The sequence below is a fragment of the Comamonas kerstersii genome (assembly GCF_002056725.1).
Taxonomy (GTDB): domain Bacteria; phylum Pseudomonadota; class Gammaproteobacteria; order Burkholderiales; family Burkholderiaceae_C; genus Comamonas; species Comamonas kerstersii.
The window spans coordinates 1503298-1733983 of the sequence record NZ_CP020121.1 but is presented as its reverse complement, the minus strand read 5'-3'; the positions used below and the strand labels follow the sequence as shown (position 1 = coordinate 1733983).

The following is a 230686-nucleotide window of genomic DNA, read 5'->3' as shown; positions in this document are numbered from 1 at the left end:
CAGGCCATCACCCTCAACCCTGCCGATCTGCGCATCGACACCTTCCGCGCCAGCGGTGCCGGTGGCCAGCACATCAACAAGACCGACTCCGCAGTGCGCGTGGTCCACATTCCCACCGGCATCGTGGCCGAGTGCCAGGACGGTCGCAGCCAGCACAGCAACAAAGCCAAGGCACTGCAGGTGCTGCAGGCCCGTATCCAGGAAAAGGAGCGCAAGGAACGCGAAGCCAAGGAAGCCGCGCTGCGCAAGGGCCTGATTGGTTCGGGTGACCGCAGCGACCGCATCCGCACCTACAACTTCCCGCAGGGCCGCCTGACGGACCACCGTATCAATCTGACGCTGTACAAGCTGCTCAATATCATGGAAGGTGACCTGGGCGATGTGATCGAGGCCCTCAAACAGGCACGTGAGGCCGAGTTACTGGCAGAACTGGAAGTCAACAGCTAAAGCCTTTCACAGCCAAATTGGCCTTCAAGGCTTATCCCACCTGCGCTAACAGCTATACAAAGTGAATACTTCTCTGACACTGCGCCAAGCCCTGCTCCACGCCCACCAACTGGGCCTGGAGCGCATTGATGCGCAGATGCTGCTGCTGCACGCCATCGGCCAGCCCGGTGCCGGTCGCGCCTGGCTGCTCACGCATGACGATGATGCCCTCACGCCTGCGCAGCAGGCACAGTTTGCAGCGCTGTGCGCCCAGCGCCTGGATGGTGTGCCCGTGGCCTATCTGACAGGCTGCAAAGAATTTTTCGGTCTGCCGCTGCAAGTGGATGCCCGCGTGCTCGATCCGCGCCCCGACACAGAGACGCTGGTGGAATGGGTGCTGGATGTGATTGAAAAAAAGCTTGCACCTGCGGTGATTGACCTGGGCACCGGCAGCGGCGCCATCGCCCTGGCGGTGCAAAGCCAGCGCAAGGATGCGGCCGTCACTGCCGTGGACTTCAGCCAGGATGCGCTGGACGTGGCACGGGCCAACGCCCAGCGCCTGCAGCTGCCTGTGCACTTTGTGCAGTCTTCCTGGCTGGAGCAGGTCGAAGGCGTGTTTGATGTGATTGCCAGCAACCCGCCCTATATCCGCGAAGATGACACCCACATGCCAGCGCTGCGCCACGAGCCCCGCCACGCACTGACCAGCGGCGAAGATGGCCTGGATGACATCCGCACAATCATTGCCCAGGCTCCTGCGCATCTGAAGGCCGGTGGCTGGCTGCTGCTGGAGCATGGCTGGGACCAGGCACAGGCCGTACAGCAGCTGCTGCGTGAAGCTGGTTTTACCGAAGTGCACAGCCGCCAGGACCTGGCAGGCATTGAACGCTGCACCGGTGGCCAAATCCCGCTAACAGCCAGCGCCCCAATACAGTGAAATAATGTCAGGCACTGCTGGCACAAAAACTGGCCAGCTCCCCTGCAAGGAGAACCCATGAGCGACGTACAACAACGCATTGACCAACTGGTCAAAAACAACGACATCCTGCTGTTCATGAAGGGCAGCGCCAGCTTTCCCATGTGCGGCTTTTCCGGCCGTGCGGTGCAGATTCTCAAGGCCTGCGGCGTAGACCCCAAGGCCATCGCCACGGTGAACGTACTGGAAGACCAGGAAATCCGTCAGGGCATCAAGGACTACAGCAACTGGCCCACCATTCCTCAGCTGTACATCCGCGGTGAATTCATCGGCGGCTCGGACATCATGATGGAGATGTACGAATCGGGCGAGCTGCAGCAAGTGATCAACGGCGAAGCCTAAAGCACATGCGCACCGCCGGGACCATGCCAAGCCCAATGACCAGTGCGACTGGCATGGCCCCTGCTTTATCTGAAACCGCCCCTGTGGGCGGTTTTTTCGTTCTCGACCGCAGGGCAGCGGTACGAAGCAATGTTCAACGCCGGCATGCGAAGGAGGCATGCAACCCAGTGACATTCGGCCGTCACCAGCCACTCCCCTGACTTATGACTCTCACCCAAAGCCTGCTCATCATTGCGTTGTTGATTGCTGCCAGCGCCTTTATTGCCGTGGCCGAGATTTCTCTGGCCGCATCCCGTCGTCTGCGTCTGCGTCAGATGGCCGACGAAGGCGACCCTCGCGCGGAAAAAGCCATCCAACTGCAGGAGCAGCCCGGTGATTACTTCACCGTGGTGCAAGTCGGTCAGAACGCGATTGCGATTCTGGGCGGTATCGTCGGTGAAAGCACGTTCAGCGCCCCGCTCACCGATTTGCTGGACGACTGGATCGGCCCCAGCATGGCGCAAAACCTGGGCTCGGTGACCTCGTTCTTTCTCATCACCTCGCTGTTCATCCTGTTTGCTGACCTGCTGCCCCGCCGCCTGAGCATGGTCGAGCCTGAGCGCCTGCTGCTGGTGGTGCTGCGCCCCATGCTGCTGTGCATGACCATCTTTCGCCCCGTGGTGTGGTTCTACAGCCGCATCACCGATGCCGTCATCCGCATGACAGGCCTGCCCGACAAGCGCAACGAGCAGATCACCTCGGACGACATCCTGGCCATGACCGAAGACGGTGCCCGCGCCGGTGTGCTGGCCGAGCGTGAACAGCAGGCCATTGCCAACATCTTTGAGCTGGACACTCGCACCGTGGCCTCGGCCATGACTACGCGCGACAGCGTGGCCTACTTTCTGCGTGATGACCCTGACCATGTGATTCGCGCACGCATTGCCGAAGAGCCCTTCTCCACCTACCCCGTGTGCGAAGGCGATATCGACCACGTCATCGGCTATGTGGACGCCAAGGATTTGTTCCAGCGCGTGCTCAACAACCAGCCCATCTCGCTGCTGGACGACAGCCTGATCCGCAAGGTGCTGATCGTGCCCGACAAGCTGACGCTGGCTGAGGTGCTGGACCAGTTCCAACAGGCCCATGAAGACTTTGCCGTCATCCTCAACGAATACAGCCTGGTCGTGGGCGTGGTGACGCTCAACGACGTGATGAGCACGGTGATGGGCGACCTGGTCTCGCCGGACGATGAAGAGCAGATCATTCAGCGTGACGAGCACTCCTGGCTGATCGACGGCATCACGCCGATTGATGATGTGATGCGCGTGCTTGACCTCGAAGAGCTGCCTCATGAAGAGGAATACGAAACCCTCGCGGGCTTCCTGATGGTGATGCTGCGCCGCGTGCCACGCCGCACGGACAGCGTGGACTGGGGCGGCTACCGCTTCGAAGTCATGGACGTGGACAGCTACCGCATCGACCAGGTGCTGGTCTCACGCCTGCGTGACGCCCCCCATGGCTCCGAGCTGGTTGACCCTGCCTCGGCCCTGTCTGCCATGGCAGCCGTAGCAGCTTCTGCCGCCGCCGAGGCCCCCGCAGACAACAGTGCGCAGGCAGAGACCGCACCTGCTGCCAAGCCAGGCGCAACCAGCCCACAAACACCTATAGTGCCCTGAAGGCGCAACACAGCTGGGCAACTGGCAGCTTAAAAACAATAGCTGCCAGCGCTCACAAACAAAGGACTTCAAAGGCATTTACCTTTGAAGTCCTTATTTTTTGCGCGCTAGGCGCTTAACTTTTAATAGCTAAACATTCAGCTGCTGCTCTCTGGCTCATACAGCCACTGCTTCTGGGCACGCAGCACCAGATCCGGATAGGCGCTCTTGCCGCGACTGCCGTTGTAGCGGCCCAGCGCCATGAACAGATCACCACGCTCCATGTCCAGATAGTGCCGCAGAATGACGCAGCCAAAGCGCAGATTCACCTGGGTCTGGAACAGCACATGGGGGTTGCCATCGCCAATCAGCCGCACCCAGAAAGGCATGACCTGCATGAAGCCAATGGCACCCGCCGAAGAGACCGCATATTTGCGGAAACTGCTTTCCACCTGGATCACACCCAGCACCAGCGAGACATCCAGCCCCGCACGCTTGGCTTCGTACCAGGCGGTCTGCAGAAACTCCTTGCGCACTTCCAGATCAGGCATGCGGCTGCGCAGACGGTCGCTGATGGCCACCAGCCAGCGCAGATAGTCCATGCGCGCCTCGGTGCTGGCAAAGACCGGCTCCGGTGGACTGGGGTCGTGCACGGCAGCGCTCAGGGCGCTGCGCACCGAGTCAGCCAGCGGCTCTTCCAGCTGAGAGCCAGCCCAGACGCTGGCAGCGCTGCTGCCCACCGCGCACGAAGCGGCCAGACGCAGCCACTGGCGTCGCGACACAGTGCAGGATGGGGACAGCATATTCCGCATGGAGCACCTCTCTCAGTGAAGCATGCTCAGGCCACCGCAACGGCAGGCCCGAGCACAGAGCACAAGGCTTACAGGCCCAGCTTGGCCTTCAGATGGGCCAGTACTTCGCCAGTAGCCACCTTGGTCGCTTCGGTATCGCGGCGGTGCTGGTATTCCACCACGCCGTCCTTCAGACCACGGTCACCCAGCACCACGCGGTGGGGCACGCCGATCAGTTCCCAGTCGGCCAGCATGGCACCGGGACGTTCGTCGCGGTCGTCCAGCATCACGTCCACGCCCAAAGCCAGCAACTCGCTGTAGAGCTTTTCAGCTTCGGCCTTCACAGCTTCGCTGCGGCCCATGCCGATGGGGCAGATCACCACGGTGAAGGGGGCGATAGCATCGGGCCAGATCATGCCGCGCTCGTCGTGGTTCTGTTCCACAGCCGCAGCAGGCAGACGGGTGATACCAATGCCGTAACAACCCATTTCAAAGAACTGGGGCTTGCCGTTGTCACCCAGGAAGGTGGCATTCATGGCCTTGGAGTACTTGGTGCCCAGATAGAACACGTGGCCAATTTCAATGCCGCGCTCAATCGCCAGCTCACCCTTGCCGTCTGGGGACTTGTCGCCTGCGACCACATTGCGCAGATCCGCCACCACTTCTGGCTCGGGCAGATCACGGCCAAAGTTCACACCGGCCAGGTGGAAGTCCACCTCGTTGGCACCGCAGACAAAGTCCGCCATCACCGCCACTTCACGGTCTACGACCAGCTTCACGGGCTTCTTCAGGTTGACGGGGCCCAGGTAACCTGGCTCGCAACCGAAGTGGTCCACGATTTCCGCCACGGACGCAAAACGGAAGTTGGCCAGACCTTCAATCTTGCCGACCTTGATTTCATTCATTTCATGGTCGCCGCGCAGCAGCAGCAGCCAGACCTGGGTCTTGACGATTTCGCCTTCTTCGTTGAGCTCGTCCGTAGCCAGTACCAAGGACTTCACGGTCTGCTGCAGGGGCAGGCCAAGCTGCTCGGCCACGGCTTCGCAGGTGCTGTTGCCGGGTGTAGCCACCTTTTCCATGGGCTTGGAAGCCGCAGGACGTGGGCCTTCGGGAGGCAGGCACTCTGCCTTTTCAATATTGGCGGCGTAGTCGCTGTTGGGGCAGTAGACGATGGCGTCTTCACCCGTAGAAGCAATCACCTGAAACTCTTCGCTCAGGTCGCCACCAATCGCGCCGGAATCGGCACGCACAGCACGGTACTGCAGACCAAAGCGGTCAAAGATGCGCTGGTAGGCCGCGCGCATGGTCTGGTAGCTGATCTGGGCACTGTCGCGGTCCTTGTCGAAGGAGTAGGCGTCCTTCATGATGAACTCGCGGCCACGCATCAGGCCAAAGCGGGGACGGCGCTCGTCGCGGAACTTGGTCTGGATCTGATACAGGTTCTTGGGCAGCTGCTTGTAGCTCTTGAACTCCTGGCGGGCGATGTCCGTCACCACTTCTTCGGAAGTGGGCTGGATCACAAAGTCGCGGCCGTGGCGGTCCTTGATGCGCAGCAGCTCGGGGCCCATCTTGTCAAAGCGGCCCGTTTCCTGCCACAGCTCGGCAGGCTGCACCACGGGCATGGTGGTCTCCATGGCACCTGCACGGTTCATTTCTTCGCGCACGATGGCTTCGACCTTGCGGATCACGCGCAGGCCCATGGGCATGTAGTTGTAAATGCCAGCACCCAGCTTTTTGATCATGCCAGCCCGCATCATGAGCTTGTGGCTGACCACTTCGGCGTCCGCCGGAGCTTCTTTCAGGGTGGAGATAAGAAATTGGGAGGCTTTCATGAGGGAGATACTGAACGGGATATCAATGCGGCAACCTTGCCGATCCCAGACTGCCGTGCATAATGAACGCAATCTAGAAAATTGGGGTTCGATTATGCTTGACCGGGACGGATTTCGCCCGAACGTAGGCATCATCTTGCTCAACCAGAAGAACCAAGTGTTCTGGGGCAAACGCATACGCACCCACAGCTGGCAGTTTCCACAGGGCGGTATTGACCGGGGCGAGACACCCGAGCAGGCCATGTACCGAGAACTGCACGAGGAAGTGGGGTTAAAGCCCAACCACGTTCGCGTGGTCGCCCGTACAAGGGACTGGTTGCGCTATGAGGTGCCTGATCGTTTCATACGCCGCGATGCGCGAGGTCACTACAAAGGCCAAAAGCAGATCTGGTTTCTACTCCAGTTGCTCGGCCAGGATTGGGATCTGAACCTGCGCGCTACCGACCACCCAGAGTTTGATGCCTGGCGCTGGAACGACTACTGGGTACCACTGGACGTGGTGGTGGAATTCAAGCGCGGCGTGTATGAAATGGCACTCACAGAACTGGCACGCTACGTGCCCCGCGCCGAACAGCAGCGCAACCGCTTTTTGCGCAGCGGCATGCGACCTCGTGATGGACTGCCTGAACCCGGTGTTCCCACCAGCCGCCCCGCTCCCGCACTGCGCAACCCAGGGCTTTTGAACAATAGCCACATGGAATTGCCGCCCGGCGCCAGCTTCGATCCAGATCCTCAGAACACCCACTTCCAGGGATAAAAAAACCGCTGTACGGTCTCTCCGTGCAGCGGTTTTTTTCTTGGGCCGTGCTCAATCAGTGCAGCACCACCATATTGTCGCGGTGCACCATCTCGGGCTCGCCACGGTAGCCCAGCAGCTGCTCCACTTCCGACGAAGCATGCTTGCACAGCAGCCGTGCTTCGGCACTGGAGTAGTTGGCCAGGCCACGCGCCACTTCCTTGCCGTGTGCATCGCGCACGGCAATCACATCGCCACGCGAGAATTCACCGTCCACCGCAACCATGCCCACGGGCAGCAGGCTCTTGCCTTCGCTTTGCAGCTTGCGCACCGCACCTGCATCAATGATGACGGAGCCGTGCAGCTGCAGGTGGTCCATCATCCACTGCTTGCGCGCCTGGTTCTTGTGTGTGGGTGCAACCAGCAGCGTGCCAATGGCTTCACCACGTGTCAGGCGCAGCAGCACATCGGGCTCACGGCCCCAGGCAATCACGGTCGAAGTGCCCGAGCCTGCGGCACGCTTGGCTGCCAGAATCTTGGTCAGCATGCCGCCCTTGCCAATGCTGGAGCCTGCGCCACCGGCCATGGCTTCGAGCTCCGGATTGCCAGCCTGCGCTTCGTGCACAAATTGGGCGTCAGGGTTGCGGCGCGGGTCTGCGGTGTACAGGCCCTTCTGGTCGGTCAGGATCACATAGGCATCGGCATCCACCAGATTGGCCACCAGCGCACCCAGGGTGTCGTTGTCACCAAACTTGATTTCGTCGTTGACCACGGTGTCGTTTTCGTTGATCACCGGAACCACACCATGCCTGAGCAGCGTCAGCAAGGTCGATCGTGCATTCAGATAACGCTCCCGGTCTGCCAGGTCCGCATGGGTCAGCAGCACCTGGGCACTGCCCACCTTGAAGTCACGCAGCTTGGTTTCATACATCTGCACCAGCCCCATCTGCCCCACGGCGGCGGCGGCCTGCAGCTCGTGAATTTCCTTGGGACGCGTTGCCCAGCCCAGACGCTTCATGCCTTCAGCCACAGCGCCACTGGAGACCATGATCACCTCGCGGCGAACACCGTCATCTCCATGCACCAGGGCCGCCAGCTGGCGAGACCATTCCTCAATCGCTGCTTCATCCAGCCCCCGGCCCTCATTCGTGACCAGACTGGAACCTACTTTGACAACGATGCGACGCGCATCTTGCAGAACACGGGAAGACATTCTTATGAGCTTTTTAAGGCGCTAGCGCTTGTGCATCAAGCGCTAGCAGCTATTAATCCAAGAGCACTATGACGTGCTGTTTCACTCTGGCGCATCGCCAGCGAAACGTGGATCGTACTCTGCTTCCTGAGGTTGTTCGATCTGCTGCTGCACGTGCACATGCTTGAAGATGTCCTGCACCAGACGTTCCGTGCCTTCGCGTGCCAGCGCAGAGATCTCGTAGACCGGCCCTTTCCACTTGTAGCGCTTCACAAAGTCCTTGACCTTGGCGGCACGCTCTTCGGCGGGAATCATGTCCAGCTTGTTGAGCACCAGCCAGCGGGGCTTGTTGTAGAGCTCTTCGTCGTACTTCTTCAGCTCTGCCACGATGGCCTTGGCCTGCTCCACAGGGTCCACGCCGTCGTCAAACGGTGCCAGATCCACAATGTGCAGCAGCAGGCGGGTACGAGCCAGGTGGCGCAGGAACTGGTGACCCAGGCCCGCACCGTCCGAAGCGCCTTCGATCAGTCCGGGAATGTCGGCAATCACAAAACTTTGCTCGGGGCCGACGCGCACCACGCCCAGATTGGGGTGCAGCGTGGTGAAGGGGTAGTCTGCAATCTTGGGGCGTGCATTGGACACCGACGAAATGAACGTCGACTTGCCCGCATTGGGCATGCCCAGCAGGCCCACATCGGCCAGCACCTTCAGCTCCAGCTTCAGGCTGAAGCGCTCACCAGGCTTGCCCGGTGTTTTCTGGCGAGGTGCACGGTTGACCGCACTCTTGAAGCGCAGGTTGCCAAAACCGCCGTCACCACCGCGGGCCAGCACGATTTTTTCACCGGGTGTGAGCAGCTCGTGCAGCACCTCTCCGGTTTCCTGATCGGCAATGATGGTGCCTACAGGAAAACGCAAGGTAATGTCCTTGCCTGCGGCACCAAACATGTCATTGCCCATACCGTTTTCGCCGCGCTGCGCTTCGTGGCGGCGGGAATAACGGTAGTCAATCAAGGTATTCAGGTTGGGGTCGGCCACAGCGTAGACATGGCCACCACGGCCACCATCCCCGCCATCAGGTCCGCCGAACTCCTTGTATTTTTCGTGTCGGAACGTGGCTGCACCATTACCACCATCGCCCGCGGCAATTTCAATATAGGCTTCATCGACGAACTTCATGAGGCTTTCCCGTGATTCATTACAAAGACTGGCACCCTGAGTGCCAGTCAAAAGCATAAGCCAAGCATATCGCTGGCCTGCCACGCAGGGGCATTCGTTCCTGCGCAAACAACAAAGCCCCGAAACATCGGGGCTTTGTGATGTCAGATAACGCGCGCTTTAAGCAGCAGGCGTGATGTTGACAGTGTGCTTAGACAGAGCGCCCTTGGTCTCGAAAGACACATGGCCGTCCACCAGAGCGAACAAAGTGTGATCCTTGCCCATACCGACGTTCGCACCGGGGTGGAACTTGGTACCACGCTGACGCACGATGATCGAGCCTGCGCTGATCAGTTCGCCACCGAAGGCCTTAACACCAAGCATTTTTGGCTTGGAATCACGTCCGTTGCGCGTAGAGCCGCCGCCTTTTTTCTGTGCCATGACTTAGCTCCTTAGGAATTAAGCGGCGATCGCCACGATTTGCAGCTCAGTGAACTGCTGGCGATGGCCTTGGTGCTTGGCGTAGTGCTTACGACGACGCAGCTTGAAGATGCGCACCTTGTCGTGCTTGCCGTGAGCAACCACAGTTGCCTTCACAGTAGCGCCGGACACCAGGGGTGTGCCAACCTTCAGTTCAGCGCCGTTGCCGACTGCCAAAACTTGGTCGATCACGATTTCCTGGCCTACGTCCGCAGCAATCTGTTCTACCTTGATTTTTTCGCCAGCGGCAACGCGATACTGCTTGCCACCGGTTTTTATGACCGCGTACATGTAAACCTCTTTCGATTCTTGAGTCTCCGTAGACGGATTTCCACGGAAGCCGACTATTGTACGCGTAAACACCTGTCGGCGTCTAAGCCTCCTGAATATTCCCTGATGAATAAGGCTAAGCTCTTCCTATAATCCAGCGACTCTCTTGGTGGCGACTACCTTGACTACAACAAACCTTACCCCCAATCCACTCGCTCTGATTGCCGATGACATGCAGGTGGTTGACCGCGTCATCGCACAGCGCTTGACCACCAGCGTGCCTCTGATCGGCCAGATTTCGCAGTACATCATTGCAGCAGGCGGCAAACGGCTGCGCCCTGCGCTGCTTCTGATGGTGAGCAATGCCCTGGGCAATGCCGATCAGCGCAAGTATTCACTGGCCGCCGTGGTGGAGCTGATTCATACGGCCACCCTGCTGCACGATGATGTGGTGGACGAGTCCACCATGCGCCGAGGCCGCCCCACAGCCAATGAGTCGTTTGGCAATCCTGCCAGCGTGCTGGTGGGCGACTTTCTGCACACCCGCTCGTTCCAGATGATGGTGGAAGCCGGCAATATGCGCATCCTGCAGGTGCTGTCGGATGCCACCAACGTGATTGCCGAAGGCGAAGTACAGCAACTGATCAACACGCATGACGCCTCGCTGGACATGACGGGGTATCTGCACGTCATCCGCTCCAAGACCGCCAAGCTGTTTGAAGCCAGCACACAGATTGCAGCCATTCTGGCCGATGCTTCTGCGGAAGTAGAAGCCGCCTGCGCCACCTTCGGTCAGGCGCTGGGCACAGCCTTCCAGATCATTGACGACGTACTGGACTACGACGGTGATGCACAGGAAATGGGCAAGAACTTGGGCGACGACCTGCGCGAAGGCAAATGCACACTGCCCCTGATCATTGCCATGCAGCGCGCCAGTGCAGACGATGCACAGCTGATTCGCCATGCCATCGAGCAAGGCTCCACCGATCAGCTGCAGGCCATCTTGCATATTGTCAAAACCACAGGTGCACTGGATGCAACACGCCAGGCCGCACACGATGAGGCCATGCGTGCCATCGCCGCCCTGGGTCAGCTTCCGCAAAATGCCTATACTCAGGCGATGGAACAACTCGCATCGCAGCTCCTGCTTCGCCGCACTTGAGCCACTGAGGGTCGCAGAACCACAGAACGCGACCCTCACACACATCAAATGAACCGCAAAAGCCTGCAACAACAGGCTTTTTGCACCTGTACAGCTACCCCGGTGATAGAGGATGATGCGAACGACACAACATTTTCCGAACTGGGTTCATGACTGCTGTTACCAACGCCCCATCACTTGCACCGACTGGCACCATGCAGCTTCCGGGCTTAGCCCGTGCTTTAGTCAGTGCTGGGCAGCTATCAGAAGCTACTGCTCGTGAAGTCGCCCTCAAGGCCACTGCCAGCAAAAGCAGCTTTGTAGCGCAGCTGGTCAGCAGCGGCCATTTCTCTGCCGCAGAACTAGCCCACCAGATCTCGCTGATCTTCAGCACGCCACTGCTGGATCTGAACGCCATTGACCCGCTGCTGCTGCCCAAGGATCTGCTCGACCCCAAGCTGTGCACCAGCCACCATGTGCTGCCGCTGTGCAAGCGCGGCAACCGCCTGATCGTGGCCACGGCGGCCCCCACCGACAAGGAAGCCACGGAAAAAATCAAATTTGCCTCTCAGATGGGCATTGACTGGATCATTGCCGAGCACGACAAACTGGTCAGACTCATTGAGAGCGCACACAAAAGCGTCACGGAAGCGCTGGACACTTATATTGCAGACGACGAATTCCAGTTCGACGATACCAAGGAAGCTCCCCAGCAGGAGGACAAGGACAGCAGCGCTTCGGACGTAGAAGATGCTCCCGTTGTCAAATTCCTGCACAAGATGCTGATCGATGCCGTCAACATGCGCGCATCGGACCTGCACTTTGAGCCGTATGAGCACAACTACCGCGTGCGCTTTCGTGTGGACGGTGAGCTGCGTGAAATTGCCTCGCCACCTATCACCATCAAGGACAAGCTGGCCTCGCGCATCAAGGTGATTTCACGTCTGGACATTTCGGAAAAACGCGTGCCACAGGATGGCCGCATGAAGCTCAAGGTCGGCCCTGAACGGGTGATTGACTTCCGTGTGTCCACCCTGCCCACGCTGTTTGGCGAAAAAATCGTCATCCGTATCTTGGACCCCAACAGCGCCAAGATGGGCATTGATGCCCTGGGCTATGAGCCCGAAGAAAAAGCACGCCTGCTCGATGCCATCCATCGTCCCTACGGCATGATTCTGGTGACCGGCCCCACCGGCTCGGGCAAGACGGTGTCGCTCTACACCTGCCTGAACATCCTCAATCAGCCAGGCGTCAACATCTCGACCGCTGAAGACCCTTCCGAAATCAACATGCCGGGGGTCAACCAGGTCAACGTCAATGACAAGGCGGGCCTGACCTTTGCTGCTGCGCTCAAGGCGTTTTTGCGTCAGGACCCGGACGTGATCATGGTCGGTGAAATCCGTGACCTGGAAACTGCAGACATCGCCATCAAGGCCGCACAGACCGGCCACATGGTGCTCTCGACCCTGCACACCAACGATGCCCCCACCACGCTGACGCGTCTGCGCAACATGGGGGTAGCACCGTTCAACATCGCCTCCAGCGTCATCCTGATTACGGCCCAGCGTCTGGCACGTCGCCTGTGCCCCCAATGCAAGCAGCCGCACGATGTCCCGACGGAAGCGCTGCTGGCCGCAGGCTTTGAAGAAAGCCAGCTCGACGGCTCCTGGGTGCCGTACAAGGCCGTAGGCTGCAGCGCCTGCAACAATGGCTACAAGGGCCGCGTCGGCATCTACCAGGTCATGCCCATCAGCGAAGAAATACAGCAAATCATCCTGCGTGATGGCTCCGCACTGGACATTGCCAACCAGGCCAAGCGCGAAGGCGTCAAATCCTTGCGTGAATCAGGTTTGGACAAGGTCCGGCAAGGCGTTACCTCGCTGGAAGAAGTTCTGGCAGTTACCAACCTATAAGTGTCCGCGTGAATACGGCTGCAGACATAAGCGGCCGGTTCCAGCATCTACAACAGCACTGAGAGCAGAGGGAGTAGCGTGATGGCAAACGCAACAATTGGCCGAGCGCCAGCCAAGGAATTCATCTTTGAATGGGTAGGCAAAGACCGGCAGGGCAAAGAGCTGCGCGGCGAAATGCGTGCCACAGGAGAAGCACAGGTCCAGGCGTCGCTGCGCCGCCAGGGCATCTTCATGACCAAGCTGAAAAAGCGCGCCCTGCGGGCTGGCAAGAAGATCAAGCCCAAGGACATTGCCGTCTTCACGCGCCAGATGGCCACCATGATGAAGGCGGGCGTGCCCTTGCTGCAGGCCTTCGACATCGTGGGCCGCGGCAACCCCAACCCCAGCGTGACCAAGCTGCTCAACGACATCCGTCAGGATGTAGAGACCGGCACTTCACTGAGTGTGGCGTTTCGCAAGCACCCCATGTACTTCGATGCGCTGTACTGCAACCTGGTCGAAGCGGGTGAAGCCGCAGGTATTCTGGAAACCCTGATGGATCGCCTGGCCACCTATATGGAAAAGACCGAGGCCATCAAGGGCAAGATCAAATCAGCCCTGATGTACCCCACCTCGGTCGTGCTGGTGGCCTTTATTGTGGTGACGGTGATCATGATCTTTGTGATCCCTGCCTTCAAGGAAGTCTTTACCTCCTTTGGTGCCGATCTGCCCGCCCCCACCCTGCTGGTGATGTCCATCAGCGAGTTCTTTGTGGACTACTGGTGGCTGATCTTTGGCGTGCTCGGTGGAGGTTTTTACTTTTTCATGCAGGCCTGGAAGCGCAGCCCCAAGATGCAGCGCGTCATGGACCGCCTGCTGCTGAAAATGCCCATCTTTGGCGTGCTGATCGACAAATCCTGCGTGGCGCGCTGGACGCGTACGCTCTCGACCATGTTTGCCGCAGGCGTGCCCCTGGTGGAAGCACTGGACTCTGTGGGCGGCGCTTCCGGCAACAGCGTCTACAAGGAGGCCACCGACCGCATCCAGCATGAAGTAGCCACCGGCTCCAGCCTGAACGTGGCCATGGCCAATGCCAATGTCTTTCCATCCATGGTGCTGCAGATGTGCGCCATTGGCGAGGAGTCGGGTGCCATTGACCACATGCTGGGCAAGGCTGCCGACTTCTACGAACAAGAGGTCGATGAGATGGTGGCCGGGCTTTCCAGCCTGATGGAGCCCATCATCATCGTGTTTCTGGGTGGCATCATCGGCAGCATCGTGGTGGCCATGTACCTGCCTATCTTCAAATTGGGACAAGTGGTTTGATGGACGTTTTTGCACTGGGGGATATCGCCCTCGCAGTTTTGCTCGGTCTGCTGATTGGCAGTTTTTTGAACGTCGTCATCCATAGACTTCCACAGATGCTGGAGCAGCAGTGGGACGCTGAATGCGCCCAGCATGCTGCCTCCAAGGCTGGCAAGGCATACACGCCAGCAGCCCCTGCACTCACGCTGTGCAGGCCGCGCTCACGCTGCCCGCACTGTGGCCATGCCATTGCCTGGTACGAGAACATTCCCGTGCTCAGCTGGCTGGCACTGCGCGGCAAATGCCGCGGCTGCAGTCGCCGCATCAGCATTCGCTATCCACTGGTAGAGCTCGCCACCGCGGCCCTGTTTGCCTGGTGCATCCACCGCTGGGGCTTCACACCCACAGGCCTGGCCTGGTGCGGCTTCAGTGCCGCCCTGCTGACGCTGGCACTGATTGACTGGGACACCACCTATCTGCCGGACGACATCACCCTGCCGCTGGTGTGGGGCGGCCTCATCGTTACAGCCCTGCAGTGGAACAGTATTGCGCTGTCAGAAGCCCTGTGGGGGGCTGTGGCGGGCTATCTGTCACTGTGGCTGGTGTACTGGGGCTTCAAGCTGCTCACTGGCAAGGAAGGCATGGGCTATGGCGACTTCAAGCTGTTTGCAGGACTGGGGGCGTGGTTCGGCTGGCAGGCGCTGGTGCCGCTGATTTTGCTGGCCTCGGTGATTGGCGCCATCGTCGGCATTGCCATGAAGCTGCGCAGCAGCCTGCGCGAAGGTGGCTACATCCCCTTTGGCCCATTTCTGGCTGGCGGTGGCTTTGCCGTGCTGTTCTGGGGCCATGACCGCATCATGCGCACCTTGCTGCAAGGCCTGGGGATCTGAATATGCAGCGCGCTTACCGGCTGGGCCTGACGGGAGGCATTGGCAGCGGCAAAAGCACCGTGGCCCAGATACTGGCCAGCGCGGGTGCTGCGATCATGGATGCGGATGCCATCGCGCGCAGCATTACCGCGCCCCATGGGGCCGCCATCGCCCCGATTGCTGAGGCCTTTGGCCCCCAGGCCATTGGTGCGGACGGTGCACTGGACCGTGCCTACATGCGCCAGCTGGTGTTTCAGGACGCCACGGCCCGCCAGCGGCTGGAAGCCATCACCCACCCCTTGATTGCCCAGCTGACCGAGCAGCAGGCGCTACAGGCCCAGCAACTCGGCGCGCGCCTGCTGGTGTTTGATGTGCCTTTGCTGGTGGAATCTGGCCGCTGGCGCCAGCAGCTGGATGCGGTGCTGGTCGTCGATTGCGAGCCCGAAACCCAGATCCAGCGCGTCATGGCCCGCAACGGGCTGGAGCGCACTGCCGTGGAAAAAATCCTCGCGGCGCAAGCCCGTCGTCAGCAACGCATGGCAGCCGCTGACTATGTGATCTACAACGACGGCATAGATTTAGCAGCATTGCGCACAGAAGTGCTATCAATTTCGGCATGGTTGCCGCTATGATGACAACCGTGTCGCCTTTTTATGGCGGGCACGCATGTGACCCCGTACCTTTTTTGCCTGCGCCTACCGGGATACTGCCAGCGTGATCCTTTACGAGTACCCTTTCAACGAACGGCTACGCACCTACTTGCGTCTGGAACAACTCTTCCGGCGTTTGTTTGAACTCGTCTCGCGCGAATCGTCCATTGATCACCATTTCGCACTGGCCACCATGTTCGAAATCATAGACGTGGCCTCCCGTGCTGACCTCAAGTCCGACCTGCTGCGCGATCTTGATCGCAACAAAAGCATGTTCGAAAACCTGCGTGACAACCCAGCCATTGCGCAGGACATGCTGGACCACATCATCCAGCAGCTGAACCAGTGCTACAGCGCGCTGCACACCCAGACCGGCAAGACCGGCCAGCCCCTGACCGAGATTGACTGGCTGATGAGCATTCGCAGCCGCATCAGCATCCCTGGCGGCACCAGCAGCTTTGACCTGCCGGCCTACCACCGCTGGCAAAACTGCCCTGCTGAACAGCGCCATGCCGATCTGCAGCAGTGGACCCAATGCCTCAGACCGCTGGCCGAGGCACTGGCGCTGCTGCTGCGCCTGCTGCGCGAAACTGGCTCGCCCCAGAAAGTGGCTGCCACCAACGGGCAATTCCAGCAGTCACTGCAGGCTGGCAAAGCCTACCAGCTGCTGCGCCTGCGCATCTCCACGGAGTCCGGCCTGATTCCTGAAATCAGCGCCAATCGGCTGATGGTGTCTGTGCGCCTGCTGCGCGCCAATGAACAGGGTGCCCTGCAAGCGACCAGTGAAAATGCGGTTTTTGAGCTCACGCTGTGCGCCTGAGCGCCGCTACATGCCAGACTTATACGCATGAGCGATTCGACCATCCACCCCACAGTGCAATGCCCGACCTGCGGCGGCCCTAGCCTGTTTGCGCCCAGCAATGCGTGGCGCCCTTTCTGCAGTCAGCGCTGCAAGAACATTGATCTGGGCGCCTGGGCTGCCGAAGCGTTTCGTGTGCCAGCCCAGCCACCACAGGACAATGAATACGGCGACCCGCGCAAGGAAGATTAAAAAACCATAGCTTTCAGCGCCCAACAAATAAGGGATTCAGATAGTTTTCTATCTGAATCCCTTTGTTTTTCAGCGCTGGCAGCTCTTATTTCTGCAGTTCTTCCACCGCATACACCCTGGCATCAAACGGCAGGCCGCGCTCTTCGCTGAGCCACTGCAGCACCGGCAGCGAGCCTTCCAGCACGGGCTGCACCTGCAGCGGCAATTGCTGCCAGGCCATCTGCTGGCCTTCGAGCATGGCGAACTCGCCCTCCCACTGCGTGATCTTGCACCAGTGCAAGCGCACCAGGGCGTGGCTGTATGCGTGCTCCGTCACCTTCCAAGGCAGGCAGTTGGTAATGGTGATGCCTAGCTCTTCCTGCAACTCGCGGCGCAGCGCCTGCTCCACGGTTTCGCCAGCTTCGAGCTTGCCGCCGGGAAACTCCCACCAGCCCGCGCGGGGCTTGCCCTCAGGGCGGCTGGTGATCAGCAGCGCGCCATCGCTTTCGCGAATCAGCACGCCCACGGCGACTTCGGTATGTTTACGTTCTGCAGGGGTAGTCACTATCAAAAATCTGCTTTCTTAAATTTCAGCGCCGTCAGTCAGGCCTTCGACATCGGCAATGCGCTGACGCGGTGCTGCGGGGCGCTCACTGCGACCGGCATAGTCACGCGCAAACTGCTGGGCCACACGGCCGCTGCGTGAGCCGCGCTCCAAGGCCCAGACCAGCGCTTCAGGCTCCGCCGCTTTGATGGCAGCCTCGTCCAAGCCCATGGAGTGCAGCCACTGCGCCACCACGCGCAGGTATTCGTCCTGGCTGAAGGGGTAGAAGCTCACCCACAGGCCAAAGCGCTCAGACAGCGAGATTTTCTCTTCGACGACTTCGCCGGGGTGGATCTCACCATCCTTGCCCTTGGTGGTCTGCAGGTTGTCGCTCATGTACTCGGGCAGCAGATGGCGGCGGTTGCTGGTCGCATAGACCAGCACATTGGGCGTGGCAGCAGACACAGAGCCATCCAGGATGGACTTCATGGCCTTGTAACCGGGCTCGCCTTCCTCAAAGCTCAGGTCGTCGCAGTAGATGATGAACTTCTCGGGGCGGCCTGCCACCACGTCCACGATGTCGGGCAGATCGGTCAGATCGGCCTTGTCCACCTCAATCAGGCGCAGCCCCTGCGGGGCATAGGCATGCAGGCAGGCCCGAATCAGCGACGATTTACCCGTACCACGCGCGCCCGTGAGCAGCACGTTGTTGGCCGTGCGCCCCTGCACAAACTGCTCGGTATTGCGCGCGATTTTTTCTTTCTGCGCATCAATGTTCTGCAGGTCCGACAGCTGCATGGCGCCCACATGGCGCACAGGCTCCAGCACCCCACAACCGTTGGCACGCTTGCGGTAGCGCCAGGCAATGGCGGCATTCCAGTCAGCGGGCGCCTGCAGCGGCTGCGGCAGCACAGATTCAATGCGTTGCATGAGCCGCTCGGCACGTTCGACCAGGCGCTCCAGAGGGTTCATCACATTTTGCACAATGGGGTCTCCATTTTTTAATTTTGATAGCTGCTTGCGCCGATCAATGCTTGGTTTCAGATAGTTTTCTATTTGAAACGCTTATAAATCCAGCGCAAGCTGCTCTTAAAAAAGAAAGGAGCCATCAGGCCCCTCACAGCATCTCCAGCGCTGCACAACGCCCAGCCCGCAGGGCGGTGCAGGCGCGACGCAAGCTCGCAGACAGTGGCAGCGCCACGGCAAGAGCTTGCAACAAAGCCTGCAGGGCGTTTTGCAGCGCCACAGCCACCTATCAAGAGCGGTAGTCGGCGTTGATGGAAACATAGTCATGGCTCAGGTCGCAGGTCCACACGGTCTGCGACGCATCACCACGGCCCAGCAGCACACGCACGGTGATTTCCTGCTGCTTCATCACGCGCTGGCCATCTTCTTCCCTGTAGGAAGGATTGCGGCCGCCATCGGCCACCACGTGCACATCGTCCAGGTACAGATCAATCTTGGTCTGGTCCAGGTCCGCAATGCCAGCATAGCCCACGGCAGCCAGGATGCGGCCCAGGTTGGGGTCAGAGGCAAAGAAGGCGGTCTTGACCAGGGGCGAGTGGGCAATGGAGTAAGCCACCAGACGGCATTCCTCTTCGGTCTTGCCGCCCTCCACCTTGACGGTGATGAACTTGGTAGCGCCTTCACCATCGCGCACGATGGCCTGAGCCAGCAGACGCGCCACGTCCTGCAGCGCGGCCTTCAGTGCCTGGGCTTCGGCGCCGTCCCAGTTGGTGATGACCTCATTGCCCGCCTTGTGCGTAGCAATCAGCACAAAGGAGTCGTTGGTGGAGGTGTCGCCATCAATGGTCACGCGGTTGAAGGAGCCATCAGCCAGTTCCTTGACCAGGCCCTGCAGCAACTCGGGCGCGATGGCTGCATCGGTGGCCAGATAGCCCAGCATGGTCGCCATATTCGGGCGAATCATGCCTGCACCCTTGCTGATGCCGGTGATGTGCACCGTCTTGCCACCCACTTGCACGCTGCGGCTGTAGGCCTTGGGCTGGGTGTCGGTGGTCATGATGCCTTCGGCAGCTACGGCCCAGTTGTCGGCCTTGGCGGCCGCAATGGCGGCAGGCAGACCGGCCACAATGCGGTCCACAGGCAGCTCTTCCATGATCACGCCGGTGGAGAAAGGCAGCACCTGCTGCTCGCTCACGCCCAGTTCCTTGGCCAGCGCAGCGCAGGTCTTGCGGGCATTGGCCAGACCAGCTGCGCCCGTGCCTGCATTGGCATTGCCGGTGTTGATCACCATGGCGCGGATGTCCTGGCCTGCGGCCAGATGCTCACGGCAGACTTGCACAGGTGCTGCACAGTAACGGTTCTGCGTGAACACGCCTGCGACGCTGGCGCCTTCATCCAGCAAAAACACGGTCAGGTCTTTGCGGTTGGCTTTGCGCACACCGGCTTCGGTCACACCAATACGAACACCAGCGACGGGGAACAGGTCAGCGGCGACGGGAACGGGCAAATTCACAGGCATTGCAGGGCTTCCTACAGAAAAACAGTTAGTCCCTGATTATGGAGACAAACCGCTGCGCACAACGAAAAACACGGGCATGCAGCCCGTGTTGTTTGTGGATGTAGGCATCAACGCCTGCAGAAGTCCATCAAGCCAGTTTGCCGTGGCAATTCTTGAACTTCTGGCCGCTACCGCAGGGGCATGGGTCGTTGCGGCCCACACGCACGCCGGCTGGCAGCTCAAAACGGTCGGTCTTGTCACCATCGGCGCTGGCGTACTGCATACCCTGCTGGGCGCTTTCCGCATGCTCTTCAATATTTTGTGCCACCTGCTCCAGCTGCTCAGGCTGCTGGATGCGCACAGTCAGCAGCACGCGGGTCACTTCGTTCTTGACCTGGTCGATCAGCTGGCGGAACAGCTCAAACGCCTCGCGCTTGTATTCCTGCTTGGGCTGCTTCTGTGCAAAGCCGCGCAGGTGGATACCCTGGCGCAGATAGTCCAGCGCTGCTAGGTGGTCGCGCCAGTTGGTGTCAAAGCTTTGCAGCAGCACGGCGCGCTGGAAGTTCATGAACTGATCCTTGCCGACCAGATCCAGCTTGCCCTGATAGACATCGTTGGCAGCCTTCACGCAGGCTTCCAGGATCTCTTCGTCGGTGATGCTTTCCGAATCCTTAACCATGCCTTGCAGGTCGATGTGCACCTGCCACTCTGCCAGCGCTTTTTCCAGCGCAGGCAGGTTCCACTGCTCTTCCATGGACTCGGCAGGCACATACATGCGCACCATGTCTGCCACACAATCTTCGCGCATGGCGTTGATCATGTCGGTCAGGTCTTCGGTGTCCAGAATGTCGTTGCGCTGCTGGTAGATCACCTTGCGCTGGTCATTGGCCACGTCGTCGTATTCGAGCAGCTGCTTGCGCATGTCGAAGTTGCGTGCTTCCACCTTGCGCTGTGCAGACTCGATGGAGCGGGTCACGATACCTGCTTCGATGGCTTCACCCTCAGGCATCTTCAGGCGGTCCATGATGGCACGCACGCGGTCACCCGCGAAGATGCGCATCAGCTGGTCATCCAGACTCAGATAGAAGCGCGAAGAGCCGGGGTCACCCTGGCGGCCCGAACGACCACGCAACTGGTTGTCGATACGGCGCGATTCATGGCGCTCGGTAGCGATGATGCGCAGGCCGCCCAGCGCCTTGACCTCTTCGTGGTCCTTGTGCCACTGCGCACGCAGCTCGGCAATCTTGGCCTGCTTGGTGGCATCGTCCAGCTCAGGGTTGGCGGCGATTTCCGCTTCCTGCTTGCTGATGTTGCCACCCAGCACAATGTCGGTACCACGGCCAGCCATATTGGTGGCGATGGTGATCATGCCCTTGCGACCGGCCTGGGCGATGATGTCAGCTTCCTTGGCGTGCTGCTTGGCGTTCAGCACCTGGTGGGGCAGCTTGGCAGCCGTGAGCAGCTGGTCAATGATTTCCGAGTTCTCGATCGAGGTCGTACCCACCAGCACAGGCTGGCCGCGCTCGTAGCATTCGCGAATGTCTTCGATGGCGGCGTTGTACTTTTCCTGCGTGGTCTTGTAGACGCGGTCCAGCTGGTCCACACGCTTGCTGGGCTTGTTCGGAGGAATCACCACGGTTTCCAGGCCATAGATGCTCTGGAATTCGTAAGCTTCGGTGTCAGCCGTACCCGTCATACCCGCCAACTTGCTGTAGAGGCGGAAGTAGTTCTGGAAGGTGATCGAGGCCATGGTCTGGTTCTCGGCCTGAATGGCCACACCTTCCTTGGCTTCCACGGCCTGGTGCAGACCATCGCTCCAGCGGCGGCCACTCATCAGACGGCCGGTGAACTCGTCCACGATGGTGACTTCACCGTTTTGCACCACATAGTGCTGGTCACGGTGATAGATATGGTGGGCGCGCAGTGCAGCGTACAGGTGGTGCACCAGCGCAATGTTCGAAGGGTCGTACAGCGAAGCGCCTTCTGGCAGCAGGCCCGCTTCCATCAAAATGCGCTCTGCCTTTTCGTGACCTTCTTCGGTCAGGAACACCTGGTGGCTCTTTTCGTCCACGGTGAAGTCACCGGGCTTGGTCACACCTTCGCCCGTGCGGGGGTCTGCCTCGCCTTCCTGACGCACCAGTTGCGGAGCCAGCTTGTTGATGACCTGGTACATGGCCGTGTTGTCTTCGGCAGGACCAGAGATGATCAGAGGCGTACGCGCTTCGTCGATCAGGATGGAGTCCACCTCGTCGACGATGGCAAAGTTCAGACCACGCTGCACACGATCGGCCTTGTCATAGACCATGTTGTCACGCAGGTAGTCGAAGCCGTATTCGTTATTCGTGCCGTAGGTAATGTCAGCCAGATAGGCCAGCTGCTTGTCTTCGCGTGGCGCCTGGGGCAGGTTCACCCCCACGGACAGGCCCAGGAAGTTATAGAGCGGACGCATGGTTTCCGCGTCGCGGCTGGCCAGGTAGTCGTTCACCGTCACCACATGCACGCCATTGCCAGTCAGTGCGTTCAGGTAGACGGGCAGGGTCGAGGTCAGCGTCTTGCCTTCACCAGTGCGCATTTCGGCAATCTTGCCGTGGTGCAGCGCCATACCACCGAGCAGCTGCACATCAAAGTGGCGCATCTTCATGACACGCTTGGAGGCCTCACGCACTACAGCAAAGGCTTCGGGCAAGAGATCATCCAGCGCTTCACCCTTGGCCAGACGGTCTTTGAATTCTTGGGTTTTGGCCCGCAAAGCCTGGTCATCGAGCTTTTCCAGCTCTGGCTCCATCGCATTGATACGAGCCACCGTCTTGCGGTACTGCTTGAGAAGCCGGTCATTGCGGCTGCCGAAAAGTTTGGTGAGAAAGTTGACCATGCGAACGGAAGCCACTGAGCAGCGCTGCAAACAGCAGCACCGGCAGCGGCCAAATCCCTAATGTAGAGTTGTCATGCAGATGGGCTCATTCAGCGACAAAACAAGAGCCTCATGCACTGAAAGCCAAAAATTGATTCTAACTGCCGCTTGCGCTTTAGCTCCAGTCTCCTGCAGACAGCCCGTGCACGCACAGCATGATGTGCTGATAATGCACAAATCCTGACACCTGATCTGCCATGCATTCGCGCCGCCATATCGCTATTTCTCTGGAACAAGCCGCACACACCTCACCCATGCTGTCGTCATTGGTAAAGCAGGCACAAGACGCCAATGCGCGCCTGAAGTGCATTGCCCCACTGCTGCCTCCGGGCCTGCGGCCGCACGTGCAACCCGGCCCGCTGGAAGGTGACGTCTGGTGCCTGATCGTGAAAAACAGCGCTGCGGCCAGCAAGCTGCGCCACCTGCTGCCGGGGCTGGAGGCGCATCTGCGCAACAAGGGCTGGAACGTGAACCGCATTCAGATCAAGATCTTGAATGCGTCACCCTGGCAAAGCCCCATGTGAGCCTGGGTACAGACGAAAAAAAAGACCCTGATGGGTCTTTACATAACTGAAGAAATGGTGCCGGTTGTCGGATTCGAACTGACGACCTACCGCTTACAAGGCGGGTGCTCTACCAACTGAGCTAAACCGGCTATCCACAGCGCAGCGTGAACTGCTACCGGGATAAGGATGCCGCAAAGCATCCTGAATTGGTGCCGGTTGTCGGATTCGAACTGACGACCTACCGCTTACAAGGCGGGTGCTCTACCAACTGAGCTAAACCGGCGAAAGCTGAAATTCTAATACAAGTTTTGCGCTTGCAGAAAAATTCAGGACTTTATTTCACACGTTTGAGTGCGGGGCGTTTGCCACCCGCAGCAGGCGCTGGTGGCGAAGGAGGCTCGTCGCCATCCGAAGGCTTGCTGCTGGCGCTGACCAGCTGCACCACGGGTGTGCTCGCTGCAGGCTCCTGCTCTGGTGCAGCCTCATCCTCTGCTTCAGCAGCGGCAAGAGCCGCCGCGTCATCTGGCAGCTCTGCCAGCAAATCGTCAATCACGGGGAAAGACATGCCTTGCCCGGTCTCACGCGCATAAATGGCCTGCACGCGCTCAACGGGCACCATGATGTCATGGGGTCTGCCACCAAAACGGGCCTTGAATTCAATATATTCATTGCCCAGCTGCAGACTGCCCGTGGCGTCATAGCTGACGTTGAGCACGATTTCCCCGCCATTGACGTATTCACGCGGCACTTGCACCGAGCGATCCACTTTGACAGCCAGATAAGGCGTAAAGCCGTTATCCGTACACCACTCATGAATGGCACGAATGAGGTATGGCCGTGTAGAGGTGGCAGAAGACTCGGTCATGAACAAATTCCAGCAAACAGCAAACGCAGGGGGAAACACAAAAGCACAAGAATTACTTGCGCATCACCTTCTCGGAAGGTGTCAGGGCTTCAATGTAGGCAGGGCGCGAGAAGATGCGCTCGGCGTACTTGAGCAAGGGCGCAGCGTTCTTGCTCAGCTCAATGCCGTAGTAGTCCAGACGCCACAGCAGGGGAGCAATCGCCACGTCGAGCATGGAGAAGCCTTCGCCCAGCATGTACTTGTTCTTCAGGAACACAGGAGCCAGCTGGGTCAGACGGTCACGGATGTGCTGACGTGCCTTTTCCACTTCCTTTTCGTTGCCCTTGACATTGCGCTGCTCCAGCGTGTTCACGTGCACGAACAGTTCTTTTTCAAAGTTCAGCAGGAACAGACGCACACGCGCACGATCCACAGGGTCACCAGGCATCAGCTGGGGATGGGGGAAGCGCTCATCAATGTACTCATTGATGATGTTCGATTCATACAGAATCAGGTCACGTTCAACCAGGATGGGAACTTGACCGTAGGGGTTCATCGCCGCGATCTCTTCGGGCTTGTTGTACAAGTCCACATCGCGAATCTCGAAGTCCATTCCCTTCTCGAACAGCACAAAGCGGCAACGGTGGGAATAAGGGCAAGTCGTTCCCGAATAAAGCACCATCATGGCGGAAGCTCCTAAAAATCAAAAAGAGTGGGACGCCTGAAAGCGCCCACTCTGCTGCGACCGAACTGCCTCACACCCAGGGTATGAGGCAGCACAGACTGTCTAATTATTTAACGTCTTTCCAGAACGCGGCGTTCAGTCTCCAGGTGATCAAGATAAAGATACCCAGGAAGATCAGGACACCGATACCCACGTGAATGCGGGTATTTTGGGCTGGTTCACCCATCCATTGTAGGAAGTTCACCAAGTCCCCTACAGCCTGATCGTACTCTTGTGGGGTCATTGTTCCCGGAGTAACGGTTTCCCAGCCCTTGAATACCTGGGTGTTTTGACCATCTACCACCACATCTTCAAAGATGGCGCGGCGTGCACCCTGCAGCTCCCACAGCACATGGGGCATGCCCACCGAAGGGAAGACCAGGTTATTCCAGCCCGTGGGCTTGGTGGAGTCCAGATAGAAGGTACGCAGGAAGGTGTAGATGTAATCTGCACCCGAGCCATCGTGGCTGGCACGAGAGCGCGCAATCACCGTCAGATCAGGTGGGTTGGCACCAAACCAGGCTGCTGCCTGCTTGGGATCAATCGCAGCCACCATGGTGTCACCCACTTTTTCTGTGGTGAACAGCAGGTTGTCCTTGATTTCCTGATCACTCAGACCAATGTCCTTCAAGCGGTTGTAGCGCATGAAAGCTGCCGAGTGACACCCCAGGCAGTAGTTCACGAACAGCTTGGCACCGTTTTGCAGCGATGCCTGGTTCGTCACATCCACTGGAGCCTTGTCCAGTGGCACCAGGCCACCACCTGCGGCATGCGCACCACCCACAATGCCAAGCGCGGCAATCAGCGTGAGAAACAGCTTTTTCATTGTTCTTATCTCCTAGCTCAGTGGTGTGGCTTGAAAGTCACGCGGTCAGGAACAGGCTTGGGTGTACCCAGCTGGCTCCACCAGGGCATCAGCAGGAAGAAGCCGAAGTAGAACAAGGTGCCCACCTGCGAAACGCGCTCACCCATGGGGGATGGCGGCTGCACACCCAGATACGCCAGGATCACGAAGTTGATCACGAACACGGCATACACATACTTGTGCCATGTGGGACGGTAGCGAATGGACTTCACAGGGCTGCAGTCCAGCCATGGCAGCGCAAACAGAATCACCACGGCGCCGCCCATCACAACCACACCCCAGAACTTGGCATCGATGCTCAGCATCAGCACCACAGCGACGGCCGCGGCCAGCACCGCCACCAGCTTGAACAGGCCTGCCATCTTGGACTTGAAGAGAGCCAGCAGCGCAGCCAGCACCACGCAGCCCACCAGCACATACATCATCTCGGCAGTAATCGCACGCAGCATGGAGTAAAACGGCGTGAAATACCACACGGGAGCGATGTGCGCAGGCGTCTTCAGCGGGTCAGCGGGGATGAAGTTGTTGTACTCCAGGAAGTACCCACCGAACTCTGGCGCGAAGAACACCACCGCCGAGAACAGGAACAGGAACACAGCCACGCCAAAGATGTCGTGCACGGTGTAGTAGGGATGGAAAGGCACGCCGTCCAGCGGATTGCCATTGGCATCCTTGGGCGCATTGGGAGCCTTGATCTCGATACCGTCAGGGTTGTTCGAGCCCACATCGTGCAGCGCCAGTAAGTGCGCCACCACCAGACCCAGCAACACCAGCGGCACGGCAATCACGTGGAAGCTGAAAAAGCGGTTCAGCGTTGCATCACCGACCACATAGTCACCACGAATCAAGATCGCCAGGTCAGGGCCGATCACGGGTACTGCAGCAAACAGGTTCACGATCACCTGCGCGCCCCAGTAAGACATCTGGCCCCATGGCAGCAGGTAGCCCATGAAGGCTTCAGCCATCAGCGCCAGGAAGATGGCGCAGCCGAAGATCCAGACCAGCTCGCGTGGCTTGCGGTAGGAGCCATAGAGCAGACCACGGAACATGTGCAGATAGACCACCACAAAGAAGGCCGATGCACCGGTGGAGTGCATATAGCGAATCAGCCAGCCCCATGGCACATCACGCATGATGTATTCCACAGACGCAAAGGCTTTTTCAGCGTCAGGCTTGTAGTGCATGACCAGGAAGATCCCGGTCACGATCTGGATCACCAGCACCAGCAGTGCCAGCGAACCAAAGATGTACCAGAAGTTGAAGTTCTTTGGAGCGTAGTACTCCGACATATGCATCTTGTAGCCTGCAAATGCCGAAGGAAAACGATTTTCAAACCAGTTCTTGACCTTCGCACCGGTCGCGGCGTTCGGGTCGATCTCTTTGAATTCGTGGGCCATGTCGTTCTAACTCCATCAAGCCTTGTCGTCGCCAATCAGAAGTGTGTTCTCTGACAGGAACTTATAAGGAGGCACTTCCAGGTTGTCGGGTGCTGGCTTGTTCTTGAAGACACGGCCAGCCATGTCAAAAGTAGAGCCGTGGCATGGGCACAGGAAGCCGCCCTTCCAGTCTGCAGGCAGCGAAGGCTGGGCGCCGGTAGCGAACTTATCCACAGGCGAGCATCCCAGGTGCGTGCAAATCCCCACTGCAACAAACACCTCGGGCTTGATGGAACGCCATGTATTGCGTGCGTAAGGAGGCGTGAGCTGATCCTGGTTACGCAGCGATTCGGGGTCTGCCAGCTGGCTGTCCAGCTCGGGCAGCTCCGCGAGCTGTTCCGGTGTGCGCTTCAAGATCCACACAGGCTTGCCACGCCATTCCACGGTCAGCTTTTCGCCTGGAGCCAGCGCGGAGATATCCACTTCCACTGCAGCCCCTGCGGCCTTGGCCTTTTCAGAAGGCTGGAAAGTACTCACAAAAGGCACTGCAACCGCTGCGCCGCCTACTGCGCCAGCGCAGGCAGACGTGATGATCCACGTCCGCTTGCTGGAGTCGACAGGTGTATCGCTCATGGGGATCCTCGATAAAACATCGCTAGGTATAAGGTCAATCGAGAAATTGTAGCTTGTCGAAAAATTGGAATCCAAGCACCTATCCGCCCCCCTTCTTGCGTTAAATCATGCAATATGACTTATCTCAATCAAACAGGAGATTCGCATGTCTATGCTGCAGGAGTTTCGTGAGTTTGCCGTCAAGGGCAACGTGATCGATCTGGCCGTCGGCGTGATCATCGGCGGGGCCTTCGGGAAGATCGTCGATTCCGTGGTGAAGGACCTGATCATGCCGCTGGTGGGGCTGGTGTTCGGCAAGCTGGACTTCTCCAACCTGTTCATCGTGCTGGGCAGTGTTCCCGAAGGAACGCCGCGCACGCTGCCTGCCCTGCAGGAAGCGGGCGTGCCTGTGCTGGCCTATGGCAGCTTCATTACCGTGGCGGTGAATTTTGTGATTTTGGCGTTCATCATTTTCGTGATGATCAAGCAGATCAACCGCCTCAAGCGCGAGACACCGCCCCCTGCTCCCGCACCTGAAGTGACGCCTGAAGAAGTCCTGCTGCTGCGCGAAATCCGCGATCAGCTGCGCCGCTGAAGGCGCATGCTTCGCGCTAGGGAACTTAAGCCTGCACCCTCGCACTGGCTGAGAGCTTTTGTGCCATGCGCACAGCCTCCAGCAGGCTGGAAGCATCGGCCACGCCCTGCCCCGCGATGTCAAAGGCCGTGCCGTGGTCCGGGCTGGTGCGCACCAGAGGCAGGCCAAGTGTCACATTTACGCCACTTTCCACGCCCAGATATTTGATGGGTATCAAGCCCTGGTCGTGGTACATGGCCAACACCACATCAAACTCGCCGGGGTGACCGGGCACATTGCGGGCCCGCATGAATACGGTGTCGGGCGCAAACGGCCCCTGTGCATCAATGCCCTGCGCGCGGGCAGCAGCGATGGCAGGCGCAATGATGTCTATCTCTTCCGAGCCAAACAGGCCGCCCTCACCCGCATGGGGGTTGAGCCCCGCCACACCAATGCGTGGCGCACGGCCCAGCATGCGCTGCAGTGCGGCATGGGTGATCTGCAGGGTCTGCAGGATGTTGTCCAAGGTCACGGCTTCCAGCGCCTTGCGCAGCGAGACATGGATGCTCACCAGCACGGTGCACAGCTCATCATTGGCCAGCATCATGCGCACCGGCATCTCGCTCATGGCGACGCCTGCATGCTGCGCAGCTTCTGCCTGCAGCAGTTCGGTATGGCCAGGGTAGGTCACACCACCGGCATGCAGTGCTTCCTTGTGCAGCGGCGCGGTCACCAGAGCGGCAATCTCACCACGCAGGGCGGCACGCGCCGCCCATTGCACGCAGGCTGCGGCGGCAGCACCTGCGCTGTCCGTGATCTGCCCCCAGGGTGCAGGAGGCGGCATGTCCGGCAGCTCCAGCACGGGGATGCAGCGCGGCGGCACCTGCCATGCCTCATCCGGGCTGGCAATCACAGCCACAGGCAGCGAGGTTTCGCCAGCCACGGCAATGGCCTGCGCACCACGGCGCATGGTGGCTACATCCCCCACGACAAAACAGCCCTGCAGCAGCGCAGGCTGTTCACGAAACACCTTGGCAATGATTTCCGGGCCAATGCCCGCAGAATCTCCTTGCGTGATGGCAATGGCTTTGTTTTTATGCATGAAATTGACCTATAACGCTGATGCAGCAAGCGCTGAAAGCTATGAAATTTATGCTGGATTATCGATCTCGATAAACCGGTGGCTCAGCCCCAGTTGCTGCGCCACATGGGCAGCCACGGCAGGCGCGCCATAGCGCTCGGTGGCATGGTGGCCCGCGGCAATAAAGGTGGTGCCGGTCTCACGCGCCAGATGGGCCTGAGGCTCGGAGATTTCACCCGTGATATAGGCATCAGCCCCTGCGGCCAGCGCGCTTTCAAAGAAGCCCTGCGCGCCACCCGTGCACCAGGCCAGACGGCGTATGGGCTTGTCCTGCGCACCGCTGACGCAGGTCACGGCACGGCCCAGCACCTGCTGCACATGGTCTGCCAGGGCAGCAGGACTGGCAAAACTGGCATCACCCACCATGCCCAGCGCCTGTTCGCCAAAGGTGCTGTCCCACTGTACGCCGAGCTTGGCGCCCAACTGCGCGTTGTTGCCCAGCTCGGGGTGGGCATCGAGCGGCAGGTGGTAGGCGAACAGATTGATGTCATGCGCCAGCAGCAGACGGATGCGTTCCTTCATCCAGCCCGTGATGCGGCCATCCATGCCTTTCCAGAACAGGCCGTGGTGCACAAAGATGGCATCGGCCTTGTCGGCAATGGCGGCTTCAATCAGGGCACGGCTGGCCGTCACGCCGCTGACGATATGGCGAATCTCGGCCTTGCCTTCGACCTGCAGGCCGTTGGGGCCGTAGTCCTTGAAGCGCTCAGGCTGGAGCAAGGCATCGAAATGGGAGAGAAGGTCTTGTCGCTGGATCATGGCGTCGATTGTGCCAAGCGTTCAGGAAGCACGAGTGCAGCAGGCCATAAAAAAGGGCAGCCGAAGCTGCCCTGATCTGCATCGCAAGCGAAGGCGCTATCAGGCCTTGACCTTGGGCTGCCAGCCTTTGGAAGCGATGGGCCAGAACAGGCCGATGGCAGCACCCAGGATACCCATGGCTGCCACGTAGTGGGCAGGAGCCATGATGTCCACCTGCTGCCAGCTGGCCACCAGCAAGGGGGTCAGGCCACCGAAGACGGCGTAGGCCATGTTGTAGGCGAAAGACAGGCCGGTAAAGCGCACTGCCACAGGGAAGGCACGCACACCCACTACAGGCAGCAGCGAGATGGAACCCACAAAGAAGCCCACCAGCGCATAGCGCAGCACCAGGGTCGATTCACCAGGCAGGTTCAGATAGAAGATATAGGCGGTCACCGTCATGCCACCCCAGCCGAACAGCATGGTCAGCTTGGTGCCGATCTTGTCAGACAGCCAGCCCCAGAAGATGCAGCCAATGGTCAGAGTCACGGTCGCCACTGCGTTGGCCATCATGGCTTCGGCGGGAGCGATATGGAACACCTTCTGCAGGTAGGCAGGCGCCATCAGCACCACCACCACCACGCCTGTCGAGAGCACCCAGGTCATCAGCGCCACCAGCCAGCTGGCTTCCTTGTGGTCACGCAAGATGGTTTTCAAGGGCAGTTCTGCATCCGCAGCCTTGCGCTTTTGCATATCCTGGAACAGAGGCGTTTCATGCAGGAAGCGGCGCAGATACACCGACACCAGGCCAAACACACCACCCAGAATAAAAGGAATGCGCCATGCCCAGTCATGGATTTCTGCCTGGCTGTAGGTGCTGTTGAGCCACACACCAAAGATGGAGCCCAGGAAAATGCCGCCAGTAATGCCGGAAGTCAGCGTACCAATGGCCAGGCCATAGTGCTTGGCAGGCGAGTGCTCGGCAACGAACACCCAGGCACCAGGCATTTCACCGCCAATCGCAGCGCCTTGCAGCACGCGCATCAGCAGCAGCAGCAAGGGCGCGGCCAGGCCAATGGTTTCATAGGTAGGCAGCAGGCCAATGACCAGTGTGGGCACCGCCATCAGAAAGATGGACAGCGAGAACATCTTCTTGCGGCCAATCTTGTCGCCATAGTGCGCAATGATGATGCCGCCCAGGGGGCGTGCCAGATAGCCAGCCGCGAAAATGCCCAGCGTCTGCAGCTGGCGCATCCATTCCGGCATGTCAGCCGGGAAAAACAGCGCGCCAATGACGTTGGCAAAGAAAACGAAAACGACGAAGTCGTAGAACTCCAGCGTGCCGCCCAGTGCGGACAGGCTCAAGGTCTTGTAATCGTCACGGTTCAAGGGACGATGGTGGGCGCCGCCAGCCACTTGATGGGCTTGGGCGTTGGGATGCTTACTCATGGGGTTGTCTTTCCAGTTCAAAAGGTCAGACAGCGCGAGAGCCGCGGCAACGGATAAGTGCTTCAGGGCAGACTGGACTGTTCTTCAGGACTTCACGGTGATGAAGCCTTTGTTTTTCTCGAATCTGGCGGGTGTGCCAGCCCAAGAACGAACACCGTGTGGCGCAGTCAATGCAAGCATTCTAGGGTTTGCACCAATACCCTTCCTGGCAAACATCGTTTTTAACGACGAGGCATCTCCAAAAACTCTTTATCCATCTCTTTTTACGATGTCTTGCCAAGACACAGACTGCCTGCATTTCTGACAGGAAATACATTTCGGCTTACGCTGTCAGCCTTTGCTTGCCTCCCCCTTTGTCTCCCCTCTTTTTCTCATTTCTATGAAGCGTTACTGGCTGTTGTTTTCACAGGCCGTCACCGTGCTGCTGGCGGCCTATTTCATTGTTGCCACGCTGCAGCCAGGCTGGCTGCGCCATGGCTCCACCATGAGCCGTGCCGGCATTGCCTTGCTGGAAGCGCCGTCTGAACCCCGTACAGAGTTTGTCCCCGGCAGCCTGGCGGCTGCCGCCCAGAAGGCCATGCCTGCCGTGGTCAGCATCAACACCAGCAAGGAGGTGCGCAGCCCGCACCTGAACGACCCCTGGTTCCATTTCTTCTTTGGTGACCAGATCGGCACCCAGCAGCAGACCGGACTGGGTAGCGGCGTGATCGTGAGCCCGGACGGCTATATCCTGACCAACAACCACGTGGTCGAAGGCGCGGATCAGATCACCGTCACCCTGGCCGACAGCCGCATTGCAGAAGCACGCATCGTGGGCACCGACCCAGAAACCGACCTGGCCGTGCTCAAGATCGAACTGGACAAGCTGCCCGTCATCGTGCTGGGCAACTCCGACCATGCCGTGGTGGGCGACACCGTGCTGGCCATTGGCAACCCCTTTGGCGTGGGGCAGACGGTGACCAGCGGCATCATCAGTGCGCTGGGCCGCAGCGAGCTGGGCATCAACACCTTTGAAAACTTCATCCAGACCGATGCCGCCATCAACCCCGGCAACTCCGGCGGCGCGCTGGTGGATGTGGAAGGCAATCTGCTGGGCATCAACACCGCCATCTACTCGCGCTCTGGCGGCAGCATGGGCATTGGCTTTGCCATTCCCGTGTCCACAGCCAAGATCGTCATGGACGGCCTGGTCAAGGATGGCAAGGTCACGCGCGGCTGGATTGGCGTGGAGCCCAATGAGCTTTCGCCCGAACTGGCTGAAACCTTTGGCGTAGCCGGTGCAAATGCCGGCGTCATCATCACGGGCGTACTGCAGGGTGGCCCTGCGGCACGTGCTGGCATGCTGCCGGGCGATGTGATCGTGCAGGTGGATGAGCAGCGCGTGCGCAATGTGGCTGAGATGATGACGGCGGTTGCCTCTCTGCAGCCCGGCCAGCGTGCGGACTTTGAGATTTTGCGCAACGGCCAGAGCATGACGCTGAACATCGTGCCCAGCGAGCGCCCTGCCCCCCGACGCATGCGCCAGCTCCGTTAAGCATCAAAAAAGAGAGCTATCAGCGCTTGCAAATCAATGATTTCAAATACAAAACATATTGAAAACCTTGATTGACAAGCGCTAGCCGCTCTCTTTTTCAAAGCCATCACCCACCAACAAAAAATCCCGCTGCCTTTTAAAGGGCTGCGGGATTTTTTGGTTCTGGCCAGGATGTGCGCATCAGGCCTGATCGGCTTCCTCATCCTCTGGCTTGCGGGCAACCTTGGCAAACCAGCCTGCCCCGATGATGCCCACCTCATACAGCAGGCACATGGGCACGGCCAGCGCCAGCTGCGAAATCACATCGGGCGGCGTCACCACGGCGGCAATCACAAAGGCCAGCACGATGAAGTAGCCACGGAAACTCTTGAGCTTGTCAATTTCCACAATGCCAAAGCGCACCAGCAGCATCACCACGATGGGCACCTGGAAGGCCAGGCCAAACGCCAGGTACAGCGACAAAATCGCTTCCACATAAGAGGCAATATCAGGCGTCGCAGCCACGCTCTCGGGCGTAAAGCCCTGGATGAAGCCGAACATCTTGTCCAGCACAAAGAACTGCACAAAGGCAATACCCACATAGGCCAGCAGGCTGCCAAAGGTGATCAGCGGCAGTGCAAAGCGCTTTTCATGGCTGTACAGACCAGGTGCCACAAAAGCCCACAGCTGGTACATGATCCATGGCAGCACGGCCAGCATGCCCACCATCATCAGCACCTTCAGCGGCACGAAGAAGGGCGAGAACACGCCCACCGCAATCAGCTTGGCATCAGGCGGCATGTGTGCCTTGATGGGCTGGGCAATAAAGTCGATCAAGCCATTGGGGCCAGGCCAGATGGCCAGCACAGCCACCGCCAGCGCAATGCCGTAGATGCAGTACAGCAGGCGGTCGCGCAGCTCCATCAGGTGCTGCACAAAGGGCTGCTCGGTGCCGGCCAGCTCGTCGTCTTGGGTGGATTTGTTGGACATGGTCGAAAAAAGAACCGGGCCATCATCAGGCCCTGCAGATCAAGAGAAAAGCACCAGCACGGGCCGCTAGCTGCAGGCGCCGTGCTGTGGGAGATCAGCCTCAGCGCTTCGGTCTGAAGCGCGCCACTCGCGCAGCACCTGACTGCACATGGGTGCGCAGCCCGGAGCGCGCCTTGTACCAGCGTGGCACGGCCGTGCGCTTGAGGCGGAAGTTCTTGCCCGGATGCTTGTAGGCCGGCGTCACTGCGCTGCGGCTACTGCTTTCGTAGCTGCTGTAGTCGCTGGCTGAAGTGCTGGAATCGCTGCTGCTGTATGCCGACTCGAAATCGGTGGCATCACGCCAGTCCTTTTCCAGACTGCTCGTGGTGCTTTGCACCGACTGCTCCACATCACGGGCAGCGGACTCCATCGACTCCTTCATCTTCTTGAGCTCGTCGAGCTCCATGGAGCGATTGACTTCCGCCTTCACGTCCGCCACATAGCGCTGGGCCTTGCCCAGCAGCGTGCCGACCGTGCGGGCCACGCGCGGCAGCTTCTCGGGACCAATGACCACCAGGGCCACAGCGCCGATCAGTGCCAGCTTGGAGATACCGATATCAATCATGCCAACGCCCTATGCAGGTGCTTGCTGCCATGCTGATACATCAGCTCTTTTGCTTGGCGTCAACGTCGATCGTGGTCTTGTCGTCAGCCTTGCTCTGATCGGTCACTGCGGTCTTTTCCGCAGCGGCTTCAGGCGTGCTGCCGTCCTTCATGCCGTCCTTGAAACCCTTGACGGCGCCACCCAGGTCGCTACCCAGGTTCTTGAGCTTCTTGGTGCCGAACACCAGCACCACGATGAGCAGAACAATCAGCCAGTGCCAAACAGAAAACGATCCCATGAGATTTCTCCTAACGAATACGAGTCATTTTAGACGTGACGCCGCGCCATAGCGCCTCAGATGGCCTTAACTTGCACAGCCTTTCACGTCCCCATCCATTGTCAGCCGCGCTTCCAGGGGCGGGGGCCGCCCATGACGTGCACGTGCAGGTGGTGCACTTCCTGCCCACCTTCCTCACCAGTATTGACCATGATGCGAAAGCCTCCGGCAGGATAAGGGTTGCAGCCCTGCTGCATGGCCAGCTTGGGCGCAAGCAGCATGATCTTGCCCAGCAGTGCCTGATCGGCCTCGGTCACATGGGCCATGGAAGCAATGTGCTTCTTGGGCACGATCATGAAGTGCACGGGCGCTGCGGGGTTGATGTCGTGAAAGGCGAAGACGTCTTCGTCCTCATACAGCTTGCGGCTGGGAATCTGGCCCGCAATGATCTTGCAGAAAATGCAGTTGGGGTCGTGCGCAGTATGCGAGTGATCAGTCATGGCAGAGCAAACAGTCGTTGTTATTCGTAGCAAAAGGCTTCAAAAGGCATGCCAGTCTATGCGCGTCGCAGAGCTGGCGAACTATGGATTGTCCACAATCTGCAGCGTCTGGCGCACGCCCACGTCATTGCGGTGGTCCTGCGCCCACTGCTGCCCCTGCCTGCGCCCCAGTGCAAACAGCTGCTGCAATAATCCCATGTCCACGCGCGACTTGCTGGCTGCACCAAAACGGGCCAGGGCCGCACCACCGTCAATGCGGTGCATGAGCACGCTTTTGTAGCGTTGGGGGTCCAGCTTGCCTTCGGCCAGCAGGCGGCGCACAAAGTCAATGGCGCGCAGCTCGCCCAGCAGGCCAGCGTTGAACATGACTTCGTTCATGCGCTCGGCAATATCGCTGGCCGTGTCTGGCAGGTCAGGCGACTCAATCGGGTTGATCTGCACCAGCAGCATGTCGCTGCAGTCGGTGCGGTAGATCAGCGGGTACAGGGCCGGGTTACCGGAAAAGCCGCCGTCCCAGTAATACTCACCGTCAATTTCCACGGCCTGGTACAGCTGTGGCAGGCAGGCTGAGGCCATGATGGCATCGGCACTGATGCGCTGCTCGCTGAAGATTTCGCCCTTGCCCGTGCGCACATTGGTGGCACAGACAAACAGCTTGGGCATGCCTTCCTGCCCCCAGACCTGAGCGAGCATGTCAAAGTCCACCACGCGCTCGAGCAGCTTGCGCAGCGGGTTGATGTCCAGCGGATTGGTCTGATAGGGCGAGAGGAACTGGCTCATGAGGTTCATGAGCGGGTTGTTCGCCACCGGCACGCCCAGTGTGAACACGCCCATGGCACCAACCCCTTCCCAGAGTTTTTTGAGCGCTGCACGTGCCAGCACACAGCCCAGACTGTGGCGTGCCTGCGGGTCATCCGGATGCTCCAGCGCCGCGGCAGCAAAGCCCTGGGCCAGCGCCACCGCATTCATGGCCCCGGCACTGGTGCCACTGATGCCGGGAAAGGCGAAACCGCCGTCTTCGAGCAGGGCATCGAGCACGCCCCAGGTAAAAGCCCCATGCGAGCCACCGCCCTGAAGTGCCAGATTCAGGCGCCGAGGCGAGGCTGCAGGGGGCATCTGGGTCATGGGCTATGGCTGGCAGTGATGCGTCAGCTTATACAGGCAGGGGTTCCTGCTTGTTCATGGCAATCATGCCGCGCACGATGCGATACAGGAACCAGATGGAGATCACGCACCACGCAATCCAGCCCGGGAAGATAAACAGCAGCCACAGTGGTGCGGTCACGATATACAGAATGCCCGCCCAGATCACACTGCGCAGGCGCCACGAGAAGTGGGAGGCATGCCAGGTACCCTGAGCATCCGAGCGCTTGACCAGGTCGATCACCAGCGCGACAGCCAGTATGAGCACGCTGACCTGTGCACCTGGAATGACCACGGCCAGCGCCACAATCAGGTGCAGGATATAGCTGACCCAGCCCCAGGCCTTGAGCCCATCGAGCGTGGCCTGATCTACGGCGCGGACTTCGACAATGTCATCGTTCACTCGGCATTTCCTTCCTGCGCGGCCCTTTCCTTGGCTTTGCGCAATGCTTTTTCTTCCAGACCACTGGTGCCTTCACGGCGTTCCAGCTCGGCCACCACGTCGGCGGGCGTGAGCCCATAGTACGACAGTGCAATCATGGAGTGAAACCACAAATCCGCAACTTCATAAAGGAGTTTTCCTTTGTCAGCACCATGGTCAACGTCCTTGGCCGCCATGACGACTTCGGTGGCCTCTTCGCCCACTTTTTTCAGGAAGGCATCCGGCCCCTTGTGCAGCAGACGGGAGACATAGCTTTTCTCAGGATCGCCACCGTTGATGGCTTTGCGGCTTTCAATGACAGCGGCCAGACGGGCCAGTGCGCCTTCAACCGACGCGGAGTTTTGTTCAGACATGGTGTTTATTTGTAGATGGATGCGGGATCTTTCAAGACAGGGTCGATGGCGACCCACTGTCCGTCCTTGAGCACGCTGTAGAAGCACGAGTGGCGGCCGGTGTGGCAGGCAATGCCGGGCTCGTGCCCCTGCTGGGTGATTTTGAGCAGCACCACATCGTTGTCGCAGTCGATGCGGATTTCATGCACAGTCTGCACGTGGCCGGACTCTTCGCCCTTGAACCACAGCTTGTTGCGCGAGCGGCTGAAATACACGGCGCGGCCGATGGCTGCGGTTTTTTCCAGCGCTTCGCGGTTCATCCAGGCGAACATCACCACATCGCCCGTGCTTTGTTCCTGTGCGATCACGGGCACCAGGCCCTGCGCATCCCATTTGACTTGATCAAGCCAGCTCATAGGCATCCTGCTTTTTTGATAGCTGCCAGCGCAGGCAAACAGCCACTTTCAAATAGAAAACATTCGGAAAGCCGCTTGGAGCCTGCGCAAGCCGCTCTCAATACTTTCAAAGTCGCACGGGAATGCCGCGCTCGCGCATGCGCTCCTTGGCCTGCGCAATGGTGTATTCGCCGTAGTGGAAGATGCTGGCAGCCAGCACCGCGTCCGCACCGCCCTGCTGCACACCATCGGCCAGATGGTCCAGATTGCCCACGCCGCCGGAGGCGATCACAGGCACGCCCACGGCATCGCTCACGGCACGCGTGAGCTGCAGGTCAAAGCCGCTCTTGGTGCCGTCCTTGTCCATGCTGGTCAGCAGAATTTCACCGGCGCCGCGCTGCGCCATTTCTTCGGCCCAGCGGATCACATCCAGCCCTACGTTCTTGCGGCCTCCGTGGCTGTACACATCCCAGCCCGGGCCCATGGGCGTGCCGCCGGGCCCAATGCGCTGCTCGTCCTCCGGCGTGCGGCACTTGGCGTCGATGGCCACCACAATGCATTGCGAGCCGTATTTGTCGCTGCAGGCATTGATGGTCGAGGGATTGGCAATGGCAGCCGAGTTAAAGCTGGTCTTGTCCGCCCCAGCATTGAGCAGGCGGCGCACATCTTCCACGGTGCGCACGCCACCACCCACGGTCAGCGGAATGAACACCTGCGAGGCCACGGCTTCAATGATGGGCAGGATCAGATCGCGCCCATCGCTGGTGGCGGTGATGTCCAGAAAGGTCAGCTCGTCCGCACCCTGTGCGTTGTAGCGCGCGGCGATTTCGACCGGGTCGCCTGCATCGCGCAGCTCCAGAAAATTGACGCCTTTGACGACGCGACCACCGGTAACGTCCAGACAGGGAATGATGCGTTTGGCGAGCATGAAAAAGCGTTTTCTATCGGTTGAACATCAGGTGCAGAACGCAGGCATTCAGCCCACGACCTGCAGGATTTGTGCAGCCTGCCAGTGCTGGCCGGGGTGCAGTGCCACCGGCTGGTTGATCGCTGCCGCTTCCACGCACAGCATGCGCATCCAGTCTGTGGGCTGCATATCGCCAAGGCTGATGCACAGGGCGGGGCCGGGGTTCCAGACCACGGTTTCCGGCCATGCAGCGTCCTGACTGATGCACAGCCTGCCAGCGGCATCGCACAGCTCCAGCGGCTGGCTGCTGCGGGCATAGACGCGGTCCACCTCTTCGCCCAGCGCCACAGCACCTTGCTGGACCGCAGGTGCAAAGCCTTTTGCAGCATCCCAGAAGGCTGCACCTTCCAGGCCATGCAGCGCAGCCATATCCGCGCCCTGCACGACCAGATAGGTGTGCAGCGCGCCGGTAAAGGCAAAGGCGGTATCGCCCGTGTTGGTGGCCGACAGCGTGATCTGCAGCTGATCCGCAGATAAGGTCACGGCCAACTCGGCGCGCAAGGCATGCGGAAAATCTGTGTGCAGGGGCGCGGCTGCATCCCACTGCCAGCGGGCGGTGATGGCTTCGCCCTGCACCTCGGCACTCTGATACTGCCAGGTGGTGCGGCGCGCCAGACCATGCTTGGGCAGGGGGCCACGCGCATTGAACTGGGGAAAGCACACGGGCACGCCGCCGCGGATGGCAGCGCTGCCATCCACCACGGCACGCTCGGAGCAGAACATGCGCTCATGTCCACGGCTGCGCCATGACAGCACCTGGGCACCAAAGTCCGACACCCGCACGCTGTCGCCATTGGGCAAGGTGATGCGCGTGCAGGCAAGGCCGCGCCAGACTTCACGCGCGGCTTGGGGCTGGGTCATGCCTCTTCGTCTTCGTAGCCGGAGAGCTTGTCGGCCAGCTTCTGGCCTTCGGCAAAGTCCAGATCACCGGTGTAGATGGCGCGACCGCAGATCACGCCTTCAATGCCTTCGTCCTGCACGGCGCACAGGGCTTCGATGTCCTTGATGCTGGCCAGACCGCCGGAGGCAATCACGGGAATGCGCACGGACTGCGCGAGCTTGACGGTGGCGTCGATGTTGATGCCCGAGAGCATGCCGTCACGGCCAATGTCGGTGTAGATGATGGAGTCCACACCCCAGTCTTCAAAGCGCTTGGCGGTGGGAATCACGTCCTGACCGGTCAGCTTGCTCCAGCCGTCAATGGCGACTTTGCCGTCCTTGGCGTCCAGGCCCACGATGATGTGCCCAGCAAAGGCAGTACAGGCATCTTGCAGGAAGCCGGGGTTCTTCACGGCAGCTGTGCCGATGATGATGTACTCCATGCCAATGTCGATGTAGCGCTCAATCGTGTCCAGATCACGGATACCACCGCCGAGCTGGACGGGGATTTCCCCATTCACTTCCTTCAGGATGGCTTTGATGGCCGCCAGATTCTTGGGCTGGCCCGCAAAAGCACCGTTCAGGTCCACCAGGTGCAGGCGGCGAGCACCGGCATCCAGCCAGCGGCGTGCCATCTCGGCAGGATCGCCGAATGTGGTGGATTGGTCCATGTCACCTTGTTTGAGGCGGACGCATTGGCCGTCTTTGAGGTCGATGGCGGGAATCAGCAGCATGATGTGCGAGGGACTTTGCCTGAGAATGGGCCGAAGGGTGGTGCGGCCACGGTTGAAGAAAAAGCGAAACCTTAAGGATTCCAGTGTAAGAAATTGCGGTAGAGCGCAAGCCCATGATCCGCACTTTTCTCGGGGTGGAACTGCGTAGCAAAAATCTTATCGCGTGCTACCGCAGATGCAAACCTTCCGCCATAGTCCGTTTCCGCCGCGCAATGCACGGGGTCTGCAGGCTGGGCATAGAAGCTGTGCACAAAGTAGAAGTACGCGCCGTCCGGAATACCTTCCCACATGGGGTGGCGCACGCCATTGGGCGATGTAGGGAAGACCTGGTTCCAGCCCATCTGCGGCACCTTGTAGCGGCTGCCATCGGGCTGGGTGCGGCCTGCCAGCTCAAAGCGCTTGACGCGGCCAGGAATCAGGCCCAGCGAAGCGGTATCGCCCTCTTCGCTGTGGTCCAGCAGCATCTGCATGCCCACGCACACGCCAAACAGCGGTTTGATGGCAGCGGCTTCAAGCACGGCTTCTTTGAGGCCCGAGGCCTGCAGCGCGGCCATGCAGTCGCGCATGGCGCCCTGGCCGGGCAGCACGATACGGCTGGCAGCACGGACTTGCGCCGGGTCTTGCGTGACGATGACCCTCACATCCGTGCCCTGGGCTGCCGTCATCACCGCCTGGGAGACGGAGCGCAGATTGCCCATCTCATAGTCCACCACGGCCACGGTATTGTTCACAGAACTCATAGCACCTTGCGCTTGTATTTACTGGGTTTCAAAGCCCTGGCGCATGCAAAGCGTGTGCCTGCAAGCGCCAGCTGCTTCACTTTTTACAGACTGCCCTTGGTGGAGGGCACGACACCCGCCATGCGCTCATCACGCTCCAGCGCAAAGCGCAGGGCACGGGCAAAGGCCTTGAAGATGGTCTCGCACTGGTGGTGGGCATTAAAGCCCTTGAGGTTGTCGATGTGCAGGGTCACGCCTGCGTGGTTCACAAAGCCCTGGAAGAACTCGAACACCAGCTGGGTGTCCAGCTGACCAATGCTGCCAGCAGTGAACTTGCAGTCCATATGCAGGCCGGGGCGGCCAGAGAAGTCAATGACCACGCGGGAAAGCGCTTCATCCAGCGGCACATAGGCATGGCCGTAGCGGCGGATGCCCTTTTTGTCGCCCACGGCCTTGGCAAAGGCCTGGCCGAGGGTAATACCAATGTCTTCCACGGTGTGGTGGCCATCAATGTGCAGATCGCCTGCGCATTCCACTTCCAGGTCAATCAGGCCGTGACGGGCGATCTGGTCCAGCATGTGGTCCAGAAAGCCAATGCCGGAATTCAGACGTGCCTTGCCGGTGCCGTCCAGATTGACGCGCACCTGCACCCGCGTTTCAGCGGTGTTGCGCTGGACTTCCGCCACACGTGCAGTGGTGTCTGCTGCGGCGGCGGTGGAGGGGATCAATGCATTGCTCATAAAGACTCCTTCATAGCTGCCAACATCTGGGCATTTTCTTCGGCTGTGCCTACGGTCAGGCGCAGGCAATTGGCCAGCAACGGGTGCATGGCCGAAACGTTTTTCACCAGCACGCCGCGCGCCTTCATCTCGGCCTGTGCCTTGCCTGCATCACGCACGCGCACCAGCACCATATTGGCTTCGGAGGGCCAGACCTTGTCTACGCCATCGAGTGCCTGCAGGGCATCGATCAGGGGCTGGCGTTCCGCACGGATCGCGGCGGCCTGGTCGGCGTACAGCTCGGCATGCTCCAGCGCAAAAATGGCGGTCTCGCAGTTGAGCACGCTGATGTTGTAAGGGGGGCGCACCTTGTCGAGTTCGTTGACGATGGCTTCAGGCCCAATCAGGTAACCCAAGCGCGCACCGGCCAAGCCGAACTTGGAGAGCGTGCGCATCAGCAGCACGTGGCCATTGCGCTCGGGGTGAGCCTTCATCTGCTGGATCCAGCTGCGGCTGGCAAAGGGCTGGTAAGCCTCATCCATGACCACCAGACCACCGACTTCGCCCACGGCGTCAATCACGGCCTGCACCTTGTCTTCATCCCACAGCGTGGCGGTGGGGTTGTTGGGGTAGGCGATATAGGTCACCGCAGGCTGGTGCTCGGCAATCGCGGCCAGCATGGCGGGCACGTCCAGGTCAAAGTCTTCGGTCAGCTGCACAGCCACAAAGTCCAGGCCCTGCAGCTGTGCCGACAGCGGATACATCACAAAGCCCGGCATGGGCGCGATCATCTTCGCGCGGCCGTTTGCTGTGGGCTGCGCGGTGGCCAGCGCCAGCAGCGTGATGATTTCGTCCGAGCCATTGCCCAGCAGCACGGCGCTGCCTTCGGGTGCCCCGGCGTAGTCGCTGAGCATCTGCTTGAGCACCTCGAGGCGCTCGCCGGGATAGCGGTTGATTTCCAGCGCCCCCAGACGCTCGCCCAGTGCCTTTTGCAGCGCCAGCGGCAGGCGGAAGGGGTTCTCCATGGTGTCCATCTTCAGCAGGCCTTGCGAGGGCTGCACGTGGTAGGCGGACATGGCGCGCACATCGGCGCGAATGCGCTCCAGTGCTTTGGCTTGGGTGGGAGAGACTGACATGGAATTCACACTTTCAAAAGCTTCACTCGGGCAGATGCGGGGGCACTCGTTGTGGGCTCAGGCACCTTCAGATTCGGTTTGCGGCGCCATCTGCAGCGGGTGCACCATGGTCACTCCGCCATACTGGGCGCCATGCGGCAGATGCAGGGTCAGCATATGTTCACAGCCGCTGTGCTGGGCGCAGGCTACAGCCAGGCAATCCGCAAATGGCAGGGCATGGCGCGCCTGCACGGCCCACGCGGTTTCCAGCGTGGCGGCATCGGTTTTCCAGGGGTTCCAGGTCTGGTAGCGGCGGATGGCGGCTCGCGCATCGCCCTGCGACATGGGCTGGGCATCCGTCGTGACCTGGTCGTAGAACTCCACCAGCGACTGGTTGGCCGTGCGCCCGGTGCGGGTGCGCCACAGCACATCGAGCCAGGCCAGCACTGATGCATACAGCGCGCCATTGCCCGTATCTTCGGCAGCAATCAGGACCGAGGTATCTACAAACACGGGGTTCATGCGGCCGCTTCCTGTTCAGAGGTTTTCTGGCCTTTAGAGCGCTTGCCAGCTGCGCTACGCGCTACGGTTTTTGTGGCCTGGGAAGCGGCTTGCCAAGTGCGCTCATCGGTGCGCCAGGCCAGGTAGGCACGCTCGTAGGCGTCCTCGCGGCGCTGCATCTCGGCCATGAAGTCACCCAGCATGCGCGAGACGCTGGTGCCGCGCCGTGCTGCCTCGATACGTGCCCATTCCAGCACGCTGTCTTCCACGGTAATGGTGACGTTTTTCATGCCAGCCAGTCTACACGAATTTCGTGTGACACTAAATTCGTGTCATCTTCGTGTGCGATGGCCTGCATAGCCACACGCACAAAAAAGCCGCTGACTCTTGCGAGTACAGCGGCTTGATATGCATTGAAACGCGTTTACTTCAGACGCATTTCCGCAGCGCGGGCGTGGCCCTGCAGACCTTCGCCATAGGCGAGTTCTGCGGCAATCTTGCCCAACACCTGGGCACCGGCTTCGCTCACTTCAATGATGGAGCTGCGCTTCTGGAAGTCATACACCCCCAGCGGCGAGGAAAAACGCGCTGTGCCACTGGTGGGCAGCACGTGGTTGGGGCCTGCACAGTAGTCACCCAGCGATTCGCTGGTGTAGGCACCCAAAAAGATGGCACCGGCGTGCTTGAGCAGCGGCTCCCACTTGTGCGGATCATTGCTGGAGACTTCCAGGTGCTCGGGCGCGATGCGGTTGGAGATGGCGCAAGCCTCTTCCATGCTGCGCGTCAGAATCAAGGCGCCGCGGCCGTTCAGGCTCTTGGCGATGATGTCCTTGCGGGGCATTTCGGGCAGCAGGCGGTCAATCTCGCGCTGCACAGCGTCCAGATAGGCGGCATCAGGGCTGAGCAAAATGGATTGCGCCAGCTCGTCGTGCTCAGCCTGGCTGAACAAGTCCATGGCCACCCACTCAGGCGGTGTCGTGCCATCGGCCAGCACCAGAATTTCCGAAGGGCCAGCAATCATGTCGATGCCCACCAGGCCAAACACGCGCTTCTTGGCGCTGGCCACATAGGCATTGCCGGGGCCGGTGATCTTGTCCACCTTGGGCACGGTCGCCGTACCGTAAGCCAGCGCCGCCACCGCCTGCGCACCACCAATGGTGAAGGCGCGGTGCACGCCAGCCACATAGGCGGCAGCCAGCACCAGCGGGTTTTTCTCGCCGCGCGGCGTAGGCACGACCATGATGATCTCAGGCACGCCAGCGACTTGCGCGGGGATGGCGTTCATCAGCACGCTCGAAGGGTACGCCGCCTTGCCACCGGGCACATAGATGCCCACGCGGTCCAGCGGCGTCACCTTCTGGCCCAGCAGGGTGCCGTCTTCGTCACGGTAGCTCCAGCTCTCGCCATTGGCCTTTTTCTGGGCTTCGTGATAGCTGCGCACGCGCTTGGCAGCGGCTTCCAGTGCCTGCTTTTGCGCGTCACCCAGGCTGTCAAAAGCTGCCTTGAGCTCGGTCTGCGTCAGCTCCAGCGCCTGGACGCTGTCCACCTGCAGGCCGTCAAAGCGCGCGGTGTACTCCAGCACGGCAGCATCGCCGCGCTGCTGCACGTCGGCCAGGATGTCAGCCACGCGCTGCTCGATCGCAGCGTCCGTATCGGCCGACCAATGCAGGCGTTGCGCAAAATCATGTTCGAAATTGGCATCCGCGGTGGACAGACGGAGGGGTTTAGCTGCGATTTCCATAGTACTTACTGCTTCAACAGTGGGAGAAAAAACTTATTTGTTCTTGGCTTGCACGGCCTGCGTAAACACATCAATGATGTGGCGCAGCTGCTTTTGCTTGAGCTTGAGCGAGGCCTGGTTGACCACCAGACGCGAGCTGATGTCCATGATGGGCTCCACCTCGACCAGATCGTTGGCCTTGAGCGTATTGCCGGTGGACACCAGGTCCACGATGGCATCGGCCATGCCGGTCAGCGGTGCCAGCTCCATGGAGCCATACAGCTTGATCATGTCCACGTGCACGCCCTTCTTGGCGAAGAACTCGCGCGCAATCGTGGGGTACTTGGTGGCGACCTTCAGGCGTGCACCCTGCTTGACGGCATGCGCATAGTCAAAGCCATTGCGCACGGCCACGCTGACGCGGCACTTGGCAATCTGCAGGTCCAGCGGCTGGTACAGGCCCTGGCCGCCGTGTTCGATCAGCGAATCGAGACCCGACACGCCCAGGTCGGCACCGCCGTACTGCACGTACACCGGCACGTCGGAGGCGCGCACCAGCACCACGCGCACGTCAGGCTGGTTGGTGTCAAAAATCAGCTTGCGGGATTTTTCAACGTCTTCGGTGACTTCAATGCCTGCAGCGGCCAGCAGCGGCACGGTTTCTTCAAAGATACGGCCCTTGGACAGGGCAATGGTGATGCTCATTGCGAGATTCTTTCAATATCTGCGCCCAAGCCACGCAGCTTGGCTTCCATGCGATCGTAGCCGCGATCCAGGTGGTAAATGCGGTCCACCATGGTCTCTCCCTTGGCCACGAGGCCTGCAATCACCAAACTCGCAGACGCACGCAAGTCGGTCGCCATCACCGTCGCACCCGACAGGGGCTTGCCACCTTCCACCGTCGCCACGCGGCCATCGGTGCTGATCTGCGCACCCAGGCGCAGCATCTCATTGACGTGCATGAAGCGGTTTTCAAAGATGGTCTCGGTGACCACGCTGGTGCCTTCCGCCACCAAGTTCAGCGCCATGAACTGCGCCTGCATGTCGGTGGGGAAACCGGGGTATTCCGTGGTGCGAAAGCTCTGGGCCTTGAGCTTGCCTTCGCTGCGGATGCGGATGCCGCCGTCTTCGGCCGTCACCTGCGCACCAGCATCGACCAGCTTGTCGATCACGGCACCCAGATGGTCGGCACGGCCATGGCGCAGGAAGGCCTCGCCACCCGTAGCCGCCACGGCGCACAGGAAGGTACCGGCTTCAATGCGGTCAGCCACCACGGCATGCTCGCAGCCGTGCAGCGCTTCGACGCCCTGAATCACGATGCGGCTGGTGCCGTGGCCTTCAATCCTGGCGCCCATCTTGATCAGCATTTCGGCCAGATCAGTGATCTCGGGCTCCATGGCGGCGTTTTCCAGCACAGTTTCGCCTTCGGCCAGGGCCGCTGCCATCAGAAAGTTTTCCGTGCCCGTCACCGTCACCATGTCGGTGGTGATACGCGCACCCTTCAGGCGCGTCCAGCCTTCGGGCAGGCTGGCGTTCATGTAGCCGTTCTCGACCGTGATGATGGCTCCCATGGCCTGCAGACCCTTGATGTGCTGGTCCACCGGGCGCGAACCGATCGCGCAGCCGCCGGGCAGCGACACCTTGGCGCGGCCAAAGCGCGCCAGCAGGGGACCGAGCGCCAGCACCGAAGCGCGCATGGTCTTGACCAGCTCGTAAGGGGCTTCGGGATTGTTCAGCGCACCGGCATCGAGTTTGACGGTGCCATTGTCATCACGCTCGGCGCTCACACCCATGTTACGAATGAGCTTGAGCATGGTAGCCACGTCCTGCAGACGAGGCACGTTGTGCAGGGTCACGGGCTCGGCCGACAGCAGTGCAGCGCACAGCTCAGGCAGGGCCGCATTCTTTGCACCGGAAATCAGCACCTCACCGTGCAGGCTGCGGCCGCCGCGAATCAGAAGTTTGTCCATGGCGTTGGAGCCTTGAATCGAAATATGAATGAAATCAGGCTCAAACCCTTATGGATCAAGCGCTGATAGCTATGATTTTTTAGACCGCTTTGTCCGCCCACTCGGCAGGCGTGAAAGTCTTCATGGACAAGGCATGCACCTCATCGGTCTTGATACGCTCGCCCAGGGTGGCATAGACCAGACGCTGACGCGCCAGCAGGCGCTTGCCTTCGAACTCTGGCGAGACAATCGTGGCAAACCAATGGCGGCCATCCCCTTCCACAGCCAGATGCTCGCAGTGCAAACCTGCGCGAATAATGGATTCGAGTTGATCAGCAGTCATTATGTTCTTGGTGCTGCGACACAGGCGCAGCACATCTTCTCCATCGAGGATGTTTCTTTAATGGCGGATTTTGTAGCCAATGCGCAGCAGATGAATGGCCACGCCACTGACGAGCAGCCATGCCACGCCGACGATAGCCAGGCTCACCCAGGGGGAGACATCGCTCTGGCCAAAAAAGCCGTATCTGAAGCCATCAATCATGTAGAAAAACGGATTCAGGTGGCTGACCTGCTGCCAGAAAGACGGCAAGGACTGGATAGAATAGAACACGCCCGACAGAAACGTCATGGGCATGATCAAAAAGTTCTGAAAGGCCGCCATCTGGTCGAACTTGTCGGCCCACAGACCAGCAATCAGGCCCAGCGTGCCCAGCAGTGCTGCGCCCAGGAAGGCAAACACCACGATCCATGCCGGCGCGGCCGCCACGGGTGGCGTGAAAAACAGGGTGACGATGTACACGCCCAGCCCCACCACCAGACCGCGCACGATGGACGAACCCACATAGGCCGCAAACCAGGCCCAGTGCGACAGCGGCGCGAGCAAAATGAACACCACACTGCCCATGATCTTGCTCTGCACCAGGCTGGATGAGCTGTTGGCAAAGGCGTTCTGCAGCACGCTCATCATCACCAGCCCCGGCACCAGAAAGGCCGTGTAGCTGACGCCATCGAACACCTGCACATGGTCTTCAAGCACATGGCCAAAGATCAGCAGGTAGAGCACGGCCGTCATCACGGGCGCAGCCACGGTCTGGAAGCTCACCTTCCAGAACCGCAGAATTTCCTTGTAGAACAGCGAAGTCCAGCCTTGCATCTGCGGGAACATCATGCAGCCCCCTGCATCACTTGCAAGAACACGTCTTCGAGTTCGGCGCGGCGGATTTCCATGTCTTCCATCACCACATTGGCCTCACGCAGGGCGGCCAGAAAACGTTCGATATCGGCAGGGCCTTGTGCGGGCAATTGCACGACACGGCCCGTCACACGGGCCTGGCCTGCTATCGATTCAGGCAGCACGCTGTCGGTCTTGAACTGCAGCACATTGGACGAAGCCGTCTTGAGCAGGTTGGAGGTGTCATCCAGCGCCACCACATGCCCGTGCTTGAGCATGGCAATGCGGTTGCACAGCGCCTCGGCTTCTTCGAGGTAGTGCGTGGTCAGCAAGACCGTGTGGCCCTGCTTGTTGAGCTTGCTGATGAAGTGCCACAGCGTCTGGCGCAGCTCCACATCCACACCGGCCGTGGGTTCATCGAGCACGATGATGGGCGGCTTGTGCACCAGCGCCTGCGCCACCAGCACGCGGCGCTTCATGCCGCCCGAGAGCTGGCGCATGTTGGCGTGCGCCTTGTCGGCCAGCCCCAGGCTTTCCAGCAGCTCGTCAATCCAGGCGTCATTGTTCCTGACGCCGAAATAGCCGGACTGGATGCGCAGCGTCTCGCGCACGTTGAAGAAGGGGTCAAACACCAGTTCCTGCGGCACCACGCCCAACTGCTTGCGCGCGGCGGCAAAGTCTTTTTGCACGTCCTTGCCCATGACCGTGATACGGCCACTGCTGGCCTTGGTCAGACCGGCAAGCAGGCTGATGAGGGTAGTTTTGCCCGCGCCATTGGGGCCGAGCAGACCGAAGAACTCGCCCTCGGCAATGTCCAGGCTCACATTCTGGAGTGCCTGAAAATCACCTTTGGAGCTGGTGTAAGTCTTGGAGACAGATTGGATGGAGACAGCTGGCATGGGAACCCGACATTCTAAGGCCCCCGGGGTAAGCCAGCATGGGCACGGTTTTGCAGATCAGACAGCGGCTGCAGTGGCAGCTTCAGGGTCCAGCAGGGGCATGACGCCATAGACCTGGGCCAGCGAACGCAGGCTGTCTGTCCAGCCCAGTACGCGCAGGCTTTGCTGCCGCTTTTGGGCTGCACGGCGGCAGGCCAGCAGCAACGCCAGCCCTGCCGAGTCAAAGGACTGCACGCCGGACGCATCCAGCGCCAGCGCCGCACCAGAGGGCTGCGCCTGCATGGTCTGCAGCAACTGGGTGCGGATGGCAGCCACGGTATCCGCGGTCAATACGGCAGGCAGTGCAATCGTGTGACTCATGACAGGCTTTACTTCGCGTTCTTGGCTTCCACAGCCATCGTGCGGTTGGCCAGGGCCTGAATCAGGCCGTCGATACCGCCCTTGTTCAGCTCCTGGGCGAACTGCGTGCGATAGGTTTCCACCATCCACACGCCCAGCACGTTCATGTTGTAGATCTTCCAGCCCTTGCCGTCGCCGTTTTCCACACGGAAGTCCAGCTGCACGGGCTCGCCCTTGCCAATCACCTCGGTGCGTACCAGCACATCGGTGTCGCCGGGTGCTGCACGCAAGGGCTTGACCTCCACACGCTCATCACTGACCTGCTTGAGCGCACCGGCATAGGTGCGGATCAGCATGTTCTTGAACTCCTGCTGCAGGCGTTCGCGCTGCTCATGGGTCGCCTGGCGCCACATGGGGCCCACTGCCGCAGAAGTCATCTTGCGGAAGTTCACATGGGGCATGACCACGGTGTCCACCAGCTGCGAAATGCGGGCGATATTGCCGTTGCGCAGCTCGGGATCGGCCTTGATGGTTTCCAGCACATCGGCCGACAGGCGCTTGACCAGTGCATCCGGTGTTTCCACGGCTGCCTGAGCGCCCACAGGGCCTGCCATCCACATGGCCGATGTGGCCAGCATCCAGGCCGCAAGGGTGCGACGTTGCATCATAGACATTCCTTTCTCGCGCCGGGGCTGCGCCCCGGCATGGCTCAGTCTTCGTAGCTCTCTACACGACCGGCGTTTTCATCATTGACGTTCTTGCCCGCCACATCTCGCTGCTTCAGATAGAAGTCACGCATCAGCGCATAGCGGTCCAGCGAGGCTACGTCCAGCGTATCGGTCGCATTGAGCAAGTTGGCACGGGTATTCACGATGCGCAGACCCAGCAGACTGTTGCGGGTGGACACAGGGTGCACGCTGTCCATGGGGTGGCCCCACCAGTCGGCAGGCAAGGCGACGGTATCACGCACGGTCGAAGGACCGAGCAGAGGCAAGACCAGATAAGGTCCGGGCTTGACGCCCCAGTGCCCCAGAGTCAGACCGAAGTCCTGCTTGTCACGCTTGACCTGCATCTGGCTGGCAATGTCCAGCAGACCACCGAAGCCGAGCACGGTATTGGTGGAGAAACGCACCATGTGGTCATACGCCTGAGCACCATTGCCCTGCAGCGCAAAGTTCACCATGGTCCACAGGTCGCCCAGGTTGCCAAAGAAATTGGTCACGCCGGTGCGCACAGGGCTTGGCACCACGGTCTGGTAGCCGGTTGCCACGGGCTTGAGAATGGCCTTGTCCACATTGTCATTGAACGTGGTCATGGCGCGGTTGTAGCCCTCGAAAGGGTCCTGAGGATGCGTTGCCTGTGTAGAGGCACAGCCAGTCAGTACCAGGCTGCCTACCAGAACTGCACCCACGCCTGCGGTGCGCAGTTGAGGCTTCAGAGAAAAATGAGAAAAACGCATGGTACTCTACCTTTGTAAGCCTGGTTACTTGCCGCCCTCTTCCGCCTTGTTATAGAGGAATTGGCCAATCAGATTTTCCAACACCACGGCAGACTGCGTGGCGGTGATACGGTCGCCATTGACCAGATTGCCATCCTCAGCACCTGCCTCGATGCCGATGTACTGGTCACCGAGCAAGCCGCTGGTCAGAATCTTGAGCGAGCTGTCCTTGGGGAAGGCGTAGCGCTTTTCCAGCGCCATCTGTACGGTGGCCTGGAAGGTCTGATCATCAAAAGTGATGCTTTCTACGCGCCCGACCACCACACCGGCGCTCTTGACCGCCGCCTTGGGCTTGAGGCCGCCGATATTGTCAAAGCGCGCCGTGATCTTGTAGGTGTCCTGAAAACTCAGGCTCAGCAAGTTGGCCGACTGCAGTGCCAGAAATACCAGCGCCACAGCGCCGATCAGCACGAACAGCCCCACCCATACATCGTTTTTGGAGGTTTGCATCTCTCGTCCTTATGAATCCTTCGCGCCTCAGATGCTGAACATCGAAGCGGTGAGCAAAAAGTCCAGCGCCAGCACGGCCAGCGAAGCCACCACCACCGTACGCGTGGTGGCGCGTGACACTCCTTCGGGCGTGGGCTTGGCGGTATAGCCCTGGTACAGGGCCACAAAGGTCACGGCCACACCGAAGACGATGCTCTTGATCACGCCGTTGCCCAGGTCATACCACCAGTCGACCCCGGACTGCATCTGCCCCCAGAAGGCACCGCCGTCCACACCGATCATGACCACGCCGACCAGCCAGCCGCCAATGATGCCCACGGCACTGAAGACCGCTGCCAGCAGCGGCATGGCAATCACTCCCGCCCAGAAGCGGGGCGCCAGAATGCGCTTGACCGGGTCTACGGCCATCATTTCCATGGCGGAGAGCTGTTCTCCCGCCTTCATCAGGCCAATTTCTGCGGTCAGCGCCGTCCCCGCGCGGCCGGCAAACAGCAGTGCCGTGACCACGGGGCCGAGTTCTCGCAGCAAGGACAGTGCCACCAGCAGCCCCAGCGCCTCGGCCGAGCCATAGCGCTGCAGGGTGTAGTAGCCCTGCAGGCCCAGCACAAAGCCCACGAACAGGCCCGACACCGCAATGATGGCCAGCGAATAGTTGCCCAGAAAGTGGATCTGGTCACTCAGCAGGCGCAGGCGTGCCAGCGTGGCAGGCAGCATGCCCAGCAGGCGGGCGAACAGTCGCGTCGCCTGCCCCAGCGCGGCCAGCTGGCAGCGCGTCCAGAAACCAATTGCAGCCAATGCCTTCATGCCTGGCCTCCAAAGTCTTGCTCCAGGCTGGGGGCCGGGTAATGGAAAGGCACAGGCCCGTTGGGTCGTGCGTGAATGAACTGCTGCACCAGCGGATCAGGATTGGCGCGCACTTCCTCGGGCGAGCCCTGTGCGGCGATGCCGCCTGCGCCCAGAATCACCACGTGGTCTGCCACATGGAAGGTTTCTTCCAGGTCGTGCGACACCAGAATACTGGTCAGGCCCAGCGCATCATTGAGCGTGCGAATCAGGCGCGCGGCAGTGCCCAGCGAAATCGGGTCCAGCCCGGCAAAGGGCTCGTCGTACATGATGAGTTCAGGGTCCAGCGCAATCGCGCGAGCCAGCGCCACACGGCGGGCCATGCCGCCCGAGACCTGGCTGGGCATGAGGTCACGCGCCCCGCGCAGACCCACGGCATGCAGCTTCATGAGCACGATGTCGCGGATCATGTCTTCAGGCAGTTTGGTGTGCTCGCGCAGCGGGAAGGCCACGTTGTCGAACACGCTCATGTCCGTAAACAGCGCGCCGAACTGGAACAGCATGCCCATGCGGCGGCGCATGGCATACAGCTGCTTGGCATCCATATGGCCAACGTCTTGCCCATTGACCAGCACCTGGCCCTGCTGCGCCTTGTTCTGCCCACCAATGAGGCGCAGCACCGTGGTCTTGCCACCACCCGATGCGCCCATCAATGCCGTGACCTTGCCGCGTGGCACCTGCAGGGAAATGTCATGCAGGACGATGCGTTCGCCATACCCGAAGGTGACGTTGCGCAACTCCACCAGAGCTTCGGGGGTAGGCATGTGGGGCAGATCTTTCAAAAAACCGGAAAACCGTTATTGTGCAGACAAGCTATCTGCCCAAGCGGCCCAAAAGCCTGACAGCTGGCGCAGCCATAAGGGTAAGGCACCGCACGATGCCATGCAGACGCAACAAAAAGCATAGCTTGTAGCGCTTATTGTGCAAGGCTTTCCCGCAATTTCATGCCATAACCCACAACATGCACTGCAGTTTTTTTACAACATGTTGTGCAGGAAGGCCTTGGTGCGCTCGTGCTGCGGGTTGGCAAAGAAGGCTGCCGATGGACCCTGCTCCACGATGTGGCCGCCATCCATGAAGATCACACGGTTGGCCACTTCGCGGGCAAAGCCCATTTCGTGGGTCACGACCAGCATGGTCATGTGCTCGTCGGCCAGCTCGCGCATGGTGCGCAGCACTTCGCCGGTCAGCTCCGGGTCGAGCGCCGAAGTGGGCTCGTCAAACAGCATGATGTCCGGGTCCATGCACAGCGCGCGCGCAATCGCCACACGCTGCTTCTGGCCGCCCGAGAGGCGATTGGGGTAGGCATCGCGCTTGGCCGACAGGCCCACCTTGGCCAGCAGCGACTCGGCCTTGGGCACGATCTCTTCGCGCTTCATCTTCTTGACCAGCATGGGAGCTTCAATCAGGTTTTCCAGCACCGTCAGGTGCGGGAACAGGTTGAAGGACTGGAACACCATGCCCATCTTGCGGCCGATCTGGCGAATCTGTGCCTCCGGCACATACTGCGCCTTGCCGCTGGCATCGTTTTGCGCCAGCACTTCGCCTTCAATCTGGATGCTGCCGCGGTCAATGGTTTCCAGGTGGTTCAGGCAACGCAAAAAAGTGCTCTTGCCCGAGCCCGAGGGGCCAATGACTGCCACCACCTCACCGCGCAGCAGCTCCAGCGAGACGCCGCGCAGCACTTCGTTGCCGCCAAAGGCCTTGTGGATGTCCTTGGCGGAGATCATCACATCAGGCGTCGTACTTGGCATAGCGTTTCTCGAGATACTGAAAGCCCCAGGTCAGCACCAGGGTCATGACAAGATAGAAGGCTGCGGCCACGATGAAAGGCGTGGTCGTAAAGTCGCGCTGCACAATGCCGCGCGCCATGCGCAGCAGGTCGTTCAGGGCCAGCACGTAGATCAGGGACGTGTCCTTGACCAGGGTAATGGTTTCGTTGGACAGGGGTGGCAGGATGCGGGGCCACACCTGTGGAATCACAATACGGCGCATGGTCTGGGCATAGGACAGACCCAGTACCTTGGCTCCTTCATACTGGCCGCGGTCAATCGACTGAATACCAGCGCGGAAGATTTCCGCAAAGTAGGCGGCATAGTTCAGCGTGAACGCCACGATAGCCGCAGGGAAGTCGTCAAAGCGAATCCCGATGACTGGCACAAAGGGCAGCGCAAAGTAGATGAACAGCATCTGCAGCATCAGCGGCGTGCCGCGCATCAGCCAGATATAGCCACCGACCAGCGCACGCAGCCCGGCAAAGCGGGACAGGCGCACCAGCGCCAGCGCCAGTCCCAGCGGAATGGACAGCACCAGCGTTATGGCGAAGAGTTGAAGGGTCACAATCGCGCCTTGCGACAGTGGCCCTAAAAGAGAGAGAGCGTAATCCATGAAAAAGGCCTTCAGCGCGACCGCTTGAACGGGTGTCGCAGGCGCCTTGCGGCGCACCGTTGCATCAGCTGCGTGCTATGCCAACAAAAAACACCGGCGTAGCCAAGGCGGGCTACGCCGGTGTGTGCTCAAGCGCGAAGCTTACTTGACAATGTTTTCACCAAACCACTTCTTGGAAATTTCAGCAGCAGCGCCGTCTGCTTTCATGTCCTTCAGCACCTGGTTCACCTTGTTCAGCAGTTCTGTGTCTTCCTTGCGGAAGCCCACGCCGTAGTCTTCCGTGCCGAAGTTCTCTTCCAGCACCACATAGGCGCCAGGCTTCTTGGCCACGTGAAAACGGCCCACCACTTCGTCCACCACCACAGCGTCCAGACGACCAGCTTCCAGGTCCATCAGGGCAGTGATGTTGTCACCAAACTGCTTGAAATCCTTGAAGGTGTTGAACACGGCCTCTTCCTTCTTCATCGCATCAACGGCTGAAGAAGACTCTTGCACACCCACCACCTTGCCAGCCAGACCCGCCTTGTCGGCGATGTCAGAGCCAGCCTTGACGATGATGATCTGGCGGTTAGCCATGTAGGGATCGGTAAAGGCGATGTGCTGCTTGCGCGACTCCAGGATGGTCAGGCCATTCCACAGCACGTCGATGCGCTTGCCATTGAGTTCGGCTTCCTTGGCGCTCCAGTCAATGGGCTTGAATTCCACTTCCATGCCCAGGCGCTTGGTCGCTTCCTTGGCCATATCGATGTCAAATCCGACCAGCTCGTTCTTCTCGTCGCGGAAGCCCATGGGGGGGAAATTGTCATCCAGACCGACCACAATCTTGGTCACAGCCACAGGAGCGGGGGCTGCTTCAGGCGCTTGCGCGGTAGCAGCAGGTTCAGACTTGCCGCACGCAGCGAGGATGGCGGTCAGTGCCAACGATGCAAGAAGGGTACGTTTTTTCATGGCTTCAAATTGAGGTGGAAAAACTGGTCAGGCCTGCCAGAGCGCAACACGGGGCATGTGATGCACATCACGACGGGCCGCAGCCCCACATGGGCATGGCACGCTGGGAAACCCTAGGTGCTGTATGCCGCTGTGGCTGAATCCGGTATTGTCGCGCAGACAGACCTCGGTTGCTACTGGTTTGCTGCATAACCACGCATGCAAACACCGTGCCGCCGTCTTTTTATGACTGCATTGCCATGCCCGACACTGTTTTGCCCGAGCCTTTGCTGCACGCCTACCGCAGCACCCACTACCGCATCCAAGGCCAGAACTGGTATTTGCAGATTGGTGAGCCCCAGCCTGCCCTGCGCCCCTACTACCAGCGCCACGCCGTGCAAAGCGCGGTCTATCTGACGGCCTGCAACCCACTGGGCGAGCTGTTGCCTGATGAGCACAATGCGCGCCGCATGGAACAGCTGCGCCAGGCGCTGCAGCGCGCGGGCTGGGCCTATCTGGAAGGCTTTGGCGAAGACCCCCAGGGCGAATGGCCGGGCGAGTCCAGCGTGCTGATTCTGGGCATGGACCTGCACACCGCCCGCGCCTGGGGCCAGCAGTGGCAGCAGAACGCCTTGCTCTATTGCGGTGCGGATACCGTGCCACAGCTGGTGCTGCTGCGCTAAAACCATAGCTTCCAGCGCTTGAAAAGCTTAGATTTCAGACATAAAACCACCTGAAAACCTTGTTTTTCAAGCGCTAGCAGCTATCTTTTTCAATAACCAGCCACGACGACGGACATCGCCAACAAAAAAAGGGCACCCGAAGGTGCCCAAGCAAGTTGGAACCAGAAACGACTGAATCTTTTAACGGGGCAGCGTAGTCTCACCCATCAGGAACTCGTCCACGGCACGCGCGGCCTGGCGGCCTTCACGCTCTGCAGCCGGTGAGGCTGCAGCTTCCATCACAGCCCCTTGTGGGCCACCGTGAAGGCCGACCCAGACTATTAACGGGGCAGTGTAGTCTCACCCATCAGGAACTCGTCCACCGCACGCGCGGCCTGGCGGCCTTCACGGATGGCCCACACAACCAAAGACTGTCCACGGCGCATGTCACCCGCTGCGAACAGCTTGGGCACGCTCGTGGCGTAGCCGCCGACCAGATCGGTCGATGCCTTGGCGTTGCCGCGCTGGTCCTTTTCCACGCCAAAGGCGTCGAGCACTGCCTGCACAGGCGAAACAAAGCCCATGGCCAAGAACACCAGATCGGCCTTGATGATCTGCTCGGAGCCTGGAACTTCGGTCATCTTGCCGTCCTTCCACTCCAGACGCACGGTCTTCACACCGGTCAGCTGGCCCTTTTCACCAATGAATTCCTTGGTGCCGATGGCGAACTCACGCACGCAGCCTTCCTCGTGGCTGGAAGAGGTGCGCAGCTTGAGCGGCCAGTACGGCCACACCAGCGGCTTGTTTTCCTGCTCGGGGGGCATGGGCATCAGCTCCAACTGGGTCACGCTGACCGCACCGTGGCGGTTGGAGGTGCCCACGCAGTCTGAGCCCGTATCACCACCACCAATCACCACCACATGCTTGCCATCGGCGCGGATCTGGCCTTTGTACTTGCCTTCGCGGGTGGCCTTATTCTGCTGGGGCAGGAATTCCATTGCAAAGTGCACGCCCTTGAGGTCACGGCCGGGCACGGGCAGGTCACGCGACTGCTCGGCACCGCCGGTCAGCAGCACGGCGTCAAACTCTTCCATCAGCTGCTCGGGGCTGATGGTTTCCTTGGCCCAGTTGGTGACCTTGCTGTCCTTGCCCAGACCGTCCTTACCCGCCACCAGCACGCCGGTGCGGATCTTCAGACCTTCGGCGACCAGCTGCTCGACACGGCGGTCGATATGGGCCTTGTCCAGCTTGAAGTCAGGAATGCCGTAGCGCAGCAGGCCGCCGACCTGGTCGTTCTTCTCGAACAGCGTCACGTCGTGACCGGCACGCACCAGCTGCTGGGCGGCTGCCAGACCCGCAGGGCCAGCCCCCACCACGGCCACCTTCTTGCCCGTCAGATGGGCAGGCAGCTGAGGCTTGACCCAGCCCTCTTCCCAGGCGCGGTCGATGATGGCGTGCTCGATGGACTTGATGCCGATGGGCGCGCGGTTGATGTTGGCCACGCAGGCAGCCTCGCAGGGTGCGGGGCAGATGCGGCCCGTGAACTCCGGGAAGTTGTTGGTGCTGTGCAGCACCTCAATGGCACTGGCCCAATCCCCGCGGTACACCAGATCGTTGAAGTCCGGGATGATGTTGTTGATCGGGCAGCCGTTGTTGCAGAAAGGCGTGCCGCAGTCCATGCAGCGTGCGCCCTGGATCTTGGCCTGCTCGGGCGTGAGGGCAATGACGAACTCCTTGTAGTTCTTCACGCGCTCTGCCACGGGCAGGTAGCCTTCTTCAATGCGGTCGTATTCCAGAAAACCGGTGGTCTTTCCCATGATGTCTATTCCTTGAAATCTTTGCTTGCTGGAGCAGCGCGGTGGCGAACCTATGGTCTGCACCACCGCATGTGGCTGTGATTACTTCGCGGCTACTGCTTCTTTTTCAGGAGCTGCTGGCACTGCTGCTGCTTGCTTTTCCTTTTGCTTGCGTTCATAGATTTCGCCGAGTGCACGCTGGTACTCGGTCGGGAAGACCTTGACGAACTTGGCACGCGCTGCGGCCCAGTTGTCCAGCAGGTCACGGGCACGCTTGGAGCCGGTCCAGCGGCTGTGCGCTTCAATCAGGGCACGCAGCTGCTGCTCGTCGCTCTGGTCGTTGTGCCAGACGCCACGGGGCACGCTGGCCACGAACTCGTCGTGGGGCAGCACCTTCTCCAGCTTCACGCTGGCGGTATTGCAGCGCTTGGCGAACTGGCCGTCTTCGTCATACACGTAAGCCACGCCGCCGCTCATGCCCGCTGCAAAGTTGCGGCCGGTCTTGCCCAGCACCACCACGGTGCCGCCGGTCATGTATTCGCAGCCGTGGTCACCCACGCCTTCGACCACGGCCGTCGCGCCGGACAGACGCACGGCAAAGCGCTCGCCTGCCACGCCCGCAAAGAAGGCTTCACCACGGGTGGCACCGAACATCACGGTGTTGCCCACAATGGTGTTGCGCACGGACTCGCCGCGGAACTCATGGCTGGGGCGCACGATCACGCGGCCGCCCGACAGGCCCTTGCCGGTGTAGTCATTGGCTTCGCCGGTCAGGTTCAGCGTAATGCCCTTGCACAGGAAGGCACCAAAGGACTGGCCGCCCGTACCTTCAAAGTGGATGCGGATGGTGTCATCAGGCAGACCTTCGGGATGGACCTTGGTCACCGCACCCGACAGCATGGCACCGACGGAACGGTTCACATTGCGCGCCACTTCCATGATGCGCACGGACTCGCCGTTCTGGATGGCAGGCTGGCAGCGCTCGATGAGCTTGACGTCCAGTGCCTTGTCCAGCAGGTGGTCCTGCTTTTCGACGTGGAAACGGGCCACTTCGGCAGGCACGGCAGGCTGGGCAAACAGGCGGCTGAAGTCCAGGCCCTGCGCCTTCCAGTGCTCCACACCCTGGCGGGTGTCCAGCAGCTCGGTGCGGCCGATCAGTTCGTCAAACTTGCGGATACCCAGCTGGGCCATGATCTGGCGCACTTCTTCCGCGATGAAGAAAAAGTAGTTCACCACATGCTCAGGCTTGCCGGTGAATTTCTTGCGCAGTTCAGGGTCCTGCGTGGCCACGCCCACGGGGCAGGTGTTCAGATGGCACTTGCGCATCATGATGCAGCCTTCCACCACCAGCGGTGCGGTCGCAAAGCCGAACTCGTCCGCACCCAGCAGCGCGCCGATCACCACGTCGCGGCCGGTCTTGATCTGACCGTCCACCTGCACGCGGATACGACCACGCAGGCGGTTGAGCACCAGGGTCTGCTGGGTTTCGGCCAGGCCGATTTCCCAGGGGCCGCCGGCATGCTTGATGGAGGACCAGGGCGAGGCACCGGTGCCACCGTCGTGACCAGCGATCACCACGTGGTCGCTCTTGCACTTGGCAACGCCTGCGGCAATCGTGCCCACACCGATTTCGGACACCAGCTTCACGGACACATCGGCGTGTGGCGCCACGTTCTTCAGGTCGTGAATCAGCTGGGCCAGGTCTTCGATGGAGTAGATGTCGTGGTGAGGCGGTGGCGAAATCAGACCCACACCAGGCACGGAGTAACGCTGCATGCCGATGTAGTCGGACACCTTGCCGCCGGGCAGCTGGCCGCCTTCACCGGGCTTGGCACCCTGCGCCATCTTGATCTGGATCTGGTCGGACGAGACCAGGTACTCGGCGGTCACACCAAAGCGACCGGAAGCGACCTGCTTGATCTTGGAGCGCAGGCTGTCACCATCGCGCAGTTCGATGTCGGACTCGACCTGTTCCTTGCCGATGATGGAGGCCAGGGTCTCGCCCTGCTTGATCGGGATGCCCTTGAGTTCGTTGCGGTAGCGCTTGGGGTCTTCGCCGCCTTCACCGGTATTGCTCTTGCCGCCAATGCGGTTCATGGCCACGGCCAGCGTAGCGTGGGCTTCGGTCGAGATCGAACCCAGCGACATGGCACCGGTGGCAAAGCGCTTGACGATTTCGGCAGCAGGTTCGACTTCTTCCACAGGGATGGCCTTGGAAGGATCGAACTTGAACTCGAACAGACCGCGCAGCGTCATGTGCCGCTTGCTCTGGTCGTTGATGATCTGCGCGTATTCCTTGTAGGTGCTGAAGTTGTTGGCGCGGGTCGAATGCTGCAGCTTGGCGATCGCATCGGGCGTCCACATGTGCTCTTCGCCACGGGCACGCCAGGCGTATTCGCCGCCCGCGTCCAGCATGGTGGCCAGCACGGGGTCGTCACCAAAGGCCGCCAGGTGGTTGCGGATGGTTTCCTCGGCGATTTCAAACACACCGATGCCTTCCACGCGGCTGGCGGTGCCGGTGAAGTATTTCTCCACCGTGGCACTGTTCAGGCCCACGGCTTCGAACAGCTGGGCGCCGCAGTAGGACATGTAGGTCGACACGCCCATCTTGGACATGATCTTGGACAGGCCCTTGCCGATGGCCTTCACATAGTTGTAGATGGCCTTGTCGGCAGACAGATCGCCGGACAGGTCCTTGTGCATGTCCACCAGGGTTTCCAGCGCCAGATAGGGGTGCACGGCTTCGGCACCGTAGCCTGCCAGCACGGCGAAGTGGTGCACTTCGCGGGCGGTGCCGGTTTCCACGACCAGACCGGCAGTAGTGCGCAGACCTTCGCGCACCAGGTGCTGGTGGATGGCCGACAAGGCCAGCAGCGCAGGAATGGCGACCTGGGTGGCCGACAGATGGCGGTCGCTGATGATAAGGATGTTGGCGCCGCCCTTGATCTCGTCCACGGCCTGGGCGCACAGCGAGGCCAGCTTGGCTTCCACGCCTTCACGGCCCCAGCTCAGGGGGTAGGTGATGTCAATGGTCGCGCTCTTGAACTTGCCGTGGGTGTGCTTTTCGATCTCGCGCAGCTTGGCCATGCCCTCGAAGTCGAGGATGGGCTGCTGCAGCTCCAGACGCATGGGAGGGTTGACCTGGTTGATGTCCAGCAGGTTGGGCTTGGGGCCCACGAAGGACACCAGCGACATCACAATGGCTTCGCGGATGGGGTCGATCGGCGGGTTGGTCACCTGCGCGAACATCTGGCGGAAGTAGTTGTACAGCGGCTTGTTCTTGCTGGACAGCACGGCCAGCGGGCTGTCATTGCCCATGGAGCCAATGCCTTCTTCGCCGTTCTTGGCCATGGGGGCCAGCAGGAACTTGATGTCTTCCTGCGTAAAACCAAAGGCCTGCTGGCGCTCCAGCAAAGGCAGCTCGCTGGTCTTGGCTGGCACAACAAAGTCGGCAGGCACTTCGACCTGGTCCAGCTTGATGCGCAGGTTCTCGATCCACTGCTTGTAGGGCTTGGTGTTGACGACATTGGCCTTGAGCTCGTCGTCCTCAATCATGCGCCCCTGCTCCAGATCGATCAGCAGCATCTTGCCGGGCTGCAGACGCCACTTGCGCACGATCTTGCTGTCCGGCACGGGCAGTACACCGGCTTCGGACGCCAGGATGACCAGGTCGTCCTCGGTTACGACATAGCGCGAGGGGCGCAGGCCGTTGCGGTCCAGCGTGGCGCCGATCTGGCGACCATCGGTGAACACCAGAGAGGCAGGGCCGTCCCAGGGCTCCATCATGGCGGCGTGGTATTCATAGAAGGCGCGGCGGCGCTCGTCCATGGCTTCGTGCTGCTCCCAGGGCTCGGGAATCATCATCATCACGGCCTGGCTGATGGGGTAGCCCGCCATGGTCAGCAGCTCCAGGCAGTTGTCGAAGGTAGCGGTGTCGGACTGGCCTGCGAAGCTGATGGGGTAGAGCTTTTTCAGGTCTTCGCCCAGCACAGGGGAAGCCATCACGCCTTCACGCGCCACCATCCAGTTGTAGTTGCCGCGCACGGTGTTGATTTCACCGTTGTGCGCTACATAGCGGTAGGGGTGGGCCAGCGGCCACTCGGGGAAGGTGTTGGTAGAGAAACGCTGGTGCACCAGACCGATGGCCGAGACGCAGCGCTCATCGGCCAGGTCGTTGTAGTACACGCCCACTTGGTCGGCCAGCAGCAGGCCCTTGTACACCACGGTACGGCTGCTCATGCTGGGCACGTAATACTCTTTGCTGTGCTTCAGGCCCAGGTTCTGGATGGCGGCAGAGGCGGTCTTGCGGATCACGTACAGCTTGCGCTCCAGTGCGTCCTGCACGATCACGTCCGAGCCACGGCCGATGAACACCTGGCGCATGATGGGCTCTTTTTCGCGCACGGCGGGCGACATGGGCATGTCGCGGTTCACGGGCACATCGCGCCAGCCCAGCAGCACCTGGCCTTCGGCCTTGATGGCACGTTCCAGCTCCTGTTCACAGGCCAGGCGGGAGGCATGCTCTTTGGGCAGGAAGACCATGCCCACGCCATATTCACCCGCAGGAGGCAGCTCCACCCCCTGCTTGGCCATTTCTTCGCGGTAGAGCTGGTCGGGAATCTGAATCAGGATACCTGCACCGTCACCCATCAGCGGGTCGGCACCCACGGCACCACGGTGGTCAATGTTCTCGAGGATCTTCAGCGCGCCCAAGACGATGTCGTGGCGCTTCTCGCCCTTGATGTGGGCAACAAAGCCCAATCCGCAGGCATCGTGTTCGTGGCTTTTGGCGTACAGGCCGTGTTCTTGGAGGTGTGCTATTTCTGCAGCCGTGGTCATGGCAGTCGTCCTCGTTCGTATATCGCAGGGACTCGCAGATTAAATCCATGCATCACCTCATGCAAGAAAATTTAATTAGGGTCAGATTCCAATTTAAATGCACCAAATTAACCCAAATAAAAATAAGGGACAGATATGGAAAAATTTAATAAAAACAAAACACTGCCATTCATGGGATAAAAAAGGCACCTGATTGGTGCCTGTAACCCGAATGTTTATTCGGTTTTTGGGGGCAACGTCCGCACGGGTCGCCCGGCTTTCTGGCGCTGCAAACGCCGCGTGGTGTGCTGCTGCAGCTCCTGCACAAAGCTGTCCGAGCCCAAGACCCAGCCCTTGAGTGCCGCCTGCAGTACCACCTCACGCACCTCTGCGGAGGGGCCGCGGTCCAGCAGCTCGGCATAGGCGGCCTCGCGCGCAAACGGCGTATTCCCCAGCTTCCAGTAACTGGGGTGCAGGCGCAGCATGCGCTCGGTCTGAGCACCCACATGGTGGCGTGCACTGCTCCAGCCATAGTCCACCGCACGGCTGGTCACCCCTTCGTCCACAGGCTGGCACTCCAGCACCACCATGGCAGGCAGCATCCAGGACTGCGGCTCCAGCACCGTGGCGCGGTAGCGCCCTTCCCACAGGGTGCCGCTGCGTCCGTGACGGTTGTTAAAGCTGCGCACATAGGTACGCCCCACAGACTGCATGAATTGCGGCAGGCTGTCTGCCTGCTCGGGCGTGAGCAGCAGGTGCAGCTGATTGGGCAGCAGGGCGAATGCGTGCAACTGCACGCCAAAGCGCCCTGCCATCTCGGCCAGTACGGCCTTCATATGGGCGTAATCCTGCCCATCTACAAAAATGGGCTGCAGATTGTTGCCACGCAGCACCACATAGTGCGGCAGGCCGGGCAAGGTCAGGCGGGGTAGTCGGGCCATGGTGGGAGAACAGAACGCCAAAGCACGCCGCTTACTGGCGTGTCGTACGCAGCAATTGTGAAACGCTTTGGGCCGTAGACAACAGATGCGGCAGTATGCGCGATTCCATCTCCTGCGCATTGGTGCGGTTGACCTGGCCAGAGACGTTGATCGCCCCCACCGTCTGCCCCTGGGCATTGATCAGCGGGGCTGCCACCGAGATCAGACCTTCTTCCAGCTCCTGATTGATCAGCGCCCAGCCCTGCTCACGCACCTGGGCAATGGCGCGCAGCAGGTCAGCATCTTCCACCAGCGTGTGGCGCGTATAGGCCACACGCGGGCACTCAGCCAACAACTGCAGCAGCTGGGCCTGCGGCAGGCCAGCGAGCAGCATGCGCCCCATGGACGTCCAGAAGGCAGGCAAGCGTGAGCCCACACCCAGGTTGGTGCTCATGATCTTGTGGGCATGCACACGCACCACATAGACCACATCCAGCCCGTCCAGCACACCGGCTGAGCAGGACTCCTGCACTTTTTCCGACAGTGCTTCCATCAGCGGAGAAGCCAGATTCCAGATGGGCTGTGAACTCAGATAGGCATAACCCAGATCAAGAATGCGCGCGGTCAGACGGAAGTGCTTGCCATCGCTGTGCACATAGCCCAGCGTCTGCAGCGTCAGCAGGATGCGGCGTGCCCCGGCGCGCGTGAGGCCGGTCTGTGCCGCCACCTCGCTCAAGGTCTGTACGGGCTGTTCTGCGCTGAAGGAGCGAATCACCTCCAGCCCCCGCGCAAACGACTGCACATAGCTGTCTCCGGGCTTGTTTTCCGGAGGCTGTGCAGGCGCTTGCAGAGTCTCTAGGGTTTTCCCTGATGTGGTTTTTACAGGCGATTTTTCCAAGGTTCGGTCCCTATAATTCTTTTAACGAACAAATGTTCTTATTACGAACATTTTAGCAAAGCTTGTGACTTTGCACACCCGCTCATCTGGGAGAGACAAGCATGATCAACAAGATCACCGACAGCATCGCCGAAGCGCTGTCCGGTATTCAAGACGGCGCCACAGTTTTGATTGGTGGCTTTGGCACCTCGGGCAACCCCGTGGAACTGATTAACGGCCTGATTGCCCATGGTGCGCGCGACCTGACCATTGTGAACAACAACGCAGGCAACGGCGACACCGGTCTGGCGGCCCTGCTCAAGAGCGGTCAGGTGCGCAAGATCATCTGCAGCTTCCCGCGCCAGGTGGACAGTTGGGTGTTCGATGAGCTGTACCGCAGCGGCAAGATCGAGCTGGAGCTGGTGCCCCAGGGCAATCTGGCTGAGCGCATGCGTGCTGCAGGTGCTGGTATTGGCGCCTTCTTCTGCCCCACTGCCTACGGCACCGAGCTGGCTGAAGGCAAGGAAACCCGCGAGATCAACGGCAAGCACTATGTGCTGGAGTACCCCATCCATGGTGACGTCGCCCTGATCAAGGCCGAAAAAGGCGACCGCTGGGGCAATCTGACCTACCGCATGTCTGCCCGCAACTTTGGCCCCGTGATGGCGACTGCTGCCAAGTTCACCGTGGCCACCGTGCATGAAGTGGTGGAACTGGGCGAGCTGGACCCTGAAGCCATCGTCACCCCGGGCATCTACGTGCACAAGGTGGTTCCGATTGAACGTGTTGCCACGCAGGCTGGCGGCTTCAAGAAATCTGCCTAAAAAACAGTTCAAGCGCAGGAGTATCAAGCGTGAGCAGCTATCAAAAGCGTACTAAAGACGAACTGGCACAACGCATTGCCCAGGACATTCCCGATGGCTCCTATGTGAACCTCGGCATTGGCATGCCCACCAAGGTGGCCAACCACATTCCTGCTGACCGCGAAATCGTGCTGCAGTCGGAAAACGGCATTCTCGGCATGGGGCCAGCACCTGAAGCTGGCAAGGAAGACTACGACCTGACCAATGCGGGCAAGCAGCCTGTCACCCTGCTGCCCGGTGGCAGCTATTTCCACCATGCCGACAGCTTTGCCATGATGCGCGGCGGCCATCTGGACATCTGTGTACTGGGCGCATTTCAAGTGTCTGCCACCGGCGATCTGGCCAACTGGAGCACGGGTGAACCCGGCGCCATCCCCGCTGTGGGCGGCGCGATGGACCTGGCAGTCGGCGCCAAGAGCACCTGGGTGATGATGGATTTGCTGACCAAGACAGGCGAGTGCAAGGTCGTGGAAAAGTGCAGCTACCCCCTCACCGGTCTGGCTTGCGTCAAGCGCATCTACACCGACCTGTGCACGCTGGAATGCACACCCCAGGGCCTGCGCCTGATCGACACCGTTGAAGGCCTGAGCCATGCGCAGCTGGAGGCCCTCATCGGCCTGTCCATTGCCACCGCCTGAGAAATATCAATGAAATTGGCCTCTGGCGCTTGTGTAGCAAGCGCTGGTCGCTCCTCTTTTTTTAAAAATTGGCCGTTGTTGTGGCCCTTGTGCAACTCGGAGACACCATGAGCACTGCAAACCAAGCTTTTATCTGCGACGCCATCCGCACCCCCTTTGGCCGTTACGGCGGCACGCTGTCCAGCGTGCGCACCGATGACCTGGGCGCTCTGCCCATCAAGGCCCTGATGGAGCGCAACCCCCATGTGGACTGGAAGGCCGTGGACGATGTGCTCTATGGCTGCGCCAACCAGGCTGGTGAAGACAACCGCAACGTGGCCCGTATGTCGGCCCTGCTGGCAGGCCTGCCTATCGAAGTGCCCGGTGCCACCATCAACCGCCTGTGCGGCTCGGGCCTGGATGCCGTGGGCTCGGCGGCTCGCGTGATCAAGTCCGGCGAAGCACGCCTGATGATTGCGGGCGGCGTGGAATCCATGAGCCGCGCGCCCTTCGTCATGCCCAAGGCAGAAACTGCCTTCAGCCGCAACCATGCCGTGTACGACACCACCATCGGCTGGCGCTTTGTGAACAAGCTGATGAAGGCACAGTACGGTGTGGACTCCATGCCTGAAACAGCCGAGAACGTGGCCGACGACTTCAAGATCGAGCGCGAAGCACAGGACCGCATGGCGCTGGCATCCCAGCAAAAGGCCGCAGCCGCCATTGCCGCTGGCTACCTGGCCAAGGAAATCGTGTCCGTGACCATCCCTCAGAAGAAGGGTGACTCCATTGTGTTCAGCCAGGACGAGCACCCCCGTGCGACCACGCTGGAAGCACTGGCCAAGCTCAAGGGCGTAGTGCGCCCAGACGGCACAGTGACTGCAGGCAATGCCTCCGGCGTCAACGACGGCGCCTGCGCCCTGCTGCTGGCCAATGAAGAAGCCGCCAAGCAATACAACCTGGTGCCCCGTGCCCGTGTCGTCGGCATGGCCACCGCGGGTGTTGCCCCCCGCATCATGGGCTTTGGCCCAGCCCCGGCGGTGCGCAAGGTGCTGGCACAGACCGGTCTGACCCTGGCCGACATGGACGTGATCGAGCTGAACGAAGCCTTTGCCGCACAGGGCCTGGCCGTGCTGCGTGATCTGGGCATTGCCGATGACGATGCACGTGTGAACCAGTGGGGCGGTGCAATTGCACTGGGCCACCCTCTGGGCGCTTCCGGTGCCCGCCTGGCGACGACGGCCGTGAACCAGCTGCACACCCTGGGTGGCCGCTATGCACTGTGCACCATGTGCATTGGCGTGGGGCAGGGCATTGCCGTGATTCTCGAGAAGGTCTAAGCCTTCTCCCCTTCCTCCTGGATGGCCGTGCCACGCATGCACGGCCACCACCACACCCCGGACTGATCTCACACGCAGACCTGCGCGGTCTGCACGGGTGTGCTTTGAATCAAGACATCTGTTCTAAGGAGACGTTGATGTTGGCTTCCAAGACTTTTACCCGCCGTACAGGCATCAAGACTTTGGTTGCAGCGGCTTTGCTGGCCACAGGCATGGGCAGCGCACTGGCTCAGGCAGACTTTCCCAGCAAGCCTCTGACCATGATCGTGCCCTTCTCTGCGGGAGGCACCACCGATATTCTGGCCCGCATCGTCGGACAGGCTCTGGGCCAGGAGCTGGGCGAGAGCATCATCATCGAGAACAAGCCCGGTGCGGGCGGCAATATTGGCGCACAGCAGGCCGCACGTGCCAAGGCTGATGGCTATACGCTGTTCATGGGCACCGTGGGCACACACGCCATCAACCAGTCCCTGTACAAAAAGCTGCCCTACGACCCGCTGAAGGATTTCACGCCACTGAGCCGCGTGGCCACCGTGCCCAATCTGCTGGTCGCCCACCCCAGCCGCCCCTACAAGACCGTGCAGGAAATGATTGCCTATGCCAAGGCCAACCCTGGTGATGTGACCTATGGCTCGCCCGGCTCCGGAGCCTCTCCTCACGTGTCTGGCGCGCTGTTCCAGAGCATGACGGGCGCTGAGCTGACGCATATTCCTTACAAGGGCAGTGCCCCGGCTGTGTCTGACCTGCTGGGCAACCAGATTGCCGTCATGTTTGACAACATGCCATCGGCCATCCAGCACGTTCGTTCAGGCAAGCTGCGCCCGATTGCCGTGACCACTGCCAAGCGCTCACCCGAGCTGCCTGATGTACCCACCATCGCCGAAGCAGGTGTACCAGGCTATGAAGCGACATCATGGTTTGGTCTGTGGGCCCCTGCAGGCACGCCGGCCCCTGTGCTGGACAAGCTGCACAGCGCTCTGACCAAGGTGCTCCAGGACCCCGCCGTGGTCAAGAAGATTGCCGACCAGGGTGGCGAAGTGGTGATTGATACCCCCGCCGAGTTTGAAGCCTTCATCCAGTCCGAAGCCGCCAAGTGGGGCAAGGTCGTGAAAGAGTCTGGCGCTGAGGTGTAAGCGCCATTCCGGCAGGCCGCCATCTGCCTGCCGTTGTCTCCTCCTGTTTTCATACGCCGATGTGCTTTCGCCATCGGCGTTTTTTTATGGCAGTTTGAAACGTGTTTCGGCCAGCGCATCGAGGCCGAATTCGGTCAGCAACTGCTGCAGACGCTCTGCCGCACTGCGCTTTTTATGGCCAGTGTAACGCGCCACGATCAGCTCGTTTTTCATGCTGTGTTCCCAGCCCACCAACTCCGTGACCGTCACCTGATAGCCACAAGCTTCCAGATACAGACAGCGCAGCACATTGGTGATCTGGCTGCCCATTTCACGCGTGTGAAGCGGGTGGCGCCACAGCTCAGCCAGCGGCGTGCGCGACAGGCTCAGGGCCTTGGTCTGGCGCAGGCAGGCTGCCACTTCCGCCTGGCAGCAGGGCACCAGCACCATGGCCTTGGCTTTTTTCTCCAGGCCAAAGGCAATCGCATCATCCGTGTCGGTATCGCAGGCATGCAAAGCAGTGACCACATCAAAGCGCTCGGGCATGAAGTCCGCATGCGTGGACTCTGCCACCGACATGTTCAGGAAATGCATGCGCTCAAAGCCCAGGTCTGCGGCCAGCTTCTGCGAGGCTTCCACCAGTGGTGCGCGGGTTTCAATGCCGTAGATGCTGCCCTTGCCCTGCGCCTTGAAGTACAGGTCATACAGGATGAAGCCCAGATAGGACTTGCCAGCCCCGTGGTCAGCCAGGGTGACGGCGTGATCGTTCTCGCCCAGCTCTTTCAGAATGGGTTCAATGAACTGATACAGGTGATACACCTGCTTGAGCTTGCGGCGCGAGTCCTGGTTGAGCTTGCCGTCACGCGTGAGGATATGCAGCGCCTTGAGCAGCTCAATGCTTTGACCGGGTTTCAGGTCCAGCTGTGCAGCAATATCCTGCGCAGCCGTCTGGGTCTGGCCTTTGCCAGCCTTGTTGTTTTTCGCCATTTTTTGAATCAGTGCTTATCTTCAGGGCCGTGGCCAGTCACAGGGCAACGTGCTGCCACGTCCAGGTCCAGCCAGCCCACAATACCCATGTCTTCCAGCACTTTCATATTGCGCTCATAGATCATTTCGGCTTCTGGAAAAGCTTCCACAGCCTTGTCGATACTGTCTTCGCGCAGCAGGTGCAGTGTGGGATAGGGTGCACGGTTGGTGCAGTTGGTCACATCGTCCACATCTGTGCCTTCAAACTGGAACAGCGGGTGGAAGGAAGCGACCTGCAAGATGCCCCCCAGATCCAGCTCTTCCACCATGGCATCTGCGATTTCCAGGAAATCGTTGAAGTCCAGGAAGTCCTGCAGCGCCTGCGGCAGGATCAGCAAGGTGGTATCGCGCTTTTCCGGCGAAATCTCGGCCAATGCCTCCAGCTCGCGGTGCAGATCCATGGCCACACCTTCGGCATCGGTGGCCTGGCTCACCACATAGTGGATCTGGCCTTTGACATGCACGCTCTTGGCAAATGGGCACAGATTCAGGCCAATCACGGCCTTTTCCAGCCAGCGCACCGTATCGGCGATGACGATGTCTTCAGGAAAGGAGCGGTCTGTGGTGGTATCGGTCATGGTTCGACTTCTTTCAGAGCTGTTAACACTTCCGGTTGAAACAAGGCACCAGCCCAGACAGTAACGGGTACTGCAGGCAATGCAACAGGGTATCAAGGCCGTGTGAACGGGTCTAAAAACAAATGGGGGCTGCTCGCCCCCTTGTGTTGTTGCACGCATTCTAGCCAAGCGCCAGTCTTGCTGCTGCCGTATCTCCAGATACGCGCAAATGACAGTACTGCCGTGCCAGGGACTATCCCAACAGTTTCATCCCTGTGATGCGTTCGTGCTCCTTGGCTGCGTAACGATCTGTCATGCCAGCCACAAAATCTGCGACCGTGCGAGCCATGTCAGCCTCGCTCCCGGCCTGCTGCGCTCTTAACGCAAAGCGGGGCTTCATCATGCCTGGCTGCTGCATGTAAGCCGCAAACAGATCACGCACCACCTGGCGCGCAGCCTCCATGGTCTGCATGACCTGGTCATGGCGGTACAGCGCATGGAACAGAAAGCGCTTGAGCGCCTGGGTCTGCGCCTGCATGTCTGGGCTGAAGCGCACCAGCGCTTTGCTGCAGGCGCGAACCTCATCCACATGGCACACCCCGGCATGCGCAATGTGCTGGCGGGTGCTGTGGATGACGTCATACACCTGCTCGCTCAGCATGCGGCGAATGGTTTCATAGAGCAGGCGTCGCTGCGCCTCAGGCTCGGCCAGCTGCGGAAAATCTGCCAGCACCTGCGTGTAGAAGTGCGTAAACAGCGGCACCTCCTGCAACTGCTCCAGCGTAATCAGGCCAGAGCGCACGCCATCGTCTACATCATGTGCGTTGTAGGCAATCGCGTCTGCCAGATTCGCCAGCTGCCCCTCCAGCGAAGGCTGACCGCCGTTGAGAAAACGTGCAGCTACGCCACCCGGCTCCTGTGCTTCCAGCTTGAGTGCATTGCTGCGCGAGCAGTGCTTGAGAATGCCTTCGCGGGTTTCAAAGCTGAGGTTGAGGCCATCGTACTGTGGGTAGCGCTCTTCCAGCTGATCCACCACACGCAGGCTTTGCAGATTGTGCTCAAAGCCGCCAAAGTGCTGCATGCAGGCGTTCAGCTCATCCTGACCTGCATGCCCAAATGGGGTGTGTCCCAGATCATGCGCCAGGCAAATGGCTTCGACCAGATCTTCATTCAGCCCCAACGGCCGTGCTATGGATCGGCCAAGCTGCGCCACTTCCAGCGAATGCGTCAGACGCGTGCGAAACAGATCGCCCTCATGGTTCACAAAGACCTGCGTCTTGTAGACCAGGCGGCGAAAGGCGCTGGAGTGCACGATGCGGTCGCGGTCCCTCTGGTGCTCCGTACGCGTAGGTGCTGCAGGCTCAGCGTATCTGCGCCCACGCGTAGCGTCGGGCTGACAGGCCCACGGAGACAGCTGAAATGACTGCATGCACCCTCCTGAATTTCATATAAAAAAATGGCTACAGCGCTTGTCACACAAGCGCTGAATGCTCTTTTTATTGCGTCTGAATGCCTACCCCCTGCGTACAGCAGGTATCAATCACCTCACGCACCAGGGCATCCGGTGCCGAGCGCAATACGGCCTTGCCTGGTCCGTCGATCAGTATGAAACGAATCGCGCCTGCTTCGGCCTTTTTGTCCACCCGCATGTGCTCCAGATAGGCACCCGCATTGTCTGCAGCATCAATGACCGCACCACGGGTTGGCAGGCCTGCACGTTCAATCAGGCGCGTGAGGCGCTGCACAAACTCGGCATCGACCAAGCCCAGCCGTTGCGACAGATGCGCGGCCATGACCATGCCAGCGCCCACACCCTCACCATGCAGCCAGTTGCCATAGCCCATGCCCGCTTCAATCGCATGACCAAAGGTGTGGCCGAAATTCAGGATAGCGCGCAGGCCGGCTTCCTTTTCATCCTGACCGACCACCCATGCCTTGATTTCCACGCTGCGCTTGACGGCATGCAGCAGTGCCTGACGGTCGAGACGGCGCAGGTCGTCGATGTGGGCCTCCAGCCATTCAAAGAAGGCCATGTCCGCAATCGGGCCGTATTTGATGATTTCAGCCAGCCCCGCCGAGACTTCGCGCGCTGGCAGCGTGTCAAGCGAAGCCAGATCACACACCACCAGCTGGGGCTGATAGAAGGCGCCAATCATGTTCTTGCCCAGCGGGTGATTGATAGCAGTCTTTCCGCCCACGCTGGAGTCCACCTGCGACAGCAGCGTGGTCGGGACCTGCACAAAGGGCACGCCACGCATGTAGCAGGCTGCTGCAAAGCCCGTCATATCGCCAATCACACCGCCACCCAGTGCAAACAGCACGGTCTTGCGGTCGCAGCCATGGCCCAGCAATGCATCAAAAATCTGGTTCAGCGTCTGCCAGTCCTTGTACGCCTCCCCATCAGGCAGTACTACGGTATGTACGTGGGCATATTTGGCTGCCAGTGCGGCCTGAAGCTGGGCCGCATATAAAGGCTGCACCGTCACATTGGTCACGATCACGGCCTGCGCAGCACTGGGACAGCCAGCAAACGTAGCAGCCTGCTGCAGCACATCCGCTGCAATCACGATGGGGTAGGAACGGTCGCCTAAATCAATCTGAACGGTCTGGCTCGAATGTGTGGTCACGGCATGCTCTCGTTAAACCAACAAGGCCGTATGCGGCCTTGCTGAAGAAAATCCATCACGTTGCACAGCAAATGCTGGCAGTTTTTTTATAACTTTAATCGCCCAGTGCTTCGCAACATCCTGTGCTGGGCAACAGGCCGGCCAGCTCGGCCTGCATGCAGATTTTGCGGCTGAGCTGGGTAGGGCTCTGCCGGACAGCATCCACCACGTAATGCGCTGTCTCCAGATACAGCGGTCCACGCACCTGCTGCAGCTCTTTCAGGCGCTTGAGCGGGTCTTCACCCTGCATCAAGGGACGTGTCGTGTCATTGCGCAACCGCCGTGCAATATCTTCCGGCAAAGCTTGCAGGTAAAACACTGTGCTGTGCGCCTTCAATGCCTGGCGATTTTCTGGACGCAAGACAGCACCGCCACCCGTCGACAGCACGCAGCGCTCCGACAGCTGCAGCAGTTCTGCCAGCACCTGTGTCTCGATATCACGAAATGCTGCCTCACCATGCGCTGCAAAAAACTCACGAATGCTGCAGCCAATGCGCTGCTCAATCGCATGGTCCACATCCACAAAACGCAGCTTCCAAGCCTTGGCCAGCTGTCGGCCAATCGTGGACTTTCCGGAGCCTGGCAGGCCGATAAGAGAAAAATGCACAGCAACTTCCTGATTCAGATGCACAAAGACCGCCAGAAGGCGGTCTTTGATTGTCACCGACAAATACGGATTAATTGCTGACGACTGCATCCGCCACCATGCGTGGCGTGATGAAAACCAGCATTTCGCGTTTGGAGGTCTCACGCGTACGGCTCTTGAACAGATTGCCGACAACGGGAATATCCCCCAGTCCCGGCACCTTGTTGACCTGGTTGGACTCTTCCATTTCAAAAATACCGCCAATCACCACGGTGCCACCGTTTTCCACCAGCACTTCGGTTTCCACACGTTTGGTGTCAATCATGGGCACGCCGGTATTGGTCCACCCGCCTACGGCATCCTTGTTCACCTTGAGCGTCAAAATAATGTTGCCTTCAGGTGTGATCTGGGGCTTGACCTGCAGACGCAGCTCGGCCTTCTTGAAAGAAGTCGTGCTGGCGCCATTGGGAGCGGTTTCCGAATACGGCACTTCCGTACCCTGTGCAATTTCGGCCTCCTTCTGGTCGGCGGTCAGCAGCCGAGGGCTGGAAATCACACGGCCTGCGCCTTCGGCCTCCATGGCAGAGAGCTCCAGCGACAAAAAGCGCGTCATGGAAGAATTAAAAACACTCAGCGCCAGCGATGCTGGGTCACCACCTGTAGACAGGCCTGCAGGCAGATTCACAAACGGTGCATCACTCTTGGTACCGTAACTGGAATACTGGCTGCCAATGCTGCCACGGCCTGCACGGTTGTAGCCCCCGCCGAACTTGACGCCCAGCGAACGGCCAAAGCTGTCACGCGCGTCCACAATGCGCGCTTCAATCAGGACCTGGCGTACAGGGATATCCAGCTTCTTGATCAGCTGGGCAATTTCTTCCAGCTTGCTGGGAATATCGGTCACAAACAGCTGATTGGTGCGCGCTTCTGCTATGGCAGAGCCACGGGGTGACAGGAAACGCGTGCTGGCCTCGCTGTTGCCACTGTTGTCTGCAATCTGGTTCTTGATGTCTTCTGCCTTGGCATAGTTGATCTGAAAGCCCTGTGTACGCAGAGGTTCCAGCTGCTCAATGGCACGTGCTGCTTCAAAGTCACGCTTGGCGCGCTCATCAATCTCATCTTTGGGGGCAATCCACAGCACATTGCCGTTTTTCTTCATGCCCAGGCCCTTGGCCTCCATGATGATGTTCAGCGCCTGATCCCAGGGCACGTCCTTCAGACGCAAAGTCAGAGAGCCACCCACAGTGTCCGACGTCACGATGTTGAAATTCGTAAAGTCAGCAATCACCTGCAGCAAGGCGCGCACATCGATATTCTGAAAATTCAGCGACAGGCGCTCACCGGTGAAGCCTGGCCCTTGGCTCAGCTTGTTCGGATCAACCTTCTTGGGACGGACTTCCAGCACAAACTGCTCATCACTCTGATAGGCACTGTGCACCCAGTCGCCTGTGGCTTCGACCTGCAGACGCACACGATCACCATTCTGGCTGGCCGTAATCATCTGCACCGGTGTGGCAAAGTCAACCACATCGAGGCGTCTGCGCAGCTCAGCAGGCAAGCTGGAATTGAGCAGATCAATCGTCAGGCCCTTGCCTTCCTTGCGCACATCGGCATTCACCATGGCCGATCCCAGATCAACCACCAGGCGCCCTGCACCATCGCTTCCACGACGGAAATCAATGTTTTTCAAAGCCCCAGGCGTGCTTGCATCCACCTCTTTGCTGGCCAGATGCTGACGCATGGTCGATTGCACCGGCGCAATCGTCGACGCCGTACGTTTGACTGGATCCAGAAACACCAGAATGCCATTGCCATCTACCTGCGTCCGGTAAGTCGTGGGGGCTTTCAGATTCAGCACCACGCGCGTGCGTCCTGTGCCCTCAACCACATTCACCGTATCCAGGTTGCCCTGCTGCAAATCCACCAGAGACTGCCCCATGGCGTTCGTGGCACCGGGTAAATCCAATGCAATGCGTGCAGGTGACTGAATGGCAAAACCTGTCACGGCATCTTTCAGCGGTTCCGACAGTTCAATACGAACCACCTCTCCACCGCCTTGCTGCGAGCCAGACACAGCCTGCACGCTGGCAGCCCATGCTGCAGCGCCCGTACACACCAGCATCGGAGCCAGCGCCCAGCGAACAGGTATCAAGATTTTCTTCTCTAGCATCAATTGCCCCCCTCTTGCAGATCAAGCGTTGCCATTCGTTCCACCCAATCTCCGGCGGCATCCTGAACAACTTCCCTCAGCTTGATACTGTTCTCTTCAATTTGAACAATGCGGCCATAGTTCTGGCCCAGATAATTACCTACACCCACTTGATAAATCAACTGGTTGACCCTCAGCAAAGCAATGCGCTGATTGCCTTTTTTCAGGCTGCCAACCATGGTGACACTGTCCAGCGGATAGCTTTCCAGTTCTTCCTTGCGGCGATTTTGTTCAGCCGTCAGCAATGCTGTATTTGCCGTATTTTTCTCTGTTTCCCTGCGCAATACCTGCGTCAGCTTCAGCATATTGAAGGGATCCATTTCCGTGGAAGCTTCATAAGCCTGTGGCAGAAAAACGGATGGCTCTTTCAGAGGCTGTACTCTGGGCTTTGCCATGGATTTCTGTACCCCAATCCACTCATGCAAATCTTCATGCTCAGATCCGAAACAGCCCGCCAGCATGGAAGATGCCAACAATGCCAAGAAAATCGTTTTTCCGCGCATCATTTAGACTTCCCCTTCCGGTTGGCATTCACTTCTTCTGCATCCAGGTAGCGATAGGTATGTACCGTTGCATCCAGTGCCAGCACACCTTCATTGCCTTTCGGCCCAATCGACATATTGCTCAAATTCACAATGCGTGGCAAATGTGCAATGTCTGAAGCAAACATACCAATATCATGGAATGCACCGGAAATTTTCACCGTAATTGGCAGCTCCGCGTAATAGTCCTTCACAGATTCTGCACCAGGCTTGAAAAGCTCAAATTGCAGACTGCGCCCTAAACCGGCTTGATTGATATCTGACAGCAGTGCAGCCATTTCAGATTTGCTGGGCAGCTGCTTTTCCAGCTGCTGTACATATTGCTGAACCTGCTCTCGCTGCTTTTTCAAGGCATCCAGACTGACGGCTTTGAGCAATTTGGTTTCATACTCTGAACGCAGGCTGGTTTCAGTTTCGCGCTCTGCATTCAGATCTTCCTCCATGCTGCTCAATAAAAAATACCACGCGCCACCGAGCACCATGAGTGCGATAGCTGCACACAAAAAGATTCTCGGCAAAACAGGCCACAAGGAAGGATCCTTAGGATCCAGATCTTTAAACTGTTCCTGCACATTCTGTGCATAGGTAGTCAGATCCTGCAGGGCGTATTTTTTTGTTTTTCTCATAACTTCGCCTTTTCATTCCCCTCAGCCTCTGAGGCACTTTCAGGCAAAACCAAGGTAAATTGCATAATGAAGTTGACGACTTTTCGCTTGTCCTTGGACGAAAGATCAACTGTACTTGCAACAATTTCCTTGAGATCCGGTTTTTGAAACCATGACGTTTTGGTCGAGAAGTTTCTCAAGACCTCAGACACGCGTTCATTGGACTGCGCAACGCCTTTGATTTCTACCTGCAAGCCATTTTGCTTGATGGAAGAAATATAGACGCCCTCAGGAAGCAGCCTGACCAGCTCATTGAGCAAATGAACAGGCAGGTTTCTGTTCGCCTGCAAGGCTTCCACCGCTTTCTGGCGTTCGCGCAAAGCTTTAATTTCACCTTCCAGACCGGCAATTTCCTTGATCTGCTTATTGAGCACTTCTATTTCAGAGCGCAGAAAAGCGTTTCTTTCCTGCTGAGTCTCTATGCGCATTTGCATGAACCAGTACACCAAGGCCGCCAGCAGTACCCCCACCAGCGCAGAAAGAAACATGGTGACCTGAAATGCCTCCTTGCGGCGCTTGCGTGCAACTTCACGATGCGGAAGCAGATTAATCAAAATCATTTCAAGAACCTCCGCATGGCCAGCCCGCATGCTGTCAGGTACATGGCTGCTTCTTTTTTGAGTCGACTTTGATGCACCGTAGGAGCCAGTGCCATGTGCTCAAAAGGATTGAGCACACTGACCTCGACCTGGGTCTGCTGCCGCACGGCTTCGGTCAGCCCCTCGACCATGGCCGCGCCACCAAACATGCAAATTTGCTGGACGCTGTGATAGGGCGTACTGGTGTAGAAAAACTGCAATGCACGGGCGATGTCATTGGCCAGACTGGCGACGAAGGGCTGCAGCACGGTCTCCTGATAATCCGCGGGCAAATCACCGGTACGCTTTTTCAGTTCTGCCTCTTCCACGCTCATGCCATATTGGCGCGCAATCCTCTGTGTGAGTTGAGCGCCGCCAGTGCCCTGTTCACTGTCATACAGAATGTCATCGTTGCGCACGACCTGCAGACTAAAGCCACGGCCACCTACCTTGACCAAGGCAATCAAGGCATCGACGCCTGCATCTGGCAATGTGTGCATGGCCAGCCCTGCTGCCAGTCTGGATGCATAGGACTCCACATCCATCACCACGGGAGACAGTCCCGCAATCACAGCCAGGTTGTTGCGCTCCTCGACTTTCTCCTTCCGCGTGGCGGCAAGCAGCACATCGACATCGCTGGGGCTTTTCTCGTTAGGGCCAACGACGCAAAAGTCCAGACTCACCTCTTCCAGCGGAAAGGGAATATATTGACTGGCTTCAGCCTCGACCTGAACTTCCAGCTCCTGCTCGCTGAGATTCCCCGGAAGAATGATTTTTTTGGTAATCACAGAAGAATGCGGCAGCGCCAAGGCCACATGCTTGGTACGCGTACCGCTTTTCTTCAGCAAACGTTTGAGCGCTTCTGAGACATCGTCAAATTTCTCGATATTGCCATCGACGACACTCTCTGCGGCCAACGGCTCGGATGCGAATCGCTCCAGGACCCAGTTGCCTTGCCTATCCTGATCCAGCTCTACCAGCTTGATGGCTGAAGAACTGATATCGAGACCGATCAGTGGTGCACTCTTCCTCTTAAAAAGGGATCCCATTGAGATCACAGGCCCCTCCCTTCTTGTTTCACTTTGATATGAATATTCACACAATCGCGGGGCGATGCTATCAGCAAGGAATGGAGACGACCACGCACTCAGATCAGCATTCCATCAATTAATCGTTGTCAAAAATACACGCTTGTGCGCTATACGGTTGCTTTCTGCACCCATCCGTGTGAATAACGTAAAGCTTGCAACAAGCTCTGCCCCTGCCCCATCGCGGCCAATGGCTGTTTTCTATAATGACGTCTCTCTTTTGAGTGGAGCGTCATGCCTATCTCTCCCGAATCCAGCAACTCGCAAACCCCCTCCAAGAAAAAAACACCTCCACGCAAACATTGGCTATTGCGAGCGTTGCTGTGGCTGTTCGGTTTGTGCGCCGCCGGTGCTGTAGCTGCAGCCATGGTGGCTGCCATTGCGCTGGCAATGGCATATCCCAATCTTCCCGATGTCTCCGAGCTTGCTGACTACCGTCCCAAGCTGCCTTTGCGCGTGTACTCCGCAGAAGGTGCCTTGCTGGGCGAGTTTGGTGAAGAGCGCCGCACACTGACCCCTATCCAGGACATTCCAAAGGTCATGGTGGATGCCGTGCTGGCGATTGAAGACACACGCTTCTTCGAGCACGGAGGCGTGGACTACATCGGCATGATGCGTGCCGCCCTGGCCAATCTGGGCAAGGTCAAGAGCCAGGGTGCCTCCACCATCACCATGCAGGTCGCCCGCAACGTCTATCTGTCGTCTGAGAAGACCTACACCCGCAAGATTTACGAAATCCTGCTGACCTTCAAGCTTGAGCACCTGTTGAGCAAGGAAAAGATTCTTGAGATCTACATGAACCAGATCTTTTTGGGTCATCGCGCCTACGGCTTTGCTGCTGCCAGCGAAGCCTATTTCGGCAAGCCGCTCAAGGACATCACCATTGCGGAAGCCGCCATGCTGGCAGGACTGCCCAAAGCCCCATCAGCCTACAACCCCATCAGCAACCCCAGACGCGCCCGCATCCGCCAGCTCTACATCATTGACCGCATGGAGGAAAACGGTTTCATCACTGCCGAGCAGGCAAGCGAAGCCCGTGAAGAGCCCCTGCGTCTGCGCACTGCCAGCCGCAACACCACCGGCCATGCCGACTACGTCGCCGAGATGGCGCGTCAACTGGTCTACGCACAGTACGGTGATGAAGCCTATACCCGCGGCCTGAACGTCTACACGACTATCAACCTGGGTGAGCAGGAAACTGCCTATCAGGCACTGCGCAAAGGCATTACGGACTACGAACGCCGCCAGCGTTATCGTGGCCCGGAAAAATTCATCGCACTGCCCAGTGACGCCGCGCTACTGGAAGATGTGATCGACGACACACTGGCACAGCACCCCGACAACGGGGACCTGCTGGCTGCCGTGGTGCTGGAAGCCAGCCCCAAGTCGATGAAGGTGCAGCGCCCTGACGGCGAAACCCTGGTGATTACAGGCGAAGGTCTCAAGCCTGTGGAATCTGGCTTGAGCGCCAAGGCTGCCCCCAACATCAAGATACGCCCCGGTGCGGTCATCCGCATCATTGAGACCTCCAAGGGCAAGTGGGCGGCCTCGCAGCTGCCCGAAGTGGAAGGTGCCTTTGTGGCGCTGGACCCACGCAATGGTGCCATCCGTGCACTGGTCGGTGGTTTTGACTTCCAGAAAAACAAGTTCAACCACGTCACCCAGGCGTGGCGCCAGCCAGGCTCAGCCTTCAAGCCATTTATCTATTCCGCTGCGCTGGAAAAAGGCTTGAGCCCAGCCACCATCCTCAATGATGCCCCGCTGTTCTACGGCTCTAACGTCACCGGTGGTCAGCCCTGGGAGCCTCGCAACTACAGCAACAGGTTCGACGGCCCCATGTCTGCACGCACGGCTTTGGCCAAGTCACAGAACATTCCGCTGATTCGCATTCTGGAATACGTCACACCCAAGTACGCACAGGAGTGGGTTGCACGCTTTGGCTTTGATGCAGCACGCCACCCGCCCTACCTGACCATGGCACTGGGCGCTGGCTCTGTCACGCCCATGCAGATGGCCGTGGCGTATTCGGTCTTTGCCAATGGTGGCTACCGCATTGATCCCTGGCTGATTTCCAAGATCACAGACCCCAAGGGCCATACGCTCTGGGAATATGTGCCCCAGCCTTTGTCTGAAGCCCAGCGCGTCATCGATCCACGCAATGCTTTCCTCATGAACAGCATGCTGCAGACCGTGGCCAAATCAGGCACCGCCGCCCGTGCACAAAGCACACTGAAGCGCCCAGACCTGTACGGCAAGACCGGCACCACCAACGATGCGGTGGATGCGTGGTTTGCGGGCTTTCAGCCCACGCTGACAGCAGTGACCTGGATTGGCTACGATACGCCCCGCAACCTGGGCTCCCGCGAAACGGGTGGTGGCTTGAGTCTGCCGATCTGGATCAACTTCATGCAGCACGCCCTCAAGGATGTGCCTGTGGCCTCCTACCCCGTGCCAGCAGGTGTTGTGAACATGAACGGCGAATGGTTCTACGATGAGTTTGCAGGCGCAGCCGGTCTGACCAGCCTGGGCATGGGAGCCGGTGAGTTTGATCCCAACGTCCCTACAGAAGCACCGCTGCCTGAAGAGCGCAGCAGGATTCTGGATCTGTTCCGCAACTAAACAAAAAGCCCGGTGTATCAACACCGGGCTTTTTCAATTGCAGTTGCTCAAATGTCGTCGATCAATCCAGCTTGGCGCTGAACGTCAATGGCAGATGGGACTGCTCGCTCGCAAAGCGGCTCAGGTTCTCGAAAAACTCGCCATTACCCTTGGTGTCCTGCCAGGTGCAGCCATCGAACTTGTAGTGAAAACCACCAGCCCTGGCAGCCATCCACACCTCATGCAGCGGCTTTTGCAGATTGATCACGATCTGGGAACAATTGGGGAACACCAAGGTCACCATTCCGCCTGCACGCTGTGCATCAATATCTGCGTCAGTTTCATCGTTGAGACGGTCACATGCCCGCTCCACGGCCAGCAGGAGTTGTTCGGCTCTGTCTAAATACTCAGTGTCGGTCATTACAATCCACCCATGTTGAATCCTTCACAAATTCTAGTCCGCTGCATTGCCCTTGCCGCCTGTGTGGCAGCACTGAGCGCCTGCGGCCAGCGTGGCCCTCTGTATCTGCCCACAGAACCAGCTGCGCAAAACCGCGCCACGCTGCCGGAAAGCATGACGCCCTCACTGCCTTTGCAGTCAGAGCCTGCGGCTGAGCGCTAGGCGCTGGTACACACGCCAGCCCTGCAGCAACAGCACGATGGCGGCGTAGATCCAGACCTCGGCGGTATTGTTCTTGGCATCGCGCATCCAGTAAAAATGCAGCAATGCCAGCCATGCCGCCAGGTGTACACCCTGGTGCAGGCGCTGCCAGCGCTTGCCGCCCATGGCTCGCAGCACCCAGCGTGGTGAGGTCAGCGCCAGTGACAGTAGAATCACCGCAGCCAGCACACCCACCAGAATGAAGGGGCGCTGCGCAATATCGTCCCAGGTGGCTGCCAGACTCCAGCCCATGTCCAGCCCGAAAAAGCTGATGGCATGCAGCAGCACATAGAAAAACGCAAACAGCCCCAGCAGACGGCGAAAGCGCGCCAGCGCATTCCAGCCACTGAGCTGGCGCAGCGGTGTGACGGCCAGCGCAATGCACAGGCCGCGCAGCGCCCAATCGCCCGTAGAACGAATCAGCGCCTCTGCCGGATTAGCGCCGAGATTGTCCGTGACCGTGGCCACAACCAGCCAGATCACAGGTGCCAGCGCCAGCAGCCAGACCACGGGCTTGGCCCAGCGACTCAGCAGCCAGGTATTGATGACTTGCACTGCCATCAGAAATTACGCTTCAAGTCCATGCCCTGGTAGAGCTGCCCCACCTGATCGGCGTAGCCGTTGAACAGCAGCGTCTTGCGCTTGGGCGCAAACAGACCGCCATCACCGATGCGGCGCTCCGTTGCCTGGCTCCAGCGCGGATGCGGCACATCCGGATTCACATTGGAATAAAAGCCGTATTCGTGCTGGGCCGCCTTGTTCCATGCCGTAGCAGGCATTTCTTCCAGAAAACGGATCTTGACAATGCTCTTGGCGCTCTTGAAACCATACTTCCATGGCACCACCAGCCGCACAGGTGCACCGTTTTGCTTGGGCAGTACATGGCCATACATGCCAAAGGCCAGCAGGGTGAGCGGGTTCATGGCTTCATCGAGCCGCAGCCCTTCGGTGTAGGGCCAATCCAGCACACGGCTGCGCAGGCCGCGCATGGTCTGCGGGTCCGCCTGCGAAACAAACTCCACATATTTGGCGCTGCCCATGGGCTCCACCCGGCGAATCAGCTCAGACAGGGAGTAGCCAATCCACGGGATCACCATGCTCCAGCCTTCCACACAGCGCAGCCGATAGACGCGCTCTTCCATGGGGCTGAGCTTGAGCAGATCTTCCAGCGCCCATTTGCCAGGCTTGTGCACCAGGCCTTCAATCTCTACCGTCCATGGGTCCACAGACATGGCATGCGCATAGCGTGCTGGATCGTCCTTGCCGACCCCAAATTCGTAGAAGTTGTTGTAGCTGGTGGCATCTTTCTGGGGCGTTGGCTTTTCATCGGTCCATGCACCTGCCAGCTTGGAAGGGGTAGACGACAAAGGCATCCATTCCGAAGATGCGGCACTGGCCAGCGCATCACGCTGGGCCCATGCCGCCATGCTGGCCCCGGCAACGCCACTGACCACCCATTTGAGCCACTGCCTGCGCCCTTCATACACCGACTGGGGGGTGATCTCACTGCTGCGAATTACCATCCGAACCTCCTTGTCCAAAAGCGCTATTGATGCATTCTCTGGACAAGCCGAAGCATGTCAAGATAGTTTAGTTGTCGCCTCATTTATGCAGCGAAGGGTATTTTTTGATCGGTGACGCTGATCCTTTCTGGGTTCAAAGCCACATGGTCAATGTGATGCCAATTGCGGGTATGGCGGCTCCAGCGGGCAGCCCTCGTCTGCCTGGCCTGTTCATAAACTTGTCTGCGTTTGCGCAGGATCTCGATGTCCTGACCGGTATGGCGCTGATACGGGGTCACATACTGGATGCCGCTGTGGCGGTGTACATGGTTGTACCAGTGTGCAAACTCAGCGGCCCATTGCCTGGCGTGTGCCAGTGATTGCATTCCTTGGACTGGGAACTCTGGGCGGTACTTGGCTGTTTTAAACAGCGACTCCACAAAGGCGTTGTCATCCGCCCACGGTGGCGGTTTTGTCCATGCGCACGCAGCACCCGGGCAAAGCTTGACTCGCTGGCAATATAGCGCCCTTCATCAGCCAGCATGGGCACGATACGAGCTGGTGGCATGTCTGCAAATCTAGGCTCATTGGCCACACGCAAGATCTCCTGGCGTTCGGCCTGCGTCAATGCGTACCGCATCTGGGCGTCTATCGGCACCAATACAGCTGCCAGCAGCGTTGCTGCGCCAACGCTGCAAAGTGCGCACATCAATTCCTGCGACTTCACATGCAGCTCGCAACCTGGCACCCTCACGGTGTGCCTGATCAATGTCCCGGACCAGTTTCTGGCGGTGATCCAAGGGAATCATTCTTCCCCGTCCTCTCGCATCATCGCCTCGAGTTTTTTTGATAGCACCAGCAGCGCTGCCGTCTCTGCCAAGGCCTTTTCCTTACGCGGCAATTCACGCTCCAGCGCCTGTATGCGTTTGCGATCTTGCTTGCGTGTGCTGGCACTGCTATCAGATGCCTGAGCGCCTAAGCCTTGCTCTGCACTGAGCCGCCACTGCCCCAGCTCCTGCGGATAAATCCCATGGCTGCGACACCATTCGTTTTTGCTGTGCTCATCCATGGCAGCCGTGGTCAGCAGCGCATTAAAGCGGGCTGCTGGTGTCCATTGCGTCACTTGCGCGGGCTTGGCCAAGGCATCACTGAGCCAACGCTCCAACGTGGATTCACTCACCCCTGTTTGCAGCCAGACCTGCTGCAAACAGGCGCTTTGCGGCGGTAGCAACTTCGCCACCACGCTATCTTTGAAGGCTTGTCCGTATCGAGCCACTTGTTTCCTCTACTGTCTTCGCCCCTGTTCATTCGATTTCTATCGAGGTGACAACTATTCTGACTCAGGGGGAAGCCCAAATCCCGTTTTGCTGAGGTACTTTGCCGCCTGTGATAATGCGGCCATGGCATTGCTGGCTGAAGGCATTCTGAAACTGCACTGGGACCAGACGGTTCCCGTCAACGTCGCCCATATCGTGAAACAGATGGGCGTAGGGCTGCAGCTACAGGATACGCTGGCGACCAACGCACAGCTGACCATCACCCCGGACAACCGCGCCACCATCACGCTGAACCGCCAGCTGCCCCCTGCACTGCTACGCTATGCCGTGGCCCATGCGCTGGGCCATGTCGCTCTGCACCACCTGCGCCCTGGTATGAGCCAGCACATTCCTGTGAGCGAAGACTTCCGGCTGGATTTTGACCAGCGCCACGCCGTAGAAGCCAATGATTTCGCGCTGCGCCTGCTCATGCCTGAGCCCGCACTGCGCTACGCCCTCGAGGACATGCGTGCGCGTGATCTGGAGGAACTGGCCCACGTATTTGCCGTGCCTGCCTTGTTTGTCAAACAGCGTCTGGCGGATCTGGGGCTGAAGCTGCCAGCGCACGCCGTGCGCAGCAAGCACAGCGTCGTTATCGATACCTAGTGTCCTGTCCCGTTAGTTTCTGGCATTAATCGTGCATGCCATTGCGGCATCTTGGGAACGGAGATACCGCGATGAGAACGGGCAGACCGAAGGTTGAATTGCTGCTGTCGGACGAGGAGCGCGCGCAGCTGCAGTCTTTTGCTCGGAGCCGCTCGCTGCCTGCTGCGCTGAGCAATCGGGCGCGCATCGTTCTGAGCAGCGCCGATGGCGAACTCAACAGCGCCATTGCCGAGCGCTTGAAGCTCACCAAGGCCACGGTCGGCAAGTGGCGCGCTCGGTTCATTGAGCGGCGCATTCCTGGTCTGTACGACGACGTGCGCCCCGGCAAGCCGCGCACGATCGACGACGAGCGCGTGGCGAAGCTGATCAATACGACTCTGCACACCAAGCCGGCCGACGGCTCGACGCACTGGAGTGTGCGCTCGGTGGCCGCTGAGACAGGCATCTCCAAGACCAGCGTCGCGCGTTACTTCCAGCTCTTTGGGCTGCAGCCGCACCGCACTGAAGGCTTCAAGCTGTCCAACGACCCCTTCTTCATTGAGAAGCTGCGCGACGTGGTCGGCCTGTACCTGAGCCCGCCGGACAACGCGCTGGTGATCTGCGTGGACGAAAAGAGCCAGTGCCAGGCCCTGGAGCGCACGCAGCCGATGCTGCCCATGGGATTGGGCTACGTCGAGGGCGTTACGCACGACTACAAGCGCCACGGCACTACAACGCTGTTCGCAGCGCTGAACGTGCTCAACGGCGCGGTGCTTGCCGCCTGCAAGCCTCGACATCGGCATCAGGAGTTCCTGTCCTTCCTGCGCGAGATCGACAAGGCCGTGCCGCTCGAGCTGGACGTTCACTGCATCTGCGACAACTACGCCACCCACAGCCACCCCAAGGTCAAGGCCTGGCTGGCCACCAAGCCGCGCTGGCACATGCACTTCATCCCAACCTACAGCTCGTGGCTAAACCAGGTCGAGCGATTCTTCGCGCTGATCACCGACAAGGCCATTCGCCGCGGATCCTTCACCAGCGTCAAGCAACTCGTCCAGCGCATCGATCACTTCGTCGCCGCCCACAACGCGAACTGCCAGCCGTTCAAGTGGACCGCCACCGCAGATTCGATCCTCGAAAAGCTGCATCGACTTTGCTCACGTATCAGCGGGACAGGACACTAGGGCGTGTTCACATAAAGCTTGGGAATTCGCGTTGAAGGCTTGGGGATGGGCTGCTAGGCGCGGTGGCGCAGCAATGCCGAGCGCCTTGCCAGCCACCGTAACAACGCAGACCGCCCCAAGCCTTCAACCCCATTGGTGATTTCAATATCAGGGGCAGCCACGACAAGGCCGCCCCTGCAGTGTTGCCCGCCTGACGCGGGTGCGCACCCGCGCTGCGCCGTGCGCCGCGCATTGACGGCCTTGTCGTGGCTGCGCGAACCCAATGTTTACGTGAACACGCCCTAGGCCAGCGCGCGCTGAATCAGGATCTTCTGCACATCACTCGTGCCTTCATAGATCTGGCACACGCGCACATCGCGGTAGATGCGCTCTACGGGAAAGTCGCTCACCACACCATAGCCACCCAGTGTCTGGATGGCGGCACTGCATACGCGCTCAGCCATTTCGCTGGCAAACAGCTTGGCCATGGCCGCTTCTTTCAGGCACGGCAACCCGGCATCACGCAGGCTGGCTGCATGCCAGATCAGCTGGCGTGCCGCCTCGATCTGCGTGGCGCAATCGGCCAGGCGAAAGCCCACGGCCTGGTGGTGGAAGATGGGCTGGCCAAAGCTCTCGCGCTCCTTGCTGTATTGCAGCGCGCATTCAAAGGCCGCACGGGCCATCCCCACGCTTTGTGCGGCAATGCCAATGCGCCCCCCTTCCAGCGCAGACAGGGCAATCTTGTAGCCCTCACCTTCCGCGCCGATGAGGTTTTCAGCGGGAATGCGGCAGTGATCAAAGTTGATCTGTGCCGTATCGCTGCTGTGCTGGCCCAGCTTGTCTTCGAGCCGTGCCACGATGTAGCCGGGGCTGGAGGTGGGCACCAGAAACGCGCTCATGCCCTTCTTACCTGCGGCCTTGTCCGTCACCGCAATCACAATGGCCACATCCCCATTCTTGCCACTGGTAATGAACTGCTTCACGCCGTGGATGACGTAGTCATTGCCCTCCCGGACAGCAGTGGTGCGCAGCGCGGAGGCGTCCGAGCCCACATGCGGCTCTGTCAGGCAGAACGCGCCCAGCATCTCGCCCCTGGCCAGCGGCGTGAGCCACTGCTGCTTCTGCGCCTCGCTGCCGTAACGCATGAGGATGGCGTTGACCGGGCAGTTGGTCACGCTGATCACCGTGCTGGTGCCGCCATCGCCTGCGGCAATTTCTTCGAGCACCACGGCCAGGCTCAGATAGTCCAGCCCTGCGCCGCCATACTGCTCAGGCACGCAGATGCCGTAGCAGCCCAGCGCGGCCAGCCCCTGGTGCACGTCTTTGGGGAAGTGGTGTTCCTTGTCCCAGCGTGCGGCGTGCGGGGTGATCTGCGCCTGCACAAAGCTGCGTACGGCGTCGCGGATCATCTGTTGGTCTTCGTTCAGCAGCATCTTGTCTCCTTGCTGTTTTTCTTAAAAAAGAGAGCTGCCAGCGCTTGATATTGCTTGTTTTCAGCAATAAACCTATCGGAAATCCTTATTTTTCAAACGCAAGCAGCTATGGTTTTTTCACCAATCTTCCCAGCGGTGGCCGTCGTAGCGCACAAAGCTGCCTTTGTCGGCATCGTCCAGCTGCGCCACGGTGGCGAGCATGCCCTGCACGCATTCTTCTACGCTGATGCTTGCACCCTCACCGCCCATGTCGGTCTGCACCCAGCCGGGGTCCATGGCAATCACATGCGCGCCCTGCCACTGTTCTTGCGCGCAGGCCACCACCATGTTGAGCGCGGCCTTGCTGGTGCGGTACAGCCACGCACGGCTTTCAGCCTGTGACAGGCGCGACATCATGGAGCTGATGCAGACCATCACGCCGCCGACGGCCTCCACACAGGGCATGACCTGGGGCAGCACCTGCATGGCACCCAGCACATTGGTGTGCATGACGCGGTCAAAGTCGGGCTGCGTAGGTGGCGTGTGGGCGCTGCTGCCATCCCAGGCACCGGCCACATACCAGGCCTGATCGATTTCCTCACCATCAAGCTGCCAGGCCAGGCCGCTGACGCTGGCGGGCTGCGCCACATCAACGACCAGTACCTCTGCACCTGCGTCGCGCAGTGCCTGCACATCTGCTGCCTTGCGCACGGTCGCAATGACACGGTCGCCACGCTCCACGCAGGCCTGCACCAGACCGCGACCTATGCCGCGCGATGCGCCAATCACCAGTACCGTTGCCATCACTTCCTCCTATGCAACAAATTGGCTGCCAGCGCTTGCTGCATCTGCGCTGGCAGCTTCACTCTTTATAGCAACTCAATCGCCATGGCTGTGCCTTCACCGCCGCCGATGCACAGCGTGGCCACGCCCTTCTTTTTGCCATGGCGCTGCAGCGCATGAATCAAGGTGACGATGATGCGTGCACCGCTGGCACCAATAGGGTGGCCCAGTGCGCAGGCGCCGCCGTGCACGTTGACCTTGTCGTGCGGTACGTTCAGCTCGGCCATCAGCGCCATGGGCACAACGGCAAAGGCTTCGTTCACTTCCCACAGGTCTACGTCTTCCACACTCCAGCCCGCTTTTTTCAGGGCTTTTTGTGTCGCGCCTACGGGGGCGGTGGTGAACCACTCGGGCGCTTGCGCATGCGTAGCGTGGGCCACGATCCTGGCCAGCGGCTTGCAGCCCAGCTGCTGCGCGGTGGACTGGCGCATCAGCACCATGGCAGCCGCGCCATCGTTGATGCTGGAGCTCGACGCTGCCGTGATCGTTCCATCCTTCTTGAACGCGGGCTTGAGGCTGCTGATCTTGTCCAGCTTGGCTTTGGCAGGGCCTTCGTCCACGCTGATGGTGATTTCGCCCTTGCGCGTTTTGACCGTGACGGGCGTGATTTCGGCATCAAACGCACCGCTTTGCGCGGCAGCCTGTGCGCGCTGCACGCTGGCAATGGCAAACGCATCCTGCTGCTCGCGCGTGAACTGGTATTTGGCAGCGCAGTCTTCGCCAAAAGTACCCATGGAACGGCCTGCTTCGTAGGCGTCTTCCAGGCCGTCGAGCATCATGTGGTCATAGACCTTGTCATGCCCCATGCGATAGCCAGCACGGCCTTTTTTCAGCAGATAGGGGGCATTGGTCATGCTCTCCATGCCACCGGCGATCATCACGTCACGGCTGCCAGCAATCAGCTGGTCGTGGGCGAGGATGGTGGCTTCCATGCCCGCGCCACACATCTTGGACAAGGTCACGGCCCCCGTGCTCTGCGGCAGACCGCCCTTGAAACCCGCCTGGCGTGCTGGTGCCTGGCCTTGCCCCGCCATCAGGCAGTTGCCAAACAGCACTTCATCGACTTGTTCCGGCGCAATGCCTGCGCGCTCGACGGCGGCCTTGATCGCTGCGCCACCGAGGTCGTGCGCTGCCAGATCGGCAAAGTCGCCCATGAACGCACCCATGGGCGTGCGTGCGGCGCTGACGATGACGATGGGATCTTGGTGTTGTGACATACAGGTCTCCTTGTGGTGTGAATCGTTGTACTGAACTGTCAAAAAACATCGCCCTAATGCACCACATCCGGCAGCAGGCGTCGGCTGCGGTCATAAGGGAACACATCGTGCAGATGGCCCTGCGCAATGCGCGCCTGGTGGGCCTTCCAGAATTCGGGGGTAAGCAGATCGGCGTGGTAGCGCATGAACACATCGCGCACCGCCGGGTGGGCCAGCAGGAAGGAGGCAAAGGTCTCCGGGAACACGTCGCCGGGGCCTACACGCCACCAGATCTCGCTGCGCATTTCCTCTTCTTCATTGCGCGGGGCGGGTACGACGCGGAAGTTGCACGCCGTCAGGTATTCAATCTCGTCATAGTCGTAGAACACCACCTTGCCGCCGCGTGTGACGCCAAAGTTCTTCCACAGCATGTCGCCGGGAAAGATGTTCGCTGCCACCAGGTCCTTGATGGCATTGCCATACTCCAGCACGGCACGCTCCAGGGCAGCACGCGGGCCGGGCTGGTCCAGCCCGGCATCCATGCACTCCTTGAGAAACATGTTCAGCGGCAGCAGGCGGCGCTCGATGTAGAGGTGGTCGATGATGACTTCCAGCTGCCCATCGCCATCGCGGTCGCTGATGTCAATGTGCTGGGCCGCCTGGGCCTGCAGGGCCTGCAGCAGCTCGGGCGAAAAGCGGTCCATGGGCAGCGCCACCATGCTGTATTCCATGGTGTCCGCCATGCGGCCTACGCGGTCGTGCTGCTTGACCAGGCGGTACTTGGCCTGCACCTCTTCGCGCGTGATTTCCTTGGGCGCGGGGAATTTGTCCTTGATGAGCTTGAACACGTAAGGGAAGCTCGGCAGGTCAAACACCAGCATCACCAGCCCCTGAATGCCGGGAGCAATGCGGAACTTGTCCGTGCTGTGCCGCAGATGGTGCAGCAGGTCGCGGTAGAACAGGGTCTTGCCCTGCTTGGCCAGCCCCAGAGCGCTATAGATTTCGCTGCGCGGCTTGCGTGGCATCAGACCGTGCAGAAACTGCACATAGGCGCTAGGAACGGCCATGTCCACCAGAAAATAGGCGCGTGCAAAGCTGAACAGGCCGTGCAGATCTTCTTCGTCCAGCAGCACGGCATGCAGCACCAGCCCGCGGCCGTTGCTGGCATGCAGGATGGGAATGGCCAGCGCAATTTCGGTATAACCCGTGATGATCTTGCCCACCACATAGGCACCCTTGTTGCGAAAGAACAGGCTGCTGAGCACCTGAATCTGAAAATTGGCACGCAGGCTCAGCCCCTGCAGGCGCTGGCGGATGCGGGCAGCCAGCAGGGTGATGTCACGGCTCAGACTCTCAAACCGTGCCTGGAGCTGAAAGTGCCCGATCACGCTGTGCAGCGTAGGCACCAGGGCATCGAGGTTGCTGGGGTAAAACGCGCGGAAGGCAGGCTCTCCCGGCGCTTCCAGATATTCTGTGCTGACGGCTGGCCGCACAAAGATAAAGTCGTTCTGAAAGTGCGTGCGGTGCAGGATTTTGGTGGTGACGGAGTTAAAGAACGTCTCCGCCAGCTCCGGCTGCAGATGCCCCACCATCAGGCCAATGTAGTGCAGCTTGACCTGCTGCCACACGACCATGGGTAGGCTGCCTGCGTTGAATTCGGTGTTCAGCTGCTGCACGCATTCGTGCACACGCTGGTCATAGAAAGCAATGCGCTCACTCTGGGCACGTTGCTGGCCGATCCAGTCGGCCTGCTCAAAACGCGTTTTCGCCGCCTGCGAGGTGGCGCGAAACCGCTGGTAGTGGCGGTTTACGCCCTCCATCATCGCAAGGGCAATGGCATAAGCCTGAGGAGCATCGAGTCGTTGCGGAAACATGGCAAAAATTCTCGCTCCTCCCAGGCAGTTTGTCAGTCGCGCTTACGTTGAGCGACTTTTTCCACGGCTGCCAGATACACCTCGTGCAGGCCGCCCACTCCGGGCACGGTCATTTCAAGGTTGGTAATCAGACCGTTCTTGAGGCTGTAGCACCAGCCGTGCAGCGACACCTTCTGGCCACGGGCCCAGGCATCCTGCATCACGGTGCTCTGCGCCACATTCACCACCTGCTCGATGGCGTTAAGTTCGCACAGCACGTCGTGGCGGTGCTGCACAGGGGTGGCCTTGAGCAGCTCATAGTGCTTGTCGCGGATATCGCGCACGTGGCGGGTCCAGTTGTCGGCCAGACCCAGACGCACGCCTTCCAGCGCAGCCAGCACACCGCCGCAGCCGTAGTGGCCCACGACCATCAGGTGCTCCACCTTCAGGTGGTCCACCGCGTACTGGATGGTGGTCAGGCAGTTCAGGTCACTGGGCACGACCACATTGGCCACGTTGCGGTGCACGAACACTTCACCTGGCTCCAGGCCCGTGATCTGGTTGGCAGGGACGCGGCTGTCCGAGCAGCCAATCCACATGTATTTGGGCTTTTGCTGCGCCATCAAACCTGTAAAGAACCCGGGGCGATCACGCTCCATCTGTTCCGACCACTCCTTGTTATGGACAAAGAGCTGTTCAATGGATGTGGTTGTCATGTGGTGTTTCCTTTCTTGTGTGGGAAATGGCGCAGCCCATGCCAGAACCGTCAGCAGGTTTCCGCGAACAACTCGCGGCCAATCAGCATGCGACGGATCTCGCTGGTGCCAGCGCCAATCTCGTAGAGTTTCGCATCTCGCCACAGTCGGCCCAGGGGATAGTCATTGATATACCCATTGCCACCATAGATTTGTATGCCCTCACCAGCCATCCATGTGGCCTTCTCGGCGCACCACAGAATCACGCTGGCGCAGTCCTTGCGCACCTGGCGCACGTGCTCGCTGCCCAGCATGTCCAGGTTCTTGGCCACGGTGTAGGCAAAGGAGCGCCCGGCCTGCAGCACGGTGTACATGTCAGCCACCTTGCCCTGGATGAGCTGGAACTCGCCAATGCTCTGGCCAAACTGCTTGCGGTCGTGGATATAGGGCACCACGTTGTCCATCACCGCCTGCATGATGCCCAGCGGGCCGCCCGTGAGCACGGCGCGCTCATAGTCCAGCCCGCTCATGAGCACCTTGGCACCGCCATTGACCTGGCCCAGCACGTTCTCTGCTGGCACTTCCACGTTGTTGAACACCAGTTCGCCCGTGTGGCTGCCGCGCATGCCCAGCTTGTCCAGCTTTTGCGCAATCGAAAAACCCGGCATGCCTTTTTCGACCAGAAAGGCTGTGACGCCGCGTGCACCCATTTCAGGTTCGGTCTTGGCATAGACCACCAGCGTGTCGGCATCTGGCCCGTTGGTGATCCACATCTTGCTGCCATTGAGCAGGTAGTAGCCGCCCTTGTCTTCGGCCTTGAGCTTCATGCTGATGACATCCGAGCCCGCCCCGGGCTCACTCATGGCCAGTGCGCCCACGTGCTCGCCAGAAATCAGCTTGGGCAGGTATTTTTGCTTTTGCGCTTCCGTGCCATTGCGGTTGATCTGGTTCACGCACAGATTGGAGTGCGCGCCATAGGAGAGGCCCACGGAGGCGCTGGCGCGCGAGATTTCTTCCATGGCCACCATGTGGGCCAGATAGCCCATGTTGGCGCCGCCGTACTGCTCGGGCACGGTAATGCCCAGCACACCCAGTTCACCGAACTTGCGCCAGACATCCATGGGGAACTGGTCGCTGCGGTCAATCTCGGCCGCACGGGGCGCAATCTCGGTCTGGGCAAATTCGCGCACGGCGTCGCGCAGTGCGTCAATGTCTTCACCGAGCTGGAAGTTCAATCCGGGCAACTGGCTCATGTCTGTCTCCTTGGGTTTGTTATGCCGTTGACGTTAACGTCAATTATGCAGCTTTTGTTTTCTGCAGCTTGCGCAAAAGTGACTTGGCCTCTTTTTCCTGGGCGCGCACTTCTTCCAGCGTGGCCTGCAGGTCTTCCAGGCGCTCTTCCATCTGCTGGCGGTGCTTGCCCAGCACTTCCAGAAATTTGCTCAGCTGCACTGCGGTGTCACGCGGGCTGTCGTACAGGTCAATGATTTCCTTGGCCTCGGTCAGCGACAGGCCCAGGCGCTTGCCGCGCAAGATCAGCCGCAGGCGGGTGCGGTCACGCGGGCTGTAGACACGGGTGCGCCCGCCTGCACCCTGGCGGGTGGGCTGCAGCAGGCCCATGTCTTCATAAAAGCGGATGGCGCGGGTCGTCAGGTCAAATTCCTGGGCCAGATCGCTGATGGAATACGTTATTGGCGTGGCAGAAGTGGTTTTGCTCATGCGCACATTATTGACGTGCACGTCAACGTCATAAACCGATCTGCAGGCATGCGTGCACTTTTTGGCACACAATCGCCCGCAAGCATTTTTTCTGTCGCCTTCCATGAACCTGCAGCCCAGCGCCGCCTGCCCATGCGGACGCAGCAACTCCAAGGGCAAGCCCATTGCCTATGCCGACTGCTGTGGCCGTTTTGTCGAACACTTTGACAGCCAGCCCGCCCCCGATGCCGAACACCTGATGCGCTCGCGCTACACAGCCTTTGCGCTGGAGCGCGCGCCCTATCTGCTAGCCACCTGGCATGCCAGCCAGCGTCCTGCCGAGCTGGACTTTGAGCCCGGCGCCAAGTGGCTGGGTCTGCAGGTCAAGGATTTCCAGCCCACGGGCGATGCCACGGCCGAGGTCGAGTTTGTGGCGCGCTTTCGCGTGGCAGGCCGTGCCGTGCGCCTGCACGAGCGCAGCCGCTTTGTCCTCGAAGACGGCCGCTGGTTCTATGTAGACGGCGACCAGTTCTAAGCCTTTTTGACTTCTAGCGCTTGTCTGTCAAGCGCCACCAGCTATGCAATTTGAAGCTATCTTGTTCGACTGTGACGGTGTGCTGGTCGACAGCGAACTTATTACCAACCGCGTGCTGCACGCCATGCTCAACGAAGCGGGCTGGGCGCTGTCTGAGCAAGACTGCATGCGCATCTTTATTGGCAAGACCGTGCGCAGCGAGACCGCACGCATTGAAGCCGAAACCGGCAAGCCGCTGACCGATGCCTGGATGGCCGAGTTCTACGAGCGCCGCAACGAGCGCCTGCGCGCCGAGCTGGTGGCCATTGGCGGTGCCGTAGACGCTGTGCGCCAGGTACACGCCCAGCTGGGCGGCAAGATTGCCGTGGCATCGGGGGCAGACAAGCCCAAGGTGCTGATGCAGCTGGACAAGGTGGGCGTGTCGGCTTACTTTGGCGAGCATGTCTTCAGCGGCCACGACCTGCCGCGCACCAAGCCCTGGCCCGATGTGTACCTGGCCGCTGCGGCCTCACTGGGCATTGCACCCGAGCGCTGCCTGGTCATTGAAGACTCCGTCCCCGGCCTCACGGCAGGCGTGCGCGCCGGTGCCACGGTCTGGGGATACTGCCCCAAGGTCAATGCCCACTCCACGCCCGAGCAGTTGCTACAGGCAGGAGCCAGCATGGTCTTTGACGACATGGCTGACCTGCACCGCCTGCTGGCACAGGCCAACCAGACGGCATAACTCTTAAAAACAGAGCGTTTAGCGCTTGTATATCAAGCACTTGCAAATAAAAGCTATTGCAATGCCTGATAAATCCTGCGCAAGACGCTCTTTTTTTAGTGAATGCATGCAGGGCTGCACGCCTGTTTTGACCGCTCGTCCTGCACAAGACGAAGGCAAAAGATAAAATCTGCGCTAGATCAAAGATTGCCCCAAAACTGCATGCTCTATCGATGCCATGTGGCCGGGTGCTGCAAGGCGCAGTCTTCCTCGCTCTCCTTCTGCCAGCCCCGCTGATGCCTGAAGGGCATGCAGGTCTTACGGAGTCAATCTCCCCGCTGACCAGCCTGTGCAACCACAGGCTGATTTTCTTTGTCGGACATGTTCCAGCCACTGCTTCAGGAGTGCTGATGGGCGAACAGCCTCTCTATGATTTTGCGCCGCTGCTCGAGCTCATGGGCCTGGGAGCGCTGATTGCGCTCGTCCCACTGCTATGGGTATGGCGTCGCAACCGCGGCGCAGGCCCGACACGCTATCTGGCCGCGCTGGGCGTGCTCACGCTGTTTCTGACCTTTGACCTGGTCCTGTTCGGCGCCTTCACGCGCCTGACCGACTCCGGTCTGGGCTGTCCCGACTGGCCCGGCTGCTACGGCAGCTCCAGCCCCATTGGTGCACTGCACCACATCACGGCGGCAGAAACAGCCATGCCCACCGGCCCTGTGACGCTGAGCAAAGCCTGGATTGAAATGATCCACCGCTACCTGGCCACCATGGTGGGCGTGCTCATCATTGCCCTCACCGTGCTGGCATGGCGCACACACCGCAAGACGCCGCTGCACGGCCCACGCCACCCGGCCTGGGCCAGCATCACCCTGGTCTGGGTGCTGATTCAGGGCGCCTTTGGCGCGCTGACCGTGACCATGAAGCTGTTCCCCGCCATCGTCACCCTGCACCTGCTCGGCGGTCTGGTGCTGCTGGCACTGCTGTGCGTGCAGGCCGTGGGCTATCAGCAAGGCGTGCGCAACCAGGAGCCTGCCCCCGTTACACGCGGCCTGCGCACAGCGCTGTGGGCGGTATTTGCATTGATTTTTGTGCAGGTTGCACTGGGCGGCTGGGTCAGCACCAACTACGCCGTGCTGGCCTGCTCTACCTTCCCGGACTGCAATGGCAGCTTCTGGCCGGACATGGACTTTGCCCAGGGCTTTGAAATCTGGCGCCCTCTGGGCCTGCTGTCGGATGGCAGTCACATCAGCTTTGCAGCGCTGACGGCCATCCACTACATCCACCGCCTGGCGGCCTATGTCGTGGTGATCGCGGCGCTGGCCCTTGCCATCGCCATGCGCCGCCAGCCTGCGCTGCAGGCACAAAGCAAGTGGCTGCTGGGCCTGACGGCCCTGCAGGTGGCCACAGGTCTGTCTAACGTGGTGCTGGACTGGCCGCTGCTGGCCGCCGTACTGCATACAGGTGGTGCTGCTGCACTGGTCACCGTCATGACCTGGGCTCTGGCTGCGACACGCTGCAGCCCCGCCCCCCAACAAGAAGCGCGCTCAGGCGCTCGGAGAGTTTCCGCATGAATGCTCAAACCTTAAGTGATGCCCCCGGCTCCCGCTGGAGCCAGTTCTACGCACTGACCAAGCCCCGTGTGGTGCAGCTGATTGTGTTCTGCGCGCTGATTGGCATGGTGCTGGCCGTTCCTGGCGTGCCTACGCTGACACAGCTGGGTGACATGGCTATTGCCTGCTTTGGCATCTGGCTGGTATCGGCCGCTGCCGCTGCCTTTAACTGTCTGGTAGAGCGCCATATCGACGCCCGCATGAAGCGCACCAGCTGGCGCCCCACGGCCAAGGGTGAACTCACCCCCCAGCAGGCACTGGCCTTCTCGGCCATTCTGTGCACCGTGGGTGCAGCCATTTTGCTGGCCTTCACCAACCCGCTGACCATGTGGCTGACGCTGGCAACTTTTATTGGCTACGCCGTGATCTACACCGTCATCCTCAAGCCTGCGACCCCCCAGAACATTGTGATTGGTGGCGCCTCGGGTGCCATGCCTCCCGTGCTGGGCTGGGCCGCCATGACCGGGCAGGTCAGCGCTGAGGCTTGGGTGCTGTTCCTCATCATCTTCCTGTGGACGCCGCCCCACTTCTGGGCGCTGGCGCTGTATCGCGTCGAGGACTACAAGAAGTCCGGCCTGCCCATGCTGCCCGTGACCCATGGCCCCAAGTACACCCAGATGCAGATCCTGCTCTACACCCTGGTGCTGTTTGCAGGCTGTCTGCTGCCTGTGATCTTTGGCATGAGCGGCTGGCTGTATCTGATCGTGGCCTCCGTGCTGTGCCTGGGATTCAGCTGGTATGCGCTGCGCCTGTGGATGAACTACTCAGACGCGCTGGCCCGCAAGACCTTCCGCTTCTCGCTGATCCACCTGAGCGGTGTATTTGCCGCGCTGCTGATTGATCACTACATCGTTTCTTAAACATCAAAAATACCTCCAGCGCTTATCCAGCAAGCGCTGGCAGCTATCAAAAACAAAGGCCGCATCTTGCGGCCTTTTTGCTGTGTACTTCGGTGCACTGCTGTGCATGCCTGCCCGCCGAACCAGCGAGCACGCTCCTCCTGCGCACGGTAAGAGCTGGAAGGACTGCAAAAAAAGACCACCCGAAGGTGGTCCTGTCATTCTGATCAATCAGGCCGTCAAGCAGCCTTATCGGAGTCACGCTTGCGGCGATCATGGCGTATCACCAGCCATGCAGCCACCAGCACCAGCAAGGCCATGCCATACCAGGTCAGCGCATAGACGGCGTGCGTATTGGTGAACTTGATCACGGTCAGACCCGCACGGGGCCATGTCTGTGGAACGGCCTGCCCAGGAAGGCCCTGGTCGATAAAGAAGGGCGCTGCATGCTCCAGCCCCTTGGCCTGTGCAATCGCAGCGACATCGCGTGAGTGCCAGCGGTCCTCATCCGGCGCGTTGTCGCGCATGAAGCCCCCCTTGGGCTCACTCAGGCGCAGCAGACCCGTCACAGCCACAGGCTCATCCGCAGCCTCTTGAGGTGCACTGGCAATGTGCTCGGCAAAGGCCTTGCGCTGATCCGCCGGGATAAAGCCCCGGTTCACCAGCACCTGCGTGCCATTGTCCAGCTGCATGGGTGTCAAGAACCAGAAGCCAGCGCCCAGGTCAGACACCGCCTGGGTCAGCACACTGCGGCCTTCCATCCACCGCCCCAGGGCCTGCACGGCCAGGTATTCGTGGCTGTCACGTCCGACCTGTGGCCACAGCGCAGGTGCGGGCAGGTCCACAGGCTGGCTGTGCACGCGTGTGTTGACACGCTCAATCAGATCCAGCTTCCAGGCGCGGCGCTGGACCTGCCAGGTACCCAGGCTGATGAAGGTCAAAAAAAGGGCGATGCCCGCTATCGCGAGCACCGCCTTCGTGAAGGTGATGCGAGAGGGCTTGCGCCCTCCCGAGGTTTGCACCGTCATGCTCAGTTGCCGTGTCCAGCGTGTTCCACTGCAGCAGGAGCCTGCGCAGGCGCTACCGCAGCTGCTTCAGCGCCATGTGGATACGCATGATGGTGAGGCATCATGTTGGCGTTCATGTGGAACATCACCCACAAGGTACCTGCGATGGTGATCATCACAAAGACGATGGAGAAGATGGTGGTCATCAAGGTCCAGCCGCCCTGGATCTTGCCGTTCATGTGCAGGAAGTACACCATGTGCACCACCACCTGAACCGCAGCAAACAGGCCCAGCACCATGACCAGGGTAGAGCGATCCTGAATCACGTCACCCATGACCAGCCAGAAAGGGATCACGGTCAGGATAACGGCCAGAATGAAGCCCTTCACGTAGTCACCAACGGTGACGTGCAGGTCATCATGCTCTTCGTGGTGGTCAGCGTGACCAGCGTGGATTTCGTGTGCAGCCATTTACAGCACCCCCATCAGATACACAAAGGTGAACACACCGATCCACACCACGTCCAAGAAGTGCCAGAACATGGACAGGCAGTTGATGCGGCGCACATTGGCGTGGATCAGGCCCTTTTGCTTGATCTGCACCATCAGCACGACCAGCCAGATCAGACCAAAGCTGACGTGCAGGCCGTGCGTACCCACCAGGGTGAAGAATGCAGAACCAAAGGCGCTGGTCTGAGGTGTCAGACCTTCGTGGATCAGGTGTGCAAACTCATACAGTTCCACAGCAACGAAGGCCAGACCCAGCAGACCAGTCACACCCAGCCACAGCAAGGTGCCGCCCACATTTTTCTTCTGCTTTTGCAGCATCGCCAGACCAAAGGTCAGGGAGGACACCAGCAGGAAGGCCGTGTTCACAGCCACCAGTGGCAAGCTGAACAGCTCGGCACCTGTTGGGCCACCTGCATAGCTGCGACCCAGTACGCCATAGGTGGCAAACAAGGCTGCAAAGATGAGCACGTCGCTCATCAGGTACAGCCAGAAGCCCAGCGATGTACCGTTTTCTGGGTGGGGTTCGTGCGCGAGATGGTATTCGCGCTGTCCCACCGCGCCAGCGGCGCTGGCGGAGATAGTGTGATTAGACATGGCGTGCAAGCTGTTGAGTACGAGCGTCTTCTGTCGCCTGCACTTCAGATGCAGGGATGTAGTAGTCGCGGTTGTAGTTGAACGTGTGAACGATCGAAGCAATGATCACACCAGCGAACGACACGATGGCCAGCCACCAGATGTGCCAGATCAGCGCAAAGCCCAGCACCATGGCAATCATGGAGATGACAAAACCAGCACCCGTGTTCTTGGGCATGTGGATGTCTTCAAAGCCATTCAGAGGACGCTGATAGCCGTGCTTCTTCATGTCCCACCATGCATCGACGTCATACACCACAGGTGTCTTGGCGAAGTTGTAGACGGGAGGAGGCGAAGAAGTGGCCCATTCCAGCGTACGGCCAGCACCCCAGGTGTCACCGTTTTCGTCACGGTTCTGGTTGCGTTGCAGGATCGAAACGCCCAGCTGAACCACAAAGGCAGCAATACCCAGAGCAATGATGGCCACGCCGATAGCAGCAATCACGAACCAGATCTGCAGTGCCTGGTCTTCAAAGTGGTTCACGCGACGTGTCACTCCCATCAGACCCAGGATGTACAGCGGTGTGAAGGCAATCCAGAAGCCCACCAGCCAGCACCAGAAGGACACCTTGCCCCAGAACTCATTGAGCTTGAAGCCGAAAGCCTTGGGGAACCAGTAGTTGATACCAGCCAGCAGACCGAACACCACGCCACCGATGATCACGTTGTGGAAGTGAGCAATCAGGAACAGCGAGTTGTGCAGCACAAAGTCAGCAGGTGGCACAGCCAGCAGCACGCCAGTCATACCGCCGATGGCGAAGGTACACATGAAGCCCACGGTCCACATCATCGGAGGCTTGAACTCGATGCGGCCCTTGTACATGGTGAACAGCCAGTTGAAGATCTTCGCGCCCGTTGGGATCGAGATGATCATCGTGGTAATACCGAAGAAGGTATTCACCGCCGCACCGGAGCCCATGGTGAAGAAGTGGTGCAGCCACACCAGCCAGGACAGCACAGTGATACACACGGTCGCATACACCATGGAGGTGTAGCCGAACAGACGCTTCTTGCTGAAGGTAGAAACGATCTCGGAGAAGATACCGAACACGGGCAGGATCAGGATGTACACCTCAGGGTGGCCCCAGATCCAGATCAGGTTCACGTACAGCATGGGGTTGCCGCCCAGCTCGTTCGTGAAGAACTGTGTGCCGAAGTAGCGGTCCATGGTCATCAGGGCCAGCGCCGCAGTCAGGATCGGGAAGGAAGCCACGATCAAGGCATTGGTACACAGCGATGTCCACACGAACACAGGCATCTTCATCAGATTCATGCCAGGGGCACGCATCTTGACGATGGTGACGATCAGGTTGATACCCGACAGCGTCGTACCCACACCCGAGAGCTGCAGCGCCCAGATGTAGTAGTCCATGCCCACGCCCGGATTCTGGTTACCCAGATTCGACAGGGCCAGCCAGCCATTGGTGGAGAACTCACCCAGGAACAGCGAAACCATCACCAGAATCGCGCCGGTGGCGGTCATCCAGAACGAGAAGTTGTTCAGGAAAGGGAAGGAAACGTCACGCGCACCGATCTGCAGAGGGATCAGGTAGTTCATGAAACCTGTGACCAGAGGCATGGCCACAAAGAAAATCATGATCACACCGTGTGCGGTGAAGATCTGGTCATAGTGGTGAGGGGGCAGATAGCCCATGCTGTCACCAAAAGCCATGGCCTGCTGGATACGCATCATCACCGCATCGGCAAAGCCGCGCAGCAGCATGACCAGGCCCAGAATGATGTACATGATGCCGATCTTCTTGTGGTCGATCGAGCAGATCCAGTCACGCCACAGAGGACCCCACAGCTTGAACTTGGTCAGTGCAGCCAGCACCACCAAGCCACCAAGCACCACGGCAATAAAAGTCGCCAGCACGATGGGCTCATGGGCCATCGGTATGGATTCCCAGCTGATCCGCCCGAGCAGCGGATCGTTGGGCAACGTTGTTGGTTCAGACATATTGGTCTCTTGCTAAATGACCGGAAAGCCAGCCTGTGCCAGCTTTCCAGCCGTTAACTGCTTATTGCTGCACGGGGCGCTGCTCCAGAAGGGCAACGACTTCGTCCGCGTTTTCCACAGAACACACATCCTGAGGCAGATTCAGACCGGCCGCCTTCATGTAGGCAGCGCCACCCTTGGCATCGATCTCCATCATCTGGCTCATGCACATCTTGCCTTCTTCCACGCACATGTTGAGGATGCGGTCATACAGACCGTCCTGCACGGAAGAGAAGCGTGTCACAGGATTGCGTTCGCTGGGCTTCACCAGTTCCAGATACTTGGCAGCATCCAGCGCCTGGCCTTCGTCCTTGGCTTTTTGCACCCAGGCGTCAAAGCCTTCGTTGTTCAGACCCAGGAACTTGAAAGTCATGCCCGAGAAACCTGCACCGTTGTAGTGCGAGTTCAGACCCTTGTAGGTACCTTCCTTGTTGATCACCGCATTCAGCTGCGTTTCCATGCCAGGCATGGTGTAGATCATGCCGGCCAGGTCAGGCACATAGAAGGCCGACATGGTCTTGGAGGCAGTGAGCTTGAAGAGGATAGGACGGTCCACAGGTGCAGCCAGCTCGTTCACCGTCGCAATACCTTGCTCGGGGTAGAAGAACAGCCACTTCCAGTCCAGCGACACCACCTGAACTTCCAGAGGCTTGACCTCGGCATTCAGGGGCTGCGTGGCGGAAATACGATCCAGTGGTCGATAAGGGTCCAGCTTGTGAGTGCTGATCCATGTGATCGTGCCCAGCACGATGATGATGATCAGAGGAACGCTCCAGATGACCATCTCAAGGGTGGTCGAGTGGTGCCACTCAGGGTCATACTCGGCTTCAGTGTTTGCCTGGCGGTACTTCCAGGCAAACAGCAAAGTCAGCAGGATCACAGGAACGATGATGACCAGCATCAACAAAGTGGCAGTCACCACCAAGTCACCTTGCTGGGCAGCGATGTCCCCTGCGGGATTAAGCACGACGGCCTTGCTGCAACCCGTAAGAGTTGCCGCCAAAGCTGCCGCAGCGAGCCAGAATGGCCCGCGGGTTTCCGTAGATTTAGGCATGCTGTAAACGCGAAAAATGCGCGCTGTTAGGGATAAACGCGGATTACAAAACCCGCCGAATGTACTCCTCCCCAACGACTCCCACCCAAGTCTTTTGATGCAACGCAGTGCATCGTGATGTTTTTCAGGAATTCCCGGTGGACGAATCAAACTTTTGACAACTGTCAAAACCAACGTAAATCGTTGATTATTCAGGAAATACTGAAATAATGAAAAGACTTGACAGATGTCAATCCCCACAGTGTATGCAGACAACACCCGCTGTCAAAAACCCTCGTCATAGCTGCGGTTTTTAGCGTGCCAGAGTGCTGCCCCTCGCTCTGGGCGAGCTGAGCACCCCGTTTCCCTGCATGCCCGGCATCGCATGAAAGATGTTTCCAAAACTTCCCGATGCCACCCGCAATCAAGCAAAGACCGCGCCAGCTTACCCTTAAAACCAGCAGGTCGTGCCAGCCTGCCTAGAATGACCGGCCGCTTTCCTTGTGAGCCTCTTCTACGCGCAGTACACCATGACCCAAGGCCTGATTCGCATCCGTGGCGCCCGCCAGCACAACCTGCAAAACGTTGACTTGGACATTCGCACCGGCGAGTTGACCGTGGTCACCGGGCCGAGCGGCTCGGGCAAGTCGAGCCTGGTGTTCGATACGCTGTTTGCCGAGGGACAGCGCCGCTACGTCGAAACCTTCAGCGCCTATGCGCGCCAGTTTCTGGACCGTATGGACAAGCCGGCCGTGGACCGCGTCGAAGGTGTGCCGCCTGCGATTGCCATTGACCAAACCAACCCCGTGCGCAACTCCCGCTCCACCGTGGGCACGATGACGGAGCTCAACGACCACTTGAAGCTCCTGTTCGCACGCGCCGCGCGTCTGTATGACAAGGAAACCGGCCTGCCCGTGCAGCACGACACGGTGGAAACCATTTACAGCCAGCTGCAGCAGCGCTGCGTTGAAGCCGGTGACCCACGCATTGCGCTGACCTTCCCCGTGGAAATGCCAGCCAACACCACACAGGAAGAGGTGGAGCAGTGGCTGTCGGCCAGCGGCTTTACCAAGATCCAGGCCGAGCGAGAGGTGGAACGCCCGCACGCGGCTGAAGAAATCCCGAGCAAAGGCAAGAAAGCCAAGGCCACCCCACCCGAAAAAATCAAGGTGCTGGACGTGGTGGCCGACCGCTTCCGCTTCAGCCGCGTGGAACGTGCGCGCGCCATTGAAGCCATTGAGGTGGCCCTCAAGCGCGGCTCCGGCCGCATGGTAGTGCACGTCATGCCCGAAGAAGGCGATGCCTATCTATGGAAGTTCTCGCAAGGCCTGCATTGCCCGGAAAGCAATCTGACCTATACCGAGCCCATGCCCTCGCTGTTCTCGTTCAACTCTGCGGTAGGTGCCTGTGAGGCCTGCCGGGGTTTTGGCCGCGTGATTGGCGTGGACTGGGGCCTGGTGATTCCGAATGAGAAGCTCACGCTGCGCACGGGTGCCATCAAGCCCATCCAGACGCCGGGCTGGAAAGAGATTCAGGACGATCTGATGCGCCATGCTGAGGCCGAAGGCATTCCGCGCGACATCGCCTGGAACAAGCTCACCGCCGAGCAAAAGCACTGGGTGATCGAAGGCTCGCCCTTGTGGAAAGGCCAGTGGAACAAGCAGTGGTACGGCATTCGCCGCTTCTTTGAATACCTGGAAACCAAGACCTACAAGATGCACATCCGTGTGCTGCTGTCCAAATACCGCAGCTACACGGAATGCCCCACCTGCTCCGGCGCACGCCTGAAGACCGAAAGCCTGCTCTGGCGCATCGGCAGCAAGGCGCAAGCCGACGCCGTGCTGCCACCCGCACAGCGCTTTATGCCTAATGGCGTCAGCTGGAACCGTGAACAGCTGGAAGCCCTGCCCGGCCTGTGCCTGCATGACCTGATGCGTCTGCCCATCACGCGGCTGCGCAGCTTTTTTGACAGCTTGAATCTGGCCAATGCCACGGGTCTGCCCGAAGGGGAATACCAGGCGCTGAAACTGCTGAACGAAGAAATCGGCACCCGCCTGAAATACCTGGTGGACGTAGGCATTGGCTACCTCACGCTGGACCGCCAGAGCCGCACACTTTCGGGCGGCGAGGTGCAGCGCATCAACCTGACCACGGCACTGGGCACATCGCTGGTCAACACCTTGTTTGTGCTGGATGAACCCAGCATTGGCCTGCACCCGCGCGACATGGAGCGCATCACCCAGGCCATGCACCGCCTGCGTGATGCAGGCAACACGCTGGTCGTCGTCGAACACGACCCGGCCGTCATGTTTGCGGCCGACCGCATGATCGACATGGGCCCCGGCCCCGGCGCACGCGGCGGCCAGATTGTGTTTGACGGCACACCCGAAGCACTCAAGCGTGCCGATACGCTGACGGGGGCTTATCTGGGCGGCCGCAAGCAGGTGGGCTTTGGCCTCAAGCGCATGGTCACCGACAGCACGCCGCGCCTGATTCTGGAAGGCGCGCGCGAGCACAATCTGCAAAACCTCAACGTGGACTTTCCGCTGCAGCGCCTGGTCACCGTGACGGGGGTGTCTGGCTCGGGCAAGTCTTCGCTGATTCAAGACATCCTCGCGCCCGCCCTGCTGCGCCACTTTGGCAAGCCCACGGACAGCCCCGGCGCGCACGACCGCCTGCTGGGTGCCGACCACCTGGCCGATGTGGTGTTTGTGGACCAGTCGCCCATTGGCAAGACTGCGCGCTCCAACCCGGTGAGTTACGTAGGAGCGTGGGACAGCATCCGCGAGCTGTTTGCGCTGGCCCCGCTGTCAGCCCAGCGTGGCTACACGGCCAGCAAATTCAGCTTTAACAGCGGCGATGGCCGCTGCCCCACCTGCGGCGGCTCAGGCTTTGAGCATGTGGAGATGCAGTTCCTCTCTGACGTGTATCTGCGCTGCCCTGACTGCAACGGCAGCCGCTACCGCGCCGAGATTCTGGAAGTCACGATCGAGCGCGGCGGCCGAGTCCTGAATGTGGCCGATGTGCTGGAGCTGACCGTGGCCGAAGCCGCGCTGCTGTTTGCGCAGGATGCAGACGTGATCCGTGCCCTGCAGCCCATCGTGGACGTGGGCCTGGAGTACGTGAAGCTGGGCCAGCCCGTGCCCACGCTGTCCGGCGGTGAAGCCCAGCGCTTGAAGCTGGCAGGCTTCCTCGCCGAAGCGGCCAAAACCACCTCCAAGTCCAAACAGAAGATTGCGCGCAAAGGCACGCTGTTCCTGTTTGACGAGCCCACCACCGGCCTGCACTTTGAAGACATTGCCAAGCTCATGCGCGCACTGCGCAAACTGCTGGAAGCGGGCCACAGCCTGATCGTCATCGAGCACAACCTCGACGTGATCCGTGCCAGCGACTGGCTGATTGACCTCGGCCCCGAAGGCGGTGACGGTGGCGGCCAGATCGTGGCCCAGGGTACGCCCGAAGAAGTGCGCCAAGTCCAAGGTTCACACACGGCGCAAGCCCTGCGCGAGTACGACCTCGCCATGGGCGTGGGCGGCCAGCTGGTCGAAGAAGTAGCCCCCATGCTCTACAAAAAAGAGCTGTCAGTGCCCACCAGACAAGCGCTAGAGGCCAAAAATGCTATTGAAATTGTCAATGCTCGTGAGCACAACTTGAAAGGCCTGAGCGTGGACATTCCACGCGGCAAGTTCAATGTGGTGACGGGGGTGTCCGGCTCGGGCAAGTCCACACTGGCGTTTGACATTCTGTTCAACGAAGGCCAGCGCCGTTATCTCGAATCGCTCAATGCCTATGCGCGCTCCATCGTGCAGCCTGCGGGCCGTCCGGAGGTGGATGCGGTCTGGGGCATTCCGCCCACTGTGGCGATCGAGCAGCGCCTCTCACGCGGCGGGCGCAAGTCCACCGTGGGCACGACCACCGAGGTCTGGCACTTTCTGCGCCTGCTCTATGTCAAGCTGGGCACGCAGCACTGCGTGCACGACGGCGCAGCCGTAGAACCGCAAACGCCCGAGCGCATTGCCGCCCAGTTGCTGAGCCAGTTCAAGGGCCAGCATATCGGCCTGCTGGCCCCACTGGTGGTGCACCGCAAGGGCGTGTACACCGAGCTGGCCGACTGGGCACGTCCCAAGGGCTATACGCATTTGCGCGTGGACGGAGCTTTCCTGCCGACCACAGGCTTCCCGCGCCTCGATCGTTTCAAAGAGCACACCATCGAGCTGCCCGTAGCCAGCGTGAAGGTCACGGCCGCCAACGAAAAAGAACTGCGCGCGCAGCTCGCCAAAACGCTGGAAATTGGTAAGGGCGTGGTGCATGTGCTCTCGGGCATTGAGGACCTGGAAGCTGCGATTGCTGCGCCCGAGCAGGGCAAGGGCGTGGGCACGCTACAGGTGTTCTCCACCCAGCGTGCCTGCCCCATCTGTGCGACCAGCTACCCGGAACTGGAACCCAGCCTGTTCAGCTACAACAGCAAGCACGGCTGGTGCCCCGACTGCGTGGGCACGGGCGTGAAGCTGAACAAAGACCAGCGCAAGGTCTATGACGACAGCACACTGGCAGAAGACAACCGGGGCCGCGAGCTGACGTTGACGGCGAATGAGGTCGAAGACCTCGAAGAATGCACTTGCCCAACCTGCGAAGGCACCCGCCTGAACGCCCGCGCCCGTGCGGTGCAGTTCCACGGTAAGGCAATTACCGAGCTGGCGCAGATGTCCGTGAGTGCACTGCGCGAATGGTTCCAACAGCTGTCCACCACAGGCCGTGAAACTGATATTGCACGCGACCTGATTCCGGAAATTCTGGGTCGCCTGGAGTTCCTCGAAGAAGTCGGCCTGAACTACCTGACGCTGGACCGTGGCGCGCCCACACTCTCGGGTGGTGAGGCCCAGCGCATTCGTCTGGCCGCACAGCTGGGCAGCAATCTGCAAGGCGTGTGCTATGTGCTGGACGAACCCACGATTGGCCTGCACGCACGCGACAACCACATTCTGCTCAACGCCTTGCACAAGCTCGGCGACAAGGGCAATACGCTGGTGGTGGTGGAGCATGACGAAGACACCATTCGCCGTGCCGACCATGTGATCGATATCGGCCCCAGCGCAGGCAAGCGCGGCGGCACCCTGGTGGCCCAGGGCAAGCCCGAGGACATCATGGCGGCCGAAGACTCGCAAACCGGCCGCTACCTGCTGCACGCCATGCGCCACCCTTACCAGCCACGCCGCCCGGTACATGGCGTAGCCGATGCCGCAGACCTTCCCGCCGAGGAAGCACCCAAGCCCAAAAAACGCACGAAAAAGCAGATCGCTGCCGATGCAGCCGCTGCCTTGGCGGCAGACAGCGCCGCGCTGAATGCGGAGCTGCAGCTAGCAGCCAGCAAGGCCACTGGCCCGCTGCACTGGCTGGTGGTCAATGGTGCGAACCTGCACAACCTGCAGGACGTCGAAGCCAGCGTGCCGCTTAAACGTCTGGTGGCGATTACGGGCGTTTCCGGCTCCGGCAAATCCACGCTGGCACGCGATGTCCTGCTCACCAATGTGGCCAACCTCGTAGGTCAGCGCAGCACCAAGGCGGGGCGCGAAGCCATGGAAGCAGGCAACACGCCGGCCCTCGTCGGCTGTGAAGCAGTCTGGGGCACGGAAGCGATTGACCGCGTGCTGGAAGTGGACCAGACGCCGATTGGCAAAACGCCGCGCTCCTGCCCTGCCACCTATATCGGCTTCTGGGACACCATCCGCAAACTGTTTGCCGACACTTTGGAGGCTAAGGCCCGTGGTTACGGCGCTGGTCGCTTCAGTTTCAATACTGGCGAAGGCCGCTGCCCCGCCTGCGAAGGCCAGGGCATGCGTACCATCGAGATGAGCTTTCTGCCCGATGTGAAAGTGCCTTGCGAAACCTGCCACGGCGCGCGCTTTAACCCCGAAACGCTGGCCGTGACCTGGCGCGGCAAAAGCATTGGCGATGTGCTGAACATGGAAGTGGATGAGGCCGTGGAGTTCTTTGCCTCCATGCCCAGCATTGCCCACCCGCTGCAGCTGCTCAAAGATGTGGGCTTGGGCTATCTCACGCTGGGCCAGCCCTCACCCACGCTGTCAGGCGGCGAAGCCCAGCGCATCAAGCTGGTGACCGAACTGACCAAGGTACGCGACGACATCACCAAGCGCGGCAACAAGACGCCGCACACGCTGTATGTGCTGGACGAGCCCACCGTGGGCCTGCACATGGCCGATGTGGACAAGCTCATCCGCGTGCTGCACCGCCTGGTGGATGGCGGCCACAGCGTAATCGTCATCGAGCACGACCTCGATGTGATTGCCGAGGCCGACTGGATCATTGATCTGGGCCCCGAAGGCGGAACGGGTGGTGGACGCATCGTCGCAGCCGGTACACCCGAAGAAGTGGTGGCGCTGGGTACGCACACGGGGCAAGCCATCGCCCCCGTGCTGGCACGCCAGTAAGCAGACGGCTGGCTGCTCAGGCAGCCAGCACTGCAACCACGCCTCGGTCAATGCCATAGCCGGGCTGCATGCCACCTTGGCTTTCCATGTGGTGCGCCAGCCGCAGCCATACTCTGCCGGATTGTGCAGTCTGGCCAAGGCGCAGACACTGCAGGGCATGCACCAACACATATCTACGACACACGAGGGGGCCGCACAAGGCGGCGTGCGCTGGCTGCTGCGTGCCGAGGGCTTGGCCCTGCTGCTTATCAGCGGTGCGGCCTATGCCCACTGGGGCAGCCTGGGCTGGGGCTGGTTTGCTGCGCTGTTTCTGCTGCCAGATATTGCCTTCATCGGCTACGCCACCGGGGCACGTACAGGAGCACTTTGCTACAACGCCACACACGCCACTTTAGGCCCCGCGGCTTTGCTGACATTTGCTCTGTTTCAGGGCCATGCACTGTGTCTGTCGCTGGCGCTGATCTGGCTGGCCCACATTGGCTTTGACCGTGCACTGGGCTACGGCCTCAAATACACCCAGGGCTTTGGCTGGACGCATCTGGGCCGTATCGGCAAGCAGAACATGGGCAATTAGAGCCGGCAACACGACCCAGCAAACCACAGGTTTGCGCTTGAGACGAGGCGCGAAGCCGCAGGCAGTACAAGTCGTACGACAAGGCTTCGCAACGACGTATCAAGGGTAGTGTTGGCGGGGCTTAAGGCGTCAGCCCACCTTTGGATAGCGTGACCTGCAACGCCTCCAGGTTCTGCGGCGTCACATGGATCACGCCTTTTCCAGGCACATCAATTTCCGAAATCATGAACAGGGCCAGTGCCGTCACAAATGGCACGACCAGCAGCCAGGCCTGGCTGCCTGCGCGCATGTGGTAGCCAATCAGGAAGTTGGAACACACACCAAACACAATCAGGATCAGCCACGCGGCCAGCGGAATCTGGTTGCGCCAGCTGGCCATGGTCTGCTGCTGGCTGATGTAGAGCTGGTTGCAGGCCTCTACCAGCGACATGGATACGGGGTTCGGCGCCTGTTTGGCCACGCCACTGACGAAGTTCCACATCTTGGTCTGCAGCTGAATGGACTGCATGCGCAGCGCTGCACGCTCCGTATCGGAGGGCGCCTGATAGAACGCGATGCGTGAGGCCAGGTACTTATCGAGTATGGCCTCGGCCTGTGCCTGCGCTTCTGTAGTGGGCAGCAAGGTGGTGCGCTGGAAGGCATTGGCCAGCGCCATGGCTTCATGCTCTTCGGCACTCACACGTGTGTTGTAGCCACTGATGGCAAACGACAGCAGAAAACCAATCAGCAGACCAAACAGCGACAGCGTCGCCCCCAGCACAATCTTGATGCCTTCATCCTTGGCAGGATTCTGTTTGCGCTGCTGACGCCCGATCACACTCCCCACCCACGATGACAGGGCCAGCACCACAAAAATGGCCAGCAGCATCTTCAAGGATTCAGCATCCACCAAGGCAAGCAATTCAGACATACAGGGCATCCGGTCAAAAACTGCCGCGATTCTAGGCAAGCACTGCTGCATTTTTTGCAGTCATGGCGCACAGGTGACAGCAACCAAGGGATTCCCCCCAACGCCTGCACATGCTTCTTCTCTACATTGAAAATGTCGCCCATCAAAAAGTATGGCGACATTCAGGGAGCGGCAGCATCCACTGCCTTGCAAATACAACAACGGAGACAAGCACATGGTATTCACCACCCGCCGTACAGCACTGGCCGCTGCACTGGCCATCACCGCGCTGGCCGCCACAGGTCACACCATGGCCCAGGACGGCAGCAACTGGCCCACCAAACCCATCAAGCTCACCGTGCCTTACACCCCAGGCGGTTCTACCGACATCGTCAGCCGCACCGTGTTTGAAGCTGTCGGCAAACGCCTGGGCCAGCCCGTGGTGATCGAAAACAAGCCCGGCGCCAACAGCACCATTGGCGTTTCGCAGACCGCACGCTCCCCGGCTGATGGCTACCACTTTGTCAGCGTCCTGGCTGCCTATACCGTGAACATGTCGCTGTACAAAAAGCTGCCCTACAAGGCCAGCGACTTTGTGGCTGTGAGCCATGTGGCGGATCTGCCCATGTTTCTGTTCACCTCGAACAAGCTGCCCGTCAGCAATGCCAGAGAACTGGCCGAGTACGGCAAGCAAAATCCGCTGAACTATGCCTCCAGCGGCACAGGTGCCAGCGCCCACATGATCGGCGCACGCTGGGCACAGGAGAACGGCCTGAATGCCCAACATGTGCCCTACAACGGCAGTGCGCCCATCCTGTCTGACCTGATGTCTGGTCAGGTCGACATGCTGTTTGACCCAGCCCTGGTGCCCATGCCGCATGCCAAGACGGGCAAGATCAAGGTACTGGCCGTGGCCTCCAAGCAGCGCTGGCCCGGTGAGCCCGATATTCCCACCATGGAAGAGTCCAGCTTCCCCGGCTTTGTGATGAATTCCTGGGTGGGCGTGCTGGCCCCCCAAGGCACGCCGCAGCCTATCGTGGACAAGCTCTCACAAGCCATTGCAGAGGCCGTCGCTTCCCCCGAAGTCAAGAGCAAGCTGACACAGCTGGGCTTTGCAGCCGTGGGCAGCAGCCCGGCCGAATTCCAGCAGCTGATCGATCAGGACACAGCCATGTACCGCGGTGTGATTGAAAAAGCCCAAGTCAGCATCGACTAAATCGTCGCTCTCCAATACGGCCAAGGCCTGCATGCGCGCGCGTGCAGGCCTTTGAATTTCATAGCTGGTAACGCTTGCGACTCAAGGTTTTCAGATATTTTTATATGGAAAAGCAAGCAATTACAAGCGCTAAAAGCTCTTATTTTTGCAGCAGGTGTGCTGCCAGCTGCACAAAGCCGTCACCACGCTCTGCGGTGCAGACATAGCGCGGCAGGTGCTTGAGCTGGGGCACAAAGCGCGCAATATTGGCCACGCCTACGCTCAGGGGCATGTGCTGGAACATCAGCTGGTCATTGGTGGAGTCGCCGATGTAGACCCACTGGCCCAGCGTGGCGTCCAAATCCATATCAAACAGCTCGCGCACAATCCAGCGTGCGCCTTCGAGCTTGTTGTGGTCGCCAAACCAGCCATTGATGTGGATAGAGCTGACCGTAGCGTTCATGCCTGCTTCACGCATGATGGCCACGCACTCGTCGATCTGCGCCTGCGGCATATTGGTGAACTCGCTGTGGTCCACGGCAATATCGCACTCACGGCCATGCGAGTCGGTGGCGCGCTGGGCGCCGGGCACTTGCTGCTCGATCTGCGCCAGCACTTCCTGCATGCGTGCAAAGTTGCGCACGCGGGTGTCGTCGTCCTGCTGGTAGAGCTTGTCCAGACCGCCCTCAGCATTGCGACGCAGCGCCACTGCGCCGTTCTCGGCCACGATGGCATCCACAGGCCACGCGCGCGCAAACGGCACGCTCCAGCCCACAGGGCGGCCCGTAATGGGCACCACCTTCAGGCCTGCATCTTTCAGGCGGCCGATGGCCGCAACGACATGCTCTGGCACCACGCCATCGGTGGTCAGCGTGTCATCAATATCGGTCAGCACGCCCAGGATATTGGAGGGCACGGGCAATTCGGACAGGGGACGCAGAAAGTCTTGGCTCACAACACACTCTCAAAACAAACCCGTGCCAAGCACGGGTTCAACAATCACACACTGCCACGTTGGGCAGATCGGTCAACGAAGCGGCGCAGACGCGACGCACCGGCGAAGACAGTAGCAGCGCTACGGCGAGCCGGTGCAACAAAGTCTGCAGGCCGATATACCCAACGTCTTAGTTCGCAGAACCAAGGCTTAGACCTGCATGCTCGCGCAGCGGATGGAAATGAATCTTGGGGAAACGCTCCTGCGCCAGACGCACGTCATACGGGCTGGTGCACAGGAAGGCCAGGGTATCGGCCGCATCGTGCGCCAGACGCATGGGATAGGCGTTTTCAAACTCGCGCAGCTCCGCAGGCGTATCTGCCGTGATCCAGCGTGCGCCGGTGTACTGACAGCCTTCCAGACGCACATCGCAGTCGTACTCGGTCTTGAGGCGGTGCTGCACCACTTCAAACTGCAGCTGACCAACCGCGCCCAGCAGCATATTGCCGCCCACATCGGGCTTGAACACCTGAATCGCGCCCTCTTCGCCCAGCTGCATCAGTCCCTGCTGCAACTGTTTGGTGCGCAGCGGGTTCTTCAGCACCACGGTCATGAACATTTCGGGTGCAAAGAAAGGCAGACCGGTGAACTGCAGGTTGGGGCCGTCAGTGATGGAGTCCCCCAGCTGCACACCGCCGTGGATGGTGAAGCCAATGATGTCGCCTGCGTAGGCTTCATCCACGGCTTCGCGGCGCTGGGACATGAAAGTCACCACCGAGGTGGGGCGCAGCTCCTTGCCGGTGCGCTGCACCTTCATCTTCATGCCGGGGGTGTATTTGCCCGACGCCACACGCACAAAGGCGATACGGTCGCGGTGGTTGGCGTCCATATTGGCCTGCACCTTGAACACCACGCCCGAGAAGCCCTTGTCTTCGGGCCTGATGATCACTTCCTGGCGCTGGCGGTTGACCTCGGTGAAAGCCACGCGGGGTCCGGGCGGGGGCGACATATCGACCACAGCGTTGAGCACTTCCATCACGCCGAAGTTGTTCACACCAGAGCCGAAGAACACGGGGGTCAGCTTGCCCGCCAGGAAAGCTTCGTGGTCCCACTCGGCCGATGCGCCCTGCGCCAGCTCCATGGATTCCATGGCATCGTCAAAGGCCTGGCCAAAGCGGGCGCGCAGCGTATCGACTTCGGTCAGCGGAATGACTTCAAAGTCTTCCGGACGCTTTTCGCTGCCAGGCGCAAACACCGTCATGGTCCTGGTCTGCAGATTGATGATGCCGCCGAACAGCTTGCCCTGACCCACAGGCCAGGTGATGGGGCAGCAGGGCATGCCCAGCTCACGCTCGACTTCATCCATGATGTCCAGCGGGTCGCGCACTTCACGGTCAAACTTGTTGACGAAGGAGATGATGGGCGTATTGCGCTGGCGGCAGACCTCAATCAGACGGCGGGTCTGCGACTCCACACCGTTGGCCGCGTCAATCACCATCAGCGCCGAGTCCACAGCGGTCAGCACACGGTAAGTGTCTTCCGAGAAGTCCTTGTGGCCGGGGGTGTCCAGCAGGTTGATGACGTGGTCGCGGTAGCTCATCTGCATCACGGACGATGCCACCGAGATACCACGCTGCTTTTCGATTTCCATCCAGTCGGATGTCGCATGGCGCGACGCCTTGCGGCCCTTCACGGCACCCGCGATCTGGATCGCGCCCGAGAACAGCAGCAGCTTTTCGGTCAGCGTGGTCTTACCCGCGTCAGGGTGGGAAATGATGGCAAAGGTGCGGCGACGCCGTGTTTCTGGAGCGTATGACACTGGATGGGGGACTATTCAGGCGCGGCTGCTGCCACGCGTTGCGACAAAGGGCCGCAAGCGCATGCTGCTCAAGCGGGCCTCTCAAATGTAAAGAGGCGCAATTTTACGGGAAAGCGCCCTGGCACGGCGTGCCAGCAGCAGGTGTCACACAGACCAGCAAGGGCAAGCCTTGACGGCAGCTCTTGCAATGCAATCAATCACTTAGCAGCTGACTGGGCCATATCCCGCGCAATCTGCCCGTCCACGATTTCCACCACCCGGTCACACTGCTGGGCCAGCCGTGGGTCGTGGGTGACGATCAGAAATGCCGTGCCCAGGTCGCGGTGAATCTGGCGCAGCAGGGCAAACACCTCCTGCGAAGACTGGGTGTCCAGATTGCCTGTGGGTTCATCGGCCAGCACCAGCGGGGGCTGCTGCACCAGCGCACGCGCAATCGCCACGCGCTGCTGCATGCCGCCGGACAGCTCGGCCGGTTTTTTGTGCAAAGCTTTTTCCAGCCCCACAGCCTCCAGCAAATCCATGGCCCTGCGGCGGTCCTGCCCGGTCACCACCCCCTGTGCCATCAGTGCTGGCAGGGTGACGTTTTCCAGCGCCGTAAATGCAGGCAGCAAATGGTGGAACTGAAACACAAAGCCCAGCGACTGGCGGCGCAGCAAGGTCAGCCCGTCGTCATCCAGATCGCTGGTTTCACGCCCCTGCAGCCGGTAGCTGCCGCTGCTCATGCGCTCGAGCAGGCCCAGCACATTGAGCAAGGTACTTTTGCCTGAACCCGAGGGGCCCACCAGAGCGATGAACTCACCGGGCTGAATGCACAGGTCAACGCCATGCAGCACCTCTACCTCACTCGGCAAGCCCAGGTTGTAGGACTTGCGCACGCCCTGCAAGGCAATCAGTGGCGGGGTTGAAAAAGACTTTTCAGTAGGCATGGCTTACATCCGGATCGCCTGCGCAGGGTCCAGCCGCGCGGCACTGCGTGCAGGGGCTACGGCTGCCAGCACGCCACAGAGGGTAGCGGTCAAGGCGGCAGACAGGGCATCCTGCCAGGTCAGGCTGATATCAAACAGCGCGCCGCCGCCAGCCCCGCGCGCCATGGCGGTAAACAGCAGCACCAGCGCCCATGCCAGCAGCAGTCCGGCCACCGAACCCAGCGCGCCGACGATGGCCCCTTGCAGCAGAAACACACGCAGCACCTGGGCGCGCGTCGTGCCCATGGCACGCAGAATGCCGATTTCCTTGCGCTTTTGCACCACGCTGACCACCAGCACGCTGGCAATGCCCAGCACCACCACGATCAGCACCACCGCCCGAATCACGGCCGTACTGATGCTCTGCGCCTTCAGCGCAGAGACCAGCTGCGCATTCGTGGCCTGCCAGCTTTCAATCTCATAGGGATAGCGCTGGCGCAGCTGCTCCGCCAGTACTTCGGCCAGCCAGACGTCGTCCACTTTCACGTCCAGCACCGTGGCACCACCGGGCAGCCCCAGCAGGCTCTGAGCACTGCGCAGCGGAATGATGACGGTGCGCCGGTTCAGATCTTTGACGCCCATATCCAGCAGTGCGCTCACCCGCACAGGCTCTTGCACGCTGCCTGTGTCTATGGTGAAGCGGTCACCCGGGCGCACACCCAGGTCTGCGGCCAGCTCCACACCAATCATGGTGTCCCCCGGCTGCAGGCCCCAGGTGCCTGCAACGATTTTTTCACGCAGATTCACGATGCGCTGGTAACGCTCCAGCTCCACGCCCATGATGGCAATGGACTGCGTGGCCTCGCCGCGCAGCGCCAGGCCGGAGCCAGACACCATGGGTGAAACCGCCACCACGCCCGGTTCTTGCTCCAGCACGGGCAGTAACTGCTGCCAGTTGTCCACGGAGCGCAACCGCTGCGCACGCGGCTGGGTGTCTGACAGCAGCCAGGTGCCGGGTGCTGCCGCCGACAGCGGAATCACCACATCCTCAGGCGCACGCAGGCTGATATGGGCCTGTGTACCCAGTGTCTTGCTCACGGTATTGGCCTGCAGTCCATTAATCAATGCTGCAATGTAAGTAATCACTGCCACACCAGCAGCCACACCACCGACGATCAGCCAACTCTGCATTCGCCCTTCGCGCAGAAAGCGCAGGGCCACCTGCCATTCAAACCGCCAGGGCAGATGCACGCTCATGGGCGCACCTGTGCACGCACGCGCTGGTCAGGCTGAGCGGGTGGCAGCAAGACCAGTTCACCAGCCTGCAGGCCAGACTGCACCTGTGCTGCCTCCAGCGTGCGCAGGCCCAGCTGTACGGGGCGCGGCGTGGCTTTGCCGTCATCCAGCACCAAGACCTCGCTGCCATGCAGGGCCTGCAAGGGCACGACCAGAGCCTGATCGACCTTGCCCGTCTCCACCGCCACGGACAAGGTCATGTCTTCACGTAAAAACGCAGGGGGTGCTTCATCCAGCGCCAGCTTGACTTCTACCGCACCACGCTGGGCATCCACGCCCGGCGCAATCGAAACCACTGTTGCCGCCAGTCGCTGAGATGGGAAGGCATCTGCCACCACGGTCGCGCTCTGGCCTTCACGCAGCTGGTCCAGATAGCGCTCATCCACCTGCGCCACGATCAGGGTGGGCCCATCGAGCGCCAACTGCAGCAAGCTTGTACCCGGTTGCACGATCTGCCCTGGCTCTACATCGCGCAGCAGTACCTTGCCATCGCTGGGCGCCACGATGCGGGTCTGCTGCAGTTTGGCCTGCGCCGCAGCCAGTGCCGCCTGTGCCTGCTGCACCTGCGCTTCAGCGGCTTGCAGCTCCGCGCCACCATTGGCGGATGCCGCAGCCTGTGCCTGTGCGGCCTGCAGCTGTGCGCGCGCAACGTCCAGCGCCTTGCGCTTGTCGTCCAGTGCTGCCTGGCTCAGAAAACCCTGCGCCACCAGCTGCTGGTTGCGCTGCCAGTCGGCTTCGGCCTGCGTCAGCCCAGCCTGTGCCTGTGCCAGCAGGGCCTGATGGCCGATGCGGCTGTTGCTGCGCACATTGGCCAGCTGTGCTTCTGCCTGCGCCAGACTGGCCTGCGCCTGCTGCACGGCGGCCTGCTGCTCCGCAGGTTCGAGCTGCACCAGCAGCTGCCCAGCCTGTACGGCATCGCCTTCGCGGACTTCCACGCTGTCCACACGGCCGACGATGGTGCTGCCCACACCTACGCGCGAGCGGGTTTCCACCCGTGCCGAAAACTGCAGGGTACGCACCAGTGGCTGGGCCTCAACCCGCACGGCAGGCACCACCGGTCCACGCCACTTTTGTACACCGGCATAGGCAGCCACGGCCACGATGGCTGCGGCTACGCCCCACCACAGGCGCTTGCGGCCAGAATGTTCCGTTGCTGGTTGCTTGTTGCTTGGTTTGGCGTTCAAAAACATCTCCCGGGTGCTGGACGCAGCATGACACAGGCAGCTGAGGCACCTGCATCAGACCAATGCTTTTACTCGTTAAACAGTGAACCCGCCGACTGCGGCGCCACCAGCCCCAGGTGCTGATAAGCCGCCTTGGTGGCGATGCGCCCACGCGGCGTGCGCTGCAGATAGCCTTGCTGAATCAGATAGGGCTCAATCACATCCTCGATCGTGCCTGCATCCTCACCAATGCTGGCGGCAATGTTGTCCACCCCCACCGGACCACCGTCAAAGCGGTGCACCACAGCTTCGAGCAGCTTGCGGTCCATCACATCAAAGCCACGGGGATCTACGTCCAGCATGGACAAGGCCTTTTGCGCCATCTCACGGGTGATGGTGCCGTTGCCCTTGACCTCGGCATAGTCGCGCACGCGGCGCAGCAGGCGGTTGGCAATACGCGGTGTGCCACGTGAACGGTTGGCAATTTCCTGCGCACCTTCTGCATCAATCGGCGCGCCCAGCAAGCCGGCGCTGCGCGTGACAATACGCGCCAGCTCCTCGGCGTTGTAGAACTCCAGCCGCGCCACAATGCCAAAGCGGTCGCGCAGCGGGTTGGTGAGCATGCCTGCGCGCGTGGTGGCTCCCACCAGCGTAAAGGGCTGCAGGTCCAGCTTGATGGAGCGCGCCGCTGGCCCTTCACCAATCATGATGTCGATCTGAAAGTCCTCCAGCGCGGGGTAGAGGATTTCCTCCACCACGGGGCTCAGGCGGTGAATCTCGTCAATGAAGAGCACATCATTGGCTTCGAGGTTGGTGAGCAGCGCCGCCAGATCCTTGGGCTTTTCCAGCACCGGGCCGGAGGTCTGGCGCAGGTTCACCCCCAGCTCCGCCGCAATGATGTGGCTCAGCGTGGTTTTGCCCAGACCGGGCGGGCCAAACAGCAGCACATGGTCCAGCGCCTCACCGCGCTTTTTGGCTGCACCGATGAAGATTTCCAGCTGCTCGCGCGCCTTGGCCTGCCCCACATACTCATCAAGCAGCTTGGGGCGCAGCGCACGCTCCAGCGCTTCTTCATGCTTGTTCACTGGCGCTGGCGAAATCGTGGGGCTGCGCATGCTGCTCTCCGCCACGTCTGCGCCTGCAGGCTTGGCCTTGGCACGGGGTTTGCGCGCAGGTGCGGCGTCAAACCCTTCACTAAAGTCCTCGGTATGGATGCTCATGGCAGCCATTGTGCCGCGCCTGCTCTGTGGTCTGAAGCAGGTGGCAGTTTTCTCGTCCATCCCGCAGGCCAATCTCTGCCCCGCTATGCTGGTGCACCACCGACAAGGAGACTCCGCATGCATCGTGCACTGCTGGCACTGTGCCTGGGCGGCTGGGTGCTGCACAGCACGGCCAGCCCCGGCACCAAGCTGGATGGCGAATGGCTGTGCCATGAACAAGTAACGGGCAGCACAGGTGCTGCCGCCGTGCAGCCGCACTATGTCTCCATAGACCATGGCATCTGGCAGACCGACACCGTGGATGCCGACCTGCAGCTGCAGGCACTTGACGGCCAGCACTACCTTGGCACCTGGAGCCCTCACACCCAGCGCCAGCCACGGGAAATTGCACATCTGGCCGCAGATCAGCTGCACTACCAGGACCCACAGGTCACAGGCACTTGCCAACGCCTGGGAGACATCGCGCAGGCACCTGCCACGCAGCGCAGCGGCAGCTGGCAGTTCATCACGCTCGATCAGGCCCGCCCCACACAGCCAGCCGTGGGCTATGACCAGATTTACAGCAAACAGGCACGCTACCGTGACCAGCGCTGGAAGCAGGCCTTTGACGACTGGTGCCGTCTCAGCGGTCTGGGTGGTGTGCGCAAAAAGTCGGTCACGCCTGCCTCGCGCCTGACCGATGCCGAGAGCTTTGCCTGCCAGACACCTGCTGCCGAGCGCAATCTCGGCGCCCTCAAAACCGCCGTCCTTGGCCCGGGTGGGCAGATCTATATGACGGATGGACACCACAGCCTGAGCAGCCTGTGGGAAGCACCCATCGGTCAGGGGGATGACCGATTAGGCAAGGCTGGGGGAGGCTTGCGCATTCCCGTGCAGATTCAGGCTGACTACCAGCACCTGAACCAGGCCAGCTTCTGGCGTACCATGCGCGCCAAGGGCTACACCTGGCTGCAAGATGCTGACGGCAAGGCCATCGCCCCAGCGTCCCTGCCCCGGCACATGGGCCTGTCCGGTGGGCTGCAGGACGATGCCTACCGCTCACTGGTCTATTTCACGCGCGGCGTGGGGCATGAAGTGCCAGACGATGCACCAGAATTTCTGGAGTTTTACTGGGCACAGTGGCTGCGCTCGCCACCCCAGCACCTGGATCTGCGCGCCTACCAGCTGGATACCCTGGGCCGTGGTGATGGCAGCGACCACGGCTATCTGCAGGCCGTGCACGATGCCGCCACGCTCATGACCCAAGCCCCGCCTGACACAGCCATTGGTCCCGCAGGCCAGACTGCTGCGGACATGGGGCAAATGCCGGCACTCCACCACACGGCCCTGCAGCAACTGGCCCGCAAAGGCCAGACGCCGGGCAAGCTGGCCCAGGCGCTGCACTACCGCAGCAAGGCCGCGGCTGCATCCAAGCCTGCAAGCCCCTGATTACTTGGACAAACCCTTGAGCGCGAGCTTGATACCTTCGCTCACACCAATATCGACAGGCAGCTGCTTAAGGCAGGCGGATGCCTCCTTGTCCGAATAGCCCAGCGCCAGCAGCGCCTGCAGAATGTCTGCCTGTGCATCGCTTTTGACCTGGGCGGCTGCCCCAGTCACCACGGCATCGCCCAGCTTGCCCTTGAGCTCCAGCAGCAGGCGCTCTGCGGTCTTTTTGCCGATTCCCGGCACCTTGACCAGACGGCCTGCTTCCTGCGTGGCAACCGCCTGTGCCAGCTCTTCAATGCTCAGGCCTGACAGCAGCGACAATGCCATGCGCGGACCAACGCCGGAGATCTTGATCAATTCCCGAAATGTCTGACGCTCCTGCGCGGTCGCAAACCCATACAGCAACTGTGCATCCTCGCGCACGATAAAGTGCGTCAGCAAGCTGATGGGCTGGCCCACCTGGGGCAGGTTGTAGAAAGTGCTCATGGGCACCTGCACCTCATAGCCCACACCATGGCAGTCCACCAGGACTTCGGGCGGGTTCTTCTCCAGCAGGGTTCCAGTCAGTTTGCCTATCATCGCTATCCTTTTTGTGTGCAGCCCACCATGGCTGCGGCTTTCCTAGCAAGGAATTATCAGCGTGATCTTGCGCCACACCTTTACGCCTTACAACAACACCCGCCTGTCCCATCTGTGCGGTCCTGCCGATGCGCACCTGCGCACCATCGAAGTGGGCATGCAGGTCAAGATTGCCCACCGCCACGAGCAGTTCAAGGTCGACGGCCCCAAGGCCAAGGCCCAGGATGCCATGGAGCTGCTGCAGGCCCTGTACGAAATGGCGGATGACCCCATCTCCGAAGACACGCTGCAGCTGATGCTGGCCGGGGATGTCGAGATGCTCGAGCCCACCCCCGACGCCATCCAGCTCTCCACCCGCCGTGCCGACCTGCGCGCACGCACACCCAACCAGGCCCTGTACCTGCAGAACATTGCCGAGCACGACATCACCTTTGGCATTGGCCCCGCAGGCACAGGCAAAACCTATCTGGCCGTGGCCAGCGCCGTGGATGCACTGGAGCGCAGTGCCGTGCAGCGCATCATCCTGACCCGCCCTGCGGTGGAAGCGGGCGAGCGCCTGGGCTTTCTGCCCGGCGACCTGACACAGAAGGTAGACCCCTACCTGCGTCCCCTGTACGACGCGCTGTACGACCTCATGGGCTACGAAAAAGTGCAGAAGGCCTTTGAACGCAACGCGCTGGAAATTGCCCCCCTGGCCTTCATGCGTGGCCGCACGCTGAACAATGCCTTCGTCATCCTGGACGAAGCGCAGAACACCACGCCCGAGCAGATGAAGATGTTTCTGACGCGCATCGGCTTTGGCGCCAAGGCCGTGATCACGGGCGATATCAGCCAGATCGACCTGCCCAAGGGCGCAACCAGCGGCCTGATTGATGCCGAGCGCGTCCTCAAACGCGTCAAGGGCATTTCCATCAACCGCTTCACCAGCGCCGACGTGGTGCGCCACCCCCTGGTGGCGCGCATTGTGGATGCCTACGATGCCAGCAATGGCCGTAGCAGAGACTAATTTTGATAGCTATCAGCGCTTGACAGACGGGCGCTAGAGACCAAAATGGCACTAAATAATCTGGAACTCTCTTTGCAATTTGGCAAGTTTGACAACCTGGCGGAACACAAAGCGCTGCTCACCCGTGCCCGTGTGACGAAATGGATCAAGCACGCACTGGCCGTCGATGCCGAAATGGCTGTGCGCATCGTCGGCATTGAAGAAGGTCATGCCCTGAACCTGCAATACCGCAAAAAGGACTACGCCACCAATGTGCTGACCTTTGACTACCAGCAGGAACCCACCGTGCAGGCCGACCTGGTGATCTGCGGCCCCGTGATTGAGCGTGAGGCCAAAGAGCAGAACAAGTCGCTGGAAGAACACTACGCCCACATGATCGTGCACGGCACGCTGCATGCCCAGGGCTGGGACCACGAAACCAGCGAGGAAGATGCCGAAGAGATGGAGGCCTACGAAACCGACATCATGCAGGAGCTCGGCTACGCCGACCCCTACGCCAAAGACTGAGTCCTGCCCACCTGCCCACCTGCACACACCAGCTCCCGCCATGGGAGCTTTTTTGTGTCCGGATACATGCAGCCCATGCATCCAAGCCAGCTGTCCTACATGCAGGACTGGAAGGCCTGTCACAAGATATGCCAAGCTGGCATTCTGATGCCGTACCTTCTGGCTTCTGGCCATGTACGTCTGCGCAGCATGCACGCACAATGAATGCAGCACAGCTTTGCGCGCTGTGATACATCGTTTTTTCACCTTCTAGGCACTCATGACCGCACCTTCTGATGCTTCCCCTTCACTCCCCTGGCGCTTTGGCCCCATCCGTGCGCGTGGCTGCGCCTGCAGCAGCCCCATGTGCCAACGCCTGCACCACCGCGTGCTGGAAGACCTGTCACGGCGCAGCTTCCTTGGTGGTATAGCCGCCATGCTGGCACCTTTTGCCCTGCCCAGTGCCATGGCGCAAGGTACAGCCGCCAATGCTCAGCGCCCGCTGCTGCTGACCAATCTGCGTCTGTTTGATGGCTCGGGCAAAGGCGTGCGTGAAGGCGTACACATCCTGATCCAGGACCAGCGCATTGCCGACATCGTGCCCGCTGGCACGCCTGTGGAAGGTGCGGAAATTGTTGACTGTCAGGGCAAACTGGTCATGCCCGGCCTGATCGATGTGCACTGGCACAGCATGCTGGCAGCCATTCCACAGCTGACCGCCATGACGGCCGACCTCGGCTATCTATACCTGGTCGCGGCCAAGGAAGCACAGCGCACCCTGCTGCGCGGCTTCACCTCGGTGCGCGATGCAGGCGGCCCTGCCTTTGCCCTCAAGCGTGCGATTGATGAAGGTCTCACTGACGGCCCTCGCATCTACCCCAGCGGGGCCATGATTTCGCAGACCTCCGGCCATGGCGACTTCCGCTTCCGTAATGACATCCCACCTGCCAACAACGCCCCTCTGAGCCTGGTGGAGCGTGCAGGCGTCTCCATGATTGCCGATGGCGAGCCCGAAGTGCTGCGCCGCGTGCGTGAACAGCTCATGCTGGGCGCTTCGCAAATCAAGCTGCTCGCCGGTGGTGGCGTGGCCTCGGAATACGACCCGCTGGACAGCACCCAGTTCACCGAGCGAGAACTGCGCGCAGGCGTGGAAGCGGCGGCCGACTGGAACACCTATGCCATGGCCCACGTCTACACGCCCAAGGGCATTCAGCGCTCCATCCGCGCAGGCGTCAAGTGCATCGAACACGGCCAGCTGGCGGACGATGCCAGCGCCCGCATGATGCGTGACGAAGGCATCTGGTGGAGCCTGCAACCCTTCCTGGCCGACGAAGACAGCAACTTCTACCCGGATCTGGAACGCCGCAAAAACCAGCAGCTGGTGGCCGAAGGAACCATTCGTGCCTATGGCCTGGCCAAGAAATACGGCATCAAGACCGGCTGGGGCACAGACATTCTGTTCAACCCCAAGAACACCGTCACGCAGGGCAGGCAGCTGGCCAAACTCACGCGCTTTTATGACCCGCTGACCGTACTCCACCAGGGCACGGGCCTCAATGGAGAACTGCTGGCCCTGTCTGGCGACCGTAACCCCTACCCAGGCGTGCTGGGCCGCATTGCCCCCGGCGCATGGGCTGACCTGCTCGTGGTCGATGGCGACCCAAATGGCAATCTGGACTTCCTGGGCGACCCCGATACCCATCTGCGGGTCATCATGAAGGGCGGCAAGATCTACAAGAACACCCTGTAAGCCATGCTTCACACCCGTATTCCACCGCATATCCTCTGTGCCAGCGCCCTGATGCTGTGTGCACTGAGTCCTGCCCATGCGCAAAGCTCGGATCTGGAAGCCAGCAGCTGGCGTTTTCAGCTCACCCCCTATGTGTGGACGCCCAGCCTTCGCGGCTCCATCACCGTGAGCCCCAGCCTGCCCACGGCCCATGTCTCCGAGCCGTTCTCCGACATCTGGAAAGACCTGCACGCCTCAGCCTTTCTGAACGCCACGGCCCGCAAGGACCGCTACGTGCTGCACCTGGACATGAGCCATGTCTCGCTGCACAAATCGGCCAGCCTGCCCGCAGGCTTCCCCCTCGAAGCCAAGGCCCGCATCAAGCAGACCTCGGTCTCCGTACTGGGCGGCTACAACTGGGAGCTCTCTGCCAATGACAGCCTGGACGCCATGGTCGGTGCCCGCTGGTGGAATGTGCGCAGCAGTGTGGAGGCCCAGCCTCTGCTGCCCGAAACCAGGCTGAGCAAACGCTTTACCGACCCCATTCTGGCCGTGCGCTGGCGCCACCAGTTCAACCCGCAGTGGTCCACCCTGCTCTATGCCGATGCAGGCGGCTTTGGCGTAGGCTCTCACGCCACCTGGCAGGTATTGGCCACCGTGAACTACCAGGTGCGTGAGCAGCTGTACCTCAGCCTGGGCTATCGCCAGCTCAATGTGGACACTACCGCAAGGATGCACAGCGCATGGACCTGCGCCTGGGCGGCCCCATCCTCGGCCTGACCATGCAGTTCTAGGCGCCAACGGACTTTTTGAAAAAAATGGGCGCTTTTGAAAAAAGTGTTCCAAAACACCGCTACAATGCGGTTCTCGCTGCAGTACTACATTGCAGCAAAATGGCTCGGTAGCTCAGTTGGTAGAGCAGCGGATTGAAAATCCGCGTGTCGGCGGTTCGATCCCGTCCCAAGCCACCAGATACCATTCCACGGAAGTCCGCTGGAGTCACAAAGCCCTAAGTTTTCAACGACTTAGGGCTTTTCTCATGCTCGAAGCCTAAGCACCTCTACAGTGCACAGTGCACCGCATGCACTGCATAGACAGCACTCCAGCTTCATACAGGAGCGTTGTCCATACAGTAGCTGACAGCGTTTAGCTCTGAGCCTCTATATCCCTGTAGCTAAAGCCCGCATTGCGCAGCGCTTCATACAGACGATGACGCCCCGTCAGCGCCTCAGGAGTCAACAGACGTTCCACCACCTGGGTGCTCCAGTCCATTTCCTTCATACCCTGCGCACGCATAAAGGCGCGCAGATGACTGTTGTAGTTGCCAATCTCGGCCTGCGTATCCACAGGCAACTGGTACTGCTCACGGTGCAGCACGGCGCTTTGAGGCAGGCGGGGCTTGATCTGCGCCGGACGCGCGGGGTCTGGCTGACCGACAACCAGACCAAACACGGGGAATACATTGCTGGGCGTACCCAGCACCTTGGCCACTTCCTCAGGCTGGTTGCGCATGCCGCCCACATAGACCGTGCCCAGCCCCATGGCTTCTGCAGCCACCACGGCATTCTGCGCTGCCAAGGCTGCATCAATCACCCCCATCAGGAAAGTGTCCAGATAGTTCAGACCTACAGGATGGCGGCCCTGCGCCTTACCCAAGCGCTCGATGCGCGAAAGATCAGCCAGCCACACCAGCACCAGCGGAGCCACGGCCAGATGCTTTTGGGGGCCGACCAGATTGGCCAAGGCTTCCCTGCGCCCCTGCGATTCCACCGCAATCACACTCCAGGTCTGCAGATTGGATGAGGTGGGCGCGGACTGTGCCGCTGCCACCAGTGTTTCCACAGTGTTGGCAGGCAGCGGGTCACGCAGAAAGTGGCGTACGGAGCGATGGTTCAGCATCGCATCCAGTACGGCGAGATCAGGCAGGTTCAGCGCTGGCGCTTCATCTCCATAGCGCGCTTGCAAGGCAGTGTGAGACATCGTGTGTTTTCCAGACAGTAAAAAGGTGGATGCTGCATTCTAGAAAGGCAGCGCACAGTGGCCTGACAGATACCGGACGTCGGATGCGCTTCGCGTAACAAGTCGAAACGGTTACAACCGGGGGATTTTTTCCATAACAGTGAGGAGACACCCCATGACAGCATCTGCCACATCAGCTTCCACACCCACCTGGCCCCGTATGGCACGCTGCGCTGGCATGCTGACGCTGACAGCAGCCAGCGCCATCTACATCCCCCATGCCCATGCCACAGGCAGCAGCTTTGCCCCTACAGAGGTTGTACAGGGCACACCACTTGTGCTGCAGGGCTCGAGTACCCGCTACCGCGCCATCTTCAAGGTGTATGACATGGCGCTGTACCTGCCACGCAAGGTACAGACTGTAGAAGAAGCCCTGCAACTCAACGGCCCGGTAGGCATCCAGTTTCTAGCCCTGCGGGATTTACCTGGTGCAGACCTGGGGCTGTCCTTCATTCGCGGACTGAAGAACAATGCCACGCCCGAGCAAATGCAGCGCTACACCCTCACTAGCAATCGCCTGATTGAAATTTTTTCGGGCCGCAGCAAAGTGGCACCAGGCGAGACCTTTGCCATGGAGTTTGTGCCAGGCCAGGGCACGACCTTTTTCATCCACGGCGTACAACAGGGTGATCCAGTCGGAGATGACGAGTACTTTGGCCTGATCCTGCGCATCTGGCTGGGCGATGCGCCGGCGGACCGCAAGCTCAAAGCCAGCCTGGTGCCTGCCGCTGCTCGTTGAGGCAAGCGCAGCGCACCACCCGCACCGCAGTCCAAAGTGCTTTGAATTTTGCATACCCTGCCCGCGCGTGCTGAGCCACTAAGATCAGCACACGGGCGCGCTGAGCTGCGCCCAGCGTCCAGCACACATAACTACGACTCGGAGACAACCCATGGACATTCTGGGCATGCTAGATCTTGCCTCATGGAGCGAGGTAGCCCTCTTGCTCGCTGCAGCCTTTGTCGCAGGCGCACTGAACGCAGTGGCTGGAGGCGGCAGTTTTCTGACGCTGCCTGCACTGGTTTTTGTCGGGGTACCGGCCGTCACCGCCAATGCCACGGGCACGGTGGCCCTGCTGCCCGGTTATGCCGCCAGCGCCTGGGGCTTTAAAGAAGACATGGCAGCCCCCCCCGGACTGACCATGCGCAAGTCCATCGTACTGTCACTGCTGGGCGGCGCAGCTGGTGCAGCACTGCTGCTGCTGACCCCAGATGACACCTTCCGCCGCGTGGTGCCCTGGCTGCTGCTGGCCGCAACAGCACTGTTTGCCTTTGGGCCTCAGATTCGTGCCTGGGCCTCGCGCTCCACCGCCCCCGGCACGCCTGCCAGCACACTCAAGGCCACAGCCGGCATGCTGGCCGTAGCTTTTTACGGCGGCTATTTCAACGGCGGCCTGGGCATTCTGTGCCTGGCACTGTTCAGCCTGCTGGGACAGACCCAGCTCAATGCCATGAACGGCATGAAGAACCTGGTCTCAGCCCTGCTGACCGCCATTGCCGTGGCCATCTATGCCGCTGGCGGCATCGTGCAGTGGGAGCTGGCCATCCTGATGATGATTGCCGCCACCCTGGGCGGCTATGGTGGCGCACGCGTAGCGCGCCAGATTCCCGCCACCATCCTGCGCTGGGGGATTGTGCTGACAGGCCTGGTCATGGCGACCCTGTTTTTTGCGCGCAGCTGAAAACATAGACATCTGCTGATACCAAGCTGCTCTTCCCGCTCACCATGGCGCAGCAGGGGCCACCACTAGAGTGAGATTTTTCACACTGATACGGAGTGCCCCTATGCCATCTCGCGCCCAGCGACTTGCCCTCACCCTGACCACCGCCGCCTGCATGACCATGGGCGGTACTGCCATGGCTGCGGGCACCACCACGTCCACCAGCATCACCAGCGCGACCGCCTCCTTGCTGGCACAAAAGGCCGTAGCAGCATGCACGGAAGCCGGTTATGTCGTATCGGTCAGCGTCGTGGACAACGCCGGCGTGCTGCTGAGCTTTATCCGTGCAGATGGTGCTGGCCCTCACACCGTCAAGGCCTCTCAGGCCAAGGCTTACACCTCGGCCTCCTCCCGCAATCCCACCAGCGGCATTGCCAAGGCAGTCCAGTCCAACCCTGACGCCGCAGGCATGACGGACATTCCTGACTTTCTGGTCCTGGCTGGCGGCGTGCCCATCAAGGTGGGTAACGCTACCGTGGGTGGCATTGGCGTAGCCGGTGCCCCTGGCGGCCATCTGGATGAAGCCTGCGCCCAGAAGGCACTGGAAGCCGTGCAACAGCAACTTGCTGACTAAAACATAGCTATCAGCGCTTGCTACACAAGCGCTGAAGGCAGATTTTTATCAAAATCTGACACGTAAAAAAGCGGCTGCCTTGATGACAAGGCAGCCGCTTTTTTTGTTGAGACTGGTGCTTGGATCAGCCCAGGGTCACGCGTGCAAACTTGCGCTTGCCCACTTGCAGCACATAGGTGCCTGCATCCAGCTTCAGGCCGCGATCGCTGATGACCGCGCCATCCACACGCACGCCGCCGCCATCAATCAGGCGGTTGGCTTCGCTGGTCGATGGAGCCAGGTTGGCCTGCTTGAGCAGTGCACCAATACCCAGTGGTGCGCCACTCAGCGTCACCTCGGGGATGTCGTCAGGAATGCCGCCCTTGGAGCGGTTGATGAAGTCCTGCTCTGCAGCATCGGCCGCCGCTGCGCTGTGGAAGCGCGCGGTGATTTCCTTGGCCAGCATGACCTTGGCATCCTTGGGATTGCGGCCAGCTTCCACTTCTGCCTTGAGCGCGGCAATCTCGTCCAGGCTCTTGAAGGACAGCAGGGTGTACCAGTCCCACATCAAATCGTCCGAGATCGACAGCGTCTTGGCGAACATGGTGTTCGCATCTTCGGTGATGCCGATGTAGTTGTTCTTGGACTTGGACATCTTGTGCACGCCGTCCAGACCTACCAGCAGGGGCATGGTTAGCACGCACTGCGGTTCCTGACCGTACTCCGCCTGCAGATGGCGGCCCATCATCAGGTTGAACTTCTGGTCGGTGCCTCCCAGCTCCAGATCTGCCTTGAGCGCCACGGAGTCATAACCCTGCAGCAGGGGGTACAGGAATTCATGCAGGCTGATGGAGCTGCCTTCGGTGAAACGCTGGTGGAAGTCGTTGCGCTCCATCATGCGTGCCACGGTGTACTTGGCGGACAGCTGGATCATGCCGCGTGCGCCCAGCTGGTCGCACCATTCGCTGTTGTAGCGCACCTCGGTCCTTGCGGGGTCAAGCACCTTGGCAGCCTGGGTGTAGTAGGTTTCGGCATTGACCTTGATCTGCTCCGCAGTCAGCGGCGGACGGGTGGAGTTACGGCCCGAGGGATCGCCGATCAGGGTCGTGAAGTCACCAATCAGAAAAATCACCTGATGGCCCAGATCTTGCAGCTGGCGCATCTTGTTCAGCACCACTGTATGACCCAGATGGATATCAGGCGCTGTAGGGTCCAGACCCAATTTGATACGCAGAGGCACGCCCGTAGCTTCGGAGCGGGCGAGCTTTTGCGTCCAGTCTGCTTCGGGCAGCAACTCATCAACGCCACGCTTGGTAACGGCCAGCGCTTTTTGAACCGCCTCAGTGACCGGGTAAGTGGTATCAGCTTTTTGATTCATACAGTTTGTTCTCAGCACGGGGAATACCCTCCCCGGTATACTTCGGGATCAATTGCAGTGGTGGATTCTAGTCGCCATACCATTTACAGATGGTTCAATGGCCTCTATGCTCATAGAGTTCGTACCCCCGTCCCCCATACATACTCTTTCATGAGGGGTACACATCACTTCCGGGAACTCCTGTTTTGACTACCGAACTAGTTTCTGCTGGCCGTGCCTGGCTCGCACAGCTCGCACAATCTATTCAGCGCCATCCCAAGCGCGTCACCGCAGCGATTGCAGCCTTCATGTTGACTGCAGGCGGCGGTGCATTTGCCGTAGCCTCGTTCGGCCCCGATCCCGCGAATCTGCCCGTCCGCACACTGACACAGCCCATCGCTTCGCTGGCTGATGGCAGCACGCTGGCAGACCTGACCGATCTGAACGATTTTTCTCTCTATCGCACCGAATACACCCGTGCGAGCGACACACCAGAATCACTGCTGAAGCGCCTGGGCGTTGAAGACCCCGGCGCTTCCGCTTTTCTGCGCAGCAATGAGCTGGTGCGTCAGCACATCCTGAACCGCAGCGGCCGCCTGGTCTCTGCAGAAACCAGCAACGACCACCAGCTGCGCAAGCTGACCGTGCGCTGGATTCAGGATGAAAACAGCGACCACTTCCAGCGTCTGGTGCTGGAGCGTCAGGACGATGGCGAATTCGCTGCCACCGTCTCTACGGCTCCACTGACCGTCAACACCCGCCTGACCGGCGCCACCATCCACACCTCGCTGTTTGCAGCGACCGATGATGCTGGCCTGCCCGATGCTGTTGCCATTCAGCTGACCGACATCTTCTCGGACATCGACTTCCGCCGCCTGCACAAGGGCGACCGTTTCTCGGTCATCTACGAAACGCTGGAAGCGGATGGCGAATTTCTGCGCACCGGCCGTGTGCTGGCTGCCGAGTTCAAGAACCGCGACAAGCTCTACCAGGCCATGTGGTTTGAAGAGCCCGGTGAACGCGGCTCCTACTACGCCATGGACGGCTCCAGCCTGCGCCGCGCGTATCTGAATTCGCCCGTGGAGTTCTCGCGCATCAGCAGCAACTTTGCCATGCGCAAGCACCCCATCCACGGCACATGGCGTCGCCACCTGGGCACTGACTATGCCGCCCCCACAGGCACCAAGGTGCGTACCGTGGGTGATGGTGTGGTGGACTTTGCCGGCTGGCAAAACGGTTTTGGCAATGTGATCTTCATCAAGCACGCCAACACCAGCCATGTCACGGTCTACGCCCACCTGAGCCGCATCGACGTCAAGAAGGGCCAGCGTGTGGAGCAGGGCCAGAACATTGGTGCCGTTGGCTCCACAGGCTGGTCTACCGGCCCTCACCTGCACTTTGAGTTCCGCGTCAATGGCGTGCACCAGGACCCTCAGTCGGTGATTGCCGCCAAGGAAGCCAACCCCATTTCTGAAAAAGTGCGTGAAGCCTTCATGAAGCAAGCCAGTGCGCTGCACGAGCAACTGGCCTCTGCAGAGTTGATTCGCCAGGCTTCCGCACAATAAGCAGCGTATGCTACGCTTCACAGGGCCTCGATTTTCGAGGCCCTTTTTCTTTGAGCCTGACACATCCCATGCCCGCACCCACACACCACACCCATGCCAGCGCTGACCTGTACATTGGCCTGATGTCAGGCACCTCGCTCGATGGGGTGGACGGTGTACTGGCACGCTGGGACAGCAGCCAGCAAATTCAGGTCCTGCGCCATGCCAGCCTGGAATTCCCCATGGCCCTGCGCCAGGAACTGCTGGCACTGAACAGCCCGGACGGCATGAACGAACTGCACCGCGCTGCACTGGCCGGCAATGCCGTCAGCCGCATCTATGCCAACGTGGTGCAGCAGCTGCTGCAGGACACGGACACCCGCCCGCAGCAGGTGCGTGCCATTGGTGCACACGGCCAGACCGTGCGCCATCAGCCCCAGATGCACGATGGCACGGGCTACACCCTGCAGCTGCAAAACCCTGCCCTGCTGGCCGAGCGCACCGGCATCACCGTGGTGGCCGATCTGCGCAGCCGCGACGTGGCCGCTGGCGGCCAGGGCGCACCGCTGGTACCAGCGTTCCATCAGGGCATCTTTGGCCACGTGAACCAGGCGACGCTGGTACTCAATATTGGCGGCATTGCCAACCTGAGCATCCTGCCCTCACTGTGCGACAGCAGCAGCGCCGTCATTGGCTTTGATACCGGCCCTGGCAATGCCCTCATGGACTGGTGGTGCCTGCAGCACACCGGCCAGCCTTTTGACTGTGATGGCGCATGGGCTGCCAGCGGCAGCGTGCTGCCCGAGCTACTGAATGCCATGCTGGCAGAGCCCTATCTGCAACTACCTCCACCCAAAAGCACGGGGCGTGACCTGTTCAACCCACGCTGGTTGCAGTCACACCTGAGGCAACTGAGCAGCGCACCCCGCCCCGAAGACGTACAGGCTACGCTGACCGCGCTGACCGCCCACAGCTGTGCTGAAGCCGTCAGCCGCTTTGGCGTGCGCAGTGATGCACTGCTGGTGTGTGGTGGCGGTGCGCTCAATGGCGAGCTGATGCGCCAACTGCAAGCCCTGCTACCCCAGCTGCGCGTAGAAAGCACGGCCGCGCGTGGCATGCCACCGCTGCAGGTGGAAGCTGCCGCCTTTGCCTGGCTGGCACGCCAGTGCATGCAGGGCCTGCCCGGCAATCTGCCCCGTGTGACAGGTGCACAAGGGCCACGGATTCTCGGCGCCATCTACCCTGCTTAAAAAGCATAGCTTCCAGCGCTTGATACAACTTGATTTCAAATAGAAAAGTATTGAAAAAGCTTTCAATTCAAGCGCAAGCAGCTATCTTTTTTAAAGATGCAGATACAAAAAAGCCGCTGACATTCAGCGGCTTTTTTGTTTTTTTGAAGGGGAAGCGTTCGTGCCCGCGGCTTATACCGAGAAGCTGGAACCGCAGCCACAGGTAGTGGTGGCATTGGGGTTCTTGATCACGAACTGCGCACCCTGCAGGTCTTCCTTGTAGTCGATCTCTGCGCCCAGCAGGTACTGGTAGCTCATGGCATCGATCAGCAGAGACACACCATTCTTGGTCATGGTGGTGTCGTCTTCGTTGACGATTTCGTCAAAGGTGAAACCGTACTGGAAGCCCGAGCAGCCGCCGCCCTGCACGAAGACGCGCAGCTTCAGGTCAGGGTTGCCTTCTTCTGCAATCAGATCCGCCACCTTGGCAGCTGCGCTGTCGGTGAAGATGATGGGTTCTGGCATTTCGGTGGTCGTGTTTTCGGCTACGGCGCTCATGGGGATACTCCGAGAATTCTTCTGAAATCGGCGGCAATGGTACTGCAGATTGCTCAGGAATTAAGCATGAGCGGTATTTGACGACAGTCCCAGTGTGGGCATTAACCCTTGCGGCCAGATGGGGGTAGCTGGCATGGAGACTCCCACAAAAAAGCCGCCATGCCCAAGAGCAATAGCGGCTTTTTTGTGGGAAGGCAGCTGCCGTGAGGCAACCACCTTCGAGCCAGGTCTGAGGCGAATTAACGCTTCGAGAACTGCTTGGCGCGACGAGCACCGCGCAGACCGACCTTCTTACGCTCAACTTCGCGAGCGTCGCGGGTCACAAAGCCAGCAGCGCTCAGCGCGGGCTTCAGAGCTGCGTCATAGTCGATCAGGGCACGAGTGATGCCGTGACGGGCTGCACCAGCCTGACCAGATTCGCCGCCACCGTGGACGTTGATCTGGATGTCGAAAGCTTCCAGGTTATCGGTCAGCGCCAGAGGCTGCTTAGCGATCATGATGGAAGTTTCGCGGCCGAAGTACTGCTGAATGTCTTTGCCATTCACAGTGATCTTGCCGGAGCCCTTCTTCAGGAATACACGAGCGACGCTGGACTTGCGACGGCCGGTACCATTGTTCCAATCACCAATCATTCAAGTCTCCTTAGATTTCCAGAGCCTTAGGCTGCTGTGCGGTATGGGGGTGCTCAGCACCGCCGTACACCTTCAGCTTCTTGATCATGGCGTAGCCCAGAGGACCCTTGGGCAGCATGCCCTTAACGGCCTTCTCCAGAGCGCGGCCAGGGAACTTAGCCTGCAGGTCGCGGAAGTTAGTAGCAGTGATGCCACCGGGGAAACCGGAGTGACGGTAGTACACCTTGTCCAGGTTCTTGGTGCCAGTGACCTTGAGCTTGGAGGCGTTGATGATGACGATGTAGTCGCCGGTGTCAACGTGAGGTGTGTAGATTGCCTTGTGCTTGCCGCGCAGACGGAGTGCCACTTCGCTGGCGACACGTCCGAGCACCTTGTCGGTGGCGTCAATCACAAACCACTCGTGTTGCACCTCAGCGGGCTTTGCGCTGAATGTAGACATGAGATTACTCTTTCTAAGAGGGTTTGCGGGCCCTTTTCCGCGGTCGGCGCTTCTTCTTAAAAAGGAAGCCTCTTAGGCGGTAACTGCCTGACCGCGTGCAAGCACACTGCCAAACACTTCGCCGCGGGACCCATAAAATCGCTGCGAAGCCCGCCATTATACAAAATAGCGTCCAATGGCGCCATCGCACTGTGTCTTTGTGTGGAATTGACCACCTGACGCTCAGAGCGCTCACACTAGGCACACTAGACACATCTGAGCGGCCTTGCCCATCGCACGCAAGCGCCGCGCCCCTACAACGAAAAGAATCACGACCTATGTTCAGCTACCGCCACGGCTTTCACGCCGGTAACCACGCCGACGTGCTCAAGCACACTGTTTTGATTGCTGCGCTGCAGCACATGGCCCAGAAAGAAACCGCCATCAGCGTCATCGACACGCATGCCGGTGCAGGCCTGTACCGCCTGGATGGCGACTTTGCCAGCACCAGCGGCGAATCCAAGGACGGCATTGAGCGCCTGACCAGCACCCCGCTGGACCAGTTGACGCCTGCATTGCGCGCCTATATGGAAACCGTGCGCAGCGTGAACCAGGGCAAGGGTGTGCGCACCTACCCCGGCTCGCCCTTCATCACCCAAAGCCTGCTGCGCCCGCAGGACAAGCTGCGCCTGTTTGAGCTGCACCCCAACGACTGGCGCTCGCTGGACGGCAATATGGCTCAGCTGCAGGCCGGCAAGCAGGTGGAAGTGCTGCTGGAAGACGGCTTTGCCGGCGTGAAGCGCTTTCTGCCGCCACCTTCGCGCCGCGGTTTTTTGCTGTGCGACCCCAGCTATGAAATGAAGACCGACTACGGCCGCGTGCTGACCATGATCGAGGATGCGCTGGTGCGCTTTGCCACCGGCACGTATGCCGTGTGGTATCCCATCATTCCGCGCCAGGAAGCGCACGATCTGCCCAAGCGCCTCAAGACCATGGCCACCAAGGCAGGCCGCAGCTGGCTGCACGCCACGCTCACGGTCAAGGGCAGCAAGATCCGCAGTGAGGTCAACGACTGGGGCAATGCCACCGAAGGCAAACGCCCTGGCCTGCCCGCCAGCGGCATGTTCCTGATCAATCCGCCCTTTACGCTGCGCGCCGCACTGAAAGAAGCCCTGCCCCAGATGCAGCAGCTGCTGGCGCAAGACAAGAACGCCACCCACACGCTGGAGTTCGGCGAATAAATAAAAAAGAGCAGCTAGCGCTTGATACTGCTGGGTTTGCAAATCAAATGATTGTCAAACCCTTGTATCAGCTGCGCTAGCCGCTCTTTTTTTAGATGCTGACTTTAACCCTGCGCCTGCAGCAAGGCAGCGGGGCATTCCTCCTGACCGTCGTCGAGCTTGTAGATCTCCACGGCCTTCACGCCTTTGTCCAGCAGGCCGATTTCTTCGGCGGCCGCCTTGCTCAGATCAATCACGCGGTTTTTGACAAAGGGGCCACGGTCGTTCACACGCACCACCACGGCTTGACCTGTGGCCTTGCTGCGCACGCACAGCTGGGTGCCAAAGGCATAGGTGGGGTGGGCGGCGGTCAGGTCAAACTGGTTAAAGCGCTCGCCATTGGCGGTCTTGCGGCCATGAAAGCCCGGGCCATACCAGGAGGCCATGCCCTGCTGATCGACCTCGGGCCACTGCAGTTCGTACAAATGGTTCTCCACCGCCTTGGCAGGATCGCCCATGCGGTCCCAGCGCATGGCTGGTGGCGCCACCTTGGCCAGTTGTTCGGAGCCATGCAGGCCCGTGCCCTGCACACGAGCAGCTGGGGCAGTGCCTTTGGCGTCGCTGGAGGTCTGCAGCGGTGTACAGGCTGCCAGCGCCATGCTCAGCAGCACGGCGCTCAAGGCTATGCCGCTGCGGCGAGGCAGCGGTGCACACGTTACGGTTTCAGGAAATGACAAGCACCTTGGTTCTGACATGGACTGACCCTTGAAGCAGTGAGCCACAGGCATCACGCAAGGGTCAGCAGGTGCTAAGCCCGGGCCTCAGAGGCCCAGACGATCACACAGCTCCAGGGTGAAAGCGCTCTGGTTCATCGTATAGAAGTGCAAGCCAGGGGCGCCGTTGGCGCGAAGCTGCTCACACAGTCGTGCAACCACATCCAGGCCGAAGGCGCGAATGGAAGCTACATCGTCCCCATAGGCCTGCAGGCGCAGGCGAATCCAGCGGGGAATCTCAGCGCCTGTCGCATCGGAAAAGCGCATGAGTTGAGAAGAATTGGTGATCGGCATGATACCGGGAACGACCGGAACCGACACGCCAAGTGCTTGAATCCCTTCAACAAAACGCAAGTATGCGTCGGCGTTGTAGAAGTATTGCGTGATGGCGCTATTGGCACCGGCCTGGATCTTGGTGGCAAAGGCACGCAGGTCTGCATCGGGCGACTTGGCCTGGGGGTGGGTCTCGGGATAGGCGGCCACCTCGATGTGGAACCAGTCACCAAACTCCTTGCGGATAAAGGCCACCAGATCGCTGGCGTAGTGAAATTCACCGCCCAGACCATAGCCGCTGGGCAGGTCACCACGCAGCGCCATGATGCGCTTGACGCCCATGTCCTTGAGCTGCTGCAGCTCGCTGCGCACCTTCTCGCTGGTCGCACCGATGCAGGAGAAGTGGCAGGCTGCCTGCATGCCTTCGGCCTGAATGTCGCGCACCATGCTGAATGTGCCGGCCTGGGTGGAACCACCCGCGCCATAGGTCACCGAGCAGAACTCGGGCTGACGGGCATACAAGTCCTTGCGCACCTGCACATGCTTGGCCGCGCCTTCCGGCGTCTTGGTGGGGAAAAACTCGAAACTGATAGGGAAAGCTGTTGCCACGTTGCTCACTCCTGGCCTGCCCTCCCGGCAGGCTGTTGGCATCTGGGGGACGCAGGGCGCAGCGCGCGCCCTGCGCGGTCATCAATACTTCTTGACGTTTTTACGCTTGGGGCGTGCAGGCCCGGGCACGTTGTAGCCATCTTCTTCATCGTCGATGATGTCGATGCGCTTGAGCTCACGCAGCACGGTGCGCGAGACGCGCTTGGCTGCAGGCGCAGCAGGCTGCTCTGGCAAAGGCTGGTCCAGATGCTTGATTTCTGCACCCTGCACGGCATGCACAAAGAATTCGTGGTTGCCGTCACCGCCTTCAATGGGCGAATCCAGCCATGCCTTCACTTCCAGGCCCAGCTCCGTCAGGCAGGCGCGGATGCGCTCTTCCACTTCCTTGTACAGGGCGGGGTCGCGCACAATGCCGCCCTTGCCGACCTGGCCCGGCTGCAGTTCAAACTGGGGCTTGACCAGCATCAGCAGGTGGCCGTGTGGCTTGAGCAGGCGCACTACAGCAGGCAGCACCAGCGTCAGCGAGATAAAGGACACATCGCCGGTCACAAAGTCAAACTCGGCCGTAGTGTCCACCTCGGCATATTCCGCCTTACGGCGGCGCTCGGTAGGGATGGTGCCTTCTTCGCGGGCCTTGGCCTTGGCGGCGCGCTCGGCCTTGAAGGCTTCAATCTCAGCGTCCTTGGCGTCGTTGCTGTCGTCGTAGTCTTCGCCGACTTCGCCGCCATTGCGCATCCACGCATAGGGCGCCTGAGGCTGGGTGTCGTTGTCTTCTTCCTCTTCCCAGCGCTCAGAAATCACTTCTTCGCAGGCGTCTTCCAGCGCTTCTGCGGTCATGGAGCGGGCATTCAGTCCCTCCACGCAAATCACCCGCACATCCGCGCGCAGGCTCTCGTGCAGCTGGCCCTGACCAACGTCCACGCCAATCACCTGTGCTGCGCCGTGCTTGAGCATGCAGTCGGTAAAGCCGCCTGTGCTCTGACCCACGTCCAGACAACGCAGACCTTCAATCTTCAAGCCAGTGGCCTTGAGAGCGCCTTCCAGCTTCAAACCACCGCGGGAGATGAATTTGACCTCGGCATCGTCGAGCAGCTTGAGCTCGGCGCCAGCAGGAATGTCGTCACCATTCTTGACAACTTTTTTCCATGGGGCCAGTGGTGTCAGACGCCATTCCACGCCCGAAGCAATCAGGCGCTGTGCCTGAGAACGGGTGGTGGCATAGCCGTTGTCCACCAAAAATACATCTGCGCGCATTGCGTAGTTTCCTTTTATGACTCAAATTGGGCTCTGGCGCTGATCCAGCAAGCGCTGGCAGCTATGAAAAACATCAAGCGCCAGAGCAGGCATGGCGAGGACTTCCTGCGCCTCATCATGCCACCGCCACAGCTTAGTAGCGGTAGGTGTCAGGCTTGTAAGGGCCTTCCTTCTTCACGCCGATGTAGGCGGCCTGGGTGTCGGTCAGCTCGGTCAGCTGTGCGCCCACCTTCTTCAGGTGCAGACGGGCGACCTTTTCGTCCAGGATCTTGGGCAGCACATACACCTTGCCCACTTCGTAGGCGTCAGGGCGTGTGAACAGCTCGATCTGCGCCAGGGTCTGGTTGGCAAAGGAGTTGGACATCACGAACGAGGGGTGGCCGGTGGCGCAGCCCAGGTTCACCAGACGACCCTTGGCCAGCAGGGTGATGCGCTTGCCGTCAGGGAAGATCACGTGATCGACCTGGGGCTTGATCTCTTCCCACTGGTACTGCTCCAGCGAAGCCACGTCGATTTCGTTGTCGAAGTGACCGATGTTGCAGACGATGGCTTCGTTCTTCATGGCGACCATGTGCTCATGGCGGATCACGTCACGGTTGCCGGTGGTGGTCACGAAGATGTCGGCCTTGTCGGCGGCATATTCCATGGTCACGACCTTGTAGCCTTCCATGCAGGCCTGCAGGGCGTTGATGGGGTCGATCTCCGTCACCCACACCTGGGCGCGCAGCGCAGCCAGCGCCTGGGCGCAGCCCTTGCCCACGTCACCGTAGCCAGCGACCACGGCGATCTTGCCGGCGATCATCACGTCGGTGGCACGCTTGATGCCGTCCACCAGCGATTCGCGGCAGCCGTACAGGTTGTCGAACTTGGACTTGGTCACCGAGTCGTTCACGTTGATGGCGCGGAACTTCAGTGTGCCGTTGGCAGACATTTCGTTCAGGCGGTGCACACCAGTGGTGGTTTCTTCGGTCACGCCCATGATCTTGGCGGACTTGCGGCTGTACCAGGTGGGGTCCTGGGCCAGCTTGGCACGGATAGCGGCAAACACAATCTTTTCTTCTTCCGAGCCGGGGTTGTCCAGCACGGAGAGGTCTTTTTCAGCGCGCATGCCCAGGTGCATGAGCATGGTGGCGTCGCCGCCATCGTCCAGGATCATGTTGGGGCCTTCAGCATCGCTGCCTGCGGGGCCGAATTCAAAGATACGGTGGGTGTAATCCCAGTAGTCTTCCAGTGTTTCACCCTTGATGGCGAACACGGGCACACCGGTGGCGGCAATCGCGGCCGCGGCGTGGTCCTGGGTCGAGAAGATATTGCACGAAGCCCAGCGCACTTCTGCGCCCAGTGCGGTCAGTGTCTCGATCAGCACGGCGGTCTGAATCGTCATGTGCAGGGAGCCGGTGATGCGTGCGCCCTTCAAGGGCTGCTGCGCAGCAAACTCTTCACGCACAGCCATCAGGCCAGGCATTTCGGTTTCAGCGATCTTGATTTCTTTACGACCCCAGTCGGCCAGAGAGATGTCCGCAATGGCGCGGTCGAGTGTGTTGCTCATGGTTTCTCCTGTGCGGAAAACAACTTGAAAAAACCACGTTCTGGGGATTTTGGGCTGACAGGCCTCACCGCACAGAAAGCGTGGGTGAGCGTCGTTGCCAAGAAGCGAGCGCCGCCTGAAGCGGCCCTGCTGCCCTTCCGAGCCTCACGCCACCGCTGACTTGGGGTGGACGCTGCAACGCTCCTCGAAAGGAAAGAGGCGCGTATTGTACGCGAGCGTCCGCAGTTCTGCCGCCGTCAGGCAGCAGCGGGGGCAATACGCATGGGAATGGTCACCGGCCCGTCATTGACCAGATGCACCTGCATGTCTGCACCAAATTCGCCGGTCTGCACGGGCCCCGCTGCATAGAGCGCACGTGCCTGCTGCACAAAGTAGTCATACAGGCGCCGGCCTTCATCCGGTCTGGCCGCCTGGGTAAAGCTGGGGCGATTGCCACTGCTGGTGTCGGCTGCCAGCGTGAACTGGCTCACGATGAGCAGACCGCCGCCCACATCCTGCACGCTGCGGTTCATCTTGCCTGCCTCGTCGCTGAAGATGCGCAGCTTCAAGATCTTGGCCAGCAGCTTGTCGGCTTCTTTTTCGCTGTCACCCTGCTCGGCACAGACCAGTGCCAGCAGACCATGCCCGATCGCGCCGGACACCTGCCCGGCAATTTCCACGCGCGCCTGGCATACGCGTTGCAATAACACTTTCATCTTCTTAATCAAAAAATAGAGCATCGACCGCTTGCAGTGCTTCAGTTTTGCACTTCAAGCACTTTGAATTCCAGATTTCTCCTGCGCTGAGCGCTCTCATTTTATGCATGCCATGTACAGAGCAGACGTCCCGGAGCGATCGGGACTTCGACGCTCAAAGCTTGCCCTAACGCAAGGCCTGACTCCAATGCTCGCTCTATCCTGATACATGAACCCCGCCCCTGTCTTCACCCTCTGTGCGTCCCTCCGGCACACGCTGCGCTGGCACGGTCTTGTCACGTACTGACCCGACATTCGGTGCATCCATGACGCCCGCACAACCCCGCCTTCCTCACGAAACACCGCAAGACCTCCTGCACGCCGTGGCGCTGAGCATCGGTGCGCCCATGGCATGCCTGAACTGGCCAGATGGCCGCTGCACCTGGGCCAACGCAGCCTATGCCCAGCTGTTTGACATGCCTGTGCAGGAGCTGCTCGGTCAGGCGCCGCAGCACTATCTTGCCCCCTGCAACTGGAAGCGCTGGAAGTGCGAACTCGAACGCCTGGCCAGTGCCTGCACCCAGGGTGCCAGCCTGCAGACCCTGCTGGTGTATGTCCGGGATCAGTGCATCCCCACCCTGCTCATCGCACAGAAACAGGGCGGGCAGGTCAACGCCATCATCGTGATGCCACAGCACAACCTGTCGCCGCTGGATGCTGCGCAGCTGGTGCAGGACTGGAACACCCGGCTGCAGCGCTATGCCAATGCCACGCGCGAGGCCATCATCTTCTTTCGCAACCGCCAGATCTTTGACGCCAACCCAGCCGCCATAGCCCTGACCGGCTACCCCTTGAGCCAGCTGCTGGACAAGCCCGTGCTGCATCTGCTGCCCCATGTGCTGCGCGCCGACTCTGCACGGCTGATGGAGCAAGGCACGGAACACGCCTACGAAACCCGACTGCTGCACCACAACGGGCAGGAAATGGATGTGGAGATAAACATCAGCCTGCTGCCAGAGGGCGATTCGCAGATCGGCCTGCTGGTGCTGCGCGACATCAGCGAACGCAAGCGGGCAGAAGCAGAAATACATTTTCTGGCCTTTCACGACCCACTCACCCGTCTGCCCAACCGTCAGGGGTTGATGCGCCAGCTGCAACCGGCCATCGCCCATGCCCAGCAGAGCAAATACCCGGCGGCCGTGCTGTATGTGGACCTGGACCACTTCAAGGATGTGAATGACTCCCTGGGCCACGAAGCTGGAGACAAGGTGCTCACCGAGGTGGCGCGCCGCCTGCGCAGCAAGGTACACCCGGATGACATCGTGGCCCGCCTGAGCGGTGACGAATTTGTGGTGGTACTGGCTTCACCGCTGACCGCCTGCCAGCCCGAGTGCATTGCGCGCGAGCTGCGCTTTGTGCTCAACAAGCCCTACACCCTGCCCAGTGAACAGGTGCATCTGCCAGCCTCCATCGGCATCAGCCTCTACCCGGAAGACGGCAACAGCGCCGATGCCCTGCTGCTCAATGCCAGCGCCGCCATGGAAACCGCCAAAAAGATGGGGCACGGCGCACTGCAGTACTACAGCGCACTGCTGGACATGCGCCCCAGCCGCCTGCTCGCGCAGGACCGGCTGCTGCGCGAAGCCGTAGAAAATGACCAGGGCCTGGCGCTGCACTACCAGCCACTGTGGAATTTCCAGACACAGCGGCTCGAAGGCTTTGAAGCCCTGGTGCGCTGGCAACACCCCGAGCGCGGCCTGCTGCCGCCCGGTGAATTCATTGCCTTTGCCGAGTCACGTGGTTTGATCTCTCTGATCGACCGCTGGGTCATGCGCAGCGCCTGCAAACAGATCCGCGCCTGGCGCGATGCAGGGCTGCCGCCCGTGGTGGTATCCGTGAACATGTCGGCCATTGAGTTCAGCCATAGCCATCTGCTGGCCGAAGTCCAGCAGGTGCTGCAGTCCACAGGCGTGGCAGCACAGTGGCTGGAAATTGAGCTGACGGAAACCACGCTGATGAAACAATCCAGCCATGTGCTGGGCACGCTGCAAGCCCTGCAGCAGCTGGGCGTGCGCTTGTCCATTGATGACTTTGGCACGGGCTATTCGTCTCTGGCCTACCTCAAGCGCTACCCGCTGGACAAGCTCAAGATCGACCGCAGCTTTATTCAGGACATCCTGCAGGATCAGGACGATGTCAATCTGGTCACTGCCATCATCCACATGGCCAAAAGCCTGTGTTTGCGTACCGTGGCAGAAGGCGTGGAAACCCGGGAGCAATGGGAGCTGCTGCAGCAGCTGGGCTGTGACCTGGCACAGGGCTACTATCTGGCTCGCCCCATGACTGCCGAAGATGCCACCCGGTGGCAACTGCAGCACCGCCAGCGCCACACATCCTTTGCATGAAAAAACGCTGAAGGCACTTGCTCAGTGCCTCCAGCGTCCTGCGCTTCCGCCGTCAGGCAGCGCTATGCAATCTGGGCAGCTTGCACGGAACGCTGCGCCTGCAGCAAGGCGGCTGCTTCACGGGCGGCCACACGGCCTTCGTCGGTAGGAATCACCCAGATTTCCACAGAGCTATCCGGTGCGTGCACGGCATAGGCTTCCTTGCCTGTGGCTTCCTGGTTGCGCTGTGCATCCAGACGAATGCCCAGCCAACTGAGCCGCTCACACACATGCTCGCGCAGCACCGCATCGTTTTCACCAATGCCGCCGCTGAAGGCCAGCGCATCCAGCCCGCCCAGGCAGGCCACCAGCGCGCCGGTCTCGCGAATCACGCGGTGTGTGAACTGGTCAATCGCACGCTGGGCGTTTTCGCTGCCGTCGGCACGCAGCTTGCGCATGTCAGCAGAAATGCCGGACACCCCCAGCAGACCGCTTTGCTTGTAGAGCAGCTTTTCCATCTGCGCATAGCTCCAGCCCTGCTCCATCAGATACAGCAGCACACCGGCATCGAGCGAGCCGCTGCGCGTGCCCATCATCAGGCCATCGAGCGCAGAGAAGCCCATGGTGGTTGCCACACTGTTGCCCGCCAGCGCCGCGCACAGGCTGGCACCATTGCCCAGGTGCGCCATCACCACGCGGCCACGGCCACGGATGGTGCGCTCCTGCAGCACGGACATGATGTACTGGTAGGACAGGCCATGAAAACCATAGCGGCGCACCCCCTGGTCCTGCAGCGCCTTGGGCAGGGCAAAGGCATAGTCCACCTCAGGCATGGTGGCGTGAAAGGCTGTGTCAAAGCAGGCGATCTGCGGCAACTGCGGAAACGCCGCCCGGAACTGGCGAATGCCTTCCAGGTTGTGCGGCTGGTGCAGCGGCGCCAGTGAATTAAAGGTCGCGAGCTTTTCCAGCACTGCATCAGTCACCAGCACCGATGCCGTGAACACGCCACCACCATGCACCACACGGTGCGCAACGGCCTCGATGTCTGGTGCAGCTTCCAGACGATCGATCAGCGCACGCACTCCCTGCAGCGCTGCTGCAAACGAGGTGCTGCCAGCACTGACATTCAGTGGCTCGGTATGTTTTTTCCCCAGATACGCCCAGCTCATCATGGGTGAGCCCTGAGGCTCCAGCCCCTGGATGTTGCCGGACAGTACAAAGGGCTGCACCTGCCCGTCCTTGAGTGGGTGCAGGGAAAATTTCAGCGAGGAAGACCCCGCATTCACGGCAAGAATGGCCATTGTCAGACTCCCCTTCGGGTTCAACCCAGCTTCCAGGCGTTTTCGGCGCGCTGCTTGCGCTTTTCATGCGCTGCCAGCAGCGCCAGCACGCAGGATGCTACACGGGCGCGTGGACCATCGGCACGGCTGGTCAGCGCAATCGGCACATGGGCTCCCAGCACCAGCCCGGAGCCAGATGCATGCGCCAGATACTCGAGCTGCTTGGCCACCATATTGCCGCTTTCCAGATCCGGCACCATCAGAATATCGGCCTGCCCAGCCACTCCGGAGTCAATGCCCTTGATGCGCACCGCATCCATGGACACGGCGTTGTCAAACGCCAGCGGGCCATCGAGCTCACCGCCCTTGATCTGGCCACGGTCTGCCATCTTGCACAGGGCGGCAGCGTCCAGTGTGGAAGGAATGCTGGGGGTGACGGTTTCCACCGCTGAGAGGATGGCCACCTTGGGCTTTTCCGTGCCCAGCACGCGTGCAAAGTCGATGGCGTTCTGCACAATGTCCACCTTTTCCAGCAGGCTGGGGCGAATGTTGATGGCTGCATCGGTGATCAAGAGTGGTTTATCGTACAGCGGCACATCAAAGCGGAAGATGTGCGAGAGGCGCCGCCCCGTGCGCAGTGCCGGCTGAGCCAGCACGGCCTTGAGCAGCTCGTCGGTGTGCAGGCTGCCCTTCATCAGAATTTCCACATCCTGACGTGCTGCCATGGCCGCTGCCAGCTCTGCTGCTGCGTGGCTGTGCTCCACGGAAATGATTTCCACGCCGTCGAGGTTGATACCAGCTTCCTCCGCCACGCGGCGAATACGCCCCTCAGGACCAATCAGCACGGGAATGATCAGGCCATGGCGGGCTGAGTCCATGGCACCGCTGAGCGAGCCTTCATCGCAGGGGTGTACCACGGCGCAACGCACAGCCTCCAGCGACTGCACACGGGCCAGCAAGTCTTTCTGGCGTGCTTCGGGGTCAAACAGCTGGATGCGCGGCGCATCAATGCGCTGCACTTTGACTTTCTGGGTCGGTGGCATCAGCTTGGCTTCACCCTTGAGCACCACCTCGCCCTTCTGGTTGGTCACCAGACAGTCCATCTTGACGCGTTTTTTCTCGTCGTCCTTTTCCGCCACCGTGGCCAGCACCGTCAGGGTGTCACCGATACGCACAGGCCGGGTGAACTTCAGCTCCTGCCCCAGATAAATCGTGCCCGGGCCAGGGAACTGTGTACCAAACAGGGCTGAAATCAGGGCTGCGCCCAGCATGCCGTGGGCAATCACGCCATGGAACATGGTGCTGTCGGCATATTCTGCGTTCAGGTGTGCGGGGTTGATGTCACCAGACACCGCCGCAAATGCCTGGATGTCCTCTAGGCGCACTGTGCGCAGCAGGCGCGCACTTTGCCCCACCGTCAATTCGTCATAGGTGACGTTTTCCATCCATTTAGTCTCTGGTGCGTTCGTATGCATTCGGATGTTCTCCCTTTGTCTTTGTGTGGTGTGCGGATGACGGACTGCCCTGGCGGCATGGCCTGTGCAGTTTTCAGAATCAATCCACGGCGTGGACGCCACCGTCCACATAAATGGTCTGACCTGTCATGCCAGAGGCAGCGTCAGAGCACAGGAAAGCGCTGAGCTGTGCGATTTCTTCCAGCGTCACCAGACGCTGCAGCGGGGCCTTGGCCTGTGCTGTGGCCATGAGTTCGTCAAAGTCGGCAATGCCGGATGCGGCGCGCGTCAAGATAGGGCCAGGCGAGACCGCATGCACCCTGATGTTCTTAGGTCCCAGCTCCATGGCCATATAGCGCACCATGGACTCCAGAGCCGCCTTCACTGGCCCCATCACGCCATAGTTGGGCACGGCTTCATCGGCCCCCAGATAGCTCATGGACAGCAGGCTGCCGCCCTCAGGCATATGGAGTACGCAGAGCTTTGCCAGTTCAGCAAAGGAATGGCAGGAGACGCTCATTGCACGCGCGAAGCCTTCACGCGAGCTGTCCACCACATCACCGTGCAGATCTTCGAGTGGCGCCCAGGCAATGGAATGGATCACAAAGTCCAGCTTGCCGAACTTGTCTACCGCATGCTGCACCAGTGCTTCGAGCTGGCCAGGCTCTTCCACATTGCAGTTGACGAGATCCACGCCAATGGGTGATGTCAAAGGCTCTACCCACTTGCGGGCCTTGTCGTTCAGGCAGGCCGCCACGATGTCCGCCCCCAGTGCACGCGCCAGGGAGGTACATCCCCAGGCGATGGAACGGTCGTTGGCAATACCAAGCACCAGGCCTTTTTTGCCAGCCAGGCTGAACAGCGATGGAGAAATCATGGTTGAGGAATGCAAGAAGTTGGAAGAACTAGAGAAAGCGGCGCAGGTCTGCGCCAGCACATGGCACAGACCTGCATGGACGGCATATGCCCGGCACCACCGCTGCTGCGCAGCAGAACATACACAGGTGGTGTGACAGGCTGAATACGAGGAAGCGGCTCAGCAGGTCTTAATCGGCGTAGCGCACCATGACGTATTCACCCGGCGCATCGCACACCACCTTGTCAGCCTTGATGGGCTTGGCCTTGACGGGAGCGCCCGAGCGCTGCTTGATCCAGCGGTCCATGGCCTCCCACCATGAGCCCTGCACCACAGGGGTCTGTGCCACCCAATCGTCCGGATCGACCCAGCCCGCGCCATCTTCGACGCTGGCGATCTGGTAGCTGCGGCGCGGACGGCCAGGCTCTGACACGATGCCTGCGTTATGCCCGCCTGCCGCCAGCACAAAGCTAACGTGCGTATCTGTCTGCAGATGGATCTTGTAGACCGACTTCCAGGGTGAGACGTGGTCGCGCGTGGTGCCGACCACCATCATGGGCGCGTCAATATCCATCAGCGCCACAGTGGCCCCGGCAAAGCGGTACTGACCAGAGGCCAGCGCATTGTTCAGGAACAGCGAGGTCAGATACTCGTTGTGCATGCGGGCAGGCAGGCGTGTTTGGTCCGCATTCCAGCTCATCAGGTCAAAGCTGCTGTCTTCTTCGCCCATCAGATAGCGGCGTGTATTGCGGGACCAGACCAGGTCCTTGGAAGCCAGGAACTGAAAGGAGCCTCCCATCTGCTTGCCCGAGAGATAGCCCTGCTCATTCATGCGCTGGCGCAGATGGGCCAGTTGCTCTTCGTCGATAAACACGCCAAGCTCGCCGGGCTCAGAGAAGTCAGTCTGCGCCGCCAGCAGGATCACGGATGCCAGTTCCGGCAGATCGGCAGGAATCAGCGCCTGCTCCTTGGCCGTGCGGGTCTTCTTGCGCTTCAGACGCCCCAGCGCTGCCGCCACAATCGCCAGGAAAGTACCACCCAGACAGTAACCCATGGTGTGGATGCGGCTGGCACCCGTGTTGTCCTTGACGGCGGCCATGGCCTGCAGCACGCCAGTGCTCAGGTAGTCCTGCATCTTCAGATCACGGTCTGAGGCATCAGGATTGCGCCAGGAAATGATGAAGACAGTGTGGCCCTGCTCGACCAGGTACTTGACCATGGAGTTGTGCGGCGACAAGTCCAGGATGTAGTACTTCATGATGCAGGACGGAATGATCAGCACCGGCTCTGGCAGCACCTTGTCGGTGGCAGGGCTGTACTGGATCAGCTCGATCAGGTGGTTGCGGAACACCACCTTGCCCGGGGTGCAGGCCACGTCCTTGCCTACGGCGTAGGGCAAGGGCTCCAGCGCTTCTGCAGGCGTGTCTGGCCGGGCATTGCGTGCGGTTTCCAGGTCCTGCACAAACAGCTCCAAACCCTTGCGCAGGCTTTCGCCCTGCGTTTCCCGGGCCTTGGCCAGCACTTCGGGATTGGTCAGTGCCCAGTTCGAGGGGGACAGCGCGTCCATCCACTGCCGGGCAAAGAACTCCATGAGCTGGCGGTGGTGACGTGTCATGCCATCGACCTTGACGGCTTCGCGCCACCAGCTGTCTCCGGCCTTGAAACTTTCCTTCATCACGCTGCAGGGCCACTGCTGCCAGGCAGCGCCCTTAAAGCGTGCATCGCTTTCTCCTGCGGGCTGTGCCGTAGACTTGGCCGCCTGCTGCACCAGCTGTGCAGCGCGCTGCGCAAGCAGCATCTGCTTGCCAGGGGAAGAAGCCAGATGCAGCCACCAGTCTGCGGTGGCCAGCCCCAGGGCAATGGGCGACAAGCCCATGGTCATATGGCTCATGGCCGCTCGTACTCGGTCATCCAGGGCCTGCGTCGCTTCTGTCTGCGAATCAGTTTGTATGTTTTCGACTACCACTTTGTTCCCATTGCAAAGTTACAGCTTGTCTCGTCTTTCACTTGCATTCTCAGGAAAAGTGGCATTTCTGCCAAATGCGAACCCGCCAATCTTGATATCCATCAAGACCGCAAAACCACAGCCTGCGCGCGTTGCATGGCAGAACACCCGCCTAAGCCCATCTTTGCGCCTCAGCCAGCACCATATGCGCCGCTTTTTCACCGAGCATGATGCAAGGCGCATTGGTGTTACCGCTGGTAATGCGCGGAAAGATGGAAGCATCCACCACACGCAGCCCTTGCACGCCATGCACGCGCAGCTGGTGATCCACCACATCCTGTGGCCCGGGCCCCATGCGGCAGGTCCCTACCGGGTGGTAGATGGTGTCGGCATACTGGCGTACCCAGTCTGCAATCTGCTCAGACGTCTGCGCCGCTGCGGAAGCTGGCAGCTCTCTGGCACCATGACGGGCCAGCGCTGGCTGCGCCAGAATGCGCCGCACGATCTGCACGCCACGCACCGTGCGCTGCAGATCATCTGCATCCGCAAGAAAGTTCGGGTCTACCGCTGGCAGCGTCAGCGGGTCTGCACTGCGCAGGCGCACCGTGCCCCGGCTGCGCGGACGCAGCACGCAGACATGGCAGGAGTAGCCATGGCCCCGCACCGTCTTGCGCCCATGGTCAAGCAGTTTGGCCACCACAAAATGCAGTTGCAGATCAGGCAATGCTTCTTCGGGGCTGCTGCGCAAAAAAGCGCCGGCTTCTGCAAAATTGCTCGTCAAAATACCCGTGCGGTGACGCCACCACTCCCATGCGCCTTGCGCCAGATGCCAGCCGCCAGACAGCGACAGACCAAACGACTGCGTCAGCTGCGGTGCATCCAGCACCAGCGTAGCGTCCAGGTGGTCATGCAGATGACTGCCCACACCCGGCAAATCATGTACCGGCGCTATACCGACTTCCTGCAGATGCGCTGCCGGGCCAATGCCCGAGAGCATCAGCACCTGTGGTGACAGCAAGGCACCCGCGCTGAGTAGCACTTCACGCCGCGCATGCACGCTGTGGCGCACGCCGCCACGCACATACTCCACACCCGTGGCGCGCAGGCCCTGATCGCTGTGCTCCAGCACGATGCGCAGCACCTGTGCGCCCATGCGCACATGCAGATTGCGACGGTGCAGATGGGGCGTCAGATAGGCCTTGGCAGCGCTGCAGCGCTCCCCGCTTTTTTGCGTGACCTGATACAGGCCCACACCTTCCTGGCTGGCGGCATTGAAATCCGTGTTTGCGGGAAAGCCTGCCTGCACACCAGCTGCCACAAAATCCTGGCTCAAGGGGTTGGGCTGCTGCAGATCGGCCACGTTCAGCGGCCCGCCCTGGGCGTGAAATGCATCGGCACCACGCTCCTGGTGTTCGGCCTTGAGAAACCAGGGTTTGACGTCTTCCCATGCCCAGCCCGGATTGCCCTGTGCCGCCCACCAGTCAAAGTCTTCGGGCTGACCACGCAGGTAGATCATGGCGTTGATGGAGCTGCAGCCTCCCAGCCCCTTGCCACGTGGCTGATAGCCCACGCGGCCGCCAAGCCCCGGCTGCGGCACGGTTGCCATGGACCAGTTGAAATGCCCGGTCTTGGCCAGCCCGGCCAGCCCGCCCGGGCATTGCAGCAAGGCGGAATCATCGGCACCACCTGCCTCCAGCACGCAGACCTGATGCAGACCCGATTCACTGAGCCGCCCCGCCAGCACACTGCCTGAAGAGCCTGCACCAATCACGATGTAGTCAAATGCTTCTCCCATGTCGCCCCCCTGATGAACAAGACGCTTACGTTACGCATTCTGTCAATGTCTTGGGATACCATCTTTCACGCATACCAACCACAAAGGGAGATAGAACCGTGAGTATTCAGACCGTAGGTATCGTAGGTGCAGGCACCATGGGCAATGGCATTGCACAGGCATGTGCAGTCGCAGGCATTCCCGTGGTGATGGTGGACATTTCCGAAGCCGCCGTCCAGAAAGGGCTGGCCACCATTGCTGGCAGCCTTGACCGCCTGATCAAGAAGGAAAAAATCACGGCGGCCGACAAGGACAAGGCGCTGTCGCTGATCAAGACCTCCACCAGCTACGACGACCTCAAGGCCGCACAGCTGGTCATTGAGGCCGCCACGGAAAACTACGACCTCAAGGTCAAGATCCTGCAGCAGCTCGACAGCCTGCTGGCCCCTGAGGCGCTGATGGCCTCCAACACTTCTTCCATCTCCATCACCAAGCTGGCAGCCGTCACCCAGCGTGCGGACAAGTTCATCGGCATGCACTTCTTCAACCCCGTGCCCATGATGAAGCTGGTGGAGATCATCCGTGGCCTGCAGACCAGCGATGCCACACATGATGCGGTCAAGGCGCTGGCGGAAAAGCTGGGCAAGACACCGATTACCGTCAAGAACGCGCCCGGCTTTGTGGTCAACCGCATTCTGGTGCCCATGATCAACGAGGCCTTCTACGTGCTGGCCGAAGGCACGGCCACGCCCGAAGACATTGACGAGGGCATGAAGCTGGGCTGCAACCACCCCATTGGCCCACTGGCACTGGCCGACATGATTGGTCTGGACGTGTGTCTGGCCGTGATGGAGGTCTACCTGGAAGAGTTTGGCGACAGCAAGTACCGCCCCTGCTACCTGCTGCGTGAAATGGTGGCTGCTGGCCGTCTGGGCCGCAAGACGGGCCAGGGCGTCTACACCTACTAAGTCCATACCCAGCGTGCCGCACAGTGGCATGCCCAACCAAGCGCCAGCCGCAGCCTTGCTGCCTGGCGCTTTTTTGTCATCCTTGCCTACAGCAAGGTCTGGCACGGCGTCTTACATTGCTCCTCATCCCATGAACGGCACGGCTTGTGTGCCGTTGGTTTTTTCAACTTGCATAACCCAAGGAAATGCCATGACCCAGCAACTGGACAAAGTGCTCTACACCGCACGCACTCACACCACCGGAGGACGCGAAGGCGCGGCGCGCAGCGATGATGGCAGGCTGGACATTCAGCTGTCCGCCCCCGGCAGCAGCGGCACGGGCACCAACCCCGAGCAGCTGTTTGCTGCAGGCTACTCCGCCTGCTTCATTGGTGCACTCAAGGCCGTGGCTGCACGTCAGAAAATCAGCCTGCCGCAGGATTTGTCGGTCGATGCCGAGGTCGATCTCGGCCCCGTCGGTCAGGCCTATGGCATTGCCGTGCGCATGACCATCCGCCTGCCAGGCATGGACCATGCCCAGGCACAGCAACTGGTGGATGCAGCCCACGAGGTCTGCCCCTACTCCAATGCCACGCGCGGCAATGTGCCCGTAACGCTGACGGTGGCTTGAGGCCTACGGCTGCAGCAGCGCCTCTGGCTCGGCCACGTACTGCTGCGTAGCCAGGTCAAACCGGCCTTCAAAGTACAGCGGCCCGGCAATATCGCTGCTGCGATAGCGCGCCAGCCACAGCGCGTCGGCCTGCGCAGCATGCAGCGGCCCATCGGGCACGCTGGATTGCAGGGCCTGCAGCGCCTCTGCCAGTGGCAGGCGCCGGCCGTAATGCCCCAGCGTGATGTGCGGCACATAGTGCCAGCCGGGGTAAGGCGTGCGCGCCATCAGTGCCTCATGTGCGATGTGCAGCGCAGGGCTGTGCGATAGCGCAAGATACGGGACGGTCGAAAAACTGCCCACGCCCTGCAACTGCCAGGCAAAAGGCGGCAGCTGCGCTGCCTGCAGGGCCTGCACATCGGCAAGCAGCTGCGGCAGGCCAAACTCAGCCTGCGTATCTGCTGCATCGCGCGGCATCAGCCCACGGTAGGCCAGCGTGATATGCGGCTGGCGTGCATAGCGTGGCAGCAGCCAGGGCCGCAGCGCACTGCGCGCTACCTGCACCAGCGCCTGTACCCGGGGCGCTTCAGCACGCACCACCCAGACCCCACACCAGGGGCGACCCTGGTGCCACTCGGCAAAATCGCGATCCTCACAGACTTCGGTATGGGCAATCGTTGGCATACATGCAGATGACGGAGCAGGCGCTGCACCTGCATAAAAAACCATAGCTTGCAGCGCTTGCAAATGCTTGATTTCAGATAAAAATCACTCTGAAATCAATATTAATCAAGCGCTAAAAGCTATCTTTAAAAGAGCAAACCGGGTAATTCCCAGTATGCCCTGCAAGCTTAACGCCAGTTAGACGCGCCACCATGGCGGCATGAAACTGGCCCTGTTCTCAGACATCCACAGCAATCTGCAGGCGCTGCAGGCCTGCATGGCCCACGCACAGGCGCAAGGTGCCACCCAGCTGGCCTTTCTGGGCGACATGGTGGGCTATGGCGGCGAGCCCACCGCTGTGCTCGACACCATCATGCGGGCCGTGCAGGCGGGTGCCTGGGCGGTGCGCGGCAACCACGACGATCTGGCCCTGCTCCCACCCAGTCAGATCCAGCACGTGGGCGAACAGGGCGCGCTCTGGACCCATGCCCAGCTCAGTCCGGCGCACAAGGATTTTCTGGCGCAGCTGCCGCTGCTGAGCCAGCACGAACACCTGCTGCTGGTGCATGCCAGCGCCCACCATCCCGAGCGCTGGCCCTATGTGGACAGCAGCCTGATGGCCGAGCGCAGCATGGCGGCCGCCAGCGATATGGACATCAACATCCGCTACGTCTTCAGCGGCCATGTGCACCAGCAGGCGCTGTACTACCTCACGCCCACGGCCAAGCTCATGCGCTTTGTGCCGCAGCCTGGCGTGCCCATTCCCGTGCCCGCACACCGGCAATGGCTGGCCATCGTGGGCTCCTGCGGTCAGCCGCGCGACGGTGATGTGCGCGCGATGTATGCCATGTATGACAGCCAGGCCGCCACCCTGACCTTTCACCGCGTGCCCTACGACCATGGCGCTGCCATGCAGGCCATCCGGCACAGCGAGCTGCCCAATGCCTTTGCCGACCGTCTGGAGCAGGGGCAATGAAAAAGCTCACGCCGGGCACGGAGATTGACGGCTTCATCATTGACGACTGCATCCACGCAGGCGGCATGGCCCACATCTACAGCGTGCGCTATGCGCAGCCCAAGGCCGCATCACCGGGCTTTCCGATGGTGATGAAAATCCCGCGCATGACAGCCGGTGACGGGGCGGAGAACATCGTCAGCTTTGAGGTAGAGCTGCAAATCCTGCCTGCGCTGCACGGCCCCCATGTGCCGCAGTTTGTGGCCGCAGGCGACCTGCTGCGCGTGCCCTACATCGTCATGGAGCACATGGCGGGCCAAACACTGCAGCACTGGCTAGATCAGCCACAGCCCCTGCCCATAGAAACGATTACCCAGCTGGGCACGGCCATGGCCCAGGCCGCCCACAGCCTGCACCAGCAAAACTGCTGCCACCTGGATCTGAAGCCCGGCAATGTGCTCATTCAGAACAGTGGCAATGCCGTACTGCTGGACTTTGGCCTGTCCTGCCACGCCCACTACCCGGATCTGCTGGCCGAAGAGCTGCGCAAGGCCGTCGGTTCCCCTGCCTGGATAGCCCCTGAGCAAATCGTGGGCGTGCGCGGCGATATCCGCAGCGATATCTTCGCCATCGGCGTCATGCTCTACGAGCTCACCACCGGCGAGCTGCCCTTTGGAGCACCCACCACCCAGGCCGGTCTGCGCCAGCGCATGTGGATGGCTCCCACACCACCGCGAGCGCTGCGCGCCGATGTGCCGGACTGGCTGCAGGAAATCATTCTGCGCTGCCTGGAGCCTGAAGCCGCACAGCGCTACCCCAGCGCGGCGGAACTGGCCTTTGACCTGAGCCACCCGCAGCAAGTGCCCATCACCCAGCGCGGCCTGCGGCTCAAAGGCATTTCCTTTTTCGGCAAGCTGCGCCGCTGGCTCAGGGCCGCTGGCATGGAATACCACCCCAGTCCCTTGCCCTCGCAGCAGGCGGCGGACGTGCCCATCCTCATGGTGGCCGTGCCGCACAAGGATGTGACCGATGCCACACTCTACAGCCTGCGCCAGGCCGTGGCGCGCTCGCTGTCCACGCGGCCGGGGGCGCGGCTGGCGGTGGTGACCGTCATTTCCCCTGCTGCCAGCAGCAGCACGGACAGCAGCCGCAGCGAAACCGCCCTGCACCGCATGCACCTGGCACAACTCAAGCAATGGGCGCAGGGCCTGGAAACCGGGGGACACGGGGTGAGCTACCACGTGCTGGAATCCGGTGATGTGGCGCAGGCCCTGGTGCGCTACGCAGAGGGCAACAACGTAGGACTGATCATCATGGGTGCCGCCACCCACGGTCTGCAGCTGCAGCGCTGGATTGCTACCGTACCCATGCGCGTGGCACGCGATGCGCCCTGCACCGTCATCCTCATCAAGCAGCAGCTGCCTTTTGCTGCACTGCACCGGGTCAACACTTCATATCCTGAAAATTAGAACAAGCGTCTTTTTTTGGCACGCCGCCCGAAATTCACTTTTTTCTTTTTGGGAGCAACGACCTATCGCAAAAACATCAGATTTTTTTGCATTCATTTGCAGTCACAGCGTTCGAAATGTGAAATTTTTTGTTACAACAACGGGATGCGTATTGCTGTTCTAGACGACGATCCCATTTTCCTCAAGCTGGTGGAGGCGACCATTCATCAGATGGGCCATGCCACCATCCTGTTTGAAACAGGAGAAGACCTGCTTCGCGTCATGCGCCGCGAAAGCTTTGACCTTCTGATCGTTGACTGGCTGCTGCCAGGACTGAGTGGCATTGAGGTGGTTCGTGCACTGCGCGAAGCCGGAGGCAGCAAGCTGCCTATCCTGTTTGCCAGCCAGTGCAATGAGGAAAAAGACATCGTCGCCGCCTTCAATGCCGGGGCGGATGACTTCATGACCAAGCCTTTGCGCGTGCAGGAGCTGATGGCACGCGTCTCCGCGCTGATGCGCCGTGCCTATCCCGATGTATCCACCATGCGTCTGGACTTTGACCCTTATCGCCTCGAGCCACACACCCGCACGGTCTATCTCAAGGAACAGCCTATTGAACTCAAGCACCGTGAGTACGAGCTGGCGGAATTCCTGTTCCAGAACTGCGGTCGCCTGCTCTCGCGCAGCCACCTGACCGAAGCGGTCTGGGGCAGCACGTCCCCTTCCCCATCCCGCACGCTGGACACCCATGCCTCGCGGCTGCGCACCAAACTCCAGCTGGGCCAATACCATGGCCAGGGCAGCATTTACCAGCTCAGTGCCATCTATGGGCTGGGCTATCGCATGGAGCTCCTGCCTGCGCCCGAGATGGCACAGGCCACCACTGCCAGTTAACGGCCGTCAATTGCGCTGGCACTGTGGCTTTGCGTCACGCGCCTTGGCCGTGCAGCAGATAATGCTGCAGGCCGTGCAGCACCTGTGGACTGCAGCCTTTCAATGCCAGCATCTACCCCGCAGGGCCTGGCTTTTCACCCGTCTTCATGACTGGATATGCAGCACCAAAGCTCCACGTTCCGCAAGCGCTTCGCGCTGAGCCTGACTGCCAAAATCGTGCTGCTGGTCAGTGCCGTGGGCATTGCCTTTGCACTGATTTCCGCCTATGCCACCAGGCAGATTCAGCGCATTGAAGTCCAGTACCGCGCTCTGCTGCAAACACAGTCCGCCGCCAAGCATGAAGTCGGCATGCTGTACCAGTATCTGAGCGATGCGTCCACCCTGATCTATGAAGTCCTCACCACCGGTGACATGGAGCAGGCCTTTGTGGCCAAGGAGCGCCTGCATCAGCTGCAGCAGGCTTTCGACCAGGACGCACAGGACATCCAGCGCATGACACAGGGCCACACTCCCAGCCTGGAAGCCGTCACCACACAGGCGCAGCGTTTTTTTGCAGCAGGCCATCACTCCCTTGACGCCTATTTGCAATGGAATATTGACCGCCCGCTGCACATCCTGGCCCAGGAGCTGTCCCCGACCCTGAGGCAGCTGCGCCATGAAATGGAGAGTCTGCGCCAGCAGACCGATGCCTATTTCGAGCATGCCTCCCGCACGCTGATTCAGCAGACACAGCACACACTGAGCCTGACCAACTGGACTGGCTGGCTCAGTGTGCTGCTGATCTTCGCTTACGCCGCATGGCTGGCATGGCACAACATTTCACTGCCTCTGCGGCAGCTCACGCACAGCATGCAGCGCATGAGCCGGCAGGAATACCACATTCCCATTCATGGCCAGGAGCGCCATGATGAAATCGGCACCATGGCGCGCACCCTGCAGGGCCTGAACACGGCACTGCAGCAAGCACAGGCGCTGCAGGCACAGCTGCAGCAGCAACAGCAGAAAAACCTGCTCATCGAGCAGCTGCAGGCACTGACCAGTGCACTGCCCGGCGCCGTCTTCCAGGTGCATCTGTTTGCCGACGAGTCATGGCAGCTGCGCTTCGTCAGTCCGCAGTGGACACACCTCATGGGACTGGAAGCCGATGCAGATCACAGCATTGAAGCCGCATCCCACTACTTTCGCCACTACGACCAGCAAGTGATGGCGCGTATCAAGCAGCACTTTCTGAACAGCGCCAAGACCCTGCAGCCCGTGAATTTTGAGGTATCCATGCAGATGCTCGACGGCGTCAACCGCTGGATCAAGACCCGAGCCAATCCGCATGTGGAAGCCGACGGCAGCATTGTGTTCAACGGCGTCTGGCTGGACGTCACCAAAGAAGTGATTCAGGCCCAGGCCCTGAACAAGGCCAAGCGCCAGGCCGAACAAAGTGCGGCGGAGCGCACGGCCATGCAGGCAGCCATCAGCCATGAAATTCGTACACCGCTGAATGCCATTCTGGGCCTGACGCAGCTGTTGCTGAAGGCAGAGCTGCCGCAGACGCAGCGCGAACAGCTGTACAACGTGCTGCGCGCCGGACAGCACCTGCGTGGCATCGTCAATGAAGTGCTGGATTTCTCCAAGATCGATGCTGGTCAGCTCAAGCTGGAGAGCACCGACTTCAGCCTGGAGACGGTGGTGCTCGACGTGTTGAGCATGTGCCAGGAAGAAGCCAGCAAAAAGGGGCTGACACTGCACTACAAGATCGCGCGCGAAGTGCCCGACAGCCTGCGCGGAGATCCGCACCGCATTGCGCAAATCCTGCTGAACTACGTCAACAACGCCATCAAGTTCACCGCCAGCGGGCATATCGACATCACCATACGGCTCGACCCCGGCAGCAGCCTGCACCGCATCATGCTGCACGCCAGCGTGAGAGACACTGGCCCCGGCATTCCTGCCGACCATATTCCGCTGCTGTTCGAGGCCTATCAGCAGGCTGACAACTCCATCACGCGCCGCTACGGCGGCACAGGACTGGGTCTGGCCATCTCCCGTGCGCTCGCCCAGCTCATGGGTGGCACAGTGGGGGTGCAAAGCACCGTAGGAGCGGGCAGCAACTTCTGGTTCACGGCCGTGCTGGAGCCTGCACGCAGCATCGTGCAACGCACGCCCGCAGCGCAGGCGCCAGCGCATGCCATCCCTATGGACTGGCAGGGCCTGCGGGTGCTGGTGGTCGATGACAACGCCCTCAACCGAGCTGTGGCCGAAGGCATGCTGCATGCCATCGGCCTGCAAACCGATGTGGCGGAAGATGGTGCGCAGGCGCTGATGAAGCTGCAGTCCTTCGGCCCACAATACTTCAGCTGCGTGCTGATGGACATGCAGATGCCACACATGGACGGTATCAGCGCCACCCGCGCACTGCGGCAGCTGCCAGGATTTGAGCACTTGCCCGTCATTGCCATGACGGCGCATACCGCAGTGCAGGATGTAGAGCGTTCGCTGGCAGCAGGCATGAATGCCCATCTGAGCAAGCCCCTGCTGGAATCTGCGCTGCACACCGTGCTGCAGGAATGGCTGGGAGCGGCTGCACGGCCCAGCTCTATGGATGAGATGCGCACCTGCACGCAGGCCGATACGCTGCCACCGGTCTTTGATGCCTCCGCCATGGATGCGCTGGCACAGTTGTTTGATACCACCAAGCTGGAGCAGCTGGTGACCCAGTTCACCACCGACACACTACAGCGCGCAAGACAATTGCCGCAGCTCGCACAGCAGCACGACTGGCAGTACATGCATGCAGAAGCGCACAAACTGACGGGCACGGCCGCCACTTTCGGGTTGATGCAGCTGGGGCATTTTTCCAGCGCACTGTCTGCGGCCCTGAAAGAGGGTGATACCGCCCAGATCGAAGCTCTGGCCAGCCAGGCCTGTGCAGCAGCAGAAGCCGGGGTGACAGCACTCGAAGGCTATGGCAGCGCCTAAACAGACGATGCGCCTGCTGGCACGAAGATCATGTGCCGTGCGCCGTCAGCACATGCCGCGGATACGGCACTCCGGCACCACATTGCCTTGCGCATCACGCCACTGCACAGCGCCCGGGGCGGAGGTGGCAGGCTGCGGCTGCTGTGGTGCTGCAGATTCCGGCACCGCTTGCTTCTGAGGGGCTGCATGCGGGTCATGCAGCACGGTGGATGTGCCCACACCTGCTCCCACGTGTGCGCCACCACCGACGGAGGTGGAGACACCTACACCCGCATTGCCAGTCACCTGTCCCCGCTGGTTCACGCCCACACCCACGCCGACCGGGCCCACACCCGTGCTGACACCAGCAGAGACTCCACCTGTTCCCATGCCCACGCCGACGCGAAATGGCCCCACAGGCACACCTACCCCGACACCCGCCGAGGTTGCGCACCCCGCCAGCAAGCTGCCAGCCATCAAAGTCAGAAACAGTGTTTTCATGCCTGCCATTGTCCGCCGCTCGCCTTCCCTGCACAAATTGCGGGCACTTTCACCTGCCATCATCTTCACAAAAGATAGCTTCCTGCGCTTGCTGCATAAGCGCTGAAGCCATTTTTTATGCATAAAAAAGCCCCAGCACCTGCAGCACTGGGGCGATGGTCACACAGCGATCAAGCTCAGACCAGCAAGGCGTTCACACGCTTGACGTAAGCGGCAGGATCTTCGGGGATACCACCTTCGGCCAGCAGCGCCTGGTCAAACAGGATGTGCGCCAGATCGTGGAAATGCACGCTGCCGTCCAGCTTCTTGACCAGGGCGTGCTCGGGGTTCACTTCCAGCACAGGCTTGGTCTGTGGCACGGTCTGACCGGCCTGCTTGAGCATGCGGGCCAGCTGGGTGCTCATGCCGTCTTCGGTCACGACCAGGCAGGCGGGCGAATCCACCAGACGGGTGGTCACGCGCACGTCTTCGGCCTTGTCCTTGAGCGCTTCTTTGAGCTTGGCCAGCACGGGCTTGAAGGCTTCGGCTGCTGCTTCGGCGGCTTTCTTCTCGGCTTCATCCTGCAGCTTGCCCAGGTCTACCGCGCCCTTGGCCACAGACTGCAGCGGCGTGCCGTCAAAGTGCGTGAGATAGTTCAGTGCCCACTCGTCCACACGGTCGGTCATGAGCAGGACTTCAATGCCCTTTTTCTTGAACACTTCCAGCTGGGGGCTGTTCTTGGCGGCAGCCAGAGTTTCGGCGGTGATGTAGTAAATCGCCTCCTGGCCTTCCTTCATGCGTGCCTTGTAGTCGGCCAGCGAGACGGACACGGTGTCCGACGTGGTCGATGCAAAGCGCAGCAGCTTGGAGATGCGCTCCTTGTTGGCGAAGTCTTCGCCCAGGCCTTCCTTGAGCACCGCGCCAAACTCGGCGTAGAACTGGCTGTACTTGCCTTCCTTGGCCTTGTCTTCTTCGCTGACCACATCGGTCACACCCTCGGCATCGGTGGCGGCTTCATGCTTGTCGTGCTTGGCCAGGTCTTCCAGCATGGACAGCACGCGCTTGACCGAGCCATCACGGATCAGCTTCACATCACGGCTTTCCTGCAGCAGCTCGCGGCTGACGTTCAGCGGCAGGTCGGCCGAGTCAATCACGCCCTTCACAAAGCGCAGATAGCCAGGCATCAGCGCATCGGCATCGTCCATGATGAACACGCGCTTCACATACAGCTTCACGCCCGCTTTCTTGTCGCGGTGGTACAGGTCAAACGGTGCCTTGGCAGGGATGTACAGCAGCTGGGTGTACTCGGTGTTGCCTTCGACGCGGTTGTGGCTCCAGGTCAGCGGGTCGTCATAGTCGTGGCTGATGGCCTTGTAGAACTCCTTGTACTGCTCTTCGGTGATGTCCTTCTTGGCGCGGGTCCACAGGGCGCTGGCCTTGTTGACGGTTTCCCATTCGCCGGTCTTGACCATGCCACCAGGCTGATCGTTCTCGCCGTCCTTCCACTCTTCCTTTTCCATCAGGATGGGCAGGCTGATGTGATCGGAGTACTTGTTGATGACTTGCTTGAGCTTCCAGCCATTGAGGAATTCTTCGGCATCGTCACGCAGATGCAGCGTAATGCTGGTGCCACGCTCGGCGCGCTCGATCTGCTCGACTTCAAAGTCACCCGTGCCACCGCTGATCCAGCGCACACCTTCAGATGCTGGCAGCCCTGCACGGCGCGACTCCACGGTGATCTTGTTGGCCACGATAAAGCCCGAGTAGAAACCCACGCCGAACTGACCAATCAGCTGGGCATCGCTCTTCTGGTCGCCGCTGAGCTTTTCCATGAAGGCCTTGGTGCCACTCTTGGCAATCGTGCCCAGGTTGTCGATGGCTTCCTGCTGGCTCATGCCAATGCCGGTGTCGGCAATGGTGATGGTCTTGGCGTCCTTGTCGAAAGACACGCGCACTTCCAGATTGGGCTGGTCGCCATAGAGGCTGCTGTCGTTCAAGGCTTCAAAGCGCAGCTTGTCGCAGGCGTCCGAAGCGTTGGAGATCAGCTCACGCAGAAAGATCTCGGGGTTGGAGTACAGCGAGTGGGTCACCAAATGCAGCAATTGCGCCACTTCGGCCTGGAAAGAATGGGTTTGCTTGCTCATGTTTTTATCAGTTGCTGTCAGAAGTGAATACCAAATTGCAAAGCCAGACATCTGGCACAGGCTGGCATGTGGGGCCCCAAACCACCATTTCAAGAGCACCACAGGGCAGCCCAAAGACAATACTTGCAACCACACCACAAGAACCTAAAAAAGAATTGTTCTTACTCAGGAATACAATTCGCCCGCCCCGCAATTGGGTGGGGCATTCACCCTGAAATTTCTCATGTCCAACGCCCCAAAAACATCTAACAAAGGCGTGCACAGCGAACTGACCTCCCTGCAAGTGGCTTTGGCCACAGGTCTGTGCATTGCTGGTGCCACTGCTTTTGCCCAGGAAACTGCCACCCTGTCGACTGTGACGGTGACGGATAGTGCTGCCCCCAGTGTCAAGAGTGATGAAGCTGTCTCCAGCAAATTCACAGTTCCGTTGCTGGACGTACCGATGACCGTCAATATCATCAATGACATCGTCATCGAAGAAACTGGGGCAACCAACCTGCAAGAAGCGCTACGTACCGTTCCCGGCATCACTTTTGGCAATGGTGAAGGCGGCAACCCCACTGGCGACCAGCCCTTCATCCGTGGCATGGATGCTCAGTCCAGCACCTTTGTGGATGGCATGCGTGACATCGCCGCCGGTTCGCGCGAAGTGTTTAATCTGGAAGCGATCGAAGTGGTCAAGGGCGCCGACTCGACCTATGCCGGCCGTGGTGGTGCAGGTGGCTCTATCAATATGAGCACCAAGAAAGCCAAGGATGGAGACTTCATCCATGGTGAAGTAGGCTTGGGCACTGACAGCTACAAGCGCACTACGCTGGACTTCAACCGCAAGCTGAACGACACGACAGGTTTCCGTCTGAATGCCATGGCACATGACGCCGATATACCTGGCCGCGACGGCCCTACCAATAAGCGCTGGGGTATTGCACCGACCATCACTTTTGGGATGGGTACGCCCACGGAAGTCACGCTGGGATGGCAGCATCTGCAGACCGATGACATCCCAGAAAGCGGTATTCCTTATCTGTACGGCAACAACAAGCAAGGATCAACCACGGAAACTGCGGCCGGAACACCCTCAGTCTCTACCCTCCCTGGCGGCAGCAACGTACGCCCTACCTATGGCAACAGCCGTAAAAACTGGTATGGACTGGTTGACCGAGATTTCAGCAAAGAAAAAAGCGATCTCTTCACTGCCAGCGTGGAGCACAAGCTCACTGAAACCAACAAGTTCCGCAATACGCTGCGCTACAGCAAATCCAAGCAGGACTACCTCTGGACACAGCCCGATGACAGCAAAGGCAATGTGCTGAATGGTTATGTATGGCGTCGTGGCAATGCCCGCAGCGCCGAAGTCACCACCCTGCAGAACGTGGCGGAATTCACAGGCAAGGCCCAGACTGGCGATATCGGTCATAGCTTCGCGGCAGGCTTGGAACTGTCCAAGGAAAAGTCAGATGCCCGTGCTGCCGCAGTGCAAACTGGCGGCACATGCAACGCGGTGAGTATGTGGTGTGCTTCGCTGAATAGCCCAGATATTCATACGCCCTGGACTGGCAGTTACACCCTGCCTACACAAGCCACGCGCAATCAGATCGACACGATTGCACTTTATGGTTTTGACACTATTGAGTTGAACAAACAGTGGTTGCTGAACGCAGGCCTGCGACTTGACCACTATAAGCTGCAAGCTTCCGGGCCGGCAGGTGGTCGTGCGCCCAACACATATCCAGCCTACGATCTGGAGCGCACGGATACTTTGTTCAACTACCAGGTGGGCGTGGTCTACAAGCCAGCGTCCAACGGCAGCATTTACGCCAATCTGAGTACATCTTCTCGCCCGGGCGGCTCGACGCTGGGCAATGGCAATGAAGATTTGACGACCAACACCAATGAGCAGGCAGATCTGAGCCCAGAAAAGACGCGCTCTATCGAGTTTGGAACAAAGTGGGATTTACTGAATAAGAAGCTGGGGGTGACTGCCGCAATTTTCCGCAACGAAGTCACCAATGTACGCATCACCGAAAACGGTGAAACCTACATGGGAGGCAACAAGGTGGTCAATGGCCTGGAGTTGGGATTCAACGGCCAAATTGCCAAAAACTTCAGCTTGTTTGGTGGCTATACCTACATGGATAGCAAACAAAAGGACATGGGCCAAGACAATATCGCCAACGGCCTGCCCTTTACCAACACGCCTAAACACAGCTTTACATTGTGGAGCAGCTACAAGCCCAGCCAGAAGCTGACACTGGGCCTTGGCATCTACACACAAAGCTCTGTCAATGCTGCTTATGTGCGAGCCAACGATGGCGGCATCGTCACCAAGGGGGCCAGCGGCTATGCCCGCTATGACGCCATGGCCAGCTACCAGTTCAACCCCAATCTGGCACTGCAAGTCAACGTCTACAACCTGACAGATAAGGTGTACTACAGCGGCGTGCGCTCTACGCACTATGCGACCATCGCTCCCGGCCGCTCTGCCGTTGCCACCCTCAAGTTCACTTACTGAGGACTGTGAGCCAGGCCTAGATTGACCTAGGGCGTGTTCACATAAAGCTTGGGAATTCGCGTTGAAGGCTTGGGGATGGGCTGCTAGGCGCGGTGGCGCAGCAATGCCGAGCGCCTTGCCAGCCGCCGCAACAACGCAGACCGCCCCAAGCCTTCAACCCCATTTGTGATTTCAATATCAGGGGCAGCCACGACAAGGCCGCCCCTGCTTTGTTGCCCGTCTTGCGCGGGTGTCCACCCACGCTGCACCGTGCGTCGCGCATTGACGGCCTTGTCGTGGCTGCGCGAACCCAATGTTTACGTGAACACGCCCTAGGCAGACAGCGCTGAACAAAGCCCCGCCAGCACCTGCTGCAGCGGGGCTTTTCCATACATACTGCATGCCATGGCTGTGTGATGTGCATGCTTTGTTGAAAAAGGTTGAGCCACCATGATGCTCCGAATCCCCGCCCTCCTCACCCCTGAAGAAGTTCGCGAATGTCGCCAGGCCATGGAAGCGGCCGACTGGCAGGATGGCCGCACCACGGCGGGACATCTGGCGGCCAGGGTCAAAAGCAATCTGCAGTTGCCCGTTGACAGTCCGCTGGCGCAGAAGATGGGCACCCTGATTCTGGACAAACTGTCGCGCAACCCACTGTACCTGTCTGCAGCGCTGCCGCTGCGTGTGCTGCCTCCGCGCTTTAACCGGTATGAAGGTGGCGGCACTTATGGCAACCACATTGATAACGCGCTGTTTGTGATTCCGGGCACAGCCATCAAGGTGCGCACCGATGTGTCCACCACCGTCTTCTTCAGCGACCCCGACGAATACGAAGGCGGCGAGCTGGTCGTCGAAGACACGTTTGGCCACCAGAGCGTCAAGCTCGCGGCAGGCGATGCCATTCTCTACCCCGGCACCAGCCTGCACCGCGTCAACCCGGTCACCCAGGGCACGCGCTATGCCTCGTTCTTCTGGACGCAAAGCCTGGTGCAGTCCGACGAGCAACGCCGCCTGCTGTTTGACCTGGACCAGTCCATCCAGCAGCTGACTGCGGACTGCCCTGATCACCCCAGGCTGTCTGCGCTGTCCGGCACGTATCACAACCTGCTGCGCATGTGGTCGCAGGCCTGATGGAGCACACCATGCGCAACGCCCTGGGTGAAGCAGTACGCGCCGCACACACGCAGATTCCGGCAGACATCCGCTGCGCGGCGGATTACGAACGCCATGCCATTCACCACATCGAGGCACAGGCCTGGCAGCACATCCAGAGTGGTGCCGACCAGAACCTGACGCTGTCGCAAAACCGCGCGGCACTGGATGCGCTGCGGCTGGTTCCGCAGCCCGTGGCCGATCTGCGCCACGCCCATACCCGCATCGAGCTGCTGGGACAGACGCTGGCCAGCCCTCTGCTCCTGGCCCCTGTGGCCTACCAGCGGCTGGTGCACCCAGAAGGTGAGCTGGCGACCGTCCGCGCTGCCATGGCCTTGCAGACGGGTATGGTGGTGAGCACGCTGTCGAGCTTTACGCTGGAGGAAATTGCACAGGCGGGGCAGGCGGCTGCCACGGAAATGGGCCACAGCACGCCACGCTGGTTCCAGCTCTACATGCAGCCTGCGCGTGAGCACAGCCTGCAGCTGATCCGCCGTGCAGAAGCTGCGGGCTACACCGCCATCGTCTGGACGGTGGATGCCTCCATCAAACGCTCTGGCTTTGCGCTGCCGCATGGCGTGGAAGCGGCCAATCTGCGCGGCATGCCCAGCACGCAGCACACCCCGCCTTTGCTGGGGCCGATTCTGTTTGGCACCCCCCTCATACAGCAGATCCCCACCTGGGTTGACCTGCGCTGGCTGCGCGCCCAGACACAGCTGCCCATCATCGTCAAAGGCATTCTGTCGCCCGCACAGGCGCAACAGGCCGTGGACCTGGGGGCGGATGCGCTGATCGTTTCCAACCACGGCGGCCGCGTGCTGGATGGCGTGGTCAGCCCCATCGAGGTTCTGCCCGCGATCGCACAGGCCGTGCAAGGTCAGGTGCCGCTGCTGCTGGATAGCGGTGTGCGCCATGGCACAGACGTGGTCAAAGCGCTGGCGCTGGGTGCCAGCGCCGCGCTGATTGGACGCCCGCAGCTGTATGCGCTAGCCACCGCCGGACTGGTTGGCGTGGCCCACCTGCTGCACCTGCTGCGTGCCGAGCTGGAACTGACCATGGCCCAGCTGGGCTGCGCCACCGTGGCCGACATCACGCCCGCAGTGCTCTGGCAGCAGCGTTAAAGCATCTGCAATAAAAAAGGGAGCTGCTTGCGCGCCCCCTTGCTTGTTTTCAGATAACTTTCATGCTGAATTGCTTATAAATTCAGCGCTGGCAGCTCTCTTTTTTATTTCTTGTCGCCGAACTTGTCTTCCGGGCGAATGATCTTCACAGGTGCAGCCTTGCCCTTCAGTGCAGCAGGTGCATGGTAGGCACGAATGCCGCTGAAGGCGCGGCGTGTCTCGCCCTCGCGGACCTCGAAGGAGCGCTCAAACTGCTGCTCACGCTGGCCGTCCTGGCGGGGGCCTTTGCCAAAGCCGGATTTACGTGCGGGACGATCGCCATCGCGGCGCGGCTTGTCAAAGCGTGGACGCTCGGACTGGCCAAAGCTGCCTTCTTCGCGGCGGGGACGGTCGCCGAACTTGCGCTCACCACGTGGTGCGCGGTCGTCACGTTCAAAGCGGGGGCGATCGCCTGCGCTGCGTTCCTTGTTGAAACGAGGGCGCTCAGACTGGCCAAAGCCGCCTTCTTCGCGGCGAGGACGGTCACCGAACTTGCGCTCACCGCGTGGTGCGCGATCGTCACGCTCAAAGCGGGGGCGGTCGCCTGCGCTGCGTTCCTTGTTGAAACGAGGGCGCTCAGACTGGCCAAAGCCGCCTTCTTCGCGACGAGGACGGTCACCGAACTTGCGATCACCGCGAGGTGCGCGGTCGTCACGTTCAAAACGTGGGCGGTCGCCATCGCGGCGTGGCTTGTCAAAGCGTGGGCGCTCGGACTGTCCAAAGCCACCTTCTTCGCGGCGGGGACGGTCGCCAAAGCTGCGTTCCTTGTTGAAATGCGGACGCTCACCGCCTTCACGGCGTGGGCCACGGTCTTCATTGAAGCGGGGACGCTCCGAGCGGCCAAAGCCGCCCTCGTCACGGTCACGGCGAGGACCGCTGCGGTCATTGCTGAAACGGGGGCGATCGCCGCCCGCACTGCGACGATCTTCTTGCTGGAAGCGTGGGCGCTCTGAGCGGCCGAAGCCTCCCTCGTTGCGGTCACGACGGGGACCACCGGTGCGGTCTGTGCGGGGGGCTCCCTCCGAAGAGGAGCCACGGAATGGTTTGCGGTCTGAGGAAGACATGTCGGCTTACTGAGTTAGACCTCCATTGTCTTGCCCATGCTGTAGCCCTGTGCGGCAGTGGCCTATGCCACAGAGGCAGCAGGGGCACGTTTGATGGAGGTGAACAGCCCTTCGCGCAGGGCCTGCAGATCCAGCACACGCAGGCCGCCGTACTCCACCTTCAGCGCACCATGGGCCTCCAGCGTAGCCAGTGCCTCATTCACGCGCTGGCGTGACAGCCCCACAAGATACGCCAGTTCCTGCTGGGTGATGCGCAGCACCGAGCCCACGGCCGGATACAGCACGGGGTTGAACAAGGCGGCCAGGCTGCGCGCCACACGCACATCGGGGTTGCTGATACGGTCAATCTCCCGCGCTGCAATGAACTGGGCCAGCCGCTCGTTGAGCTGGTTCATGATGAAGCGGTTAAAGGCCAGCGAGTTGTCCAGCAGCCACTGAAAGGTCTCCAGCGAAATACCCGCCAGCACGCTCTTGCGCAGCGCCTGGATGTTGTAGCGATACGGCTCGCGCTTGAGGCAGGTGCCCTCCCCAAACCAGCCACCGGGCGGCACGCCAGCAAACGTCATGGTCAGGCCGTCGCTGTTGTCGGCACTCATCTTGAGCAGGCCATCAATCAGGCCCCACCAGTACTTCACGCTTTTGCCCGCGTGACAGACGTACTCGCCCGCGCAGGCTTCCGTGACCTGCAGGGCCGCAATCGCACGTTCCCGCTCCGCCGGCAGCAGCGAATGCAGCCAGGGGATGGCTGCAATCTCTTCAGCGGTGGCCAGACGACGACGTTGATACAGGGAAGTGCTGGAACTCATAACCCCAAGCATGCGCACAAGCCCGCCCCTGAGCAATGGGGTTTGCGACAACGCAGCACACGCCGTCATGCATGGCGCTCTGACTGAAATCAAATCGCAGCAAAAAACGACATCTTGCTGCGATTTCCACGGAAAAACCCGATCAGGTCTTTCCCGAGAAAGTCGTTGCAAAGACAAGAAAGCGTCAAACCGCCACCTACCATGAACTTCAATCTGTGGGTTGTGCCGTGTGTGCGGCAGGCCTGTGACCCGTGCTTGCATGAAACTTTGAGGATCTGTGATGGCGACAACATTCCCGCACCTGTTGCTGCAGCATGCTGCCCAAAGGCCCGATGCTGTAGCCCTGCGCGAAAAGGAGTACGGCATTTGGCAGACATGGACATGGGCTGACGTCGCCCGTGACGTGCGCCACATGGCCTGCGGTCTGGCTGCACTGGGACTGGCCAAGGGGCAGAACCTGGCCTTCATCAGCGACAACCGTCCCCACGTCTACATGGGCTTTCTGGCCGTGCAGAGCATTGGCGCCGTCCCGATCCCGCTGTATCAGGATGCCGTGGCCCAGGAGATGTGCTTCGTCATCCAGGACGCAGAGATTGCCTTTGCCTTTGCCGAAAACCAGGAGCAGGTCGACAAGCTGCTGGAAGTGCGTGAAATCGTGCCCGGCATTCAGCACATCATCTACGACGACCCACGCGGGCTGCGCAAATACGCCGAGCCCGGCCTGATCAGCACCGAGCAGCTCAAGCAGATGGGCGCGATTTGGGACAAGGAGCACCCTGGCGTCTGGGACTCCATGGCGCAGTCCGTGCGCCCTGATGATGTCTCCATCATCCTCTACACCTCGGGCACCACCGGCAAGCCCAAGGGCGTGTGCCAGACCCATGCCAGCTTCATCGGATCCGCACAGGGCGGCGTGCAAGTCGATGGCCTCACCTCTGCGGACAATGTCATCTCCTACCTGCCGCCCGCCTGGGTGGGGGACCACCTGTTCTCTCTGGCGCAATGGATGGTGGCGGGCTTTACCATCAACTGCCCCGAGTCGGCCAACACCGTCAGCATCGACCTGCGCGAAATCGGCCCGACCTACTACTTTGCGCCCCCGCGTGTGTTTGAAGGCATGCTGACCTCCGTGTCCATCCGCATGGAAGATGCCGCAAAGCCCAAGCAGTGGCTCTACAACCGCTGCATGGAGCTGGCCAAGCGCGTCGGCGCGGACATTCTGGATGGCAAGCCCGTAGGAGCCTGGGACCGCTTCAAATACCGCCTGGGCGACCTGCTGATCTACGGGCCGCTGCGCAATGTCATGGGCCTGTCGCGCATCCGCGTGGCCTATACGGCTGGTGCTGCGATCGGTCCGGACCTGTTCAAGTTCTTCCGCTCCATCGGCATCAACCTCAAACAGCTCTATGGCCAGACCGAAACCTGCGCCTACGTCTGCATTCAGCAAAACGGCCAGGTCAAGCTCAACACCGTCGGCCAGGCCGCACCGGGTATTGAACTGAAGATTGCCGACAACGGCGAGGTGCTGGTCAAGGGTGTGTCCGTGCTCAAGGAGTACTACAAGCGCCCGGACGCCACGGCCGAAGTCATCGACGAGCAGGGCTACTTCCACACGGGCGATGCTGGCGTGATCGACGAAGACGGCCACCTGCGCATCATCGACCGCGCCAAGGACGTGGGCAAGATGAACACCGGCGCCATGTTTGCGCCTAACTACATCGAGAACAAGCTCAAGTTCTTCCCCCAGATCAAGGAAGCCGTGTGCTTTGGCCACCAGCGTGACCAGGTCTGCGCCTTTATCAACATCGACTACGAAGCCGTGGGCAACTGGGCCGAGCGCCAGGGCATTCCTTACGGCGGCTATGTGGACCTGGCATCCAAGCCTCAGGTGCTGGAGCTCATCAGCAACTGCATTGCACAGGTCAATGCCGACCTGGCCACGGAAGCAGGCATGGCCGACACCCAGGTCGCGCGCTTCCTCGTGCTGCACAAGGAGCTGGACCCCGATGACGACGAGCTGACCCGCACCCGCAAGGTACGCCGCAACTTCATTGCCGAAAAGTACGCCGTGCTGATTGATGCGCTGTACACCGGCAAGACCGAGCAGTTCATCGAGACCCAGGTGAAGTTTGAGGACGGGCGCACCGGCAGCGTCAGCGCCACGCTCCAGATCCTGGAGGCCAAGACCTACCCGGCCTCTCGCGCCGCAGCCTGAACCTAGCCAAGAGATCCGCAGCCATGACAGACAAGAACATTGGCGATGTCATTTTGGACATCCAGAACATCAGCCTGCGCTTTGGTGGCGTGAAGGCACTCACGGACATTTCCTTCAATGTCCGCGAGCACGAGATCCGCTCCATCATCGGCCCCAACGGCGCAGGCAAAAGCTCCATGCTCAACTGCATCAACGGGGTCTATACGCCCAGCGAAGGCAAGATCACCTTCCGCGGCCAGACCTTCTCCAACATGAACAGCCGCCAGGTCGCGGAAATGGGCATTGCACGCACCTTTCAAAACCTGGCGCTGTTCAAGGGCATGAGCGTGATTGACAACATCATGTCCGGGCGCAACCTCAAGATCAAAAGCAATCTGCTGATGCAGGCGCTGCGCATTGGCCCGGCGCTCAAGGAAGAAATTGCCCACCGCGAGTTTGTGGAGCACATCATCGACTTCCTCGAAATTCAGGCCTATCGCAAGACGCCCGTAGGCCAGCTGCCCTATGGCCTGCAAAAGCGCGTGGACCTGGGCCGCGCACTGGCCATGGAGCCCAAGGTGCTGCTGCTCGATGAACCCATGGCCGGCATGAACGTGGAAGAAAAGCAGGACATGTGCCGCTTCATCCTCGACGTCAATGACGAGTTCGGCACCACCATCGTCCTGATCGAGCACGACATGGGCGTGGTGATGGACATCTCCGACCGTGTCGTGGTGCTTGACTACGGCAAGAAGATCGGTGACGGCGCCCCCGACGAAGTCCGCAACAACGAAGACGTGATCCGAGCCTATCTGGGCTCCAGCCACTGACACCATCGCGATCACGGGAGACACGCAATGGCATTCTTTCTCGAAACCATGATTGGCGGCCTGATGACCGGCATGCTCTATGCGCTGGTAGCGCTGGGCTTTGTGCTGATCTTCAAGGCCTCTGGCGTTTTCAACTTTGCGCAGGGCGCCATGGTGCTGTTTGCAGCCCTGGCCATGGCGCGCTTTGCGGAATGGATTCCGCAGTGGCTGGGTGTGGAGTCCGCCTGGTGGACGCTGGCCGCTGCTGCAGCCATATCGCTGGGTGCCATGATTGTGATTGCCTGGCTGATTGAACGCCTGGCCCTGCGCCGCCTGGTCAACCAGGAGCCCATCACCTTGCTGATGGCCACGCTGGGCATTGCCTACTTCCTAGACGGTCTGGGCCCACTGTTCTTTGGCAGCGGCGTCTACGGCATTGATGTGGGCATGCCCAAGGATCCCGTCTTTGTGCTCGACCATGTGTTCGAGGGCGGCATTCTGGTCAGCAAGGAAGATCTGTATGCCGCACTGATTGCCGCAGCGCTGGTGATCTGTCTGTCCATCTTCTTCCAGAAAACACGCACAGGCCGCGCCCTGCGCGCTGTGGCGGATGACCACCAGGCAGCACAGTCTGTCGGCATTCCACTGTCGCGCATCTGGGTCATCGTGTGGTCTGTCGCAGGCGGCGTAGCCCTCGTCACCGGCATCATCTGGGGCTCCAAGTCCGGCGTGCAGTTCTCGCTGTCGCTGGTGGCGCTCAAGGCCCTGCCTGTGGTGATTCTGGGAGGCCTGACCTCGGTGCCCGGCGCCATCATCGGCGGCCTCATCATCGGACTGGGAGAAAAACTGTCCGAAATCTACCTCGGCCCCTATCTGGGAGGCGGCATTGAAAACTGGTTCGCCTACGTGCTGGCGCTGGGCTTTCTGCTCATCCGTCCCCAGGGACTGTTTGGCGACAAGATCATTGACCGCGTTTGACAGGAGAGGTCTGCAATGCTTTATCGTGAAAATGGACAGTTCAAAAGCAGCTATCGCGAAGACCAGCAGCTGTTTCCCATCCGGCAGGATCGCATCGGCATTCTTCTGATCATTGCGGCCGCCTTTGTGCTGGTCCCCATGCTGGCCTCTGACTATGTGTACCAGGCGATTCTGATCCCCTTTGTGATCCTGTCGCTGGCCGCCATTGGGCTGAACGTGCTGGTGGGCTACTGCGGCCAGATCTCGCTGGGCACGGGTGCCTTCATGGCCGTGGGCGCCTATGCCGCCTACAACCTGCAGGCCCGCATTGACGACTTTCCGCTCATTCTCTCCCTCATCCTGGGCGGTGTCGTCGCCATGTTCTTTGGTGTGCTGTTCGGCATTCCCAGCCTGCGCATTCGCGGCCTGTATCTGGCGGTGGCCACTCTGGCCGCCCAGTTCTTCATGGACTGGCTGGCCAGCCGCGCTGCATGGGTGACCAACCACTCCTCTTCAGGCTCGGTCAGTGCAGGCAAGCTCAGCATCCTGGGCTGGCACATCAACACCCCCATGGACAAATACCTGCTGTGCCTGATCTTCCTGTGCGTGCTGGGCCTGCTGGCCAAGAACCTGGTGCGAGGTGCCATCGGCCGTGAGTGGATGGCCATGCGCGACATGGACGTAGCCGCTGCCGTGATCGGCATCCGCCCCATCTACGCCAAGCTCAGCGCCTTTGCCGTCAGCTCCTTCATCGTCGGTGTCGCCGGTGCACTGTGGGGCTTTGTGCACCTGGGCTCCTGGGAGCCTGCCGCATTCAGTCTGGACATGTCCTTCAAGCTGCTGTTCATGATCATCATCGGCGGCCTGGGCTCCATCGCTGGCGGCATCTTTGGCGCAGGCTTCTTCGTGCTGCTGCCCCTGGCACTGACACACATCCCGCACTGGCTGGGACTGCCCCTGTCCACAGCTGCCGCCACCTATCTGGAGCACATGATTTTTGGCGGCCTCATCGTGTTCTTCCTGATTGTGGAGCCACACGGTCTGGCACGCCTGTGGGGCACCGCGCGCCAGAAGCTGCGTATCTGGCCGTTCCCGCATTGAGCAAGATCCCCCGCAAGGGGCTAACCCTCCACCCGAAGAGGTGGCTTTTCATGACTGCAAAAAACCGGAAAACAAAGGAGACAAGCATGCAATGGAAACACCGCGTCGTGGCCGCTGCAGCGGCGATCTTAGGTGCCCAGGGCCTGATGGCCACCAGCGCCATGGCCCAGGAGCAGTACATGCCCGTCATGGTCTACCGCACAGGGCAGTTTGCTCCTTTGGGAGTGCCATGGGCAGATGGCAAGCTGGACTACTTCAAGCTGGTCAATGCCAAGGGCGGCATCAATGGCGTCAAGCTCAAGTACGAAGAGTGCGAAACCGCGTATGACACCGCACGTGGCGTGGAATGCTACGAGCGCATGAAGGCGGCCAACGGCGGCGCTCCTGGCTTTGACACCCAGTCCACCGGCATCACCTTTGCCGTCACAGACCGTGCGCCTAACGACAAGATGCCAGTCATCACCCCCGGCTATGGTTTGTCGCAAGCGGTAGATGGCTCGGTGTTCGAGTGGAACTTCCCACTGCTGGGCACCTACTGGACCGCAGCGGATGCCATCATCCAGGACATCCTGAAAAAGGAAAAAGGCTCACTCAAAGGCAAGAAGATTGCCTTGGTCTACCACGACTCCCCCTACGGCAAGGAGCCCATTCCACTGCTGCAAAAGCGTGCGGCCAAGGAAGGCTTTGAGCTGATGCTGCTGCCTGTGACCGCCCCTGGCGTGGAGCAGAAGTCCACCTGGCTGCAGGTACGCCAGCAGCGCCCCGACTATGTGCTGCTGTGGAGTGCTGGCGTGATGACGCCTACCGCCGTGCGTGAAGCCCAGTCCACCGGCTACCCACGCGACAAGATCTATGCCGTGTGGTGGGGTGGTTCTGACCATGATGTGAAGGAGATCGGTCAAGGCGCCAAGGGCTACAACACCGTGACCATCCATAACACGGCTGCACGCGGTGCCGTGCATGACGAGATCAAGAAAGAGATCTACGACAAGGGCCAGGGCAGCTCCGCCAATGCAGGCATTCTGGGGCAGCTGGCACACACCCGCGGCATGGTGATTGCGATGCTGCAGACGGAGGCCATTCGCACGGCCCAGGAAAAATTTGGCAAGGGCAAGCCTGTAACACCTGAGCAGGTACGTTGGGGCCTGGAAAACCTGAACCTGACCGAGGAGCGTCTGGCCGAGCTGGGCTTCAAGGACATCGTACGCCCCATCCAGACCAGCTGCGACAACCACCTGGGCGAAGACTGGCAGCGTATTGCCCAGTGGGATGGCAGCAAGTTCAACGTCGTCTCTGACTGGTACCAGGCCGACCAGGCCATCGTGGGCGAACTGGTCAAGGAGTACGCGGACAAGTACGCAACCGAAAAAAAGGTTGCCCGACGTGATTGCAGCAAGGTGCAGTGATCGCGCATGGAGGCTGCCCCATGCGTGATGGCGCAGCCTCCACAGCAGCGGTCTGGCCACTGTGTTGGATCCCAGACCGGGGCAGTCCCCTGCCCCGGCATAACTATCGAGGCAGTCATGAGTGCACTTCCAACTTCTGCGCACCCGCAACCCATTCTGTTTGTCAACGGTATTGAGGTTATCTACAACCACGTGATTCTGGTGCTCAAGGGCGTTTCCTTGCAGGTGCCAGAAAAAGGCATTGTGGCCCTGCTGGGTGGCAACGGCGCAGGGAAGACCACCACCTTGCGCGCGATCTCCAACCTGCTCAAGGGGGAGCGCGGTGAGGTCACCAAGGGCAGCATTGAGCTGCGCGGTGAAGCCATTCACAACCTTTCTCCCGCAGACCTGGTCAAACGCGGCGTGGTGCAGGTTATGGAGGGACGCCACTGCTTTGCCCACCTGACCATTGAAGAAAACCTGCTGACTGGCAGCTACACCCGCACGAACAAGGGCGAAATCGCCGCCAACCTGGACAAGGTCTACACCTATTTCCCACGCCTGAAGACCCGCCGCAGCTCGCAGGCGGCCTATACATCGGGTGGTGAACAGCAAATGTGCGCGATTGGCCGCGCCATCATGAGCAACCCCAGCGTCGTGCTGCTGGATGAGCCTTCCATGGGTCTGGCACCTCAGATCGTGGAAGAGGTGTTCAACATCGTCAAAGACCTGAACACCAAGGAAGGCACGACCTTTATGCTCGCTGAGCAGAACACCAACATGGCGCTCAAATACGCCGACTACGGCTACATCATGGAAAGTGGCCGCATCGTGATGGATGGAACGGCCAAAGACCTCTCCAGCAACGAAGACGTCAAGGAGTTCTATCTGGGCGTTGGCGGCAGCGAACGCAAGAGCTTCCGCGACGTCAAGAGCTACAAACGCCGCAAGCGCTGGCTGGCCTGAGCGCTTTGGCCCCCCGGAACCTGGAAGGACCCAATGTCTGAGTATTACGACGATCTGGAACTGCGCAGCCCCGAAGCACGTGAAGCGGCACTCATGGCTGCGCTGCCTGCACAAATTGCCCATGCCCAGCACAGCTCCAGCGCTTTTGCACAGATTCTGCAGGGCGTGGATGCATCCAGCATCCGCAGCCGTGAAGCACTGGCGCAATTGCCTGTCACACGCAAGTACGAGCTGCTGGAGCGCCAGAAAGCACAGCGCGCATCCAGCCCCTTTGGCGGCTTTAACGCCTGCAGCTTTGGCCCCCGGATGCCTCGCGTCTTTGCCAGCCCCGGCCCTATTTACGAGCCAGAAGGTACGCAGCGTGACTACTGGCGCATGGCGCGTGCCATCTATGCTGCGGGCTTTCGCGCCGGTGAGCTGGTTCACAACAGTTTCAGCTACCACTTTGTGCCTGCTGGCTCCATGATGGAAACCGGCGCACACGCCATTGGCTGCACCGTCTTCCCGGGCGGCACTGGCCAGACAGAACAGCAGGTGCAGGCCATTGCCGAGCTTCAGCCCGCAGGCTATATCGGCACGCCCAGCTTTCTGAAACTGATTCTGGAAAAAGCCCAGTCGCTGGGCACACCCCTGCCCAGCCTGCGCAAGGCACTGGTCAGTGGCGAGGCCTGCCCCCCTTCGCTGCGCGAGTGGCTGCAGCAGCAGGGTGTAGAGACCTACCAGTGCTATGCCACGGCGGATCTGGGACTGATTGCCTACGAAACCCGGGCACGCGAAGGTCTGGTGCTGGATGAAAACGTGATTGTGGAAATCGTGCGCCCGGGCACCGGCGAGCCTGTCGCGGCAGGCGAAGTTGGAGAGCTGGTCATCACCACCCTCAACCCCGTGTACCCGCTGATTCGCTTCGGCACGGGGGACCTGTCCGCCGTCCTGCCTGGCAGCTGCCCGACAGGCCGCACCAACACCCGCATCAAAGGCTGGATGGGGCGTGCCGACCAGACCACCAAGGTGCGCGGCATGTTTGTGCAGCCCGGCCAAGTGGCCGAAGTCATCAAGCGCTTCCCGCAAGTGCTCAAAGCGCGGCTTGTGGTCACGGGAGCCATGGCCAGCGACCACATGAGCTTGCAGGTCGAAACCCTAGAAACCGCTGAAGGCCTGGCGCTGCGCATTGCCGACGCTGTGCGCGATGTGACCAAGCTGCGCGCGGAGGTCGAACTGGTGCTGCCCGGCAGCTTGCCCAACGACGGAAAAGTGATTGACGATCAGCGCAGCTACCAATAACAATTTTTACAATGCGACAAGGCGCTTTCACCATGCAAAAGGAACATGTCTTCCTGTGCGGGTGCAAGCGCTTTTCGCGCTACAGAGCCTCTGCAAGCACCTGCAGCACTTAAGCCAAGAAGCCCGCAAACAAACCCTCTCACAGCAATAATTAGCAACAGATAAAAACAATAAACATCAAGCATGCCATCCATATTTTTTGCGCTGGAGCAAGCCTGAAGCCTTCATAGAATTTTTTGCCAGTTGCATGCGGGTTTCTTCTAATCCCCCAGGACACCCCCATGCCTAGCATCACGAGTTCCTATAAATACTCAGGAGATCCAGCATGAAAAAAACGTTTGCAATCACAGCCATCGCACTTGCCGCCTCTGCCACCGCAACAGGCAGCTTTGCCCAGAACTACCCCGCCCCCAACAAGAACATCACCTTTGTCGTGCCCTTTGCCGCAGGCGGCCCTACAGACCGTGTCGCACGCGACCTGGCTGAAGCCATGCGCAAGCCACTCAATGCCACCATCGTGATTGAAAACCTGGGTGGTGCAGGCAGCTCCATCGGTACCGCCAAGGTCGCCAATGCCAACCCTGACGGCTACACCCTGCTGGTGAACCACATTGGCATGTCCACCATGCCTACGCTCTACCGCAAGCTGTCGTTCGACGTGCTCAAGGACTTTGAATTCCTGGGCATCGTCAACGATGTGCCCATGACCGTCATTGGCCGCCCCAACCTGCCAGCGAACAACTTTGCCGAACTGCGTGAGCTGATCAACAAGGACAAGGAAAACATCAACCTGGGTCACTCGGGTCTGGGCTCGGCCGGCCACCTGTGCGGTCTGATGTTCCAGAGCGCACTGAATGTGCCCATGACGCCCGTGCCCTACAAGGGCGCAGCCCCGGCAATTACCGACCTGATGGGCGGCACCATCGACCTGATGTGCGACCAGACCACCAACACCACGTCACAGATTGAGGCCAAGAAGGTCAAGGCCTATGGCGTGACCACACTGGAGCCTCTCAAGGTGCCCGCCCTGAAGGATCTGCCCACGCTGGATTCGCAAGGTCTGAAGGACTTCAACGTCACCATCTGGCACGGCCTGTACGCACCCAAGGGCACACCACCCGAGGTGCTCAAGACCATCAATGAGGCCTTGAAAGTTGCCGTCAAGGACCCTGACTTCATCAAGAAGCAGGAAGGCCTGGGCGCTATCGTAGTGAACGACCAGCGCGTCGAGCCTGAGGAACACAAGAAGTTCGTTGCCAAGGAAATCGCCACCTGGGGTGAAGTCATCAAGGCCAACGGCCAGTTTGCAGACTGATCACGGCTCTGCTCCCTCATAAAAAAAACCGCTCCAGCCATCAGGCGGAGCGGTTTTTTTGTCTGGTGCAGGCCCTATAGCTATCGGCTTGCAGCCACAGACCAGGTCACATCCTTGCCCTCAGCAGCGCTGCGGCGCAGCATGTCTGCCAGCGGTGCCACGCGCTGACGCAGGCTGATGGCCCCCAGCTGTGCAGACATCGCCGCTGCCTGGGCGCGATCGTTGCTGTCTTCGCTTTGCTGCATGGTCTGCAGCTGCTTGCGGCGTGCGTCATCCTCCTGCACGGCCTGCTCCAGCGTGCGCAGCGCTTCAGGGATTTGCTCTACCGTCACGATGCCGGGCTCACCAGGCGTTTTACCCAGCAGCTCCAGAATGTACTTGCCGGTCGCGGCCAGCATGATCAGGTCTGCCGTTGCACGAGATTGAAAGGTATAGGCCATGGTCGTTATCCCTTGGTGTACATGTAGTCGCGGTGGAATGGGTACTGTGATTGTGCCCCCCTCAGACTTCCGGTGCTCATTATCCCATCAGGATGCGTGGCCAACATCTGATGCAGCGCAGTCCAGCCATGTTCAAACCCCATGGCGCAGCCAGCCAGATACAGCCGGTAGGCCTTGAGGGAACGCTCGGCCTGTTCACGGTGGAGCGTCTCGCACAGCACCTGCAGCGCCGTATCCAGCTGCGCCTCCAGTGCATCCGACCAGGCCCAGAGCGTGCGTGCGTAGTGAGGGCGCAGGTTCTCGGTATCGACCATCTCCAGCCCGGCATCGGCCATGTCGTTGAGCACTGCGCTCACATGCATGAGCTCTCCGCCCGGAAAGATGTAGCGGCCGATAAAATCCCCCATGCCTGCCCCCACCTGGCGATTGCGCGTGCCCCCAGCGGTAATGCCGTGAATCAGCGCCAGACCGCCGGGCTGCAGCAGGCGGCGCACGGCCTCGAAATACGCAGGCAGGTTCACACGCCCCACATGTTCGAACATGCCCACGGACACCAGCTTGTCAAACGGCGCATCCTTGAGCTCCCGGTAGTCACACAGCGCCACCTCAACCTGCTGCTGCAAGCCCTCACGGGCAATCAGCTCACGCACATACTGGTGCTGGTTGCGCGACAGCGTAATGCCCTTGGCCTTGACGCCATAGTGCTTCGCCGCCCAGACGATCAGGCCACCCCAGCCACAGCCAATGTCCAGCAGCCGTTCACCGGCTTGCAGGCGCAGCTTGCGGCAGATGTGGTCCAGCTTGGCTTCCTGGGCCTGTGCCAGCGTCATGTCTGGCTCTCGGTAATAGGCACAGGAGTAAACGCGCAGCGGGTCCAGCCAGAGCGCGTAGAACGCATCAGACAGGTCATAGTGGTACTGCACCTGCATGGCGTCACGCTCAAGCGTGTGCAGGGCCATGGAACGCATGCGCTCCACCAGCCGGGTGCTCCAGCGCGGAGCCGTGCTTCCTACGGGGTCACTGTGTAGCAGTGCACTGGCTGCAGCCATGATGTCGCGCATGCTGCCCTGCAGATCGACCCAGCCCTCCACCACGGCGGAAGCCAGCGTGCCGATCTGCCCCTGGCTCAAGGCCAGCAGCGCGGCCTGGGAGCGCAGGCTGAGCCGAACATCCCCTTGTTCGGGGCCCAGGTGCTGACCGTTTGGCAACTCCACCGTTACACGGACAGGCAGCCCCGCCAAACGCTTTTCCAGTGAGGTGAGCATGTTGTTCATGCCCCCATTGTTGAAACCGGCGCTGGCTGACGTCAATACGCTTGAACACCCAATATTGAAAGATTTTTTCGCTTCTTGTGGGGCAGCGCTTAGACCTTGCCTACCAGACGCTCATAGGCCGTGCGGGTGCTGGGCGAAACAGACTGGAGCACCTGCTCATAAGACGTTTTCTGGCGAGCCATCAGGCGCATGGAAGCAATGGTGCGCGACTTGCAGAACCAGTGGCAGGTGTGCTGCAGCAGCAACAGCTCGGCTGTCATGGTGTAGGCCATGCGCTTGCGTGTAGCCATGTCTACATCGTCCGGTGCGCAGGCTTCACGCACGGCATGGGCGTGCATGCGCAGCGCTTCACGCATGTCAAAGGTGTAGGCAGGCAGCAGGCGGTCAAAGTACGGCAGCGCCAGCGGCAAGGTGCTCACGCGTGTGTCTTCGGCGTTTTCCTTGCCGAAAGAGTCTGCCAGGCGCTGCAGCTGATCGGCCAGGGTCTTTTCGCTGTTGTCCAGAATGGCCCAGACCTGCTTCTGGCGCTCGGGATCTTTTTCATCGAGCGCACGCATATAGCCTTCAATCAGCCCACCCATGAGCTTTTCGATCTGGGTCGGAGCCAGATGCGAGCCCAGCAGACGCACGCGGCGGCGGTGCTCCACACCCTGCAGTACATAGACGGCAATGGAGCCCACAATAATCCAAGTCAAAAAATCCATAGCGCATGCCTGTGTGTCAAGAACCAGGCCCTAAGTGTATGCAGCCACCGGGCTGCTTTTATGATGCAGGCCCTTTTCTTCTGCTTTGAGGTGTGACCTGTGTCCCAAATCCTGATTGAACGCCAGCATGCGCTGGGCCTGCCCGTGGTGCGTCAACATGCCCAGACCTGGGCCAGCAAAGCCAGCGACAAATTTGGCGTGCAATGCCGCTATGAAGCGGGGGACCAGCAGGACGTGCTGCACTTTGAAGGCAATGGCATTGAAGGCCAGCTGCACGTGACCGAGACCCAGCTGCGCCTGCAGGCCCAGCTCGGCTTTCTGGCCGCCATGTTCCAGGACCAGATCGAAGCCAAGCTCAACGCCCAGTTTGACGAAATGCTGCAGGCAGCCTGAGCCTGTAGATTCATAATAAAAAAAGCCTCTAGCACCCATCCATCAAGCGCTAGCAGCTATATTTTTTAAATAACCACGTCAGGTTTTCACACAGGCTTGCAAGAAAAATCACAGCGTTTGGGCAGGGCTTGCTCTACAGTCAGCGCTCATGACGACTGCCAGCCTTTCCGAACGCGCCGCCCGCCAGGCCGAGGTGGTGCAAGCCCTGTCCCGGCACGTGCCAGCACACGCCCTGCTGTGGCATGCCGAAGACACCACACCCTACGAGTGCGATGGCCTCACGGCCTACCGCCAGCGCCCGCTGGTGGTCTGTCTGCCCGAAAACTATGAGCAGGTGCAGGCCGTGCTCAAAGCCTGCCATGCACTGCAGGTGCCCGTGGTCGCGCGCGGTGCGGGCACGGGCCTGTCTGGCGGGGCCATGCCACACGCCATGGGCGTGACGCTATCGCTGGCCAAGTTCAACCAGATCCTCAAAGTCGATCCGTACAGCCGCACGGCCGTGGTGCAGTGCGGTGTGCGCAATCTGGCCATCAGCGAGGCCGCAGCGCCCTACGGCCTGTACTACGCACCGGACCCCAGCAGCCAGATTGCCTGCACCATTGGCGGCAACGTGGCTGAAAACTCCGGCGGCGTGCACTGCCTCAAATATGGGCTGACGGTGCACAACGTGCTCAAGGTCAAAGGCTTCACCATCGAAGGTGAGCCTGTGGAATTTGGCGCTGACGCGCTGGACGTGCCCGGCTACGACCTGCTGGCGGCGCTGATCGGCAGCGAAGGCATGCTGGCCGTGACGACGGAAGTCACCGTCAAACTCATCCCCAAGCCCCAGCTGGCGCGCTGCATCATGGCCAGCTTTGACGATGTGCGCAAAGCAGGCGACGCCGTGGCCGCCGTGATTGCCGCAGGCATCATCCCCGCCGGGCTGGAGATGATGGACAAGCCCATGACCGCTGCCGTGGAAGACTTTGTCAAAGCAGGCTACGACCTCACGGCCGAGGCCATTTTGCTGTGCGAATCTGACGGCACGCCCGAAGAAGTGGAAGAAGAAATTGGCCGCATGAGCGAGGTGCTGCGCGCCGCAGGGGCCACCGCCATTGCCGTGAGCAACAGCGAAGAAGAGCGCATGCGCTTCTGGAGTGGCCGCAAGAACGCCTTCCCAGCCTCCGGCCGCATCAGCCCGGACTATATGTGCATGGACTCCACCATCCCGCGCAAGCGCCTGGCCGACATCCTGCTCGCCATTCAGGACATGGAAAAAAAATACGGCCTGCGCTGCGCCAACGTCTTCCACGCAGGTGACGGCAATCTGCACCCCTTGATTCTGTTTGATGCCAACGACCCCGACGAACTGCACCGCTGCGAACTGTTCGGCGCCGACATTCTGGAAACCAGCGTGGCCATGGGTGGCACAGTGACGGGCGAACACGGCGTGGGCGTAGAAAAGCTCAACTCCATGTGCACGCAGTTCACCACGGAAGAAAACAACCAGATGTTTGCCCTCAAGGCCGCATTTGACCCGCTGGGTCTGCTGAATCCCGGCAAGGTCATTCCCACCCATAACCGCTGCGCCGAGTACGGCAAGATGCTGGTGCGTGGGGGGCAGATCAGCCATCCGGATTTGCCACGTTTCTAAACCGCTCTACAAAAATCAAAGCGGCTAGCGCTGGATAGACAAGGGTTTCAGATAGAAAACTATCTGAAATCCAATATCTACAAGCGCTAACCGCTACTTTTTTGTTGATGCTCAGCTGCCGTGGCGCGTTTGATGACAGAAGCCACCAACCAAGAAGCACAAAACAAAAAAGGCACTCACCTATCCATAGCTGAGTGCCCTCATCCAACCTGCCTAAACAGCAGATTCAACGCATAAAAGAAATATTAAGCCAATGCCTCAGCGGCAGGCGCCGGAAACCCATTGCGCCCCGGAAACTCCGGTGCCAGCTCACGGGCATTGGGCATCTTGAGCCACAGGCGCAGCAGCTTGCGGCGCAGGGCGGGGTCATCATGGTCTTCAAAGCCATTGCGTGAGTGCAGCACGGCGTAGTTGTTGGCGAACTGCATGTCGCCGGGCTCAAGCATCATGTCCAGACGCAGCTCGGGCAGATGAATGACCTCGTCAAACAGGTCCAGCGCCTCCACTTCCACCGGCGACAAAGGCAGGCCAGCCTGCTCATGGCCCAGCTCGAAATACTGGCGCAGATAGCGGCAGGTCAGCTTGCCCTGGTGGTAGCTGAAGATGGGCGTCAGGCCCGGTGCATCGCCCTCCACGCACAGGTGGGCGCAGTACCACTGGCGGTAGTACAGGCCCAGCAGCTCGGGGCGGCGGCGCAGGATTTCGTTGTAGATCGCGCCCACGCTGACCAGGCTGGACAGGCCGCCTTCACGGGCCTTGCGCACGCACAGCAGGCCCACTACGTCGGAGGGGTCGGTGTGGTAGGGCAGATAGTTATTGGTTTCGTAGACGCGCGTGGTTTTCTTGGTCTTGTCGCCCACGTTCATCACCAGGCCCAGCAGATCACCACGGGGGTTCTGGCGCACGGGCTCGCCCAGGTGCAGACCAATACCGTAGTAGATGGCGTTGATCTCTTCGTCGCTGTAGCGCTCAATGGGCAGGCCGCGCAGCAGCACAAAGCCCACGCCGTTTTCCAGCGCATCCGCATGCTGTTTCAGCTCGGCACGGAAGGCCTCGGGCAGCGGGAAGTCTGCCTGCGTAAAGTCGGGGAAGTGCAGGCCCTGCGACTTCAGGTGCGCCAGTGCGGCATCAATGGCGGCAATGGCTGCGGGAGAGAGGTGGTGAATCCAGGAGGTGTCGCCGGCCAGATCTTCGCCGCGCCATGCAGCGGGGCCGGTCAGAGGGGATTGAAGAATGGTGCTCACGATGCTGTCCGATAACCAGGGGGCTTCGCCCCAAAGCAGTCATCCTAGTGCAGTGCAGCATTCCGTGCCTTCTGCAATATTCCTGCATGCCATCGCGCGTTGAGCAACAGGCCTTCCTGCATTTCCTGCTTGATGAATCGCACCACAAGCAGATTTCCTGCGCATGCAGGATGCACACATATCCAGAAGCAAACACACCAACATTCCACCAGCAATCCCGGTGCATGCGCAGTAAAACTGTATGGCGCAGCAGCTAGCACAGGGTGACCACGGGTTCACAATAACCGACTTGCTGGCGTTAGCTCTTGCCACGCGCTTTAACGCTGCGTGCCCCATTTGCGCACGGTCAGGCGCTCCAGCGTGTGAAAACCCAGTGTCTCCACCAGCAGGCCAATGGCGATCACGGTCAGCAGCCCGGCGAAGACCTTGTCGGTATACAGCTCGTTGCGGTTCTGGAAGATGTACCAGCCCAGCCCGCCTTTGCCCGACGATGCGCCAAACACCAGCTCGGCCGCAATCAGCGTGCGCCAGGCAAAGGCCCATGCCACTTTCAGGCCCGAGAGAATGGACGGCAGCGCCGCAGGCACCAGTATCTGCAGCACATAGCGCACACCCTTGAGGCCATAGTTGCGCCCGGCCATGCGCAGCGTCTCTGGCACGGCCTGAAAGCCCGCATAGGTGTTGAGCGACAGCGGCCACAGCACGGAGTGCACCAGCACAAACAGCAGGCTGCCCTGCCCCAGCCCAAACCACAGCAGCGCCAGTGGCAGCAGGGCAATGGCAGGCAGGGGGTTGAACATGCTGGTCAGCGTGGTGAGCACATCACGGCCGAGCTGGGTCGAAACAGCCAGCGTGGTCAGCACCAGTGCGCCCACAATGCCCAGCACATAGCCCTGCACCAGCACCTGCAGTGAGATGGCGGCCTTGTCCAGCAGCTCGCCGCTGGCTACGCCTTCCCACAGCGCCTGCAGCGTCTGGGTAAAGGTGGGCAGCAGCAAGTCGTTGTCCTGCCAGGTGGCCAGCAGCTGCCACAGCGCGGCCAGCACCGCCAGAATGGCTACGCGCCGCACCACAGGCTGCGCCCACAGGCGCTGTGGCACAGACAAGGGCTGTGCTGCAGCCAGCGCACCGGGAGATTCCAGCTGGCGTTCGTACTCAGGCCGCACGGGTGGCTGCACGCTCGCAGCGTTGGAAGAAGTAAGACTGCTCATGGCAGGTGGTCCTTGTCGCATTTACAGATGTACGGGGGTAGCAGCCCACAGCGGGGAGTCCACCGTCTGTGACTCTGCCTGCGCAGGCGCGGGTGATGCAGGCTCATCAAACAGCAGGCGGTGAATGCGCTGGGCCGTGGACTGAAACTCGGCGCTGCCCTGGCTGCTCAGGTCAAACTGGTGGCTGTTGACCTCGGCCCGCACGCGACCCGGATGGGGCGAGAGGATGGCAATGCGGTTGCCCACCACCAGTGCTTCTTCGATCGAGTGGGTCACAAAGACCAGCGTAAAGCGCAGCTCTTCCCACAGAGCCAGCAGCTCCTCCTGCATGCGGCGGCGCGTGAGCGCATCCAGCGCGGCAAAAGGTTCGTCCATCAGCAGCACACGCGGCTGCATGGCCAGAGCGCGTGCAATCGCCACGCGCTGCTTCATGCCGCCGGAGAGCTGGTGCGGGTGCGCATCGGCAAACTTGCTCAGGCCCACCTTGGCGATGAAGGCATCGGCACGCTCGCCTGCTTCCGCGCGGCTCAGCCCACCGGCTGCCAGCAGCGGGAACATGACGTTCTCGCGCACCGTCTTCCACGGGGGCAGCTGGTCAAACTCCTGAAACACCACCACACGATCTGCCCCCGGGCCCTGCACGCGCTGGCCGTCCAGCAGAATCTGGCCCTCGCTCGGTGCAAAGAAACCACCCAGCGCCTTGAGCAGACTGCTCTTGCCGCAGCCCGATGCGCCCAGCAGCACAAAGCGGTCGCCCTCGTACACATCCAGACGCACGCGGTGCGTGGCCTGCACCTGCTGCTGGGCCGTGCGGTAGACCAGGCTCACGTCCTGAATCTGCAGCAAAGGCTGGGCCACAGCAGCTGGCACAGGCTGATGGCTGCCATGCACCACCGGCTGTGCAGATCGCACTGCAGCGGTGTCACGCGGTGCATCCTGTACCTGCGCCACGGCGGGGGCTTGCACGCTGGCGGCCACAGCGGCTACGTCTGACCAGTCACGGCGCTGCGGGCCTGCGGCCAGTGCTGCACCACCTTCCAGCTCCGCGGCCAGCTGCTGCCAGAAGCGCTGGCTGGCTTGCTTGAATCCTTGCACCCATGCTTGCATGGCCTTGCTCCTGTTCACTCAGTTGCCGCCCGACACACGCGGGTCGTCAAAGAAATAGTCAGACACCTGGGTCGGCTGGTTTTTGATGGCACCCACGCGGTGCAGGAACTGCCCCAGCTCCAGCGTGCGCTGGGGCTGCACGGTGAATTCCACCTGCGGGTTGCGAATTACGTCCAGCACCAGCTGGCGGTCCTGCTTGGCACCGCTGACTTTCAGGTAAATGTCTGCCGCCTGCTCGGGGTTGTTGCGCACGAAGGCTGCCGCTTCATCCAGCGCATCCACAAAGGCGCGGTAGGTTTTGGGGCTTTCGTTCTTGAACTTCTCTGTGGCATAGAGCACGGTAGCTGCCGCTGGGCCACCCAGCACGTCATAGGAGTTGAGCACTGCGCGCGCCTGCGGGTTGCCAGCCAACTCCTGATCCTGGAAAGGCGGGTTGCCAAAGTGGGCCGTAATTTCCGTGCCGCCCTTGATGATGGCCGCCGCTGCCTCAGGGTGTGGCAGTGCGACCTGCAGCTTGTCGAGCTTGTTGTACTGCGCATCCCCCCAGAGCTTGGCCGAAGCCATCTGCAGAATGCGCGCCTGCACGGACACGCCCACGGCAGGCAGGGCAATGCGGTCCTGGTCCGTAAAGTCGGCAATCGACTTCACCGCCGGGTTGTTGCTCACCAGCAGATAGGGGAAGTTGCCCAGCGAGGCCACGCCCTTGACGTTCTGGCGGCCCTTGGTGCGGTCCCAGATGGTGAACAGCGGGCCTACACCTGCGCCTGCAATATCTACCTCGCCCGTGAGCAGTGCGTCATTGATGGCCGGGCCGCCGGACAGGCGCAGAAAGTCCACTTTGATGTCCAAGCCCTGGGCCTTGCCGTGTTTTTCAATCAGCTGCTGATCCTGCGCCACATTGAGCAGCAGATAGACGATGCCGAACTGCTGGGCAATGCGCAGCTGCCCTTCCTTGGCATGGGCCTGAGGCAGCACCGCAGCGGCAGACACCGCTGCCAGCGCCAGCACGGCAGTGCGTCGGCGCAGACCTTTGAACAATGACATGGCAATCTCCTGGTATCTGTGATTCAGGGCAAAAACTGCCCCTAGCGCCCATCGCACCTGCGTAGGCAGCTATCAATTCATAAATAAAGTGGTGGGTTGCTTCTTGGGACGCAGGAGCCGCTTACACAAGCCAGCAAACCAAAGGTTTGCAATTGAGACGAGGCGCGAAGCCGCAGGCAGTACAACTAGTACGACAAGGCTGAGCAACGACGTATCAAGGCTTGTGTGAGCGGGTCTAAGCCTGCAGCTTGCTGCCTTCCACCGTCGTGCGGTAAAGCTTGCGGCGCAGATGCTCGGGCGTGCCCGTAGCCAGATGCAGCACGGAGCAGTTGTCCCAGAACACCATGTCATGCCGCTGCCACTGGTGGCGGTAGACAAACTGCGGCTGCACGCTGTGCGCAAACAGCTGCTGCAGCAAGTCGCGGCTTTCGTCTTCAGGCAGGCCCAGAATGCGGCTGGTGAAATGCTCGCTCACAAACAGCGCCTTGCGGCCATTGCCGGGGTGGGTGATGACTACGGGGTGTACGGCAGGCTTGACTTCGTCGATCTGCTGCTGCGTCAGCTTGGGCCGCCATGGGCTCTTGGCGCGCAGGGCCTCGTAGTGCAGCAGGTAGCTGTGCTCGGCCTGCAGACCTTCCAGCTGCTTTTTCAGCGCCTGCGGCAGCGCGTCATAGGCCGCGTGCTGGTCGGCAAACAGGGTGTCACCACCTTCGCTGGGCAATTCCTGCGCATGCAGCAGGCTGCCCAGGCTCGGCTTTTCCTTGTACGAAAGGTCTGAGTGCCACAGCAGCCCGGCATCGCCCAGGCCTTCAGGCTGGCCCTGGGCGTTGCGCACGTTCGAGACCTGCAGAATTTCTGGATAGCCCGGCAGCTGGAACTGGTGCAGCACATGGATCTGCAGCGGCCCCCACAGACGGCTGAAGGCCACCTGCTGCGCCGGGGTGATGCGCTGGTCACGGAATACCAGCACATGGTGCTTCCAGTGCGCCTGCTGCAGACGCTCAAAATCCTCCTGCGAAATGGGCTGCGACAAATCCAGCCCCAGCACTTCCGCCCCCAGATTGCCTACCGCACCCGCATCACGTGGCAGGGGACGAATTTCAAAATCCTGGGCAGTGGTGTTCAGCACATCCTGCAAGGTGGCAGCAGCATCAAAACGGTCAGCAGCAAGTACAGCAGACATGGAAAGCTCCTTGAATCGTCGGCATGAGGTGTCGTTGGGAGCCAGTCTAGAAAAGATGTTTAATTCTTAAAACGAATAAAAAATTAATTATTTATATCCAAAACATCTTTAAAACAGCGTGTGGCTGCACCGGCCGCAATTTGGAGCTTGGGGCAAGGTGGCGCCTCTCACCGAGCCTGTGAGCCCTGCAGGGCTCTCGCAAATAGCAGACATCTGCATGCCCAGCAAGCCCCGTGCATCCCAGACCATTGCGCATACACCATGCAAAAGAAACCACAGATTCAGCAAATGCAGCACACAGATTCTGAAAAATCTGCAAAAACCTGCGCTTGGTTTAAATAATGCGCATTAATTCACCATAAATATAAATTTGAATATTTATTCAAAAAAGAGACATTCAATCAATAACAACTAATTGAATTTTTGTTTGCAAATACTCACTCCATTGCCATTCACGCAACTTCGTTGTTTCTCATAAGGGTTTTTGTTACATTAAACATGGCCGCAAGTGTTTTAAATATTTAATACCCTTGATTAAAGGCCAACGCAGACACCTCTAAATTCAATCAATAACAAATATCTCCATGCGGCCTCATATCCAACGAAATTTCACTCTGACTGCAGCTGCTGCTACCCTGCTCACCATGACTGGCTGCCAGACGCTGCAAGGTGCGGGAGATGCACTGAAAGAAACCTTCGCCAGCAGTGATCCATGCTCCAACAATGCCCGCAATATCGGTATCACCGCTGGTGGTCTGCTGGGTGCGGCGGCTGGGGTTGCCATTGGCGACAATGCCACCGGCGCCATCATTGGTGCAGGTGTAGGCGCTCTGTTTGGTGCATTGATCGGTCAGGATATTGACCAGCGACGCTGCGAACTGTCCAAGCTCGCGCAGCAGCACCAGCTGCAAATGCAGGTCAACGATATCAAGCTGACAGAAGGTGACAAACAGACCAAACAAGGCCTGAGCGTCTCTGTGCAGAATGAATCGCAATTTCAGGTGGGCTCCTCCAAGCTCACCCAAAGTGGGCGCGAAGCATTTGAAGCCATTGCGCAGACCTACCTGCAGCCTATTCAGGGCAGCACCCCAGAAGCGCAGGCTCAGCGCCACCAGAAGATGCGTATCTTGCTGGTGGGCCACACCGACGATACCGGCCCTTCCACTACCAACGCCCGCCTGTCCGAAGAGCGCGCCAAGGCTGTCGCAGAAATTTTTGCCAAAGCAGGGTTCAAGCGCTCTCAAATCTATTACCAGGGCGCAGGTGAAACACTGCCTGTAGCCAGCAATACGGAGGAAGAAGGCCGCGCACGCAACCGCCGTGTGGAAATCATCGATTTGAGCGATGACCTTGCCTTTGACAACTTCCTCTCTGGCGGCCGCCGCACCAACACGGCCTTTTACCGTCCTGCCAGTGAGGCCGCACCTGTCATCCCCAGCAAAGGGGCCAAGAAAACTACCGCAGCAGCCAAAAAAGACAGCACGGCCAGCAAAACCACCACGGCGCGCAGCAAGGACAGCGCACCTGCGCAGACCACAGCCAGCACTCCTGCAGCTGCATCTGCGGCAGCCAGCCAGCCCGCCAAGCCCGCACGAGCCACTGCGGTCAAACCCGGCCCCATCGACTTTGGAGGCGTTCCCGTCAATGGCCAGCCCATGGTCCTGGCCCTGGGTGGAGCCAAAAGCACGGGCACTTTTTCATGGCTGCCCGTGGCACAGGCCGATGAGACCGCCCCACTGCTCAGCTGCCTGCAGGACCGCCCACGCGTGGCGCATGGCGTCAAGTCACTGGCCAATGGCCAGCTGCGCACCAAAGACTATCTGCCCGGCGTCTACAACAGCAGCTGGGTGGCGACGGTCAACGGCCACCTCGTCGCGCTGAACCGCGTGGCAGTCCTCAGGGATGGCGTGGTTCCTGCCAACAAGCCTGAACTGCAGATCTACCGCAACTACGAGGGCAATGCCAAGGCCAAGCCAGACTACAGCGGCAAGCCGGAAGTCAACGCCTATCTGGGTGAACGCGGCTTGCTGTACCGCGTGTTCAACGCTGGTCCGGTGCAATGCATGGACATTTTGATTCCCCATCGCAATGCGACGACAGCCATTGCCGGGAACCTGATTTACCCAGGCCAGGGCGACTACTACCAGACAGAAATTCAGCCACGCTTGGCCAAATAAATTCTGACCATTAAAAAACAGGAATAACCAATGGAAGACTTTTTCGGTTTTATCACCAAGAATATCGTGGCCATAGGCACCATGGCTGCGGCCGCACTGGTGATCATGGCCTATATCGCCAACCAGCGATTCAAGCTGTGGGTGGTGGATTTCTGGGCGACTTTCCCAGTCATTGGCACGATTGCACGTCTGTCGCGCGACAAAACCAAGGGCAATAACGGCTGGCTGCGCGCAGAAGAAAAGCTTTGCGCGGCATACAAGCCTTTTGTCAATCTGATTACCCGCCGCATGTTTGATCAACGCATCGAATACATGCGCAAATCTGCGGACCTGGGCCGCACTCCTACCCCCATGTGGGCCTGGTTTCTGCTGGTCATTCTGGTGATTGCAGAAGGCATGGGGTTCTCTTACCTGCTGGGCTCATGGATGGCCCGTGAAGGCAGTGCCAACACCCACACCCTGCTGATGTTTGCCATCGTGCTGGTGCTGTGCGTGATTCTGGTGGCACTGACCCACTTTGCGGGACACCAGTACTACCGCACATCCTTGCTGCGCTCCTGCTTTGCGCGCTACAAAGAACGTGGCAGCGATGAATACTCCGTCCACACCGTGGCCTTGAAGGATGACCAGGACATTGACTCCAGAGAGCCTGACTTCAAGCAGACCATCAACCGCGTAGGCAAGCATTCGCATGATGTGGGCAGCTACGCTGGCGGCATTATCGCGATCATTGCCATTGCCTTTATTGCCATTGTTTCCACCTATATGCGGGTGCAGAACATGGAAGCAGAAATGGCGCGCGTCGTGACGGGAGAGGCCCATGTCGCCTCTTCTTCGCAGGCATCCGGCAATCCTTTTGATGCTCTGCTGCTGCCTGAATCGGTGACCTCCTCGCAAAATGCCGCCGACTCCCAGGCCAAGAACGAAGAAATGAACGCCTTCTCCAAAGAAGGACTGGCGGCATTTGCCATGCTGGGCTTTATCTTTGTGATTACCCAGATCGTGGGTATGGGCACTGGCTACAAGTACGGTTTTGCAGGCCGCGAATCAGACCAGGCGTTCAAAGCCACAGGTGGCTTTTCGACCTACGAAGACTATCTGTCGTACTACCGCCCTCTGCGTGACATGGTCAACGGCCGCCTCAAGGACCTGCAGCAGCGCATCGAGAGCAAGTCGCACACCAAGCTGTCGCTGAACAAGAGCTTTGATGATTTCCTGCGTGAGCAGCGTGCCCAGGAGATGATGGAAGACCCGCTGACCGAAAGCAATCCTGCACCAGAGACACATCCAGCCGTGCAACCAGCCGTGCCCGTCTCCGCTCCAGTGCACACACAGCCTGCAGTGACTGCAACGCCGCCCTCCGCGCCTGCTGCACCCGTAGAAGCACCTGCGCCGACACTGGCAGCGGTCCAGCAAGAAATGCTGCGTCTGAACAATGCAGATGCCGAGAAAGCCTACTTCCTGAGCCTGCCAGACAGCATGCGCAGCAACCCGGCACTGCTGACATGGCTGAAAGAACGCAAGGCAGTCCGCGCTGCAGCGGTTCAAGCCAACGATCTGTTCTAAGGACGGCTGGTCATCATGTCTTTCTGGAAAACCATTCTCACCGGTGCCTTGCTGGGCACCGCCTCACTGAGCTGGGCCGCCACAGGCTCCGTTCCCAGCTGCTATACCGCCAACAAGCTGCCCATGGCAGCTCCCGTACCAGAGCGGGAAGTCTTTATCCTGCTGGATCAAACCACGCCGCTGGACGCCACGCTGCAAAAGTCGGTCATTGAAAACGTCGCCCGCGTTCTGCAGCCCGGCTCGGCTTATTCCATTGCGACCTTCTCGTCCTTCGGCCAGGGCCGCTACCTGGAACTGCTGGCAGCTGGTGCCATGGAAGTCACGCTGCCCGAAAGCGCGCGCAACAGCATTGGCGTCAAGGTGCTCCGCAACTTTGATGCATGCCTGGTCAGCCAGCAGAACTTTGTACGCAAGACCGCTGCTGCAGCGCTGCAGCAGGCGCTGTCAGGCATCAACCCTGACTATGCCAAGTCTGACGTCATGGCCAGCGTCAAGGAAATGTCTGCACGCATCAAGCAGTCGCCAGCCAGCTCCAAGGTGCTGTTCCTGGTTTCGGACATGCTGGAAAACTCTGCCGTCAGCAGCTTCTACGCCAACCGCAATGTGCGCCAGCTCAATCCTGGCGCAGAGCTGCAAAAAGCCACCTCAGCCAGCATGCTGGCCGATCTGGACGGTGCACGCGTCTTTGTGCTGGGAGCAGGCCTGGTGCAAGATGCCCAAAGCAAAGGGCGCGCCCAGGACAGCGGGGTGTATCGCTCCCCTCAGGCCATGAATGCACTCAAGGATTTCTGGAACCAATACTTCCAGAACAGCAATGCCACTTTGCAGGAATTTGGCATGCCCGCCCTGCTGGTGCCGGTGCAATAAGTTCTGTGGACATGCGAGAGGTGCTGGAACACCAGCCACTCTCATAAAAAGAGCTGCTAGCGCAATATTCTCCTTAGATTGAGAATGAAAAGTGCCTGAAAATCACTTTTCACAAGCGCTAGCAGCTCTTTTTTCATGAGCAACACCAGCACATGAGCCGCCGCAGAAGTCATGCACAGCGCATGTCTTCACACTCCGCGCCACAATGCCGTTTTCATCCATTGCATGCTGCGCACACCATGACCGAACCCAGCTTTGAAGAACACCTGCAATCCGGCAACGCTCTGGTCGCCCAGGCACAAACCGTTGCCACCCAGGACTTTCAACAGGCACGCGCTCTGTGGCAGCAAGCTGGCAAGCACTTCTACCACGCCCACAAGGCAGACCCTACGCATGCCATCGCCGCCTTTCGCCTGGCACAGGCCTGGATGGCAGAAGCCTATGCCCTGCAAAAAGAAGAGTCTGCCAATGCGCTGGTGATGTGGGCCAATGCCGCTGCGCAGTGCGAACTGGCCTTTGACCTGGACCCCGAAAATGGCCGCATCGCCATGACCGCCGCCAGCTGCCACCACTTTGCCGGCGAGCACGACGCTGCCAAGGCCTGGAAGCAGATTGGCGAGCATTTGCTGAAGGATGAGCAGGCAGCTGCAGAACAAAATCGCGACGACGCCTAAGCACACCACACAAACAAAAAAGAGCAGCCTGCGCAGGCTGCTCTTTGCTTTTAAAGTGCTATCAGCATCAAAACCAATACTGACCAGCGCTAATAGCTCTGCTTTTTAGAGCATTACTGAATGCCCGCAGCACGATAGGCCTGCTTGAGCTGCTGCACATTGTTCAGCAAAGCCGTAGGGCCTGTGCTGCCCATCAGGTACCAGCCCTTGGGGTCCAGAAATACGATCTGGCCTTTCTGACCGGCAGGTGTGGACTTGACCTTGTCGTTATCAAACACCTTGGTCGAAGGAATGATCTCGCCACCGCCTGCCGCTGCGCCCACGCCTGTGTTGCGGTCAATCACATAAATCCACTCGGGCTGCAGCTTGGCCAGATCGTCAAACGTAAAGGCCGGGCCACCACGCGCAGGAATATCTTTGGCCGTCAGCTGCGACTTGGCACCCAACACATCAAACAGGAAACCAAAGCGTGCACCAGGGGCCTGGGGCATGATGCGTTCGTTGATGGCCATCAGCAGCACACCGGGCTGCGCCTGGGCAGCCAGTTGATTCAACTCAGCCACTTCAGACTTGATCCTGGCGACCAGAGCCTTGCCCTGCTCCTGCTTGCCGTACATATCGGCAATCTGGGTGATGTTGCGCTCCATGTCCTGCAGCATCGTTGCAGGCTTGACGCTGAAGTCCAGCGTAGGCGCAATCTTGCTCAGCACGTCCTGCTTCGCCGCCGAGCGGCCGCCCACAATGATCAGATCAGGCTTGATCTGGCTCAGCGCCTCGTAGTCAGGCTGAAACAGGGTGCCAGCGACCGTGTACTTGGCATCGCCATAGCCTGCCATGTATGCAGGGAACTGCGCCTTGGGCACGCCTGCAACGGGAATGCCCAGCGCCTGCATGGTGTCGAGCGTGGCGAGGTCGTAGACGACGGGGCGCTCAGGTGCAGCAACGGTAGATACAGCTTCGGCTTGGGCGACACCTGCCTTGTGGGCCTGGGGTGTTGTTGCAGCCATTACGCCCAGGCTCATGCTGGATGCCAGCGCCAATGCTGTGAGAGTCAAGTAGCGGTTCATAGTGTTCCCAAAGAAATGTCCCTGATGCCGCTGGCAACAGGGACATGGTGTGATTTATCAGAAGGCGGCTGTCAGGCTCAGGTTGTAGCGACGACCATCGTAGTGAGCGTCATACGTATCCTTATCCACTTTCTTATCAAACACGTTGTAAATACCAAAGCCCAGTTTCACGTCTTTTTTCAGTTTGTAATTGACACCCACATCTACAAACGTAAACGATGGTGTCTGATTATTCGCCATGGATGTACGGCTCAAATAGTCCGAAGATTTGCCGCGGAAGTTCACGCGACTCCAGACATTGGTGCTGGAGTTGGCATTCCAGTCCAAAGTAGCATTGAGCATATGCTTGGGCAGCTTATTCAGCGGGCGACCTGCAAATTTTCCGCTCTTTTGCTCAGATTTGGTAAAGGTATAGTTGGTCGCAAGCTGCAGATCTTGAATGATATTCCAGGTTGCCGTCAGCTCAATACCGCGCATATTCGCCTTATCGACATTCATGCGCTCACTGATGAACTTGTATTTCGTTCCATTGACCACACAATTACCTGTCGAAATACTGCTTCCACCGCCATCCGTGTCTTCACATACACGTTCCTCAGAAATCTTGTCCTTGAAATCGGTGTTAAACAGAGTCACGCTGGACATAAAATTGCGTTTGTTATCAAACACCAGTCCAATTTCCTGGCTCAGAGATTTTTCAGGCTTCAGATCTGGGTTGCCAAGAATGATGGCAGGATCGCCTCCACCACCCGTAATCTGCCCCCAGTCTGCAACCGCTGCACGCAGTGCGGGCGCCTTGAAGCCCGTCGAAACACCACCCTTGACCGTCCACTGCTCTGCAGCCTTCCAGACGCCATAGATACGCGGCGTCCACTCCGTACCGTAATTCTGATCACGGTTCATGCGCAAACCGGTCGTCAAGCTAAAAGTATCAGTCGCAGCAAATTCATTTTCTGCATACAACGCCCACTGGTAACGATCAATATGATTACGCGTGCTACCCTTCAGTTCATTACCTTGGTCATCCAAGCTTTCTTTTCGGTAGTAAACACCTACGGTTGTCACATTGGAGCTTCCGAGGGGCAATATGGCCTGGCTGTTGAACTCCGTATTCACCAGGTTCATATTTCGCACAGGATTATCTGTTTCTTCACGCTGAAGGTAGGTATTAATCTTGCCCCATGCGTAACTTCCTTGATGACCCAGGCTGTAGTCATTTTTGTAGTAGCTCTGATGTGATGGATTATTAGGTGAGCACCCTTTTTTACCGCATGATTCCAAGGCCATGGACTTGCCGGGATTGGATTCACGTTTCTGAATCGTTCTGCCAACCAGAAAATCAAAATTATTTTGCTTGTCTGCTGCCAGATTCAGCTTCAGATTCAAAGCCTCTGTGCTCTGCTTACTAAAACCATTGACAATCTTGTCTTCATTGCGGTGTGAAGTCTGACCATAGATTTGCAAACCCAGCACTTCATTTTTGATCGGACCACCAAAATTAAAGCTGCTCTGGTAGATATCGCCAGCATCAGAGTTTTCTTGCTGCGTGGTCTCCGCACGCACACTGCCACCCCATTGCTGCGGTACTTTGCGCGTGATGATGTTGATCACACCGCCCATGGCATCAGAGCCATACAGCGATGACATCGGGCCACGCACAATCTCAATGCGCTCAATCGCACTCAGTGGAGGCAGCCAGCCCTGCTCGATGCCGGAACCATCACTATTGGGGCGAGTCTCACGCGAGTTCTGACGACGACCATCGACCAAAATCATGGTGTAGCCAGCTGCCATACCGCGAATGCTGATATCGCTGGAGCTGCCGCCTCCCGTAACCAGCACCCCGGGCACATCACGCAAGGCATCTGTCACATCGCGATAGGAGCGCTTTTCCAGCTCTTCACGAGGGATCACGGTGATAGATGCGGGAGCATCTTCCACTGTCTGCTCAAAACCCGAAGCCGTCACCACCATCGCGCCCAGCACCTGCTCTGGCGAAGGCTGTGCCAGCGGATCAGCCGCAAACGAGGAAAACACACCACCGGCCATGATGGCTGCAGCAAAAGTTGGATAGGAAATGCGCAAAGGAGTCATTTTTGTCTTCGAGAAATCTAATAAGAATCAATTTCATTAGTATCTCACTCATGTACATCAATAGACTGCAGATCGCCCTAAGAAATGACGGTGAACAAGGAGATGCACACATCGCGGCAGAGCAAGCTGACCGCCCCACACCTGCAAAGAAACAAACTATTGATTTAAATAACAAATTTCACTGCATAGACTGATCTGCGAGGCCCTCCTCAAGCCATCACATGCCGTAGCACAGATCTCACAACTTGTTGCTTACAGGCTACAGGTCTACAGCAAAACACTACGCAAATGAGAAGTATTTTCATTAAGAAACGCATAATCCACGTCGTCAACCGATTTCGGCTCAAGACAAGACGCAACCGGTACCGCAGCGCCACTGCGGCCATCCCCTTGTATTCCTTTCATGTCAGCCCCTGGCTGAGATTGCTATGCCTCAAAAATCTGTTCCATTTTTCACTCGCCCTACGCTGCTGGCGCTTGCTGCCGCAGCATGTGCTTCCGCCATCGCTCAGGACAACACACAGACCCTGTCTGAGGTGGTGGTTTCTGCCTCCGGCTTTGAACAAGACATTCGAGATGCACCTGCGTCGATCACTGTTATTACCAACGAGCAGCTCGCAGAGCGACGCGTCAACAACTTGGCGCAAGCCCTAGAAGACGTGGAAGGCGTCGATGTTGGAGCAGGCACTGACAAAACGGGTGGACCCAATATCAGCATTCGTGGCATGCCCAGTGAGTACACTCTGATTCTGATTGATGGTCGTCGTCAGAATTCAGCAGGGAATGTCACACCAAATGGATTTGGGGGCACACAAACCAGCTTCATTCCCCCTGTTTCTGCCATTGAGCGTATTGAAGTCATCCGAGGACCCATGTCCACACTCTATGGCTCAGATGCTATGGGTGGCGTGATCAACATCATCACGCGCAAAGTCAACAAGGCATGGGGTGGCTCTGTCACCGTTGAGGGAACAGCCCAGCAAGAGTCAGAGTTTGGTGACTCTTACGGTGGTAAGTTCTACCTGAGTGGCCCTATTAAAAACGATTTACTTGGACTCGCATTACGTGGCAGCTCCGTACATCGTGATGCCTCAGATATCTCTTACATCGATAACGATGGGAAACGCGAAACTCCCATCATGGGCGCGAACCCCGTGCAATCAACAGTCAACACTTTTGGTGCTCGCCTCTCTTTAACGCCCAATAAATCCCATGACATTGTTTTAGATGTGGAGAGTGGTCGTCAAACTTATGACAACTCCAGAGGACAACTGGGAACACTCGGCGATGGCGGTTACTCCAAGGAACAAAAATACAAACGTGACCAGTGGAGTCTTGCACATACTGGCCGCTATGCATTTGGCATCTGGGAAACTAGCTTTCTCCATAATAAAACTGAAACTGTAGGTCGTCTAATTCCTCCTGGCGTCTCTGGAGCCGGTACACCTCGCAACTTGGAGACCACCAGTAAAGTTCTAGATACAAAATTGATGACCCCTTGGGCTAATCATTTGACTACCTTTGGCGGCCAATACTGGAAAGCGGATTTGATGGACGGCGTCGTTGCCGATAAATTCGACTTCACCCAGAAAGCACTCTTCGTGGAAGATGAGTGGAGCCTGACAGACGACTTCAAGCTTACGCTGGGTGGTCGATATGACCGACACAGTGTCTTTGGCGGAAAATTCAGCCCGCGCATTTACGGTGTCTGGAATGCTTCTTCGGAGTGGACCATCAAAGGTGGCGTCAGCAATGGATATAAAACGCCGCGCGTTGAACAACTTGCATCCGGCATCAATGGTTTTGGCCGCCAAGGTAAGTTACCACTGATTGGCAACCCTGATCTTCGCCCTGAAACCAGCCGTAGCACTGAACTTGGCTTCAACTTTGATGATGCAGAGCAGCGCTATGCAGCAGGTATTACGTTTTTCCACAATAGCTTTAAAGACAAAATAGCGTCAGGCGACGCCATTCCTAATTGCACATACACAGGAGCACCCAATCAACCCGGTTGCTTAAATATTGGTAATTGGCCTACAGTACCAGAATTCGCTCAATCCATTAATATTGATAAAGCCACGACCCAAGGTCTAGAACTCAATGGTCGCTTCAAAATCAACCAAGAATGGAGTACTAGTGCGAACTATACATATACAAAAAGCAAACAAAAAAGTGGGGAAAACATTGGTCAACCTCTGACAGACACACCCAAACACGCAGCAAATTTCCGCTTGGATTGGAAACCAAATGCCCAATGGAGTGGTTGGCTACGTGCAGAATACCGCAGCGAACGCTATCGCGGGAACCCCAACTCCGCAACAGCATCTACTGCAGCTGCAGTAAGAACGCTGGGTGACTATAAAGCATTTTCACAATTCCATATTGGCGCCAGCTATCGTGCAACGCCAAAATTCACATTGCATGCTGCGGTGTATAACCTATTCAACAAAAACTTTATTGACTATGGTTCCTATCAATATAAGGATGGTAAAGGTAAAACTGTAACAGCTTACAGCAATCGCTACATTAATCCACAAGATGGTCGACGCCTCTGGATTTCTGGAACTTATGAATTCTAATATTTAACAAAAATAAAAAGGGAGATTAATCTCCCTTTTTATTTTTTCAGTTATAGGGTTATTTAACCCCCAACAACTCCACCTCAAAATTAATCGTGGCATTCGGTGGAATCACACCACCTGCGCCACGGCTGCCGTAGGCGATGCTGGGCGGGCAGGTCAGCTTCGCCTTGCCGCCCACCTTCATTTTCTGCACGCCCTCGGTCCAGCATGGGATCACGCCATTGAGGGGAAAGTCAATGGGCTGACCGCGTGCGATGGAACTGTCGAACTCCTTGCCGCTTTCAGGGAACCAGCCACGGTAGTGCACACGCACGGTATCCGTAGCCTGAGGCTGTGCGCCTGTGCCTTCGGTGATGACTTCGTAGATCAGGCCACTGGGCGTGGTTTCAGGGGCAGCGTGGGCTGCGCCTACCGCCAGCAGGCTGGCAGCGGCCAGCGCAAAAACTTGTTTTTTCATATGCAAAACGCTTTTCAGGGTTAGAAAGATCACGCAGCCATCATGACTTGGCAGCGGTGATGCCCATGGCATCCAGTGCCGCTTGCAGGTGTCCGACAGTACGCTCCACGTTGTGCCATTTTTCCAGGCCAAACAGGCCAATACGGAAGGTCTGAAAGTCAGCCCCCTCATCGCACTGCAGCGGCACGCCAGAGGCGGTCTGCAGGCCGGCTGCCAGGAATTTCTTGCCATTCTGGATGTCTGGGTCTGTGGTGTAGCTCACCACCACACCGGGCGCCTTGAAGCCTTCGGCCGCCACACTGGGGAAGCCGCGGGACTCCAGCAGGGCACGCACCTGGCGGCCCAGCTCCATCTGCTCTTCCCGCACCCTGGCAAAGCCGTAGGCGCGGGTTTCCAGCATCACATCGCGCAGGCGCACCAGTGCATCGGTAGGCATGGTCGTGTGATAGGCGTGCTGGCCTTTTTCATAGCCCTCGGCAATCTGCATCCACTTCTTCAAATCGCACGAGAAGCTGGAGCTTTGCGTGTCTTCAATCGCCGTGCGTGCGCGCTCGGAGAGCATCACCATGGCGCAGCAGGGGGAGCTGCTCCAGCCCTTTTGCGGCGCGGAAATCAGCACGTCCACGCCGGTCTTGACCATGTCCACCCACATGGCACCGGATGCCACGCAGTCCAGCACCAGCAGCGCGCCCACTTCATGCGCGGCATCGCTGATGGTGCGGATGTAGTCATCCGGCAGGATGATGCCGCTGGCGGTTTCTACATGGGGTGCGAACACCACCTTGGGCTTTTCGGCACGGATGGTGGCCGCCACCTCCTCCGCCGGGCAAGGTGCCCATGGATCCTGACTGCCTGTACCTTGCTTGCGCGCTTTACAGACGACGGCGCCGCCACCCAGACCAAAGTTGCCGGTGTCAAAAATCTGCGTCCAGCGGTAGCTGAACCAGCCATTGCGCACAATCAGCACCTTCTGCCCATTGGCAAACTGGCGAGCCACCGCTTCCATGCCAAAGGTGCCGCTGCCGGGCACAAGCACAGCGGTGTGGGCGTGGTAGACCTCCTTGAGGACGCCCAGAATGTCTTGTGCCACGCCCACAAAGCGTTTGGACATGTGGTTGAGCGCACGGTCGGTATAGACCACCGAAAATTCCAGCAGCCCATCAGGATCGATATCAGGCAAAAGTCCAGGCATTGTTTCTCCAGTTTATGCGGGCGGCACAGGCCCCTATTGCTATGGAAATCAGCTTAGCACGCCGTTTTTCGGCGCGCGAGCCTGCTCAGACTTTCTGTATAGCAGGCATATGCCTGTGCATATGCTGCCTGCACTCAGGCTTTGTGGCTGTAGTCGCGTGCGCCAAAAATGCCGCTGCCCACCCGCACCATGGTGCTGCCTGCCGCAATCGCGGTGTGCATATCGGCGGTCATGCCCAGGCTGATGGTGTCAAACCGCTCCAGCCCCGCCATGCCGCTGGCACGAATGTCCTCAAACACCTGCACCACCTTGCGGTGCACCTGCAGCATGGCTGCGTCATCCGCCTGTGGGTCGGGGATGCTCATCACCCCGCGCAGCTGCAGACGCGGCAGCTGCGTGATGACGTGTGCCAGCTCCAGCGCCTGCTGCGGCGTACAGCCTGACTTGGTGCTGCCGCCATCCACATTCACCTGAATGCATACCTGCAGCGGTGGCAATTCCTCAGGACGCTGGTCATTGAGGCGCTGGGCAATCTTGTCGCGGTCAACGGTGTGTGCCCAGTCAAAGTGCTGGGCCACCAGCTTGGTCTTGTTGCTCTGGATGGGGCCAATGCAGTGCCAGACCAGCGCTGGCACATCCACCATGGCACGCACGGCAGCAATTTTGTCTACGCCTTCCTGGATGTAGTTTTCCCCAAAGGCACGCTGGCCAGCCAGTGCGGCCTCACGCACGGCTTCGGCCGGAAAGGTCTTGGACACGGCCAGCAGCGACACTTGTGTGGGCTGTCTGCCGCACTTTTGACATGCTTCATGAATCTGCGTGTGAACGCTTTGGAGCTTGTTGGCAATCGTGGTCATAATCTTTTGAAGCGTACCAAACCATCCTGCCACTGAGCGCAATTCGCCGGGCAAGGTGGCACAAAACCATGTGAGATTCAGAGAGGGAGAACTGCAGTGGACATCACCACCCTGCTAGCGTTTAGCGTCAAGAACAAGGCCTCTGACCTGCACCTTTCCGCAGGGCTGCCTCCCATGATCCGCGTGCACGGGGATGTACGCCGCATCAATGTGGACCCGCTGGACCACAAGACCGTGCACGCCATGGTCTACGACATCATGACGGACAGCCAGCGCAAGGCCTATGAAGAGCATCTGGAGGTGGACTTCTCGTTCGAAGTTGCCGGGCTGGCGCGCTTTCGTGTCAATGCCTACAACCAGTACCGTGGCGCAGCGGCCGTGTTCCGTACCATTCCCAGCAAGATCCTGACGCTGGAAGACCTCAACGCCCCCAAGATCTTTGCCGATCTGGCGCTCAAGCCCCGTGGTCTGGTGCTGGTCACCGGCCCTACCGGCTCGGGTAAATCGACCACGCTGGCGGCCATGGTGGACTACCTCAACAGCAACCAGCACGGCCACATTCTGACGGTGGAGGACCCCATCGAATTCGTGCACACCTCCAAGAAAAGCCTGGTCAACCAGCGTGAGGTAGGCCCCATGACGCATTCCTTCTCTGCCGCCCTGCGCTCTGCCCTGCGTGAAGACCCGGACTGCATTCTGGTCGGCGAAATGCGTGACCTGGAAACCATTCGCCTGGCCATGACCGCCGCCGAAACTGGCCACCTGGTCTTCGGCACCCTGCACACCTCCAGTGCTGCCAAGACCATCGACCGTATCATCGACGTCTTCCCCGCCGAAGAAAAAGAAATGGTGCGCGCCATGCTGTCGGAATCGCTGCAGGCCGTGATTTCGCAGACGCTGTGCAAGACCAAGGACGGCAATGGCCGCGTGGCAGCGCACGAAATCATGATTGGCACCAGCGCCATCCGCAATCTGATCCGTGAAGCCAAGGTGGCACAGATGTACTCGGCCATTCAGACCGGCTCCAACGTGGGCATGCAGACCCTGGACCAGTGCCTGACCGATCTGGTGCGCCGCAATGTGATCAGCGCTGCCGAGGCACGCAGCAAGGCCAAGTCGCCCGAGAACTTCCCCGGTTAAGCCCTAGCGATTGGAGACATCAGCCATGGAACGCGATCAGGCCAGCAAATTCATCAACGACCTGCTCAAACTGATGGTGGCGCGCAAGGGCAGTGACCTGTTCATCACGGCCGACTTTCCGCCCGCCATCAAGGTGGACGGCAAGGTCACACGCCTTATGGACCAGCCTCTGGTGGCCGCACACACGCTGACGCTGGCGCGCTCCATCATGAGTGACCGCCAGGTGGCAGAGTTTGAGCGCACCAAGGAGTGCAACTTCGCCATCTCGCCAGCAGGCATCGGACGCTTTCGCGTCAACACCTTCATGCAGCAGGGGCGCGTAGGCATGGTGCTGCGCCGCATTCCTGCCGACATTCCTTCGATTGACCGCATGGGCCTGCCCCAGGTGCTCAAGGAGGTAGCCATGACCAAGCGTGGCCTGTGCATCTTTGTGGGTGCGACAGGCTCGGGCAAGTCCACCTCGCTGGCCGCCATGGTGGACTGGCGCAATGAGCACTCCGAAGGCCACATCATCACCATCGAAGACCCCATCGAATTCGTGCACCCACACAAGAACTGCATCGTCACGCAGCGCGAAGTGGGGCTGGATACCGACAGCTGGGAGGCTGCGCTCAAGAACTCCCTGCGCCAGGCGCCGGATGTCATTTTGATGGGCGAAATCCGCGACCGCGAAACCATGGAGCACGCCATCGTGTTCTCGGAAACCGGTCACCTGTGCCTGGCCACCTTGCACGCCAACAGCGCCAACCAGGCGCTGGACCGCATCATCAACTTCTTCCCCGAAGAGCGCCGCGAACAGCTGCTGCTGGACCTGTCGCTGAACCTGCGCGCCATGATCTCGCAGCGCCTGCTGGCACGTGAGAACGAAAAGGGCCGTGTGGCGGCCATGGAAGTGCTGCTCAATACGCCGCTGATTTCTGACCTGATCGCCAAGGGCGATGTGGTGGAAATCAAGGAAATCATGAAGAAAAGCCGCGAACTGGGCATGCAGACCTTTGACCAGGCCCTGTTTGACCTCTACGACAGCGGCACCGTCAGCTACGAAGACGCGCTGCGCAATGCGGACTCAGTCAACGACCTGCGCCTGCAGATCAAGCTGCACAGCAAGCGTGCGCACAACCCCAATCTGGCGGCTGGCACCGAGCACTTCCGCCTGCTGTAGACCTGCCCCCTGCCCTCAGCAGCCAACGCGCATAAAAAAATCCCGGACGTCCCGGGATTTTTTTATCAGCTTGCAACTGCCATCATTTCACCGGCGTGATTTCCACGACAGGCTCCGCTTCCTGCACTGCAGGTGCGGCAGTGCCCTGCTTTTCCAGGGCTTCCTCGCGGGCCTTGTAGTTGGCCAGATCGTCTTCGCTGATGGTTTCAAACACGCGCACCACCTTGCTCACGCCATTGACGCCACGCGCAATTTCCGCCGCACGCTTGGACTCGCGGGGCGTCACAATGCCCATCAAATAGACCACGTTCTGCTCGGTCACCACCTTGATGGTGTTGGCCTGCAAGTCCTTGGCATCCAGGAAGCTGGCCTTGACCTTGCTGGTGATGAAAGCGTCCTTGGAGCGCTGGCTCAGCGAAGACACAAAAGGCACGACCTGCACTTCGTTCACCACGCGACGCACGTTCTCCACGCTGGCCACGGCACGCTCCAGCGCTTCCTTCTGCGCAGCCGTGCGTACTTCGCCGGTAATCATGGCCGTGCGGTTAAAGCTGGTCACGCTGGCGCGGGAGCCTTCGGGCAGGATTTCGCGGATCTTGGCCGCAGCCTTTTGCTCAATGCGTTCGTCTTCCACAATCATTCCAGAGGTGCGGCGGTCCGTCGCCACCATGGCCGTGGTCACGGCGCCACCACCCAGCACCAGTGGCACACAGGCCGTCAGGCTGCCCAGCAGCAAAGTACCTCCCAGTACCGCTACCCCTGTTCGATACCATTGTTTTTTCATCACATCTCCTGTTCGCCCAGCAACTGGGTATCCACACCATCGCACAAACAATTGAGCACCAGGTCATGCACCTCACGCACGCGCGCAGGGCGCTCGTGGGGCACACAGATCAGCGTATCGGTTTCACGCATGCGGCCCGCCAGCGCACCACCGGTATGACCAGTCAGGGCCACCACCATCATGTCGCGCTCGTGGGCGGCCTCCACCGCATCCAACAGACAGGTTTCATTGCCGGTAATGGAAATCACCAGCAGCACATCGCCAGCCTGGCCCAGCGAACGCACCTGCCGCGCCAGATAGTGGTTGGACAGACTGGGCGTACCCGCAATGGTTCCCAGATAGCCGCTGTCCGAGGTCAGTGCCACCGCTGCCAGCTCCGGCCGATCACGCTCGAAGCCGCTGACGCACAGGCCTGCAAACATCTGTGCCTGGCTGGCCGATGCCCCCGTGCCGCAGGCCAGAATCTTGCCGCCGCCGGTGATGCTGGCAACCAGCGCCTGAATGGCAGAGGCAATGGGCAGACTCAGCGCTTGTGCGGACTGGTACTTCAGGTCCGCGCTGTCGATGAAATGTTGTTGAATTTGTTGATCAAGCATGGGGTGGTGATGATAACTGTGGGCTTTCTCGGATTTTGTAGCGTTCAGTAAGGGACTGCATCGCCTTGCCGCAGTTCCCGCAGGCAGACCCGTGGTCAGTCTGCCTCAAATGCCGATGCAATCCACTGCAGCTGGCCTGCGTCCATCAGCACCACATCAAAGCGGCAGGCTGCTGCACTGCCCTGCGCCTGCAGCCAGCACTGCGCGGCATGGATGAGCCGCTGACGCTTGGCATGGCCAATGCTGCCACCTGCACCACCAAAGCCGGTGTGACTGCGGCTGCGCACTTCCACAAACACCACCGTGCCATCTGCGGCTTGCAGGATTAAATCAATCTCACCCCCTCCGCGTCCGGGCGTTCGATAATTACGCGCTAACAACCGCAGGCCTTGTGCCTGCAGATAGGCCAGTGCCTGATCTTCAGCCTGCTGCCCCTTGCTGCATGTGCTCTGCATCTGAGCGTCCGTGTGGGTAGCTGCAGCCGTGCTGCGCCCACGCTGCCACCAACGCATACCTCCCCCTCCCCCTTGTAGCAATGGCTGTCATGACGCTGCCCCCTTAAACAAGTTGTAGCCCAGCGCCTGTGCCACATGGGCCACCATTTTCTGCCCACGCACGCTGTTGCCCACACTGTCCAGCGGTGGCGAAAACGCTGCAATTCCCATTACGCCAGGTACGACCGCCACAATGCCGCCACCTACGCCACTCTTGCCAGGCAGGCCCACGGCATACGCCCAGTCGCCCGAGCTTTCATACATGCCCTCCATCATCATTTCGGCCAGAATTTTGGGTACATGCGCGGCCTGCAGCACGCGCTGGCGGGTCAAGGGGTTCACACCTGCTGCAGCCAGCGTCGCCCCCATGGTGGCCAGCTCCAGCGTGTTCAGCAAGGTTGAGCACTGGCGCGTATACACATCACAGGCCTCCATGGGGTCGCAATACATATAGCCTGCTGACTGCAGCAGCCATGCAATTGCACGGTTGTGCCCATTGGTGCTCTGCTCGGAATCGTTCAGCGATGGTGACAGTGCGATCTCGCTGGAACCCATGGCCTGCTGCATCTGCAGCATGCGCTGCCAGCGCTCTTCCACGGAAGCTGCCTTAACCAGGCTGGTCGCCGCCATGGCACCAGCATTCACCAGCGGTGACAGGGGCTTGCCGCCATGTAGCTCCAGTGCAATGACCGAGTTGAAAGGCAAGCCGGTAGCCTGCGCACCAATCTTGCTGTGGATGGCTTCAGCCCCCCAGTCTTCCAGCGCCAGTGCCAGCGCGCAAACCTTGGAGATGGACTCCAGCGCAAAGCGGTACTGTGCATCCCCTGCGGTAGCCACTTGCCCTGCAGCCGTCACCACAGCGATGGCTGACAAATGGCTGGGAATGTCTGCCAGAAAGGGAATGTAGTTGGCATTGGCGCCGCCCTGGGCCTGCCCGTGGGCTTGATACGCGGTCTGCACTGCCGCCTGTACGGCTTCGAAATCTCGCATGTCATTTTCCTCCTGATGCACTGTCCCCCCCTCACGCAAGCATTCTTTCTCGCCAGGCAAGGCCATAGCATGGGGTATAGCACAGGCGCTGCGGGCCGCATATCTGAGCACTGATACGTACAATCTGCGCCACTGCATGAAGGGGCCTTGGCGCCCCATTTCAAGGAACAACATTGAGTGCCTCTTTTGCATCGGCATTGACAGCAGCGCGTGATGCAGCTGCCTCGCAAAATTATCCACAAGGCGTGCTCTACGTCATCGCCACGCCTATCGGCAATCTGGCCGACATCTCGCTGCGCGCCCTGCACGTGCTGCAGATCGTGGACGCCATTGCCTGCGAAGACACACGCCACACCCAGGGCATGCTGCGCAGCTACGGGCTGGACCGCCCCGGCAGCCAGCTGCTGGCCGTGCACCAGCACAACGAGGCCGAGGCCGCCGCAGGCATCATTGCCCGCCTGCAGCAAGGCCAGCGCATTGCCTATGTGAGCGATGCTGGCACTCCCGGTGTGAGCGACCCCGGCGCGCGCCTGTGCGCTGCGCTGCAGGCCCACGGCCTGCGCGCCATGCCCCTGCCCGGTGCCAGCAGCGTGACCAGCGCCATCAGCGTGGCAGGCTGCGTGCCCCCCGGCCAGACCGATGGCGGCTTTGTGTTTGCCGGTTTTCTGCCCACCAAAAATGCCGAGCGCCAGGCGGCCGTGCAAAAGCTGGCGGCAGAGCCGCGCTGCACCGTGCTGCTGGAAGCGCCACACCGCATTCAGGACATGGTCAAGGCCCTGGCCGTGCTGGGAGAGCGCAAGGTGACGCTGGCGCGCGAAATCACCAAGCAGTTTGAGCAGGTGAGCACCCATGCCGCGCAGGACGTCGCCGCCTGGCTGGAAGCCGAAGCCACGCGCAGCAAGGGCGAGTTCGTCATCGTGCTGCACCCGGTGGAGCTGCAGCAGGAAAACGGCGAAGCCGAGCGCGTATTGCGCCTGCTGCTGGCTGAGCTGCCGACCAAGACGGCCGTCAAGCTCACCGCCGAAATCACCGGCGCCAACCGCAACACCTTGTATGAGCGCGCGCTGGAGCTCAAACGCGCTGCGGAAGGCGACGAGGAATAACAGCCAAATTGGCCGCTAGCGCTGATGCAGCAAGCGCTGGCAGCTATGGTTTTCAGGCGTAGGCCAGACCTGCCGCCACGCCACCGAACAGGTCACCGGCGACCTGTGGCGTGGTCGGGAAGGCCAGCTTCAGCGCATCACGCAGGGTCTGCAGGGCCGACGAACCACCGGTCAGATACAGCGCAGTGATCTGCTCCTTGCGCAGACCGGCCTTGTTCACGCATTCCTGCGCGCACTTGACCACCTCAGCCAGCAGGGCCTGCAGGTGCTGCTCCAGCCCTTCAGGCGTAATTTGCGCAGCCAGACCACTTTCCACCCAGCCCAGATCCAGCGGCGCCACGGCAGCCGTGCTGGATGCGGTGATCTTGCCCTGCTCCACGGCATCGGCCAGGCGGTGGCCAGCTTGTTCTTCGAGTACCCGCATCAGGCGGGCATGCAGATGGCGGTCGCTGTAGTCGCTGCGCAGTGCCTCGGCCTCACGCAGTGCCTTGGCGGTATAGAGCCACTGAATCAGGTGCCAGGTGGACAGGTCATAGAACACGCGGCTGGGCACTTCGCGGCCGCTGGGGCCGTGGTGGCCCAGGCCCAGCAGAGGCTGCACTTCGGCAACGTTGAGCTTGTGGTCAAAGTCCGTACCGCCAATGTGCACGCCCGTGGTGGCGAGGATGTCCTGCGTACGGTCCCGTTTGCCTGCGTGCTGCGGGCCCAGGCGCACCACGGTGAAGTCCGACGTACCGCCGCCAATGTCCACCACCAGAATGCAGGCCTCTTCGCTCAGGCGCTGCTCATAGTCCAGCGCTGCCGCAATGGGCTCCAGCTGGAAAGCCACTTCCTGGAAACCTGCCGTGTGCGCGGCAGCTTCCAGCGAAGCCTGTGCCTGCGCATCACGCTCGGGGTTTCCATCCACAAAGTGCACGGGGCGGCCCAGCACCACACGCTCAGGCATGCCGCCCATGTGCTGCTGCGCCTGCTCAGCCATGAGCTTGAGGAAGATGGCAATGATGTCCTGGTAACTCACCAGCTGGCCGTGCACTGCCGTCTTGTCCTGCAGCAGGCTGCTGCCCAGCAGGCTTTTGAGCGAGCGCATCAGGCGGCCTTCTTCGCCCGCCAGGTATTGCCGCATGGCATCACGGCCATAGTGCGTGCTGTGGTCTTCGTAGTGAAAGAACAGCGCCGTGGGCATGGCCGCTGCCTTGCCTTCCAGCGGCACCAGCTGTGCGCTCTGCCCGGCGGTGCGCCATGCCATGGCGGAGTTGGAAGTACCAAAGTCAATACCCAGCGTGGTGTGCGGAAGAATGTGCATGCAAGAAATCCAGAGAGGGCAGCCCTCTATCAAAACAAGAGCTGCCAGCGCTGATAAAACAAGCTTTTAAGATACTTTTCTCTTTAAAAGCAAGTGTTTATCAGCGCTGGCAGCTATTTTTCTGATACTGCCTGATCAAACAAAGGGGCGCTATTGTGGCAGCTTGGGGAAAGCCTTGCTGGTCTTTCAGCATGCGCATACCAGCAGAAAGCTACCCTGCGAAACTCGACTTCACTCCTGCATCGCGACGCTTGTGCATGCGCGGGGAAGGCAGTGGCTATGCTGTCTGCTTTCGGCCAGCAGCAGACACTGCGACTAATGCTTTTGAGTGCCCTAGCCGTCCCTTTTCTTTATCTGCTGGAGTTTCGATGAATTCGGTACGGTCAATCAGTGCTGCTTTCGGCTTGGCAATAGCCAAATCCAGTCTGGTTTCCCCGGATATAGACGGTGGTTTCGAGGTACCGCGCCAAGCCGCTTGAAAAAACTCTCGTGGTCAGCAGAGTAACTAATCTCGCTAAAAACAATAGTCTCCGTTTGGAACTCGTCTTGGAGGGCTTTCGCAAGACCACGTGCAAGTGCAATGCCAAAACCTTTTCCAATAAATTCTCTCTCAATCGCAATGTGTTCTACTTTAAAGATCTTGCCATCATCGAGTAAATACCATTGGTGAATATATGCGATTTGCTTACTGTTGATTTTCACATATAGGTTCGGAGTGGAAGCGCTAACATCCTGCAATGATCCAATGCATTCGCTCCCTTGATAGGGGAAGGCGTAGTGAAGAAGTTGATGCTCCAATACCTGCCTTACCTCATTGTCTTTCAGTGTACATATAGGCGATTTTGGTTTGAGGAACCATGGCATCTTTAAAGCCATTGCACGTCCTTCGTCGATTGATAATTGCGACCCTTGTACTAAGTCTTATCGCATGCCTGAATTATTTCGTAGATCACTTGCAAGTGCGTCAGAGAACGCAATAAATTTCTTTATGTCCAAGACTTTTGTGCATGATCGGAGCGTGTTTTTTGCAAGAGGAAAACTCGGTGACGATGGCAGCGGAGCTGTCTATGCCTACTACGATGAACACGGAAAAGCACTCTATGTAGGGCAGTCAGGTCGAACGATCAAGTCCCGAATGCATGACCAAACCTCTCCACACAAGAAAACGTTATGGTGGGAAACTTGGAAAACAATGCGGTTCGTACAGGTGCGAGATTGCACTGATAGGCTTACTCTGGAACTGCTCTTAATACTTGCGCTTCAACCCGCTTTCAATACTAAGCCAGGTCCTAGGATGCTAGCCACCATGTTCGAGAATGCTGATGGCTTGAAAGCACCCGTCTAACCTAGAGGTTGACTCGTGGTGAAAGCCCTGGGTTCGGGTGCAAACCTAATCAGCCAGCGAGTAAAGCAAGCCTAGCCTTACCACGGTCATGAATGTGGTGCCCGCCCTAGGACTGCAGAAGAATATCAGTCCTTAGCTATTTGCTGAAAGCTGCAAAGGGTCCCAAGTGACAGCCCCAAACGGCCATGAGCAGGCGTTCGATTTATTGATTCCTATGCCTTAATAATGGCTGTTGGTGGGAAGTATTCGTAGCCGAAGAGTTCCTCGGTGAACGTGTTTAACGAAGATCGTTACATGGCAAAGTTGAAATCAGAGCGACATCATTGGTGGCCTGAGTGCGTGTCTCGACACTGGGCTGGGGAAGATGGCAAGACTGGCTGGCTCAAGCCAGACGGAACTACTGTGCGAATACCTCCTGCCAGGCTGGGTGTCATAGGCAACGGGCACCACATCAAGCTGGGGCAGAACAATGAGGACACCTCTTGGGATCAGTCCTTTGAACGCGTATTCGATAGAGCTGATAGTGCTTTCCCAGACTTGATTCGCTGGCTAGGAGACTTGGAGCGTAGGCCTGTCCGTGACGTACCCGAGCTGAGACAGCGCTTCATCGCGAACCCTTGCTCTGACGCCGACTTGACTCGCATAACGGAATGCGTCGTATCTCTGGTCGTACGAGGGCCTATGAATCGTGAGGGGTGCATCACTTTGGCTGAAAAAATCCGAGGCCCTCTTCCGACGCCTGAGCGTAATGCCCTGATCGGACTCAACATGAGGAACTCTCACCGCCTTATTGCCGATAGTATCGGGGCACACGCTAAATTCGTGGTTGTGTATTCGCAGGGCAAGGAGTTCGTTTTCGGAGATGGCTTCTTTCACAACCTGCGAAACATCCAGAACGCTCCGAGTTCACCTAAGTGCTTCGTGCCGATTACGCCGCACATCTGCGTTCTCGTGTGCCGTCCATCCAGCTACATGGTCAACCCGAAACTCACGACTCTAGTGCTAAACGACCACGAGGTCGACATCTGCAACAACACAGTGCAGGTCTATTCAAAGAACACGATCTTCTTCCGTTCGCAACAGCCCTTGCTAACTGAAGCGTTCCAGCAATGTCAGCATTTGATGTACTCGGATCCAGATAACCCCATCGATAGCCTGATCCACTGCATCCCAGGTATACCCAGCAGGGATACATCGTTGGATCACATATTCCACCGATATGGGCGCTGACCGGCGGTCGCTACTGTATGGTTTTTTTCTTACCGACGACCAAAGGACTGCTTTGGGTCGAGAGCAGGCTTTCAAGCAGAGCGATGCTGCTTGCTACCACCCCGCGCGCGCAAGCGTCGCGCGTGATCAAAATAAAAAATCAAATTTCCGGCGGCTGTCTGAGCGGAACGACGAAGGAGTGCAGCGAGTTCCGCCGGACAGCCGTCGGCAGACGCGCTTTTTGGTCACTTTTTGTCGCGCACAAAAAGTGACTCGCCTGCCGGGGCGAGACCCGGCCCCTCCCCTCAAGCACATCACCGCCACCTCAAATAACAAAAGCCACCCCAGCACAACAGCCAGGGTGGCTTTTTCTATCCAGCCGCTGAAAAGCACTTTTCAGCCCAGCGCATTACTGGGCTGACGCTGCCTCCAGCATGCCCCCACCCAGCGCCTTGAACAGATTGACCTCGCTGATGGCCTGCTGCAAAGCGGTTTGCACCACGCCCAGCTCGGCATTGAGCAGGCTGCGCTGGGCATCCAGCACGGTCAGATAGGCTTCCACGCCGTTGTCATAGCGCAGCTGGGCCAGGTCCAGGTACTTGCCAGAGGTTTGCAGCAGGTGCTGGTTGGCCTGCAGCTGCGTGCCAAAGGTTTTGCGGGCGGCCAGGCCATCTGCCACTTCGCGGAAGGCGGTCTGGATGGCTTTTTCATACTGCGCCACACGCATGTCTTTTTGCAGCGTGGCGTAGTCGAGGTTGGCCTTCAGGCGGCCACCGCTGAACAGCGGAATATTGATCTGGGGCGCAAAGCTCCAGGCACCCGAGCCGCCCTTGAACAGGCCGGACAGATCGCTGCTGGCCGTGCCCGCACTCGCGGTGAGCGAGATGCTGGGGAAGAAGGCCGCACGCGCCGCGCCGATGTTGGCGTTGGCGGCCTTGAGCTGCTGCTCGGCAGCCAGAATGTCCGGGCGCTGCGCCAGCACCTGCGAAGGCAGGCCCACGGGTAGTGCCGCAAACTGCCAGCGCTGCGGTGCCACGCGCGCATTGAGCACGGAAGCGGGCAGTTCGGCCCCCACCAGTGCCTGCAGGGCGTTCAGGTCCTGCTCCACGGCACGCTGCATCTGGGCGTGCTGGGCACGGGCGCTGTCCACGGCGGTCTGGGCCTGGTGCAGCTGCAGGTCGGAGGCAATGCCGTTTTCCACCTGCACCGCAATCAGCGCCAGCGCGTCTTCATTGGCCTTGACGGTGCGGGTCAGCACATCCAGCATCTGCTGGTTGGCCTGCCAGCTCATCCAGGCGCTGGCCGTGGCAGCGACCAGGCTCAGCTCGGTGGCCTTGCGCGTGCTTTCCATGGCCAGGTAGTTCTGCAGGGCCTGCTCGTTGAGCGACTTCACGCGGCCAAACAGGTCCAGCTCATAGGCGGCCACGCCCAGCCCCACGGTGTAGGTGCTGGAGATGACGGCATCTGGCGCACCCGCCACATCGGCAGGCACACGCTGGCGCGAGCCTGCGGCCTGTGCACCGATGGCAGGCGTGCTCTCGGCTTTCTGAATGCGGTAGAGCGCCTGAAAGGCTTCCACATTCAGCGCGGCAGCGCGCAGGTCGCGGTTGTTGGACAGCGTGAGGGCAATGACTTCGCGCAGCTCAGGGTTGGCAAAGAACTGCTGCCACTGCACGGCGGCGGCTTCGCTGCCTTGCGCCTGTGCGCTGGGCCAGGTGGCGGCCACGGGGGCGGCCGGGGTTTCATACTTGGGGGCCATGGAGCAGGCGCTCAACAGCCCCGCCAGCGCCAGAGCGCCGGTCAGGGTGTGCAATTTCATGCGTTTTTCTCCTCTGCTTCCGCAGCAGGTGTGCGCTTGCCAAAGCGTTCGGTGATATGACCAATCACGTAGAAGAACAGGGGCACAAAGAAGATGGCGAGGAAGGTACCCGCCAGGGTGCCGCCCACCACGCTGGTGCCGATGGAGTGCTGGCTGCCGCTGGATGCGCCCGTGGCAATGGCCAGAGGCACCACACCCAGCACAAAGGCCATGGAGGTCATGATGATGGGGCGCAGACGCAGGCGTGCAGCTTCCACGGCAGCGCGCATCAGCGGCTTGCCTTCGCGATGCAGCTCGCGTGCGAACTCCACGATCAGAATGGCGTTCTTGGCCGCCAGACCCACGGTGGTAATCATGCCGATCTGGAAGAACACGTCATTGGTCAGACCACGGCTCAGTGTGGCCAGCACAGCACCCAGAATACCCAGGGGCACCACCAGCATCACCGAGAACGGAATCGCCCAGCTTTCGTACAAGGCTGCCAGACACAGGAACACCATGAGCATGGACAGGGCCATGATCCAGGCGCTCTGGTTGCCCGCCTTGATTTCTTCATACGACAGGCCAGACCAGACCAGGTCCACACCCGGTGGCAGCTGCTGGGCCAGACCTTCGACCACGGCCATGGCTTCACCCGTGCTCACGCCGGGGGCTGTGCCACCGACGATCTGCACGGCAGGCACGCCGTTAAAGCGCTCCAGCTTGGCGGGGCCGTAGACCCACTTGCCGGTCGCAAAGGCGCTGAAAGGCACCATCTTGCCGGCGTCATTGCGCACATACCACTTGGCGAAATCGTCCGGACCCACGCGCGATTCCGCCTTGCCTTGCAGGAAGACCTTCTTCACGCGGCCACGGTCGATAAAGTCATTGATATAGGCCGAGCCCCAGGCAATCGACATGGTGGAGTTGATGTCCACCAGATTCAGACCCAGCGCACGCGCCTTTTCCTCGTCGATTTCAATCTGGAACTGTGGCTCGTCAGACAGACCGTTGGGGCGCACCATGGCCAGCTGTGGCGTCTGCGCCGCCATGCCCAGCATCTGGTTGCGCGCCTGCATCAGCACTTCGTGGCCCACGCCACCGTTGTCCTGCAGGTAGAAGTCAAAGCCTGTGGCATTGCCCAGTTCGATGATGGCTGGCGGCATGATGGGCACGATCATGGCGTCATTGATCTGGCTGACAAAGCCCCAGGTGCGGCCATGCAGCGCCTTGAGGTGCTGATCAGGGCGCTTGCGCTGCTCAAAGGGCTTGAGCTCCACGAACAGCAGACCAGAGTTCTGACCGCGACCGGCAAAGTTGAAGCCGTTCACCGACATCACGCCGTTGACCGTGTCCTTTTCGTTTTCCAGCAGGTGGTTCACCACCTTCTGCAGCACCTGCTCGGTACGGGCGGCCGAGGCATTGGGTGGCAGCTGTACCTGCACCATCATGGTGCCCTGGTCTTCTTCGGGCAAGAAGGCGGTGGGGATGCGCGCAAACAGCACCGCCAGTGCCACCAGCAGCAGCACATAGATCAGCAAGAACCACTTGTTGCGCTTCAAGATGCCTTCCACGCCCACGGCATAGCCGCTGGCACCGGCGTTGAACACGCGGTTGAACCACGCAAAGAACGCGGCAGGCTTCTTGCCGGGTACGGGTGCCTTCAGAATCGTCGCGCACAGGGCGGGCGTGAAGATCAGCGCCACCAGTACGGACAGGGTCATGGCAGCCGCAATGGTCACGGCAAACTGGCGGTAGATCACGCCGGTGGAGCCATCCATGAAGGCCATGGGCACAAACACGGCAGAGATCACCAGACCGATACCGACCAGCGCACCGGAGATCTGGCCCATGGACTTGATGGTGGCTTCCTTGGGCGAGAGATGCTCTTCGTGCATCAGACGCTCCACGTTTTCCACCACCACAATCGCGTCGTCCACCAGCAGACCAATTGCCAGCACCATGGCAAACATGGTCAGCAGGTTGATGGTGAAGCCCGCTGCCAGCAGGATGCCGAACGTACCCAGCAGCACCACAGGCACGGCCAGCGTAGGCACCAGGGTGGCACGGATGCTCTGCAGGAACAGCAGCATCACCAGAAACACCAGCACGATGGCTTCAAACAGGGTGTGGACCACCGAGTCGATGGACACCTGCACCACGGGCGAGGTGTCGTAGGGGAAGACCACCTTCACTCCGGGCGGGAAGTTGGGTTCCAGCTTGGCAATGGTGGCGCGCACGGCCTTGACCGCATCCAGCACATTGCCGCCGGTGGTCAGACGCAAGGCCAGTGCCGACGAAGGCTTGCCGTCAAACTTGCTGGAAATGGCGGTGAACTGGCCACCCAGCTGCACATCGGCCACGTCCTTGAGGCGCACCTGGGCACCATTGGGCTTGACCTTGAGCATGATCTCGCGGAACTCTTCTGCCGTCTTCATGCGGGTCTTGCCCAGCACGGTGGCCTGCAGCTGCACCTTGTCATTGATGGTGGGCAGACCGCCGAGCTGACCGGCAGACACCTGCACGTTCTGGCTCTTGACGGCAGCCATCACATCCGAAGGCGTGAGCTGGTGGGCATTGAGCTTGGCAGGGTCCAGCCAGATGCGCATGGCATATGGTGCACCAAACAGCGTGAAGTCACCCACGCCCTCGGTACGCGAGATGGGATCCTGCAGGTTGGTGGCAATGTAGTCCGCCAGGTCGGCCGAACTCATGGAGCCGTCTTCCGACACCAGGCCCACCACCAGCATGAAGTTCATCTGGTACTTGGCCACGCGGATGCCTTGCTGCTGCACTTCCTGCGGCAGCATGGGGGTGGCGAGGTTGAGCTTGTTCTGCACCTGCACCTGGGCGATGTCAGGGTCCGTGCCTTGCTCGAAGGTCACAACGATCTGCATGGAGCCATCCGACTCCGAAGCCGAGGTGATGTAGCGCAGGCCATCGAGGCCGTTGAGCTGCTGCTCGATCACCTGCACCACGGTGTCCTGCACGGCCTGTGCAGAAGCGCCGGGGTAGGTCACCGAAATCGAGATCGCGGGTGGTGCCACATTGGGGTACTGGTTGATGGGCAGGCCCTTGATGGCCAGCACACCCGCCAGCATGACCACAATGGCCACGACCCACGCAAAAATGGGGCGGTTGATAAAGAACTTGGACATGGCGTGCTTTCCTTATGCGCCCTTGCCCACGGCGTACAGGTCGGTCACGATGTCCACATTCGTGGCTGGCACGGGCTGCACGGGCATTTCGCCGCGCAGCTTCTGCAGGCCTTCGGTAATCACCTTCTCACCGGGTTGCAGACCACCTTCCACCAGCCAGGTATTGCCCACCGAACGGACCGCATTCACAGGGCGTGGCTTGGCGATGTTGTCTGCCCCCACCACCCAGACCATGGGCTTGCCCTGGGTGTTGCGCCACACGGCCTGCTGGGGCACGAGCAGAGCATCTTCCCTGGCGGTCGTCTGCACCTGGGCACGCACAAACATGCCGGGGCGCAGCAGGCCATCGGGGTTGGCAAAGGTGGCGCGCAGGGTCACGGAACCTGTGCCCTCATCCACATGCATTTCCGAAAACTTGAGCGTGCCCTGCACGGGATAGACGCTGCCGTCTTCCAGCAGCAGTCGCACCTGGGCGCTGCCCTTGGCATTCTCGGCACGCAGGCGCAGGATGTCGGTCATGGACTGCTGCATGTCCACATGGATGGGGTCCAGCTGCTGCACGGTGGCCATGGCCTGGGACTGGCCCACGCTGACCAAGGCGCCTTCAGTCACATTGGAGCGGCCGATATAGCCGGAGATGGGCGACAGCACCTTGGCATAGACGGTGTCGATGCGTGCCAGCTCGACGTCAGCCTGGGCATTGCGCCAGGCGCTCATGGCGTCGTCGTACTGCTGCTGGCTGATGGCGTTCTTCTCGCGCAGCACTTCGTAGCGCTTGGCCAGGTTCTCGGCACTTTGCAGCTGGGCCTGCGCCTTGGCCAGGCGGGCGTTCATGGTGGCGGGGTCAATCTGGTAGAGCGGCTGGCCCTTCTTGACCATGCTGCCTTCTTCAAACAGACGCTTTTGCACGATGCCGCTGGTCTGGGGTCGCACTTCCGCCACGCGCGAGGCCACGGTACGGCCGGGCAGCTCTGCATCCAGCGACACAGCCTGTGGCTGCACCTCATACACCCCCACGGCGGCAGGGCCGGGAGCACCGGCCTGCGCACCGGGCTTGTCACCACAGGCAATCAACGTGGCTGCGGCCGCCACGGCCAGCGCCGTGCGCACCACGTTTGGAAGCGTCACGCTCATGAATTCACTCTCCTCGCAAAAGCCAGCCCCTGCTGGCACATCAGGGTTAGACGACAAAAGGACGGTGCGCCTTGCGGTGCATCCGCCCTTTTACCTGTATCACATTGCGATTCAGTGTATCACTAGACGATCATTTTCGAGGGCATCACCACGGGCACAACCCTACGACCACAGAAGGCGATAAGCTCGGTGACTTGCATCCTTTCCCAACCTCTGCACAACTTCGAGATGGCCTGCCATGACCGAAAGCCCCGCTATTGATCCCGACGACCGCCAGCAATGTGGCATTCAGGTCATTGCGCGCATGAGCCGCATCATGCGTGTGCTCTCTGCCCACGGCCAGCCCTGCGGCATGAGTCTGGCTGCGATTGCGGCCGAGGTGGAGCTGCCGCGCTCGACGGTGCAGCGCATCATCAATGCGCTGGTGGTGGAAAACATCGTCGAGCCAGCGGGCAGCACCGGCTTTCGCATTGGCCCGGCGCTGGGGCAGATGCTGTACCAGTCGCACTCGGACATCGTTCCCGTGCTCAAGCCCTATGCAGAGCAGCTGTCGCTGAAGCTGCAGGAAACCGTCTGTCTGGTGCGGCTGCAGCAGCACCAGCTGCATGTGGTGGATGCCATCGTGGGTGAACAGGTGCTGCGCGTGGTGCCGCAGCTGGGCATGGCACCGCCACCGCAGACCACAGCACCCGGCAAGACGCTGCTGGCGCGCATGGATGACGCCTCGGTGCAGGAATGGGTGCGGCAATCAGGCGCGCCCAACGCCGTGCCGCTGAAGCAGCTGCTGCGGGAGATGGCCCAAATCCGCAGCCAGGGCTTTGCGCTGGACTATGACCAGGTGCTGCCTGGCGTGGCGGGGCTCGCGGTCTCTATTGACACCTACCGCGGCGCATATTCCATGGCCGTGCTTGCACCCACGGTGCGCATGCGCGAGAAGCTCGACAGCTTTCAGCGCGAGCTGTTCACGCTGCGCGATGCCATGGAAAAGCTGCTGGGCAAGCCCAGTCTGCTCGCCTAGGGCGTGTTCACGTAAACATTGGGTTCGTGCAGCCACGACAAGGCCGTCAATGCGCGACGCACGGTGCAGCGCGGGTGCGCACCCGCGCCAGGCGGGCAACACTGCAGGGGCGGCCTTGTCGTGGCTGCCCCTGATATTGAAATCACCAATGGGGTTGAAGGCTTGGGGCGGTCTGCGTTGTTGCGGTGGCTGGCAAGGCGCTCGGCATTGCTGCGCCACCGCGCCTAGCAGCCCATCCCCAAGCCTTCAACGCGAATTCCCAAGCTTTATGTGAACACGCCCTAGCACTTCCCTGCAGCGCCACTACATGGCCTTGGCCATCCACTCCGCAAAAGCCTGGCATTCCCAGCGGTCCATGGTGCCGGTGCGCCAGCACAGATAGTGGGCGTGGGGACTGGGGGCATCCAGATCAAACAGGCGTACCAGCGCGCCGTTGTCCAGCCATGGCGCGCCCAGCTTCAGCCGCACCGGGGCCACGCCCAGACCGGCGGCAGCGGCGTCACACAGCAGGCCAATGTCGTTGAACTGCGAGCCTTCCGAGGGCTCTGCCCAGTCCAGCCCTGCAGCCTGGAACCATGGCCGCCAGGACTCCAGCGGGCTGCGCAGTAGCGGCAGATCGCGCAGGTCTTCAGGGTGCTGGATCGGGCCATAGCGGCGCAGAAAGCCGGGGGAAGCCAGCGGGGTGTAGACATCGCGCGCGATTTCCATGTGCTCTACATCGGCGTAGTGGCCCATGCCATAGCGCACCATGAGGTCGGCATCTTCGGCCACCACATCCAGCAGCGGTATGGCCACCTGCAGAGCAATGTCGATTTCGGGATAAGCCTCGGTGAACTGCGCCAGCCGTGGAATCAGCATGCAACGCGCAAACGTGGGCGTGACGGCAATCTTCAGTCGCGCACGGCCCGGCGCCACCGGGTGGTTAGGGAAGCACTGCAGCGCACTCAGCCCTTCACGCACCTGCTGCAGATAGGCCTGGCCTTCGGTGGTGAGGGAAAAATCCGCCCGCCCGAACAGCTGGGTGCCCAGCGTCTGCTCCAGCTGGCGCACGCGGTGGCTGACCGCGCTGGGGGTGACGCTGAGCTCTTCCGCTGTGAGCGTGACGCTGCGCAGGCGCGCCAGTGCCTCAAAGGTCAGCAGACACTGGATGGGCGGAATGCGCCGCGCCAGACGGCTGTCAAAAAAGCGCGAGGGTCGCTGACCGCTGTGACGTGATGTGGACATGAAGGCACACGCTGTGTCTGAGTGAATATCTGCGCCATCTCTATGCTTTTAAAAGCACGTAGCGCTTGTGTCATCTGGTTTTGCAAATGTAATCATTCACAAAGCCAGAGACAACAAGCGCTAGACGCTTTTAATAAAAGAGCAGCCGTGCTTAGCGGAAGACGACGGTCTTGTGGCCGTTCAGAATCACGCGACGCTCGCTGTGCCACTTCACGGCACGGGCCAGCACCTGGCTTTCAGTATCCTGACCGCGTGTGGTCAGGTCTTCCACAGTGTCGGTGTGGTCGGCACGGGCCACGTCCTGCTCGATGATGGGGCCTTCGTCCAGATCGGCGGTCACGTAGTGGGCGGTCGCACCAATGAGCTTCACGCCACGTTCGTGGGCCTGGTAGTAAGGCTTGGCGCCCTTGAAGCTGGGCAGAAAGCTGTGGTGGATGTTGATGGCCTTGCCCGCCAGCTTTTGACACAGGTCATTTGAAAGCACCTGCATATAACGCGCCAGAACGACCAGCTCAGCGCCTTCCGCCTCGATAATCTCGTACTGCTTGGCCTCGGCCTGTGCCTTGGTGGCAGCCGTCACGGGGATGTGGTGGAAGGGGATGTTGTAGCTGGCTGCGAGCTGATAGAAGTCGCGGTGGTTGCTGATGATGGCGCGAATGTCGATCGGCAGCTGACCCGAACTCCAGCGGAACAGCAGGTCGTTAAGGCAGTGGCCTTGGCGACTGACCATGAGGACGGTCTTCATGCGCTCTTCCTGGGAGTGCAGGCTCCACTTCATCTCATAGGTCTGAGCCAGCTGCGCCGTGGCCTCTTTCAATGCGGCGATGTCTGTGTTCTCACAGGCAAACTGCACACGCATGAAGAAAAGGCCGGTCGCATTGTCGTTGTACTGGGAGGCTTCTTCGATATTGGCGCCCTGCTCCAGCAAGAAGCCGGAGACGGCGTGCACCAGACCGCGTCGGTCTGGGCAGGAAAGAGTAAGAATATAGGCTTGGGTCATAGCCCTGCAATTGTCGCAGCATGGCTGCAGTCAGTAATGAATTGAGGAAATACATGCAACAAGAGGGCGTTGACACCGTTGCACACATGGCACCGGGGCGTGCTTTTACGCTCTACCTGGTCGCCGGGCTGGTGTGGTTCGGCGCTGGTGACATCGGCCTGCCATGGCTCGTGCAAGACCGTGAAATGTATGTCCTGCTGCAGCGCTCACAGGACTACATCTTTGTGTTGCTGTCTGGCTGCTACGCGGCCTGGCTGATGTGGCGCATTCACAGCGGCGAAAAGCACCGCGCCAGCGTGGGTGAAGCGCTGGCCAAGAGTGAAGAGCGCCTGCGCCTGGCCCTGGAAGGCAGTGGCAGCGGCATGTGGGACTGGGATCTGGTGCAGGGCCGCCACACCTTCTCACCCAATGTGCCGGCCATGCTGCGCTACCAGGGCAGCGACTTTGACAAGGACTTTCAGCTGCTGCTGCGCCTGCACCCCAAGGATGCCAATCTGGTGCGGCAGCAGGCCTTTGATGCTTTGCACAAGGGCCTGCCCTTTGTCATGACCGTGCGTGTGCTGTGCTTTGACGGGCGGTACCGCTGGTTCGAAGCACGTGGCAACCGCTATCTGAATGAACAGGGCAAACCCATTCGCCTGTGCGGCATCGTGGCCGACAAGACGCAGCAGCGCGAGGAAGAAGATCGCCTGCGCCTGGCTGCGACTGTGGTGGACAACACCTCCGAAGGCATTGTGGTCACGGATGCGAACAGCCAGATTCTGTCCACCAACCCAGCTTTTTCCCGTCTGATGGGCTATAAAGCCAACGAGCTGATTGGCAAACGCCCTTCTGTGTTCAAGTCCGGCCGTCACGGCAAGGACTTTTACGACGCACTGTGGGACACGCTCAACCGCACCGGCCACTGGAGCGGAGAGATCTGGAACAAGCGCAAGAGCGGTGAAATCTTTCCAGAGCGCATGTCGCTCAGCGCCGTCAAGGATGCCAGCGGCAAGACCACGCACTATGTGTGCATGTTCACAGACATTTCCGAGGAAAAGCGGCGCGAGAAGCAGCTGGAGTTTCTGGCGCACCGCGATGCATTGACCGGGCTGCCCAACCGCGCCTGGTTCATGCAGGAACTCACGTGCATCACGGACACTGCGGCCCCACACACCCAGCAGCCCATGGCAGCCATCTTGCTCAATCTGGATCGCTTCAAGGATGTGAACGACAGCTATGGCCATGCCGTGGGCGACGAAGTGCTGCGCCACATCGCACGCCAGGTGCAGTCTGCGCTGCGCCCCGGTGATCTGATTGCCCGCATGGCGGGCGATGAAATCGTGGTGCTGGCCCGTGCGCTTAGCAGCCTTGAGGAGGCTTCGGACATGGCCGAGCAGCTCATTCAGGCCGCCGCCCAGCCCTGGAAGTCTCCCGACGGGTTTGAAGTGGTTGTCAGCGTGCGTGCAGGCATCTGCTGCTACCCCCTGCACGCACAGACGGCTGCCAGCCTGGTGCAGGGCGCCCACGCCGCCGTCTATGCGGCCAAGCAGGGCAAGGGCGGCAGCAAATACTGGTGCTTTTTCGATGACGCCATGCCCCAGGCCGCGCACGAGCGCATTGCGCTGGAAGCACGCCTGCGCAATGCGCTGGTACAGGGGCACCTGCAGCTGTACTACCAGCCACAGGTGGACATTGCCAGCAACCGCATCGTGGGCTGCGAGGCGCTGATCCGCTGGTTTGACCCCGTGGAGGGCATGATTTCCCCCGCGCGCTTTATCCCGGTGGCAGAGACGTCTGGCCTCATCGGCCCGCTCGGCACCTGGGTGCTGGAAGCCGCCTGCCACCAGGCACAGGCCTGGACACGCCAGGGGCTGCCTGCCATCTCGATGGCCGTGAACATCTCCATGCACCAGTTTCTGCTGACTGACATCGTGGGCGGTGTGCGTGATGCGCTAGGCAGCTCCCAGTGGCCTGCCTCGCAGCTGGAGCTGGAAATTACCGAAAGCGCACTGGCCGAGCGCCCCGAAGAAGCCCTGCAGGTGCTGCGCAAGCTCAAGGCCCTGGGCGTGCGCCTGGCCATTGATGACTTTGGCACAGGCTACTCGTCACTGGCCCACCTCAAGCGCTTTCCGATTGACCTGCTCAAGATCGACCGCAGCTTTGTGCAGGATATTCCCCACAGCAAGGAAGACATGGCCATCAGCCATGCCGTCATCGCCATGGGCCAGAGCATGGACATGCAGGTGCTGGCCGAAGGCGTGGAAACGGCCGCACAGCTGGAGTTTCTGCGCCAGCATGGCTGCCAGCTCTACCAGGGCTATTACTGCAGCAAGCCCCTGCCTGCAGCAGAGTTTGCCGCCCTGCTGCGCGAAGACATGCAGCGGCCCAACGAAAGCAACCACTCCTTCGATATCTGAGCTTCCGCCAGATACCCGCAAAAAAAGAGGCGCTGTGCATCAGCGCCTCTTTGCTTTTTATGGGGGAAATCTCAATGGATAAGCACCGGGTTCTGCGCCAGCTGTGCATAGCGCTCCAGCGTGGCTTCGACCTCGTCTTCGTCCGGTGCTTCACGCTGCCAGTCCTGTATGACCTGCTGGAACAGCTCAGCCCAGGAGCCATCGAGATACACCTCTTTGCCAGAGCGCTTGTCCACGATTTCAAAACCATGGCGGGGCAGCGCAGGCACCGAACCCATGCCATCAGCGCGCGGGACTTCCGTGGGCATGCCCAGATCAGGCCTCAGATGGAGCACCACAAAAGAATCCGAGTCATACAGCATTTTCATGGCGCCCTCCTTTCTTGTCTGCGTGTCCATATGTGAATACCGAGAGCCAAATAAGGACGTCGTATACAGTTTCAAGAGGCCTGCCCGGCAGACCGGTACGCACAGTATTTCATGAAGCTGCGGCACCTGCGTTCACGCACGGAATTTAGGGCTTTGCGTGCGACTGCAGCTTCAGATCCAGCTCGTCACGGCCACCATCTTCCAGCATGCGGATACGCACCGGCAGATACTGCATGCCAGGTGCCAGCCACAGGGTAGATTGCAGATCGTTATCACCACCGTCAGAGGCATGTTCGAGCTTGAGCGCCGTCATGCTGCCTGCAGGCAGCTTCAGCGTTTCGCTGCCGCGCACGGTAAATGTCCATGCCGCAACACGGCTGCTGCTGGCAGCCTGCACGGTAATGCTGCTGCCTGCGGGATATTTTTGGGGTGCGGCAGCAATCATGCCCGCCACCTGAAAGAACACACTCAGGCGGTCCTGTGTGCCAGCCACCAGCGGAGCGGCGGCTGAGCCACGGCTGAACACAATCTGCCCGGTCTGCGCATCAAAGGTGGTGCTGTATTCCTTGCGGCCACGATCGATGAAGATTTCCGGCTGCAGGCCCTGGGGCACTATGCTGCCCACACTGGCCTGGCGGCGAATGCCTACCAGCGGCACCTGCACCTGCTGCGAGGCTTCGTAGCGCTGGCCTTGCGGCAACCAGTCCATCTGCGCCTTGGTCTGGTAAGGCAGGTTCTTGTACTTGCCCTGCACAGCAAACTGCATGCGCGCTGCGGCGGGCGCTTTCCAGGCCCACTGGCCCTGTACCAGCTGCCCCTGAGGGTTGCGCACTTCAATCGGCGATCCAGATGCAGCAGGCTGAGCACTGGCCGTGAACGCGCAGATGGTGAGCAGGCCTGCAGCAGCCAGCGTGCGGGTGTGCTTGGCAGTGCATACGGCAGGCACCAGAGAACGTAATGGCATGGGTGAACCTTAGAATTTGTGGGATACACCGCGGGGGCCGCTTGTTGTGCCAACCCTCGCATTCCAGTCTTTCCATTGTGGCAGCAGCGCCGGGCAGCTGCTGCACATGCCTTTCTATTCACCTTCCATGAAACTTGCTACTTACAGAGACGGTTCCCGCGACGGACAGCTGGTTGTGGTCTCACGCGACCTGCGGTTTGCGCACTATGCAACGGGCATCGCATCACGCCTGCAGCAGGTGCTGGATGACTGGAGCTTCATGGCCCCGCAGCTGCAGGACTTGTACCAGCAGCTCAACAGCGGCCGTGCACCCCATGCCTTTGCCTTTGACCCCATGCAATGCCTAGCCCCGCTGCCCCGGGCCATGCAATGGGTAGAAGCTGCGGCCTATCCCACCCACCTGGCGCTGACGCAGCCTGACTGGACACTGAGCACCACCGAGCCCCTGCTGCGCCAGGGCAGCAGCGACCATTTCTTTGGCGCCTGTGACGAAATCGTGATTCCCAGCGCCGCCATGGGCATTGACTTTGGCGCTGGGCTGGCAGCCATCACCGGCGACCTGCCCATGGGCTGCACCGCAGAGCAGGCGCTGTATGGCGTACGCCTGCTGATGCTGAGCAACACCCTGTGCCTGCGCCAGCTGATGCCTGAAGCACAGGGCATGGCGCTGAGCCACCTGCCCTGCTGGCCCGGTACAGGCATGAGCCCCGTGGCAGTGACCGTGGATGAGCTGGGTGATGCCTGGCGCGGTGGCCGCGTGCAGCTGCCCCTGCACAGCAGCTGCAATGGCCGCAAGCTGGGCATGTGCGATGCTGGACAGGACATGGCCTTTCACTTTGGGCTGCTGATTGCCCAGATGGCCAGAACCCGCTCCATCCACGCAGGCAGCGTGATTGGCACGGGCGTGGTCAGCAATGCAGGCGAGACCACAGGCCGTGGCAAGGACAAGCATCTGGAGTGGCCCAAAGGGGCACACAGCATTGCTGAAAAGCGTGCCATGGAGCAGCAGCTGCACGGCAGGGCCAGCACCGGCTACCTGCAGTTTGGGGACAACGTACGCATCGAGATGAAGGGCAAAGACGGTGCCAGCATTTTTGGTGCGATCGACCACACCATCGTGTCACCGCAGGGGGATGGCAGCAGCGATGCATAAAGAAATTGGCCTCTAGCGCTTATCCCATAAGCGCTAGCAGCTACCAATTCTCAAGCAGCCATTCACCCATCAGCGCTTGAGCGACAGGTCCATCTCATCTCCATTGGCCTCCTGCATGTGAATGCGCACCGGCACAAAGCCCCGAGCAGGGTCCACCCAGAGCTGTGCGGTTTCTGCCTCACCCGCCTTGGGCTGACGGTGCAGGCGCAGCGTCTGCACCGCCCCTGCGGGCAATTCCAGCAGCTCATCCCCTTCCACCACAAAAGTCCACATCTGCAGGCTGCGTGAACCCAGTACAGGAGTTTCAATGCGCACCCCGGGCTGGTGCAGCTGGGGCATGGCCTGCAGCATGGCGGCCAGCTGCATGAACACGCTCAATCGGTCCTGCGCACCCGTGCCAATGCGTGCAGCTGGGCGCTCTGGGGTAAACAGTGCCTGGCCAGCAGCCCAGTCAAAGTGCACGAATCGGGTTTTGAAAAACCGGCGGTCGCTGAAGTCCAGAGGCTGCAGGCCTTGCTCAGACATCAGCCCGGTGCTGTGCTGCTCCATGGACCCCAGCAAGAAGGCGCTGATGGACTGGCGCGCCTGATACTGGCCCCCGCCGACCTGCCACTCCAGCTCCGCATGCGCGTGGTATTCCTGCTGCTTCACAAAGCCATGCACTTTGTAGCGCAGCAGCATGTGCTGCTGCAGGGCAGAACCATCATCGGGCAGCGCCAGCGTCACCGCAGCGCCTTGGGCATCACGCACCTGCAGCGTGGGCCCTGCGGGGTGCTGTGGCACGACAGGGGTTGCAGGCAAATGTTCTAGCTCCTGCGGCTGCACAGCCTCTGCAGCGTCCACCACCTCCCCCTCCTGCACGGTGACTGCATCAGCAGCAGGCACTGTGATGGAAGGCAAGGGTTCCGGTGCAGGCGGTGCAACAGGCGCAATCCGCCTGCGCGATGGTGGCCGTGGTGAGGCAGGCTCTGCCGCGGGCTTAACCTCCTGTGGGATGGAAGGCTCAGGCTCAGGTGAAGGCATGGCCACCCACACAGCCTGCATAGGTGCTGGCTGCGCTGGAGCCAACACCAGCGCTGGCACACCCCAGGAGACCGGCCCCCAGATCATGCACCAGTGCACCACAGCCACTGCTGCCGCAATGCCCACCACCGTACGCACGCGCATGCAGCTCACATGCTCCCGTGCCAGTGATCAGATGACCCGATGGTGCTCATGGTGCAAGACATGCGGCCTCAGTACTCGACCACAATCTTGCCGAAGTGCTGGCCGCTTTGCTGGTGGACAAAGGCCTCAGCCAGCTGCTCCAGCGCATAGCTGCGGTCAATCACGGGCTTGCTCGGCATCAGATCCAGCGCGCGCACCATGTCCTGCTGCTGCTCGCGGCAGCCCACAATCAGTCCCTTGATGCTGGCCTGCTTGCTCATCAGCTCGGCCGTGGGCACCGCACCTGCAAAACCAGTCAGCACGCCAATCAGTGCAATATGGCCGCCAGCGGCACAGGCACGGATCGACTGCGGCAAGGTGCCAGGGCCGCCGACCTCCACCACGATGTTTGCCCCCTGACCTTGCGTGGCAGCCAGCACGGCATCACCCCAATCCGGGGTCTCCCGGTAATTGATCACCACGTCTGCACCCAGCGCGCGCAGACGCTCTGCCTTGTCAGCACTGCTGGTCGTCGCAATGACGCGTGCGCCCATGCTTTTGGCCATTTGCAGCGCAAAAATGGAAACACCGCCCGAGCCCAGCACCAGCACCGTGTCACCAGCCTGGATCTGCCCATCCACCACCAGCGCACGCCATGCGGTCAGGCCTGCAGTCGTCAGTGTGGCGGCCTGCGCATGCGTCCATCCCTTCGGCGCGTGGGTAAAGGCCGTGGCAGGCAAGGTAATGGCCTCGCGCGCAAAGCCGTCCACGCCATCGCCAGGCACGGTACGGAAATGCGTGGGCACCTGTCGGCCAGACAGCCACTGCGGGAAAAAGGTGGAGACCACGGCATCCCCCACGGCGAATTCCGTGACGCCTTCGCCCACGGCTGTCACCACGCCCGCGCCATCAGCCATGGGAATGCGCTTGTCTGCCGCAGCACCGGGGCGTGAGCAAACCAGCAGATCGTGGTAGTTCAAAGAGGTGGCATGGATGCGCACCTGAATTTCCCCGGCTTGCGGTGCGGCGGCCTCTGGCAGCTCGACCAGTTGCAGGTGCTGCAGCCCACCGGGGGCGTTGAGTTGCATGGCTTTCATCGTCTATCTCCAAAAATCAGGCAAGGCGCAGGCTGCACTCAGCCGTGGCGCGCCACTTGCACGGCACAGTCATAAAAGGCGGGAGCACGGCCCATGTCCGTCAGCTGCTGGTGCGTGAGTTCATTCACATTCGTACCGTTCATGCCATCCTTGCGCCACCAGATACCCAGGCCCACAACCACGCCCGCACGGGCGCGGCCATTGATGCTGGCGTGGCACAGATGCTCCCCACGTGCATTGAAGACGCGCACCGCATCACCATCGGCAATGCCACGTGCGGCAGCATCCTGCGGGTGCATTTCCAGCACCGGTCGCCCTTCGATATGGCGCAGCGTTTTCACGTTCACAAAGGTGGAATTGAGGAAGTTACGCGCTGGCGGCGAAATCATGGCCAGCGGGTAGTCCGCACTGGGCTGCTCGTAGTTGGGCAGGTAGTCCGGCACGGCGCTGATACCCATTTGCTCCAGCGCGCTGCTCACAAACTCGCACTTCCCTGATGGCGTAGGAAAGCCACCTTCGGCAAACGGTGCATCCGGCAAATCCTGCTGCGCAAAGCCTTGCATGAGCAAATCATCAAAGCTGATGCAACTGCCCTCCAGCGCCTGGTGGCACAGGGCTTCATCACTGTCCTGAAAATGTGGGGCTGCAAAGGCCGGATCCCAAGCCGCCATGTGTGCCGCCAGTTCCCGGAAGATCTGTGCATTGCTCTTGGCCTGGCCCAGTGGCGCAATCGCTGCCTGGTTGAGCAACACATCGGTGTGGCCGTAGCTGCTGTGAATGTCCCAGTGCTCCAGCTGCGTGGTCGCGGGCAGCACATAGTCAGCGTAATCCGCCGTGTCGGTCATGAAGTGCTCCAGCACCACGGTAAACAGGTCTTCGCGCGCAAAGCCCTTCGCCACCTTGACCGAATCTGGCGCCACCGCCACCGGGTTGCTGTTATAGACCACCAAAGCCTCAATGGCAGGCTGCGCCTGCAGCAGGGCATCGCCCATCGTGCTCATATTAATGATGCGCGGGCGACGCTCTCCCAGCAGCTGCGGCATGTGCAGGCGTGCGGCGTTCAGCGGCGCATGCGATGAAGATGACAGCAGCAATCCCCCAGCGCGGTGTCGCCACGCACCTACCAACGCAGGCAGGCAGGCGATGGCACGCACGGCATTGCCACCACCGCGCGTGCGCTGCACGCCGTAGTTCAGGCGAATGGCGGCTGGCTTTGTCGTCCCATAGTCACGTGCCAGTTGCACAATCTGCTCCACCGGCAAGCCACAGACTTGGGCGGCGCGCTCAGGCGGCCACTCCAGCGCCTTGGCCTTGAGTTGCTCCCAGCCCAGGGTGTGCTCGGCGATGTAGTCATGGTCGAGCCAGTCGTTGCGAATCAGCTCATGCATCAGCGCCAGCGCCAGTGCTGCGTCCGTGCCCGGCAGCAGCTGCAGGTGCGCATGGCACTTGTCCGCCGTCTCGCTTTTACGGGGGTCAATGCAGATGAGCTTGGCGCCGTTGCGCTTGGCCTCCTGCGCAATGCGCCAGAAATGCAGATTGCTGCCAATGCTGTTGCTGCCCCAGATCAGAATGAGCTTGCTTTCCGCAAAGAACTCCACACGCATGCCCAGCTTGCCGCCATAGGTGTGCTGCAGCGCCGTGCTGCCCGCGCTGGCGCAGATGGTACGGTCCAGCAGGCTGGCACCAAGCTGGTGGAAAAAGCGCCGGTCCATGCTTTCCCCCTGAACGCGCCCCATGGTGCCTGCATAGCTATAAGGCAGGATGGCTTCTGGGTTGCGCTGGGCAATGTGGTGCAGGCGCTGGGCAATGTCTGCCAGTGCTTCATCCCAGCTCACAGGCTCAAACTGGCCGCTGCCTTTGGGGCCGCTGCGGCGCAAAGGCGTCAGCACACGCTCGGGGTGGTAGGTGCGCTCGGTGTATTTGCTGACTTTGGCGCACAGCACACCGCCGGTCATAGGGTGCTGTGCATTGCCTTGCACCCTGGTCGCTACACCATTCACCACCGTGGTGACCAGGGAGCAGGTATCTGGACAATC

The 230686-nt window shown here is 60.0% G+C and carries 211 protein-coding genes, 3 tRNA genes, 2 pseudogenes and 1 riboswitch (2 of these 217 running past the window's edge); of the genes and pseudogenes, 76 read left to right on the top strand and 140 right to left on the bottom strand.

From position 1 onward, the window contains the following. The 4 genes from prfA to paeA all read left to right on the top strand — a co-directional run. A protein-coding gene (prfA, locus tag B5M06_RS08110; RefSeq protein WP_054067391.1) for a peptide chain release factor 1 crosses the window boundary here: on the top strand, nt 1-447 show its 3' portion. Its footprint begins 636 nt before the window's first position; only the last 447 of its 1083 coding nucleotides appear in the window; its start codon lies off the left edge, out of view; it ends in the stop codon at nt 445-447. 61 nt (nt 448-508) lie between these two features. Next, nucleotides 509-1363, top strand: coding sequence for a peptide chain release factor N(5)-glutamine methyltransferase (prmC, locus tag B5M06_RS08105; protein ID WP_054067390.1), 855 nt, complete (start codon nt 509-511; stop codon nt 1361-1363). A gap of 57 nt (nt 1364-1420) precedes the next feature. Continuing rightward, entirely contained in the window at nt 1421-1744 is a 324-nt protein-coding gene (grxD, locus tag B5M06_RS08100) for a Grx4 family monothiol glutaredoxin (protein WP_054067389.1), read from the top strand. Between the two features lie 203 nt (nt 1745-1947). Then, nucleotides 1948-3402, top strand: coding sequence for a polyamine export protein PaeA (gene paeA / locus B5M06_RS08095; protein ID WP_054067388.1), 1455 nt, complete (start codon nt 1948-1950; stop codon nt 3400-3402). Between the two features lie 137 nt (nt 3403-3539). Here paeA and B5M06_RS08090 read toward each other — a convergent pair whose 3' ends face one another. Beyond that, a complete protein-coding gene (locus B5M06_RS08090; RefSeq protein ID WP_240184048.1) occupies nt 3540-4184 on the bottom strand; it encodes a transglycosylase SLT domain-containing protein in 645 nt (214 codons plus the stop codon). Between the two features lie 77 nt (nt 4185-4261). Continuing rightward, the gene (locus tag B5M06_RS08085) at nt 4262-6004 is read right to left on the bottom strand and encodes a proline--tRNA ligase (protein ID WP_054067387.1); all 1743 of its coding nucleotides are present in this window, start codon (nt 6002-6004) and stop codon (nt 4262-4264) included. A gap of 94 nt (nt 6005-6098) precedes the next feature. Here B5M06_RS08085 and B5M06_RS08080 point away from each other — a divergent pair, with 94 nt between their 5' ends. After that, on the top strand, nt 6099-6761 hold the full coding sequence (locus B5M06_RS08080) for an RNA pyrophosphohydrolase (RefSeq protein ID WP_054067386.1): 663 nt from the start codon (nt 6099-6101) through the stop codon (nt 6759-6761). Nucleotides 6762-6816: 55 nt separating this feature from the next. On the opposite strand, the gene proB is transcribed toward B5M06_RS08080, so the two are convergent. From proB to rplU, 4 genes are all read right to left on the bottom strand, one after another. Next, nucleotides 6817-7953 carry a glutamate 5-kinase gene (proB, locus tag B5M06_RS08075; protein ID WP_054067385.1) on the bottom strand — a complete coding sequence of 379 codons (1137 nt, stop codon included), beginning with the start codon at nt 7951-7953 and terminating at the stop codon, nt 6817-6819. A gap of 81 nt (nt 7954-8034) precedes the next feature. Further along, entirely contained in the window at nt 8035-9108 is a 1074-nt protein-coding gene (gene cgtA, locus B5M06_RS08070; RefSeq protein WP_054067384.1) for an Obg family GTPase CgtA, read from the bottom strand. A 159-nt stretch (nt 9109-9267) separates the two neighbouring features. Beyond that, entirely contained in the window at nt 9268-9528 is a 261-nt protein-coding gene (rpmA, locus tag B5M06_RS08065) for a 50S ribosomal protein L27 (protein ID WP_054067383.1), read from the bottom strand. A gap of 18 nt (nt 9529-9546) precedes the next feature. Continuing rightward, a complete protein-coding gene (gene rplU, locus B5M06_RS08060; protein ID WP_054067382.1) occupies nt 9547-9858 on the bottom strand; it encodes a 50S ribosomal protein L21 in 312 nt (103 codons plus the stop codon). 211 nt (nt 9859-10069) lie between these two features. Between rplU and B5M06_RS08055 the strand changes: the two genes are divergently transcribed. From B5M06_RS08055 to B5M06_RS08025, 7 genes are all read left to right on the top strand, one after another. Further along, nucleotides 10070-10999, top strand: a complete 930-nt coding sequence (locus B5M06_RS08055) for a polyprenyl synthetase family protein (protein ID WP_054067381.1) — start codon at nt 10070-10072, stop codon at nt 10997-10999. Between the two features lie 149 nt (nt 11000-11148). Further along, complete coding sequence (gene pilB / locus B5M06_RS08050; RefSeq protein ID WP_054067380.1) at nt 11149-12891, top strand: type IV-A pilus assembly ATPase PilB; 1743 nt, start codon at nt 11149-11151, stop codon at nt 12889-12891. An 81-nt stretch (nt 12892-12972) separates the two neighbouring features. Beyond that, nucleotides 12973-14196, top strand: coding sequence for a type II secretion system F family protein (locus B5M06_RS08045; protein WP_054067379.1), 1224 nt, complete (start codon nt 12973-12975; stop codon nt 14194-14196). Continuing rightward, nucleotides 14196-15065: a prepilin peptidase gene (locus B5M06_RS08040; RefSeq protein ID WP_054067378.1), complete on the top strand. Its 870-nt coding sequence runs from the start codon at nt 14196-14198 to the stop codon at nt 15063-15065. The genes B5M06_RS08045 and B5M06_RS08040 overlap by 1 nt, the downstream gene beginning before the upstream one ends. Nucleotides 15066-15067: 2 nt before the next feature. After that, nucleotides 15068-15676, top strand: a complete 609-nt coding sequence (coaE, locus tag B5M06_RS08035; RefSeq protein ID WP_054067377.1) for a dephospho-CoA kinase — start codon at nt 15068-15070, stop codon at nt 15674-15676. An 82-nt stretch (nt 15677-15758) separates the two neighbouring features. Further along, nucleotides 15759-16514: a cell division protein ZapD gene (gene zapD, locus B5M06_RS08030; RefSeq protein ID WP_054067376.1), complete on the top strand. Its 756-nt coding sequence runs from the start codon at nt 15759-15761 to the stop codon at nt 16512-16514. Nucleotides 16515-16541: 27 nt separating this feature from the next. Then, nucleotides 16542-16745: a DNA gyrase inhibitor YacG gene (locus tag B5M06_RS08025; protein ID WP_054067375.1), complete on the top strand. Its 204-nt coding sequence runs from the start codon at nt 16542-16544 to the stop codon at nt 16743-16745. Nucleotides 16746-16830: 85 nt separating this feature from the next. Here B5M06_RS08025 and B5M06_RS08020 read toward each other — a convergent pair whose 3' ends face one another. The 4 genes from B5M06_RS08020 to secA form a co-directional block, all read right to left on the bottom strand. Then, a complete protein-coding gene (locus B5M06_RS08020) occupies nt 16831-17289 on the bottom strand; it encodes an NUDIX domain-containing protein (RefSeq protein ID WP_420809977.1) in 459 nt (152 codons plus the stop codon). An 18-nt stretch (nt 17290-17307) separates the two neighbouring features. Next, on the bottom strand, nt 17308-18240 hold the full coding sequence (locus B5M06_RS08015; protein WP_054067373.1) for an ATP-binding protein: 933 nt from the start codon (nt 18238-18240) through the stop codon (nt 17308-17310). A 283-nt stretch (nt 18241-18523) separates the two neighbouring features. Beyond that, entirely contained in the window at nt 18524-19753 is a 1230-nt protein-coding gene (gene argJ / locus B5M06_RS08010) for a bifunctional glutamate N-acetyltransferase/amino-acid acetyltransferase ArgJ (protein WP_054067372.1), read from the bottom strand. A gap of 127 nt (nt 19754-19880) precedes the next feature. Beyond that, nucleotides 19881-22604 (bottom strand): preprotein translocase subunit SecA, encoded by a 2724-nt coding sequence (secA, locus tag B5M06_RS08005; RefSeq protein WP_054067371.1) that lies wholly within the window; start codon nt 22602-22604, stop codon nt 19881-19883. A gap of 236 nt (nt 22605-22840) precedes the next feature. Between secA and B5M06_RS08000 the strand changes: the two genes are divergently transcribed. Further along, on the top strand, nt 22841-23167 hold the full coding sequence (locus B5M06_RS08000; RefSeq protein WP_054067370.1) for a DciA family protein: 327 nt from the start codon (nt 22841-22843) through the stop codon (nt 23165-23167). Nucleotides 23168-23222: 55 nt separating this feature from the next. Here the strand turns inward: B5M06_RS08000 and B5M06_RS07995 are convergent. From B5M06_RS07995 to petA, 7 genes are all read right to left on the bottom strand, one after another. After that, nucleotides 23223-23298: transfer RNA gene (locus B5M06_RS07995), tRNA-Thr, on the bottom strand. Between the two features lie 58 nt (nt 23299-23356). Beyond that, nucleotides 23357-23432: transfer RNA gene (locus B5M06_RS07990), tRNA-Thr, on the bottom strand. A 51-nt stretch (nt 23433-23483) separates the two neighbouring features. Next, the gene (locus tag B5M06_RS07985; RefSeq protein ID WP_054067418.1) at nt 23484-24014 is read right to left on the bottom strand and encodes a ClpXP protease specificity-enhancing factor; all 531 of its coding nucleotides are present in this window, start codon (nt 24012-24014) and stop codon (nt 23484-23486) included. Nucleotides 24015-24066: 52 nt separating this feature from the next. Continuing rightward, nucleotides 24067-24678, bottom strand: a complete 612-nt coding sequence (locus B5M06_RS07980) for a glutathione S-transferase N-terminal domain-containing protein (protein ID WP_054067369.1) — start codon at nt 24676-24678, stop codon at nt 24067-24069. Nucleotides 24679-24784: 106 nt separating this feature from the next. Continuing rightward, a complete protein-coding gene (locus B5M06_RS07975; RefSeq protein ID WP_054067368.1) occupies nt 24785-25543 on the bottom strand; it encodes a cytochrome c1 in 759 nt (252 codons plus the stop codon). A gap of 17 nt (nt 25544-25560) precedes the next feature. Next, nucleotides 25561-26979: a cytochrome b gene (locus B5M06_RS07970; RefSeq protein WP_054067367.1), complete on the bottom strand. Its 1419-nt coding sequence runs from the start codon at nt 26977-26979 to the stop codon at nt 25561-25563. Between the two features lie 15 nt (nt 26980-26994). Beyond that, a complete protein-coding gene (gene petA, locus B5M06_RS07965) occupies nt 26995-27591 on the bottom strand; it encodes a ubiquinol-cytochrome c reductase iron-sulfur subunit (protein ID WP_054067366.1) in 597 nt (198 codons plus the stop codon). 145 nt (nt 27592-27736) lie between these two features. Between petA and mscL the strand changes: the two genes are divergently transcribed. Beyond that, nucleotides 27737-28165 carry a large conductance mechanosensitive channel protein MscL gene (gene mscL / locus B5M06_RS07960; protein ID WP_054067365.1) on the top strand — a complete coding sequence of 143 codons (429 nt, stop codon included), beginning with the start codon at nt 27737-27739 and terminating at the stop codon, nt 28163-28165. A 25-nt stretch (nt 28166-28190) separates the two neighbouring features. On the opposite strand, the gene pdxA is transcribed toward mscL, so the two are convergent. From pdxA to B5M06_RS07945, 3 genes are all read right to left on the bottom strand, one after another. After that, nucleotides 28191-29246 carry a 4-hydroxythreonine-4-phosphate dehydrogenase PdxA gene (pdxA, locus tag B5M06_RS07955; RefSeq protein WP_054067364.1) on the bottom strand — a complete coding sequence of 352 codons (1056 nt, stop codon included), beginning with the start codon at nt 29244-29246 and terminating at the stop codon, nt 28191-28193. A gap of 48 nt (nt 29247-29294) precedes the next feature. Further along, a complete protein-coding gene (locus B5M06_RS07950; protein ID WP_054067363.1) occupies nt 29295-30044 on the bottom strand; it encodes a Nif3-like dinuclear metal center hexameric protein in 750 nt (249 codons plus the stop codon). A 99-nt stretch (nt 30045-30143) separates the two neighbouring features. Beyond that, nucleotides 30144-31472: an MFS transporter gene (locus B5M06_RS07945; RefSeq protein WP_054067417.1), complete on the bottom strand. Its 1329-nt coding sequence runs from the start codon at nt 31470-31472 to the stop codon at nt 30144-30146. 379 nt (nt 31473-31851) lie between these two features. Between B5M06_RS07945 and B5M06_RS07940 the strand changes: the two genes are divergently transcribed. Then, the gene (locus tag B5M06_RS07940) at nt 31852-33006 is read left to right on the top strand and encodes a S1C family serine protease (RefSeq protein WP_054067362.1); all 1155 of its coding nucleotides are present in this window, start codon (nt 31852-31854) and stop codon (nt 33004-33006) included. 180 nt (nt 33007-33186) lie between these two features. Here B5M06_RS07940 and tatC read toward each other — a convergent pair whose 3' ends face one another. The 31 genes from tatC to B5M06_RS07785 form a co-directional block, all read right to left on the bottom strand. Continuing rightward, entirely contained in the window at nt 33187-33975 is a 789-nt protein-coding gene (gene tatC, locus B5M06_RS07935; protein ID WP_054067361.1) for a twin-arginine translocase subunit TatC, read from the bottom strand. 100 nt (nt 33976-34075) lie between these two features. Then, complete coding sequence (gene tatB, locus B5M06_RS07930) at nt 34076-34579, bottom strand: Sec-independent protein translocase protein TatB (RefSeq protein WP_054067360.1); 504 nt, start codon at nt 34577-34579, stop codon at nt 34076-34078. Nucleotides 34580-34619: 40 nt separating this feature from the next. After that, nucleotides 34620-34856, bottom strand: coding sequence for a Sec-independent protein translocase subunit TatA (tatA, locus tag B5M06_RS07925; RefSeq protein WP_054067359.1), 237 nt, complete (start codon nt 34854-34856; stop codon nt 34620-34622). Nucleotides 34857-34957: 101 nt separating this feature from the next. Further along, nucleotides 34958-35335: a histidine triad nucleotide-binding protein gene (locus B5M06_RS07920; RefSeq protein WP_054067358.1), complete on the bottom strand. Its 378-nt coding sequence runs from the start codon at nt 35333-35335 to the stop codon at nt 34958-34960. An 81-nt stretch (nt 35336-35416) separates the two neighbouring features. Continuing rightward, nucleotides 35417-36451 carry a patatin-like phospholipase family protein gene (locus B5M06_RS07915; RefSeq protein ID WP_114070957.1) on the bottom strand — a complete coding sequence of 345 codons (1035 nt, stop codon included), beginning with the start codon at nt 36449-36451 and terminating at the stop codon, nt 35417-35419. 37 nt (nt 36452-36488) lie between these two features. Next, nucleotides 36489-36881: a DUF4870 family protein gene (locus B5M06_RS07910; protein WP_054067356.1), complete on the bottom strand. Its 393-nt coding sequence runs from the start codon at nt 36879-36881 to the stop codon at nt 36489-36491. Further along, nucleotides 36878-37273: a phosphoribosyl-ATP diphosphatase gene (locus B5M06_RS07905; RefSeq protein WP_054067355.1), complete on the bottom strand. Its 396-nt coding sequence runs from the start codon at nt 37271-37273 to the stop codon at nt 36878-36880. Before B5M06_RS07905 ends, B5M06_RS07910 begins: the two co-directional genes overlap by 4 nt. Nucleotides 37274-37278: 5 nt before the next feature. Further along, nucleotides 37279-37674, bottom strand: a complete 396-nt coding sequence (gene hisI, locus B5M06_RS07900; protein ID WP_282959013.1) for a phosphoribosyl-AMP cyclohydrolase — start codon at nt 37672-37674, stop codon at nt 37279-37281. A 100-nt stretch (nt 37675-37774) separates the two neighbouring features. After that, nucleotides 37775-38575 carry an imidazole glycerol phosphate synthase subunit HisF gene (gene hisF / locus B5M06_RS07895; RefSeq protein ID WP_054067353.1) on the bottom strand — a complete coding sequence of 267 codons (801 nt, stop codon included), beginning with the start codon at nt 38573-38575 and terminating at the stop codon, nt 37775-37777. Nucleotides 38576-38623: 48 nt separating this feature from the next. Beyond that, the gene (locus B5M06_RS07890; protein ID WP_054067352.1) at nt 38624-39475 is read right to left on the bottom strand and encodes a D-hexose-6-phosphate mutarotase; all 852 of its coding nucleotides are present in this window, start codon (nt 39473-39475) and stop codon (nt 38624-38626) included. Beyond that, nucleotides 39472-40227, bottom strand: coding sequence for a 1-(5-phosphoribosyl)-5-[(5-phosphoribosylamino)methylideneamino]imidazole-4-carboxamide isomerase (hisA, locus tag B5M06_RS07885; RefSeq protein ID WP_054067351.1), 756 nt, complete (start codon nt 40225-40227; stop codon nt 39472-39474). The genes B5M06_RS07890 and hisA overlap by 4 nt, the downstream gene beginning before the upstream one ends. Nucleotides 40228-40298: 71 nt before the next feature. Continuing rightward, nucleotides 40299-40967 carry an imidazole glycerol phosphate synthase subunit HisH gene (hisH, locus tag B5M06_RS07880; protein ID WP_054067350.1) on the bottom strand — a complete coding sequence of 223 codons (669 nt, stop codon included), beginning with the start codon at nt 40965-40967 and terminating at the stop codon, nt 40299-40301. A gap of 83 nt (nt 40968-41050) precedes the next feature. Then, on the bottom strand, nt 41051-41686 hold the full coding sequence (gene hisB, locus B5M06_RS07875; protein ID WP_054067349.1) for an imidazoleglycerol-phosphate dehydratase HisB: 636 nt from the start codon (nt 41684-41686) through the stop codon (nt 41051-41053). Beyond that, entirely contained in the window at nt 41683-42801 is a 1119-nt protein-coding gene (gene hisC, locus B5M06_RS07870) for a histidinol-phosphate transaminase (RefSeq protein WP_054067348.1), read from the bottom strand. Before hisC ends, hisB begins: the two co-directional genes overlap by 4 nt. Before the next feature lie 57 nt (nt 42802-42858). Further along, nucleotides 42859-43302 (bottom strand): PIN domain-containing protein, encoded by a 444-nt coding sequence (locus tag B5M06_RS17425; RefSeq protein WP_054067347.1) that lies wholly within the window; start codon nt 43300-43302, stop codon nt 42859-42861. Next, nucleotides 43299-43571, bottom strand: coding sequence for a hypothetical protein (locus B5M06_RS17420; protein WP_054067346.1), 273 nt, complete (start codon nt 43569-43571; stop codon nt 43299-43301). The genes B5M06_RS17425 and B5M06_RS17420 overlap by 4 nt, the downstream gene beginning before the upstream one ends. Nucleotides 43572-43705: 134 nt before the next feature. Continuing rightward, a complete protein-coding gene (gene hisD / locus B5M06_RS07855) occupies nt 43706-45022 on the bottom strand; it encodes a histidinol dehydrogenase (protein WP_054067345.1) in 1317 nt (438 codons plus the stop codon). Between the two features lie 33 nt (nt 45023-45055). Next, nucleotides 45056-45706, bottom strand: a complete 651-nt coding sequence (gene hisG / locus B5M06_RS07850; protein WP_054067344.1) for an ATP phosphoribosyltransferase — start codon at nt 45704-45706, stop codon at nt 45056-45058. Beyond that, nucleotides 45703-46971 (bottom strand): UDP-N-acetylglucosamine 1-carboxyvinyltransferase, encoded by a 1269-nt coding sequence (gene murA, locus B5M06_RS07845; protein WP_054067343.1) that lies wholly within the window; start codon nt 46969-46971, stop codon nt 45703-45705. The genes hisG and murA overlap by 4 nt, the downstream gene beginning before the upstream one ends. A gap of 79 nt (nt 46972-47050) precedes the next feature. Next, the gene (locus B5M06_RS07840; protein WP_054067342.1) at nt 47051-47293 is read right to left on the bottom strand and encodes a BolA family protein; all 243 of its coding nucleotides are present in this window, start codon (nt 47291-47293) and stop codon (nt 47051-47053) included. 57 nt (nt 47294-47350) lie between these two features. After that, nucleotides 47351-48106 (bottom strand): ABC transporter permease, encoded by a 756-nt coding sequence (locus B5M06_RS07835; protein ID WP_054067416.1) that lies wholly within the window; start codon nt 48104-48106, stop codon nt 47351-47353. An 11-nt stretch (nt 48107-48117) separates the two neighbouring features. Then, entirely contained in the window at nt 48118-49023 is a 906-nt protein-coding gene (locus B5M06_RS07830) for an ABC transporter ATP-binding protein (RefSeq protein WP_054067341.1), read from the bottom strand. A gap of 57 nt (nt 49024-49080) precedes the next feature. Further along, a complete protein-coding gene (locus B5M06_RS07825) occupies nt 49081-49383 on the bottom strand; it encodes an STAS domain-containing protein (RefSeq protein ID WP_054067340.1) in 303 nt (100 codons plus the stop codon). 8 nt (nt 49384-49391) lie between these two features. Beyond that, nucleotides 49392-50030 (bottom strand): MlaC/ttg2D family ABC transporter substrate-binding protein, encoded by a 639-nt coding sequence (locus tag B5M06_RS07820; protein WP_054067339.1) that lies wholly within the window; start codon nt 50028-50030, stop codon nt 49392-49394. A 41-nt stretch (nt 50031-50071) separates the two neighbouring features. Next, complete coding sequence (locus B5M06_RS07815; protein WP_054067338.1) at nt 50072-50821, bottom strand: MlaA family lipoprotein; 750 nt, start codon at nt 50819-50821, stop codon at nt 50072-50074. Nucleotides 50822-50845: 24 nt separating this feature from the next. After that, a complete protein-coding gene (gene mlaD, locus B5M06_RS07810; RefSeq protein ID WP_054067337.1) occupies nt 50846-51310 on the bottom strand; it encodes an outer membrane lipid asymmetry maintenance protein MlaD in 465 nt (154 codons plus the stop codon). 27 nt (nt 51311-51337) lie between these two features. Then, entirely contained in the window at nt 51338-52114 is a 777-nt protein-coding gene (gene mlaE, locus B5M06_RS07805; protein ID WP_054067336.1) for a lipid asymmetry maintenance ABC transporter permease subunit MlaE, read from the bottom strand. Then, nucleotides 52111-52917, bottom strand: coding sequence for an ABC transporter ATP-binding protein (locus B5M06_RS07800; protein ID WP_054067415.1), 807 nt, complete (start codon nt 52915-52917; stop codon nt 52111-52113). The genes mlaE and B5M06_RS07800 overlap by 4 nt, the downstream gene beginning before the upstream one ends. A gap of 213 nt (nt 52918-53130) precedes the next feature. Continuing rightward, nucleotides 53131-53907, bottom strand: a complete 777-nt coding sequence (locus B5M06_RS07795; protein WP_275886666.1) for an amino acid ABC transporter ATP-binding protein — start codon at nt 53905-53907, stop codon at nt 53131-53133. Then, a complete protein-coding gene (locus tag B5M06_RS07790) occupies nt 53888-54541 on the bottom strand; it encodes an amino acid ABC transporter permease (protein WP_054067413.1) in 654 nt (217 codons plus the stop codon). Before B5M06_RS07790 ends, B5M06_RS07795 begins: the two co-directional genes overlap by 20 nt. A gap of 141 nt (nt 54542-54682) precedes the next feature. Continuing rightward, nucleotides 54683-55489 (bottom strand): amino acid ABC transporter substrate-binding protein, encoded by an 807-nt coding sequence (locus B5M06_RS07785; RefSeq protein WP_054067335.1) that lies wholly within the window; start codon nt 55487-55489, stop codon nt 54683-54685. A gap of 239 nt (nt 55490-55728) precedes the next feature. Between B5M06_RS07785 and B5M06_RS07780 the strand changes: the two genes are divergently transcribed. Then, entirely contained in the window at nt 55729-56151 is a 423-nt protein-coding gene (locus B5M06_RS07780) for a DUF3293 domain-containing protein (RefSeq protein WP_054067334.1), read from the top strand. Nucleotides 56152-56331: 180 nt separating this feature from the next. On the opposite strand, the pseudogene B5M06_RS17765 reads toward B5M06_RS07780, so the two are convergent. The 5 genes and pseudogenes from B5M06_RS17765 to B5M06_RS07760 all read right to left on the bottom strand — a co-directional run. Next, nucleotides 56332-56406 (bottom strand): annotated as a pseudogene (locus tag B5M06_RS17765) (glutamate synthase); the annotation flags it as partial. A gap of 65 nt (nt 56407-56471) precedes the next feature. Then, nucleotides 56472-57947, bottom strand: a complete 1476-nt coding sequence (locus B5M06_RS07775; protein ID WP_054067333.1) for a glutamate synthase subunit beta — start codon at nt 57945-57947, stop codon at nt 56472-56474. 81 nt (nt 57948-58028) lie between these two features. Next, nucleotides 58029-62765, bottom strand: a complete 4737-nt coding sequence (locus B5M06_RS07770) for a glutamate synthase-related protein (RefSeq protein ID WP_054067332.1) — start codon at nt 62763-62765, stop codon at nt 58029-58031. Between the two features lie 215 nt (nt 62766-62980). Next, nucleotides 62981-63685, bottom strand: coding sequence for a transposase (locus tag B5M06_RS07765; protein WP_054067331.1), 705 nt, complete (start codon nt 63683-63685; stop codon nt 62981-62983). Nucleotides 63686-63716: 31 nt separating this feature from the next. Next, nucleotides 63717-64514 carry an IclR family transcriptional regulator domain-containing protein gene (locus B5M06_RS07760; protein ID WP_054067412.1) on the bottom strand — a complete coding sequence of 266 codons (798 nt, stop codon included), beginning with the start codon at nt 64512-64514 and terminating at the stop codon, nt 63717-63719. Between the two features lie 149 nt (nt 64515-64663). Between B5M06_RS07760 and B5M06_RS07755 the strand changes: the two genes are divergently transcribed. From B5M06_RS07755 to B5M06_RS07740, 4 genes are all read left to right on the top strand, one after another. Further along, a complete protein-coding gene (locus B5M06_RS07755; protein ID WP_054067330.1) occupies nt 64664-65365 on the top strand; it encodes a 3-oxoacid CoA-transferase subunit A in 702 nt (233 codons plus the stop codon). A gap of 29 nt (nt 65366-65394) precedes the next feature. Further along, nucleotides 65395-66042, top strand: coding sequence for a 3-oxoacid CoA-transferase subunit B (locus B5M06_RS07750; protein ID WP_054067329.1), 648 nt, complete (start codon nt 65395-65397; stop codon nt 66040-66042). Between the two features lie 107 nt (nt 66043-66149). After that, entirely contained in the window at nt 66150-67361 is a 1212-nt protein-coding gene (gene pcaF, locus B5M06_RS07745; protein WP_054067328.1) for a 3-oxoadipyl-CoA thiolase, read from the top strand. A gap of 137 nt (nt 67362-67498) precedes the next feature. Continuing rightward, the gene (locus B5M06_RS07740) at nt 67499-68494 is read left to right on the top strand and encodes a Bug family tripartite tricarboxylate transporter substrate binding protein (RefSeq protein ID WP_054067327.1); all 996 of its coding nucleotides are present in this window, start codon (nt 67499-67501) and stop codon (nt 68492-68494) included. 84 nt (nt 68495-68578) lie between these two features. Here B5M06_RS07740 and B5M06_RS07735 read toward each other — a convergent pair whose 3' ends face one another. The 10 genes from B5M06_RS07735 to B5M06_RS07690 form a co-directional block, all read right to left on the bottom strand. Then, the gene (locus tag B5M06_RS07735; RefSeq protein ID WP_054067326.1) at nt 68579-69460 is read right to left on the bottom strand and encodes a class I SAM-dependent methyltransferase; all 882 of its coding nucleotides are present in this window, start codon (nt 69458-69460) and stop codon (nt 68579-68581) included. A gap of 8 nt (nt 69461-69468) precedes the next feature. Beyond that, on the bottom strand, nt 69469-70077 hold the full coding sequence (locus B5M06_RS07730; protein ID WP_054067325.1) for a DUF1415 domain-containing protein: 609 nt from the start codon (nt 70075-70077) through the stop codon (nt 69469-69471). Nucleotides 70078-70309: 232 nt separating this feature from the next. Next, on the bottom strand, nt 70310-71485 hold the full coding sequence (locus tag B5M06_RS07725; protein WP_054067324.1) for a deoxyguanosinetriphosphate triphosphohydrolase: 1176 nt from the start codon (nt 71483-71485) through the stop codon (nt 70310-70312). 67 nt (nt 71486-71552) lie between these two features. Then, the gene (gene aroB / locus B5M06_RS07720) at nt 71553-72683 is read right to left on the bottom strand and encodes a 3-dehydroquinate synthase (RefSeq protein WP_054067323.1); all 1131 of its coding nucleotides are present in this window, start codon (nt 72681-72683) and stop codon (nt 71553-71555) included. A 94-nt stretch (nt 72684-72777) separates the two neighbouring features. Continuing rightward, complete coding sequence (locus B5M06_RS07715) at nt 72778-73329, bottom strand: shikimate kinase (protein ID WP_240184020.1); 552 nt, start codon at nt 73327-73329, stop codon at nt 72778-72780. Nucleotides 73330-73399: 70 nt separating this feature from the next. Then, complete coding sequence (locus tag B5M06_RS07710) at nt 73400-75478, bottom strand: type IV pilus secretin PilQ (protein WP_054067322.1); 2079 nt, start codon at nt 75476-75478, stop codon at nt 73400-73402. Continuing rightward, nucleotides 75478-76023: a pilus assembly protein PilP gene (locus tag B5M06_RS07705; protein ID WP_054067321.1), complete on the bottom strand. Its 546-nt coding sequence runs from the start codon at nt 76021-76023 to the stop codon at nt 75478-75480. Before B5M06_RS07705 ends, B5M06_RS07710 begins: the two co-directional genes overlap by 1 nt. After that, on the bottom strand, nt 76020-76685 hold the full coding sequence (locus B5M06_RS07700; protein ID WP_054067320.1) for a type IV pilus inner membrane component PilO: 666 nt from the start codon (nt 76683-76685) through the stop codon (nt 76020-76022). Before B5M06_RS07700 ends, B5M06_RS07705 begins: the two co-directional genes overlap by 4 nt. Then, nucleotides 76682-77284, bottom strand: a complete 603-nt coding sequence (locus tag B5M06_RS07695) for a PilN domain-containing protein (RefSeq protein ID WP_054067319.1) — start codon at nt 77282-77284, stop codon at nt 76682-76684. The genes B5M06_RS07700 and B5M06_RS07695 overlap by 4 nt, the downstream gene beginning before the upstream one ends. Beyond that, the gene (locus B5M06_RS07690) at nt 77281-78360 is read right to left on the bottom strand and encodes a pilus assembly protein PilM (RefSeq protein WP_054067318.1); all 1080 of its coding nucleotides are present in this window, start codon (nt 78358-78360) and stop codon (nt 77281-77283) included. The genes B5M06_RS07695 and B5M06_RS07690 overlap by 4 nt, the downstream gene beginning before the upstream one ends. 264 nt (nt 78361-78624) lie before the next feature. On the opposite strand from B5M06_RS07690, the gene B5M06_RS07685 reads away from it, so the two are divergent. Continuing rightward, nucleotides 78625-81009 (top strand): penicillin-binding protein 1A, encoded by a 2385-nt coding sequence (locus B5M06_RS07685; RefSeq protein ID WP_080025200.1) that lies wholly within the window; start codon nt 78625-78627, stop codon nt 81007-81009. A gap of 61 nt (nt 81010-81070) precedes the next feature. On the opposite strand, the gene cyaY is transcribed toward B5M06_RS07685, so the two are convergent. Then, the gene (gene cyaY / locus B5M06_RS07680) at nt 81071-81409 is read right to left on the bottom strand and encodes an iron donor protein CyaY (protein WP_054067316.1); all 339 of its coding nucleotides are present in this window, start codon (nt 81407-81409) and stop codon (nt 81071-81073) included. Nucleotides 81410-81421: 12 nt separating this feature from the next. On the opposite strand from cyaY, the gene lptM reads away from it, so the two are divergent. Next, nucleotides 81422-81610, top strand: a complete 189-nt coding sequence (lptM, locus tag B5M06_RS07675; RefSeq protein ID WP_054067315.1) for an LPS translocon maturation chaperone LptM — start codon at nt 81422-81424, stop codon at nt 81608-81610. Here lptM and B5M06_RS07670 read toward each other — a convergent pair. From B5M06_RS07670 to B5M06_RS07660, 4 genes and pseudogenes are all read right to left on the bottom strand, one after another. Then, entirely contained in the window at nt 81587-82210 is a 624-nt protein-coding gene (locus B5M06_RS07670) for a protein-methionine-sulfoxide reductase heme-binding subunit MsrQ (protein WP_054067314.1), read from the bottom strand. The two genes, lptM and B5M06_RS07670, sit on opposite strands and share 24 nt — an antisense overlap. Next, nucleotides 82210-83172, bottom strand: a complete 963-nt coding sequence (gene msrP / locus B5M06_RS07665) for a protein-methionine-sulfoxide reductase catalytic subunit MsrP (RefSeq protein WP_054067313.1) — start codon at nt 83170-83172, stop codon at nt 82210-82212. Before msrP ends, B5M06_RS07670 begins: the two co-directional genes overlap by 1 nt. An 83-nt stretch (nt 83173-83255) precedes the next feature. Continuing rightward, nucleotides 83256-83591 (bottom strand): integrase core domain-containing protein, encoded by a 336-nt coding sequence (locus B5M06_RS17760; protein ID WP_476695883.1) that lies wholly within the window; start codon nt 83589-83591, stop codon nt 83256-83258. Further along, nucleotides 83582-84427 (bottom strand): annotated as a pseudogene (locus B5M06_RS07660) (transposase family protein); the annotation flags it as partial. The gene B5M06_RS17760 and the pseudogene B5M06_RS07660, both read right to left, overlap by 10 nt. Nucleotides 84428-84551: 124 nt before the next feature. Between B5M06_RS07660 and B5M06_RS07655 the strand changes: the two are divergent. Further along, a complete protein-coding gene (locus B5M06_RS07655; protein ID WP_054066379.1) occupies nt 84552-85073 on the top strand; it encodes an ImmA/IrrE family metallo-endopeptidase in 522 nt (173 codons plus the stop codon). 71 nt (nt 85074-85144) lie between these two features. Then, nucleotides 85145-86236: an IS630 family transposase gene (locus tag B5M06_RS07650; RefSeq protein ID WP_054065682.1), complete on the top strand. Its 1092-nt coding sequence runs from the start codon at nt 85145-85147 to the stop codon at nt 86234-86236. Nucleotides 86237-86517: 281 nt separating this feature from the next. Here the strand turns inward: B5M06_RS07650 and B5M06_RS07645 are convergent, their stop codons facing one another. From B5M06_RS07645 to B5M06_RS07615, 7 genes are all read right to left on the bottom strand, one after another. Next, nucleotides 86518-87648, bottom strand: coding sequence for an acyl-CoA dehydrogenase family protein (locus tag B5M06_RS07645; protein ID WP_054065893.1), 1131 nt, complete (start codon nt 87646-87648; stop codon nt 86518-86520). 117 nt (nt 87649-87765) lie between these two features. Then, nucleotides 87766-88431, bottom strand: a complete 666-nt coding sequence (locus tag B5M06_RS07640) for an SDR family oxidoreductase (protein ID WP_054065894.1) — start codon at nt 88429-88431, stop codon at nt 87766-87768. 65 nt (nt 88432-88496) lie between these two features. Further along, nucleotides 88497-89687, bottom strand: a complete 1191-nt coding sequence (locus B5M06_RS07635; RefSeq protein WP_054065895.1) for an acetyl-CoA C-acyltransferase — start codon at nt 89685-89687, stop codon at nt 88497-88499. A 53-nt stretch (nt 89688-89740) separates the two neighbouring features. Continuing rightward, nucleotides 89741-91540, bottom strand: coding sequence for a bifunctional isocitrate dehydrogenase kinase/phosphatase (gene aceK, locus B5M06_RS07630; protein ID WP_054065896.1), 1800 nt, complete (start codon nt 91538-91540; stop codon nt 89741-89743). Nucleotides 91541-91572: 32 nt separating this feature from the next. Beyond that, nucleotides 91573-92235 (bottom strand): carbonate dehydratase, encoded by a 663-nt coding sequence (can, locus tag B5M06_RS07625; protein ID WP_054065897.1) that lies wholly within the window; start codon nt 92233-92235, stop codon nt 91573-91575. Nucleotides 92236-92285: 50 nt separating this feature from the next. Continuing rightward, nucleotides 92286-93467 (bottom strand): isovaleryl-CoA dehydrogenase, encoded by a 1182-nt coding sequence (locus tag B5M06_RS07620; RefSeq protein ID WP_054065898.1) that lies wholly within the window; start codon nt 93465-93467, stop codon nt 92286-92288. Between the two features lie 43 nt (nt 93468-93510). Next, complete coding sequence (locus tag B5M06_RS07615; RefSeq protein WP_058880008.1) at nt 93511-93933, bottom strand: MerR family transcriptional regulator; 423 nt, start codon at nt 93931-93933, stop codon at nt 93511-93513. 103 nt (nt 93934-94036) lie between these two features. Between B5M06_RS07615 and B5M06_RS07610 the strand changes: the two genes are divergently transcribed. The 4 genes from B5M06_RS07610 to cyoE all read left to right on the top strand — a co-directional run bounded on the left by B5M06_RS07610 (nt 94037) and on the right by cyoE (nt 97623). Then, the gene (locus B5M06_RS07610) at nt 94037-94447 is read left to right on the top strand and encodes a YchJ family protein (protein ID WP_054065899.1); all 411 of its coding nucleotides are present in this window, start codon (nt 94037-94039) and stop codon (nt 94445-94447) included. Nucleotides 94448-94490: 43 nt separating this feature from the next. Beyond that, complete coding sequence (locus B5M06_RS07605) at nt 94491-95171, top strand: HAD family hydrolase (protein ID WP_054065900.1); 681 nt, start codon at nt 94491-94493, stop codon at nt 95169-95171. A 389-nt stretch (nt 95172-95560) separates the two neighbouring features. Continuing rightward, nucleotides 95561-96724, top strand: coding sequence for a COX15/CtaA family protein (locus B5M06_RS07600; protein WP_054065951.1), 1164 nt, complete (start codon nt 95561-95563; stop codon nt 96722-96724). Next, complete coding sequence (gene cyoE / locus B5M06_RS07595; RefSeq protein WP_054065901.1) at nt 96721-97623, top strand: heme o synthase; 903 nt, start codon at nt 96721-96723, stop codon at nt 97621-97623. The genes B5M06_RS07600 and cyoE overlap by 4 nt, the downstream gene beginning before the upstream one ends. Nucleotides 97624-97841: 218 nt before the next feature. Here cyoE and B5M06_RS07590 read toward each other — a convergent pair whose 3' ends face one another. The 5 genes from B5M06_RS07590 to cyoA form a co-directional block, all read right to left on the bottom strand. Further along, the gene (locus tag B5M06_RS07590) at nt 97842-98630 is read right to left on the bottom strand and encodes an SURF1 family protein (RefSeq protein WP_054065902.1); all 789 of its coding nucleotides are present in this window, start codon (nt 98628-98630) and stop codon (nt 97842-97844) included. Between the two features lie 2 nt (nt 98631-98632). Further along, nucleotides 98633-99079 (bottom strand): cytochrome o ubiquinol oxidase subunit IV, encoded by a 447-nt coding sequence (gene cyoD / locus B5M06_RS07585; RefSeq protein ID WP_054065903.1) that lies wholly within the window; start codon nt 99077-99079, stop codon nt 98633-98635. Next, a complete protein-coding gene (cyoC, locus tag B5M06_RS07580; RefSeq protein ID WP_240184045.1) occupies nt 99080-99760 on the bottom strand; it encodes a cytochrome o ubiquinol oxidase subunit III in 681 nt (226 codons plus the stop codon). Further along, nucleotides 99705-101711, bottom strand: coding sequence for a cytochrome o ubiquinol oxidase subunit I (gene cyoB / locus B5M06_RS07575; protein WP_054065905.1), 2007 nt, complete (start codon nt 101709-101711; stop codon nt 99705-99707). Before cyoB ends, cyoC begins: the two co-directional genes overlap by 56 nt. A 61-nt stretch (nt 101712-101772) precedes the next feature. Next, a complete protein-coding gene (gene cyoA, locus B5M06_RS07570; protein ID WP_054065906.1) occupies nt 101773-102804 on the bottom strand; it encodes a ubiquinol oxidase subunit II in 1032 nt (343 codons plus the stop codon). Between the two features lie 509 nt (nt 102805-103313). Between cyoA and uvrA the strand changes: the two genes are divergently transcribed. After that, nucleotides 103314-109232, top strand: a complete 5919-nt coding sequence (uvrA, locus tag B5M06_RS07565; protein WP_054065952.1) for an excinuclease ABC subunit UvrA — start codon at nt 103314-103316, stop codon at nt 109230-109232. Nucleotides 109233-109389: 157 nt separating this feature from the next. Beyond that, the gene (locus tag B5M06_RS07560; protein ID WP_054065907.1) at nt 109390-109806 is read left to right on the top strand and encodes a DUF4260 domain-containing protein; all 417 of its coding nucleotides are present in this window, start codon (nt 109390-109392) and stop codon (nt 109804-109806) included. A 121-nt stretch (nt 109807-109927) separates the two neighbouring features. Here the strand turns inward: B5M06_RS07560 and B5M06_RS07555 are convergent, their stop codons facing one another. Continuing rightward, on the bottom strand, nt 109928-110716 hold the full coding sequence (locus B5M06_RS07555; protein ID WP_054065908.1) for a bestrophin-like domain: 789 nt from the start codon (nt 110714-110716) through the stop codon (nt 109928-109930). A 214-nt stretch (nt 110717-110930) separates the two neighbouring features. Between B5M06_RS07555 and B5M06_RS07550 the strand changes: the two genes are divergently transcribed. After that, a complete protein-coding gene (locus B5M06_RS07550; RefSeq protein WP_054065909.1) occupies nt 110931-111911 on the top strand; it encodes a tripartite tricarboxylate transporter substrate binding protein in 981 nt (326 codons plus the stop codon). Nucleotides 111912-112050: 139 nt separating this feature from the next. Here the strand turns inward: B5M06_RS07550 and B5M06_RS07545 are convergent, their stop codons facing one another. The 6 genes from B5M06_RS07545 to ruvB all read right to left on the bottom strand — a co-directional run bounded on the left by B5M06_RS07545 (nt 112051) and on the right by ruvB (nt 119227). Then, nucleotides 112051-112845, bottom strand: coding sequence for an HAD-IIB family hydrolase (locus tag B5M06_RS07545; RefSeq protein ID WP_054065910.1), 795 nt, complete (start codon nt 112843-112845; stop codon nt 112051-112053). A 169-nt stretch (nt 112846-113014) separates the two neighbouring features. After that, nucleotides 113015-114643, bottom strand: a complete 1629-nt coding sequence (locus B5M06_RS07540) for a peptide chain release factor 3 (protein ID WP_054065911.1) — start codon at nt 114641-114643, stop codon at nt 113015-113017. 197 nt (nt 114644-114840) lie between these two features. Continuing rightward, a complete protein-coding gene (locus B5M06_RS07535; protein ID WP_054065912.1) occupies nt 114841-115569 on the bottom strand; it encodes an ABC transporter ATP-binding protein in 729 nt (242 codons plus the stop codon). A 3-nt stretch (nt 115570-115572) separates the two neighbouring features. Further along, nucleotides 115573-116805 carry an ABC transporter permease gene (locus B5M06_RS07530; protein ID WP_054065913.1) on the bottom strand — a complete coding sequence of 411 codons (1233 nt, stop codon included), beginning with the start codon at nt 116803-116805 and terminating at the stop codon, nt 115573-115575. Beyond that, nucleotides 116802-118028, bottom strand: coding sequence for an efflux RND transporter periplasmic adaptor subunit (locus B5M06_RS07525; RefSeq protein WP_240184019.1), 1227 nt, complete (start codon nt 118026-118028; stop codon nt 116802-116804). The genes B5M06_RS07530 and B5M06_RS07525 overlap by 4 nt, the downstream gene beginning before the upstream one ends. A gap of 68 nt (nt 118029-118096) precedes the next feature. Further along, entirely contained in the window at nt 118097-119227 is a 1131-nt protein-coding gene (gene ruvB, locus B5M06_RS07520; protein WP_054065953.1) for a Holliday junction branch migration DNA helicase RuvB, read from the bottom strand. Between the two features lie 117 nt (nt 119228-119344). On the opposite strand from ruvB, the gene B5M06_RS07515 reads away from it, so the two are divergent. Continuing rightward, the gene (locus B5M06_RS07515; protein WP_054065915.1) at nt 119345-120655 is read left to right on the top strand and encodes a ParB/Srx family N-terminal domain-containing protein; all 1311 of its coding nucleotides are present in this window, start codon (nt 119345-119347) and stop codon (nt 120653-120655) included. Here the strand turns inward: B5M06_RS07515 and ruvA are convergent, their stop codons facing one another. Next, nucleotides 120656-121234 carry a Holliday junction branch migration protein RuvA gene (gene ruvA / locus B5M06_RS07510; RefSeq protein ID WP_054065916.1) on the bottom strand — a complete coding sequence of 193 codons (579 nt, stop codon included), beginning with the start codon at nt 121232-121234 and terminating at the stop codon, nt 120656-120658. Nucleotides 121235-121295: 61 nt separating this feature from the next. Here ruvA and B5M06_RS07505 point away from each other — a divergent pair, with 61 nt between their 5' ends. From B5M06_RS07505 to B5M06_RS07485, 5 genes are all read left to right on the top strand, one after another. Next, nucleotides 121296-122240, top strand: a complete 945-nt coding sequence (locus B5M06_RS07505) for a PhoH family protein (RefSeq protein ID WP_054065917.1) — start codon at nt 121296-121298, stop codon at nt 122238-122240. A 45-nt stretch (nt 122241-122285) separates the two neighbouring features. Then, on the top strand, nt 122286-122747 hold the full coding sequence (gene ybeY, locus B5M06_RS07500; protein WP_054065918.1) for an rRNA maturation RNase YbeY: 462 nt from the start codon (nt 122286-122288) through the stop codon (nt 122745-122747). A gap of 259 nt (nt 122748-123006) precedes the next feature. Further along, entirely contained in the window at nt 123007-124476 is a 1470-nt protein-coding gene (locus B5M06_RS07495) for a metal-dependent hydrolase family protein (protein ID WP_054065919.1), read from the top strand. 3 nt (nt 124477-124479) lie between these two features. After that, nucleotides 124480-125235: a hypothetical protein gene (locus tag B5M06_RS07490; RefSeq protein ID WP_130932696.1), complete on the top strand. Its 756-nt coding sequence runs from the start codon at nt 124480-124482 to the stop codon at nt 125233-125235. Nucleotides 125236-125350: 115 nt separating this feature from the next. Further along, nucleotides 125351-125426 (top strand) — tRNA-Phe (locus tag B5M06_RS07485). Between the two features lie 175 nt (nt 125427-125601). On the opposite strand, the gene B5M06_RS07480 is transcribed toward B5M06_RS07485, so the two are convergent. Beyond that, a complete protein-coding gene (locus B5M06_RS07480) occupies nt 125602-126435 on the bottom strand; it encodes an NADPH-dependent oxidoreductase (protein WP_054065921.1) in 834 nt (277 codons plus the stop codon). 154 nt (nt 126436-126589) lie between these two features. Between B5M06_RS07480 and B5M06_RS07475 the strand changes: the two genes are divergently transcribed. The 3 genes from B5M06_RS07475 (at nt 126590) to B5M06_RS07465 (ending at nt 128766) form a co-directional block, all read left to right on the top strand. Then, complete coding sequence (locus B5M06_RS07475) at nt 126590-127213, top strand: chalcone isomerase family protein (RefSeq protein WP_054065922.1); 624 nt, start codon at nt 126590-126592, stop codon at nt 127211-127213. A gap of 151 nt (nt 127214-127364) precedes the next feature. Then, nucleotides 127365-128153, top strand: coding sequence for a sulfite exporter TauE/SafE family protein (locus tag B5M06_RS07470; protein ID WP_054065923.1), 789 nt, complete (start codon nt 127365-127367; stop codon nt 128151-128153). 103 nt (nt 128154-128256) lie between these two features. Then, entirely contained in the window at nt 128257-128766 is a 510-nt protein-coding gene (locus tag B5M06_RS07465) for a GlcG/HbpS family heme-binding protein (RefSeq protein WP_054065924.1), read from the top strand. A gap of 124 nt (nt 128767-128890) precedes the next feature. On the opposite strand, the gene tyrS is transcribed toward B5M06_RS07465, so the two are convergent. Next, a complete protein-coding gene (tyrS, locus tag B5M06_RS07460; RefSeq protein ID WP_054065925.1) occupies nt 128891-130123 on the bottom strand; it encodes a tyrosine--tRNA ligase in 1233 nt (410 codons plus the stop codon). 185 nt (nt 130124-130308) lie between these two features. Here tyrS and B5M06_RS07455 point away from each other — a divergent pair, with 185 nt between their 5' ends. Together B5M06_RS07455 and B5M06_RS07450 are read left to right on the top strand one after the other, a co-directional pair. Continuing rightward, entirely contained in the window at nt 130309-131667 is a 1359-nt protein-coding gene (locus B5M06_RS07455) for a M23 family metallopeptidase (RefSeq protein WP_054065926.1), read from the top strand. 68 nt (nt 131668-131735) lie between these two features. Next, entirely contained in the window at nt 131736-132896 is a 1161-nt protein-coding gene (locus B5M06_RS07450) for an anhydro-N-acetylmuramic acid kinase (RefSeq protein ID WP_054065927.1), read from the top strand. A gap of 171 nt (nt 132897-133067) precedes the next feature. On the opposite strand, the gene erpA is transcribed toward B5M06_RS07450, so the two are convergent. The 3 genes from erpA to rplM all read right to left on the bottom strand — a co-directional run bounded on the left by erpA (nt 133068) and on the right by rplM (nt 134504). Further along, a complete protein-coding gene (gene erpA, locus B5M06_RS07445; protein WP_054065928.1) occupies nt 133068-133433 on the bottom strand; it encodes an iron-sulfur cluster insertion protein ErpA in 366 nt (121 codons plus the stop codon). Nucleotides 133434-133672: 239 nt separating this feature from the next. Next, nucleotides 133673-134065, bottom strand: a complete 393-nt coding sequence (gene rpsI / locus B5M06_RS07440) for a 30S ribosomal protein S9 (RefSeq protein ID WP_054065929.1) — start codon at nt 134063-134065, stop codon at nt 133673-133675. Between the two features lie 10 nt (nt 134066-134075). Next, complete coding sequence (gene rplM / locus B5M06_RS07435) at nt 134076-134504, bottom strand: 50S ribosomal protein L13 (RefSeq protein WP_003059004.1); 429 nt, start codon at nt 134502-134504, stop codon at nt 134076-134078. Between the two features lie 317 nt (nt 134505-134821). Between rplM and B5M06_RS07430 the strand changes: the two genes are divergently transcribed. Beyond that, nucleotides 134822-135724, top strand: coding sequence for a 23S rRNA (adenine(2030)-N(6))-methyltransferase RlmJ (locus tag B5M06_RS07430; RefSeq protein WP_054065930.1), 903 nt, complete (start codon nt 134822-134824; stop codon nt 135722-135724). A gap of 104 nt (nt 135725-135828) precedes the next feature. Here the strand turns inward: B5M06_RS07430 and B5M06_RS07425 are convergent, their stop codons facing one another. The 5 genes from B5M06_RS07425 to dtd form a co-directional block, all read right to left on the bottom strand. Then, entirely contained in the window at nt 135829-136440 is a 612-nt protein-coding gene (locus B5M06_RS07425; protein ID WP_240184018.1) for a septal ring lytic transglycosylase RlpA family protein, read from the bottom strand. Nucleotides 136441-136524: 84 nt separating this feature from the next. Further along, entirely contained in the window at nt 136525-137400 is an 876-nt protein-coding gene (metF, locus tag B5M06_RS07420; RefSeq protein WP_054065932.1) for a methylenetetrahydrofolate reductase [NAD(P)H], read from the bottom strand. A gap of 39 nt (nt 137401-137439) precedes the next feature. Next, nucleotides 137440-138612 carry a TlyA family RNA methyltransferase gene (locus tag B5M06_RS07415; protein WP_054065933.1) on the bottom strand — a complete coding sequence of 391 codons (1173 nt, stop codon included), beginning with the start codon at nt 138610-138612 and terminating at the stop codon, nt 137440-137442. A 133-nt stretch (nt 138613-138745) separates the two neighbouring features. Beyond that, on the bottom strand, nt 138746-140161 hold the full coding sequence (ahcY, locus tag B5M06_RS07410) for an adenosylhomocysteinase (RefSeq protein ID WP_054065934.1): 1416 nt from the start codon (nt 140159-140161) through the stop codon (nt 138746-138748). Between the two features lie 79 nt (nt 140162-140240). Beyond that, nucleotides 140241-140353, bottom strand: a riboswitch (S-adenosyl-L-homocysteine riboswitch). 44 nt (nt 140354-140397) lie between these two features. Continuing rightward, the gene (gene dtd, locus B5M06_RS07405; RefSeq protein ID WP_054065935.1) at nt 140398-140856 is read right to left on the bottom strand and encodes a D-aminoacyl-tRNA deacylase; all 459 of its coding nucleotides are present in this window, start codon (nt 140854-140856) and stop codon (nt 140398-140400) included. A 305-nt stretch (nt 140857-141161) separates the two neighbouring features. Here dtd and B5M06_RS17650 point away from each other — a divergent pair, with 305 nt between their 5' ends. Next, nucleotides 141162-143240, top strand: a complete 2079-nt coding sequence (locus tag B5M06_RS17650; protein ID WP_054065936.1) for an EAL domain-containing protein — start codon at nt 141162-141164, stop codon at nt 143238-143240. Nucleotides 143241-143302: 62 nt separating this feature from the next. On the opposite strand, the gene B5M06_RS07395 is transcribed toward B5M06_RS17650, so the two are convergent. The 5 genes from B5M06_RS07395 to B5M06_RS07375 form a co-directional block, all read right to left on the bottom strand. Further along, nucleotides 143303-144520, bottom strand: a complete 1218-nt coding sequence (locus B5M06_RS07395) for an acetate/propionate family kinase (RefSeq protein WP_054065937.1) — start codon at nt 144518-144520, stop codon at nt 143303-143305. A gap of 20 nt (nt 144521-144540) precedes the next feature. After that, complete coding sequence (locus B5M06_RS07390; protein ID WP_054065938.1) at nt 144541-145974, bottom strand: bifunctional enoyl-CoA hydratase/phosphate acetyltransferase; 1434 nt, start codon at nt 145972-145974, stop codon at nt 144541-144543. Nucleotides 145975-146053: 79 nt separating this feature from the next. Then, the gene (gene fabI / locus B5M06_RS07385; RefSeq protein ID WP_054065939.1) at nt 146054-146830 is read right to left on the bottom strand and encodes an enoyl-ACP reductase FabI; all 777 of its coding nucleotides are present in this window, start codon (nt 146828-146830) and stop codon (nt 146054-146056) included. A 169-nt stretch (nt 146831-146999) separates the two neighbouring features. Continuing rightward, nucleotides 147000-148775, bottom strand: coding sequence for a PHA/PHB synthase family protein (locus B5M06_RS07380; protein ID WP_275886665.1), 1776 nt, complete (start codon nt 148773-148775; stop codon nt 147000-147002). Between the two features lie 151 nt (nt 148776-148926). Continuing rightward, a complete protein-coding gene (locus B5M06_RS07375; RefSeq protein ID WP_054065940.1) occupies nt 148927-150549 on the bottom strand; it encodes a GMC family oxidoreductase in 1623 nt (540 codons plus the stop codon). 98 nt (nt 150550-150647) lie between these two features. On the opposite strand from B5M06_RS07375, the gene B5M06_RS07370 reads away from it, so the two are divergent. Both B5M06_RS07370 and B5M06_RS07365 read left to right on the top strand, forming a co-directional pair. Beyond that, nucleotides 150648-151496, top strand: coding sequence for a 3-hydroxybutyryl-CoA dehydrogenase (locus tag B5M06_RS07370; RefSeq protein WP_054065941.1), 849 nt, complete (start codon nt 150648-150650; stop codon nt 151494-151496). Nucleotides 151497-151686: 190 nt separating this feature from the next. Beyond that, on the top strand, nt 151687-152106 hold the full coding sequence (locus tag B5M06_RS07365; protein ID WP_054065942.1) for an organic hydroperoxide resistance protein: 420 nt from the start codon (nt 151687-151689) through the stop codon (nt 152104-152106). 3 nt (nt 152107-152109) lie between these two features. On the opposite strand, the gene B5M06_RS07360 is transcribed toward B5M06_RS07365, so the two are convergent. Next, nucleotides 152110-152769 (bottom strand): 2'-5' RNA ligase family protein, encoded by a 660-nt coding sequence (locus tag B5M06_RS07360; protein WP_054065943.1) that lies wholly within the window; start codon nt 152767-152769, stop codon nt 152110-152112. Between the two features lie 199 nt (nt 152770-152968). Here B5M06_RS07360 and B5M06_RS07355 point away from each other — a divergent pair, with 199 nt between their 5' ends. The 4 genes from B5M06_RS07355 to B5M06_RS07340 all read left to right on the top strand — a co-directional run bounded on the left by B5M06_RS07355 (nt 152969) and on the right by B5M06_RS07340 (nt 159015). Further along, the gene (locus B5M06_RS07355; RefSeq protein ID WP_054065944.1) at nt 152969-153724 is read left to right on the top strand and encodes a metallophosphoesterase family protein; all 756 of its coding nucleotides are present in this window, start codon (nt 152969-152971) and stop codon (nt 153722-153724) included. Then, complete coding sequence (locus B5M06_RS07350; RefSeq protein ID WP_054065945.1) at nt 153721-155172, top strand: serine/threonine protein kinase; 1452 nt, start codon at nt 153721-153723, stop codon at nt 155170-155172. Before B5M06_RS07355 ends, B5M06_RS07350 begins: the two co-directional genes overlap by 4 nt. A gap of 144 nt (nt 155173-155316) precedes the next feature. Continuing rightward, nucleotides 155317-156045 carry a response regulator transcription factor gene (locus tag B5M06_RS07345; protein ID WP_054065946.1) on the top strand — a complete coding sequence of 243 codons (729 nt, stop codon included), beginning with the start codon at nt 155317-155319 and terminating at the stop codon, nt 156043-156045. A gap of 156 nt (nt 156046-156201) precedes the next feature. Then, nucleotides 156202-159015, top strand: coding sequence for an ATP-binding protein (locus tag B5M06_RS07340; RefSeq protein ID WP_054065947.1), 2814 nt, complete (start codon nt 156202-156204; stop codon nt 159013-159015). A gap of 45 nt (nt 159016-159060) precedes the next feature. Here the strand turns inward: B5M06_RS07340 and B5M06_RS07335 are convergent, their stop codons facing one another. Next, entirely contained in the window at nt 159061-159495 is a 435-nt protein-coding gene (locus tag B5M06_RS07335) for a hypothetical protein (protein WP_240184017.1), read from the bottom strand. Nucleotides 159496-159671: 176 nt separating this feature from the next. Further along, on the bottom strand, nt 159672-161618 hold the full coding sequence (gene htpG, locus B5M06_RS07330) for a molecular chaperone HtpG (protein WP_054065949.1): 1947 nt from the start codon (nt 161616-161618) through the stop codon (nt 159672-159674). Nucleotides 161619-161841: 223 nt separating this feature from the next. Here htpG and B5M06_RS07325 point away from each other — a divergent pair, with 223 nt between their 5' ends. The 3 genes from B5M06_RS07325 to B5M06_RS07315 all read left to right on the top strand — a co-directional run bounded on the left by B5M06_RS07325 (nt 161842) and on the right by B5M06_RS07315 (nt 166382). After that, the gene (locus tag B5M06_RS07325; protein ID WP_054065950.1) at nt 161842-164130 is read left to right on the top strand and encodes a TonB-dependent receptor; all 2289 of its coding nucleotides are present in this window, start codon (nt 161842-161844) and stop codon (nt 164128-164130) included. A gap of 429 nt (nt 164131-164559) precedes the next feature. Next, on the top strand, nt 164560-165240 hold the full coding sequence (locus B5M06_RS07320) for a Fe2+-dependent dioxygenase (RefSeq protein WP_054067184.1): 681 nt from the start codon (nt 164560-164562) through the stop codon (nt 165238-165240). 11 nt (nt 165241-165251) lie between these two features. Continuing rightward, nucleotides 165252-166382, top strand: a complete 1131-nt coding sequence (locus B5M06_RS07315; protein WP_205245380.1) for an alpha-hydroxy acid oxidase — start codon at nt 165252-165254, stop codon at nt 166380-166382. A gap of 104 nt (nt 166383-166486) precedes the next feature. On the opposite strand, the gene B5M06_RS07310 is transcribed toward B5M06_RS07315, so the two are convergent. Both B5M06_RS07310 and B5M06_RS07305 read right to left on the bottom strand, forming a co-directional pair. After that, on the bottom strand, nt 166487-167485 hold the full coding sequence (locus B5M06_RS07310; RefSeq protein ID WP_054067182.1) for a hypothetical protein: 999 nt from the start codon (nt 167483-167485) through the stop codon (nt 166487-166489). Nucleotides 167486-167547: 62 nt separating this feature from the next. Further along, nucleotides 167548-168291, bottom strand: a complete 744-nt coding sequence (locus B5M06_RS07305; protein ID WP_205245379.1) for a Crp/Fnr family transcriptional regulator — start codon at nt 168289-168291, stop codon at nt 167548-167550. A 280-nt stretch (nt 168292-168571) separates the two neighbouring features. Here B5M06_RS07305 and B5M06_RS07300 point away from each other — a divergent pair, with 280 nt between their 5' ends. The 8 genes from B5M06_RS07300 (at nt 168572) to B5M06_RS07265 (ending at nt 178299) form a co-directional block, all read left to right on the top strand. Continuing rightward, entirely contained in the window at nt 168572-170506 is a 1935-nt protein-coding gene (locus B5M06_RS07300) for an AMP-dependent synthetase/ligase (RefSeq protein WP_054067180.1), read from the top strand. Between the two features lie 23 nt (nt 170507-170529). Continuing rightward, nucleotides 170530-171315, top strand: coding sequence for an ABC transporter ATP-binding protein (locus B5M06_RS07295; protein WP_054067179.1), 786 nt, complete (start codon nt 170530-170532; stop codon nt 171313-171315). A 27-nt stretch (nt 171316-171342) separates the two neighbouring features. Beyond that, nucleotides 171343-172272, top strand: coding sequence for a branched-chain amino acid ABC transporter permease (locus tag B5M06_RS07290; RefSeq protein ID WP_054067178.1), 930 nt, complete (start codon nt 171343-171345; stop codon nt 172270-172272). Between the two features lie 15 nt (nt 172273-172287). Further along, a complete protein-coding gene (locus B5M06_RS07285; protein ID WP_054067177.1) occupies nt 172288-173352 on the top strand; it encodes a branched-chain amino acid ABC transporter permease in 1065 nt (354 codons plus the stop codon). 86 nt (nt 173353-173438) lie between these two features. Continuing rightward, nucleotides 173439-174758, top strand: a complete 1320-nt coding sequence (locus B5M06_RS07280; protein WP_054067189.1) for an ABC transporter substrate-binding protein — start codon at nt 173439-173441, stop codon at nt 174756-174758. A gap of 117 nt (nt 174759-174875) precedes the next feature. Next, nucleotides 174876-175703 (top strand): ABC transporter ATP-binding protein, encoded by an 828-nt coding sequence (locus B5M06_RS07275; RefSeq protein ID WP_054067176.1) that lies wholly within the window; start codon nt 174876-174878, stop codon nt 175701-175703. Between the two features lie 33 nt (nt 175704-175736). Next, nucleotides 175737-176984, top strand: coding sequence for a phenylacetate--CoA ligase family protein (locus tag B5M06_RS07270; RefSeq protein WP_054067175.1), 1248 nt, complete (start codon nt 175737-175739; stop codon nt 176982-176984). Between the two features lie 325 nt (nt 176985-177309). Continuing rightward, a complete protein-coding gene (locus B5M06_RS07265) occupies nt 177310-178299 on the top strand; it encodes a tripartite tricarboxylate transporter substrate-binding protein (RefSeq protein ID WP_054067174.1) in 990 nt (329 codons plus the stop codon). Nucleotides 178300-178379: 80 nt separating this feature from the next. On the opposite strand, the gene B5M06_RS07260 is transcribed toward B5M06_RS07265, so the two are convergent. From B5M06_RS07260 to B5M06_RS07250, 3 genes are all read right to left on the bottom strand, one after another. Next, entirely contained in the window at nt 178380-178739 is a 360-nt protein-coding gene (locus B5M06_RS07260; RefSeq protein WP_054067173.1) for a DUF1840 domain-containing protein, read from the bottom strand. A 5-nt stretch (nt 178740-178744) separates the two neighbouring features. Continuing rightward, entirely contained in the window at nt 178745-180013 is a 1269-nt protein-coding gene (locus B5M06_RS07255; protein ID WP_054067188.1) for a class I SAM-dependent methyltransferase, read from the bottom strand. An 89-nt stretch (nt 180014-180102) separates the two neighbouring features. Then, nucleotides 180103-180717 carry a hypothetical protein gene (locus B5M06_RS07250; protein WP_054067172.1) on the bottom strand — a complete coding sequence of 205 codons (615 nt, stop codon included), beginning with the start codon at nt 180715-180717 and terminating at the stop codon, nt 180103-180105. A 99-nt stretch (nt 180718-180816) separates the two neighbouring features. Between B5M06_RS07250 and B5M06_RS07245 the strand changes: the two genes are divergently transcribed. Together B5M06_RS07245 and B5M06_RS07240 are read left to right on the top strand one after the other, a co-directional pair. Continuing rightward, nucleotides 180817-181110, top strand: a complete 294-nt coding sequence (locus B5M06_RS07245) for a polyhydroxyalkanoic acid system family protein (protein WP_058879977.1) — start codon at nt 180817-180819, stop codon at nt 181108-181110. 148 nt (nt 181111-181258) lie between these two features. Continuing rightward, nucleotides 181259-182743 carry an FAD-linked oxidase C-terminal domain-containing protein gene (locus B5M06_RS07240; protein WP_054067171.1) on the top strand — a complete coding sequence of 495 codons (1485 nt, stop codon included), beginning with the start codon at nt 181259-181261 and terminating at the stop codon, nt 182741-182743. 245 nt (nt 182744-182988) lie between these two features. Here the strand turns inward: B5M06_RS07240 and B5M06_RS07235 are convergent, their stop codons facing one another. The 5 genes from B5M06_RS07235 to B5M06_RS07215 all read right to left on the bottom strand — a co-directional run bounded on the left by B5M06_RS07235 (nt 182989) and on the right by B5M06_RS07215 (nt 188532). Further along, complete coding sequence (locus B5M06_RS07235) at nt 182989-183987, bottom strand: TauD/TfdA family dioxygenase (RefSeq protein ID WP_054067170.1); 999 nt, start codon at nt 183985-183987, stop codon at nt 182989-182991. A gap of 317 nt (nt 183988-184304) precedes the next feature. Next, nucleotides 184305-185198: an ABC transporter permease gene (locus B5M06_RS07230; RefSeq protein WP_077345463.1), complete on the bottom strand. Its 894-nt coding sequence runs from the start codon at nt 185196-185198 to the stop codon at nt 184305-184307. Between the two features lie 21 nt (nt 185199-185219). Beyond that, nucleotides 185220-186305, bottom strand: coding sequence for an ABC transporter ATP-binding protein (locus B5M06_RS07225; protein ID WP_080025349.1), 1086 nt, complete (start codon nt 186303-186305; stop codon nt 185220-185222). Nucleotides 186306-186323: 18 nt separating this feature from the next. Continuing rightward, complete coding sequence (locus B5M06_RS07220) at nt 186324-187349, bottom strand: ABC transporter substrate-binding protein (protein ID WP_054067168.1); 1026 nt, start codon at nt 187347-187349, stop codon at nt 186324-186326. Nucleotides 187350-187584: 235 nt separating this feature from the next. Then, a complete protein-coding gene (locus B5M06_RS07215; RefSeq protein ID WP_054067167.1) occupies nt 187585-188532 on the bottom strand; it encodes a TauD/TfdA dioxygenase family protein in 948 nt (315 codons plus the stop codon). Nucleotides 188533-189176: 644 nt separating this feature from the next. Between B5M06_RS07215 and B5M06_RS07210 the strand changes: the two genes are divergently transcribed. The 4 genes from B5M06_RS07210 (at nt 189177) to B5M06_RS07195 (ending at nt 193816) form a co-directional block, all read left to right on the top strand. Beyond that, a complete protein-coding gene (locus B5M06_RS07210) occupies nt 189177-190709 on the top strand; it encodes an OmpA family protein (protein WP_054067166.1) in 1533 nt (510 codons plus the stop codon). Between the two features lie 30 nt (nt 190710-190739). Continuing rightward, on the top strand, nt 190740-192275 hold the full coding sequence (locus tag B5M06_RS07205; RefSeq protein ID WP_054067165.1) for a hypothetical protein: 1536 nt from the start codon (nt 190740-190742) through the stop codon (nt 192273-192275). A 15-nt stretch (nt 192276-192290) separates the two neighbouring features. Next, nucleotides 192291-193142, top strand: a complete 852-nt coding sequence (locus tag B5M06_RS07200; RefSeq protein WP_054067164.1) for a hypothetical protein — start codon at nt 192291-192293, stop codon at nt 193140-193142. 239 nt (nt 193143-193381) lie between these two features. Further along, nucleotides 193382-193816: a hypothetical protein gene (locus B5M06_RS07195; RefSeq protein WP_054067186.1), complete on the top strand. Its 435-nt coding sequence runs from the start codon at nt 193382-193384 to the stop codon at nt 193814-193816. Nucleotides 193817-193929: 113 nt separating this feature from the next. Here the strand turns inward: B5M06_RS07195 and B5M06_RS07190 are convergent, their stop codons facing one another. Continuing rightward, nucleotides 193930-194883: a siderophore ABC transporter substrate-binding protein gene (locus B5M06_RS07190; protein WP_054067163.1), complete on the bottom strand. Its 954-nt coding sequence runs from the start codon at nt 194881-194883 to the stop codon at nt 193930-193932. 57 nt (nt 194884-194940) lie between these two features. Then, entirely contained in the window at nt 194941-196977 is a 2037-nt protein-coding gene (locus tag B5M06_RS07185) for a ligand-gated channel protein (RefSeq protein WP_077345460.1), read from the bottom strand. Nucleotides 196978-197405: 428 nt separating this feature from the next. On the opposite strand from B5M06_RS07185, the gene B5M06_RS07180 reads away from it, so the two are divergent. Then, nucleotides 197406-199556: a TonB-dependent receptor domain-containing protein gene (locus B5M06_RS07180; RefSeq protein ID WP_058879972.1), complete on the top strand. Its 2151-nt coding sequence runs from the start codon at nt 197406-197408 to the stop codon at nt 199554-199556. Nucleotides 199557-199614: 58 nt separating this feature from the next. Here B5M06_RS07180 and B5M06_RS07175 read toward each other — a convergent pair whose 3' ends face one another. The 3 genes from B5M06_RS07175 to B5M06_RS07165 form a co-directional block, all read right to left on the bottom strand. Continuing rightward, nucleotides 199615-200016: an FKBP-type peptidyl-prolyl cis-trans isomerase gene (locus tag B5M06_RS07175; protein ID WP_054067162.1), complete on the bottom strand. Its 402-nt coding sequence runs from the start codon at nt 200014-200016 to the stop codon at nt 199615-199617. A 40-nt stretch (nt 200017-200056) separates the two neighbouring features. Continuing rightward, nucleotides 200057-201208, bottom strand: a complete 1152-nt coding sequence (locus B5M06_RS07170; protein WP_054067161.1) for an aminotransferase class V-fold PLP-dependent enzyme — start codon at nt 201206-201208, stop codon at nt 200057-200059. Between the two features lie 134 nt (nt 201209-201342). Continuing rightward, complete coding sequence (locus B5M06_RS07165; protein WP_058879971.1) at nt 201343-202065, bottom strand: YggS family pyridoxal phosphate-dependent enzyme; 723 nt, start codon at nt 202063-202065, stop codon at nt 201343-201345. 96 nt (nt 202066-202161) lie between these two features. On the opposite strand from B5M06_RS07165, the gene B5M06_RS07160 reads away from it, so the two are divergent. Together B5M06_RS07160 and B5M06_RS07155 are read left to right on the top strand one after the other, a co-directional pair. After that, nucleotides 202162-203205, top strand: coding sequence for a type IV pilus twitching motility protein PilT (locus B5M06_RS07160; protein WP_054065573.1), 1044 nt, complete (start codon nt 202162-202164; stop codon nt 203203-203205). Between the two features lie 25 nt (nt 203206-203230). Next, entirely contained in the window at nt 203231-204367 is a 1137-nt protein-coding gene (locus B5M06_RS07155) for a PilT/PilU family type 4a pilus ATPase (RefSeq protein WP_054065574.1), read from the top strand. 82 nt (nt 204368-204449) lie between these two features. On the opposite strand, the gene B5M06_RS07150 is transcribed toward B5M06_RS07155, so the two are convergent. From B5M06_RS07150 to glsA, 4 genes are all read right to left on the bottom strand, one after another. Continuing rightward, entirely contained in the window at nt 204450-205151 is a 702-nt protein-coding gene (locus tag B5M06_RS07150) for a BON domain-containing protein (RefSeq protein WP_054065575.1), read from the bottom strand. Further along, nucleotides 205151-205747, bottom strand: coding sequence for an SIS domain-containing protein (locus B5M06_RS07145; protein ID WP_054065576.1), 597 nt, complete (start codon nt 205745-205747; stop codon nt 205151-205153). Before B5M06_RS07145 ends, B5M06_RS07150 begins: the two co-directional genes overlap by 1 nt. A 95-nt stretch (nt 205748-205842) precedes the next feature. Beyond that, nucleotides 205843-206259, bottom strand: coding sequence for a YraN family protein (locus tag B5M06_RS07140; RefSeq protein ID WP_077345456.1), 417 nt, complete (start codon nt 206257-206259; stop codon nt 205843-205845). Nucleotides 206260-206289: 30 nt separating this feature from the next. After that, complete coding sequence (glsA, locus tag B5M06_RS07135; RefSeq protein ID WP_054065587.1) at nt 206290-207231, bottom strand: glutaminase A; 942 nt, start codon at nt 207229-207231, stop codon at nt 206290-206292. A gap of 173 nt (nt 207232-207404) precedes the next feature. Between glsA and rsmI the strand changes: the two genes are divergently transcribed. Further along, nucleotides 207405-208334, top strand: a complete 930-nt coding sequence (gene rsmI, locus B5M06_RS07130; protein ID WP_054065577.1) for a 16S rRNA (cytidine(1402)-2'-O)-methyltransferase — start codon at nt 207405-207407, stop codon at nt 208332-208334. Nucleotides 208335-208386: 52 nt separating this feature from the next. Here rsmI and B5M06_RS07125 read toward each other — a convergent pair whose 3' ends face one another. Both B5M06_RS07125 and B5M06_RS07120 read right to left on the bottom strand, forming a co-directional pair. Beyond that, entirely contained in the window at nt 208387-209637 is a 1251-nt protein-coding gene (locus tag B5M06_RS07125) for an Hsp70 family protein (RefSeq protein WP_054065578.1), read from the bottom strand. A 387-nt stretch (nt 209638-210024) separates the two neighbouring features. Continuing rightward, a complete protein-coding gene (locus B5M06_RS07120) occupies nt 210025-210513 on the bottom strand; it encodes a hypothetical protein (protein ID WP_162777378.1) in 489 nt (162 codons plus the stop codon). Between the two features lie 52 nt (nt 210514-210565). Between B5M06_RS07120 and B5M06_RS17720 the strand changes: the two genes are divergently transcribed. Both B5M06_RS17720 and B5M06_RS16980 read left to right on the top strand, forming a co-directional pair. After that, nucleotides 210566-210982, top strand: coding sequence for a GIY-YIG nuclease family protein (locus B5M06_RS17720; RefSeq protein WP_114070887.1), 417 nt, complete (start codon nt 210566-210568; stop codon nt 210980-210982). 1219 nt (nt 210983-212201) lie between these two features. Beyond that, nucleotides 212202-212612, top strand: coding sequence for a hypothetical protein (locus tag B5M06_RS16980; RefSeq protein WP_162777379.1), 411 nt, complete (start codon nt 212202-212204; stop codon nt 212610-212612). On the opposite strand, the gene B5M06_RS07105 is transcribed toward B5M06_RS16980, so the two are convergent. From B5M06_RS07105 to B5M06_RS07095, 3 genes are read right to left on the bottom strand one after another with little or no spacing between them, the layout of a single operon-like run. Then, the gene (locus tag B5M06_RS07105; protein ID WP_054065582.1) at nt 212601-214010 is read right to left on the bottom strand and encodes an efflux transporter outer membrane subunit; all 1410 of its coding nucleotides are present in this window, start codon (nt 214008-214010) and stop codon (nt 212601-212603) included. The two genes, B5M06_RS16980 and B5M06_RS07105, sit on opposite strands and share 12 nt — an antisense overlap. Next, on the bottom strand, nt 214007-217147 hold the full coding sequence (locus B5M06_RS07100; RefSeq protein WP_054065583.1) for an efflux RND transporter permease subunit: 3141 nt from the start codon (nt 217145-217147) through the stop codon (nt 214007-214009). The genes B5M06_RS07105 and B5M06_RS07100 overlap by 4 nt, the downstream gene beginning before the upstream one ends. 12 nt (nt 217148-217159) lie before the next feature. Continuing rightward, entirely contained in the window at nt 217160-218281 is a 1122-nt protein-coding gene (locus B5M06_RS07095; protein ID WP_054065584.1) for an efflux RND transporter periplasmic adaptor subunit, read from the bottom strand. Nucleotides 218282-218519: 238 nt separating this feature from the next. Here B5M06_RS07095 and B5M06_RS07090 point away from each other — a divergent pair, with 238 nt between their 5' ends. After that, nucleotides 218520-219299 carry an IclR family transcriptional regulator gene (locus tag B5M06_RS07090; protein WP_054065585.1) on the top strand — a complete coding sequence of 260 codons (780 nt, stop codon included), beginning with the start codon at nt 218520-218522 and terminating at the stop codon, nt 219297-219299. A 303-nt stretch (nt 219300-219602) separates the two neighbouring features. Here B5M06_RS07090 and B5M06_RS07085 read toward each other — a convergent pair whose 3' ends face one another. Beyond that, a complete protein-coding gene (locus tag B5M06_RS07085; RefSeq protein ID WP_054065050.1) occupies nt 219603-220523 on the bottom strand; it encodes a LysR substrate-binding domain-containing protein in 921 nt (306 codons plus the stop codon). 151 nt (nt 220524-220674) lie between these two features. Continuing rightward, nucleotides 220675-221523, bottom strand: coding sequence for a formyltetrahydrofolate deformylase (gene purU, locus B5M06_RS07080; RefSeq protein WP_054065049.1), 849 nt, complete (start codon nt 221521-221523; stop codon nt 220675-220677). A gap of 53 nt (nt 221524-221576) precedes the next feature. Between purU and B5M06_RS07075 the strand changes: the two genes are divergently transcribed. After that, entirely contained in the window at nt 221577-223922 is a 2346-nt protein-coding gene (locus B5M06_RS07075) for a putative bifunctional diguanylate cyclase/phosphodiesterase (protein WP_240184016.1), read from the top strand. 71 nt (nt 223923-223993) lie between these two features. Here the strand turns inward: B5M06_RS07075 and B5M06_RS07070 are convergent, their stop codons facing one another. After that, a complete protein-coding gene (locus B5M06_RS07070) occupies nt 223994-224290 on the bottom strand; it encodes a BTH_I0359 family protein (RefSeq protein WP_054065048.1) in 297 nt (98 codons plus the stop codon). Between the two features lie 145 nt (nt 224291-224435). Further along, a complete protein-coding gene (locus B5M06_RS07065; protein ID WP_054065047.1) occupies nt 224436-225254 on the bottom strand; it encodes a DUF3108 domain-containing protein in 819 nt (272 codons plus the stop codon). A gap of 127 nt (nt 225255-225381) precedes the next feature. On the opposite strand from B5M06_RS07065, the gene B5M06_RS07060 reads away from it, so the two are divergent. Next, nucleotides 225382-226407: a fumarylacetoacetate hydrolase family protein gene (locus tag B5M06_RS07060; RefSeq protein WP_054065054.1), complete on the top strand. Its 1026-nt coding sequence runs from the start codon at nt 225382-225384 to the stop codon at nt 226405-226407. 69 nt (nt 226408-226476) lie between these two features. On the opposite strand, the gene B5M06_RS07055 is transcribed toward B5M06_RS07060, so the two are convergent. From B5M06_RS07055 to B5M06_RS07045, 3 genes are all read right to left on the bottom strand, one after another. After that, nucleotides 226477-227574, bottom strand: a complete 1098-nt coding sequence (locus B5M06_RS07055) for a DUF3108 domain-containing protein (protein WP_054065046.1) — start codon at nt 227572-227574, stop codon at nt 226477-226479. A gap of 68 nt (nt 227575-227642) precedes the next feature. Beyond that, nucleotides 227643-228650 (bottom strand): zinc-dependent alcohol dehydrogenase family protein, encoded by a 1008-nt coding sequence (locus B5M06_RS07050; RefSeq protein ID WP_054065045.1) that lies wholly within the window; start codon nt 228648-228650, stop codon nt 227643-227645. Between the two features lie 38 nt (nt 228651-228688). Further along, nucleotides 228689-230686 carry the 3' portion of a molybdopterin-containing oxidoreductase family protein gene (locus B5M06_RS07045; protein WP_240184015.1) on the bottom strand. It continues 36 nt past the right edge of the window, so the window shows 1998 of its 2034 coding nt (coding positions 37-2034); its start codon lies off the right edge, out of view — the gene reads right to left on this strand; the stop codon is at nt 228689-228691.

Bases quoted from the DNA above. Each gene is read 5' to 3' on its own strand.
- B5M06_RS07345 (WP_054065946.1), top strand. From the start codon at position 155,317: ATGCGTATTGCTGTTCTAGACGACGATCCCATTTTCCTCAAGCTGGTG.
- aceK (WP_054065896.1), bottom strand. From the start codon at position 91,540: ATGTTTCCGCAACGACTCGATGCTCCTCAGGCTTATGCCATTGCCCTT.
- B5M06_RS07060 (WP_054065054.1), top strand. From the start codon at position 225,382: ATGAAACTTGCTACTTACAGAGACGGTTCCCGCGACGGACAGCTGGTT.
- B5M06_RS07785 (WP_054067335.1), bottom strand. From the start codon at position 55,489: ATGAAAAAACGTACCCTTCTTGCATCGTTGGCACTGACCGCCATCCTC.
- B5M06_RS07820 (WP_054067339.1), bottom strand. From the start codon at position 50,030: ATGATGCAACGTCGCACCCTTGCGGCCTGGATGCTGGCCACATCGGCC.
- B5M06_RS07550 (WP_054065909.1), top strand. From the start codon at position 110,931: ATGGTATTCACCACCCGCCGTACAGCACTGGCCGCTGCACTGGCCATC.
- B5M06_RS17720 (WP_114070887.1), top strand. From the start codon at position 210,566: ATGCCTGAATTATTTCGTAGATCACTTGCAAGTGCGTCAGAGAACGCA.
- B5M06_RS07165 (WP_058879971.1), bottom strand. From the start codon at position 202,065: ATGACCACGATTGCCAACAAGCTCCAAAGCGTTCACACGCAGATTCAT.
- B5M06_RS07430 (WP_054065930.1), top strand. From the start codon at position 134,822: ATGTTCAGCTACCGCCACGGCTTTCACGCCGGTAACCACGCCGACGTG.
- B5M06_RS07840 (WP_054067342.1), bottom strand. From the start codon at position 47,293: ATGACTGCTGATCAACTCGAATCCATTATTCGCGCAGGTTTGCACTGC.
- B5M06_RS07480 (WP_054065921.1), bottom strand. From the start codon at position 126,435: ATGTCTCACACTGCCTTGCAAGCGCGCTATGGAGATGAAGCGCCAGCG.
- B5M06_RS07470 (WP_054065923.1), top strand. From the start codon at position 127,365: ATGGACATTCTGGGCATGCTAGATCTTGCCTCATGGAGCGAGGTAGCC.
- B5M06_RS07075 (WP_240184016.1), top strand. From the start codon at position 221,577: ATGCAACAAGAGGGCGTTGACACCGTTGCACACATGGCACCGGGGCGT.
- B5M06_RS07770 (WP_054067332.1), bottom strand. From the start codon at position 62,765: ATGACCACGGCTGCAGAAATAGCACACCTCCAAGAACACGGCCTGTAC.
- B5M06_RS07125 (WP_054065578.1), bottom strand. From the start codon at position 209,637: ATGCACATTCTTCCGCACACCACGCTGGGTATTGACTTTGGTACTTCC.
- B5M06_RS07335 (WP_240184017.1), bottom strand. From the start codon at position 159,495: ATGAAAACACTGTTTCTGACTTTGATGGCTGGCAGCTTGCTGGCGGGG.
- B5M06_RS07670 (WP_054067314.1), bottom strand. From the start codon at position 82,210: ATGGCAGTGCAAGTCATCAATACCTGGCTGCTGAGTCGCTGGGCCAAG.
- rplM (WP_003059004.1), bottom strand. From the start codon at position 134,504: ATGTCTACATTCAGCGCAAAGCCCGCTGAGGTGCAACACGAGTGGTTT.
- B5M06_RS07295 (WP_054067179.1), top strand. From the start codon at position 170,530: ATGACAGACAAGAACATTGGCGATGTCATTTTGGACATCCAGAACATC.
- B5M06_RS07560 (WP_054065907.1), top strand. From the start codon at position 109,390: ATGCACCAACACATATCTACGACACACGAGGGGGCCGCACAAGGCGGC.
- B5M06_RS07515 (WP_054065915.1), top strand. From the start codon at position 119,345: ATGCATCGTGCACTGCTGGCACTGTGCCTGGGCGGCTGGGTGCTGCAC.
- B5M06_RS07635 (WP_054065895.1), bottom strand. From the start codon at position 89,687: ATGTCACAACACCAAGATCCCATCGTCATCGTCAGCGCCGCACGCACG.
- B5M06_RS07710 (WP_054067322.1), bottom strand. From the start codon at position 75,478: ATGCTAGAGAAGAAAATCTTGATACCTGTTCGCTGGGCGCTGGCTCCG.
- erpA (WP_054065928.1), bottom strand. From the start codon at position 133,433: ATGAGCGCCGTAGCCGAAAACACGACCACCGAAATGCCAGAACCCATC.
- hisF (WP_054067353.1), bottom strand. From the start codon at position 38,575: ATGCTCGCCAAACGCATCATTCCCTGTCTGGACGTTACCGGTGGTCGC.
- B5M06_RS07650 (WP_054065682.1), top strand. From the start codon at position 85,145: ATGAGAACGGGCAGACCGAAGGTTGAATTGCTGCTGTCGGACGAGGAG.
- B5M06_RS07310 (WP_054067182.1), bottom strand. From the start codon at position 167,485: ATGTCTTCCTCAGACCGCAAACCATTCCGTGGCTCCTCTTCGGAGGGA.
- B5M06_RS07705 (WP_054067321.1), bottom strand. From the start codon at position 76,023: ATGATGCGCGGAAAAACGATTTTCTTGGCATTGTTGGCATCTTCCATG.
- B5M06_RS07205 (WP_054067165.1), top strand. From the start codon at position 190,740: ATGGAAGACTTTTTCGGTTTTATCACCAAGAATATCGTGGCCATAGGC.
- B5M06_RS07700 (WP_054067320.1), bottom strand. From the start codon at position 76,685: ATGAGAAAAACAAAAAAATACGCCCTGCAGGATCTGACTACCTATGCA.
- B5M06_RS07985 (WP_054067418.1), bottom strand. From the start codon at position 24,014: ATGACCGAGTCTTCTGCCACCTCTACACGGCCATACCTCATTCGTGCC.
- fabI (WP_054065939.1), bottom strand. From the start codon at position 146,830: ATGATTTCTCCATCGCTGTTCAGCCTGGCTGGCAAAAAAGGCCTGGTG.
- B5M06_RS07905 (WP_054067355.1), bottom strand. From the start codon at position 37,273: ATGTCTGAACAAAACTCCGCGTCGGTTGAAGGCGCACTGGCCCGTCTG.
- B5M06_RS07300 (WP_054067180.1), top strand. From the start codon at position 168,572: ATGGCGACAACATTCCCGCACCTGTTGCTGCAGCATGCTGCCCAAAGG.
- B5M06_RS07640 (WP_054065894.1), bottom strand. From the start codon at position 88,431: ATGGCAACGGTACTGGTGATTGGCGCATCGCGCGGCATAGGTCGCGGT.
- B5M06_RS07475 (WP_054065922.1), top strand. From the start codon at position 126,590: ATGACAGCATCTGCCACATCAGCTTCCACACCCACCTGGCCCCGTATG.
- B5M06_RS07915 (WP_114070957.1), bottom strand. From the start codon at position 36,451: ATGCCCCCTGCAGCCTCGCCTCGGCGCCTGAATCTGGCACTTCAGGGC.
- B5M06_RS07220 (WP_054067168.1), bottom strand. From the start codon at position 187,349: ATGTCATTGTTCAAAGGTCTGCGCCGACGCACTGCCGTGCTGGCGCTG.
- ybeY (WP_054065918.1), top strand. From the start codon at position 122,286: ATGGCACTAAATAATCTGGAACTCTCTTTGCAATTTGGCAAGTTTGAC.
- B5M06_RS07970 (WP_054067367.1), bottom strand. From the start codon at position 26,979: ATGGCCCACGAATTCAAAGAGATCGACCCGAACGCCGCGACCGGTGCG.
- B5M06_RS08085 (WP_054067387.1), bottom strand. From the start codon at position 6,004: ATGAAAGCCTCCCAATTTCTTATCTCCACCCTGAAAGAAGCTCCGGCG.
- B5M06_RS07290 (WP_054067178.1), top strand. From the start codon at position 171,343: ATGGCATTCTTTCTCGAAACCATGATTGGCGGCCTGATGACCGGCATG.
- B5M06_RS07360 (WP_054065943.1), bottom strand. From the start codon at position 152,769: ATGCCAACGATTGCCCATACCGAAGTCTGTGAGGATCGCGATTTTGCC.
- B5M06_RS08055 (WP_054067381.1), top strand. From the start codon at position 10,070: ATGCAGGTGGTTGACCGCGTCATCGCACAGCGCTTGACCACCAGCGTG.
- B5M06_RS07890 (WP_054067352.1), bottom strand. From the start codon at position 39,475: ATGACCCAGCCCCAAGCCGCGCGTGAAGTCTGGCGCGGCCTTGCCTGC.
- grxD (WP_054067389.1), top strand. From the start codon at position 1,421: ATGAGCGACGTACAACAACGCATTGACCAACTGGTCAAAAACAACGAC.
- B5M06_RS07695 (WP_054067319.1), bottom strand. From the start codon at position 77,284: ATGATTTTGATTAATCTGCTTCCGCATCGTGAAGTTGCACGCAAGCGC.
- B5M06_RS08000 (WP_054067370.1), top strand. From the start codon at position 22,841: ATGCATTCGCGCCGCCATATCGCTATTTCTCTGGAACAAGCCGCACAC.
- B5M06_RS07275 (WP_054067176.1), top strand. From the start codon at position 174,876: ATGAGTGCACTTCCAACTTCTGCGCACCCGCAACCCATTCTGTTTGTC.
- B5M06_RS07815 (WP_054067338.1), bottom strand. From the start codon at position 50,821: ATGCGTTTTTCTCATTTTTCTCTGAAGCCTCAACTGCGCACCGCAGGC.
- secA (WP_054067371.1), bottom strand. From the start codon at position 22,604: ATGGTCAACTTTCTCACCAAACTTTTCGGCAGCCGCAATGACCGGCTT.
- B5M06_RS07230 (WP_077345463.1), bottom strand. From the start codon at position 185,198: ATGAGCAGTCTTACTTCTTCCAACGCTGCGAGCGTGCAGCCACCCGTG.
- B5M06_RS07100 (WP_054065583.1), bottom strand. From the start codon at position 217,147: ATGTCCAAGTTCTTTATCAACCGCCCCATTTTTGCGTGGGTCGTGGCC.
- B5M06_RS07610 (WP_054065899.1), top strand. From the start codon at position 94,037: ATGAACCTGCAGCCCAGCGCCGCCTGCCCATGCGGACGCAGCAACTCC.
- B5M06_RS07530 (WP_054065913.1), bottom strand. From the start codon at position 116,805: ATGAGCGTGCATCTGCCCTGGCGGTTTGAATGGCAGGTGGCCCTGCGC.
- tatB (WP_054067360.1), bottom strand. From the start codon at position 34,579: ATGATTGATATCGGTATCTCCAAGCTGGCACTGATCGGCGCTGTGGCC.
- B5M06_RS07315 (WP_205245380.1), top strand. From the start codon at position 165,252: ATGCGCAACGCCCTGGGTGAAGCAGTACGCGCCGCACACACGCAGATT.
- uvrA (WP_054065952.1), top strand. From the start codon at position 103,314: ATGACCCAAGGCCTGATTCGCATCCGTGGCGCCCGCCAGCACAACCTG.
- mlaD (WP_054067337.1), bottom strand. From the start codon at position 51,310: ATGCAAACCTCCAAAAACGATGTATGGGTGGGGCTGTTCGTGCTGATC.
- B5M06_RS07225 (WP_080025349.1), bottom strand. From the start codon at position 186,305: ATGCAAGCATGGGTGCAAGGATTCAAGCAAGCCAGCCAGCGCTTCTGG.
- B5M06_RS07170 (WP_054067161.1), bottom strand. From the start codon at position 201,208: ATGCCTGGACTTTTGCCTGATATCGATCCTGATGGGCTGCTGGAATTT.
- B5M06_RS07255 (WP_054067188.1), bottom strand. From the start codon at position 180,013: ATGAACAACATGCTCACCTCACTGGAAAAGCGTTTGGCGGGGCTGCCT.
- B5M06_RS07120 (WP_162777378.1), bottom strand. From the start codon at position 210,513: ATGGCTTTAAAGATGCCATGGTTCCTCAAACCAAAATCGCCTATATGT.
- B5M06_RS07395 (WP_054065937.1), bottom strand. From the start codon at position 144,520: ATGGCCATTCTTGCCGTGAATGCGGGGTCTTCCTCGCTGAAATTTTCC.
- tatC (WP_054067361.1), bottom strand. From the start codon at position 33,975: ATGTCCAACAAATCCACCCAAGACGACGAGCTGGCCGGCACCGAGCAG.
- B5M06_RS07535 (WP_054065912.1), bottom strand. From the start codon at position 115,569: ATGCCTACTGAAAAGTCTTTTTCAACCCCGCCACTGATTGCCTTGCAG.
- B5M06_RS07795 (WP_275886666.1), bottom strand. From the start codon at position 53,907: ATGCCAAGTACGACGCCTGATGTGATGATCTCCGCCAAGGACATCCAC.
- B5M06_RS07050 (WP_054065045.1), bottom strand. From the start codon at position 228,650: ATGAAAGCCATGCAACTCAACGCCCCCGGTGGGCTGCAGCACCTGCAA.
- glsA (WP_054065587.1), bottom strand. From the start codon at position 207,231: ATGCGAGATTTCGAAGCCGTACAGGCGGCAGTGCAGACCGCGTATCAA.
- proB (WP_054067385.1), bottom strand. From the start codon at position 7,953: ATGTCTTCCCGTGTTCTGCAAGATGCGCGTCGCATCGTTGTCAAAGTA.
- B5M06_RS07305 (WP_205245379.1), bottom strand. From the start codon at position 168,291: ATGAGTTCCAGCACTTCCCTGTATCAACGTCGTCGTCTGGCCACCGCT.
- B5M06_RS08040 (WP_054067378.1), top strand. From the start codon at position 14,196: ATGGACGTTTTTGCACTGGGGGATATCGCCCTCGCAGTTTTGCTCGGT.
- B5M06_RS08090 (WP_240184048.1), bottom strand. From the start codon at position 4,184: ATGCTGTCCCCATCCTGCACTGTGTCGCGACGCCAGTGGCTGCGTCTG.
- B5M06_RS07340 (WP_054065947.1), top strand. From the start codon at position 156,202: ATGCAGCACCAAAGCTCCACGTTCCGCAAGCGCTTCGCGCTGAGCCTG.
- B5M06_RS07415 (WP_054065933.1), bottom strand. From the start codon at position 138,612: ATGCGCGCAGATGTATTTTTGGTGGACAACGGCTATGCCACCACCCGT.
- mscL (WP_054067365.1), top strand. From the start codon at position 27,737: ATGTCTATGCTGCAGGAGTTTCGTGAGTTTGCCGTCAAGGGCAACGTG.
- B5M06_RS07090 (WP_054065585.1), top strand. From the start codon at position 218,520: ATGACCGAAAGCCCCGCTATTGATCCCGACGACCGCCAGCAATGTGGC.
- B5M06_RS07215 (WP_054067167.1), bottom strand. From the start codon at position 188,532: ATGTCTGCTGTACTTGCTGCTGACCGTTTTGATGCTGCTGCCACCTTG.
- ahcY (WP_054065934.1), bottom strand. From the start codon at position 140,161: ATGAGCAACACACTCGACCGCGCCATTGCGGACATCTCTCTGGCCGAC.
- B5M06_RS07210 (WP_054067166.1), top strand. From the start codon at position 189,177: ATGACTGGCTGCCAGACGCTGCAAGGTGCGGGAGATGCACTGAAAGAA.
- htpG (WP_054065949.1), bottom strand. From the start codon at position 161,618: ATGAGCAAGCAAACCCATTCTTTCCAGGCCGAAGTGGCGCAATTGCTG.
- B5M06_RS07735 (WP_054067326.1), bottom strand. From the start codon at position 69,460: ATGGCGAAAAACAACAAGGCTGGCAAAGGCCAGACCCAGACGGCTGCG.
- B5M06_RS07450 (WP_054065927.1), top strand. From the start codon at position 131,736: ATGCCCGCACCCACACACCACACCCATGCCAGCGCTGACCTGTACATT.
- mlaE (WP_054067336.1), bottom strand. From the start codon at position 52,114: ATGAAGGCATTGGCTGCAATTGGTTTCTGGACGCGCTGCCAGCTGGCC.
- B5M06_RS08015 (WP_054067373.1), bottom strand. From the start codon at position 18,240: ATGAACCCTCTGGAGCGCCTGGTCGAACGTGCCGAGCGGCTCATGCAA.
- rpmA (WP_054067383.1), bottom strand. From the start codon at position 9,528: ATGGCACAGAAAAAAGGCGGCGGCTCTACGCGCAACGGACGTGATTCC.
- B5M06_RS07765 (WP_054067331.1), bottom strand. From the start codon at position 63,685: ATGGCCCGACTACCCCGCCTGACCTTGCCCGGCCTGCCGCACTATGTG.
- B5M06_RS07755 (WP_054067330.1), top strand. From the start codon at position 64,664: ATGATCAACAAGATCACCGACAGCATCGCCGAAGCGCTGTCCGGTATT.
- B5M06_RS07185 (WP_077345460.1), bottom strand. From the start codon at position 196,977: ATGACTCCTTTGCGCATTTCCTATCCAACTTTTGCTGCAGCCATCATG.
- petA (WP_054067366.1), bottom strand. From the start codon at position 27,591: ATGAGCGATACACCTGTCGACTCCAGCAAGCGGACGTGGATCATCACG.
- can (WP_054065897.1), bottom strand. From the start codon at position 92,235: ATGACAACCACATCCATTGAACAGCTCTTTGTCCATAACAAGGAGTGG.
- B5M06_RS16980 (WP_162777379.1), top strand. From the start codon at position 212,202: ATGGGCGCTGACCGGCGGTCGCTACTGTATGGTTTTTTTCTTACCGAC.
- B5M06_RS17420 (WP_054067346.1), bottom strand. From the start codon at position 43,571: ATGAAAAACGTCACCATTACCGTGGAAGACAGCGTGCTGGAATGGGCA.
- B5M06_RS07350 (WP_054065945.1), top strand. From the start codon at position 153,721: ATGAAAAAGCTCACGCCGGGCACGGAGATTGACGGCTTCATCATTGAC.
- msrP (WP_054067313.1), bottom strand. From the start codon at position 83,172: ATGGTAATTCGCAGCAGTGAGATCACCCCCCAGTCGGTGTATGAAGGG.
- rplU (WP_054067382.1), bottom strand. From the start codon at position 9,858: ATGTACGCGGTCATAAAAACCGGTGGCAAGCAGTATCGCGTTGCCGCT.
- B5M06_RS07375 (WP_054065940.1), bottom strand. From the start codon at position 150,549: ATGGGAGAAGCATTTGACTACATCGTGATTGGTGCAGGCTCTTCAGGC.
- rpsI (WP_054065929.1), bottom strand. From the start codon at position 134,065: ATGATTGGTGATTGGAACAATGGTACCGGCCGTCGCAAGTCCAGCGTC.
- B5M06_RS07980 (WP_054067369.1), bottom strand. From the start codon at position 24,678: ATGATGGTGCTTTATTCGGGAACGACTTGCCCTTATTCCCACCGTTGC.
- B5M06_RS07975 (WP_054067368.1), bottom strand. From the start codon at position 25,543: ATGAAAAAGCTGTTTCTCACGCTGATTGCCGCGCTTGGCATTGTGGGT.
- B5M06_RS07775 (WP_054067333.1), bottom strand. From the start codon at position 57,947: ATGGGAAAGACCACCGGTTTTCTGGAATACGACCGCATTGAAGAAGGC.
- B5M06_RS07800 (WP_054067415.1), bottom strand. From the start codon at position 52,917: ATGCCTACCCCCGAAGCTCTGGTGGAGTTGCGCAACGTCACCTTCGGG.
- B5M06_RS07320 (WP_054067184.1), top strand. From the start codon at position 164,560: ATGATGCTCCGAATCCCCGCCCTCCTCACCCCTGAAGAAGTTCGCGAA.
- metF (WP_054065932.1), bottom strand. From the start codon at position 137,400: ATGCCAACAGCCTGCCGGGAGGGCAGGCCAGGAGTGAGCAACGTGGCA.
- B5M06_RS07105 (WP_054065582.1), bottom strand. From the start codon at position 214,010: ATGAAATTGCACACCCTGACCGGCGCTCTGGCGCTGGCGGGGCTGTTG.
- cyoD (WP_054065903.1), bottom strand. From the start codon at position 99,079: ATGGCTGCACACGAAATCCACGCTGGTCACGCTGACCACCACGAAGAG.
- B5M06_RS07180 (WP_058879972.1), top strand. From the start codon at position 197,406: ATGCCTCAAAAATCTGTTCCATTTTTCACTCGCCCTACGCTGCTGGCG.
- B5M06_RS07740 (WP_054067327.1), top strand. From the start codon at position 67,499: ATGTTGGCTTCCAAGACTTTTACCCGCCGTACAGGCATCAAGACTTTG.
- B5M06_RS07790 (WP_054067413.1), bottom strand. From the start codon at position 54,541: ATGGATTACGCTCTCTCTCTTTTAGGGCCACTGTCGCAAGGCGCGATT.
- paeA (WP_054067388.1), top strand. From the start codon at position 1,948: ATGACTCTCACCCAAAGCCTGCTCATCATTGCGTTGTTGATTGCTGCC.
- B5M06_RS07055 (WP_054065046.1), bottom strand. From the start codon at position 227,574: ATGCGCGTGCGTACGGTGGTGGGCATTGCGGCAGCAGTGGCTGTGGTG.
- B5M06_RS07365 (WP_054065942.1), top strand. From the start codon at position 151,687: ATGACCCAGCAACTGGACAAAGTGCTCTACACCGCACGCACTCACACC.
- B5M06_RS07280 (WP_054067189.1), top strand. From the start codon at position 173,439: ATGCAATGGAAACACCGCGTCGTGGCCGCTGCAGCGGCGATCTTAGGT.
- pilB (WP_054067380.1), top strand. From the start codon at position 11,149: ATGACTGCTGTTACCAACGCCCCATCACTTGCACCGACTGGCACCATG.
- B5M06_RS07270 (WP_054067175.1), top strand. From the start codon at position 175,737: ATGTCTGAGTATTACGACGATCTGGAACTGCGCAGCCCCGAAGCACGT.
- lptM (WP_054067315.1), top strand. From the start codon at position 81,422: ATGTTGAATCCTTCACAAATTCTAGTCCGCTGCATTGCCCTTGCCGCC.
- B5M06_RS07150 (WP_054065575.1), bottom strand. From the start codon at position 205,151: ATGAAAAAACAATGGTATCGAACAGGGGTAGCGGTACTGGGAGGTACT.
- B5M06_RS07920 (WP_054067358.1), bottom strand. From the start codon at position 35,335: ATGACTGATCACTCGCATACTGCGCACGACCCCAACTGCATTTTCTGC.
- B5M06_RS07655 (WP_054066379.1), top strand. From the start codon at position 84,552: ATGGCATTGCTGGCTGAAGGCATTCTGAAACTGCACTGGGACCAGACG.
- B5M06_RS07940 (WP_054067362.1), top strand. From the start codon at position 31,852: ATGAAGCGTTACTGGCTGTTGTTTTCACAGGCCGTCACCGTGCTGCTG.
- B5M06_RS17425 (WP_054067347.1), bottom strand. From the start codon at position 43,302: ATGAACCCCGTGTTTGTAGATACCTCGGTCCTGATTGCTGCCGAAGAT.
- B5M06_RS07725 (WP_054067324.1), bottom strand. From the start codon at position 71,485: ATGCAGTCATTTCAGCTGTCTCCGTGGGCCTGTCAGCCCGACGCTACG.
- B5M06_RS07085 (WP_054065050.1), bottom strand. From the start codon at position 220,523: ATGTCCACATCACGTCACAGCGGTCAGCGACCCTCGCGCTTTTTTGAC.
- hisD (WP_054067345.1), bottom strand. From the start codon at position 45,022: ATGGAAATCGCAGCTAAACCCCTCCGTCTGTCCACCGCGGATGCCAAT.
- B5M06_RS07250 (WP_054067172.1), bottom strand. From the start codon at position 180,717: ATGGATTTTTTGACTTGGATTATTGTGGGCTCCATTGCCGTCTATGTA.
- B5M06_RS07615 (WP_058880008.1), bottom strand. From the start codon at position 93,933: ATGAGCAAAACCACTTCTGCCACGCCAATAACGTATTCCATCAGCGAT.
- coaE (WP_054067377.1), top strand. From the start codon at position 15,068: ATGCAGCGCGCTTACCGGCTGGGCCTGACGGGAGGCATTGGCAGCGGC.
- ruvA (WP_054065916.1), bottom strand. From the start codon at position 121,234: ATGATAGGCAAACTGACTGGAACCCTGCTGGAGAAGAACCCGCCCGAA.
- B5M06_RS07175 (WP_054067162.1), bottom strand. From the start codon at position 200,016: ATGAAAAAACAAGTTTTTGCGCTGGCCGCTGCCAGCCTGCTGGCGGTA.
- hisA (WP_054067351.1), bottom strand. From the start codon at position 40,227: ATGCTGCTGATTCCCGCCATCGACCTCAAAGACGGCCAATGCGTCCGC.
- hisI (WP_282959013.1), bottom strand. From the start codon at position 37,674: ATGCCTATGAGCTGGCTTGATCAAGTCAAATGGGATGCGCAGGGCCTG.
- B5M06_RS07835 (WP_054067416.1), bottom strand. From the start codon at position 48,106: ATGCAAGGCTGGACTTCGCTGTTCTACAAGGAAATTCTGCGGTTCTGG.
- purU (WP_054065049.1), bottom strand. From the start codon at position 221,523: ATGACCCAAGCCTATATTCTTACTCTTTCCTGCCCAGACCGACGCGGT.
- B5M06_RS07200 (WP_054067164.1), top strand. From the start codon at position 192,291: ATGTCTTTCTGGAAAACCATTCTCACCGGTGCCTTGCTGGGCACCGCC.
- B5M06_RS07600 (WP_054065951.1), top strand. From the start codon at position 95,561: ATGGGCGAACAGCCTCTCTATGATTTTGCGCCGCTGCTCGAGCTCATG.
- B5M06_RS07390 (WP_054065938.1), bottom strand. From the start codon at position 145,974: ATGCATACGAACGCACCAGAGACTAAATGGATGGAAAACGTCACCTAT.
- pdxA (WP_054067364.1), bottom strand. From the start codon at position 29,246: ATGCATAAAAACAAAGCCATTGCCATCACGCAAGGAGATTCTGCGGGC.
- cyaY (WP_054067316.1), bottom strand. From the start codon at position 81,409: ATGACCGACACTGAGTATTTAGACAGAGCCGAACAACTCCTGCTGGCC.
- B5M06_RS07685 (WP_080025200.1), top strand. From the start codon at position 78,625: ATGCCTATCTCTCCCGAATCCAGCAACTCGCAAACCCCCTCCAAGAAA.
- B5M06_RS07950 (WP_054067363.1), bottom strand. From the start codon at position 30,044: ATGATCCAGCGACAAGACCTTCTCTCCCATTTCGATGCCTTGCTCCAG.
- B5M06_RS07155 (WP_054065574.1), top strand. From the start codon at position 203,231: ATGGAACGCGATCAGGCCAGCAAATTCATCAACGACCTGCTCAAACTG.
- B5M06_RS07095 (WP_054065584.1), bottom strand. From the start codon at position 218,281: ATGAGCGTGACGCTTCCAAACGTGGTGCGCACGGCGCTGGCCGTGGCG.
- B5M06_RS07945 (WP_054067417.1), bottom strand. From the start codon at position 31,472: ATGAGTAAGCATCCCAACGCCCAAGCCCATCAAGTGGCTGGCGGCGCC.
- B5M06_RS07730 (WP_054067325.1), bottom strand. From the start codon at position 70,077: ATGACCGATACCACCACAGACCGCTCCTTTCCTGAAGACATCGTCATC.
- B5M06_RS07240 (WP_054067171.1), top strand. From the start codon at position 181,259: ATGACGACTGCCAGCCTTTCCGAACGCGCCGCCCGCCAGGCCGAGGTG.
- cyoB (WP_054065905.1), bottom strand. From the start codon at position 101,711: ATGTCTGAACCAACAACGTTGCCCAACGATCCGCTGCTCGGGCGGATC.
- hisB (WP_054067349.1), bottom strand. From the start codon at position 41,686: ATGAGCAATGCATTGATCCCCTCCACCGCCGCCGCAGCAGACACCACT.
- cgtA (WP_054067384.1), bottom strand. From the start codon at position 9,108: ATGAAGTTCGTCGATGAAGCCTATATTGAAATTGCCGCGGGCGATGGT.
- B5M06_RS07325 (WP_054065950.1), top strand. From the start codon at position 161,842: ATGTCCAACGCCCCAAAAACATCTAACAAAGGCGTGCACAGCGAACTG.
- B5M06_RS07465 (WP_054065924.1), top strand. From the start codon at position 128,257: ATGCCATCTCGCGCCCAGCGACTTGCCCTCACCCTGACCACCGCCGCC.
- B5M06_RS07070 (WP_054065048.1), bottom strand. From the start codon at position 224,290: ATGAAAATGCTGTATGACTCGGATTCTTTTGTGGTGCTCCATCTGAGG.
- B5M06_RS08045 (WP_054067379.1), top strand. From the start codon at position 12,973: ATGGCAAACGCAACAATTGGCCGAGCGCCAGCCAAGGAATTCATCTTT.
- tyrS (WP_054065925.1), bottom strand. From the start codon at position 130,123: ATGAATCAAAAAGCTGATACCACTTACCCGGTCACTGAGGCGGTTCAA.
- B5M06_RS07590 (WP_054065902.1), bottom strand. From the start codon at position 98,630: ATGACGGTGCAAACCTCGGGAGGGCGCAAGCCCTCTCGCATCACCTTC.
- hisG (WP_054067344.1), bottom strand. From the start codon at position 45,706: ATGAGCATCACCATTGCCCTGTCCAAGGGCCGTATCTTTGAAGAAACC.
- B5M06_RS07260 (WP_054067173.1), bottom strand. From the start codon at position 178,739: ATGGCCTATACCTTTCAATCTCGTGCAACGGCAGACCTGATCATGCTG.
- B5M06_RS07065 (WP_054065047.1), bottom strand. From the start codon at position 225,254: ATGCCATTACGTTCTCTGGTGCCTGCCGTATGCACTGCCAAGCACACC.
- pcaF (WP_054067328.1), top strand. From the start codon at position 66,150: ATGAGCACTGCAAACCAAGCTTTTATCTGCGACGCCATCCGCACCCCC.
- hisC (WP_054067348.1), bottom strand. From the start codon at position 42,801: ATGTCAGTCTCTCCCACCCAAGCCAAAGCACTGGAGCGCATTCGCGCC.
- cyoA (WP_054065906.1), bottom strand. From the start codon at position 102,804: ATGCCTAAATCTACGGAAACCCGCGGGCCATTCTGGCTCGCTGCGGCA.
- B5M06_RS07620 (WP_054065898.1), bottom strand. From the start codon at position 93,467: ATGAGCCAGTTGCCCGGATTGAACTTCCAGCTCGGTGAAGACATTGAC.
- murA (WP_054067343.1), bottom strand. From the start codon at position 46,971: ATGGACAAACTTCTGATTCGCGGCGGCCGCAGCCTGCACGGTGAGGTG.
- B5M06_RS07285 (WP_054067177.1), top strand. From the start codon at position 172,288: ATGCTTTATCGTGAAAATGGACAGTTCAAAAGCAGCTATCGCGAAGAC.
- B5M06_RS07555 (WP_054065908.1), bottom strand. From the start codon at position 110,716: ATGTCTGAATTGCTTGCCTTGGTGGATGCTGAATCCTTGAAGATGCTG.
- cyoE (WP_054065901.1), top strand. From the start codon at position 96,721: ATGAATGCTCAAACCTTAAGTGATGCCCCCGGCTCCCGCTGGAGCCAG.
- B5M06_RS07190 (WP_054067163.1), bottom strand. From the start codon at position 194,883: ATGAACCGCTACTTGACTCTCACAGCATTGGCGCTGGCATCCAGCATG.
- B5M06_RS07645 (WP_054065893.1), bottom strand. From the start codon at position 87,648: ATGCTGCTGAACGAAGACCAACAGATGATCCGCGACGCCGTACGCAGC.
- argJ (WP_054067372.1), bottom strand. From the start codon at position 19,753: ATGCCTGTGAATTTGCCCGTTCCCGTCGCCGCTGACCTGTTCCCCGTC.
- hisH (WP_054067350.1), bottom strand. From the start codon at position 40,967: ATGAGTTCTGTGAACAATACCGTGGCCGTGGTGGACTATGAGATGGGC.
- B5M06_RS07495 (WP_054065919.1), top strand. From the start codon at position 123,007: ATGACCGCACCTTCTGATGCTTCCCCTTCACTCCCCTGGCGCTTTGGC.
- B5M06_RS17650 (WP_054065936.1), top strand. From the start codon at position 141,162: ATGACGCCCGCACAACCCCGCCTTCCTCACGAAACACCGCAAGACCTC.
- ruvB (WP_054065953.1), bottom strand. From the start codon at position 119,227: ATGAGCATCCATACCGAGGACTTTAGTGAAGGGTTTGACGCCGCACCT.
- dtd (WP_054065935.1), bottom strand. From the start codon at position 140,856: ATGAAAGTGTTATTGCAACGCGTATGCCAGGCGCGCGTGGAAATTGCC.
- B5M06_RS07825 (WP_054067340.1), bottom strand. From the start codon at position 49,383: ATGAGTCACACGATTGCACTGCCTGCCGTATTGACCGCGGATACCGTG.
- B5M06_RS07140 (WP_077345456.1), bottom strand. From the start codon at position 206,259: ATGCGTTGGTGGCAGCGTGGGCGCAGCACGGCTGCAGCTACCCACACG.
- B5M06_RS07145 (WP_054065576.1), bottom strand. From the start codon at position 205,747: ATGCTTGATCAACAAATTCAACAACATTTCATCGACAGCGCGGACCTG.
- B5M06_RS07605 (WP_054065900.1), top strand. From the start codon at position 94,491: ATGCAATTTGAAGCTATCTTGTTCGACTGTGACGGTGTGCTGGTCGAC.
- B5M06_RS07490 (WP_130932696.1), top strand. From the start codon at position 124,480: ATGCTTCACACCCGTATTCCACCGCATATCCTCTGTGCCAGCGCCCTG.
- tatA (WP_054067359.1), bottom strand. From the start codon at position 34,856: ATGGGATCGTTTTCTGTTTGGCACTGGCTGATTGTTCTGCTCATCGTG.
- B5M06_RS07195 (WP_054067186.1), top strand. From the start codon at position 193,382: ATGACCGAACCCAGCTTTGAAGAACACCTGCAATCCGGCAACGCTCTG.
- B5M06_RS07265 (WP_054067174.1), top strand. From the start codon at position 177,310: ATGAAAAAAACGTTTGCAATCACAGCCATCGCACTTGCCGCCTCTGCC.
- B5M06_RS07830 (WP_054067341.1), bottom strand. From the start codon at position 49,023: ATGCCAGCTGTCTCCATCCAATCTGTCTCCAAGACTTACACCAGCTCC.
- B5M06_RS07355 (WP_054065944.1), top strand. From the start codon at position 152,969: ATGAAACTGGCCCTGTTCTCAGACATCCACAGCAATCTGCAGGCGCTG.
- B5M06_RS08080 (WP_054067386.1), top strand. From the start codon at position 6,099: ATGCTTGACCGGGACGGATTTCGCCCGAACGTAGGCATCATCTTGCTC.
- B5M06_RS07780 (WP_054067334.1), top strand. From the start codon at position 55,729: ATGCCCGACACTGTTTTGCCCGAGCCTTTGCTGCACGCCTACCGCAGC.
- B5M06_RS08025 (WP_054067375.1), top strand. From the start codon at position 16,542: ATGAGCGATTCGACCATCCACCCCACAGTGCAATGCCCGACCTGCGGC.